This window comes from Nostoc sp. LEGE 12447 (assembly GCF_015206985.1).
Taxonomy (GTDB): domain Bacteria; phylum Cyanobacteriota; class Cyanobacteriia; order Cyanobacteriales; family Nostocaceae; genus Nostoc.
This window is the reverse complement of record NZ_JADEXT010000001.1, coordinates 403,700-593,015: the sequence shown is the minus strand read 5'-3', so window position 1 is coordinate 593,015 and position 189,316 is coordinate 403,700. Positions and strand designations below refer to the sequence as shown.

The window sequence follows — 189,316 nt, the reverse complement described above, 5'->3', positions numbered from 1 at the left end:
AAGGGAGACATCTAAGATTGTTTGGATTTCTTCATACTTATAGCCTTGATAAACCAGTTTCACTGCCAAAGCTTTTCTGACTTCACGAGCATCTGGACGGCTATCTATAAATTCTTGTAATTCTGCGATCGCCATTTCTAGACGCTGGGTTATCATTGTTCGTTATTAGACAGATATTTTTACCCGTATTATCTCGCAGTCCTTTTCAGAAATCAAATATGATTCCTATAGTCCTATATATAAATAAGAGATTTATTTAATTGCCCATCATATCTTACAGATACGTGACCGATTCTTTAATCCAATTATTCATAGAAAAATGAGTGATCCTTTTAGCCGACTTTCACCCTTCATCCAAGAATATATTTATCATCATCAGTGGACTGAGTTACGACCAGTTCAAATTGCCGCTTGTCAGGTTATATTTGACACTGATGCTCACTTGCTAGTTACTGCTGCAACTGCTGCGGGTAAAACAGAAGCAGCCTTTCTACCAATTTTGACGTTATTACATACCAACCCTACTACCACCGTCGGCGCATTATATATTAGTCCAATCAAAGCTTTAATTAACGATCAGTTTGAGCGCCTCAACGACTTACTCAAAGAAGCAGATATTCCAGTTTGGCACTGGCACGGTGATGTTTCTCAAAGTCGAAAAAACAAACTTTTAAAGAATCCTCAAGGTATTCTCCAAATCACACCAGAATCTCTAGAAAGCTTGTTAATCAACAAAAATAATGACCTCCTTCGTTTATTTGGTGACTTAAGATTTGTCATCATTGATGAAATTCACGCTTTTATGGGTTCGGAACGTGGTTGTCAAATTATTTGCCAATTACAACGTTTAACAAAATTGACGCAAAAACAACCGCGCCGTATTGGTTTGTCGGCAACTCTTGGTGATTACTCACTAGCTGAAGATTGGTTACGTTCAGGAACAGATAAGCCAGTGATTACACCTCAAACTGATGGGATCAAACGCCAAATAAAACTAGCTTTAGAACATTTTTATATTACTGATGAAGTAGATGAATCCGAGGCAACAGATTATGAACAATATATTTTCAACCTCAGCAAATCTCGCAAATGTCTGATATTTGCTAATAATCGCACACGGACTGAATCTGTTATTGCATCATTGCGACAAATTGCCACAGAACAAGGACTACCAGATATATATCATGTGCATCATGGGAGTATATCTGCTAGCTTACGGCAAGCCGCCGAGAATGCGATGCGTGAACCCAACAATCCAGCAGTTACCGCCGCCACTCTAACTTTAGAATTAGGTATAGATATTGGTCATTTAGATCGAGTTATTCAGTTAGAATCACCCTTGTCCGTAGCTAGCTTTTTACAGCGTTTAGGACGTAGTGGCAGGAGAGGTGAAGCTGCCGATATGCGCTTTATCTGTGCTGAAGATAAACCATTATTAGAAGCTTCTCTACCAGAGCAAATACCCTGGCAGTTGTTACAGTCTATCGCTATCATTCAACTTTATTTAGAGGAACAATGGATTGAACCAATCAGACCGATTAAATATCCTTTGAGTTTGCTTTATCATCAGACCATGAGTATCTTAACAGCAACAGGAGAACTTTCACCTAATGCTTTAGCTAAACAAATTTTTAGTCTACCGCCCTTTGCTGCTATTTCCAAAGAAGATTTCCAATTATTGCTTCGCTATTTGATTGATATTGGTCATATTCAGCATACTGAGCAAGGTAAATTAATCCTGGGTTTAATAGGAGAAAAGATTGTAAGAAAATTTCAGTTTTATGCTGTCTTTGCTGAACAACAAGAATATATTGTTAAGCAAGGTGCAACACAAATTGGCAGTATCGTCACACCGCCTGCTGTTGGAAATCAATTTGCTTTAGCTGGCAGAAGTTGGGAAGTTGTAGAAGTTGACTTTAAAAAGAAAGCTATTTTTGTTAAGCAAGCTGAGGGTAAAGCTAGTATTTATTGGCGTGGTAGTAGTGGCACTATTCATACCAAAGTTTTGCAACGAATGCAACAGGTTTTGTTTGAAAATATTGAGTATAGCTATTTGCAAAAAAATGCTTTACAACGTTTATGTCAAGTTCGTCAATTAGTGCAGCAGGTTGGATTAGATAAACAAAATATCGTGCAATTAGAAAAAGGTAAATGCTGCATTTTCCCCTGGATGGGTACGGTTGCTTATCGCATTTTAGAAAGATTACTAAATTCCTACTGTCGAGAATCATTGGAAATTACAAGTATCGGCGGATTAAATCCTTATTATTTCATTATCAAATTAGGCAAAGATAAATTTAAATATCTTTATCCCGAAATTGCTTCATTGTGTGAACAAAGAATTAGCTCAGAAGATTTACTCAGTACTTCAGAAGCACCGGAAATTCAAAAATACGATCAATTTATTCCTCATCCACTTTTACGAAAAGCTTTTGCTAGCGATTATTTAGATATGAGAGAACTCAAGCAGCAAGTGGCGCTGTGGAAAGAATAAATAGAGAATACCTCAAAATGCTCTGGCGATTTCTAATCACCGGGTATATTTGCTATTTTTTATAAAAATCATAAGTAGGTAATCCAGTAACATCAGTTTGGAGAGCAAACAAATCACCAGAGTAGAAACTTTTTTCGATCTCTGCTTGGCTTAGTCCAACTGAAGCAGTGGTAATGTAAAGGGTTTGCAAATTATCTCCGCCAAAAGTACAGCTAGTTGGCAATTGCACAGGTAGCTTTATCCTCAATATCTCTTCACCCTTGGGATTGAAACGAATCACACACCATCCATCCCACATAGCTGACCAGATATGTCCTTCACGGTCTATTGTCAACCCATCTGGATAGAAAGATTCATGAGTTAAATCAACAAAAATCCGACGATTAGTAATGGTTCCGGTTACTGAATCAAAATCGTAAGCATATATTTTTTGCTGAGGAGAATCTGTTAAGTAAAATGTCTTTTGATCGGGACTCCATCCCAAACCATTAGAAATAGTCAATCCCGTTTCCATTAAATGCAATGAACCATCAGTGTCATAGCGATAAAGGCTAGCTTGAGGTTTTTCTACAGAACACATTGAACCAAACCAGAAACGTCCTTGAGGGTCACATTTACCATCATTGAGACGGTTATCTGGTAGATTTGCTTCAATTTCCAAAATGGGGGTAACTACACCTGTCTGAGTGTTGAGGAATGCCAAGTGATGACGCAGCAACATAATCAATCTATCTGCATCTGCTGTTGCGATCGCACCTACCACGTCTCCCACATCAAAAAAGCCGTTTTCCCCCGTAGTAGGATTGAATTGATGCACTCGATGATTGTAGATATCAACCCAGTATAGTAGTTTCCCAGTAGAATCCCAGATGGGGCCTTCACCCAAACGGGCTCGGGCTTCTAGAACATTGTGGAGTGGATATTGCAACTCGTCCATTTTATCAATCAATAACACCATTTACATAACCTAATTTCAGTGGCATTGAAACAATGCGTTAAAAAATGTCTCCCTTACCAATAGGCAACAGGAAAAAATTTTATTCAAATTCAAGTAAAAACTGAAGACGCGATGAATTGCGTCTTCCCCAGGTAAAAGAAAAAATTCTTCCTTTTGGCTAAGTTTGAGATTCCCGACTTCGATAAAAAAGCGGGAATCTTGTTTCTAAACAGCTTGTAAAATCTCGTCATCTACAGAAAAGTCTACTTCGGCTTTATCTTTTGCATTAGCCAAATAATCATTTTCCAAAGAGTCTTGCAACCCATAAATCAAATCATATTCAGGCTGCCAGTTTAATTCTGTTTGCGCTTTATTCACTGAAGCAAAGAAATGCTGCACACGCATCGGAAAAGCTTTGCGTTTGCCGAAATCAAACTTTTTCGGGTCGTAATGGACGATTTTTACAGCATCGGGTGATTTGCCAGCCGCCACAGCACTAGCACGGGCTAAACCATCAAAAGTGACAAAGCGATCGCCAGAGATATTATAAATCTGTCCTACGGCTTGTTTATTGCCTAAAACCTGAGTCATTGCTTGTGCCAAGTCTTTTACATGACCTAGCTGGGTGATATGCAAACCATTTCCGGGGATGGGAATCGGGCGATCGCGCACAATTCTGTCAAAAAACCACCCTTCTAACTCATTATAATTACGAGGCCCGTAAATATAAGTAGGACGAATGGAAGTAAAGGGCAATCCCAATTGAGTTAAATAAGCTTCTGTTTCATGCTTACCCTTATGGCGACTTTTGGGATCTACTAAATCTCCTTCGACATGGGGTAGTTGATCGGATTTGAGATACACTCCGGCAGAACTCATATACACAAAATGTTGCACTCGACCTTGAAAAATCTCTGCAAGTGGTTGAGTATCAGTAAGTTCTCGCCCATTATTGTCAAAAATGACATCAAAGCTTTCTTGTGATAACTTTGCTTTTAATTGGGTAGGGTCAGTGCGATCGCCTATAATTTGTCCTACTCCCTGTAAAGAAGGTGCTGGCCGATTTCCCCGATTGAACAGCACCACCTCATGTCCTTGTTCCACTAGTAATTGAGTCAAATAGACACCAATGAACCGAGTACCACCCATAATTAGAATTCGCATAAATTCACCTTTTGCATATCAGTTGTCGTTACAGGAGTAGGGAGTGAGGAAGCAAGTGGGAGAGATGAAGGAGCAGAGGAATAATAATGCCCAATGCCCAATGCCCAATGCCCAATGCCCCATACCCAATCTGAGGTTATCATCCATCTGGAACCTCTAACGGAAAAATTGCGTCTTATGTGCTAATCTGGGGCGCTTCCCATTAATTAATCACAAGGGGAAACTTTTCAGTTAACGTCATCAAGTTAGCCTTTGTATCTTCCATTTATTCAAGTTAGCTGTGCCCTTGAAATATGCTCTGGTTCATGAGTGGCTGACACCTAAAGCCACCGGTGGTTCCGAACTCGTTGTCCGAGAAATTTTGAATCACATTGATGCTGATTTGTATGCTCTGATCGATTTTGAATCCAGCAATAGAGAAAGTTATTTATATAAACGTCAAATTGGCAAGACGTTTCTCCAGAACTTTCCATCTGCTCGCAACGGTATACAAAAATACTTGCCTTTGTGGCCTTTGGCAATTGAACAACTTGATTTGCGGCATTATGACGTAATTCTGTCTTCATCTCACGCTGTTGCCAAAGGAATCCTTACCACTCCCGAACAGATGCATATTTGCTACTGTCACAGCCCTATGCGCTATGCCTGGGACTTGACCTTTGATTATCTTCGCTACAGCAAACTGGGTAGTGGCTTACCTGGGTGGGTGACGCGATATTTATTACATCGTTTGCGCCAGTGGGATGTATTGAGTGCCAATCGCGTTGATTACTTCATTGCTAACTCGCAACATACGGCTCGGCGGATTTGGCGTTGCTATCGGCGAGAAGCAACAGTCATTTATCCACCAGTGAATATCGCGGAATTTCCATTTCTGTCTGAGAAAGACGACTTCTACCTGACAGTTTCCCGCTTAGTGAGTTACAAGCAAATATCGTTGATTGTCAAGGCTTTTAATCAACTAAAACGACCATTAGTAGTCATTGGTACAGGAGATGAAATGAATAAGATTCGCGAGATGGCAAACTCTAATATCCAAATACTGGGATGGCAACCCGATAATGTGGTAAAAAAATATATGTCTAGGGCTAAGGCCTTTGTGTATGCAGCTTGTGAAGATTTTGGGATTGCCCTAGTGGAAGCACAAGCCTGTGGTACACCAGTAATTGCCTACGGTGCAGGAGGGGCTCTCGAAACAGTGCGAGATATCCGCTCTTGTGTAGATACAGGGACAGGTATATTCTTCAAGACGCAAACAGAGGCGGCTTTAGTGGAGGCAGTAGAAAAGTTTGAAGTGTATGAGGGTTCGTTCAGTTCCGAGTATATGCGATCGCACGCCGCGCAGTTCTCACCGCAAATCTTTGCAGATCGTTATCTAAATTTTGTAAACAAGTGCAACGAAAAAGACCGTTTTCGGAATGATGGTCTTGGTTAATGTCTTATTTTTTTAGGCTTTTGGCAATTTCCCTCCAGAAGCACATCATTTTGGCTTTAATATTGGGACTATGTGTGGTGTGGATTATTAAGGAGTATGATGACTGCCCAGAGCTCACTCCTCTCCGGCAAGCGAGGCGTACGGCAAGACACTAGAGCGTCTACGCGTACTTTCTTAAAACGCGGTCAAAAAACGAAGACGCCAAAAGTTAAACCCAAAAGTTTATCTTTTCAGGGTTTAAACGGAGAGTTTGCCAAACGACTGTTCGATATAGTGTTTTCGCTGTCGGTATTGATTTTGTTCTTCCCCGTCTACTTAATTTTGGCCTTGCTGATTGCCTTCAGCTCAGAAGGCCCAATATTTTATATCCAGGAACGGGTAGGAAAAAATTACAAAGCGTTTAATTGTATTAAATTCCGAACAATGGTAAGCAATGCGGACGAAATACTCATGCAGATGATGGAAACATCGCCCGAGTTGCGACAAGAATTTGAAAGCAGTTTTAAGCTGAAACAAGACCCCCGGATTACCAAAATTGGTCAATTTTTGCGAATTACTAGCTTAGACGAATTTCCCCAGTTCTGGAATGTTTTAAAAGGGGACATGAGTGTAGTCGGCCCTCGGCCCTTAGTAGCAGAAGAACTACCAAAATACGGTTGTCACATTGATGAGATTTTAACAATCCGTCCAGGAATTACTGGTTTGTGGCAGGTATCTGGGCGTAATGACATTCCCTATCCTCGGCGAGTCCAAATAGACCTGCATTATGTCAAATTTAGAAATTTCTGGCTTGATTTATGGATCATCTTGAAAACTGTTGATGTAGTTATTCTACCCAAAAATAACGGGGCATACTGAGTCAATATTTAGGGGCGATTCTGTGGGGCAGTTAATGCCCCTAAAATTCTAATTTCAAATACCTATTTTATTCAGTCTTCACAAAACCAGACATATATGAAATTTTGACAAAAAAATAACGTACACAAAAAGAATCTTGATATATCTGGTAAAAGAAAAATATACATACTTAAAAAACCTTGGTCTATCTAAGGTTTAACTTAAGTGTTAAATTATTTTTATTAAGTATATTTATTTACGGGAAAAAGTCTCATAACAACAAGAACTCGTAGGTTTCCCGTTAGGCAATTTAGCGATTAACTGCTAGGTTGTATCAGATTAGCTGTAACTTTTTAATACACATAAGGGATAATTGAGCATGACGCAACAGAAGCGAGCGTTGATTACTGGTATCACTGGTCAAGATGGTTCATATCTAAGTGAGTTTTTACTGGAACAAGGTTATGAGGTTCATGGCATCATTCGCCGGACTTCTACCTTCAACACAGACCGCATCGATCACATTTACGAAGACCCTCACAAACAGGGAGTGCGGTTGTTTCTTCACTATGGTGACTTGACAGATGGTACGACGTTGCGACGTATTTTAGAAGAAGTCAAACCAGTAGAAATTTACAACCTCGGCGCTCAATCCCATGTAAGAGTAAGCTTTGATTCACCAGAATATACAGTGGATGCTGTAGGAATGGGGACGCTGCGTCTGTTGGAAGCAATTCGAGACTACCAACACCGGACTGGAATTCAGGTGCGATTTTACCAGGCGGGTTCTTCCGAAATGTATGGTTTAGTACAAGCAATACCCCAAAGTGAGACAACGCCCTTTTATCCCCGCAGTCCTTACGCCTGTGCAAAAGTTTACGCCCACTGGCAAACTGTAAATTATCGTGAGTCTTACGATTTGTTTGCTTGCAACGGTATACTTTTTAACCACGAATCACCAAGACGTGGTGAAACCTTTGTAACCCGCAAAATTACTAGAGCAGTTGCTGGTATAGTTGCTGGTAAGCAGAAAAAGATTTACATGGGTAATCTAGACTCTAAGCGAGATTGGGGCTACGCGAAGGATTACGTGAAAGCAATGTGGTTGATGTTACAGCAAGACAAGCCAGACGATTATGTAATTGCTACTGGTGAAACCCATTCAGTGCGAGAATTTTTGGAACTAGCATTTAGTTACGTAAATCTCAATTGGCAAGATTATGTAGAGTTTGATGAGCGTTACCTCCGTCCATCTGAGGTAGATTTGTTGATTGGCGATGCTACGAAAGCACGCCAGAATTTGGGCTGGAAAACATCAGTAACCTTTGAAGAATTAGTTTCCTTAATGGTAGAAGCAGACTTACAAGCATTGGGTCACACTTCACCCAATGGAAAAGGTTCGCAATTTCCATTGGATATTGCCACTGTTCGTCAAGAACTCGGCGCTTTGCACTTCTGATTTGCACCACAGAGGATAAAAATATGACCGCCTTAGAACTAAAAAATCAACGAATTCTCGTCACTGGTGGGTCGGGGTTTCTAGGTCGTCAGGTGATAGATCAACTGTGTAAAGCAGGGGCTGATCGTGAGAAGATTACAATAGTGCGATCGCGCGATTGTGATCTACGTGTCTGGGAAAATAGCCAACGGGCAGTTGACCAGCAAGACATCATTATCCACTTAGCAGCTCATGTGGGTGGCATCGGTCTAAACCGCGAAAAACCCGCAGAGTTGTTCTACGATAACTTGATCATGGGTACGCACCTAATTCACGCTGCCTATCAAGCTGGAGTAGAAAAATTTGTTTGTGTTGGCACTATCTGCGCCTATCCTAAATTTACCCCAGTGCCATTTAAAGAAGACGATCTTTGGAATGGCTACCCAGAAGAAACCAACGCCCCCTACGGAATTGCGAAAAAAGCGCTTTTAGTCCAATTGCAATCTTACCGCCAGCAGTACGGTTTTAATGGAATTTACCTACTGCCAGTGAATTTATATGGCCCAGAAGATAACTTTGACCCCGGAAGTTCCCACGTTATTCCAGCGTTAATTCGCAAAGTTCACGAAGCCCAAATTCAAGGAGAAAAGCAACTCCCAGTTTGGGGTGATGGCAGTCCTACCCGCGAGTTTCTGTATTCAGAAGATGCAGCGCGGGGGATTGTTATGGGGACTCAATTCTATAACGAATCGGAACCAGTTAACTTGGGAACGGGTTATGAAATCTCCATTCTTGATTTAATAACTCTAATCTGTGAATTGATGGAGTTTAAGGGTGAAATTGTTTGGCAAACTGACAAGCCTAATGGTCAACCCCGTCGTTGTTTGGATACTGAACGGGCAAAGCAAGCCTTTGATTTCACTGCTCAGGTGGGCTTTCAGGAAGGGTTAAAGAATACCATTGAGTGGTATCGCCAACACGCCGCATAACAATGTATTAGTGAATGTAGGGTGTTATAAGCTGGGCGATGCCCAGCTTATTTGTTTGAGGCTATAAATTTTCATGGACAAAGTTAATCATCAACTAAATAAAGCAAAACTACGCCGCACTCTACTCAAAACACGCCAATCAATGTCTGTTGGAGAATGGAGAGAAAAAAGCGATCGCGTATGCTTTCATTTACAAAACTCTATTTTATTTACTCAAGCAAAAACAATACTTGCGTATTTTAGCTTTCGCCAAGAACCTGACCTCAGTCCACTATTTGCAAACACCAAATACCGTTGGGGATTTCCTCGCTGCGTTGATAAATCCTTGTGTTGGCATATTTGGACACCTAAAGATTCTATTCAAAGTGGCGCTTATGGCATTATTGAACCGCACTCTGACGCTCCAATCTTAGATGCTGCCGAAGTAGATTTAATTCTCGTCCCCAGTGTAGCTTGCGACTATCAAGGATATCGCCTGGGCTATGGTGGCGGATATTATGATCGCTTGCTCAGTTTACCGCAGTGGCAGACAAAACCGACTATCGGAATTGTCTTTGATTTCGCCTATTTGTCCCAAATACCTATTGAATCCTGGGATAAACCACTACAAGCTGTTTCTACGGAAACCGGATTGACTCGGAAAGACTAAGGGTTCAGGATAATGAGGACATATTATCAAATGTTTTATGACTAATCCAACGTCATCTACCACTGAGCAGGAAGCAATAATCGACGAGATAATAGCAACTAGCCTCCAAGCTCAACAAAAAACAGGCCCAGACCTCCGCCAAATTCATAGCAAAAGTCATGGACTCCTTGGAGGAGAGTTTATTATTGAACCCAATCTTCCTGAAGACTTGAGAGTAGGTTTGTTCAAAAAGCCCCAAACCTATCCTGCGTGGATTCGTTTCTCTAGTGGTGGTTCTCCTGAAAAGCGTGGTAAATTCCACTCCGATAGCCAGCCGGATGTTCGCGGTATCGCCATCAAGGTGATGAATGTAGACGGGCAAAAAGTGCTGGATGATGAAGAAAAAACTCAAGATTTTATACTCAACAATTATCCTATTTTCTTGACCAAAGATGTTCGTGATTACGCCGATCTTTCGAGAGCAGGTAGTGGACAACTTAGCCCAGAGCGCATCCAGGAACTTGGTTATGCCTTTGCAATCTTGCAAAAGATTGGCGGACAGAAAGTAGGAAATCCGCTCTTAATTCAATATTGGAGTATGGCTCCATTTAAGTTTGGGAATCGCATTGTCAAATTATCTGTCAAATCTCAACAGCCTGAACAATCACCCGAAAAACTTCCCGAATCAGAAAATTACCTCCGGGAAGCAATAGTCAAATATTTGACTGAAGAAGGTAAAGAAGTATCTTTTGACTTCTTTATTCAGTTTTATGTAGATGATGAAAAAACGCCCATTGAAGACCATGTTAAAGAATGGCAAGAAGCAGATTCACCGTTTGTTAAAGTTGCAACTGTTCGCATTTTTAGTCAGAAATTTGATTTTGAAGAACGCAAACGCTTGGATGAGGGGATGTTGTTTTCCCCTTGGCATACACTGCTAGAGCATGAGCCTGTTGGAAGTGTGAATCTCTCTCGCAAGAGGCTTTACAGCGAACTTGCAAAGTATCGACGAGAACAAATTGCCCAACGTTTGCTGGAACCACAACCTTATGTAGCGGTTGAAGATTAACCACTGTGAATTGGCTTAAAATTGTAGGATGATAGGCTATAAGCCTACTTGATTAGATACGACTTTTGGTATTGCTGATTTGATGTATCAAAGTTATAAGTTTTGCAACAAAAACTCTTGTAGAGACGTAAAGTTTTACGTCTCTACATCTATCTATATGGATTTAGATACCGAACTTGTTAAAGAAGTCCGGTATCTTGAATCGCTTTAACCACATTTTTGATAATAAGTTACGATAAAAATAATCAAATTATCAAGTAAAGCCATGTCTGATTCAGTTCAATATGTCACTAACGCACAGGGAAATAAAGTTGGAGTACTGTTAGATTTAGAAACTTACCAACAGCTAGCTAATATATCTATAGATTCCGAATTATTGATTGGTTTAAGCCTAGATGAATTGCAAGCTTTGCGGATAGCTCTTTATTTACCAAATCCCAGATACAATTACAAGAGTTGCTAGTTAAGAATTCTGAAAATCATTTGTCAGATGAAGAAACTGAGATTTTAGACAGATTATTGGCTCAAGTTGACCAATTAAATATTATTAAAACTAGAGCTAGATATACATTACACTTTTTTCAAAATAAACAGAAAGTAGCGTGAGTGCTTATATTCTTGTTGAATTAAAAAATAAAATTCGCAGCCATTTTGCTAATTTGTGTGCTTACTGTTGCACTGCTGAAGCTTTAACAGTCACTACTTTTGAATTTGAGCATATCATTCCCTTATAATCTGGCGGAAAAACTGTGTTTGAAAATCTTTGCTTGGCTTACCCTTGTTGTAATCGTTATAAAGCAACTCGTCAAACAGCAATTGACCCTAACACTCAGAATGAGGTTAAATTATTTAATCCGCAACAGCAATTGTGGACAGACCATTTTACTTGGAGTGAAGATACTACAGAAATTGTAGGGCTTACAATCATTGGGAAAGCAACAATTTCTAGTTGAAAAATGAATCGTCTGCAATTGACTCGTGTGCGGAAAATGTGGGTGAAAATGGGTGAACATCCACCAAATATTTGAGCAAGTAAAAAATAAATAAAGCAAGTTGTAGGGTTATCAACAAAATTGTAAGAAATATTTACAAGACTCAGAAAATTATTAATCAAATGCTGAACTGGAAAAAATCACGATCGCAAAATCTGTTAATGTATGCGCTATTGGGAGCGATCGCACTGGTGATGCTCTTTCCTTTACTGTGGCTAATTAGCACAGCCTTAAAATCGCCAACGGAAAATATCTTACAGTCGCCGCCACAGCTATTGCCAGCGTCACCGACACTAGATAATTTCTTTAGTGTGTGGAACTCTCTACCTTTTGGGCAATACCTGTATAACAGCACTTTGGTATCAGTGCTAACGGTTGGCTTAAATCTACTGTTTTGCGCTTTAGCTGCCTATCCCTTGGCAAGATTGTCATTTGTGGGGCGAGACTGGATTTTTGTGGCGATTGTCTCGACGATTATGATTCCTTTCCAAATCGTTATGATTCCCCTCTATATTTTGACAGTCCAGTTGGGTTTGAGAAATAGTTATTTAGGGATGATTTTTCCGAGTTTAGCTTCTGCCTTTGGCATTTTTCTGTTGCGCCAAGCTTTCATGAGTGTCCCCAAAGAGATAGAAGAAGCCGCCCGAATGGATGGCAGTTCGGAGTTAGGTTTGTGGTGGCATGTGATGTTACCAGCAGTTCGCCCAGCATTAGTAACTTTAGCTATTTTCGTATTCATTGGTGCTTGGAGTGACTTTTTGTGGCCTTTAATTGTCATCCAAGACGAAAATTTATATACTCTTCCTTTGGGAGTCGCAAAGCTAGCAGGGACATTTTCTCTTGACTGGCGGTTAGTAGCTGCTGGCTCAGTAATTGCGATCGCTCCAGTATTATTACTATTTTTATTTTTACAACGTTACATTGTACCCACAGAAACGGGTAGCGGTGTTAAGGGTTGAATAAGAAATGGAGATAAGGGAACACTGAGAAAAACTAATGAAAAATGACTAATGACTAATGACTAATGACTAATGACAAATTCAATAAGCACCAGTTTTTTTCAATACTACCGAGATAGTTTTAATAATCAGACTCAGGTCATAACTTACAGACCACTTGCGTTGATAATCTATATCCATTTTGACGATGGTTTCAAAGTCTGTAATACTCGAACGACCATTAGCTTGCCATTCTCCGGTAATGCCTGGTTTGACTCGTAATCTCTCCCAGTGATGTGGGTCGTAATTGCTGACTTCATCAGGAGTGGGTGGACGAGTCCCAACTAAACTCATGTCCCCTACCAAAACATTCCAAAATTGGGGAAATTCATCTAAACTGGTACGCCGCAAAAATTTACCTATAGGAGTAATGCGAGGATCATCAACAGATTTAAAGATGTGACCTTTAGCTTGATTTTTAACCAAATGCTTGACTTGATCAGCATCTACGATCATGGAGCGGAATTTCCAGATGCGAAAAGTTTTTCCATTCAAACCACAGCGAATTTGAGAATAAAATATTGGACTTGGCTCATAAATAAAGGTAGCAATCGCTACAGGGATTGCTACCAGAAACGTGATTATTAGCCCTACAATGGCTCCAACAATGTCAATTAACCGTTTTCTTACGCTTAAAGTTGAAGGGTGTAAAGGCTGTTGCGAACAATTAACTGAATAAAGAGAAAGATTATTCACAAGGTCTAACTTAATTTTATAATACGAATTTTGGCATTAGTGGTGTAGACGTGGAGATGATTGATAGACAATTTTTACTACTTTTGTCTTTACCACCGAGTGTTAATATACACAAATTTTAAACAATATAAAAACCGAAAACCCAAAGTTTACAGAATCTTCCAATTGAAGTCAGAGATTGTAAATTTACAGTATTTCTATGCATCAAATTAAAACAGCTATTGTTAATGTTACACATCAAAAAACTTTCCATACTTAAGTACTAGTAGGACTTTGCAAAATTCAAAATGCTTATGACATAATAACGCTTTATGAAACTACACAAAATCAGGCTTGCCCAGGCTTGAGACAATATCCCGTTGTTCTGGAGTAAGCTCAGATTTAATAGTTATAAGCATTTTGAATTTTGAATAGTATCCTTATTTCTAGGGGTATGTACTAGTCTCAATAATGAACCTCTAAGGCGAAATTCACTGTATATGGTTCCTCTACTGATTGCTGGTTACTAGCCTTGATAGCATCTAGATAGCGACGCAAATGCAACAGTTGTTGAGAATTGGGACGATAGGTGAGGCTCCCTTGTTTTTCAAAAAGTGGTGCTGTGGCGATCGCCTGATAGTCAGGATTTTCTTGTGAACTCTGAGTTAGCCAAGTTGAATCTATAACTGAAGGTATCAATCCTGAAGGGAGTTCACCTTCCAAAAAAGCTAGCAGGCGTTGCTGACAAGTGCGGGTATTGATCCCGCGACTCTCAAATAACTGGATAACTTCACCGAAAGATAAGGGCCGATCTGGTAGCAGCCGCAGCAATTCTGTAAATAAGAAATAATCAGTGTACTGTTGTCTGGGTATATCTAATATCTGGGGATGTAAAGGCAGCATCGCTAAACCATAAGCAACCCGACTGCAATTAGGAGCGCCATTTTCGCCGAGATATAAATCTTGAATAATCTTGGTGCTGGGAAGTTTCTGCCTTAACCAACGGTTTACTGTCCCAACACAAGCCACACCACCAGTCAGGATAGCTTGATTAATAGATTCTGTCGGAATACCACGAGCTACCAATAATTTGTTGAGTTCTCGGTTCAGGCGGCGCACAAAGGGGATAAATACCTGGCTTTCTAAGTCTCGTCGCTGCAAAATCCACTGCTGATCGGCTAATTCCAGGGTAAAAGATTCTTGGTGCTGCAAAATCAGCTTCAGAGCTAGTGCCGCATCTAATACCGCCTGTCCCAGTAGAGAACTTTCTAGACGCTGCTGAAGACGAATCCGCGCGGTAATATCTGGTTCTCCGACTCTCGGTAGTTCTAATTCTTCCAACCCTAAACTCTGCCAACGCATTTGGTCTAAACCGGGAATTGACGGTTGCCATTGCCAAGGATTACTGCTAGTAGTTTTGCGGTCGCTTTGTGTTTCTAGGCGTGATTGCCGAGATTTAGGTGGTAATAGCAACTGGCAAATAATATCTTGTTCAATTCCCTTGCCAGCATAAGCAAAACTATGGAGCATAAAATCATTGTATGTCAATTGCGGTAAGCTTTCTGGGACATCAACTAGCAACATTTCTGTGGCAGTTGTCCCAATGTTGATTACCAGAGTGTTACCAACAATCGGATGCTCGCTAGTTTTTGCCGGGTGAGAACCTTGACGTTGGCTTAATTTTACTTGCTCACCGTTAGCAGCATCGAGTTCTGGGAGTAAACTAGCGATCGCTTCTTCGATAAAAAAGACTTGCTGCGGATGTTGGATGAGTTTACTGGTAAGTAAAGCTTCTCGCACATTAAAGCGGTATTGTTCCGACCAGCTAGATGGACAGGTGCAAATCACACCAGCAATATTATTGATAATCTGCGGGAAATCTTGTTCGCTGATCCCAACAGCAGCAGCCATTAAACTAGGGGTAGTACAAGTTTTTTCGGATTTGAGAGTTAATAGTAGTTTAGAGAGCGATCGCACAACCCAAATTAAAGGCCCTGCTGAAAATTCATTTAATTGTAAAACAGGTTCCCATTTTTGCCGTTCCTTCTTATAGGGAATGGCTACTTGTAAATAGGGCTTCAACTGTGCCGAGTAGAGGTTATTTGTTGTCGAATCTGCTGTTGATTTACGTGTTGTCGGAGGAGCCGAGTGGTCAGGTGCTTTATCTTGAGCAACAGCCGCAGGTGCTGTCTGCTCATTGACTTCTATATTTACACTTTCACCCTGGGGTATCGAAGCTGTAGGAAGATAAACCTCTGTTGGCAAACGAAATGATTCCTGGAAGGAACTTGTTCCCGGCGGATTTTCTGCTGACCAGTAGATAGGATGTACAACAAAAGTCGAGCGATTTAATAATGCGGCAGAAATTCCGGTTGTACCTAAATCAATTCCTAAATACCAAACTGGTTCTAGAACATTGGGCGAAACTTCTGGATTGTTGATGGAGTTGGAAATTGAAGATAAAAAACTGTCTTGAATGGGAGTTGTGATTTCTTTTTTTTCTTCAGTTTCTACCTGGGGAACTGTCAAACTTGATAAATTCGCAGTTGAGGTATTTTCTGTTTGCGGCTCAGGGTAAGTTGTAGGAATTGTGTCTTGAGTTTTATCAATTAGTTCCGAGACAATATCCAAATTGGTAGCTGGTTGCGAATTAGAATTTAACTGCTGATCAAAATTAGCCAAATCTCGATCTAATTGCTGCAACTGTTCTTCATCTAAAGAAATATCAGGTACAACTGGAGTCTGGTTTAACTCAACAGAAAGCAAGTTTTCTTGTGGTGAAGCAGCAATGTAGCTATCTAAAAAAGGGTCTGGCGGATCATTGTTGCTCAATATTTCCGGTGGAGCGATACCTTCGGTGGGCTTCTCTACGAGAGGCTGCGCGTAGCTTGCTTCCCCGTAGGGGTATGCCAAAGCAATTTCTGCTGCTTTCGGAGTAACTGGTGCTGTACTTGTGCCATCCTCCATAAAGGATGATACTTCCAGCAATTCCTGCTCACTACCTGCACCAGTCAATAGATCAGTTAGCGTATTAATTGTATCAACACTAGCTGGCTGAGTGTCGAGTTGCGTGGGGAAACTGTCTGTTTGTGGTGTAGAAAAGCTCAGAGGCGAATCTAGCTCAGTATCCTCTGCAAAAAATAGTTCTTCCTGTGGCTCTGATAATAAATTTGTGGCTTCTACTAAAGACTCTTGAGCTGAAATACCTGTATCTGGTGTCACAACCGCAGAATCAACGTTTTGAGGGACAGATGGACTCTCAGCGATTGTCAACGTTGATTGGGAGGCTGTGGAAGCAGATAAGTCATTTGTCAATACATCAAGGCTTGGGTTATCAACATCACCAGTACTAAATAAACTGGCGTAAAGTTGGTCTACTTCATCACCAACTAATGCAGAAATATTTTGCGATAATTCGGTCAGATTTTCGGAAGATTGAGACGAGTCTATACCAAGCTGCAACAGCACTGCATCTAGATCCTCTGTGAGGGTAGTATCCTGTTGCTCAGAATTGATTGTGAGTGGAGATGAAGTTTCTGGCAGGATTGCCTCTAGGGGTTGAGATGCAGCTTCAGCGGCAATCTCGGTTGGTTCAGGCAATGATGGTGATATATCAGATTCTACCCTCAGCAAAGATGGCGGTGAAATAGGGGATTGTTGCTGTAAATGCTGGGTCAAATTGTTGAGAAAGCTGGCCATCAACTGTTCGCCTTGCATTCCCTTGCTATGCATTCTTGCCAGTGCTTGCGACAGTGATTCGTAATAAGTATTAATATTGCGCTGTAGTGCCTCAAAGACTACATTCACAGTGCCATCTAGTGATAATAGGCGTTGATCCAACTCCCTCGCTAGCTGGGTTAACTGCTCTACACGGTCTACTGATTCTAATAAAGGTTGAGTTACAGAGGTAGCGTGATTAGTTGCTTCTGAAGAAATGGCGGAATTTTCCCCTGGTTGTGCTAACAGTGGCGTTACAGTTGGCACCAGCCGATTCATGAGTACCTGTAAAAACTCGGTAATCATTTGATCTTGGTTTGTCAACTGTTGCGCTAAGGAGTAGTTTTGCAATCGCCTTTGCTCTAGTTGCCTAATTTCTTGTATGAGAGTGGCTCGCTCTTGCAATAGCCCTTCTAATTCCGATCGCAATGGCTGGATCAAGCTCGAAAATTCACTTTTTAATTGTCCGGCTGCAACAGGACTCTGTTCCTGATTGGATTCGAGCGGCGGTAGGGGATACTGGTTATAACCTCGCTCAACAAATTTTGTTAATAAAGGCGAACGCGGTTCTTCGGAAGAATTATTTGGGATATCGCTCTCTAATGCTTCTTTTTCTTGGAGCCTTACCAAGAAGTTGCGAATTCGTTCTAAAACTTCTTTAGGTTCCTGCCCCTGACCAGACAGAAATCTAGACAAGCGCTTGCCACCACTGGCAAGTAAGTTGTCAATGTCTGCGATCAGCTTTTGAATTTCATCTGCACTGGAAGTCACTTTTATTACCTTACCTAAAAACGTATATCAACTAATGTGACAATTAATTTACAGTCACCGTACCCTGTAGGGAAGTAAGCTCCCATCTGAGAAGTTTTGAGTGGCAAAAGCTTCTATTGGGACTTGTGACTGTCATTATGTTATGGATTACTGGGAGTCGTGGCAATCTTCAGTCAGCGTTTGTTTAAGAAGCTTTGTTTTGCCGCTGATTGGTTGCCCATTTTTGAAAATGGACATGGGGAAACAAACTCTTTTTCTGGTATAATAGTACATCTTGATATCAATGCCGTAAGCGAAAATCAAGCTCATAAGTACACGTTGCAAAAAAAAGATTTATTTGAGTCTTGAGAATCATGACTCCCGCCCTTGGAGGGAATGCAAGACAATAGGACTATGATGTTCTCTTGGCTATTCGTGATTAATTGAGAAGCCCTGACCACAACGCCTAGCGGTTGGTGTGTGGTAGTTCATCTAATCAAGTTTGCAGTGCAGCTAGCCCTTGAAAAATACAACTGCCGGCTATAAACTACTTTTTGCAAAACTTTTACCCCGTTTAAACTTATAGATAAAGATTATTTAGAAAAAGGTTCTTGTCGTATTCTTATGTAGCATAGTTTAGTTTTCTCTTTTAAAGGGAGCTGTGCTTTGATGACTAAGGCTAGAAATGGCGCTCTTGTTTGTTGTGTGTACATAGCAGCTTCAATAAAAATGTCGTAATGGAAGACCGATATAGCTTGCAAGCACAGGCTAATCCCTGGATGATCACCTCCGCTCCCTTTTTTCAAGGGTTGCCAGAACCTGCTGTGGAATCAGCCCTTATCCATCTTGTTACCCGCACTCACCCTGCCAATCAGGTAATTCTGCTAGAAAATGACTGGGGTGGTTCTGTGTATTTTATTATGGACGGATGGGTCAAAATCCGCACCTACAATCTGGAAGGAAAAGAGGTAACGCTAAATATTCTTGGTAAAGGGGAATTATTTGGTGAAATGGCAGCGCTAGATGAAGTTCCTCGCTCCACAGATGTGATTACCTTAGCTCCAACAGTAATTGGCAGTATGCCTGCTCAGGATTTTGTCAAGTTACTTCAGATAGAACCCTTGGCTGGAGTTCGATTGGCGCAATTAATGGCACGACGTTTGCGGCAAGTAAATCGCCGATTGCGTCTGCGGGAATCTGATAGCCAGTCACGAGTGGCAGATACGTTGCTATTTTTGGCAGAAGGACAGGGAAAAAAAGGGCAAACAGGAACCGAAATCCCCAATTTACCTCATCGAGAATTGAGTAGTTTGAGTGGACTGGCACGGGAAACTGTGACACGAGTATTGACAAGGCTAGAAAAAAAAGGCTTGATTAAACGGGATCAAGACACTATTTGTATTCCCGATTTGTCAGCCTTGGAAAGAATGATAGTTTAAGAACTTGTCAAATATGAGTATTTTAGATTCTCTGCCAGATGAACCGGAGGAAGAACCATCAACTGAATCTTCAACTCCCCACAATCATTGGTTAGACAAAGAACAACAGTTAATGCCTCCTCAACTCAAGGCTGATGCGCCATTGAGGATGGTAGAAACGGCATTTTTAGCCAGTACTGCTAGCTTAATTTGGTTTATTAATTTCTATTTCCCCTTGGGCCCAGTTTTACGGATATTTTTTCCGGTTCCCATCGCTCTAGTTTATCTGCGTTGGGGCAAGCGTGCGGCATGGATGGCAGCACTCACTTCTGGGTTACTGCTGACTGTACTGATGGGGCCAGCCCGTAGTTTGCTGTTTGTCATGCCCTACGGGTTTATGGGCGTGCTTTTGGGAGCGACATGGTATCGTCGTCGTGTTCCCTGGATTGTTTCTATCACCTTGGGTACGCTGCTGGGTACTTTGGGGGTCTTTTTTAGACTGTGGTTGCTGTCTGTTTTGTCGGGTGAAGACCTGTGGATTTATGTGATTACCCAAGTGACTGAGTTCATTGAGTGGGTATTTTTAAAGCTGAGTTTATTGGCGAGTCCCAGCGTATTTTTGATTCAAGTGGGAGCGATCGCTCTAATTTTACTCAACAACTTTATCTACCTTTTTGTGGTACATCTCGCAGCATGGTTTCTTTTTGACCGTCTGGGCAATCCCATTCCCCGTCCACCACGCTGGGTACAAGTCCTCATGGATTATGAGGGATAGTTATTAGTCATTTGTCATTTATCCTTTGTCCTTGGTTAAATAATTAGTCCTAACTAATTCCCAATGCCCAATTCCCAAATTCGTATTTATACCCAAAAAGAACAAGGTGAAGAATGGCTGCGACGATATCGTGGTTGTCTGCCCGTATTTGGATGTGTTTTAGGATTTACTGAAACTGGTTTAATTCCAGGGATTTCCGCAGCCGGTCGGACTCCAGAGGATCGGAAATATACCGCTTGTGCAGATGCTGAGTTTTTGTATTACGGCCCAGAACATAAGCCCCAACATCCCCTACCACCATTAGCGGCTGGGGCTTCACCTGTGCTGATTTCTCGCGCTGTTTTTGAGTCGCTAAAGATACCAGTTCATTTGTTTAATGCTGGTTTACCCCACCCTCCGGCTGTGCCATTAATTGACTTGGGTGGCGCTTCTGCTAAGTGTTTAAGTGGAGGCGCTGCTATGGAAATTACAACAGTACACCACTTGTTTAAACAAGGGCTACTTTGGGGAGAACGCCTTGCTGCCAATATGCAACAGAGTTATGTGATTTTTGGTGAGTGCGTCGTCGGAGGTACTACAACTGCCCTGGCAATCTTAACTGCCTTGGGCATAGATGCTGCCGGAAAAGTTAACAGTAGCCACCCTATTTGTAACCACGGGCAAAAGTGGGCACTAGTGCAAGCAGGGTTAGAGAAAGCAGGGAGCAGGGGGCAGGATGAGATATTTCAATCTCAAATCATGACTTCCATAGATCCGCTAAAAATCGTCGCTGCTGTGGGCGATCCCATGCAGGTGGTGGTAGCTGGAATGGCGATCGCAGCTAGTCGTAGTTGTGGTGTAATGCTTGCCGGTGGGACGCAAATGCTGGCGGTTTATGCTCTGATGAGTGCGATCGCTCAAGCTTACGCCTTATCATGGCAACCAGAAGCAGTAGTTATAGGCACAACTCGTTGGGTAGCAGAAGATCCTACTGGCGCTACAGTTGACTTAGCCCTCAGCTTAGAAAAAGGCAACTTGACTCCGAGTGGAAGAACCCCTCCCCTATTAGCAACTGATCTCAGCTTTGCTGATTCTCGTTATCCTCAACTGAGAGCTTATGAGCAGGGCTTTGTGAAAGAAGGTATGGGTGCTGGGGCAGCTTGCATAGCCGCCCATCTTGGCCAAAATTGGCAGCAAGACCAACTTTTAGCAGCTATTGAATCTCAGCTTGAACGGTTAAGTACAGCATTTCATTAATTTATAGGGAATTAAATTTGTCGGGACTTTGCATCCCTCTGCGCTTTCTTAAAAACTTTCATTTGTTTCATAGTGAGGAATGCACTAAAAGCTTATTATCGTACACATCACACTATTACATATATTTACGTAATAGTGTGTTTTGCTTTTCATCAATTTGATAGTTGGATTAGTTGCTTATACTTAAATATATGCCCACAAAACCATCACTTGATATTGAGCCTAAAGGCTTGCCTTCCATACCTCCAGGCATTTTTAATTCGTTGAACTTAGGTTAAATTTAATGAATTCTTTCTCTAAGTAATTGTTCTTCCAAGGCAGCAATGCGATTGTATGCTGCTGTTAACTGCGCTGTTAGTCGTTGTATTTGAATTTCTGGTGTTATATTATCTCCGCTTTGACGAAGCATATCTAGATAAATACCATCTGTTAATACATCCTTGTGTTCCATTTCTGGGTTTAAACTGACACGTCTGAGCTGATAGCCTCCAGCCGCACCATTTTCCTGATAATTATCCTTTGCTTGTGTATTTGCTGTAGAACACTCTGAGAAAGTTTGAGTGACTTTAGCATCAAGTTGCTCAATTACTTGACAGAGGGCATCCAGTTTTTCGCTTAAAGTCAGGATCTGTTGCTGTAATAGCTCCATTTAATACCTTTATCCGTACATTTTCTATATGTTATTCAATTTACTCCCAACCTTAACGATACTTCTGGATTATTTAAGTATTGATAATTTTTGGTGCAAATGTGACATTTAAATCATTATTTCTAAATGTAGGTAAAGTTTGACTACAAGTACCACTAATGAAATTTATGGAGATAAATTCACTTTTAGGAAGTAATTTGCTGATAAAGTTGCTATTTTGAGTCAAATATTCCAAATTATCGGTATTAACCACAGAAAACTCCAATAATTTTCCAACTCCGCTTTTTCACCTAGTCAGCCTCTGGTGAATCTCTGCTTAATATTAGGTATAATCAAAAATCTTAAATCCAAAATCAATGGATCGACGGTCTTTTTTGCTCGGTACAAGCACACTGGCACTTTCACAACTGCTTTTTGGCTGTGGTGGAAACAGGCAGACGCAACTAAAAGTACAGTTATTAAAAGGTTCTATACCTGGTCAGGTGGTGAATCAGTTCCACAAAGGTTTGCAGCAACAGGTGCAGTTAAAGTTTGCCCCAGTCGAGCAGATAGAGGATTTATTTCAGCAATTACAAAATTGGCAGAAAAAACCAAAAGCCACCGATGAACAAGGATGGAGTCGCTTTATACCCTTTAGGCAGGGTCAAAAAACGGCTGATGCAGACCTCGTGACATTGGGAGATTACTGGCTAAAAGCAGCGATTGAGCAGAAACTGATTCAACCACTCCAAGAGTTACAGGGAAACCAATTAAAGCAATGGTCTGCTTTAGATGAAAAGTGGAAAAAATTAGTAACACGCGACGACCAAGGTAACTTGGATACTCAAGGGAAAGTGTGGGGCGCGCCTTATCGGTGGGGTACCACGGTGATTGTTTATAACCGTGACAAGTTGCGAGAATTGGGATGGACACCCAAAGATTGGAGTGATTTGTGGCGAGATGGAATGCAGCAGCGCATTTCCCTACTTAATCAACCACGAGAAGTTATTGGTCTGGTCTTAAAAAAGCTAGGCAAATCTTACAATACAGAGAATCTTGACCAAGTACCAAACTTGGAAAAAGAATTACAGACATTAAACCAACAGGTGAAGTTCTACAGTTCCAATAACTACTTAGAACCTTTAATTATGGGAGACACCTGGCTAGCGGTTGGTTGGTCAAGCGATGTACTGCAAGTTCTGGGACGTTATCCGCAACTTGGCGCAGTTATACCCCAGTCAGGAACAGCAATGTGGGCGGACTTGTGGGTGCGTCCCGCAGGTATTGATAAGGGTAATTTATCAGATCAATGGATTGATTTTTGTTGGCAACCAAGTACAGCTAAACAAATTTCGGTGCTGACTAAAAGTAATTCGCCAATTTCAACAAATATTGCCGCTTCCGACATCCAAGAACCATTACGGAGTTTGTTACAGAGCGATGTCTACGACGGGCTACGCCTACGCGAAGTTTTGGATAAAAGTGAATTTTTACTTCCCTTACCGCCATCTGCAATAAAACAATACGAGTCTTTGTTCGCCAAAATGAAGGTTTAATTGGTCATGGGGCATTGGGGCATTGGTTATTAATTATTCTCTTCCGCTCCCTCATCCCTCATTCTCTGCTCCCCTACCCCCTGCCTCACCTGCTTATCCCAACCATATTGCCTCATCTCCCCACTCCCCACTCTCTAATTGTCTAGAGTGAACGCTGTAAGCCTATCTTGTTCTTAACAGTTGTTTGGATACTACATAAAGCTGGACTTGTACTAAAGTTGCAAGTGTAAGTTGCTAAGGGTTCCTTTTGATAGTTAAATACCCGGACATTGTAACCAAAGTTACGTGCAGCGCTACCCAAGCGATTTACGAAGTCGTAGCGCTCTATATACTCTAGTAAGCTCCAAATTTGCTGATTCACGATCAAGTCTACTCGTGCAGGTTCTTTGCCAGAAGCTGGATATGCTATCCAATTATCTAATAGCTTTCTCTCAGAGTTTTGTTGTGCCCACCATAAACTCGGAACAGTTAATTCTTGTGGATGAATTGTGTTAGCTGTGATTACATAGTCTTTTGGCTTGGTCAATAAATCTAGTTCTAAAGGCGCACTCGATGGCGACGGTATTGAGCGGGTTTGCGCTAGCGAGGGCGACGGGATTAGTAAAGTGGTGAGGGCAATGGTTAGTAGTAATGAAAATGATGTTTGGCGTTGGCGCAGCCCGCCGCAGGCATCGCACAATTTAGGTATATGCATAGCTGATACTAATTCGTAATTAAGGCATTAGTAAAAATTCGCACAATTTAAACTTTAATGGCAACGATGCGAATTATTCAATAGTCTGATGTTTAACTTTCTTGTTGATACAGCGTCGGCTTGAGATGTTCCTCCACGACGTGAATTAATTGTATTTGTTGCTCACCGAAGAGAGCAGGGGAGGCAGGAGAAGAAGAGAAGCAGGGGGGGAAGAAAATACCTCTCCTGCTCAGAAGGAGTCTGAAGCTAGGCTGTTGACTTTGTTGGTTTTAAGGCAAAATTATTTCATGCAATAATGATGTTCTTAAATGCTCCTAAAGCACTTTCCCAAGCTGGGTGTTCATAAAATGAATTATGAGCGCAATGCAGATACTCTCATAGGGCCACGAGTTACGCCCAATTGATTTTGCAGCTTCAACTCGCGCCATAGTTGGGAACCTGTAATTTCACCTTGCAATAATTGACGATAGCGATGTATTATTTTAGTCACTTGATCAGGGGTTTCATTTACAAACTCGATACGAAAGTGACGTAATCCCAGCTCTATCAGACGCTGTACGTACTCGGCTCCAGTTTGGGCTGTGCCGTTAAATACAGTGTTGCGGCAACCTACATCTGCCTTGAGGACATGTTCGCTGCCTACACGATCTTTTAATTTTACTTCCTGCTTTTCACAAGGTCGTCCACAGTTAGTATGATCTGTACCTGTCGATAGAAAAGCACAGAATACGCAGTGTTCCATGTGAAACATCGGTATATGTTGATGGATTGTCACCTCAAACCACTGGGGTGGACAACTGGTAAGCAGGTTTTGCAGTTGGGTAATATTCAGGTCATAAGATGCCGTCAACCGTTCTAAAGCAAAGCGTTGCTGAAAGTAGTCTGCCGTCAAGGGGTTAGCAACATTGAGCGAAAAATCTCCAATACAACGGTCTTGAGAAAAGAATTGCAATTGGTCATAGTTCCGTATCAGATAGCCATCTGCTTCACAGGCACGTACCTGCTGCAAAATCCAATTTTCACCAGGTTTAGTAATTCGGGGTGGTGCAACCCAGATTGTGGGGAGTGGTGAGTTATCAGTTAAAAGTGAAGAATTGTCTGCTTTGTTTTTTTGCTGTTGTTGGCGAACCATTTGCACCGCTTCTCGGTAGGTGCGAGGATCTTCAAATTCACAGTAAAGTGTTTCAATCCCAGCTTTGAGGGCGGCTTGGAGTTGCTTGAGGTTTCGTACTAAGACGATCAGTGAAGGAGAGGAGAGGGATAAGGAAGATGAAGAGGGAAGTAAATCTTGGAAAGAGACATCAGAACGTAATTGCCAGCGTTTAGGTTGACTTCGTAATTCTTCCAACTGCACCACAATTTCCCGCCGCATCCGGTTCAATTCACTTACGGGTAGCATAAGGGAAGTGCTGAGGTGGTTGGTTAGTTTTTCCAAAACGAAAGGCGTGTTACCGAGACGACCGAATTGTTCTTGTAAACGTTCTGTATCTAAGGGTTTAGTGTGCGCCTCCACCAGAGAAATTGCAGATTCTACCTGGACAATATTACCGAGTTGATCGCGGGCGATCGCAATCAATGGCTGACCAATTTCTCCATAAACCTCTACATCAATGGGACGCTGAAATTGTGGGTTCTCGCCTGCAAAACTTTGACGCAGTTGCTTATCGAGTTCGGGATCGCTGGTTTTCCAAATGTGATCGCCTATATGCACTCGGCGCAGGTTCAAGTCATTTCGACCAAAGGTCAGCATTGCTTCTTTACCCTTGGACACCACAGCATAAACTCGGCCGCCTTCTTCCTTCGCTTCTGGATGACCGCAGTCAAATACAATTCCATCCCCTGGTTTTACAGGCGCTTCCAGTTTGACTGTCACCTGTTCGTTGTGGATGCGGGTAACTTCACCTAAATAAACCCCACGTTTTTTACCAAAGCGGGCGTGAACTAGTTCTTGATTATTAATCCCGCCAAACCAACCCGTGTAGAGTCCGCGAGAAAATGCCATCTCTAGGTTGTAGTGTTCTTGATTAAGTGGAAGATCCCCCCAACCCCCCTTAACAATGGGGGCTATTTTCCCCCCTTTTGAAGGGAGGCTAGGGGGGATCTCCTCCATCACCCGATCTAGGGCTTGTCGATAAACACGGGTGACATTAGCAACATACTCTGGAGCTTTTAGGCGACCTTCAATTTTGAGACAAGTTACTCCTGATTTCACCAAATCGGGCAAAACATCTAACCCTGCTAAGTCTTGAGGACTGAGTAAATATTTGCGTTCTTTTAAATTTACAACTTCCCCATCAGCGATTAAATCGTAGGGCATCCGGCAAGCTTGGGCACATTCACCTCGGTTAGCAGAACGTCCGCCTAAAGCTTCGCTAGTCAAACACTGACCAGAATACGCCACGCACAAAGCACCATGAACAAAAACTTCCAAGGGCAGCGAAGTTTCTTGTTGGGCAATCTGCTGCTGAATTTTATTGATTTCCTGAAGAGAACATTCACGCGCCAGCACCACCAATTGACAGCCGAGGGACTTAGCAAATTCCACCCCAGCCGCACTAGTGATGGTCATTTGGGTGGAAGCATGGATGGGAAAATCAGGCGAGAGGTGACGGATGAGACGACAAATTCCGACATCTTGAACAATGACGGCATCCACACCTGCGGCAATAATTGTGCGGAGATATTGCTGCGCTTCTACTAATTCTTTGGGAAATATGAGTGTGTTGACGGTGACATAACCCTTTATGCCGCGACGGTGCAGAAATGTCATTAATTGGGGTAAGTCTGCCTCAGTAAAATTTTCTGCCCGCATTCTGGCGTTGAAGCGATCCAAACCGAAGTAAATCGCATCTGCCCCATTTTCCACAGCAGCTTTAGCACATTCCCAATTACCTGCTGGTGCAAGTAGTTCAGGACGTTGAAGAGAGAGTTGGGGGCGATCGCTTTTCATCAGATTTAGGGAAAGTTAACTAGCACCATAGTGATTTTATCTAAGTTTGTGGGGGAGGGTGCGATCGCTTCCTCAGCTCCAAAAAAAGCGATACACCAAAATTATTCTTGGGAATACTGAGATTAGGTCTATTTTGGCAAACAAATATGGTTAATCCTTTCACTCAGAAACCTGAACCATATCCGTTTAAGGGAGGAGATGCCTCGGAATACGAGGTATTCATAGGTAAAGCAGGTACTTGGTGTACCCGCCATCATTCGACTGGAGAGACAATCCAATCTGTTCAACCAGCTAATTTTGATATGTTTAACATTGCTAATCTGGGAGTAAATATACTCAATCTTGGTGTTGGCATTTACAATGCTGCTCAACTTCACAAGGTCACAAAGAAATTAGACCGAAATCATGAACAGATTCAATTATGTTTTAATAGCATTCAAAATGCCCTTACTGTTCAACACCGCACTCTTGAATTATTAATTTGCAATCAGTCTAACTTAGCACAGCAAATGAATATTTTACGTGAGGAAATGCGTACAGGTTTTCAAAATGTTGTAGCGGAAGTTAAAGATTTAGAAGCTCGTAGGTGTAGAGAAGAGTTTGAGACTCGAACCTTCAAATTACTTAAAGCTTATGAGCGGTTCAGTTATATGCTACCTGAATCACTGGAAGCAGATCAGCTTATTGAGAGAGCCGAAGATTTAGAAGCTTGGTTGAGAACTCAACTTAATCGTATTGATGCAGGAAAACCTGAAAGATTACCATTATTTGTGGCTCTTTCCTTTAGTGTCAGAGCTAAAGCTGATGCGTTTGAAGCTAAAGGAGGAGATTACACAAGTTTTGCTACTAAAGATATTGGTTTACTAATAAATCAACTTCGTGATGAAGCTCGTGTATTTTGTGAGGGACGCAGTTTATATACTCTTGGAATAGAAATGCCAGAAATCCTCTACCAATATGCCCTATTAAATCGAAGTCTTTGTAAGGGACGTAATTTACAGACAAAAGTAGACTCTGAAGTGCTTTTTTCAGCAGAGGAGTTGAATTGGAATGATGGAATGCAAGAATTAAGACAATTATTTGAACGTAAGGTTGAGCATATTGAATATATAGGCGGAAATTCAAGTATAGATTTACATACAATGGCAGACTATGATTGGTACATAAATTTTGCGAATAAAGATAGCATTACATTTAATATTCATTCTTGTCCTTCCATTAAACTTTCTGATATTCTCCGAAAAATTGGTTATCCAGAACCTCAAACAAGTTATATCAGAACAAGTTCACTTCAAACCTGTAAAGCCTTTGCTCTGCCTGAAACAATGAAGAATATTTCCCAGCTTATACAAAACGAGTTTGAGTTAGAAAATTTCCCTAAACTTCGTGGTTTAAACAATTTAGATATACAGAAATAATAAATGAGCGATCGCTAAGTATGGTTATTCAATGGTCAAATCAGGATAATTGCTACTTGGTATACTTACCAGAATTCCTTTGGCAGCAATTCCATACTCATGGCAAAAGTTATGAAGTTTAAATAGCTCCCTAGACAGAGGAAGCGTCTAAAACGATTATTTAGCATTCCAACATATACTAGTAACGTATATTTGACTAGAATTAAAGTGTTATAGTGATTATCGTTTGGATACCATCTACGGTAGGGGTTTACGGAAGTGCGCCTCTACGAAAGACATGGCAGTTTAGCTATAAGTTAATATCTACCGTTTTACGGGTATTAGAAAAATGAGGTTTAAAGACTGGGCGACTAGGGTGTTACTAATCTCGCTGATGTTCATGGCTGTAATTGTAGTGCTGCTAATTGGACGAGCGACAAAATTACAGAATAATCCGACAACATCCCATGTATCTAATCCACGGGTTATGGCCTTCAGTCAGTATCCGCAGGTGCAATTCCAATCAGCGAAAGAGCCAGAGAAAAAATCTCAACGTGTTATCAAGTCCCCAGTCAAGACTAACAAGCCTGTATCAAGGTACATAACTACTCAAGCTTTTGCAAAGTACAGACCTAGTTATCAAGTTGCTTCGGTTGATCCTAGTAACTATGGAGAACGGTACGCCCAAGATGCTAATGGTATACCTCTTCACAACCAACCGATTATCGTCCTCCATGAAACTGGTTATTCTGCTTCCAGCGCCATTAATTTCTTTCAAGTAGCCCATAACGATGAAAGTGTACAGGCAAGTTACCACGCCTTAATCAAATTAGATGGAACGGTGGTTTATTTAGTACCGCCAGAAAAGCGGGCTTTTGGTGCAGCTAACTCAGTATTTGAGAGTCCACAGGGATTGGAAACTGTGCAGACTAATCCAAAGTTACCTGCATCTGTGAATAATTTTGCTTATCACGTTTCTTTGGAAACACCGCCAGATAGTTATGACAGTAACAGCCAACAAACCCATAGCGGCTACACGGAGGCTCAATATAAGTCTCTTGCTTGGTTAATTGCTCAAAGTCAAGTTCCAGACTATCGAATTACTACCCATCATCTCGTAGACCGTTCTGGTAAAAAAGTTGACCCAATAAATTTTGATGGTAATAAATTTCTGAGTTTACTTAATACTTTTCGTCAGGTTAGACCAATTTATAGAGCAAGTAAATAATTTATTCGTAATGACATGGCAAGACTAAAATGTTGCAAAAAATTGTAGGTTGGGGAGCCACTGCGTTGCACGGGTTTCCCGCATTGTAGCAAGTGGCGTTGGAGGCTGTGCGTAACCCACATTCTGATATATGTTGGGTTGCGCTCCGCTTCACCCAACCTACGTCTAATGCACTATTTTAGTCTTGCCATGCCACTACAAAATTTATTGAACCAGGCTATTTGCTAAAGCTATAGATTTGCTGCTTTTCTAGGCGATCGCTAATCGACGAAGGCAGTGTACCATCCGAGAATGTCTGCCGATCCAGTTGGACTTGTAAATTACTCAAGGGATCGCAACCAGAAGAAATCAGAAATTCTAGTTTCTGGATGTATGGCAAGGTGGCGAGGTTATCCAGAATTTGGAAGATAGCTTGTATATAAGGATGGCCACTTTGTTGATACCAATCAGAGCTAGCAACTTTTGCTTGATCAAAACCCAAGTGTACTGTCAAAGATGGCTCGTCAAATATAGCGATCGCTAACGGACGCGCTTCTTCTTGCAACAATAAATCATTACTTTTCGCTAAATGTCGCAGTTTTTCTAAGCGTTCATAACGTTCTGTCACAGCTTCCGGGTCATCTTGCCAATGGATTGCTACTGTCACCAGATAAGTCTGTAACAGCATGTGACCCAGCTTTTTCGCCTTTGTCGCTAGGTAATAAGAATTGTAGTCGGTTGCTTCAATTAACAATGGCACGCGATCGACTACTTCCAATCCATAGCCCTTAACTCCAGCAATCTTACGGGGATTATTGGTAATCAAACGAATCTTTTTGATGCCCAAATCCATCAGCATTTGTGCGCCCATCCCGTAGTCTCGCAAGTCAGCAGGAAATCCCAAACGCTCATTTGCTTCAACTGTATCCAGTCCCATATCCTGCAACGAGTAGGCTTTTAGCTTGTTAATCAAGCCGATGCCCCGCCCTTCTTGACGCAGGTATACAACTACACCTTGACCAGCAGCCTCAATCATCTTCAGCGCAGCTTCTAACTGCATCCGACAATCGCAGCGCAAAGAACCCAAAGCATCACCAGTTAAGCATTCTGAGTGCATCCGCACCATTACTGGCTCATCTTTGAAGTTACCTGGATCTCCTTTGACAATTGCAACGTGTTCTGTATTATCCAGGGTATGGCGGTAGGCGTAAATTTCAAACTGCCCGAATTGACTAGGCAGCTTAGTAATTACCTCACGATACACCAGGCGATCGTGCTGTAGGCGATAGCTGATTAAATCCGCAATACTAATTATTTTTAAATTGTGACGTTTGGCATATTCAAATAACTGTTGCAACCGCGCCATTGAACCATCGGGGTTTTGAATTTCACAAATTACCCCGGCTGGATATAGCCCTGCTAGTCGAGATAAGTCTACAGCCGCTTCCGTATGCCCTGCGCGTTTGAGTACACCGCCAGCTTTTGCCCGAATGGGGAAAATATGACCAGGACGACGTAAATCGGTAGGTTTTGTGGCTGGATTGAGAGTAACCTGGATAGTGCGGGCGCGGTCTTCTGCTGAGATGCCAGTCGTGACACCCAATTCTGGGCCAGCATCAATGCTAACAGTGAAGGCAGTTTGGTTAGGATCTGTAATGTTGCTTACCATCAAAGGTAAGTCTAGCTCGTCTAAGCGATCGCCTGTCATTGCCAAACAGATCAGCCCTCTAGCTTCCACCGCCATGAAATTAATCGTGTCGGGTGTCGCAAATTGGGCAGCACAAATTAAGTCGCCTTCATTTTCTCTATTTTCATCATCTACCACTACAATTACACGACCAGCTTTTAGGTCTGCTAAAGCGGCATCAATCGAATCAAATTTAAAAGCTTGGGTAGGATTAGGCTGTGACACAGAAAGATTTCCAGCTACCAACGTAAATTTTTTTTACAATTTCTTCTTTTAGATTGTAGCTCCTTTATAAGGCAGAGAAGTAGACTAGCAATGATTTGATAACAGGGCAAAAATTTTTGCCGTTCAAAATGGGGATTTCAAAGTGCCGATAGCCAAGAATGAACAGGATAAGGGGGACAAATACAATATTTTGTAACTTCGCCGCGTCTTCTTACTTTGCGTCCAAAAAAAGTAGAGGGGTTTTAGGTGTTTTGTACGCTAAGAGTCTAGTCGCTGATATTGTTGATAGCTGAGAACGAATTAACTATTCATGGGATAAGGATTTCAGATCATGGGCAAATTTAGACGCGTACCCGTTGGGATTATTGGCGCGTCGGGCTATGGCGAAGTACAGTTAGTACGGCTACTGATGGATCATCCAGAAGTCGAACTGGTTTATTTAGGTGGTGAGAGTAGTATCGGTAAATCCTTTGGGGATTTGTACCCGCATCTGGCTCATGCCACTAATCTACCAATAGAAGCGGTAGAACCAGAAATAATTGCTCATCGCTGTGAAGTAGTTTTCTTGTCTTTACCAAATGGTCTGGCTTGCCAAATCGCGCCCAAACTATTAGAAAAAGGATGTAAAGTCCTGGATTTGAGTGCAGACTATCGGTTCAGGGATTTGACAACTTATACAAATTGGTATGGCATTGAGAGAAGCGATCGCACCATTGCAGCTACAGCAGTTTATGGATTACCAGAACTTTATCGCGATCGCATTGCCGAAGCTCAACTTATTGGCTGTCCTGGTTCCTATCCCACTGCGAGTCTCCTTGCACTTTCGCCACTCTTAAAGCAAGGCTTAATCGTCCCAGAAACAGCTATTATCGATGCCAAGGCTGGCACATCTAGCAGTGGACGGCAACCTCAAACCAACTTATTACTATCTGAAGCAGATAATTCCATCGCAGCTTTCAATATTGGCCGTCACCGTCACACCCCAGAAATTGAGCAAATTTGCAGTGACTTAGCTGGTCACGAACTGATGATCCAATTTACACCGCATCTTGTCCCAATGGTACGCGGGATTTTGGCAACGGTATATGCCAAAATGAGCGATCCCGGTCTAGTGCGAGATGACTTAATCACAATTTTCTCAGCCTTCTACCGCAACTCTCCTTGGGTAAAAGTCTGCGGTAGCGGCATTTACCCTCAAACCAAATGGGCTAACGGCAGCAATCTTTGTTACATCGGCGTAGAAGTTGACTCGCGCACAGGTCGAGTGATTGTCATGTCGGCAATTGACAATCTAATTAAAGGGCAGGCGGGTCAGGCGATTCAATGTCTTAACCTGATGATGGGTTGGGATGAAACTTTGGGGTTGCCCAAGTTGGGGTTTTATCCATGATGGGGAATGGGGAATGGGGAATGGGGAATGGAGTGTTGGGAGTTAAGAGTTTTGTTTATCTTCTTGTCCTCCCCTGCCTCCCCTGCTCCCCTGCTCCCCAGTCCCTACTTCGGCCCTAAACCTACAGCACCAGCATAAACGGCGCGATCGCCTAGTTCATCTTCAATTCGCAGCAAGCGATTATATTTTGCTACCCGTTCACTGCGACAGAGGGAACCTGTTTTGATTTGACCGGCACGGGTTGCTACGGCTAAATCAGCGATCGTTGTGTCTTCGGTTTCACCAGAACGATGGCTAATTACTGAACGGATGCTGTTACGTGTTGCCAAATCAATCGTTTCCAAGGTTTCGGTGAGAGAACCAATTTGATTGAGTTTAATCAAAATGGCGTTAGCGGCTTTTTCCTGAATCCCTCTTTGCAAACGAGTAGCGTTCGTTACAAACAAATCATCCCCTACCAATTGCACCCGTGAACCTAACTTCTGGGTCAGCAATTGCCAACTTTGCCAATCTTCTTCATGTAAACCATCCTCAATTGAAACAATTGGGTATTGGTCAACAAGTTGTCCTAAATAATCAATAAACTCAGCCGGGGCGTGAGGTTTACCATCGTAAACATACTGACCATTTTTGTAAAATTCGCTAGCAGCCACATCCAAAGCCAAAGCTACTTCTTCACCTGGCTTGTAACCAGCTTTCTTAATGGCAGCAACCAGCAATTCCAAAGCCACTTGATTAGATTCTAGGTTCGGGGCAAAGCCGCCTTCATCGCCTACACCAGTAAGCAAACCCTTCTCATCTAATACTTGACTGAGGGTAGCAAACACCTCTGCACCCCAGCGCAATGCTTCCCGAAAAGAAGTTGCGCCAATTGGGACAATCATAAACTCTTGAAAGTCCACGTTGTTTGATGCGTGTGCGCCACCGTTAATTACGTTCATCAATGGCACTGGGAGCAAATTCGCTAAAGGGCCACCCAAATAGCGATATAGAGGAATATCTAAAGATTCAGCACCTGCTTTGGCTGCTGCTAGAGAAACCCCCAAAATCGCATTCGCGCCCAAATTGGATTTGTTAGGAGAACCATCTATGGCGATCATCGTGCGGTCTAGGAGTTCTTGGTTGAGGGCATCCAAGCCTAGTAATTTTGGTGCAAGCGCTTCTTTGACGTTTTGTACTGCCTTGAGTACGCCTTTGCCCCCATAACGGCTTTTATCGCCATCACGCAGTTCATGAGCCTCAAAAGTGCCTGTGGAAGCACCACTGGGAACCTGCGCTAGTCCGACAACACCATTGGCTAAATGCACTTCGGCTTCAATTGTTGGTCTACCGCGTGAATCAAGAATTTCACGGGCTGCGATCGCTTCAATGGCAGTGTCTAAAAATTTACTCATCTGTACTTTATCCTTTATTCGAGTGTGTTACGCACCCAGTCCAGTTGCCTAACCCAATCGCTAGCTTATGCTGTTAAGAGACTTTATTGGCTGAGATTAAAGAAGATTTCCATTGTATGGATAGGGAACAAGACCAAAAACGGGTAAGGGAATCAATGAAGGCAGGAGGCAGAAGGCAGGAAGCAGAAGGAAAACTAATTGCCCTCTCCTTCTTTCAATTAATTCTTTCCCTGATGGCATTTCTACCTGAAGACTTTCAGCTAGGTAAAATGTTGGCAGGCAGAGAATAACACTAAATCAATTACACAGAAAAGGTCAATATGCGATTACTACATACAATGCTACGGGTAGGAAATCTGGAAGAGTCGTTGAAATTTTACTGTGACCTTTTGGGTATGAAATTACTACGCCGGAAAGATTATCCAGGGGGAGAATTTACCCTGGCTTTTGTGGGCTATGGTGACGAAAGCGACAACGCAGTGATCGAACTAACCTACAACTGGGGCGTGGAAAAGTACGAATTGGGTAATGCTTATGGTCACATTGCCCTTGGGGTTGATGATATTTACGCTACCTGTGAAGAAATCCGCAATCAGGGCGGTAAAATCGTGCGCGAACCAGGACCGATGAAACATGGTTCGACAGTAATTGCTTTTGTGGAAGATCCAGATGGATATAAAATTGAACTGATTCAACTAGGATCTCAAGGTTCAGCAGCCAAACAGGAATCACAAGAGCAACTTGTGAGTCAGTAATTCTTATAAGGGATTTCCCAAAAAATAAATTATCGCTAGGGTGGAATTTCACTTACTGAAGCTGGATTTAGATCCCCGACTTCTTGAAGAAGTCGGGGATCTGGGCAGCAAGTTTTGCTTAAGAGCGAGACGCGCGATACTTTTCGCTTTTTGCCTCCGCTTTTTAGGCGGGTTAGGGCATATCCTCTGCGTAAATCCTATTAGTGTATCCGTATTCCTAAGAGCGTAGGCGTAGCCGTCGTAGGCATCGCTCCAATAACATCATCTGGCAAAGTCCGTTCAGAACAGTGTTTTCGTTTTAAATTAGGAAATAGGTAGTAGATTAAACTATCACCAAATTACCATTCCTAAATTGCCACCGGAGATACACGCGGATATACGCTGAGAATGTTTGGATAATTAGGGACTGGGGACTAGGGACTAGGAATTAGTGACTAGGTAAAAGTTTTCCAATCCCCAGTTCCCAATCCCCAGTTCCCAATCCCCAGTTCCCAATCCCCCATTACCAATGCCCAATCCCTAAACTAAAAATCAAAATTCCAAAATTATAAAGATGCAACCTACAGATCCAAATAAATTTACTGATAAAGCCTGGGAAGCAATTGTTAAATCTCAGGATATAGTCCGTGCTTATCAACAACAGCAACTAGATGTTGAACATTTAATTATTGCCCTGTTAGAAGAACCCACCAGTCTAGCAATACGTATCCTGGCTCGATCTGAGGTCGATCCAATCCGCTTCCAACAGCAGCTAGAAGCCTTTATTCAACGTCAACCCAAAGTTGGTAAAAGCGATCAGCTTTATCTTAGCCGTAGTTTAGATGTTTTACTAGATAAAGCCGAGGAAGCTAGAGTCAGGATGAAAGACTCCTACATTTCTGTAGAACATATACTTTTAGCTTTTGCTGAAGACGATCGCATTGGACGAAAGATCCTCAAAAGCTTTAGTGTGGACGCAGCTAAACTAGAAGCTACTATCAAAGCCGTTCGCGGTAGCCAAAAGGTAACAGATCAAAGCCCAGAATCGCGCTATGAAGCTTTACAAAAATTTGGCAGAGATTTGACAGAACAGGCAAAAGCTGGAAAACTCGACCCAGTAATTGGGCGAGATGACGAAATTCGGCGGGTAATTCAAGTATTGTCTCGTCGGAGCAAAAATAACCCTGTGTTGATTGGTGAACCTGGGGTAGGTAAAACTGCGATCGCAGAAGCTTTGGCACAACGGATGGTAAACGGTGACGTTCCCGAATCTCTGAAAAACCGCCAACTGATATCTTTAGACATCGGTAGTTTAATTGCTGGGGCAAAATTGCGAGGAGAATTTGAAGAACGCCTGAAAGCTGTCCTCAAAGAAGTGATGGACTCTAACGGTCAAATTGTCTTGTTTATTGACGAACTACATACCGTAGTTGGTACAGGTTCCAGCCAACAAGGGGCAATGGATGCCGGAAATCTGCTCAAACCAATGCTGGCGCGGGGAGAACTGCGTTGCATTGGCGCAACTACCCTCGACGAGTTCCGCAAACACATTGAGAAAGATGCTGCCCTAGAACGCCGCTTTCAGCAAGTATTTGTCGATCAGCCAAGTGTGGAAAATACTATTTCCATTCTGCGAGGGTTGAAAGAACGCTATGAAGTGCATCACAACGTCAAAATTTCTGATTCGGCTTTGGTAGCAGCAGCAACACTGTCAGCGCGTTATATTAGCGATCGCTTTTTGCCAGATAAAGCCATCGATTTGGTAGATGAAGCAGCAGCACAGTTGAAAATGGAGATTACCTCCAAACCAGCAGAATTGGAAACCATTGATCGCCGCCTCATGCAGTTAGAAATGGAAAAGCTGTCATTAGCTGGCGAAGAAAAGGGCACTCCCCAAACAAAAGAGCGTTTGGAGCGCATTGAGCAAGAAATCGCCAATTTAACTGAAAAACAGCAAGTATTTAACGAGCAATGGCAAGGTGAAAAGCAGATATTGGAGGCGATAAGCGCCTTAAAGAAAGAAGAAGATGCGCTGCGAGTGCAAATTGAACAGGCGGAACGTGCTTATGACTTAAATAAAGCTGCTCAACTGAAATATGGCAAATTGGAAGGAGTACAGCACGAGCGTGAAGCCAAGGAAGCGAGCCTTTTAGAAATTCAAAACCAAGGTTCGACATTGCTGCGAGAACAAGTCACCGAAGCCGATATTGCCGAAATCGTCGCCAAATGGACAGGAATTCCCGTCAATCGCTTATTGGAATCAGAACGGCAAAAACTACTGCAATTAGAAAGTCATTTACATCAACGAGTCATTGGGCAAGAAGAGGCTGTAGAAGCTGTAGCAGCAGCGATTCGTCGCGCCCGTGCGGGGATGAAAGATCCCTCGCGTCCCATTGGTTCATTTTTGTTCATGGGCCCCACAGGAGTGGGCAAAACCGAACTTGCCCGTGCTTTAGCTCAGTTTCTCTTTGATTCTGATGATGCCTTGGTGCGTTTGGATATGTCTGAGTATATGGAAAAACACTCAGTTTCTCGGTTAGTAGGAGCGCCTCCAGGTTACGTAGGCTATGAAGAAGGCGGTCAACTTTCCGAAGCAGTTCGCCGCCGTCCTTACTCAGTGGTGCTGCTGGATGAAGTCGAAAAGGCGCACCCCGATGTGTTCAATATTTTGTTGCAGGTGTTAGATGATGGGAGAATTACTGACTCTCAAGGAAGAACGGTAGATTTCCGCAACAGCGTTATTGTGATGACCAGTAACATAGGCAGCGAACATATTTTGGATGTATCGGGTGATTCTCAGTATGAAACGATGCGGAAGCGGGTAATGGAAGGTTTGCGATCGCATTTCCGCCCAGAATTTCTCAACCGCGTCGATGATATTATTCTCTTCCATACCCTAAATCGCACAGAAATGCGGCAAATCATCCGTATTCAACTCAAGCGGGTAGAAAATCTCTTGCGCGAGCAAAAAATATTCTTTGAGATATCCCAAGCAGCTTGCGATCACCTTGTGGAATCAGGCTATGACCCTGTTTATGGTGCGCGTCCACTCAAACGCGCAATTCAGCGAGAAGTAGAAAACCCTCTCGCCACCAAGTTATTGGAGAATACTTTTATCTCTGGAGACACGATTATCATTGACAAAAATGAAAATGGTCTGTCTTTTAGTAAAAAAGTGCTGGTGAAGGTGTCAGTACCACAGATTGCTACATAGTCTAAGAAGGCGATTAAAATCGAGGCTACACAGATAAAACCCACGGAGGTGGGTTTATTTTTTTATGTTAATTTCAGACGCTTAAAACTATCGCTACATTCTTTGTTGAGTTAAAACTTGAAAGCACTCATCTTGCCGAATACTATCAAAATATGAGTCAGTTTTTGCCATCTCACGATATTCATCAGGAATTAGGTTGACAGCCTGCTGTAGATTTTTAATCGCTAATTCGCCATTGTTCTGTGAAGCATAACAGCAAGCTTTGTTGTACCAAGCAATATGATTATCAAGTTTAATCTCTATAACTTTATCAAAACTTGTAATAGCTTCTTCATAGCGCTCTAACTTCATGAGTGCAAAGCCTTTATTAGACCATGTAACGTAGTCATTATATTTAAATTCAAGGGCTTTGTTGCAACTTTCTATAGCCTCTTCATATCGACCTAAGTAATAAAGCGCAAAACCTCTATTTGCCCAGGTGATTTCAAAATCTGGTTTAAGTTCAAGAACTTTGTCAAAATTGTTAAGAGCTTCTATGCAGTGTTCTAAGTCAGATAGTAAAAGACTTTTTTGGTTAAGGAAATCCTGGGAAATAAAACCAATTTCTAGCGCTTTTTCATAAACAGGACTCCTTCCTTCAGAAGAGAACTTTTTAAGCAATAAATAGCCTCGATTGTTCCAGCATTGGTAGGCATTGGGTTGATTTTCTAACACTTTATCAAAACTGGAGATGGCTTCAGAGTAACAATCTAAGTGATATAAAGCATAGCCTCTATGCTCCCAAGCATAGTAATAATCTGGTTGAATTTCTAAGCAGGCTTCATAATTTGTGATTGCTTCATAGTATTGACCCAAATTAAATAGTGCGCGACCCTTGTTGTACCAAGCGTGGTGGAAATCAAGTTTAAATTTAAGTGCTTGGTCGTAGGATGCGATCGCTTCTTCATTACGTCCTAATTTTTGTAGCACATTACCTTTCATGTCCCAAGCATAGTGATAATCAGGTTTCAATTGCAGTGCTTGGTTATAGGATACGATCGCTTCTTCATTGCGTCCTAATTTATATAGCACATTACCTTTGCTGTACCAAATATAGTGATAGTGAGGTTTAAATTTCAGTGCTTGGTCATAGGATACGATTGCTTCTTCATTACGTCCTAATTTATATAGCGCATCACCTCTCCTGTCCCAAGCATAGTGATAATCAGGTTTAATTTCCAGTGCTTTGTCGAAGGCGGTGATCGCTTCTTCATTGCGTCCTAAATTCCTTAGTGCAATCCCCCGATTGTACCAAGCATAGTGGTAATCATGTTGAATTTCCAGTGCTTTGTCGTAGGAGGCGATCGCTTCTTCATTGCGTCCTAAACTCCTTAGCGCAATGCCCCGACTTTTCCAAGCTTGCTGGTAATCAGGTTTAATTTCCAGTGCTTTGTCGAAGGCGGTGATTGCATCTTCATTACGTCCTAAATTCCCTAGCGTATCGCCCAGGTTGTCCCAAGCTTCGTGGTAATCAGGTTTAATTTCCAGTGCTTTGTCGAAGGCGGTGATCGCTTCTTCATTGCGTCCTAAATTCCCTAGCGCAATGCCCCGATTGTTCCAAGCTTGGTGGAAATCAGGTTTAATTTCCAGAGCTTTGTCGTAAGATGCGATCGCATCTTCATAGCATCCTAAATCTTTTAACGCATACCCCCGGTTGTCCCAAGCTTGGTAGAAATCAGGTTTAATTTCCAAGGCTTTGTCATAGGATGCGATCGCATCTTCGTAGCGCCCTAAATTTCCTAACGCATTGCCCCGGTTATACCAAGCTTGGTGATAATCTGGTTTAATTTTCAGTGCTTGGTCGTACGATGTAAGAGCTCCTTCATATTCCTTAGCAGTAATCAACAGCCTTCCCAGTTCACGTAGTAAGCTAGCTTTTCGACTATCTATCTGAGATTTTTCTGTAAGTAAATCTTGAATTTCTAAGACTTTCTCTATCCTTTTCTCCGAAGTTAATTTTAAATATTCACCAAAATCTGCTTCATCGAGTAAACGGGACGATTCTTCATCTACCACTTCTGGCGTGGTTGGTAATTCAAACACGCCAGAACGCCAATCAAAAAAATCTGGGGCGCGGTGAATAAAATAGTTTATCGAAAATGAACGCAAAAGAAAAACAAAGCTAATGGGAAAATCATCTCTAAAGCGTTCTCGCTGTTGGTTTAAGTGATTTAAAATATGTGGAACACTGGTCAAATTGCTAAATTGACCTTCTGTAATTTCCCCAAAACTTCTTTTTTCATATTTATATAAAGAATATTCCAGCCCTTTAATCAATAAAATATCAACTTGCTTATCTTTAACAAACTCAACTACTGGCTGATATAAATTATCAATCGCCTCAACCAAGCGCAAAACTGCAATCTTCTTCTGCGGAATCTCCTGTGGAAGTTTGACAATCAAATTGTCTGCTTCCACAGGTGTACATTGGACAAAAAATAAACCAAATCCTGATTTTCGCTTCAGCGCGCGAAGCAAGTCTTGATAAGCTTCTTCTGGTTCTGGGGGTAAATCATCATCCCAATCACTTAAATTTGGGTTCATGAAAGTTTCGCTACGGCTTCTTTAAATTCTGGAATTCCTTGAATCAATGGATGAATATCATACCAACGCTGCATTTCTCCATCATCATCCAAATAGCGGTATTCTAAAAGACATCGGTTATACATCAAACTGCGATATAAGTCATCATTAATAATGCGTTTAGAACAAGATACTTCCGCTAACAAACACCATTGATGATTTTCCACAGCGCGGCGATAAGTATCTCTGGCTTGAGTAATTGCTCGTCGCACAGCCTTTTCTGAAACAGGTAACTCTTCAGTGCGTCCAATGGCATCTTGAGTTAACAATAGCAAATTTCTCACATGACCTCCACTCATTAAACAAAGTCTGTCTAAAGTTTGGGGACTGTCGAAAATTTCTGTTTCTAATGATAGTTCGGGTGCAATTTGCCGGACTCTCTTGTTAATTACTTCCTTAACTTTCTTGAGTCCTGGCTGATAAATGTCTCCCTTGAGAGTGTTTACCATAATCATCGGCAAAATTTGGGGGTCGCCGTAGATATCTCTGAGGTCTGTTGCCCTGGTAGAATAGACCATTGAAATGGGAATAGTGTAAATCAAATGGCAATCTAAAGCTTGGAGTTGTTCGCTACGGTCTAAAAAGACTTCCTCATAGTTGGTGCGTTCTCCGTCTTTGACTAACACCATCCGGTCTAAGTTATCAACAATTACCGCCAGTTTCTTGTAGCCATTAGGTAAGTGCTGTTTTGCATCCACCAGAAACTCATTTAACACCTGAATTAAAGTGACGGTGTAAGGATCAATTTTTTGGCGAATCTTCTGGCGTAATTCAGGAACAGCCCTTAAATTTGCGGTCAACTTGGCGAATTGAGTTAGCTGTGCTTCTACTCCTAGACTCTCAAATTCTATGGGAGTCTGTGCTAAATCTTTTAAATCTTCCCAACGACCTTTCAACCAGTCGAGTATAGGACGAGGACTAGCAATTTCTTTTAAATCTTTGAGCAAACGGCGGGTACAGGCGAGGAGAATATCTGTATATTGGGCATCTTCAGAATCGATATCCTCTTCATCAGCCGCAAAATACACAACATAAAATTCCCGATTTTCTAAATATTTCTTTAACCTGAGTAATTCTGTAGACTTCCCCGCACCCCGATGACCAGAATACAATTGGCAAGTATTTGTATCTGCCAATCGCATCCGATTTCCCAACTCTTGCTCAATATCCGCCTCTCCACGAACATCCTGACAATCTACATATTTTGGATCGCCTGCGGGTAAGGGTTCAAAGGGGTTAAAGGCATTGTAGAGTTTTGCGAGTAAGTCAGAACTATTAACCATAGGTAAAAAATATAGCAATCATGCTCATAATAATGGAGATTAAGCAGAGACGCGATTAATCGCGTCTGTACTAGGAAGTAGGGAAATCCGAATCAGAAATGGGGGCAAACAATGCTTAAAAAAGGTGCGATCGCCTAAGCTATGCTTTTAAAATCCTAATTGGTATCATGTCCTTCTGTATTCTCCGGGTTTATCCTGGAAAGCAGAGGGCTAGGCTGTATAAGCCACTATCATCATTTCAGATACTAACATCGAAAAATTACCAATTATGCTAGAACAAGGCACTATCAGTATTCATACTGAGAATATTTTCCCGATCATTAAGAAGTCGCTTTACTCAGATCACCAAATTTTCTTGCGGGAACTCGTATCCAACGCTGTAGACGCTATCCAAAAGCTGAAAATGGTATCCCGCGCCGGAGATTACGCTGGAGACATCGGCGAACCGGAAATTGAAATTGCCATTGACAAAGATAAAAAAACTCTATCCATTTCCGATAACGGTATCGGGATGACCGCAGATGAAGTTAAGAAATATATCAATCAGGTTGCCTTTTCTAGTGCTGAAGAATTTATTCATAAGTATGAAGGCAAATCAGATCAACCGATAATTGGGCACTTTGGTCTTGGTTTCTACTCTTCTTTCATGGTGGCGCAAAAGGTAGAAATTGATACTTTATCCTACCAAGAAGGGGCGCAGGCGGTTCACTGGACTTGCGATGGTTCCCCAGCTTTCACCCTAGAAGATTCGTCCCGGACAACTCGCGGCACAACTATTACTCTCAGTCTGCAAGGAGAAGAAGAGGAATTTCTAGAGTCAGCACGGATTAAAAACCTTGTCAAGACTTATTGCGATTTCTTGCCAGTACCAATAAAACTCGACGGTGAGGTAGTAAATAAGCAAAAAGCACCGTGGCGAGAGTCTCCAAGTAATCTGAGTCAAGAAGAGTATTTAGAGTTTTACCGCTATCTGTATCCTTTTCAAGAAGAACCTTTGTTGTGGGTGCATTTAAATACTGACTATCCCTTTATCATCAACGGGATTTTGTATTTCCCCAAAATGAGGCCGGATGTAGATGTTACCAAAGGACAGATCAAGCTATTTTGCAATCAAGTTTTTGTTAGTGACAACTGCGAAGAAATTATCCCGCAATTTTTGATGCCGATGCGGGGTGTGATTGATAGTACCGATATTCCGCTAAACGTATCGCGCAGTGCCTTGCAAGGCGATCGCACCGTGAAGCGAATTGGTGACTACATTGCCAAAAAAGTAGGCGATCGCCTCAAAGAACTTTTCCGCGATAATCGTGAACAATACATCAGTGCTTGGAAAGACCTCGGCACCTTTGTAAAATTCGGCGTTCTCAACGACGATAAATTCAAAAAGCAAATCGAAGATATCATCGTCTTCCGCACCACCGCCAAGCTGACAGAAAAAGTTGCTGCTGAAACTCCAGTGGTTGAAGTCCAGTCTTCAGACGGGGATGCTTGGCAAGATGTAACTCCTTCACCCAGTGCTGAAAACTCAACCCCCAGCGCTCCATATACTACGCTGAAAGAATATCTAGAACGCAACAAAGAACGCAACGAAAACCGGGTTTTCTACAGCACCGATGAAGCAACCCAATCTACATACATAGAACTGCACAAAAATCAAGGATTGGAAGTCCTGTTTATGGACTCCTTCATTGACACCCACTTTATCAACTTCCTAGAGCGGGAATATCAGGATGTCAAGTTTACACGGGTAGACTCAGATTTAGATAATACTCTGCTGGAACAAGATAAAGATAAGGAAATTGTCGATCCGAAGACGAACAAAACTCGGAGTGAGACGATTAAAGAGTTATTTGAGAAATCGCTCAACAAACCCAAACTCAACATCCGTACCGAAGCGTTGAAATCAGATGATCCTCAAGGTACACCACCTGCGATGGTGCTTTTACCAGAGATTCTGCGCCGCCTGCGAGAAATGAACGCCATGATGCAGCAGGGAACAGCAGAGTTTCCTGAAGATCATATTTTGCTGGTGAACACTGCTCATCCGCTAATTCAAAATCTGGCAAATCTGAACCAAGGTACTATTATCCAAGGTGACGGTCAATCGTCTACAGATCAGTTAGTGAACCTGATTTGTCAACACGTCTACGATTTAGCGCTGATGTCTCAGAAAGGATTTGACGCTGAAGGAATGAAATCTTTCGTCGAGCGATCGAATGAGGTACTCACCAAGCTGACGGAACAAGCTAGTAAATAGTTGGGAATGGGGAATTGGGAAAGAGGGGGCAGAAGTTCTTTAATTTTGAATTTTGAATTTTGAATTGATTTCTCCCCTGCTCCCCTTCCCCCTCATCTCCCCCACTCCCTTTTCCACTTCTGTTGTCTAAGACATAGAATGGAAAGGCTGTATTAAAATAACAATCTGGAGATACTTGCTATGTCTCGTCGCTGTGAACTAACTGGTAAGAAGGCAAATAACGCTTTTGCTGTTTCCCACTCCCACCGTCGCACAAAACGCCTTCAGCACGCCAATCTGCAAAGCAAGCGTGTTTGGTGGGCAGGCGGAAATCGTTGGGTAAAATTAAAGCTGTCTACCAAAGCAATTAAAACCCTAGAAGTCAAAGGGTTAGAAGCAATGGCGAAAGAAGCTGGTATTAATCTCAATCATTACTAAGTAACCTGGTATTTGATAACCTGAGACTATGTACGGGAGACAGGATAAGCGGCTTTGGCCGCTGTTCATCCTGGTTCCCTACCAAAATCAGACTGAAGTTAGTGTTAGGCGGCTCATTACCCAAAATTAATTCTGAATTACGAATTATCCCTGTTGTATCTGCTTTTGTACCCAAAGACGAAAAGCTTTGAATGTTGCATTTCTGCCTTCGGTTATAGTTTGCTCAAGATATTGAGTAATCGCTTCACCTAGTTTAAATTGAGGAAAATTTAGGCTTTGCTGAGACTCTACATAATGCTCATTTTCTAGAACATTAATTTGGAGCTTTCCTTTGTTAAAACGCCAAAGCTCAGGTACTTTTAATGCTTCATAAATATTAGGATGAGTGCGAGAAGTAATGTCAACTTCTATAGCTAAATCTGGAGGGGGGTCTACTGTTAAATCTAGACGCTTCTTCCCACGAATCTTAGATTCATTTTTTATATAGAAACACTGGTCAGGTTCTATACCTTGAGCCATTACTTGGTTTTTGAAAGTTGTAGAACCAAGACTGATGAACTCAGTATTTAGCTCTTCCAGAAGCGCTTTGACTAAATCGCCAATAATTTCTTTATCATATTCATGTTCTGGCAATGGTGCCATAATCTCCAGTATTCCCCTGTCATAAGCAATTCGTGCTACACGGTGTTCCCCTAAATCCTCTAGAATTGTTTCCAATTCCTGCCAGGTTACATCTCGCAGTAACACTCTTTGTCCTGGTGGAACATGGATGCGCTTTAATTCCAACAACATCATCTCCACTCCCAGTAGCTTATATTTAAATTTAGCTTACTCTACTAATTCATTGCGACAATTTTTGCTTGTATCGAATTGTCAAATGCTTACACGCCGCAGCTTGTTGTCGGATATCACCCAACTCCTCATAGAAGCGTCAGCAGGAGAGCATAGTTTAAAGAAAAAACCTCTGGGAACTCCAGAGGTTTTAGTTCCTGATTTAGTTTCTATTGGTTACTACAATTTGTCCTCAGTCATTTCCAGATAGAGAAGGAAATTATTTAATTTGAAAAGACTTAAGGGTAAGCACATTTTCTAGAAGTATCTAAATATACTAAGTCAAAAACTAATGAATGATCTTGCAAAAATATTTCTTGAACCAGAGGAAACTGTCAACTTTTTCAAAAATTTAGTAAAACCTGTCTTTAGCTAGAGCAAATTAGTCGTAAATACGTCTATGAATGCTTTTTTGCCAAACTAGAATATTTTCATACTATAGATAGAGATATATATCATATATATGGCAGATAGTAAGGGATGTAGTTTTCCTACTATGGGCAGATGTAGACTTAATATAAACTCATAAAAATCCTGTATTTTTTAGAAACCAATGAGTTAGGTATCTTGCCATTTGTTCCGATAATAAATTTTAAATGAGCAATTTTTATTAAAGCGGAAACTCTATGTTAAACTCTTACTTTTTTTTATTCCGATGATTTGTAATATTTTAGTAAAACTATTATCAAGTTTTGATAAATATTTTTTATTTTCTATGAAAGCTATTGACTAGATGTAAGATTATCTTTAAATAAGGAATAGTAGATTAAGATAAAGATTGGGTAACTGTCACTTCGGCGTTGCAATTTTCTTCGAATTAGGTTCAAATTTAGGACTATCTACTGATGAGAAAGCCACTAGTTTTAGATAGTCTAAGAAGTAGATTCTTATTCATACCTGACCTTGAATGTTTTTCGCTTCCCATTAACGAAACAAGATCCAATTTTTTGTTGGTAATCAAAACTTAACCTACTTAAATATTAGTAGGTTAAGCTATAAACCGTATTGTAAAACTCAGTAAAATCATCAATATAAGGGCTACCCGAAGCCTTGAAAGTGTTTACCTATTACCATCAACTAGGGGTAATGGTCTTAACCAATACCATTATTGCACCGGGCTTCAGGAAAATCTGTCAAGTTTTAGCGGCTAACAAGTGATTGGTTTAATTGTTTGAAGTATTTTTATTCCAAGTGAAGACCATTAACGTCCAATTTTAATTTATTAAAACCTGAATCAAGACAGTAATATCGCTCCTAAATCATCAGAATATTAGGGGTATATATACCTGTCGCTATTTGCACACCACGTCAATATTTAATTAACCTTCTAGGCTCAATTAATTTGCAGTTGTAAATCCTGGTATCTCAGGACTAAAAACAGTTGCAAAAGACACGTTTGCCCACGTTTGATACTTGGTAAAAACTGATAAAAATTATGTCAGAAAATTTCAGTCAAGAGAAAGCTTTTGAATGCTATGACATGCATGAGAGTAAGTTCTTAACACCTTTCCAACGGAAGGCACTGCTGAAAAACCTGCAAGCTAATTTACAACCAGAATATCGTCGGCGGATTGAAATTATGTTACTTGCTGATAAAGGTAAATCTCAAAGCCAAATCTGTGAAATCTTAAGTTGTTCTCAGGAAATGGCACGGTACTGGATTGGTTTAGCAGAGGCAGGTTTAGCACATAAATGGAATGAGCGACCGATAGGTAGACCAAAAACTGTTAACGATCAATATATTGAACGCTTGAAAGAATTGGTAAGTAATAGTCCGCGTGAATATGGTTACGCATTTAGCTGTTGGACAGCACAATGGTTAAGTAAACATTTAGCAAATGAATTTGGCATTGCAATTACCGATCGCCATGTTAATCGGCTGCTAAAAAAAATGGGACTTTCTACTAAGCGCAAAAATTCTTGTCCACAAGAAACTGATAAAAATAAAGATGCTGGTATTACAATCTGCGACTTGCAATCTAACTCTGAATCTAGTTTGCATTGGTCATTTAATCTAATTCAGACCAATAACTAATACTGTTTTGGAGGTTAGAAAATGCCATCAGCGTTTTCCCAGCAATATTTAGCTGAACAAATTACCCAAGTCTTAGGTAAGTCGCTGTCAAAGGAAGAACTTGATACGTGTCTTAGAGGGCTGAAGATTGTCGAACCACAAATAGCAAAGCAGTTTTGGCAAGCAACTACAACTGACACAGGAATTTATATTGTCCTGAGTGGTAAAGTCAGGCTGCTGGATAGCTCTAATAATTTAATTACTACTCTCTTTTCTGGAGCGTCATTTGGCGAGTTGACTTTATTTCCAGAAAAGGAATTCAGTCCTTATGTGGCTAGAGCTTCGGCAAACTTAAAGCTTTGCTATATCAACCAAGAGACTTTACAAGAGGTAATTCAGACATCGCTTAGTGTCCGCGATCGCCTTTTAAGACGCGCAGAGGTCTGGGATTTACTGCTGTTATGTTGTTACAACTCCTTAATTGGGCATAATGGCACCGTTGAGGAGACGTTTAAAGCGCTATCTCTATTTGAGCGACACAATCTAGAAAGTGGTTCTTTAAGTGCCAATCTCACTAAAGATATCAAGCTTTGGTTGCTGCATCGGGGCGAACTGCTGGATTCTCATGGGCGAAGATTGACACCTGGAAACATCTACCTGAATCCCAAAGAGGGAAGTTTGCAGGTAGCGCAATCAGCGATCGCTTACAGTTTGAGTAATGCGGATTGGCAAACAGCCCTACAACACTGGCCGCAATTAGCAGAGTTGATAGATTCCCAAGAGCCTCAAACTGTCCTGGAGAGTGGAGATTTGGGGCTGGGAACCAGAAAAAACTTTTCCCAATCCCCAATTCCCAATCCCCAATTCCCAATTTCTAACATTGAGCCAAAACAAAAGCAAAGGAAACAACGACCGTACTTTCCTAGCCCAAAGGTAAAGGCTGGGCATTGGTTGGGACGCTTGACTAAACGGTATCCGTTTTTTGAACAACAAAGCGCCTCTGACTGTGGGGCATCTTGTCTGGTGATGATTAGTCGCTATTGGGGGAAGCGCTTTAATGTCAACCGCATCCGAGATTTAACTAACGTTAGTCGTAGTGGGGCATCAATGCGGGGTTTGACAGCCGCCGCAGAAAGTATCGGCTTTTCTACCCGTCCGGTGAAAGCTAGCTTCGATAAACTAGCCCAACAACCCCTACCTGCGATCGCTCACTGGGAAGGTAAGCACTATGTTGTCGTTTATGAAGTCAATAAAAAACGGGTGATTATTGGCGACCCCGCCATTGGTCAACGTACCCTTACCGCTAGCGAATTTAAAGCCGGTTGGACTGGTTACGCCCTGTTATTACAACCCACAGACTTACTCAAAGAAACCCAAGAAGCGACTACAGCATTTTGGCAGTTTTTTGATTTAGTCAAGCCTCACTCGCAAGTACTGTTAGAAGTGTTTCTCGCTTCGGTGTTGATTCAGGTGTTTGGACTAGTTACACCTCTATTTACCCAGCTACTGTTAGACCGAGTAATTGTCCAGGGTAGTACTTTAACTTTAAACGCCGTTGGTTTAGGCTTACTAATTTTTGGTTTTTTCCGCGTTGCTCTGAATGGACTGCGGCAATATCTACTAGATCACACAGCCAATCGTCTGTCACTAACACTGCTGGTAGGTTTTATTAAGCATACCTTTCGCTTGCCCCTAGCTTTTTTTGAGTCACGGTACGTTGGCGATATTGTCTCTCGCGTCCAAGAAAATCAAAAAATTCAGCGTTTCTTAACTGGAGAAGCACTATCTATTGGTTTGGATTTGATGACAGTATTTGTCTATCTGGCATTGATGTTTTGGTATAGCTGGCAAATGGCATTGTTCAGTTTAGCGATCGTTCCGCCTTTTGTATTCTTGGCGCTAGTCGCTACACCTTTTTTGCGTCGCATTAGCCGCGAAGTTTTTAATGCTTCGGCTAAAGAAAACAGTTATTTAATTCAATCTCTCACGGGTATTCGCTCAGTTCGCTCAATGGCAATTGAGCAAACAGTCCGATGGCATTGGGAAGAACTGCTGAATAATGTCATTAAAAAGACCTTTAGCGGACAGGTAATTAGTAACCAACTACAAATTTTTAGTTCTAGTATCGAATCACTAGTTACTACAGGATTACTTTGGTTTGGTGCATGGCAGGTAATTCAAAATCAACTAACCATTGGACAATTAATTGCCTTCAATATGTTGTTAGGAAACGTTATTCGACCTTTCCAACGACTCGTTGTCTTGTGGAATCAGTTGCAAGAAGTGATCATTTCCACCGAGCGAATTAATGATGTTTTAGAAGCAGAGCCAGAAGAAGATTTACAATTTCAACCACGTCAGACTTTAAGTAGTTTACGCGGTCATATTTTATTTGAAAATGTGACTTTTCGTTATCATCCAGAAAGTGATATTAACGTGTTAGAAAATCTCAGTTTTGAAATCAAACCTGAGCAAACTATAGCGGTTGTGGGGCGTAGTGGTTCTGGAAAAACAACCCTCTCCAAACTGATTTTAGGGCTATATCTGCCGACGGATGGCAAAATTTTGATTGATGGTCAAGATTTGACTAATATTTCTCTGCGATCGCTCCGCTCCCAAATTGGCGTTGTAGACCAAGATACCTTTTTGTTTGGCGGTACGATTCAGGAGAATATCAGCATTGCTCATCCAGAAGTTTCGCAAGAAGAAATTATTGAAGCGGCGCGGCTAGCAGGAGCAGATGAGTTTATTAAGCTAATGCCAATGGGCTACGAAACCCAAATTGGTGAAGGTGGGGGTATGTTATCTGGTGGACAACGCCAACGCCTAGCGATCGCTCGTGCTTTGTTAGGAAACCCCTGCTTCTTGATATTCGATGAAGCAACCAGTCACTTAGACGCTGAATCTGAGCGGATTATTCAGCACAACCTGACAAAAATTCTTCAAGGACGCACAAGTTTAATTATTGCTCATCGTCTCTCTACAGTGCGTAATGCTGACTTAATTTTGGTTTTAGATCGGGGCATTTTGGTCGAAAGCGGCACTCACGAGCAATTAATCGCTAAAAAAGGACATTATTTTTATCTCAATCAGCAACAACTAGCGCAGACAGGTTGAAAGGGACTCAGAAATAGGGGATGAAGGAAATTAGATATTCGTTCATCCACCTTTGAACTGGATTCATCCACCTCAGATACTCGTTCATCCACCTTTGAACTGGATTCATCCACCTCAGATACTCGTTCATCCACCTTTGAACTGGATTCATCCACCTCAGATACTCGTTCATCCACCTTTGAACTGGATTCATCTACCCCAAATACTCGTTCATCCACCTTTGAACTGGATTCATCTACCCCAAATACTCGTTCATCCACCTTTGAACTGGATTCATCTACCCCAAATACTCAAAATCTCCAATCCAGTCCTAATTACAAATTAGCCTGTCCCTAATCCCCAACGTCCAATTCTTATGCCAAACCCATCTAATAATTCATCATCCGCTTTCGCCATCCCAAAATCAACTGAATTTCACTTGGTGGAAGACACAAATGCCATCTTTAATCCTCAGACACAAAAAACATCTGAAGCAAACGATTGGTTTTACGGCACCGAGGAACTGCTAGATGCCTTACCAAAACTCTGGACGCGCTCCATGTTGTATTTACTGGTAGGCTTTGCTGGAATCATCTTACCTTGGGCAATGTTTTCTAAAGTTGATGAAACAGGGAGCGCCAGAGGACGCATGGAACCTGAAGGAGCAACCCAAAAATTAGATAGTCCAGTTACTGGTAGCATTACCGCCGTCAATGTCAAAGAAGGCTCAACTGTAAAAGCAGGACAGATTTTAGTTCAATTAGAGTCTGATGTGCTGCGAACGGATTTGCAGCAGGTACAGACAAAACTGGAAGGTTTATTGAATCGGCGATCGCAACTGGATCTCCTGAAAAACCAAATTATCTTGACGATTAACATCCAAGAACAACAAAATAAATCCCAAGAATTAGAAAAACTTGCTCAAGTTAGTCAGGTACAGCAAAATCTTGATGCTAAACAGAGTACCTATAACTCACAAAGACTAGAAAAATTGGCTTTAGTGCAACAAGCTAGCCAGAATATCAGTTCTACCCAAATTGCTCAAAAGTTAGCGAAGAGTCGTTTCAGCCGAGATGTCACAGAAGTTGCGCGTTATCGCCAGCTTTTGCGGCAAGGTGCAATTCCCCAAATCAAAGTTGTGGAATTAGAAAAGATTGCAGAAGAAAGTCAACGCTTACAGGAACAAGCAAAATCTGATATCACACAAGCACAGTTGCGCTTCAAAGAAGAACTTAACCGCTATCAGTCGTTGATGGGTCAAGCCCTTTCAGATATTCAGCAGGCAAAACTTAGTCTGCAAGAACAGCAAAGCAGCTATCGCAGTGTGGTACAAGCAGGTAGACTAGCGGTGCTGAAAAATCAGGAACAGCTTAAAGATTTACAAGGACAAATTACTAACCTGCAATCAGAAATTGCTCAAACAGGAAGCCAGATTGCATCTTTACAGCTACAGATGCAACAACGAATAGTGCGATCGCCTGTTGATGGTACAGTTTTCGAGTTGCCTATCCACAAACCAGGATCTGTAGTAGAACCAGGACAGATGCTTGCCCAAATTGCGCCCAACAATACTCCTTTGATTCTCAAAGCGCAGATGCCTAGTCAACAAAGTGGTTTTTTAAAGGTAGGAATGCCAGTTAAAATCAAATTTGATGCTTATCCCTTCCAAGATTATGGGGTAGTGCAAGGCCGCGTTAGCTGGATTTCGCCTAACTCGAAAGTTCAAACGACGAATCAAGGTAACATCGAAACCTATGAATTGGAAATCTCCCTACTTCAGCCTTATATCCAAACTGCCAACAAACGTATCCCTCTAACACCAGGTCAAACTGCAAGTGCAGAGGTGGTTATCCGCCAACGCCGGATCGTAGATTTTATTTTAGATCCGTTTAAGAAGTTACAACAAGGTGGTTTGGAGCTTTAGAAAATTGCCAACTTACAGCAATTTTCAGGTAATTAAACTGTAGCTTAGAGCATGAACAACAAGAACCCCGACTTATTAAAAAAGTCGGGGTGAGCCCAATACGGTTCGGTTAAAGGGGAAAGGGGAAAGGGAAAAGGTTTTGAATACATCCTTTCCCCTTTACCCCTTACCCTTTACCCAGACCACAAGGAAAGTGAAAAATGCTTATCCCAACCGTATTGGGGGTGAGCTTCATGGTTCAATTTCTATCAAGCATTACTAACTTGTATTTGAACAATTATTTTATCTTAATTTTTAATTACTTATGTCTTTTGCTGATATTTATAATCTTAATGCAAAAATATTAATTTTATAAAAAGATTTTCACAATCGCACAAAATTAAATATTAAGGCTACTATTAGACAGAGGCAATAAATAATTAAATCTGAAAATTATAGTACAGATATAATTAATATTGTCCGATTAATCCTGATAATATCCTAATGATTTAGGTTAGCCATTGGAGGAATTAAATGATGTCAAATGTATTGACTGTTTCTCCTGATGATATTCTTGACCACATAAAACTTGCTTGCCAAATCCCTAATGTATTAGAGTCGATCGCAACCAGAAAAATTATTGAGCAGGAAGCGAAAAAGGCAGGTATTCAAATTGGTTTAGAAGAACTGCAACGCGCAGCAGATAGCCTGCGTTTAGCCAACCAACTGCTCAAAGCAGAAGATACTTGGGCGTGGTTAGAAAAATATCATCTTTCTTTAGACGACTTTGAAGCAATAGCCGAAAACAACCTTCTCTCAGCCAAATTAGCAAATCATTTATTTGCAGACAAAGCTGAACAATTTTTTTATGCACACCAACTCGATTACATTGCAGCAGTCACTTATGAAGTTGTATTAGATGATGAAGATTTAGCGCTAGAACTATTTTATGCGCTGCAAGAAGGAGAAATTAGTTTTCAACAAATTGCCCGTCAATACATTCAAAATACCGAAATACGCCGGGCTGGAGGATATCAAGGAATACGTCTACGCACTGATTTTAGACCGGAGATTGCAGCAGCCATCTTTGCTGCTAATCCCCCACAAATTCTCAAGCCAATAACTACTCCCAAAGGAGTGCATATAATTGCAGTTGAGGAAATCATTAAACCTCAATTAGACGAACAAAGACGACTGAAAATCATTGGAGACTTGTTTACTAATTGGTTAAAGTCACAAACTGCTGCTATGGAAATAGTAACAAAGCTCACAAAGGATGCTAGTTCTAAAGTATCTAAAGATGTTTTAATACAGGCTTAATACCATCACTATCATTTGTGGTGGCTTTAGCGCTTTTCTGGTTGCAGCCAATCTCTTACGCAACGCAACCATGCCACTGTTCTAAGATACGATTGCTACAAGTATTGACGTTAGGGGAGAGGTGCCAGCTAATAGAGAATAATCTGTACCCAATCCCCTTAAATATCAGTGTTTAATTTCCAAATTAAGTATGTAGCATCCTAACTGGACTTTTTCTGCCCACAATTCATATTCCAGACGCAAATGCTCTGGTAAAGGATGTCCGTTGAGAGTTAGGCTACTAGTAAAATTTCGTAACCGAATAGGGTCGTTAGGTTGCAACGACTCAGTTGGCAACCAATAGCGACTAATACCATAAACGCCCTGTTCCCAAAAGTGACGGTAACTCACTTGAGCGTTACCTTGCATAGTCATGATGACTCGATAAGGGGAAATCTCTAGCCACAAAATTCTCGGACTGTTAGGGGCGTAAGCTTTGCTCTTACTTTGGGGAAGCGTATTCTCTGGACTTACGACACTCTCGACTTCGCAGCTTATTAGGGGCGGTGCAGTTAGCAGCAAATGGAATCTATCAGTATCTTTTTGATACAATGTCGCAGCAGTTTCGACAACAGACCAGATTGGTAGGTCAGTGGAAATAAGTGATAAGCACACGGGCTTGCGGTGATGAGTCAGCATGGGAGCGATAAGGGCTAAAAGCTATTGAACAAAGTGAAATGAACACTCTAGCTGTCTAATAAATCAGGATAAGGAACTAAATAGTAAAACAGGCTTAATATTAATGAATCCGCTAATTTGTTATTAAGCTACATAAATCCGCATATAGACGGGTGTAATGTCAGCTTAGAAAGCAAAATCAGTACTTTTTCTAGAGACAGCTAATTCGTAAGCAAAGCTTGTAAATATTCTAAGGCTATAGCCTTAAAACAGTGAGAGTCGTTTTGGATGCTAAGAAACCTTCTTGAGGGAGACTTCCCGTAGCTTGAAGTAAGTTTCATACAGCAAAAGATGATAGGATACTGGCAATAAGTCACCAGCAGTAAAAAACAAAGTTCCTGCTGAACTTTCGATGTATTCAAAAGCCAGTGTATCCTAATATCGGCTTCTGTTATAACCCAGAGACCGGACTTCAAAATGTAGTATGTATTTATTTTACAAAAATACCTTAAATGTTTATCGAACACATTAAGTATAAATACTTAATGCAGCCTGGATTTGAGGTTAATGAACAACATTGCAGCCATAGCTAACTACTCGAAATTTATCTAAAATCTATTACAAAAAATATTATTTAGGGAAAGTTAATATTCCTATACTTAAAGGTATTAATTTATCTATCAAAGACGGAATCGCACTGAAAAATCACTGATAAGGGTGAGATTACTGCAACAGAACGAATCTTTAACCACCCAAATCAACTTTCTGAAGGTCAGTCAATAAGCTGACTTTAGTTATAACAGATGAACCGACGGTTGCATTAGATAGCAAAATATCCCAAGAAGTGATGAATTTGCTATCAGAATTGAGCGAGCAGTGAATGACTATTGTGATAGTAACTCACTAACAAAATATTGCAGATTCAACAAAATGAATGATTGATGTCCAGGATGGTTTAATTGCCTCTTGATTACCCAGGTATGAAATAACTAATCGGGATTTTTTGCAATTACTTTCTCTGCTCAACAGTCTTATTACTTACTCATTGCTGTTAAGAATTTTTGGAACTTTGAAAAATTCGCCTTCCTGTTCAGGCGCACTGTTAAGAATACTTTCACGATTAGCATAGGGTTGCAATTCATCCTCTCGTGTGATATTGCTAACATCAATTGCCCGCGTTGTTGGGGGTACATTACTGACATCCAGCTCATCTAACTGTTGAATATAATCCAGAATACTTCCTAATTGGGTAGTAAATTGTTCCTCTTCTTCTGGAGTCAACTCTAAACGAGCCAGATTAGCTACTTTATGAACTTGTTCTTGGTCAATCATAAATTGTTATTTGTCATTGGTCATTTGTCATTTTTAATTGGTCATTAGTCCTGAGCAAGTGACAAAGAACTAATGACTAATGACTAAAAGAATACGTCAATCTGCGATCGCCCGGTGGTTTTCAACCAGTTTTGGGCTTCGATGTAGTTATTGGGAGCCATGCGAATAGCTCGAATCCAATAGTCTGCGGCTTGGTCAAAGAGTGCTTCGCCAGCCTCGTTATCTCCAGCTTCTTTTTCCTTTTCGCCTTGGTAGTGATAAATCACAGCGATATTGTTCAAGGCTTGGGGTAGGCGTGGGTTTAACTCAATTGCCTGGTGATACAGTTCTAAAGCTTTGTTGTGGTCGCCGTTGCTGGCATAGATTAGCCCCATGTTGTAGAGAATATAACCGCGATCGTTGGTATCTTCCTCTAATGTTAAAGCTTCTTCATAGTATTCCAATGCTTCAGCATATTCCCCTTCTGCTTGGGCCGACATGCCATCTCGATAATAAACAAACGCTTCTTTAGCTTTTTTGTTGGTTGGCAGGATCTTCAAGATGATATCTGCCATCACTGTAAAGGATTTGTCAACAAAATTATCGTTTTTTTGTGTTCTTGGCATATTTGTCTCTGGGTATTACTAGGTATGGGGCATTGGGTATGGGGCATTGGGTATGGGGCTAGGCACAATAGGTAGAAGTGCAAAGGGGCAGAGAGGAAAAACTTACTGCAACTTCTCCTCTGCTCCCCTGCTCCCCTGCTCCCTGCTCCTTCATCTCCCAATTCCTTGGCACGCTCAATAGTTAATTTAACTGATTTGTGGGGGTCTTCTCCTCACTGAGTGGGATGATGCACTCTGGGCTATTATGCCGAGAGTTGTTTACCAAGGTGCTAACTGGGTACGCAATCATTGCTGGCGCTGGATAGGGACGCAATAGCTGCTGTAGGGTTTGGGGCGTTTGGACTTGAGAATCTAGCCATAAATCGTAATCTTTTGGCTCTAGAATCACTGGCATCCGGTCGTGGATAGGTTGAAGTAATTCGTTTGCTGCCGTTGTCAAAATTGTACAAGAGATTATTTCGTCGTTAGCAGGCGAACGCCATTTCTCCCATAAACCGGCAAAGCCGAAGGGTTGCCCATTTTCAAGACGAAAATAAAACGGCTGCTTTTTACTTTTACCTTGTTGACGTTGCCACTCATAAAAGCCATCGGCTAACACTAAACAGCGACGATGTTTAAAAGCCGAACGAAAAGCTGGTTTTTCGGCAACAGTTTCTGCCCTAGCATTAATCAGCTTTGCTCCCATTCCTGCATCTTTTGCCCATGAGGGAATTAATCCCCAATGCAACTGCTGAAATTCACGCTTTTCGCTTTCGGGGTTTTGTAACACAGTTGCCACCATTTGGGTAGGCGCGATATTAAAATCGGCTGCTAAATCTAGAACTGGCTCGATATGGAAAACTTTGGCTAAAGCTTCTACTGACTGGTTTAGAGTAAATCTTCCACACATACTTTTATTCCCAACCACTAACTAAATTAAATATTTCAATCTAGAAATCAATAATATTTTTTTTATTTTTTCAGATAATTTTATTTAGTACTCAAAAGCTAAATTTTAAAAGAACTTATCCGGTTTTGGGAAAATATTTTGGTAAGATATTGTATTTTAAACCTTCACTTATCAACATATTGATAACTGCATTTTAGCATGGAACTACTGCGTTTGTACGATTTTTTACCTTCCGGTAATGGTTATAAGATACGTCTTTTATTCACACAACTAGGTATGCCTTTTGAAAGGGTAGAGCTTAATATTTTGAAAGGCGAGACTCGAACACCAGAATTTTTAAGTAAAAATCCTAACGGAAAGATACCTATTCTAGAAATTGAGCCAGGGAAATACTTAGCAGAATCAAATGCCATATTGGTATATCTGAGTGAAGGGACAGAATTTTTGCCTTATAACCGCTTTTTACGAGCGCAAGTGCTGCAATGGTTATTTTTTGAACAGTATAGCCATGAACCTTTCATTGCTACATCAAGATTTTGGATTTCTATTTTAGGTAAAACTGAAGAATATAGTGAAGCTATCAAGGAGAAACGCGAACCAGGTTATGCAGCACTTAGCTTGATGGAAAAACATTTAACCTCTAACACTTTTTTTGTGGGAGAGCGTTACACAATTGCTGATATTGCCTTGTTTGCTTATACTCATGTAGCTGACGAAGGTGGGTTTGATTTAACACCATTTTCTTCTATTCAAGCTTGGATAGAAAGAGTCAAAGCTCAACCAAGATATATCAGCATTACAGAAGTATAAAAAGTTGATTTTACAATATCGTGTCTCTCATTTATTGCCTCTACTAGGGGTTGTCTTGGCAAAGAGGTAAAGTTTTTCAAGAAGACATTACTCAGTATCAACTAAGTACCTGTATCAATTTCTATCAGCTTTTGACGAGAGGATAAACCCGACTTGATTCTGATATCAGATTTGGCTACATCAAATTTATTTGCTAGGAGTTTAATTAACTCTTCATTAGCCTTACCATCAACTGGGGGCGATTTTAAATATACAGTCAGACTACCATCAGGTTGTTCTTCAATTTTTTGCTGTTTTGAATTAGGTTTAACTTTGACTTTTTTTGCATAACCCATTTTATATAATTGTCGCAGCCATAACCAACCTACAATACAACCCAATGCGTAATGAGGAAAATCCCACCATACAAAAGTAGTGCCAAGTAATAATTTACCTATCAAGGTGGCACGAATTTCATTTAATAGTGGCGGATGCCAAAGTTGTAAGAATTCTAGTATACAAGTGATGACAAAAACCCATATAGGAATTTTGATTATGGCCGCCCGACTTCTAAACAACCAAAAAGCAAACAGACACCAAAATATTTCATAAAGTATATCTCCTCCGTAGTCATTAAACCACTGATGACCAGACCCACTGTAAAACTTAGAAAAAAGGCCCATCGGTACAACGATGAGCATAGAAATAATAATCAATATTGTTTGTTTACGAGATTCGAGCATTTTATGAAGGCTAAAGACTAAGGAAAATTTTAGCCTCTACACTGCTCTTTCTTAAGAATTCCTAATTTTGTATTTTATTAATAGTACTTACGTCAAACTACAGATTGTAAAGGCAATTCATAAATTGCCCTTACCTGAAAATCTTTTTTCGGCTATTATTTGCGTAAGTCTTGTTAGGGATATCTTCTGCTACCAGCGCCCACTACACCGATTTTGTGGCGATAGGAGAGTTCGGCACCGAACCAGCCGGAAGCGCTGGTCAGCGTACCAACAACGAGCGAAATTAACAGTCCCCAGGGAACTATTCGTGATTCAGCGTCGCCCCAACGTAGGAGGAAGTTGACGAGTGATAAAACTAGGATAGAAACGTTAAGGATCAAATGCACCCAACCGGCGGTGCGCTTGCGAACTCGTTCAATTTTCAAAAAGTCGCTCAGACCGATCGCAGCAGCGAGTAAACCTCCAGCTAATCCGAGTCCGATTAACCATAGCGAAGCCCTAGCCCAAAAGAAATCACCAGTTAACCAGTAGCCGATGTCACTTCCCAAGGCGGCGGCTAAAAAGGCGATGGGAAAGATCACACTCAGGGGATGTAGGGGATGTCCTGCGATCGCAACTGTGCTAGGTACGCCAGTATCCCGATATTCACTATCATTACTTTCAATAACTGGTGGAATATTGGGAAAAGGTGTTGAACTTGTTTGCGTTGTTTCTGTACTTTCCATTATTTAGTATCCTCAATTAATTAGTTTTTAAGCAGAAGGGATTTGTTCAATATAAGCTTCAGCTTGTAGGGTTAGTTTGCCTACTTCTGCTCTTAGTTGCCTAACTTGTAGATTCATTCCCTCTAAATCAAAATTACTCAAATTCAAAATCTCGCTAGTTTCATCTATTAAAGATTTTGTTAAATCTGGCGATATCTCTTTATTTTCGCCATATTCAACATTTTCTAGAGAAACTGTTTTTCCATTATGGCTTATCTGAGGAATCGCAGAAAAAGCAACTTGATGATTCTCACCTGTTTCTACTAATTTTATACTGGCATTAAGCGCTATTTTTCAATCACCAGGTAGTCTAAACTCTACATTTTGTGGTTCAATAGTCGTCAATTGCCCGTTAACATGGATTTTTTGACTTTGCAGCTGCGATCGCACATATTCTGAGTTAAAGGCGCGATTAATATCAGCTTCAGTTAACACAACCTGGGCATTAGCTTCAGTAGGTTGGGTAAGTTCGATTTTACCAAAAGCCACACTCAGAGGGTTTATGGCAACGTCAGTCATTTGCATTTTTAATTCCTCCATACGGAGGTCTTTTTGCATTACTAAACCTTCGCCTTCAACGCTGACTAAATCTACCTGTCCCTGAACTAGTTTCAACGGATCTGTTTGAATGTTTACATCTAAGTTTTCGGCTTCATCTAATTGGCTGGATAAGCCTATCTCTACGGCTTTATTTAGTGCCTGCTCTCCTAATCCAGAACTTTCTGGCATTATTAAATTAACTCCTATAAATAGCTAAATAACATACACTTAAATAAGTTAATAAATTAAGACAATATTTTTATCTATCTGGCGAGGTAATATAGATTTAATTATTATCTATCTAAAAGTAGAAGAACATAATAGTTTATATTAATTTTAAACGCTTCTTTATTTAGAAAATATTCATATTTAATTGGTATAAAGTTTCGTTATATTTATCGTATTTTGTTAAAATATAGATGAAAATAGATGAAAACAAGCACAAAGTTTTCACCAATTAATATTGCTTTAGCTGAATATTGAGTAATTAAACTATTTTCACAACAAGCTAAAGCTTGTTAATTTTTACAATCAATCAACCATCCTAATAGTTAAACACCATTATTAATATATTCTTCCATATTGGCTTTGAATTTTGCCGATTTGTCCTTTTTATAAAAAATTTAAATTATAAAATTAAGTGCTAAGTTAATAAATTTATCTTCTTGCTGATACAAACTATCCTGGAAAGCGTCATTTAGCGAAAAAGTCAGCATCAAGCGTAGCAATATGACTTGTCATAGCAAGCTTGATAGATATTTCCATTTTTAGGCTGAGATTCTCCCCTTTTCCCCTCTCCTGCTGTGCGTCCTCTGTGTCTCTGCGATTTGTTATAAAAAGAAGTCGATAAAAGATTCATAGGAACTAGACAAATAGCTTTTTTCCAGAGACGATGTAGTGATATATCTCGCAAACAACTTTTAGCTTTTACATTCTCTCTCTAGATAAAAAATCTTTCTCTCGGTAGATAGGTGTACTGACTTTATTATGGCTGCTATGTTACCAATATGACGATAGTAAGACAAAACGCCCAAAATACAACCGTAAGTCCTTCAGTAAACACTCCAGAAACATTGGTAGAAAAGGTTATTGAAGCAGAGCGGATGCACGACGTTCTACTTTTGCTGCAAAACTTAATTAACAGTGAAGAAGCCACTATCAAACTAATTCTGGATTGTCTCTATGATGTTGGTTCCGTCAATCTGATCAACCAAAAGCTTCGCATGAAGCCTTTAAACAGGGTAATGAAATTAATTGCCCGAATGTCCAAACCAGTTTTTAGAACTTTGGCTTTCAATTGGTTTAAGAAAAACTGTCCGCAACTGATTACTAATTGGCTACACACCCAGGTAACTTTTAGAAGTACCCAAAACATACCTCAACAAGTAGCTGTTGAAGTTGCAGAACTTCAACCATATCCCTTACCACCGACAGAAAATCTTAGCCAAGAGATTAAAAATCTGCGTTCTCAGGTTAGATGGCTAGCTGGGATTTCAATAATAGCGATCGCTGTTTTAGCAATGACAGCAATTAAGTTAAACTGAAACCCATAATTAGCACCATTATCAAATTTAATAGATCCAGCAAGCTATTTTAGGCGTAAGATACACTTGAGTTCTAAAAACTCTAGCAGCCTAGAATGTGAATAATTTTTGATCCATAAGGCGTTTTGGAAAACAGTTGTTTGATTAATTCCAAGCACCTTAACTCTTTGTATTTCCAGCATATTCAAATAGCTGGTTCAGCATATATGCTAATTCGTACTATGACTTTGCCTAAACCTACCTTGGAGGATATCGAAATACATCTTCTCTTGGAAGGGGTATATCAGTATTACGGCTATGACTTCCGCGATTATGCTCTTTCTTCACTCAAGCGCCGCATTCAAAGCTTCATGCAATTGGAGGGGTTAGCTAATATTTCTGCTTTGCAAGAGCGTTTACTCCACAACCGTGCTTATTTAGAACGATTTTTGCTAGCTCTGACTGTGAATGTAACATCAATGTTTCGCGATCCGAGCTTTTATAATACCTTCAGAAATCAAGTTGTCCCCTTCTTACAAACCTATCCGTTTATTCGCATCTGGCACGCTGGATGTTCTACGGGTGAAGAAGTCTACTCAATGGCAATTCTACTACAAGAAGAAGGACTTTATCACCGTTGCCGGATATATGCAACTGATACTAATGAAAGGGTATTACAAAATGCTAGAAGTGGTATTTTTTCTCTAAAATTGATGCAGGAATATACTCATCTTTACCTGAAAGCAGGCGGCAAGAAGTCGTTTTCAGAATATTATACCGCAGCTTATGACAATGCTATTTTTCGCTCATCTCTCAGAGAAAATGTTGTGTTTGCCCAGCATAATTTAGCAACTGACAGTTCTTTTAATGAATTTAATGTTATTCTTTGTCGTAATGTCCTCATATATTTCAATCAAGCACTTCAAAAGCGCGTACACCAACTATTTTATAATAGCCTCTGCACCTTTGGAATTTTGGGTTTAGGAAAACAAGAATCTATCAGGTTCACCTCTTATGAACAGCACTATGAAGAGATAGTCAAAGGTGAGAAACTATATAAAAAAATAGCTGGTGCTTAAAATTCAAGCTGTTTTAACTACTATATAATAAAGTAAAATTTTTTGATTTTAAATCGTAGAATAAAGTTGCAATTCTGTCAAAAGACAGTCTGTAAAACATTTTTAATTGTGTTCAGAAGATACACTTAGCGATGGCTTAAGGTAAATTACACATTAAAGTCTTAAAGGAGATTGTCGATGCAGCTTCTCGAATGTCCTCCTGTTGCAGTCATCGCTGGAGAAAATGCGGTTCACGTTTCTCAACTACCTTCTATATGGCAAGAGATTGCTAGAGGAACCACGAGTGTCGGACTTTCTCATCCCCAAAGCTATGTTGAGATGGCGCAGTTGTTCCTATATAAATTACAGCATGGTGACGTTGACTTATTTACCGATCGCCCCCAACTAGCTCACTTGATACCCTCATTCTCTCAGCTTTTTGCACAACTAGCATGGGAAACCCTAGAGTTTTTTGGGCAAGACTTTCTCAAAGACAGCTATCCGAACTTTGCAGAAATTCTCCGTGATGTGGAGTCCAAGGGGGCAGCTTATGCTGATGAAGTAAAAGTGGCTCGCATTGGGATAGATTTATTCAACGAATTTGGTTATGAACTACCTGCCAGTTTCTATCATGTGCATCTAGCACCCATTTACCGCGATCATGTTTTTGAAGAACGCGCCTTAAGATTTGATCAGCGCGATATCGAACACAAACGTTCTTGGGATGCCATACTCCATGCAGGTAAGGTGTTTGCGATTCAGATGAAGGTGCAAAGTATTGCTTCTAAATACGGTTTTACTTATCAACACGGCTGCGGTTGCAACTCTCACCTGTCTTCCATTGATGTATCTCGTGGAGCCTTTGAATATGAATTGAGTCCCGAAAAGCGTCAGCGATGGATTCGCAGTTTTATTTGGACTGCTTGGTATGAGTATGCCTTTTTTGCGATCGTGCCAAATACGAGTTATTTAGTGTAAAGAGAAATAAGTTGAGGGAGAAATTTCTCCCTCAACTTATTTACTGCCAAACGTAGATGAGGATAAACAAAATAATCCAGATGACATCGACGAAGTGCCAGAATAACGAAGTCGCGTTCACGCCGAAGTGGCCTGTGTCGTAATTGCCAGGAATGAAAGAACGTACCAAAATAATCGACTGCAACAGAATGCCGATGAAAACGTGCAAACCGTGGAAACCTGTTAGCAGGTAAAACGTTCCGCCAAATACTCCTGTGGTGAAACCAAAATCGAGGCCGTTCCATTCAATCGCCTGCCCAACCAAAAAGTAAGTACCCATCGCCATTGTTGTCAAGAGAAACAGGCGAAATTTTACTAAGTCATGGCGTTGCAGGGCACGTTCTGCTAAGTAAATCACAAAACTACTAGCGACAAGAATTATCGTGTTGATTGTCGGTTCTTTTACTTCTAGCCCCGAAACACCAGCTGGTAGCCAGTTAGGAGTTGTTGTTTTGTAGATCGCATATCCGGCGAAAAAACTCAAGAAAATAACGCTTTCTGAGAGGAGGAAGACAATGAAGCCAAACATCTTGTTACCTTCTTCGTCGTGCGTATGTTCTGCGGCTGTGTGGTGCAATTCATCTGAATTAATATAACTGTCCATTTTGCTTTTGGTTTGAGGGGAATTTGAAACGCAAAGGAACGCGGAGGGAAGCGCAGAGGTACGCGGAAGGTTTTTGCGTCTTCCCGATGCGTTTATTCTGGGAGGTTGGCTGTTAAGGGTTCTGATTTTCCGTAGCCGTAGGGTTCGGAGATGATGATGGGGATTTCTTCAAAGTTTTCTACTGGGGGGGGTGAAGAAACTAACCACTCAAGTCCGATTGCTCTCCAAGGGTTAGCGGGTGCTTTCTCGCCTTGCATCCAAGAAATCACCATGTTGAATATGAAGGGCAAGGTGGACATTCCTAAGAGAAATCCGCCGAGGCTAGCAATGATATTCCAAAATGTGTACTCTGGGGCGTAGGAAGCGACTCGACGTAACATTCCTTGCAATCCTAATGGGTGCATGGGCAAAAAGTTGAGGTTGGTGCCGATGAAGGCTAACCAGAAGTGGATTTTACCCCAGCTTTCGGAGTACATCCGCCCAGTCATTTTGGGGAACCAGTGGTAGATGGCAGCATATAAGCCCATCGTCACGGTGCCGTAAAGGACGTAGTGGAAGTGTCCCACCACAAAATAGGTATTGTTAACGTGGACATCAACTGGCACTGAGGAAAGCATGATGCCTGTAATGCCAGCGAAGACAAACATAACCAATGCACCAAGGGCAAACAGCATGGGAGTATTTAACCGCAGTTTACCGCCCCAAATAGTTGCTACCCAAGCAAATACTTTAATTCCTGTGGGGACAGATACAAACATCGTCGTCAGCATGAAAATCAACCGCATCCAGCCGGGTGTACCACTGACGTACATGTGGTGTACCCAAACAATACCGCTAACTACGGCAATCAAAATGGATGAAACGGCAACTACTTTGTAACCAAATAAGGGTTTACGTGAATAAACTGGAAAGATTTCCGAGAAAATGCCGAAGATGGGCAAAATAATCACGTAAACGGCGGGGTGGGAGTAGAACCAGAAGTAATGCTCAAACATTACTGGATTACCACCTTTGGCGGGGTCGAAAAAGGCAGTTCCTGCGGTGAGGTCGAGTAGCAGCATCACCGCACCAGCTGTCAATGCTGGTAGTCCAAATAGTTGGATGATTTGGGCGCTAAATACTGCCCAGACAAACAAGGGCATTTTGAAGAAACCCATTCCTGGGGCCCGCATCTTCACAATTGTGGTGACAAAGTTCACTGCCCCCATAATTGAGGATACGCCGGATATTGCCACCGCTAAGAGCCAGAGAACTTGACCATTAATCAAGTTACCTGTGGGATTCTGGAGACTGACTGGCGGATAAGACCACCAACCGGCTTGGGCTGGGCCACCAGGGACAAAGAAGCTACCCATCATGATAATTCCGACTACTGGCACCATCCAAAAGGCGACGGCGTTGAGACGGGGAAATGCCATATCTCGCGCCCCAATCATCAGGGGTACTAAATAGTTGGCAAAACCAACCAATGAGGGAAATGTCCACAAAAACAGCATCACAGTGCCGTGCATGGTGAACATACCGTTGTAGACGGTGCGATCGACTAAATCTGATTCGGGTGTCATCAGTTCTCCCCGCATCACCATCGCAAAGATACCGCCGATGAGAAAGAAGAAAAATGAGGTAACGAGATACTGGATACCAATTACCTTGTGGTCAGTACTAAAGCTGAAGTATTCTTTCCAATTAGTTGGAGATTCGTGGTTATGCTTCTCATCAGGGAGAAGAATACCTTCAATAGGAACATTAGTCATGGTTACTTTCCTTTCAACCAGGTGAATTGACTAGAGGAGGTGCAGCAGGTGGAACTGTAACCCAACCAGTTTGGACTGATTGATTGGATGTTTGGGCATACTCAGAAGCTGCCTGATTTTTTGCTGCGGATGGCTTTTGGGTTGCAGCTTGTGCTAGCCACTGCTGATAATCTTCAGGAGATTCGACAACCACATTCGCCTGCATCGTCGCAAAGTATGTACCGCTATATTGAGAATCGGTCAATCGGTATTTGCCGGTGCGGATGGGAGTAAATTCAAAGTCGATCGCGTGGTTGGGAATAATATCCTGCTTGAGGCGAAATGCAGGTATATAAAAGCCGTGGAGAACGTCTTGGGATTTCAGCGCTAAACGTATCCGGCGATCGCTAGGTAAATGCAATTCGGTACTGGTAATATCTCTTTCGGGATAATGAAAAACCCACGCCCACTGTTTGGCTAGTACGTCGATTTTTTCTATAGGTTCCGCTAAAGCGTTAGCTGGGGCATCTTTTGGTTCTGCATAAGCTGATTCCATTCCCAATGGATTATGCAGGTGAACTATTTCCGATGGGCCTTGAATCCCCATTTGTTCGTAAACTTGGTAGCTGTAGCCCGCAATCCACAACACTAACAAAATGGGAATTGCTGTCCAGACAACTTCTAAGGTGATATTACCTTCAATTGGGGGGCCATCAGTGAAGTCATCTTTGACTGCCCGATGGAAGATCACAGAATACATCAGAGTACTTGTGACTCCCAAGAAGATGAAGGAACCGAGGGTTACTAAGAAGCTAATCAAATCATCAATTAGTAGGGATTCGGCTGCTGCTTGGGGGGGAAGCCAGGAGTAAGCCTGCTTCCCGATCCAGAGACTCGTAACAGTCACTGCGATCGCGCCTGTAAGCAGCGTCAAAATATTTAAAATCTTCTGGATTTTCATGGTCATTGGTCATTAGTCATTGGTCATTGGTCATTAGTCATTGGTCATTGGTCATTGGTCGATGGTTAGTAACTTTAAACAAAGGACAATTGACAAATGACTATTTGAGTGTTGTGTTGAGGTCTTGGTGCGATCGCAGCAAATTATCTGCTGTATTGTGTACGCCAAACTCGGCAGCCATTTGTGCCCCTAGTGTCCCGTGGACGTACAGAATGAACATGATTGCTATGCCTGCCAACAGATAGATCCATTGCACTTCTCTATCTGTCTGTTTATATTCTTGTTTGGCCCAAATGAAGCGCTGCCATCCTCTCCAGATGGTCAAGACAACAATCAGCGCTAATAAGAACACACCACCCACACCATGCCAAAGCATAGTTTCCATTGCCTGCAATCCCCAGGCACTTTTCATATCAGCTGGTGGTGTTGCCAACAGCATTTCATAAAAGCCTGCTGCCACTGTGAAAAATGTGATGATGCTGGCAGCTAGCATGTTGTACCAGCCAACATCAAATAAGTTCTGACGTTCCACAGTAATTGCTAAAAATTTGAAGACCCATTTTTCAAAGGGGAACAGAACACCGACAATATCAAAGGTCATTCCAATGATGAACAAACCTATTGTCAGATGGACTAAGTTGGGATGAATGGGAATTGTGTAAGGTAATCCGTTTGCGCCTAAAGAGCCGCTTAATTGATCAATTAATTCTGAGTTCATCGCAACAGACCATCCTTTACTGCTTCCACAACTGGCACTGTATGCAATCCATAGACCCAAACAAGTTCATCTCCGAGATATACTTGCAAGCCAACTATCAAAGTTAAAACTAGTCCGGCTCCCAAATAATAAATTGATATTTTTTGCGGGTTGCGGGCACGAATTACATAGCGCCAAGCTGTAATCGCTGTGATGATTCCCGAAAGTGACCAACCAATCAGCGTATGCAAATTTAGCACCGATTTAGCTAGGCTGTAAGGCTGTGCTAAACCCGCTTCAAACTGACCAAAAATAATCGCCACGAAGATGGCGATCGTGGCAACTAACATGTTCCACCAACTCACCTCAAAAAGACTGGATTTACCAGTAAAATAGCCAACTACGTCACAGAAAAAGGAAAACAATACCATCGCAATTACGAAGTGGACAACGATGGGATGAATCGTATCTGGATAGGGCAAATTGTGGTCGTTCAAAGATGTAAAATACTCAAGCATTGTCTTCTCCTGGACATATCTACCGCACTGTGGTCAAACTTCCATGATTGATAGATACTTACTAATATCACCACAAGTATCCATCGATAATTGACCGGAATATGTTCAATATGTGCGCGGTGCAATACGCTTAATCATGTCTTAGCTTTTTGCAGCTAAATCTAGTGAGCTTGCCGACAGGGAATAATTTTGATGGTGATTAATTTCCTCATGCCAATAGTCTGCAACAGCAATTCTTGATGGAGCTAAACTAAATTGCTGTTGTTTGTTGATTTGCTTAACCTATCCTTTAGCTTAAGTAAATTTTTATGAATTGTCAAAACAATAATAATTTAAATTTTAAAAGTTCGTTGTTTAGCAAAAAAGTATTTTTATAATGTAGCAATTCTGGCATTGATAAATATTTTAAAAACCCTAAATATTAATATTTTTCTGTTAAGTATTTCACAATGACAAAATCTTTAATTGTAATGTTGATGACAAAAATATATAATTTTGATTATTTGGTATAAATACGAATCAAGGTAAGTTAGTATCTGTGGTGTTAGGGGAGAAAGCTGAAAGGATTTTATGAGCCATAAAATCACACTAAGATTGAAACCCGCATTCTACAAGTGTGAGGACGAAACAAGTGTCGTTTAAAATTGTGGTGATTGGTACTTCTTTAGGCGGATTATCGGCATTAAAAATTATTCTGGGGAAGTTACCAGCAGACTTCATAGTGCCGATCGCGATCGTGCAACACCGTCACAAGGAATCTAACGGCACACTCCAGGAATTATTGCAAGAATTTACTTCACTGCCGATTCGAGAAGTGGAAGACAAAGACGAAATCCTTCCAGGACATATCTATCTAGCTCCAGCAGATTATCACTTACTGGTTGAACCAGGTCACTTTGCCCTTTCGACTGATGAGCCAGTTTCTTATGCCAGACCATCTATCGATGTGTTGTTTGAGTCAGCAGCCGATGTCTACACTGAGCAAGTTATTGGTGTAATATTGACAGGAGCAAATCAAGATGGTATGCAAGGTCTTAAGAAAATAAAAGCGCGGGGAGGAATAACTATCGTACAGGAACCTACTACAGCTGAGAGCGATATTATGCCAGAAGCAGCAATTTCTGCTGTTACAGTAGACTGGATTTTGACACTCTCAAACATAGCTTCCCAAATGGTCAAGCTCTGTCACTCATCACGGAAATAAACCCATGCAGATGGAACCCAAAGTAAACATCCTCCTAGTGGATGACAAACTAGAAAATTTGCTAGCACTAGAAGCAATCCTGGAAAAACTGGGAGAGAATCTGGTAAGAGCTACTTCTGGGGAAGAAGCTTTGAGGTGTCTGCTACATCAAGACTTTGCAGTGATTTTGCTAGATGTGCAAATGCCAGGGATGGATGGCTTTGAAACTGCAACCTTGATTCGCAATCGGGGGCGATCGCGTCACACTCCAATTATCTTTCTTACTGCCTTTAGCACCAGCGACCAAATGCTGTTTAAAGGCTATGCCTTGGGTGCAGTTGATTATTTACTCAAACCATTAGACCCCAATATTTTGACTTCGAAAGTCACAGTATTCGTAGAACTATTTAAGAAAACAGAAGCTGTCAAGCAACAAGCTGCACAACTGGTAGCTATGAATGCGGAACTCAGGCAAAGTGAAGAACGATTGCGATCGCTAAGTACTTGTTCACCCGTCGGCATTTTTGAAATTGATACTGAAGGAGGATGTAGGTATACTAATCCTCGCTATCAAATAATTTGTGGTTTGAAAGCGACAGAGAGTTTAGAAAAAAGCTGGCTAGAATCTGTCCATCCAGAAGATAGAGAACGAGCAGTTGCTAGTTGGTCTAACTACATTTGTGAGGGTCGTGACTACTCTGAAGAGTTTCGCTTTCAAACTGCTCAAGGCATCATTCGTTGGGTTCAGGTTCGCTCATCACCAATGCTTTCCGGTCAAGGGGAATTGCTGGGATATGTAGGCACTCTCGAAGATATTACTGAACGCAAGCAAGCAGAAGAAGTCCGCGCTCAAGTAATTAGAGAACAGACCGCAAGGCAAGAAGCAGAAGCCGCAAATCGAATGAAAGATGAGTTTCTTGCCGTTCTTTCCCATGAACTTCGTACACCCCTCACCTCGATGCTGGGTTGGTCAAAAATTCTACGTTCTAAGAAACTTGACGACAAAGCCACTTCTCGCGCCCTAGAGGCCATTGAACGCAATGCTATCTCTCAGATGCAACTAATTGAGGATATCTTAGATGTATCTCGAATTATCCGTGGACAATTGCGATTAAATGTCTCTGCGGTGAATCTCATCTCAGTCATGGAGGCAGCTTTAGAAGCAGTGCGTCCCCTAGCAGAGCCAAAAGAGATTCAATTAAATACTATCTTAGATACTTCAGTAGGTTCAGTTTATGGCGATCCAGCGCGGTTACAACAAATAGTATGGAATCTACTAACCAATGCCATTAAGTTTACCCCCAAGGGCGGCAGAGTCGAAGTGAATCTGTCAATAGTCTGTAGTGAAGAACAAACAACTCAAAAATATGCCCAAATTCAAGTTATTGATACGGGTATAGGCATCAGTTCTGAGTTCTTACCGAAAGTATTTGAGCGTTTCCGGCAAGCAGACAGCACCACAACGCGATCGCATAATGGACTAGGACTAGGGTTAGCAATCGTCCGTCATTTAGTGGAACTACATAAAGGTACAATATCTGCCCAAAGTCCAGGTAGTGGACAGGGAGCAACCTTTACGGTGAGACTACCACTGCTACAAGACAATAGGGGGAATAGGGAAAATAGAGAAGCCACAGGAGGAATTTCTTCCTCTGTGGCATCGACACCGCTTGCTGGATTAAAAGTTTTAGTTGTAGATGACGAAGCAGATACCCGTAACTTTCTCAGTTTTATGTTTGAAGAGTATGGAGCGATCGCCACTGCGGTAGCATCAGTTGATGAAGCATTAGCAGTACTTGAGCAAGCAAAAGCAGATATCCTGATTAGCGACATCGGTATGTCGGAGCAGGATGGTTATACACTAATTCGGAAACTGCGCTCTTTAGAACCAGAAAAAGGTGGATGTATGCCAGCGATCGCTTTAACAGCATATACGCGGGAAGAAGATCGTTTAGAAGCGCTTTCAGCAGGGTTTCAGCAGTATTTATCTAAGCCAATAGACCCCACTAAATTGATTGCTATGGTTGCCAGCGTATTAAAACTACCTGTTCAAGTTCCAGTAAGTTGATTTTGACTGGGAATGGGAGAAAATTCAGAATTAAACGGCATTTTTTCTCAGTTCGTCTAAAGAAACCACTTCCAAAGCTCTAGCATGGGTTGCAGAGAGAATGACGGGTGGAGCAACACCAGCTTCGAGAGCTTCTTGCCAGCGAGAAGCACACAAACACCAGCGATCGCCAGGCTTCAATCCAGGAAAATTAAAATCAGGAACAGGTGTGCTTAAGTCGTTCCCCCGCAATTTCGTGAACTCCAGGAATTCTATGGTCACTTCGGCACATACGACGTGCGACCCGAAATCCTGACCACCTGTGCGACAAAAACCATCGCGGTAAAATCCAGTCATGGGAGAAGTGCAGCAGGCTTCTAGGTTTCCACCAATTACATTTTTAGCTTCTATCATCGTTAATTTATTGCACTTAATTTTTCACTTTGATATAAGCCTATATTGACACTTCCCTAGTTAAATAAAAATCGCTATCCCTGATTAATTCAGAAAAGCACGAAATTCTAGAATCAACTTAATATTAAGGGACTTCCAAAGAATAAATTATCCAAAATTATTTGTATATTTCTAGGGGCGCAAGGCCTTGCGCCCCTAACCAAACGCAGGGATGGGATGTTTTTTTACTGGAAGTCCCTAAGCTCCCAATCTTACGGTTATTGGGAATGCTGCAATATCTCAGTAAAAGTTCCAATAAAAACCCCTGGTAGTTAGCCAGGGGTAATGCAAGTCAGTACTTTTTCGCATGGAATGTATCCTACTCAAATACCATAGCAACGGCCTAATTTATAGATATGCCATTTTGCCAAACAGAAAAAACCCCCAGTGGTAAGCCGAGGGTTAATTTTTTTTGGAATAGCGGTAATCTACAAAGCTATTGTTCCCAGATCAATAGGCAATAAAATCAAAATTTCTACATTATATCTAGTGGCTTGCTTTTAAATAAGTAAAGCTGATGAGTTCAATCAGGTTTACAAAAGTGAAATAGTTGATTAAAAATTGTAAAGCATTGTAAAGTGTATTCACAGGCGAAAACGAAATTGCCTGATTCATAAATCACTAACCGCACTTATAAAACAATGACAACAACCTTACAACAGCGCTCAAGCGCTAACGTATGGGATCGATTCTGTGAATGGATCACCAGCACCAACAACCGCATCTACATCGGCTGGTTCGGCGTAGTCATGATCCCCACCTTGCTAGCTGCCACCGCTTGCTTCGTAATCGCCTTCATCGCCGCACCTCCAGTAGACATCGATGGTATCCGCGAACCAGTTGCAGGTTCCTTGATCTACGGAAACAACATCATCTCTGGTGCAGTTGTACCTTCCTCCAATGCTATCGGCTTGCACTTCTACCCAATTTGGGAAGCAGCATCCTTAGACGAATGGTTGTATAACGGCGGCCCTTACCAATTGGTAATTTTCCACTTCCTGATTGGCGTATTCTGCTACTTAGGTCGTGAATGGGAACTATCCTACCGCTTAGGTATGCGTCCTTGGATTGCGATCGCTTATTCTGCACCTGTTGCAGCAGCAACCGCAGTCTTCTTGGTATACCCCATCGGACAAGGTTCATTCTCTGACGGTATGCCTTTAGGTATTTCAGGAACATTCAACTTCATGATCGTGTTCCAAGCAGAACACAACATCTTGATGCACCCCTTCCACCAACTAGGTGTAGCTGGTGTATTCGGCGGAAGTTTGTTCTCTGCAATGCACGGTTCACTAGTAACTTCTTCCTTGGTTCGTGAAACAACCGAAACCGAATCACAAAACTACGGTTACAAATTCGGTCAAGAAGAAGAAACCTACAACATCGTTGCAGCTCACGGTTACTTCGGTCGTCTAATCTTCCAATACGCTTCCTTCAACAACAGCCGTTCACTGCACTTCTTCTTAGCAGCATGGCCTGTAATCGGCATCTGGTTCACCGCCTTGGGTGTAAGCACAATGGCGTTCAACTTGAACGGTTTCAACTTCAACCAATCAATCATTGACTCTGAAGGTCGTGTGATTGCAACTTGGGCTGATGTAATCAACCGCGCTAACCTGGGTATGGAAGTAATGCACGAGCGCAACGCTCACAACTTCCCTCTAGATTTGGCTGCTGGTGATGTTGCTCCTGTTGCTCTTACCGCTCCTGCTATCAACGGTTAATTCTCAAGCATTAACTCAACTAGCTAAATAAGAAAGCGCTCTCCCACTTCGGGAGGGCGCTTTCTTACTTATATGTCAATACAGTTCAGTTAAGCCCAAAATCCTTAACTGAACCGTATTGACTTAATATGTATCCTTCTTGTTTCGCTTTCTGAGTATTATGAGTAAAAAAAGATAAAGCTTTAAATAATCTTCGCTGAATTGCTCTTACATTTCGTACTTAATGCGTCATACCATTTCTTTGTGAGGCTGCACCAACCCTTTTAATTTCTTTCTTTGTGTCCTTCTCTAACGAGACGCTGCGCGTAGCAAGATCCCCGAAGGGGTATGCGGTTCGTTATTGCAAAAAAGGGTATGCAGGAGTTGCAAGAATTTTTTCCAATGCCCAATTCTGTCTAAGTCCGTCCAACAAGGCTAGCAACTACTGTAGCCAACTCAGCCGCTTCAATAGGTTTGGGTAAATGTAGCTGATAACCTTCTTGTATGGCTCGCATTCGATCCTCTGCCCTAGCATAAGCTGTCAATGCTGCTGCGGGAATATTTCCCCCTTGTTCTGGCGATCGCGATCGCAGTTTGCGGATCAAAGAGTAACCATTCTCATTCGGCATACCTATGTCACTGACTAAAACATCTGGTTTCCATTCTGTAATTACCTGCAATGCTTCTTGAACTGATGCCACTGCTTTAACTTCGGCTTGGCACTGTTCGAGAACTGTGGTGATAAATTCACGGCTATCGGTTTGGTCATCTACAACCACTACCCGCACACCAAGGAGGGAGACAAAGTGAAGAGGAGAAGAGGGGAGGGGCAGAGGCTGTGAGACTGTGAATAGATGACTTTTCAAAAGTGGCAGCTTGACTGTAAACGTTGCTCCTTGATCTTTACCCGGACTATCTACGTGAACAGTACCGCCATGTAGTTCTACTAAATGACGCACGATCGCTAATCCTAGTCCTAATCCACCATAAGATCTAGTGTTAGAACTATCAGCTTGACGAAAGCGATCAAAGACGTAGGGGAGAAAATCAGGGCTAATACCAATGCCTGTGTCAATCACCTGAATTTGGGCATATTTCTCTGTTATATGTTCTTTTTCTTCGCCAGTTACCACTGACAATTGCAACTCTACCCGTCCACCTGTGGGCGTAAATTTGATGGCATTAGATAACAGATTCCAGATAATTTGCTGCAAACGCTCAAAATCACCGGAAACTAGGAATTGGGAATTTTCGCCAAACTTGCTGTCCTTTGAACGTTGATTGCTTTGGGATTCCGCTTCTCTTGATTCTAGATTTTCGTGATTGATTTCTAATCCCAAATCTGAATCTGGCGTTTCTTTTGAGGGAATGATGGAAAATCTTAAATCGATTTCCTTCGATTGAGCGGCTAGGCAAACAGTCTCTAGGCTCGACTCAATCATTGGAACCAAATTACAAGTACGGACATTGAGGCGTAACTTGCCTCTAATCATCCGCGATATATCTAGTAAGTCTTCAATTAGCTGGGTTTGCGCCTTAGCATTGCGCTCAATTGTCTCCGTAGCCTTAGCCATTTGGCTTTCACTCAGCTTGCTTCGTTGCAGGAGTTGCGCCCAGCCCAAAATTGCATTGAGGGGTGATCGCAATTCGTGAGACAATATTCCCAGAAATTCATCTTTCATGCGGTTCGCCTCTTGCAACTGCTCAGTTTGTTTTTGCAAAGAAGCAATTAAACTAGCACGTTCCATTGCGATCGCTATTTGGTCGCATACTGCTTGCATCATCCCCTTTTGATTCTCGGTAAAGCTTAACCGAGTGCGGCTGCCAAAAGAAAGAGTACCCAACAATCGTCCTTGGGCAATCAACGGATAACTATAATAAGCAGTAATACCTAAAGAACGAAGCAATTCTGTTTTTGGGTCAGTTGATTCCTGCATATTTTCTAGAGCTATTGCACAACGGGTTTGGGCTACAGTACCGCAAACCGTTTCACCATAAGCCAACGACTCGATTTCCTTGGCCAGTTCTTGAGAAATACCACTGTAAGACCCTAGCCGCATTACTTGAGAGTTATCCTCAACCAAATAGTTCAAATAAACATCTAAACTAATTTGCTCTCTTAGTTTTCGGTAGACGCTATCGATTAGTAGTAATGGTTCTTGGCTTGAGAGTAAATCGTTGGCTGTATCAAATAGTAGCTTTAGTCTTTTGTAACTTAACGAGAGTGCTTTTTCTGCCTGTTTGAGGTTGCTAATCTCTTGGAACACTAAGATACAGGTAGCCGGATGACCGTGCATTGCTGGCAAGGTATCAGCAAATATCAGTAGAGAGCGCACACCAGCAGGAGTGTGCCAATCTACTTCTAATCCATTGAGACGTTCGCCAAGGGCAACCCGCACTCCTGGCATTTGTTCATTGGGAATGCGATCGCCTGCCGCATCTGTATAGTGGTAAACTGCGTGATAATCTTCTGCTGGTACACCTTTAGGAAATTCGCCCCCAGCTAATTCATTAGCAGAGCGATTTGCAAAAGTTACCCGCGCCGTTCCTGGTTCGATAAACAGCAAGGGTCTTGGCATTAGATTTAATACATCCTCCAGCCATTTTTGCTGATTTAGAAGTATTTCTTCTGCCTGCTTGCGCTCCGTAATATCTAAAAATGCACCAACGCTTCCTCTACTTTTACCCTCTTCATCAAACAGAGGTGCAACATACTCCAACAGGTTGACAATTTTTCCATTTTCATGGACTACCTCAAGTTCACAATCCACAACTTCAACACCATGAGTTGCAGAGTATTGCATCGGGAGTTCCTCTGTTGAGAGTTCCCTTCCTTCACGGTAGATTTTAAAATTTGTCGGTTTTTCGTCACTAGAAGCGCTGAGAGAGGCATTTGTATTTGACGATATCCCCAATTGCTTGGCAAAAGCAGGGTTTACCTTGATATTTTGGCATAGTGGATCTTCGGCAATGCCAATTCCAATGGGAATTACCTCCAACAAAGTTTGTAACTCAGTAATGCGGCGCTGTAGATCCTTGTTTAGTTGTAAGATTTTTTCTTTAGCCTTTTTTTGTTCGCTGATGTTACGAGTCACAGTTGCTAAGGCAATTGGCTGACCTGTGTTGTTGTCTGTAACAGTGAAGATATTGTAATCAACTGGTATTGGTTGACCTGTTTGGAGATGCCGAAAGCAGAATTCTCCCTGCCAGCGCCCTTCTGATAGTACAGTCGGCAGTATATATTTTTGAAAATAGGCTTTGTCTTTGGGCATGAAGTAATCTAATACTACTTTTTGCCTCACTTCTTCAGGGCTTGCAAGCCCTACCAGTTTTTGACCTGCATCATTTATATAGAGTAATTGACCATCAAGGGTGGCGATGCCGATAAAGTCAGAGCTATTTTCTACCAGCGATACTAATTTTTGTTGCTCTGCTTCTGCAAGCTTACGTTCGCTCAAGTCGAGGATAAATGCTACTGACTCTTCCCGTTTTTCTCCTAACAACACGTAACCAACTAAAACTGGGATGCGGCTACCATCCTTGCGAATATATTCTTTCTCGTAGGGCGTACAAGTAGCGTTAGTGTTTCCTTGTGCTTCGGCGACACCTCGCAGATCCATGTATAGATACTCTGGTGGTGTGATATTGCTCCAACTTAATCTACCCTCTGACAAATCCTCCTGGGTGTAACCAATCATCCTGAGAAATTCGTCGTTTGCTTCCTGGATACCGCCATACACATCGCCAAAAAGAATACCAATAACGTTAGAATCTACGAAACTCCCTAGTTTATCCTGGTAGGTTCTCAGTACTTTCTGAGCAAGATCGCGTTGATGGCTAAGGCGTTCAATAACCCTGGCACTTTGCCAAATCAAAATACTAAAAATCACAATTAGGACGATCGCAAACACCGATACCGCAAAAGCCGGATCGTATTGTCCTGCGCGTTGACCTTCAACAATTATCCACCCTAATACAAAAGGTACTGCGATCGCGGCAACCAACAAACGACGTGCCAGTAAGCCACCATAAGTATCACTTGTCACTACCCTCATTAACCCCTGTTCTGACCGCGCCCACAGAATACCTATACTTAGCAAAATGAACAACACCGCTGTATGTAAAGCCATCGATGTTGTATAAGGGGCAAGTCCGTAAAGAACTTTCACTTTGTAGGCATAGCCCATGAGCGCCTGAAAGGAAATTAAAGTAGCGATCAGAGCGATAATCTGAGCAGACCAATAACTACGGTGGTTTTTTGGATTAATCAGATTCTGTAAGGCAACGCTGACTAGCATAAAGTTGAATGCTGTGTTTACCCCCATTCGCCCCGGATACAATGTCGTCATACTAGTTGGCGAATCCAAGAACAGCATCTCATCAATACCCAGATTCCAGCCGAACAGATATTCACAAAGTGTAAGTACAGCAATTGTGGTGACAGCTATTGCACAGACCCTGGAAATTACCAGAGTAGGGAAGTCGAGAAGTCGAAAGGTCGAAGAGTCAGGGTAGTTTTGAATTGTTCTTTTCCCCTTATTCCCTACTTTTAAAAACAGCCACAATGATAAACCAGACAGCACAAAACACAACGCTGTATTGACTTTCATCGTGGCGGGACTACCAGGGAAGCCACGCTTGAGAACTTCAATTCCAAGCCACCAGCCAATTACCACCAAGCTGCCAACCAAGATGGATATTACACTTGCGGCTTTTGCCACAAGTGAATTTCTCGGGATTTTGAATATATCTTGCAGCCGCAAGCGGTTAACCTTTAACATTTAGTGTTTTCTAACCGCATCTATCTAGCGTAGTAAAATTCCGTATTCCTTACGGTTTTATCATCTATGCCTTAGTATTTTATGCTACCCCTTGACTTACTTTTCATCTACCCAGAAGCATATTTTTTATTGGACAATTTAGAGTAAGAATTAATAATTCAAAAATCACCTTTGTGAGTATTTCATAATTGCAGGCTATGTCGTTTACCCAATCTCATTTTCTGTACAGAAACAGGAGTATAATCGAGAACTTGTCGCTTCAATATAACTACTTCTTTGGTTCTGTTCGCAAGTCTTGTAATCGTCCTTGCAAAAACTTTCCCCATTCCGCCGCCAAAGGGATTTCGGTAAATGGAACACGCACCGATTTATTAGATTCGGAAAAGAGAAATTCTAGCTCTATAGAACGACCTTTCTGCGGTATATTATCCACATCTACTGATTTATCATCTACTAGAAAGTTGATTTGCTTAATATCAAGCAAAGAGAATGTTTCTAGTTTAATAGGCCCTTGAGGTGTGGGTTTTCCCCAAGTGAGATTATTGTCTTTTTGACCTAATACAGCATAAATATCGTACTTAGCTCGTTCAAATTGTTCTGCCCAAGCGCGATAGGCTTCAACTTTTTGATACTCTTTCGAGCCTTGCCAAGCCAACCAGAAAAACATTACTAATAGCGGCAACCACAAAAGACCACGTTCCATCGTTTCAAAAAGTCCTGAGTAATGAAGTGAGACTTGTAACTAAAAGTGCAAAATCCACCAACAAAGGATGGAGATAAGTTATGGTAGTGAGCAAACTGGCAAAAAGCGGTGATGAGTTAATATGAGAAAGCTTATATTATTGTGCTTGTTTGTCATTGGGCTGGGAGCTGCCATATTTGGTTTCCTGAATTTCCAGGGAATGGCAGTTAAAGGAGAGTTTGAAACGATTTTGCTTGATTTTCGGGAAGATATTCCATCAGATGTGGTGCAACAGAATCTCCAAGCGATCGCCAAACAATACAACGTTACACCCCAATTAGACAACAAGTTTTCAGAAAAAGATCATGTGTATATTGTCAAAGGCGATCGCCAGCGACTCCAAGAACTGAAAAAATCTCAGTTTGTCCAAGCTACAGAATTCATTGAGCCAAATTACATCTATACAAAGATTCCACAACCAGGTGAAAAAGCTTGGTTAGGAGAATTTTTGAGACCTCAAGAAAATGATGATGAGACAAGCCCATCATTAACTGGCCCCAATGATCAATATTACAGCAAGCAGTGGAACTTGCACAAAATCGGTATTGAAGGCGCATGGAGTCAAACCAAAGGCAGTGGCATTACAGTTGCGGTAATTGACACCGGAATTACTAAGGTGCGCGACTTATATGAGACAAAATTTGTCAAAGGCTATGATTTTGTTAACGACCGAGAAGAAGCCAAAGACGATAACGGCCACGGTACCCATGTTGCCGGAACTATTGCTCAAGCCACAAATAACAAATATGGCGTAGCGGGAATTGCTTATGAAGCCAGTCTGATGCCACTTAAGGTACTCAGTTCTTATGGTGGCGGTACAGTTGCCGATATAGCCGAAGCGATTAAATTTGCTGCTGATAAAGGCGCAGATGTGATTAATATGAGCTTGGGCGGTAGCGGTGAAAGCAAGTTGATGAAAGAAGCGATCGAGTATGCCCATAGAAAAGGTGTAGTTATCATTGCCGCATCTGGGAATGAAAATACCAATGGCGCAAGCTATCCAGCCCGATATCCTTATGTAATCGGTGTTTCGGCAATTGGCCCAGATGGCGAAAGAGCGCCTTATTCTAACTTTGGTGCTGGGGTAGATATCTCGGCTCCTGGTGGTAGTGAAGCTGGTAAGATTCTCCAAGAAACTATCGATGAAAATGGCGAAGGGGTTTTTCTTGGCTTCCAGGGTACAAGCATGGCTTCTCCCCACGTTGCAGGCGTTGCAGCATTAATTAAAGCTGCTGGTATCAAAGAACCAGATGAAGTTTTAAAAGTCCTCAAGCAGTCAGCGCGAGTTATCCAAGATGATGGTTTGAACTATTATGGCGCTGGACAACTCAATGCAGAAGCAGCAGTCAGACTAGCTTTTGGAGGACAAATAAGTTTTCCAGATTTCTTTCGGTGGTTACGCGATAACGGCTATCTTAACCCTGGCTTTTGGATTGATGGTGGTGCAGTGGCACTATTACCCAAGATTTTAATGGTAGTTGGCTCTTATCTACTGGCTTGGTTTTTACGGGTTTACTTCCCCTTTAGTTGGAGTTGGTCTTTATCTAGTGGACTAATCGCTGGCAGTTCCGGGTTATTCTTCCTCAAGGGAATCTATATTTTTGATCTTCCCCAATGGCCTTTCCGGGTTTTGGGCAGTTCAATTCCCGAACTAGGTAATACCCTCCAGGGAACTGATGCGTTGAATCCCCTATTTGCCAGTGTACTGATTCCCATTTTATTAATGGCATTGCTGCTGGGAAATCCTAGTTGGAAATGGTTTGCCATTGGTTCAACATTAGGTATAGCAGCCTGCTTGACAGTAAGTGCGTTTTTAGATCCAGCTGTTTGGGGTTTGGGAAGTGGCAACATATCACGCCTCTTCCTCATCGCTAATGCCCTAATCTGCTATGGACTGGCTCGTTTAGCATTGAAAAACGAAGAAAAAATCGCATAAGTGGGGAATGGGGAATGGGGCATTGGGCATGAGGAATCAATTTTTATAACTCCTAACTCCTAACTCCTAACTCCTAATTCCCTACTTCCCACACTCAGCACGGGCTAAACCTTAGCTATCCGCTAACAGCACTCAGCACTCACAACTCAGCACTATTTATGAGCATTACACTTACAGGTACAATCGAACGCCGTGATATAGGCACAGGCGCATGGGCGTTGGTTACAGAAGAGGGCGTTACTTACGAAATCCTTAAAGGGGCTGACAAAAGCTTACTCAAAGCCGGACAAAAAGCAAAAGTAAAAGGACAGGTGCGTGAAGATATCATGACTATTGCCATGATTGGCCCTGTCCTAGAGGTCAAATCTTTTGAAGTAATTTAGTTTTGATTACCTGTAGAATCCAGAACCTCTTGCAGACGGCTTCTAAATTCACCTTTGGGATGACCTCCTTTTACTTCACCCACAATCTGAAATTCCCCTTCTGGAGAATTGCAGATGATGTAAGTAGGCCATCCCATTTCTGATTTATCGGGATACTGAGTTAATAAAATCTTGCGATACTTGCGGTAAGCAGTCGTATCCTGCATTTTCACATCAATAAATTCTAAACCCAGTTCTTCAGCCACCTTTTTGTCGTAAAAAGACATTTTATGGCAGATGCCGCACTCTTCTGAAGAGAACTTAATTACAGCTAAACTCATGGGTTGGCGACTCTTTGATTCTAAGCAAAGTTTTTTAGCATAATGCCATGAAATATTACCATATAGCTGGTTATTAGTGTCAACTTAAAGCTGAAACCCTTATCCAGTATGTTTACCTGCGTCCTTGCTTCTATATTTTTTGGGAGGCAGAGCTTTCAGTACTGCATTCCCAGGTTGAACATACAAACAAGAAATATACAAATGTAGTAAGCAAGGAAGCTCTGACTGTGAACCTGAAAGCAGTGATTGCTGGCAGAGAAATAATTAAACGCCAAAATATAGAAAAAAAATTAAGAATATGATTAAATATCATAGCAATCATTTTGATGTGGCATCTCTAGCTCACAATAAAAAGAAAGGGATTCAGGAATTGAGTGAGCAGGTTATGCTCTATCCTAGGAGCAGGAACAACAAGAGTAGTGGTGCATTCTAGTTACATCAGTAGAAAATGCTAGGGCGATGTCTAAGACAAGCTGCTAGGTGTCTACACAAAAAACCCCCGATGAGCGTTAGCCAATCAGGGGAGTTAGTTATCAGGGTGCATCTACCAATTAAATGTTCTTAGGTTTGACACCATATTCCGGATAAATTTGGACAAAGGCTAATTATTTTTTAAAATAAAAAACCCCCGATGAGCGTTAGCCAATCAGGGGAGTTAGTTATCAGGGTGCATCTACCAATTAAATGTTCTTAGGTTTAACACCATATTCCGGATAAATTTGGACAAAGGCTAATTATTTTTTAAAATAAAAAACCCCCAGATGATGTTAGTCTACTAGGGGAGTTAGTTATCAGGGTGCATCTACCAATTAAGTGTTCTCAGGTTTAACACCACACTCCGGATAATTTGGACAAAGGCTAATTATTTTTTAAAATAAAAAACCCCCAGATGATGTTAGTCTACTAGGGGAGTTAGTTATCAGGGTGCATCTACCACTAATGTTTTCTAGGGGCAGCGAGTATCTTCCGGGGAAAATGGCAAAAATCAGGGTTGACTGGCCATATTTAGGAAGCGCTACGCCTACTTAACTAGAAAAAACCCCCCAGTGGGTGTTAGCCAACCAGGGGAGTGAGTTATCAGGGTGCATCTATTGATTATCTTTTCTAAAGTAAATGGGTAGCTACCGGATAAAATAGCAGAGGTCGAAGTTATTGTTGTTTGCTCACCAGAAAAAAACCTCAAAGTTGTTAAGCAACCAGAGGAGTTAGTTATCAGATATTGGTTTCAAGTGAAGCTAAAATCTTTCAGAATCTCGTTTATCTGTAAATGATACTCATAGGGCTACTGGCGCGAATTCAGAGGGTGCTAGCCTATATGAGGATTAAAAGAGATTCTTAAAGAGCAATCTACCGAATAAATTGACGCTCACCAGAGAAAATCCTCAATGGGTGTTAGCGAGCTAGGGGAGCTAGTTATCAGGGTGAATCTACCAATTAAATAACCAGTGCATTGCCTTAAAAATTTGATGCGTCAGAAATGATTGCTGCTAAATTCCTTTATAAAAAAACCCCCAGTGGGTGTTAGCCAACCAGGGGAGCTAGTTATCAGGGTGCATCTACCAATTAAGTGTTCTAGGTTTAACCATCATGCTCCGGATAAATTTATTAGAAAGGCGTGTCAACGAAACTCTAGTAGATATTAACTGAATTAGGGGAGTTAAAAATCAAGGGACATCTATCTAGTAATCAAGTATTCTAGGATTAAGCACTATTTTTTGGTAAAGAATATCTGCGTTAAAAGTTGCTGTTGTTTGCCAAAATTGAAAAAAACCCCTAGTAGGTGTTAGCCAACTAGGGGAGTTGAAGATCAAGGTGCATCTACCAATTAAGTGTTCTAGATCCAAGTAATCCGATCCGGATAAAGTTGTAAAGGCAGAAAAAGCAAAACAACACCGAATCAGAAACATTCAGGGGTGGGATGCATCTAAGTTATCAGAGGGAGCAAATCGACTTGAAACTTTTGTGTTTCAAACCAGATTTAGGAGGCGGACAGGAGAAGTTGTGACCCAGGAATTTCACATTTCCGTAACCCCAGTAGGGCAAAATGACTACTTGGTGCGGACGGAACAAGTCGCGCCTGGGGTACCATTGGCAGAAGAATTGGTGACTTGGCCTGTAGCTGATTGGTTAATAGCTGCTGGGCATTTGATGAATGACCCATTGAAGTCGGTGTTGCAGGGAGATCCATTTACCTCTGGTGGGCACGAAAGCAATATCGCCAGAAACTCTGTTAACTTGGTGGCGTTGGGTCAACAATTTTATAACGCCTTATTTCAAGGCACTCTCAGAGATAGTTGGATTACTGCCCAAGGTATTGCCCAGAATCACCAACAAGTACTACGCTTACGCTTGGGTCTAAAGGACACTAGATTAGCTCGTCTGCCTTGGGAAGTGATGCACGCAGGCGATCGCCCTCTGGCTACTGGACCTTATGTGGCTTTTTCTCGCTTCCAAAGTGGCATTTTGGGGGGTTCTCCTTTGCGATCGCGCAATAGTTTCACAACACGAGAACAAGGTGGCGTGAAAGTATTGATGGTAATTGCTTCTCCCTCAGATCAAGTCCGTCTTGACTTACAGAAACAGGAAGCGATTAAACTGCAAGCAGAACTTCACCGTCAAACATCACGACTTGCTGAAGGTAACAATCGTTTCCCAGAAATTGAACTCACTGTTTTAGACCAACCAGGACGCGAAGAACTGACGCAAGCCTTAGAACAAGGCAGATACCAAGTTCTCCACTACTCTGGTCATAGTAACTTAGGTGGTAATGGCGGAGAAATTTATCTTGTTAGTCGCAGAACTGGCTTAACGGAAATCTTGAGTGGAGACGATCTGGCAGGTCTGCTCGTCAACAATAATATTCAAATGGCAGTGTTTAATTCCTGCTTGGGGGCGTACACAGCTGCATCCGATCCTTCTGGAGATACGGGAGAACGTAATCTGGCAGAAAGTCTCGTGAAGCGCGGAATTAGAAGCGTTTTGGCGATGTCAGAACGCATTCCTGATGAAGTAGCATTGACACTCACACAATTGTTTTACCGCAACTTGAGTCAGGGATATCCAGTAGATTTGTGCGTTAGTCGGGTACGCCAAGGATTAATTTCTGCTTATGGTTCTCACCAGATGTACTGGGCGTTACCGATTTTATATCTCCAGCCAGAATCTGACGGTTTTCTCAGTGAAGAACTTGAGGTATCCGAAAGTCCAGACTTGCGGGATCAGTATAATTCACCTCTAGGAATAACTTCCACGATGTACTCTGCGATGTCTACGACGGGCTACGCCAACGCAGATGATAGCGATATGCCTTTAGGAATGGAAGAAATGATTCCTGCTGGTTTGGCGCGTGACTCTTCTGGGTTAGACTGGCTGGGTGAGGATACTTGGGGCGATCTCGTTGATGAAATTGAGTATGATGACCCAAGTTATGAAGAAGATTCTGCGATCGTTTCGGATTTGTTTCGTCAGCTAGATAACCAAAAAGCTACCACTGAACCGGATCAACAAATTCTAGAAAATAATTTTCAGCAAAGCCAGATTTCAGAAGAGATGACTTCTCTAGAAGATGAAGGAGATTTGTGGGCAGAAGTTCCATCACCGCCCCCTGCAATTACTGGTAAATTTCAAGAAAGTCAGCAAAATTCTGAGTTTTCGCGTAGGCATAGCCCAACCCAGGCATCGCAACCAGCCGCACCAAGACATCGTACCCAACGCCGCAAGTTGTGGCCAATTGTGGGTATTGTGGGAATCAGTGCCTTAGTAGCTGCGATCGCTTTAAATTGGTGGCAAAATCGATCCCAGCAGGCAACTCTGCCAAACATCCCAGCAATTTCCACCGATTCTTTACCTATCCAAAAACAGCAAAATATCGATTTAGAAACAGCAAGCACTGGAATTGTCACCACTAGCGCTACGCAAAAATTGAGCCAGGGAGATTTACAAGGTGGGTTGTTGGCTGTAGAAGAATTACTCAATCGTGGCGCACTCGCTGCGGCGGAAACTGCCCTCAAACTTGTTCCAAATAAGCAAGTTGACGATCCATCAGTCAACTTTTATAAGGGAAGATTAGCTTGGCAGTCTATCGGAACTGGAGACAATAACTATAGCGTCGATGATGCCCGCCGTTACTGGGAAACTGCTGCAAAAGCTAAACCAGAATCGCTTTTGTATAATAACGCTTTAGGATTTGCCTACTACGCAGAAGGCAACCTAAATCGAGCCAATGACTCTTGGTTCAAGGCTTTGAATTTAGCTCTCAAAGAACAAAATACAGATTCAAAGACAGCAGTTCCTGAAGATGCTTTAACTTCTTATGCTGGTTTAGCCCTTGGACTGTATAAATCTGCACTTATTCAATCTAGTGGTAAGCAGACACAGTATCTTAATGAAGCGATCAAGTTGCGGCAAATGGTTCTCAACTCTGATTCAGTAAATTTCCAGGTTGATAAATTAGCTAAAAATTGGCTGTGGACAGAAAAGGCGATTGAAGATTGGCGATCGCTCCTTCAGGAGAAAGAGTGAATAACAGTAAGATGTTGTGGTGGTGCGATCGCTTGCACACCAAAAAACTTTGCTTTCAGTATCCCTAATCAAGACAAATCTTGCATCTAAGAGCAAAGACACCGTTTTCACACATCACTACCGAGAGAAAATCTTCTCTATCTTTTACCGAGAGATTGCTGCTGCTTTGATCTTCTTACAGATATCCACCCAAGCTTTATTCTCTTGTGCTGGGTTCAGGCTGTCTAAAGGTTGATTGGGAGGGTGCGCTGATTGATACTGTTCAATTTCTGTTTCTTCATAGCTGCTAAAACTTAACGGTATCCAAATAATCGTGAGTCCTTTGGCTTGTGCCGCATTTAATAATGGGGGTAACTCATTCTCGTGAATAAAGTCTGATGCTAGAAAGTTAGGGCTAACCAACAATACTGCTATTTTTGCTGCTGCTAAAGCATTTTCAATTTCTTTACTCCACTCAGCACCAGCTTGTATTTTGGTATCGTCCCACACAAGCAGATTTTGGTTGCGAATTATTGGTTTGAGGTGTTTCTGAAGTTTGGTAAGCCATTCCTGATCTTGATGACTATAGCTGATGAAAACTTCAACCCCTAAATGCTCTACAAGCAAGCTCTCTTTATCTTTATCTATCACATCATCAATTAAACTCAAAACATTCGCTTTTTCATAGCTAATATCACATTCAACATCATATTTTTGTTTAGCAAGGCGATTTCTTAAATTTTCAAGCGTATAAAAATGTGGCTCTTGACTATCTTTGCAAGTGACACAATTACAGGGAATTAACTTGTTGTACTTTAACCGATTATATGAGTCATGAATTTTATCGAGTTCATGTGTAACTATGGTCATCAAATCTCTTTTGTGACGACCTGAGACTCGAATCTTAATCTCCCGCTTACCGTAATATTCAATCACTTCTGCCTTCGTCTGGTCTTTGCTGAGAACGACGCCACTTTTCCAGACACATTGTTGTTCATTCATTAACTCATGCATGGCAACGATGAACTGGGTTATGATGCCCTTGGGCATGAACTCGTAGGTGTAACGCAGAATCAGGTTGTTGGTTTCATCCCAGTTATAAAAGGGTTGATTAGCAGATAGCAGCTGTGGAGCAATATATTTTCCTTGGCTTCTAGGAATTTCGTAGCACAGCTTGAAGTTGATCATCAGCCGCAAGAGTTCATCATGCATCGTGGCGTATTCGTCTTCACACCAGATGTTTGCTAAATCAGACCGGGTGAAACTGCCTAGATTGCTAATCACCTCTTCATTATCCAGCACTTTGTAGACTGCATCAGTTCCCCACTTGGGTTTGAGGATAACGGTCTTGTTCAAAAGTGGGTCTTCCTGGAAGTGCAAGCATACTCCCAAATCGTGTAGATAGCTGCTCAACTGTAACTTGTCCTTTCTTTGGGTGAACCCATTTTGTTGGCAAATGTTCAGGTATTCATCCAAGCCGATATAATTGCGTGCGTCACTCTCTAAAGCTTCCCGGACTTTAACCCAGGTTTTTGGGAGCGGACTGCCAATATGGGGCAGGTTTTTAACGTGATGCTTGATTTGTTGTAAAACTTGTTCTAAACCCCTGTTGGTAGCAAGGTTTGTTGGTAAAGTCTCCTTCAAATTAGTAAACTGTCCCCGTAACTCGCGTTCATTAATTTCCCGGTAGCGGTTTTGCTTCTCATTTTTGATGATTAACAGCGGACTGTTATCGCTCAGTAGTTCAACTACATTCAGCCAGTAATAAAAATCTGTGTCTTCCTTGCGGGTATCTGCGACTAAAACGTAAAGGGAACGCTTAGTGAGGAAAAATTGGTGAGTAGCATGGTAAATCTCTTGTCCCCCAAAGTCCCAGATGTTGACTTGAAATTTTCGTCCATTATCCATTGGAAAACGCCACTTGACAACCTCAATTCCCTTCGTCGAGTCTTCCTCTCGGAGTTGATAATTTTGGTCTTCAATTTTATTCGCCAGTGTTGTCTTACCTACTCCTCCTTCGCCGATAATTAGTAACTTGGCCTCATACAGATAATCTGTACCTTCTGCTTCCAGTTGTCGAAAATAATCCCTAATCGCATCAATACCTTTTGCAGCAATTTCTATTGGCGGATTTTCCAGAGGATTTCCGTTTATATCTAAAGTCTTCAACAATTTTAAGTTTAATATATTTGGAGATATGTATTGAATCTTATTTAAATTATCCTTTTCAGAAAGGGAAATAGCATTCAAGTCTAGCTCTTCTAGAGAATAGAGTTCATAAATAGAATTAGGAATAGACTATAATTTATTACCACTTATCCGAAGAAATATTAGCTTTTTTAAGTTTGATATTCTGTCCGGCAATGAAGTTAAGTAATTATTGAACAAATTCAAATATTCTAGTTTTTCTAGTTGAGAAATTGATTCGGAAAGTTCAGTTAAATTAAGACCACATAAAAGAAGTTGATTTAAAGCTTTAAGCTGGAAAACTACATCAGGGATTTTTGCAAATTGATTGTAGCCTAAATCCAAAGTGGTGAGTTGTTGCAGGCGGGCGATCGCTTTTGGCAGTGTCGTTAATTGGTTTCCGCTTAAATTTAGGGTGGTGAGCTGTTGCAGGCGGATGAGTGCTTGTGGCAGCGTCGTTAATTGGTTGCCGCTTAAATTCAGGGAGGTAAGTTGTTGCAGGCAGGTGAGTGCTTGTGGCAGCGTCGTTAATTGGTTGTTGCTTAAATTTAGGAAGGTGAGTTGTTGCAGGCGGGTGAGTGCTTCTGGCAGCGTTGTTAATTGGTTGCCGCTTAAATTCAAAACTTCTAGCCATTCCAGTTCTAATACTTCAACAGGAATCTCTGTTAATTTTTCCTCGTTATCAATACGTCGGTCGTTGCTTAAGTCTAATTCTTTAAGCTTTTTCTCTTTCACTTCTCGGATTTTTTCAAGGAAACGTTGAGGCGTGTTAGCCATACTGAGGTTCACCTGTCAACGAAAATTATATGTAATGCCCCTGATTCGCTGGACAATCTCGCAACCACTAATATTTTGCACTAATCCCAACAACTGCCACAGGTTAGAAACCTCTGGCTAATAGCAAAAGTCTTCTTAAGAGGGGTAAATTCTTTTCAGACTTGGGTTTGAGTCCATATTGAGTAGACTTTGGCTATGAGAAAGGAAATTCGAGTTGCAAGCAAAGGTGGGTGTTAATTAAGAATGCTGCAAGATATCGAAGCAATTTACTATTTTGTGTAAAACTACACGAGTGCTAATAATTTTTACTGAATCTAAAAAGAATTTATCATTTCCAATGGTTCAGATTGGCTTGTTAACGAGTCTTTGATACTCATTAATGAGGTTCGGAACTCCGTTAATGAGTCTTTGATACTCGCCGATGAGTCTTTGATACTCGTGGACGAGTCTTTAATACTCGCCGATGAGTCTTTGATACTCGCCGATGAGTCTTTGATACTCGCCGATGAGTCTTTGATACTCGTGGACGAGTCTTTGATACTCGTGGACGAGTTTTTAATGGTTCTTTTACTTCTTTAGCCGTTTGTTACAGGGCTTCTCCAGCCCGAAAAATCTGTTCAGCAGTTAAATTTAACTCTGGGAAGGCTGGCGATTGAATGCGATCGCTTCCCCTAAATTGCTTAACCTGATACTCACCTTGAATTAATTGGTAAATCGAGATAGTTGGTTGTTTAGGATTACCATCATTGCCAGGGTTACACGTTAAGTTGACACGTATGAGCAATGCTATGTCCTTACGAAAGATATGGTTTTTAACCTTAATCCATATTTGGTATTTCTTGTCAATGCATAAGTCCTATAGAATTAGAATTGACGTGACGTTTCTTAGTAGCTAAAGTGTCAGATTCTCTGCCATTGCGCGATCGCTATATTGCCTTAATCGATGAAATTGTTGAAACCACCCTCAAGGGCAAAATTAGCTCTGTTGATATGGTGTACCAAATGCTGCTTAAAGGCATTACTTCCGGTACAGGGGAGGTATTTGAGTTAGCTTTGAGCGATCGCCTGAATGCTCTCCAAAGCCAAGTAGATAGTGAAAAAGACGAACTCAAGAAAGCCAAAGCTACTCGCAGTTTGAGAGCCATTAAGACGATTCAAAGTCAATGGCAACGTTGGCAAGAGCAAAACAAAGCCACAGAAGCGATCGCTTCAGCAGTTACAGAAATTACCACAGCCCCCTCTGACGAGCGACTGGCAACATTTTTACGGATTACTGACCCAAATCAGAAGTATCCGCTAAATTTGCCACAGCTACAGCAATTATCAAAAGGATTACAGCAATTTGCCCAGGCAGATGCTGATTTAGAACAATTTTCCGAAGGTATTACTCGTGGTTTAGCTTCTTGGCAACGATTGCAAGACAACTTACTCAGTTGGATGTACGAGCAAAAAGAAGCTTTAGGATTTGGTGGCGTACCGGGAGAACGTGGCCCTTGGGCAAGTTGGGCTAAACAACTCAATAGTGAGTTACCCAAAGCACTGCTTCGCACCTTAGCGATGGAAGAATCAGCAATTGAGTTTGCCCAGCGACAACGGGGAATCACCCTCAGAGATTGGGTGGAAATGGAATTAATTTTACAGTTCTTGCAACGGGGGCTAATTAACTGGTTTGACCAACAAGCTTACGATGTTAAAGCCGGGCCAAAGTTGTCCATTTCCACTTTTTTGACCTTTGCAGTGATTTGGAGTCAATTAGCAAGTGGTTTTGGGAGCATTGGGACAGTATACGCCGATGCGTGTTCTCAAATCATGCTCCAAATTTTGCGAACCTTTGCCCAGCGTCCATATTTTCCCTTTTACGGCGGGATATTTGCCTCTTTTACTGGCACTTATTTGCGAGATGCCCTCGATTATTTGGATGAACCATTGCGGCGAGGTGAGGGAACCCAAGAAAAGGCGCGGATTTTGACCCTTTTAGGTTATTCTCAGCGTGCTTTGGGGCAATACCAGCGCTCAATTGATTTTCATCAGCAGGCGTTAGAGATAGCTAGAAATGCAGGCGATCGCGCCTGTGAAATAGCCAATCTCAACCACCTCAGCCGCACCTACGTGCAACAGCAAAATTATGCTGAAGCAATTAACTACAGCCAACGAGCATTAATCCTGAGTCGGCAAGCAGGCGATAGAACAGGAGAAGCCAACGCGCTAGTAAACTTAGGTTACAGCGAAGTCATGCAGGCTCAAGAACTGGAGAATCTAGAACCTGAAACATACCAAGCTGCAATTAACTATTTAGAACAAGGTTTAAAATTATCAGAAAAATTAGGCGATATTCAAAGTAAAGCTTTATGTGTCAGTAGCTTAGGAATCGCTTATCTAGTAATTGGAGAACACCAAACTGCAATTAAATATTTGGAGGATGGCTTTAAAACAGCCCAAGTTTCCGGCGATTTATATCTCCAAGGGCGGAACTTAGCTTATTTGGCAGAAGCTTATTATCATCTCCAAAATTCTGAAAAAACCGTTTACACAGGCTGTTTGGGAATGTATCTTTTGGAGCAAATTGCTTCTAATGAGTGGCGGCAAGCAGCAGGTTTACTAACAATTTTGCAGGGTCAAATTGGGGCAGAAGCTTTCCAAAAGTTCTTGCAGCAACATCGCCCTAAAATAATTGCGGTTATCGGTGTAGATGGGTATGATTACATTCCAAAATTATTAGAGATATACAAGCAAGATATGTAACTTCTAAAATCTCTGCTTTCTACTCGCACCTCTGCGGTTTAAAAGTAATTTATTGAACCACAGAGGCAAGGCAGCGCGGTCTTCTCTACGAGACGCTGCGCGATGGGGGAAACCCCCATGAGCGACTGCCGCGCAGAGAACACAGAGAAAATAGGAATTATTTTCCAAAAGCGCTAGTAGTGGCGTGGCAAGGCTAAAATGTTGCAAAAAAATTGTAGGTTGGGTTGAGGCTTTGCGTAACCCAACATTCTTATAAATGTTGGGTTGCGCTCTGCTCCACCCAACCTACGTCTACTATTATTTCTAAGATACAAGGTTGGGTTGAGGAATGAAACCCAACATTTTTGGGGCTTTGTTGGGTTGCGCTTTGCTTAACTGAACTGTATTAATATATTGCCAAGTTGTGATCGTCAATAGAATTAGAGGAAAACTATAATAAATAGGGACACAGTTTAAAATTTATTTTTTAATTTTTAATTGTTAAGTTTGTCTTGTCTATTTATCAGTCAACTTATCAAGATTAAAGGGATATCAGCAATAGCAGGGTTTGCCTTAATTTGTATCCCCAAGTTCATCTCATCTATTTCGGACATTTGCATATCAATCACAGCTATATCATAAGGAACTCTCTACGTTAAAAAATGACTTTTACATAACCCAAGCATATTGCCTCACAAAGGAGGGTTAGAGGATCTTCCCAAGCAAAATATCACTAATACCAAGCAGATTGCTGTAAGTAAGTTGGCACAATAAAATCAAACTATGTAATATTCATGAACTAGCCTAAAACCCTTTTAGGTATTGCTTATTGCCTTATTCCAACGACAATTATTTACGCCAACTTACTTAGATTCAAAAAGTTTGCTTCTTTTCTATTTGGTAAGCCTGTAATAGATATTCGCCATTGAAATGAATCAGGTGAGTTGAATCTTCAGCAACCCAAACATCTGTTTCCCAAGCAATCTCAGCCAGATATGCCACCATTGCCTTACGACTGAGAAATGTTGTTACCATTACCAGAGGGATTTCGACACTTCTGAATCTGCTACTGAGGCGGGAGTGAGAAACTGACCCATCGATGCTTTTTTGTCTTGCCTTAGCTTTAAACTTGCTACAATCCGATGAAGATCCACTTCTGCAAGTAAGTTTCCACTTGATAGTTCTGCAAGGCTGGTAAAGCTCAAACTACTGTTATGACTTGCTAATAACGCTTTACTACTAGATGGGACAATCACGGTCTATCTTCTTAATTGCTATCAAGTTTATATAATTCTAAATCCTTTGTAAAATCTTATTTTTCTACACTTTGCGTCCTTTGCGGCTTGCCGCAAAGGGCATAAAGGGAAAGAGGATTCAAGTAATTAGTGTAAGTTTATTTAATCAACACTCAAAGAAGTCCTGCTGATTCATATAATCGTTTAAGCATTGCTGAAATCCTTGCACCATAATCTAAATCTGCTGACCATCGCCCTGATAGCTGATCGATTAATGTCGCAATTCCACGTGTAACAAAGCGAAACCTTGGATCTACTACTTCTTGTACCAAAGGTTCTAAACTGGCGTAAGCTTTTAAATGTTGGACGTGTGCCCTCACTCCAATTCTGGCACTTGGAAAAGATGCAGCCTCTGAACCACCACCGATCGCACCTAAACCTGCAAAGTTATTTTGCTCAGGTTTAATATCACCGCCAAAGCGTAAAAATCCAGTTTCTACACACATTTGGCAAAAGGCAATATCATAGTTTACTCCCTCTATCCCTGCTTCTTCTCGATAAAGTTTGGGAATATCAGGAAACTTTGCCAAAGCATTTTCGTTATTATTTCTGAGGAATAATTGTAACTGTATTTCTGAAGTATTACCATTTGACATTACTCGTTCCAATTGACCAGGGCAAACGATCAAATTGGAGCGTAAACTGACAGTCCGAGTTGCAGCATCCCAATTAACCGCAACATTAAAATCTCGGAGTTCTATTGCTTTAATATAAACTATTTTGCGATAGGTAATTCGATTAACGTTAGCTGCTTTTGAAAGATCAATTCGCAGACGATCTACTAAATCAATGGGGATGTAAGCATTGCCATTAACTAATATTCCTTGCTCTGAGTACTTTTGTCCATTAATATTAATATTAATTGGTGGGTAATTTGCTTCGGCTGGAGTGCCAGGAGTAGGATCGATCGCACGACTCCAAGTTACCAATCCATCAGCAATTCCTAAAGCAAAATCGCGGCGACGAGTTTGCAGCAAAGCCCGATCCTCTGGATTGCTAAGAAAGCCCACTTGCATTGCCAAAGCTGGAAGCGTTGTCTGGCGACAGAATGCTAAACTACCTAATCCACTATCTGTATCTGGCTTGACTCCCCGATTCGGTAATTGAGGAACGCGGCGCAATAAACCCACTAGCAACTGTTCTCCATTGCTTTTACGATCGCTATTATTCGCAATATAAAAGACGCTAGCCCCACGCACAGAAGGGCTGCTAGCTGCATCAGATTTAATCTCTAAGGCAACATCACCCCGGCGGCCGCGAGAATTGATCCAGGTGATGGTTTGGGCGGCACTCAAGTCATCGGGAACTGCTAAAATTTCCAAATTCCGCGCCCTCAGTTCGGTGACAATCAAATCCCGCAGCAGAATCATCTCTTTAGCTTCAGTTGTACCACCTGCGATCGCACCTAAATCGATCCCTCCAGCTTCTCTGCCTCCATGAGCGGCTGATATAAAAATACGTCCCATTTTCAGTATTTCCTCTGATAAAATTAAATGTAAGCAATTGTATAGATCATTCTTGGTCTAGCAACAAGAATATAATAGCTATCAGTTGGTAAACCCACCGCAGTGTTAACTACCAACTCATGACTTAACAAATAGACTAGAATGCAAATCCCCCGCTTGCACCCAGATACAATTGAGGAAGTTAAACTACGGGCCGATATTGTAGATGTCGTCTCAGAATACGTAGTTTTACGCAAACGTGGAAAGGATTTTGTCGGTTTGTGCCCCTTCCATGACGAGAAATCTCCTAGTTTTACCGTCAGCCAGACTAAGCAAATGTACTATTGCTTTGGCTGTCAAGCTGGAGGAAATGCCATCAAGTTTGTCATGGAGTTGGGAAAGCGCTCTTTTGCCGATGTGGTGCTAGATTTAGCACGGCGTTACCAAGTACCTGTACAAACTCTCGAACCCGAACAACGCCAAGAATTGCAGCGTCAGCTATCTTTGCGTGAGCAGTTGTATGAAGTTCTAGCAACGTCCGCCCAATTTTATCAACACGCCCTGAGACAATCCCAAGGGCAAAAGGCGCTTCAATATTTGCAATCTAACCGCCAACTCAAAGAAGAAACTATACAGCAATTTGGTTTAGGTTATGCCCCCGCAGGTTGGGAAACTCTTTATCGTTATCTAGTGGAAGATAAACATTACCCAGCGCAGATCCTAGAAAAAGCGGGATTGATTAAGCCGCGCAAAGAAGGAGGCGGTTATTATGATGTATTTCGCGATCGCTTGATGATTCCCATCCGCGATGTTCAAGGGCGCGTCATTGCCTTTGGTGGCAGAACCCTCACGGATGAACAACCGAAATATCTGAATTCACCAGAAACGGAACTTTTTAGTAAAGGTAAAACATTATTTGCCCTCGATCAAGCCAAGGGTGGGATTTCTCAACTCGATCAAGCGGTGGTGGTAGAGGGATATTTTGATGCGATCGCTCTTCATGCTGCTGGGATTAATAACGCCGTTGCTTCCCTCGGTACAGCCTTAAGCTTAGAACAAGTCCGGTTAATTCTACGCTATACCGAATCGAAGCAATTAGTACTCAACTTTGATGCTGATAAAGCCGGAACCAATGCCGCCGAACGTGCGATCGGTGAAATTGCCGAACTAGCATACAAAGGCGAAGTTCAGCTAAAAATTCTGAATTTAGCCGATGGTAAAGATGCTGATGAATATTTGCATAGCCACACTCCAGAAGATTATGGAGAACTGCTAAAAAATGCGCCACTTTGGTTAGATTGGCAGATTCAGCAAATTATTCAAAACCGAGACTTGAAACAGGCTACTGATTTTCAGCAAGTAACTCAGCAATTAGTCAAATTACTTAAAAATATCGCTAACAGCGATACACGAAATTATTACGTTTCCTACTGTGCAGAAATACTAAGTTTGGGAGATACCAGACTTATACCTCTGCGAGTCGAAAATCTGTTAACTCAAATTGCTCCGGCTGCGGCTGCATACACTAAGACTGTATCAGCGAAGCAAGCATGGGGAAGTAGTAAAGTTTCTCAATCCCCACTTCCTACAGAACGCAGTCTTTTAGAACACGCAGAAGCCTTATTATTGCGAATTTACTTACATTGTCCTGAACAGCGTCAAGCGATTATCGCCGAACTAGAGGAGCGAGATTTGCAATTTAGCCTTTCTCACCACCGATTTTTATGGCAACAGATTTTAGAAATCTCATCCGGTGATGGAGAGACAAGAAATTTTGCGTCTCAACCAGATTTAATTTCCCGCTTGCAAGACCATTTTTTAGAATTTAGCAGCGAGATGGGGTTAATTTCCCATTTATTCCATGTAAATGAAAAAAACCAAAAAGAAATACTTCGGACTCCGCAAGTAGTTCAAGCTGCGATCGCTTGCATGGACTTGGTGATGCTGGAAAAACGCTATCGCCACTTTTTGGAACTATGGCAACAAACCGATCCAGAAGCTGAACCAGAGCGTTATCAATCTTATTATCAAGCTTTCTACACCGAAAAAATCAAGCTTCAGAAGATAGACCGACAACGGCTATTTTCGATCACAGAGTTGCTGTAGCTTTGCACTCCTGAAGTTACTCTCGCAGAAATAACGCTAGCCATGCTTAAACTCACAGTTAAAACAGCCGTTATTGAAATGTTCGCTTGTCTTCAAATATTGTCGGAAATATAAACGGTATAATTCACAGGCAGGAGTACTGCGATCGCCTTCTAAATTAATTAGCCCTATACTTTGTAATTTATATGCCAATACTGGCTCTACTTTCACATAATTTGTAGCGTTAATTACTTCATAAAAAGCATCTTGCAATGCTGATTTATCTCGTAGCGCTAACACATATTGCTTTAAATACTCGTGATAAATTCCTGCTTCTGTGGGTGCTTCTTGCAATAGCTTTTCTAAATCCCGTCCTAATCCCCCTTTACCCACCAGGTGATAAAAAGCTAATCGCACCAAATAAGGATATCCTCCCACAAGTGCCATCAAACTCTCGACTTTACCATTTGTCCAATCCAAGCCGTGACGTAGTGCTAAATCCTGCACCTGCTCTTTTGTAAAGGGAGCTAACTTAATTGGCAAACCAATATTAAATGGTGATTGAGTCAGTTTTATGGGAACAAGAATTTCCGTTGAATAAACCAGAACTAGACGTAGTTTTTGCCAAATTTCTACCTCTTTGGCTCGTTCATACCAAGATCGCACTAACGGTAACAATTCTCCAGCAATTTCCTCATATTCAAATACCCAATCCACCTCATTCAATACCAACACAAGGGGAGTTTCTAGCGCAGACAGTAAATAATGTTGGAAATAGATAGAGCAACTTACTTTGCTACCCATATCTTCATCCCAATAATCATTAAGTTTTGGTTCTAACTGCAACTCTCGGCTGAGATTAGCACAGAACCAGCGCAAAAATTTATCCAAACTAGTAAATATTACTTTATCTGCTTGCTGAAAATCTAACGTCACGGTGCGAAAGCCCTGATTGTTAGCGCGTGCAAGCAACTGCAAAATCAGAGAGCTTTTCCCCATCTTCTTGGGTGCTTGGATGCAGATGAGACTTCCAGGTTTAGCCATTTCTGCGTAGGCAATTTCCTCAATTGGCGGGCGAGGGATGTAGAATCTGGAATTAAGAGATACTGGGCCACTAGGAAATTCTAAAGATATAGCCGTAGCTGCTTTGTTGAATTCCTTAATTAATTGCTGATGCACTTTGCTAAGACGGTGATTTTCTACAGTCTGGCGAAAGTTACATTTATTTATCGGTTCTTTACAAAAATCACTCAATACTTGCCATAAATGAGCAGCAATTTTCCTGACACGTTCCTCGCCGTAGTGAGCTTCACAGGCAATATTAGTGTAAGTTTTCCCTTCCCATGAAGAACGCAATATAATCTCTTGGAGCGTTGTTAAACCTGTTGCTTGACTGGCTTTTAGTAGCAATACTACTTCATCTATAGTCATTACTCATCGGCTCCAATTCAGCATGAATTTTATCACACCATTATGTTTTGGAAATCAATGTAGCCTACCTTGTATGAATGGCAGCCAGCCCTTTCCTAAAAAAGCTACAAACAAGGCTTGACAATATTTTTGTATCCTGAAACATTTGACGTGACTCAATCATAGAATTTTTTTTACAAAATTTTTCGAGTTTTTAAGTGATTATATTTTATTTGAACTACTTTTTTTAGACATATCTTAGAATGTAGATGCACACAATGTAGCTATTTTTTCTAAAAAATGGCCGCGGCGATCGCAACAGAAGTTACATTCGTCCGTTTACCTTTTTCGAAATTCCATCCAAATTGATGATATAGGCTGATATATTTCTAACCGAAGTTACAGCCTAATCAACCAAGTAGACGATTTATCCATAAATGGATCGTCAGGGTGCTAAGACAGCGTAGAGAGAGAGCTACAGGATATCTTCCTCACCGTACCAGCAGCTATGCATATCGAAGAACCCGCTACCCATAAACCGGAAGCTCCACTTTCAGTACCAGATTCGCAGAGTTTCCCAGAATCAAAAGACTTATCTCCAGAAAATTTAGATCCTTGTCAATGCTCACAAGCAGCCTTACAAATGGCATTAATCGCCAGTGGCTTGGGGTTGTGGGATTGGAATCTCATAACCAATAAAACCTATTACGATCCCCAGTGGAAAGGCATTTTGGGGTATGGATTAGACGAAATCGCTCATGAGCATAAATCCTTTGAACGACTTGTACATCCACAAGATTTACCGAGAATTCGCCAGGTGTTGCATGATTATCTCCAAGGATGCACGCCTGTGTTTGAAGTTGAATTGCAAATGTTAACTAAATCCGGCGAATGGAAATGGATTTTGGCTTGTGGCAAAGTATTTCAGTGGGATGAATCCGGCAAACCAGTGCGAATGGCGGGGACACACAAGGATATTAGTCAGGATAAAGCGATCGCTACTCAACAATACCAACTACTTGAACAACTCCAAAGAGAAATTGCCCAACACCAATCTACCGAAAACCAAGTTAAAGAAAAATCACAGCAGCTAGAAACTACCCTCAAAGAACTCAAATATACCCAAAGGCAGTTATTACAGAACCAGAAAATGGCTAACCTCGGTCAACTGGTGGCGGATATGGCTAACGAAATTAACAACCCTGTTAGCTTCATCTACGGCAATCTCCATCCTGCGAGTCAATACGCTGAAGATTTAATCAGAATCATTGAACTTTACCAACATTACTATCCCAAACCTACCCCAGTTATAGCCTTACATCTGCAATGCCTCGACCTTAGTTTCGTGAAGACAGACTTTTTAAAATTACTGTGGTCAATGCGAGCCGGCTCAGAGCGCGTTAAAGAAATTGTTTTTGCCTTGCGGAATTTCTCAACCTCTGACGAAGGCCAAATGAAAAAGGTTAACCTGCACGAAGGACTTGATAGTGTTCTGAGAATTTTACAGCATCGGCTCAAAGAAAAGCCTGACAGAGCCGGGATTGAAGTAATTAAAGAGTTTGGGGAACTGCCCTTAATCGAGTGTTACGCAGGCGATTTAAATCAGGTATTCATGAACATCTTAACTAATGCCATTGATGCCTTAGAAGAAAGGATGAAATATGATTATTCCTTTACTCCCAAAATCTTTATTCATACAGAAATTGTTAGAAGTCATTTGTCATTAGTCAATAGTAATGATATTTGGTCAAATAACAAACAAATAGGAAAAAAACACAAAGTTATAATTCGCATTTTTGACAATGGTCAAGGCATACTTCCCCATATCCAAAGACAGATGTTTGAACCATTTTTTACCACCAAGCCAGTAGGTAAAGGTAAGGGACTGGGACTATCAATTAGTCGAGAAATTATCGTTGAAAAACATCAAGGTAAAATTAAGTGTAATTCTAAATTAGGTCAAGGCACAGAGTTGATAATTGAAATGAATACAACAGCAAGGCACTATGCCGCGATTAGAAAACATGCCAGCTTTTAGGTAATAATAAATTCATGAATACGAGCCTTGCCAACACGCCCAATATGTTTCGGTTAAGGTTTTTTGATGAATATTCTAGATCACAAAGACGCGATTTATCGCGTCTCTTGTCTTAACCGAACTGTATTGCAACAGAATCGGTTGCTCATTTTATCCCATTACCATGATGCGCCAAGGCTGCCATTCCATATTCTGAAGCACGTAACTCCTTATCAGAGATTTCTGGCTCCTTGGTATAGACCGAACTCAGTAAGATATTCAGAACTCCACTTTCTTCAGCTTGACTAACAGCGCGATGTGTAATCAATTCACCTACATTCAGAATCACGTTGTCTTCTGGGTCAAGAATGACACGGGTAACTGGACGACCCAGAGCTTGTTCAATCCGTTGCTTCTTCATTGCCCGTGTGCCGCGTCCTTGTAAGTTTTCTGCCTTCGCTTTCAAGGCTTGCCAAAAAGTGTTGAGATTCTCTTGAGCAATACTTGCCCCGTCGCGTAGTTGAACTTTGTTTTCTAACCATCTGTCACTTGCGGTAGAACCGACTGCGGTTGCCAGAGTCAGACCCACAGCGTTCAGCAATTCTGCTTCTTTACCGTAAGTCTGGGCCCGATCCAGAAGGGATTCCGTCACAATTTGCCCAGATGCCGCAATAATTAAGCCATCGTTGGTACGCACTGTTTGTACGACTCTACGCCCTCTTACCTGCTGGATCGCCACATGTCCTACCAGCGAATCAACCGAGTGACGCAGATTAGCGGCGCTACTGTGAGTTAGGCTCCCAATTCGATTGCTAGTAGATTCTGTTGCTGCTTGCAAATTGCGGCTGATATTGACAGTCAGGCTACCACCCGTAGCTCGATAAAGTTCATCCAGAATGTTCATGCGATCAGCCGCTTCTGCATCGACTAGCGTCACTTCCTGCCCCTGTAGTAGCAGTACATTGCCGTCTGGAGTCAGCACATTCCGCTCAACATGCTTGCCAATCACATATACCTTTTGCTCGGCAGGATCAACCAAATTGTTTGTTAGGGAAGCAGTTGCATCTCGATTGAGGTCTTGCAGTTTGCTGCTAGTAGCATCAGTTGCAGCTTGTAATTGTTCACCTGCATTCTGGCTCGCTTCCTGTAGCCCACGGTTCACACTCTCTACCGAGCTTTGCAGCTGCTGATTCACGGTTTGAGCTGCTGTTTGCAGTCTGCTATTGGTAGTCTCAGCCGATTCCTGTAATCTATCTCCAGTTGCCTGAACAACTCCTCGGATACCACCCACCTGTTCTTCCATCATTTGAGAGGTTTCTGGAGGTACAAAGGCAACATCATAACCAATTTTCAGGGCTTCACGAGCAGGAACGAACGATCGCCCCGAGTAAGCATCGGCAAATACACCGCCAGAAACTTCGTATCCTTCCACCAGTCCACTATGCTCATCGAAGAACAAATCGACCAATCCACCGAGGTCAAGTCCCTCAGTAGTCAGAATTCTCTTTTTTCTCAGCACAATATTTTGGTGCAGAATCTCTTTAATTGCAGGGACACGATGTGCCTTAACAACAGATTTTTTCGAGTTAACTACGATCGCATCCAACCCAATCGCTTGCACTTCTTCCCAAGGAATCACTTTTGCGTCTCTAAACAGTCCCTTTTCTGCAACTAAAAAACCCAAAAGTTGATTGTGTTTCTGATCAAAGATTAAGTCTATAATTCGTACAATTTTCTTACCTGTGTCGTAGGCAACGACCACTTTATCGATAACATCACTACCTTTACGCATTTATCTATCCTTCGGATTCTTATTAATTTGGTTGTTCAATTACTTGTTCATTGGTTGCCTGACCTTTTATTTGAAAATATCGTCCTTCTCGGCCAAAACCGGGAACGATATCAATCATGCCAAAGTATTCGAGAAGTACCCCAAATATGGCGATCAGGATAATGAAAATGGTGATATTAGCTCCAGTATTAGAGCGCTGTCCTACGAGTCTAGGCATTTTTTTATCTTATTTATTGTTGTTTTTATCGCTAAAATTATTGTAAGTCTCACACAATAGTATTTATATCATTAAATGTAGGTCAAATGTTTATTTATCGGCATATACATTACTTCAGCTATTCTTTCAAAAGAAATAATAGCTGAAGATATACTTCCAAAGGCAGATTTTTATCTATTTATTCTCAAAAATTTGGATCTGTTGTTTTTATAAATAAGTATTTTACTTCTAGCATCAATACATCGAATTAATTAAAAATTTAAATTTTTAGTACAAACTATACAACTTCTACGCTATTCAAACGTTCGCTTAAATATGATTTCAAGCAGCAGGCTGTACTTATAACATAAGCTGACTATGTTTGGGTGCGATTTATTTAGCTGCTTCTGTGATCTGCTTTAATTGATGACACGCCCCAGTATTTTTTTTTCGGAACAACACTAGTCACGCCTAGACTGACATTTAAAACAGTAACGAACATCTTTGCCAAAATACTGAATCATAAAATGAGAAAATAAGGGTAAGCAATACCACCCCCAACTTTGCAGGGCTATTTACTCAAGACAGACGCTTATGCTTGGTTAATTCTTCCTGTGCCCAATTCCCAGTGCCCCATGCCCAATTTTTAGGACAGATAAACAGCAAATTTTATCAGTCAAAATCTATGACTTTGACCCCCTCTCAAACTCGAAAGCGACCGACTCAAGCGATCGCAGCCAAAATTTTCCACTGGTGTAACATCATTAGCCTATTTATCATGCTCACCAGTGGACTACAAATTTATAACGCCAACCCTGTTTTTGGTGGACGTGCAGGTTTGCACATTCCTCCGATATTTACGTTAGGAGGTTGGCTTGCAGGAGGTAGACACTGGCATTTTGCTGCAATGTGGCTATTCTCGCTCAATCTCTTGTGGTATGGAATTTACGTTTTAATTACCCGGCGCTGGCGACATCGGTTTGTCGGTGCAAATGACTTCAAAGCATTACAAAAAAGTCATAATTCTAAGCGCCTAATTTATGCTTGGCATCGGATTGCGTATACAGCAATTATTCCGATCTTGCTGCTGGCGTTATTTACAGGAATAGGAATGTATAAACCTGCTCAATTTCCCTGGATTGTGGATTTGTTTGGCAATTGGCAAGCATTGCGAATTGTTCACTTTGCCTCAGTACCGATGGTTATCTTATTTGCAGTGATTCACTATCAATTAGGGCAAAAAGCTGGTGGTACTGAATTAACAGAATCAATGTTTTAGTTTGTCACTTGTCCTTTGTCATTGGTCATTAGTAAGGGTTTTAAGCCTATTTACGTTTCGCAACATATTTTTGTTTTTTCGCCCCAACTTACTAAAAAAACTATGGTGATGCAGATAGAGAGACGCAGGTAATAATAATGACCAATGGCTAATGACTAATAACTCTTTAAAAAAAATGAACTTTTTTGATAAATTGAATCGTAGTATCTTGCAAAATCAAAGCTTACTATTTGTAGGACTTGATCCAAATCCAGAGATGATGCCTGTGCATTATGAATCTGAAGAACTCATCGCTGGTTTGGAAAAGTGGTTACAATTCATTATTGCGGAAACTGCTGATTACGTTTGTGCTTATAAACCGACACTTGGCTTCTACGAAGCGTTAGGTATTCCCGGTTTAGAACTGCTATACAAAACTTTAGCAGCGATTCCAGCGCATATCCCAGTAATTTTAGATGCCAAACACGGTGACTTAAATACTAGTACCATTTTTGCCCAAACTGTGTTTACAGAATGGCAGGTGGATGCAATCACTCTTAGTCCCTATACAGGACAAGATCATGTAGCACCTTTTTTGGTCTATCCTGAGAAAGCGGTATTTATCTTATGCTGTACTTCTAATCCAGGTGCAGAAGCCTTACAGCAATATCCGACAAACGAGTCACCCCTTTATTTACAGGTGGTAAAAGAATCAAAAACCTGGGGAACTCCAGAACAATTGGGTTTGGAAGTGGGAACTACAAATGCTGAAGTTTTAGCACAGATTCGAGCGATCGCGCCTGAACGGATTATTATGGCGCGTAGCATCTGGGCGAAGGGTGGAAACCTCAGACAAATTTTAGAAGCAGGGTTGAATGCTAACGGTGATGGTTTGCTGATTCCTGTTCCTCAAGATATGTTGGGAAACACACAATTATCTGAGGAAGTCGAGTCTTTACGCACAGAAATTAATCAACTAAAAACTGAAATTATTCACGAAAATTCTACATGTTCTGTGTGGTTTCCTGATGTTTGTTTCCTAAATCAGCACCCCTACCAGGATTTGATTTTACAACTTTATGACATTGACTGTATTATGTTTGGCAGCTTTGTCCAAGCATCAGGAGCAATATTTCCTTATTACATCGACTTACGCAAAATTATTTCTAATCCTCAAGTTTTTAATCAAGTTCTCACTGCTTATGAGGATATTTTGAAGAATCTCAATTTTGATAGGTTAGCAGGTATTCCGTATGGTTCTTTGCCTACCGCGACTGGTTTAGCTTTACGCCTTCATTGTCCAATGATTTTCCCCCGTAAAGAGGTAAAGGCCCACGGAACGCGCAGAGTTATTGAGGGTCACTTTCATCCTGGTGAAACAGTTGTGGTAGTTGACGATATTCTCATCAGTGGCAAAAGTGTTATGGAAGGCGCAGGAAAGTTAGAATCAGCAGGATTAAATGTTAATGATATTGTGGTACTTATCGATCATGAACAAGGTGTGAAAGATAGGTTACAGCAAAATGGTTATCGCAGCCATGCAGTTTTAACTATTTCAGAAATTACTAATACTCTCTATCAAGCAGGGCGAATAAATGAGGAGCAATTTTTAGCTTTTGCTGAAAGTTAGGAATCAAATAACCTAAAATCGTAAATGGTGAAAGCTTCGTTGTGGTCTAACATATTTAATTCCCAGGTTTAATTTAGTAACTAGAATAATTTTGTTTTTTAAATTAATTATGAATTTTCCACTCAATCAACTACTTAGATGGTTAATTTTTACACTGCTATTTCCTCTAGTGTTTCTCAATGGTTGGCTAGCATTTTTGCTTGTTAAAAATTTTCAACCTGTCGTAACAATTCTTGTCTTAGCTACTTTGCTTGCATTCGTTTTAAACTATCCTGTTGCCATTCTCCAAAAGCAAGGAGTGAAACGTGGCTATGCAGTATCATTAGTTTTTATATCAGCATTGATAATTATCGTTGCTCTTGGTATCACTTTGGTTCCCATTGTGTTAGAGCAATTTAATGAGATGGTGAAAGTTCTTCCTCAATGGATTGATTCTAGCGAAGAAAAACTTCAAATTTTAAATGATTGGTTCTTTAAGCACAAATTAAATGTGAATTTAAGTCAGTTATTAACACAAGTAACTGACCAATTACCTAATGAGTTAGAGTTCGTTACAGATAAACTTTTAAGCATTATTGTAGATGCGATTGATAGTGTTTCTGATGCATTAATCATAGTAGTGATAACTTTTTACCTCTTGTTAGATGGCCCAAGAATTTGGGAGGGGATATTTAAGAAGTTACCAGGTAATTTTGCCCAACAAGTAAGCCAGTCTATTCAGCAAAACTTTCAAAATTACTTGATTGGGCAAGGAACTTTGGCTTTGCTGATGGGAGTTTCAGAAACATTAATGTTTTTAGCTTTTCAAGTCCAGTTTGCTTTACTCTTTGGTTTAGGAGTCGGGCTTTTGAGCTTAATTCCCTTTGGCGATGTCTTCAGCGTGGTTGTAATAACTTTCATAATAGCTACACATGACTTTTGGCTAGCAGTGAAGATTTTTGCGGTAGCTTTTGTCATTGACCAGTTAATCGATCAGGCGATCGCACCACGGCTTTTAGGCAGATTTACTGGGCTTAGACCAATATGGGTGTTAATTTCTTTACTTGTAGGAACCAATGTCGGTGGAGTCTTAGGTTTGCTAATTGCGGTACCTGTAGCTGGTTTTATCAAAGATGCAGCAGATGGTTTTTCTAAATCTGGTGATTCTGAGAATGTAGTTAAGAATGAATTAGCATCAGAATTGTTGCCAGATGAATCAGTATAGAAATGAGTTATTTATAAAAATAAGATGCCATATTACCGCTAACACTAAGTTGCAACACTGTCATTAAGGATGAAGTGTAATAGTCAGGATAGTTATAACTCCTTGTTCAGATCCGTAATACCAAAAAACTCGAAAAGCAGCAGATATTTTGTTTTCTACATAGGCTTCAAAAATTTCTTCTCCATTGGGCCCTGATAAAGATTCATATTTGTGAGTATTCAAACTAGGGTGTCGTAGGTTTGTTTCCATTAAACCCAGCGTTTTTAAAACTTTTTGGTACTTCTTAGAGTCAGTTTGTTGTAGTTTAGCTAGTGCTGTACTAGCCTCGCTTGAAAATATTATCTTAAAATTCACTATTGCTCAGTTTGGTAGATTAAACCTTGTGACAAGGATTATGTTTTGAAATCAGTGTTCAGGGCTAGTGTTCTGGTGACATCCTCTATTCATCAATTTCTAGATCCGCATACTGGGAAAACGAACCTAAGTCGTGAAGTTCACCAGAACTTGCCTGTTTTATACCAACTTCTAATGAGCTACGAGCTACAGAATTTTGCCATATCCAAAGTTCTCTTTGTGGAATGTTTACAATTGGATCTAGCAGAATTTGTCCTAACTCATTAATCAGCACTCGATAGCTCTTTGCTTTGGCAACAGTACCCAAGGTTAATCGTCCTTTACCATCAGTTTTGACACTATCTTTAACTATTTGGAAGTCCTGATTTTCAATCATATTGCTGCTATGCTGCTATATCCTAAACTCATTATAAACATCTGTGGGTAAGTGGGTATTGCCCACTTACAAGCAAATTGCATAAAAAAAGCCCCCAGTATATCTACTAGGGGTGAGAAATAATACCATTTCACTTTATGTTTGTCGGAGATGACCCTGCGATCGCCTCTACTTAGATGAGAGGCTAATTATTTCTCAAATATTACAGCAAAAAGCGATCGGGTATAAAATTAGCCAACATTTGCCAAGAGCAATTCTCGTTTTTCTAATTTTTGTACTCTCACCTGAGAGTCATCATCAACATCGATAAGTGCTGTGTCTCCATCTGTAATTTGACCAGACAGCATTGCTTCAGCGAGAGAATCTTCTAAAAGGCGCATAATTGCCCGGCGTAATGGTCTAGCACCATAACTGGGGTTATAGCCTTCTTGTACTACAAGTTCTTTGAAGCGATCGCTAACTTCAAGAATAATTCCCTTTTCTGTCAAGCGTTTAGAAACTTCACGAAGCATAATTTCAGCAATTTGCTTCACTTCATCCCTAGAAAGCTGGGTGAAGACGATAATTTCATCAAGACGGTTCAGGAACTCAGGACGGAAGTAAGCTTTCAATTCTTCATTTACCAAGGTGCGGATGCGGTTATAACTAGCGTCGGCTTGAGTATCGAAGTCAAAGCCTAAACCACTACCACCTTTTTCAATCACCTTGGAACCGATGTTGGAAGTCAAAATGATCAGCGTGTTCTTGAAGTCCACTTTCCGACCTTTGGCATCGGTAAGATGACCGTCATCCAAGATTTGCAGCAGCATATTGAATACATCGGGGTGTGCTTTTTCGATTTCGTCGAATAGCAACACTGTGTAAGGTTTTCGCCGCACGGCTTCTGTAAGTTGTCCGCCTTCGTCGTATCCGACATAACCCGGAGGCGAACCAATTAGCTTGGCGACGGTGTGGCTTTCCATGTATTCGGACATATCTAGCCGAATCATTGAGTCTTCCGCACCGAAGAAGTAGGAAGCTAATGCCTTGGCCAATTCTGTTTTACCGACTCCGGTAGGTCCAGAGAAGATAAAGCTAGCAATGGGACGATTGGGATTTTTCAAGCCGACACGGGCGCGACGGATACCGCGAGATACAGCCGAGACTGCTTGTTCTTGACCGATGAGGCGTTGATGCAGAGTGTCTTCTAGGTGCAGAAGCAATTCTGACTCAGATTCAGTCAGTTTGTTGACTGGTACGCCAGTCCAAGAGGCAACAATTTGAGCGATGTCTTCTTCGTCAACGACGGTGCAGTTGACAGGTTGCTCGTTTGGTGTAAATGTTGCTTGCAGTTGTTCTGCGAGTTTTAATTCTTGGTCGCGTAGGGTTACAGCTTTGTCAAAATCTTGGACTCTGACTGCTGCTTCTTTTTCTTTGGTAACGCCAGCGAGTTCACGCTTAAGTTCTTTATTGGGAGAACTTTGGGAGTTCCGCAGACGGACGCGAGAACCAGCTTCATCAATTAAGTCTATTGCCTTATCTGGCAAGAAGCGATCGCTAATATAGCGGTCTGATAATTCTGCGGCTGCGACAAGTGCTGAATCCAAAATTGTGACTTTGTGGTGCTGTTCATAAGCACCGCGCAAGCCGTAAAGAATTTGTACGGTTTCTTCTACCGATGGTTCACCAACCATAATTGGTTGGAAACGACGCTCTAGTGCTGCATCGCGCTCGATGTGCTTTCGATACTCATCAAGGGTTGTTGCGCCGATGCACTGGAGTTCACCCCTTGCTAAGGCAGGCTTGAGGATGTTGGCTGCATCCAAACCACCTTCTGTACCACCAGCGCCAACCAAGGTGTGAATTTCGTCAATTACCAGAATGATGTTGCCGACAGTGCGAACTTCTTCCACAACTTTTTTGATGCGTTCTTCAAAATCGCCACGGAAGCGAGTTCCAGCTACCAATGACCCCATATCGAGGCTGATAACTTGCTTGTCTTGTAAGGTTTCGGGAACATCTTGGTTGATAATTCGTTGAGCTAGACCTTCTGCGATCGCAGTTTTACCAACTCCTGGTTCTCCAATCAACACGGGATTATTCTTAGTGCGACGACCGAGAATTTGGATTGCCCGCTCAATTTCCTTTTCACGACCAACTACAGGGTCGAGTCTGCCTTCTTGCGCTAATTTGGTCAAATTTCTGCCATATTCTTCCATCGTTAGCGGTTGGGTGCGCTTTTGACTACCACTACCAGCGAAAGCAGGTGCATTTTCACCCAAACGGCGAACTATGGCACTACGGACACTCTTGAAGTCAACTCCTAGATTTTGCAGGACTTTGGCGGCGACACCTTCACCAGCCTCAGTTAATCCTAAGAGTAAGTGTTCTGTGTTGATGTAATTTTGTCCCAGACTATGAGCTTCTTTAAAAGATTGCTCGAAGAGGCTTTTCACCTTGGGAGTGAAAGGAATTTCTGGTGGTACAAAGCCAGAACCCCTACCAATAATTTTTTCTACCTCACGACGTGCGTCTTTGAGGGTAACGCCTAATTCGGCCAGCACTTTAGCAGCAACCCCAGTTCCTTCTCCCATCAAGCCCAGGAGAATTTGTTCAGTTCCTACGAAATTGTGTCCCAGGCGACGTGCTTCTTCCTGAGCTAGCATAATTACTCTAATGGCTTCGGAAGTGAAGTGTTCAAACATAATGGGTTCTTGCTCCCTCGCTGCTTGGACTTTGGGTGAGATAAAATTCACCCTCATCTAAAGTTTTTTGTATTTTCTTAAGAACTAATGTAACTTTATTTAAAGTTAAGTGGCAGTGGTGAGAGCCGTAAGACATCAGGTGTACTAGCCGTCTAAGAGAATTTAAGAGTTGGGAGTTAGAGGTTAAGAGTAAGTAAGGAGTTCTCAATTTTACAATTAGTTTTCCCGTGGAGAAGATGATTTTTTTTGCCTTTTCTACTTCTCTGCTCTCGGCTAAACTTAGAACTCAGGACTCAGAACGGGCTAAACCCTAGCTATCCGCTAACAACACTCAGGACTGACGATGACTGAACCAACGGTTGGTAAAGACCAACAGCACCCTCTTTATAATCGCGATCGCCCCCTTATTGATATCTTACTCGCTCAAGAGGCGACAGACTATAACTTAGCAGAATTAGCCAGACTGCGAATGCGTTATCAAGGCTTTCCAGGTGCAAGAGACATCCAAAAAGACCTAGATAAAGTCTTACAGCAGTGGGGTTTAACCGAAATTGAGCTTTTTGAGAAAACTCGCAAAATTCACGATTTGGGTGGTATTTACAAAAGTCGTGGTAAAAAAGACGAACAGGATTGGAATTAGGGAATGGGGAATGGGGAATGGGGAATGGGGAATGGGGAATTGGGAATGGGGAATGGGGAATTGGGAATGGGGTAATTATTCCCTCGTATTTCCAACTCTTGTACAGACGCGATGAATCGCGTCTCTCCTAATTCAGCTATTAATCGCGTCTCTCCTAGGTCGATATATAAACTACAAGAGACTACAAGACTTTGCACTGACCATGATGCCGTAACAAATGGTCACATAGTACCAACGCCACCATAGCCTCAACCATTGGCACTGCACGCGGTAATACACAAGGATCGTGTCGTCCTTTTGCTGCTAATAGCGTTTCTTCGCCCTCACGAGTTACAGTCTTCTGCTCTTTTCTAATTGTTGCTGTCGGCTTAAATGCAACTCGCAAAATAATATTTTCGCCGTTGGAAATCCCGCCTTGAATACCGCCAGAACGGTTTGTTACTGTACGAATTTCACCATTTTGATCGATATAAAATTCATCGTTATGCTCAATTCCCGTTAGTAGCGTTCCCGCAAAACCGGAACCAATTTCAAAACCTTTGCTAGCAGGGAGAGACATGACACCCTTAGCAATATCAGCTTCTAATTTATCAAATACTGGTTCGCCCAAACCTTTCGGCACATTTCGCGCCACACATTCTACGACACCGCCGATCGAATCACCTTGTCTACCTATTTGCTCAATTAATTCAATCATGCGATCGCCACATTCAGCATCGGGACAGCGAACGATATTGCTTTCTACTTGCTCTAAGGTGACAGTATTTGGATCGACTACACCTTCTAAGTCTTTGATGCGCTTAACATAAGCAATAATTTCGACATTGGCAACTTGACGGAGAATTTTTTTAGCGATCGCACCGGCTGCTACTCTCCCGATTGTCTCACGCGCTGACGACCTACCCCCACCTTGCCAATTGCGAATGCCATATTTTGCATCATAGGTTGCATCAGCATGAGAAGGCCGATACTTTTGTGCCATCTCGTCGTAATCTTGGGGACGAGTATCTTGATTGCGTACCAAAATTGTTATAGGCGTTCCCAGTGTTTTGCCTTCAAATACTCCTGACAGAATCTCGCAGGTATCAGCTTCTTTGCGAGGAGTCGTAATTTTACTTTGTCCCGGCCGCCTTCTATCTAGTTCTACCTGAATTTCTTCTGCCGAAATTTCTAGTTGGGGAGGACAACCATCAATCACAACTCCCACACCGCCGCCGTGAGACTCGCCAAAAGTACTAATGCGAAATAAATGACCAAAAATATTGCCCATGATTTTGAGGAAAAAGGTGAGGCTTATGTATTCTACCTAGAGTTCTTCAAAAGTTTGTCTTTGCTTTTTGTAGAATTCTTCGCTATTTTCTAGTATTTATGCAACAGTATCATGGCAGTTCTGGTGATGAAAGCGGACGCATATAATTATCTGCTCAAAGAGCAAATGGTTACACCTGCGAGGAAATCTAACAAATTCACAACAGCTTAATTAGGGGTTAACCGATAGATATAGTAGATATAGTGAAAAAATTAAGCTCTTTTGCCAACCACAACTGTCACAAAAGTACAAACCAAAAAAATACGGTATCAGGCTTCTATTTTATACCTATCATCTATCCAAACTCTTTCAAAATTATGGAGTGGCAATTTAACACTATCTCGCAATGGTCGTTGTGCATTGTTAGAGTTTTGTTTTGGTAGCTTGGACTAATTTGCATTTAATAGCAATGAATCTTTTCCGTGGCTTGGACGAATTTGGCGTTGCCGTAGCCTCGGTCATAAGCGGCAAGTAGTCTTTTGCCTAACTCACGAGTTACTTATAGAGGTTTCTCATTCGCTCAACATCCTTGACAAAAGTACATTTCCATAAGATGCACTCATGTAACCGTTGTCTGCGATCGCCTATAGCCATTTACAATACGTAAGTAAGACAAATGACGTAATAACAAGGCTTATAGGCATCAATTCTGAAAAATAAAGAAAAAAATAATTACTAATTGCTTAAAAATTCCGGTTTTTTTGGCTTTGGGATGATAAATAAAAATAATAGCGTTGAATGTCATGCTTCCTGCTGCGAAGGATTACTGAAATTCTTTGCTGCTTTCAGGATGAATACTGAGCATCAAATAACATCTGCCGCCAATCAGTTTTTTGCTGGAGATGCTGCTACATCAAAAGGCTCTACCACAAAACTTGCTCTAGATGTATCTAAGTAACTATGCTGATAAAGTGTAAAGATGTCACCGTATCTAGGAGTGAATTTTAAAGCAATCGTAAAGGATTTTGTACCATTTTGGCAGGTTTTTATCGGAAAGATGAGATATTAGTAGATTGTACAAATCTTTATTGTTATTTACTATCTACCGACAACTGCTAAGTACAAGCAAATACCGACACAGATAAGTTTAAGTAATTTAATGAAGTAGGAAATAATACATGGTATTATCACTGTCTTCTCATAACGTTATCCAGTATCTGCAAGAAGCGGGGCTGTGTAGCTCAGAAGATGACGCATCAGATAAATCTGAGTTGCCAGGAAGTAGTAAGAACAGTTTCGATTTACTCGTGACTCTAGCAGATAATCGTAAACTGCTCATTAAACAAGAACGTAACGTTAAAAGCAATGACGGCGCTCCTCATGAATTGTTTCAGGAGTGGCTATTTCATCAGTTGCTCCAACAGTTTCCAGTTCTCGGCAATATTTCCCCGATCGCACCGTTGGTAGTTCATTTTGACGAAGAAAATTCCATCCTTGTCCGCAACTACTCAAGTGAATATCGGGAACTTGCGACATTGTACCACAACAATGATATTTTTCCACAAGAAATTGCCACTGCGATTGGCACTACTTTAGCGGGACTCCATCGCGCAACCTACAACCGCCGAGAATATCGGGATTTTATGGCAACTGCTCCCCAAGGAGAGTTTCGCTATGGCTTTTACAATCCGGCGCAAGGGGTAGAGTCAATTGGGCCGGAGATTTTTGGGACGGTTCCCACGGATGCGCTGAAATTTTATTTACTCTACCAGCAATCGGAGAGTTTGGAATCTGCGATCGCAGATTTAGCGTATGACTGGAATCCCTGCTGCTTGACTCACAACGACCTGAAATTGAACAACATCTTGGTTCATTCCAGGTGGGAAAAACTAGACAATTGCCTAGTAAGACTAATTAATTGGGAAGCTTGTTCTTGGGGAGATCCAGCTTTTGATTTAGGGACTTTACTAGCAAGCTATTTACGAATTTGGCTCAATAGCCTCGTCGTAGATCCCACGATTGAGTTACAAGAATCTCTACATCTGGCTTTGACACCGTTGGAGAGTTTGCAACCTTCAATTATTGCCCTCATTAGGGGTTATCTAAATGCTTTCCCAATGATTTTGGAATACCGCAGTGACTTTATTGTGCGCGTTATCCAGTTTGCAGGACTGGCACTAATTCATCAAATTCAGGATATGATTACCTGCCGGAAATCTTTTAATAATGCTGATATTTGTATGCTCCAAGTGGCTAAAAGTTTACTCACTATGCCACAGCAAGGTGTACTAACTATTTTCGGAATATCAGAGTCAGAAATCCTTAATCCTGTAGGGACAGTTCATAAACTTCCTCAGCCTGTAAAAGAGCCACAGCTACTTCGTCTTTATTACGAAAAAACTCGGCTTCGTGGTTGTTAATAGCAGGGAGCAGAACAATTATGAATTCTGACTCACCTCTCCTGCCGGAGACGCTGCGCGAACGACTCCGCTCGGCGACCACCTGACTCCTGAATTCTGTTTTAAAGTTTGAGTTCTAAATGGATTAATGCTAAATTACTCTATCAATCAACCGCTAAATTCTCTATTCGATATTGCTAAGAATATTCAGATTGAGCCAAATTTTTGTATTTATCATCCCAATTATCAACCCTTTGCTCTGCCGACTAAAGTAGCCGATAGATTTCAGCAAAATTCTGTAGATTTACAACAGAAATATCTAACTCTACTGCTGCGAAACTTTCTTTATGGGATCTATTACAATGGCTCTCTACAAAGTACTTTAGCAGTCAATACTGATAGTAGTAATTGCCCATCAAAGCATAATTTAGTAGATAATTCCATCTTAGAAATTGATTGGAATTTTTACGAGCATCTACACGCCAGTAATCACGGCATAGGTTACTTTGACCCTCGATGGCAGGTATTGCGAAAAGAACCTGATGGGACTATGGCTGTGACTAAAGGCGGTTTAACACTTTATGTTGAGCCAGACTGCCATCTCAAATCCAGCAAAAAATCTACCAAAGTGGGCGACATGGTAGCAATCTGGATGCCCAAAAATCGATTGCAAAATGGCTCTTACTTGGCAGTTAGTAATGTCGGACAGGAACGGCAAAGCAACCCCGATGCTGATTTGGGAGCAGGGCGAATTTACTTTAACTTTACGCCATCTGGTGCGATCGCTCTTATGGAAAGCTTGACAATGCAATTGAACGCAGCTTCCATTCCCTTTAGCTTTCAGGTTCTTCACAACCCTTCTGCATACGGACGCTATGATTCGGGGCTACTCTACTTTGAACTCCCCGACTATCCAGCAATTCGTACAATCCTTCAGACTGTTTATATCGAAAATCAATCCCATTTCCAGCCCGAAATTCCTTTGTTTACAAAATTTTTAGCTCCAGGTTTAGGTTTAGCTGAAGAACCAACCCAAAAATTTGCTGCACAAGAAAGTTTTGGGATGAACCGTTGCCAAATTGTCGCTAATGCTTTGTTGGAAGCTTGGCAGAAAGGTAAGAATGCGATGGAGGAACGGATGGGGGTTATTGACCAACACTTTGCACGACACCTAATAGATTTGCAGCGTCCTTACCTCAATCCCAGTTCTGAGGATATATATAAGCCGTTAAATTGATTAATTGGGCATGGGGCATGGGGCATGGAGATAAGGGAGTAGAGGAGCATAGGAGAAGTTGCAGCAAGTTTTTTCCCAATGCCCAATTCCCAATTTCCAATTCCCAATTCCCAAATTCAAAATTCCACAATTACCGGCGTATGGTCGCTGGGTTGGGTTAATTTTCTGGGTTCGACATCAATAATACAACTTGTAGCACGCTCATACAGCACGGGTGTGAGATAGTGATGGTCAATCCGCCAACCTAAGTTGCGACGAAAGGCGGCGGCGCGATAATCCCACCAGCTATAATTTCCGCCTTCTGTGGTGAATTTGCGAAAAGCATCGGCAAACCCTAGTTGCAGAATCTCGCGCAAGGCTTGACGCTCGGTTTCTGTTGCCATAATGTGATTTTCTGTACTCACTTGTTCGTGAATATCCTTGTCTTCTAGGGCGATGTTGAAGTCACCGCACACACAAATTGCAGGTTCTGACAGCGAAAGCAATCGCAAATACTCGTGTAGCGCTGTTAACCAGCGCAGTTTGTATTCATATTTTTCAGTTCCTACTGCTGCACCGTTGGGAACGTATAAGTTAACAATCCGAACACCATCAATTACACCTGTTATTACCCGTTTTTGCTCATCCCATTCGTGGTGTAAATCTGGCAAAATCGCCCTAAACCCGCTACTTACGTTTAAAAGTGGCTGGCGGCTAATCAGGGCTACGCCGTTATAAGATTTCTGTCCTGATATATAAAGGTTATAGCCCAACTGCTCAAAAGGCGATCGCGGAAACTCGGCATCCGCAACTTTGGTTTCTTGTAAGCAGAGAACATCAACGGGATTGTTAGTTAACCAATCAGTAACCTGTTCGAGACGAGTGCGAATTGAGTTGACGTTCCAAGTAGCGATTTTCATTAGTTATCAGAATTTTTTGAAACTTAATAATTACAAATTGTGTAATTATTGTACAATTACTTAATATTTATAATTTCTTTTGCATTTTCCAATTACGTTTAAACAAACCTTTAATCATTTGATCCCATTGAATATTTTAGTATTGTCAGCTACCAAATATTCAATTTTGTAAGTTCTGCTACAAAATATTCTACTTCATTATGATCCCCAAGACAGATGCAACAACTAATTGATTAGTTATACGTTAGAAATGTAACTCAGGGCTGACTTTTGCCGAATAGTCCTTTATATTTGTAGACAGAAAATTTGCGGGACGGTTAATCGGTATTGCGCTTTTGGTAGCCTGTTAGGTTAATTTAAATGTCAAAATAGTAAGTACAAATGCTCTGTTCTCATACAATAATGATGCAACTCATTATATTGAGGACAATTTCATAGACCGAACCAAAAAAACTTATGAAAATCGCTCAAGTTGCCCCCTTATGGGAAAGGGTTCCACCTCCTAGTTATGGAGGAATAGAACTGGTAGTGAGTCGCTTGACTGATGAACTTGTTCGTCGCGGTCATGAGGTAACATTATTTGCCTCTGGCGATTCTCAAACTTTGGCTCATTTAGAAGCAGTATATCCACGTGCATTGCGCTTAGACCCGAATGTTAAAGAGTATGCAGTGTACGAAATGCTAGAACTGAGCCAAGTTTACCAACGTGCTAAAGAATTCGATCTTATCCATTCTCATGTAGGGATTTCGGCATTACCTTTAGCGAGTTTCATAACAGCAACTTCTACGGTGCATACCCTGCACAATAATTTTACCAACGACACCCGTCACGCATTTAGCTACTACCAGAAGCAACCATACATCAGTATTAGTAACTCACAGCGTCAAGTCGATCTCAATTATGTTGGCACTGTTTATAACGGAATTGAGCTAGCAGATTACCCTTTCGTAGCCCAACCGTCAGAACCTCCATATTTGGCATTTTTAGGCCGTTTTTCGCCAGAAAAAGGGCCACATCAGGCGATCGCTATTGCAAAGCAGAGTGGTTGGCGCTTGAAGATGGCAGGAAAGGTTGATGTCGGCGACTCTAAGTTTTTTGAACAAGAGATTGCCCCCCACATTGATGGTCAGCAAATTGAATATCTCGGCGAAATTAACCACGCCGAAAAAACTGAACTTCTGGGCAATGCTGCCATAACTCTTTTTCCCATTAACTGGCAAGAACCTTTTGGATTAGTGATGACTGAATCAATGGCAACTGGTACACCAGTAATTGCCATGAATTTCGGCTCAGTACCTGAAGTAATTGCCCACGGTAAAACAGGTTTTATCTGCAAAAGCTATGCAGAAATGACGGCAATGATTCCCCTAGCTTTGGAACTCAATCGTCAAACCTGTCGAAAACATGTAGAAAGCAACTTTAGTGTTAACCAAATGGTTAACGGATATGAAGCTATTTACAGACAAATTATTAAAGACCGCATAGAATCGAATGGTCGCATTCATGCTACGAAAATACATTTTTAATCAACTGCTTTTTCTTGCTGAATTTAAACAACAAATTTTTTTAAGGAGGACATTGGTATGAGTACGAGAGCCAACACTTGTCCATGTTGCGGTGGTTCCCTCCTGCGTCATGCCCGTCATGGTGAACTATATTGGTTTTGCCTGTCGTGCCGACAAGAAGTACCGTTATTAACTGTTATCCGCTTACCTAATGTGGATACCCGGAACACCGGAGTTGTTCCTCAGCCAGTGGTAAATACCTAGTTCTTGCAATTTTTAAATAGATAAAACTTGACTAGAAATCAATACTGATTTGTTTAGACCTATAAATTAGCTTCAACTGGTAAAATCGGATGGAGCTAATTGATAGGTTTAAAGCTTTGTTAGCAGCGTTACTTTATGGGCAAGAAGATTTACGGTTAGAGCAAGTTTCTGACCCCACACCGGCGGCTGGCGAAGTTGTGATTCAAGTGGGGGCAGCAACAACTTGTGGTACAGATTTGAAGGTTTGGCGGCGTGGTGGTCATGCCAAGATGTTGAAACCGCCGACGCTATTTGGTCACGAAGCTGCTGGACGAATTGTTGCCTTGGGTGCAGGCGTTACAAATTGGCAAGTGGGCGATCGCATCGTTGCTAATAATTCTGCCCCCTGCATGAAGTGCTTTTTTTGTCAACGCCAAGAGTATTCTTTATGCCCGAATCTGACCTGGAATAACGGGACTTTTGCGGAATACTTGAAAATTCCTGCACCGATAGTAGAGCATAATTTATTGCAGATTCCCGATGAGTTGCCGTGGGAATTAGCAGCGATGACGGAACCGTTAGCTTGTGTTTTACATGGTGTAGCCCGTTCTAATATCAAGCCCAAAGATCAAGTAGTCGTCTTAGGAGATGGGGCGATTGGGCTAATGTTTGTGGCGGCGTTGAGTGAGAAAGCTGAGGTGTTGCTATGGGGAGGTAATCACCATCGGCTAGAAATTGGTCAGAAATTGGGTGCAACCCAGACTTTTAATTATCATCAAATCCCGGATATTCCCAATTTGGTGAAAGAATTTACCCAAGGACGGGGCGCAGATGTAGTGATTGAAGCCACAGGTGTACCAAGTGTTTGGGAAACTGCGATCGCCTGCGCCCGTCCTGGTGCAACAGTTAACTTATTCGGTGGATGTCCACGAGATACCAGCATTACCGTCAATACAGAACAGCTACACTACAGCGAACTGACAATCAAAGGCGTGTTTCACAATACACCAGAGTATGTGCGGGAGGCGTTGGCACTGATCGCTAGTCGCAAAATACCCTTTGAGTTACTTATTAGTGAACAGCGGCCATTAAAAGATTTAGAACAGGTGTTTTGTGAGATGAAGGCGCGACAAGTAATTAAGGCAGCAATGATTCCTTAGATCATATTAGTTAAAGTGTGAGCAAGAATTTAATAACCAATACCCAATGTCCCATGACGGCAGTTGCTCCACTTGGGGAAACCCCAGACGCTCGATGACTCGCTACCGCTTCGCTATCGCGCAGCGTCTCGCAGAGAAGACCGCACTGCCTCCCCAATGCCCCATGCCCTACTTAAAGACGATTAATTTCTTTTGTAACTAACTTCCAGCCTTCAGCTTGGTCAATTAACTTCATCGAATCTAATTGGAGATTGTTCAAAGCCGATGCATGAAGTAGAAAGTAGGGTTGCCCGTTGTAATGCCAATAATATTCCAGTTCGCCAACAGAAGCGGGAATAATGGTGCGATCGCTATAATAATCCAACGAGGGACGATGGTAGGCAAAAGATGTGTAAATCTTCCTCGTAGCCGGATTTGCCCGCACAATCATGGCGGCGACTGGTTTAACTGGATAGGCTTCAGATAATTCCCAAACCCAGTAGTTAGATTTCATTAACAGCAGCAGCGAAAGGTAACTTCCCCAAAACAAAATCTTCAGAAATTGCCCGTCGCCTCGTTCTGCCAAAATAGCTGCTAAGGTCATAGTTAAAGCGACTGCGGCAAAAATCAGTTGTAAATCTGTTTGTGATGTTGTACCCCAACTGAAATAAATGCTACCAGCAGAAGCAACTACAGCAAGTATCGCCAAACCAGCAACCCAAGCGCGGGGATAGGATGAAAGTAAAGGCGAATTTTCTGTCTCTGATAACTGGATACCAAAAGCTAAAGCTAAACTGGGGTAAATGGGGAATAAATACCAGGGGACTTTGGTAATCATGAAAGAAATTACCAATAGATAAACACCACTCCACGCCATTACTAGTTTTGCCCAGCTAAGGTTGCGATTTTCCCAGGTTAAGCGGACAGTTTGCGGTAAGAATAATAACCACGGCCATGTGTATTTGAGAAGTTCAACCACATAGTACCAAGGTGGTTCAGAATTACCCTCTACAAATGAGCCAATTCGACCTAGTGATGGGTTTACAAGCCCAACTTGGGCGAAAGTGTAACCATAATGAATTAGTTGGGCACTATACCAACCAGCTACAGGCAAAATGCCAATGAAGATTGCTATCCACAGATAGTAGCAGGTGAGCAGCCGTGGCGTATCCCAAAACAGAAATACGATCGCGATCGCACCTAGCAATACACCTAGCAGTCCTTGAGTTAGGCAAATTAACCCAAAACTGACACCAACACCAAGGCAATAACGTAAATCTCGGCGCGATCGCAACACGCACAACATCATCACCATCAAAAAACTTACCATCGCCCCATCCAACATTGCCAGCCGCCCATGACGCACCACAGGTAGCATTGTTAGATAAATTAAGGCGCTATAAATAGCAGCCCAACGTTGGCGAAATATCTCTCGAGCAATGCAATACAGTAAAGGTACAGATGTCGCTGTTAAAATTGCTCCAGGTAGACGAGTTGTCAACTCATTTTCGCCTCCAAGAGAATAAGCCCAAGCAATGAGCAAATGCATCAAAGGCGGCTTGTTATGATATGGTTCGCCTCCTAGCGTTGGGAAAAGCCAACGCATTGAACCTGCTGGAGCGTGCCAAATTTCACGAGCAACCTGTGCCACAGTCCCTTCATCCCAATCTCGCAGGGGCAATCCTCCCAGATTGATGCTAAACAGTAATACTGCTGCCAACAGCAATACTATTAGCCATACCCAATCAATCCATCTGCCAACCGTGCGATGCTGTTTTTCTAGATGACTCCAAATAAAGCTTCCTTCTTGCATATTCTATGTTAATCATTTTACTTGCTGGTTTGATTACATAGAGATCAAAGCGAATCTCCAATGTTGCCACCCAGTAGCAACGTATATTCTTAACAATTGCTAGTTTCCAAGATTAACTCAACTTTATCTAATTAGCGCTATTTTTTGAAAAATTTATCTTAACTATTGAAATAACATATAAATCGGGAAATGATAAAAATAATACAGTCAAAAAATTATTTGTCACCTGTTGTTTAGTCCGTAAATTAACTTGTATTTATTTTTTTGAACATGATGCTTAGTTTAATTTTTATCTACCTAATTTTTATCTAGATAAATTCAGAAATATATGGAACATTTGTTGCAGTGGTTTAAGGACGTGCTGAATACTTAAAAAAATTAGTTTTAATTTATTTGGATAATAATATGACTTACGCAAACAATAGCCAAAACCCTGATAATTCGGTAAGGGCAAGCTACTGCGACACGCTGCGCGAACGTACAAAAGAGGCTTCCCGCAGAATATTACCCCTAGTGCATATACTTTTGGGTGAATCCTTAAGTAATTACCAACATTTTTTAAATCTTCCGGTTCGTTAGCATCTTACCTTGGAATTTATTCTAAGGCTAATAGCCTTTTTTAAAGCCTCTGGCTAGAAATGCTCATCATTGCCTCTGCCGAAAGTTAACAGACAGAGCCTCATTTTACGCATTCCCATTCGAAGGCTGGGAACGAGATAACGAGATACACTAATGAGCCATAGAATTGAATAGTAGAAACGTTTTATTAATCACAGTTAGGTAAATTTTAGAATTAATTAATGGTTAGATAGTGAATAATTTAGCTATTGCCAAGGATATGTTTTTTGTTTTTGATATTGTTATTAAAAAATGAAAATAACTTGTAATTGTAGCTCTTTATTCTGAATAGTAATCTTAATCTGTCTGATAAATTCTCGAAAGTAAAATCGTCGCTCTGTTTCCGACAAATCTAACCAAAATTGGGGTATTGAAACAGCTTGAGCAACAGAACGCAAATTGACTGGGGGAAGAGTCGCCAACTTTGCTTCAAGTGCAGAAATTTCTGTGCGGAGTTTGTAAGCCCTTAATTTTGCTGTTTCAACATCTAAAATTCCAGTTTCGATTAAAGCAGGTAACTGAGCAAGTATTTCTTGCTGACGAGCGATCGCTTGCCCTAAATTATTCTTGACTGCATCCAATTGGGGAAAATTCATCCCCGCGACAGCTAAGGGTAAGTCACGGCAAACGGTTTCAATTGTATGTTCCAACACTTCTTGGTAGGGAATAGCCTTACACTTAGGGCGTTGAGGACAGCTAGTAGAACGTAAATAAAGATACTCCTTATCTTGGTTGCGTTGAGTGACACGAGTAACTGTCAAATGTGACTGACACTCAGCACAGACAACCAACCCAGCTAAAGAACGCCTAGCACTAGCAGTTCGGGATGGTAAACGGCTATTACGGCGTAAAAGTCGGTCAACTTGGGCTGCTTCTTCTTTAGAAATTATCGGAATATGTGTATTAGAGATAATTTCACCATTTTGGTAAGCTGTATTGCCGCGATAAACTGGATTAGTTAACCAGCGTCGCCCAGTTGTGACAGAGATTTTTTTGCCGTATTTTTTCGCCAAGTAACGAACCGAACCCCGCAGGGAACCATAGAGTAAAAAGTGTTCAAAAAAATCTTTGACTACTGGTGAAGTACTGCGATCAACAGTATATTTTCCCTTACCTCTGCGATAACCGTATGGAACTTTACCAGGTGGCGGTGCAACCTCAAGCCGATTACGGGCGTGTCCTTGACGGATGCGACGACTACGTTGCTGGCGTTGGATTGCATTTAGCAAATTCAGCAAGTCAGCACCCAGAGGGTAATTTTCGGAAGTATAGGGCTGTTCTGTAGCGATTATCGCTACTCCCATCGCTTCGAGTTTATGTAAGCGATCGCTAATTTCCTCTACAGTATCTCCTAATTCTTCCAGCCGCCGAATCAAGAGATAATCTGCTGGTTCAGTTTCGCAATCGGTAAATAATTGTTGTAATTGCGATCGCGTAGCGTGTCCGTAGGACTCTCGCGTAGCGTATCCAGAAGACTCTCGCGTAGCGTATCCAGAAGACTCTCGCGTAGTCTGTCCAGAAGACTCTGGCTTACCCAAATCTTCATAAACCCGATCCACCTCCCATCCCCAATCAGCTTGATCGGGAGAAGATTCTAACAGCGGATTGGTGTAAGAGTAAGCAATTATTTTCATTTGTCATTTGTCATTGGTCAATAATCAATAAATAGTTCTTCTTCCCCTGCCTCCCCTGCCTCCCCTGCTCCTCTGCCCCCTTGCCCCCTTGCCCCCTCACTGCTGACTCAATTCGATAATATTTCCATCAGGATCTTGAGTGAATAGGGCAGGGCGACCAGAAGCGCTGGGTTGAATGGGATAATTATGATTGAGAAATTGCTCTTTGGCAGCATCCAAGTCAGTTACTGAGAAAGCGACGTGGGGGTTGCGTCCCCATTTTTCGTTGGGGTTTTCGGTGGGGACAGTAGGTGCAACTATTAGGTGAATCTGATAGTTACCGACTTGATACCATGCACCAGGGTATTTCAGCGAACGATCTATTTTGGATAATCCCAATACTTTGCCATAAAAGTGTTCAGAGCGTTCTAAATCAGTCACAAGAATTGCTGTATGGAGACTTTGGGTAATCTGCATTGTCAGTAAGTGCGATCGCGTTTATCTAAATTTTGACGTACTTTGAACCCTTGCGAAGTACTTATTCTCCACCCCTAGTAGAGGTTGTTATTACCAACATATTTTAAAGTCAGGTAAGGGTGTATTAGAGTCAGAGTATGCGGTTGAAAAATTTGATAGACCTAAATCTTTACAGCAGTTGACTAGTGGGAGACGCTGAATTAGAAGATAGTCATTGTGCAAATGAGCGATCGCATAGGCTTTTTTGAAAATAACTCAGCTTGTTTCTAGACAAAAACAAATAATTAGGTAACTAAAATGGCGAAAGAAATAGAGCGGAAATTTTTAGTGAAAGGAGATAGCTGGAGAGGATTAGTTGAAGGTAGTGTATATCGTCAAGGATACATTGCCACACAAGACAAAACGGCTGTACGCATACGTATAGTAGGGGAAAAGAGTTATTTGACTATAAAAGGCCCCAGTATAAAATATTCGAGATTAGAGTTTGAGTATCCTATTCCTGTTGAAGATGCTCAAGAAATGCTTGAGGCATTATGTGAACGTCCCTTTATAGAAAAAATTAGATATAAAATCCAATCGGGTGGTTTGATTTGGGAAATAGACGAGTTTGATGGTGTTAATAAAGGATTAATCTTGGCAGAAGTTGAACTGAATGATGAAAATCAACAAATTGAACTACCAAGTTGGATTGGACAAGAAGTTTCTGATGATTCCAGATATTTCAACAGCAATTTAGTAAAACACCCTTTTTCACAATGGTAATGGCGAAAATATTGGGAACATCTTAATTTGGACAGCAAACTGCTGGTCAAATTCTCGGCATCGACTACAGTCAAAATCAGCCTTTTTAAGGGGATGCGGGAAAGGCTAGCGCCAAGGCAATACTTGTCGGGTTTTGGGGGAAATGGACTCAGGTTAAAGGGGAAAAAACCTTATATATCGAGCCTTCTACTCCCTTTCCCCTTACGCTTTTCCCTTTAACCGGGCAGTATTGAGCGCCAAGGGAAGTCTCCCCGATGAGCAGGTGGCATGGATTTAGAGGCATTTAGAACTTTTGATACCGACAAAGAGACTTTTAAAACATCCCATAACGCATTCGACGCAGAATCTGTTGTTTTAACCATTGAGGATAAAAATTATACTTGTTCTTTATTTTTTTAGAAAGTTTTCGCCACAGACTTAACTCTCTGAATGAGTAATATTAATAAATCTCAACAAACTCTTGTTTTTTAGCAAGATCTATGCAAACCTCATAAATGCATACCACTGTAAACTGGTCGAGTTACAGTAGTTTAATCGGTAAATTGTCTTAATTAGCCAATAAACTCAAAATTTAGTGCCAAATAAACTTTTAGCCCTATTACCTGACTTTTCACGTTATATGAAAAAGTCTACCAAAAACCTAACCTCCTTCCCAAGCCAGACGCGGGAAGGGGAAAATTCAGGAGTCTTAATGAGTGAATTACCCCAACTTATTTTTTTTGAGGTTGGGGTTTCCAATCTCAAAAAGGCCTTTTATGAATAAAACTGTCAAGGAACTCACAATCAATTTAGTGGCATTAAATATAGTTTTATTAAGCACACTCGGTCTTTTCTGGAAAATCTTAAATCGGTGAAGAAGTCCAATTAGGTCGAGAAAAGGAATCGAAAACTCAGAAGCTAAAAGAGCTAATTAACTATCCACAAGTGAGAAATTTTATTAAGAAACAATATTAGGGACAAATAGTAAGTGTATTTTAAATGCGAATGAAAATGAAAGATGAGAGTTTATTACTTTGTCTTTCAAAAATTAAGAGTTACTAAACTTAAGTTGTGACATTACTGGAGAGTAAACTTATGTTTTCTGGACAAATTGAAAGAGAATGTTTATATGGAGAAAATTGGACAATTTCGCAAAAAACTAAATTACCAGATCATCTCCAGTTATTAGTGGATCAAGAAGAAGTAGGATGTGATATCTGGGAATTGCAGAGGCAAGAGTCTGATGATAAGCCTATTTATCCAAATCTTAATCAGGCTTCTGCTGTGCTACGACGTAAATAAACCACCAATTCCACATGAACGAAACACTTTCCATATAAGAATTCCGCCTTCTTTGCGCGTCTCATAGATTGTTCAGCAGGTGGGATTTATGAGTCTTGTGCAACTCATTCGTGAGCCGCCTGTATTACGAGAAGCATCATTGAACATTGCATTAGTATTTCCAACCTTTAATGCTACCTGGGTTACTCTAGTTTTTCTACTAGAATCTCCTCCGTATAATATCTCTAGCTATTTCATGCAAAATCGATCGAGTTCATCCTGTAAATCTCTCCCCAATTTGTTTCACCTAGCAAGAGAAGGAATCAATATTAATGGCACATCTATTTGAACCATTCAAGATTCGTGAAGTTACCTTCCGGAACCGCATCGCCGTTTCACCCATGTGTCAATATTCCAGTACAAATGGATATGCTAATGATTGGCACGTTATTCATTTAGCTTCTCGCGCAGTAGGCGGTGCGGGTATAGTGTTCACAGAAGCAGCAGCTATAGAACCGCGTGGGCGCATTAGCCCGCAAGATTTGGGAATCTGGTCAGATGCACATATAGAAACTTTAGCCAAAACTGTGGCATTGATTCATAACTTTGGCGCTGTTGCAGGGATTCAACTTGCTCATGCAGGTAGAAAGGCCAGCACTGCCAAACCCAGTAAGGGAGGGAAAACGCTGGATGAATCTCAGGAAGGTTGGCGGCCCTTAGTTTCGAGTAGTGCGATCGCTTTTAGCCAAGATAGTCCAGTTCCAGAAGCCCTAAGTCTTGAGGGAATTCAGGAAGTTATTGATGCCTTTATCCAAGGTGCTAAACGTTCTCTGCAAGCTGGTTTTAAAATAGTAGAAATCCATGCTGCTCACGGTTATCTACTCCACCAGTTTCTCTCACCCCTTGCTAACCAACGGCAAGATGATTATGGTGGTAGCTTTGAAAACCGGACTCGTCTGCTCATAGAAGCTGTTCAAGCAGTTCGAGAGGTTTGGCCCCAGACAAATCCACTCTGGGTACGTATTTCTGCTACCGATTGGGTAGATGGGGGTTGGGACATCGAGCAAAGTATCGCTTTAAGTGACAAGCTTAAATCTCTAGGAGTTGATCTCATTGATACTTCATCAGGGGGAATTATACCGGGTGTCAAGATCCCAATTCAACCTGGTTATCAGACTCAGTTTGCCGAACGCATCCGCCGCGAAGCCAATATCCATACAGGAGCCGTAGGGTTAATTACAGCCCCTGAAGACGCTGACGAGATTATTCGCACAGAAGTATCCGATATAGTGCTGTTAGGACGTGAACTACTCCGCAATCCTTATTGGCCGCATCTGGCAGCTAAACAGTTAGGACACGATAAACTCTGGCCTGTTCAATACGATCGAGCTTGGCTATGATGTCGCCTGTACTTAATTTACTATTGGGCGTTAGGGGAAATTCATAAATTACCCCTATCTGAAAATCAGGGCTTGAGACATTGTTGGCGTAAGTCCTGGATAATTAGAAATTAATTTATGAGCCTTCTTTGGCAAGTTGGGCTTTTGCCTGTTGCCACAAATTTTCTAGCTCATCCAAACTGTAATCAGAAAGGGGGCGAGCGACAACTGCCTCCATTTTTTCTAATCGCTGGACAAATCGCTGATTTGTACCTTGCAAACCAGCACTAGGGTCAAGATTATGCCAACGGGCTAGCTGAATAACTGCAAAGAGTAAATCGCCTAATTCTGCTTGTTGTCGCGCTGGTGTTTCCTCAGCTAAAGCCTGTTGAAATTCACCCAATTCTTCATGAAACTTATCCCAAACGCCCTGAATATTTTCCCATTCAAAGCCAATGGCAGCAGCTTTTTGAGAAATCTTCATCGCTGCTGTCAACGGGGGAAGGGTGCGCCCATAACGACCGAGTTTAGCACTAAGTTTTTGCGCGTCTGGGGATGGTTCGCCTTTTTCCGCAGCTTTGATTTGTTCCCAATTTTGCCGCACCTCATCCACACTGGCTACTGACACATCACCAAACACATGAGGATGACGGCGAATCAACTTTTGGGAAATCCCTTGAGTTATTTCTTTAAGAGAAAATTGTCCAGATTCACTAGCGATTTGGGCTTGCAATACCACCTGTAATAATAAATCGCCTAATTCTTCTGCGATCGCCTTCTGATCCCCACTCTTAATTGCATCTACTACCTCATAAGCTTCTTCAATCACATAAGGCGTAAGCGTTTCGGCAGTTTGCGCCAAATCCCACGGACAACCACCATCAGGCGATCGCAACTTCGCCACCACCTCAATCAATTCCTGCAAAGCTGCCAAAGTCTCAACTTTGTCATTTGTCATTTGTCATCTGTCCTTTGTCGTTCTGCCGTTGCTCTTTCTGGTAACTGTAGCTCGACGAGTACCGCGACTTGTAACTTTCCGCTTCTTCATTTTGCCACTAGGAAGCAACCCCCGAACCCCCTGCTTTCGCACGCGCTTGTATGCCGAACCACTCCAATCGCTGAGAGAATGGCTCATCGCACCAAGTTCCAACCCCAAAAACAGGGCGACATATTCAGTATCATATTGCAGGAGCGATCGCCCCACAGTTTGTCCCAAATCTTGCCAAGTAAAACTCAGATTCCATAATTTTTCGGCAATTGCCAAAACCAAAATTGCCAAGATAGCTAGCAAACACCCTAGATAAAGTATTCGCAGAATCGTGCCAATAATCGGCCCGTGGGATAAAAAAGAACGATGCCGCAGACTTTTTTGATAAGGTAGCCAAATCCAGCGCAAGAAACCCCAGCGTTGAAATTGCACAGAGTAAATATCCAAATCGGGGCCAAACATCAGCCCTCCAAATAGAAACCCACCTGCAACCAACAAAGTTGCATTGCTACTGCGAGTCTGCCAGAAAGTAATGCCCGCCACCAACGGCAGAGCATACATAGTAATGCGATCGTGCGTCCGACCAGAGGGCATCCTAAATCCTGTTAGCGATAGCGGGGCGTTTAGCCCGTGCTGAGTAACTTAATACTGAGCCAGTATAAGAGAAAAAAAGATTTTCCCAAAACTACTAGCGCAATGCAAAATCTTCTGCTATATTAGTTAAGGATTAGTCAAAAGGGCGGTTAGCTCAGTTGGTAGAGCGCCTGCCTTACAAGCAGGATGTCATCAGTTCGAGTCTGGTACTGCCCATTAAGTAAATTAAGGCTAGAGACAGCTTAGATGCAGTCTCTAGCCTTTTTTAAACTATTCACAATTCTTAAATTAGCTAGCTACTATTAACCCATCTTGCATATCTTCAGAATAGAGAGTACTTGCTCTTGCAGATAGGGTTAGGTTTGTATTGGACTCATGGGACTTCCAGAAAATTTATCCAGTAGTTACGGGGTTAAGCCTAATGCGTCGCCTACAGATAACAGGTGCGTTACGCTGTTGCGCTAAAACACCTCACTGGAATGTCCTTAATCCCTAATTCCCAGTCAAAATGCCTAATGAAATTTGGTTATCACAATTGCAAAAACATCGTGCGATCGCAGTTATCCGCGCCCCTAAAATCGAAGTGGGACACGAAATGGCAATGGCTGTAGCATCTGGGGGTATGCATCTGATTGAGATTACCTGGAATAGCGATCGCGCTGGAGAATTAATCAGTCAACTACGCTCAGAATTACCAGCCTGTATCATTGGTACTGGCACGTTATTCAATGTGCAACAGCTACAAGAAGCGATCGCATCTGGGGCGCAATTCCTCTTCACACCCCACGTTGACTCAGCAATGATTCAAGCAGCACAAGAAAAAGATATACCTATCATCCCAGGAGCGTTGACTCCTACAGAAATTGTTACCGCTTGGAGTCAGGGCGCTAGTTGTGTAAAAGTGTTTCCCGTACAAGCAGTGGGAGGAGCTGATTACATTAAAAGTTTGCAAGGGCCACTAAGTCAGATTCCCTTAATTCCTACAGGCGGTGTCACTCTAGAAAATGCTAAAGAATTTTTGCAAGCCGGAGCGATCGCTGTCGGTTTGAGCGGTGAATTATTTCCCAAAAAGCTTGTCACAGAGGGAAATTGGCAAGCGATCGCATCTAGGGCAAAAAACCTTATACAACAGTTAGGTTAAATTAGAATCAAATCATCAAAAATTCACGTCTATTAAAGTAATAGATAGGGAATAAAAGTGAAACCTGATAAGTTTCTCAAGACTTCATGATTTGAGTGTGAGTGTATCTAAAATGAAAAAACTGATTTATCCTGACTGGGTGCATCGCTTAAAAATACTTCTTACTGGTACAGTACTGTCTTTAAGTGTTTTTACTACTACTGGAACTAGTGAAGTTTGGGCAAATTCTAAAGATCAAGTAATTGCCCAAAAAATCCAGACATTACAACAATCAGATCAACGCTGGATTCAAATTGACCTTTCAAAGCAACGATTAATAGCTTGGGAAGGTGACAGAGTGGTTTATGGAAGTGCTATTTCCTCCGGCAAAAAAGCTACTCCCACTCTTGTTGGTACTTTTAAAATTCAATCCAAGTTTAAAACTACACGGATGCGGGGAGAAAACTACAATGTTCCTAACGTTCCTCATGCGATGTTTTACCAAGGGAATTACGGTATTCACGGGGCTTACTGGCATAAAAGATTTGGCACACCAGTGAGCCACGGCTGTGTGAATCTTGCACCTAAACACGCTAAATGGCTATTTGAGTGGGCATCGGTAGGGACACCAATAATCATCCAGAAATAGTAGGTAAACCAGCCAAAAGGCAATCTATGAAAAATCATTAATAACAACAAATCAAGACAATTGAGTGATTCCCAGCAATATTTTATGCTGGGAATCTTCGGAGTCGGAATTACTGAATTTGAAATAAAATATATAAAAGGGGATTCATACCAATTTTGGATTTTAAATTTGGTATTTAGGACTAAAAGTCTTTTCCTAAATTTGGTATTATCCAGTTTCCCCCAAAGAAATAAGCGTAAATCCTGACAATTACTGTGTGAAACTCCAAATGCAAATATTAATGCGGGGAAAATTTGCATTGACGCATTTAAATTACAGATTTTTTTTGTAAAAGTTGTTATTAGTCATTAATGGATGACAAATGACCAATGACTAATTAAATGCGGATTAGTTTAGGACTGGTTTGGAAAAGCATTAGCGGATGAATTGCGTAAATCCTTCACAGCAAATTAGTAATCAACCTGGAAATTTGTAGTTTCCAGAAAATTACTTCACTTCATGATTTTTGCGTACTTTAGAAGGTGAGGCATAATGCAATCCTGGATTCGTAGTGGTGGGATTCGTTCTTCCAAAACTTTTTGTACAGGTGTGGCGCTGATGGTGGTGGCTTTATTTTCTTGGTCAGCACCGTTAGCAGGCGATCGCCACTCTGATAAAGCGATCGCTGCGTCAGTAGATGAAAATGGCATCACTGAGTCTAATATCAGCCAAACATCCCAACCTCGCTTGATTGAAATTGACCTGTCAGAACAACGGTTACGTGCATGGGAAGGCAAAAAACTTGTTTATTCATACCGTATTTCTGGAGGGAAGCGATCGACTCCCACACCCATAGGTAGATTTCGGATTAATTCTAAGTATCGCACTCACCGGATGCGAGGCAGGGGCTACAATATTCCTGATGTTCCTTACACAATGTATTTTTACAGAGGCTACGCCATCCACGGTGCTTACTGGCATAATCGTTTTGGCACTCCAGTCAGCCACGGTTGCGTAAATTTACCTGTTAAGCAAGCTCGCAATGTTTACAACTGGGCTAGCTATGGGACTTTAGTAGTGGTGCATAAATAATTGTTAATTCGTAATTCGTAATTCGTAATTAAGAGTTGCAATTCTGGATTTGATGTATGGACAGGTGCGTTCACGGAGTTAAGCACCTGTCTATACATCTTGCTAAAGTAAGAACACATCTTCGAGGTATTTAGGAGCTATGAGCTACTCAACTACTAAACTAATTACCCTGGAGGAGTTTCTGAAACTCCCAGAAACAAAGCCTACGAGTGAATATATTAACGGTGAGATTATTCCTAAGCCAATGCCAAAAGGGAGACACAGCCGCTTGCAAGGCAAACTCGTTGCTGTTGTGAATGAAGTTGCGGAAAATCAGAAGATTGCCTATGCCTTTCCAGAATTACGATGTAGTTTTGGCGATCGCTCAATTGTACCTGATGTAGCTGTATTTCAGTGGGGACGCATACCGTTTACCGTTGATCGTGAAGTACCTGATAATTTTGAACTTCCACCAGACTGGACGATTGAGATTCTTTCGCCAGAACAAAAACCCAACAAGGTAATTGGGAATATTCTCTACTGTCTAAAGTATGGTAGCCGCCTGGGATGGTTTCTCGATCCTGATGATTTGAGTATTTTGGTATTTCTACCAGAGCAACAGCCAATCTTATTCCAGGGAGAAGATTTTTTGCCTGTATTACCAGAAATTGAACTTGCACTAACCGTCAATCAAGTTTTTGGATGGTTAAAGATGGGTAGCTAAGAATAACTCGCCTCGAATGAGAAGGAGAAGAAGCGTAGGCGTAGCTCGTCGTGGACATCGCTCTATAGAAAATACCAAATTATAGACATAAATCATGTCTATAATAGACATGATTGCGAAGAAAAGAGGTAAGAGAATGAACTGGAGAATTGCAGAAGCGAAACAGAGGTTCTCTGAACTGATTCATGCTGTCACAAAGGAACCGCAACTTATATACAACCGCAATGAACTGGTGGCTGTTGTTGTTGAAGCTGAAATATTTGAGGAGTTCTTGACATGGCGCAAGCAGCGCGAAAAGATTTCTCTAGCTGATGTTTTCAAAGAACTACGCCAGATAGTTGTTGAAGAAGATTATATCCTCGAAGTACCCTCCCGCCAAGACCGTCTTAACCCCTTCGCTGATGCCATCGATGACTTTTCTCTGTGACACTAACATTATCAGCGAATTAGTAAGACTCCAACCTAACTCTGGTGTACAGAAATGGGCAGAAAGAGTTTCCTCTATAGTTTTGAGTGCGATCACCGTTGAAGAAATATTTTACGGATTGACATTCAAGCCCAACCCTAGAATTCAAATATGGTTCGAGAGTTTTTTAGAAAATAACTGTCAAGTATTGCCTATCACCATTGAAATTGCCAAACGCTCCGGTGAATTGCGAGGTCAACTAAGATTAAGTGGGAAAACACATACCCAAGCAGATATGATGATTGCTGCTACTGCTCAAATTCATCAATTGACTTTAGTAACGCGCAACATCCGGGATTTTGATGGCTGCGGTATCCCACTTTTAAATCCTTTTAGTTAAACGCACAATAGTTTAGCTCAACTGTGCCACAAGTTGATTCTCCAAAAGCGTATCATTCGTTAACAAGTCTTCAACGGTGATTCGCAAAAAGCGTTGCTCATCAACTTGAAAGAGAATTTTGATGCGATCGCTTCCAGGATATCCTGCTGGTTTCAGTTGAGCAATTGTCCTCGCGCCTTCTTGATCGTTGAGAGGCTTGACGCTGGTTTCAGTATTGTCCAGACGACGAGTAATTAAGCGATCGCCATCAAAATAAACTTCAGTACTACCCGTATCTGCTCCCAATTCTCCCATAATTAGTTCAATGCTGGGCTGATTTTCCAAAGAAGCACCTAGAACTAATTCTACTGGTTGACTCATTGGATATGCCTGTCCAGCTTTAATTAAAGAATGCCATTTGTGACGCTGATTGCGGCGATCCCAGTAGCGGATACCATAACTATGGTAAAGAAAGTCTTTGATTTGTATCCCTTGAGCTAACTGTAATGCACCTTGAGCGATCGCTTCAAATGGACGTTCGCAACGGATTTTTTCTGGCTCAAAATACTGTTTTATCCATGTCTGCACTGCTGGTAATTGCACTGTTCCACCAACTAACAAAACGGCATTAATATCAGGAAGTTCTATCCCTTGGCGTTTTGCTTGCTGCAACAGTGTCGTCATCGACTCATCCAATAACTCAAAAAATGCGTGTTCTTTGAGGATATTATCAAAAGTGTCGCGGTTTAATTCCAATTCATAACTTTCAAATGTTTCATCATCAAAATAAACTTCACTAGCTTGGTTTTGGGTTGATAGCTGAATTTTCACCCGTTCTGCCAATCGTGTTGTCAAGGGACTTACTGCCAATTCTTGAGTTTTGGCAAAGTAATCTACCAACCAATTATCAATATCAGTACCGCCTAGATTTTGCCCAGCTTTCGCCAGGACACGGGCTGTTTTAACTTTTTGTTTTGAATTTTCAGCCAGAGACTTATTACCCCACTTGAGGAGAAATCCCAACGGCTTTGTAGTTGCTTGCACGCCTTGATCCAACCGGACAAGGGACAAATCTAAAGTTCCACCCCCGAAGTCAATTACCAAGAGAATTTCTTGATCTGCCAAGCCATAACCCAAGGCTGCGGCTGTGGGTTCATCCAGCATTCGCACCTGTTCGACGGGAAGGGATTGACAAACGTTCCCCAACCAGTGACGATAGGCTTCAAAGCTGTCTACGGGTACGGTTAACACGAGAGAATCTAACCCACCTTGTAGGGGTGCTAGTTCTTCAATTACTTTGGTGAGGAACCATTGTCCTACTTGTTCAAAGGTGACAATTTGCCCATCTAATTCGGGTAAGAAACCTTGGATATCTGCACCAATACCGCGTTTGAAGCTGCGGAAAAATCTAGTTTCACCTTTGAGGTCAAAACCGCGATCGCGTACTTGTTGCCCGACTAAGACTTGATTTTGGGTTGCGTCTTCAACATAAACCAAGCTGGGAATCAGTGGCGGATTGAGACTTTGTTTGATTGATAAACCTGGTAGAGTCAGGGTTTCTGGCTGCTGGGTTACAGGGTTCCAACGAGCAATGACTGTGTTGCTAGTACCAAAATCGATTGCGATCGCCATATTTTATATTTATTATCTCGCACGAAGATGCCAAAGCTGCTTTCTTTGTGATTATTCTCTATAAGTTACCAAGAATGCAAATGCGTCCAGATGCTTACTTTTTTGCATCCCAAGCCAGATATCGATTCAGTCCGTTGCAGCTAAGTGTTAGCACAGTTAGACAATTGGCTTGCCAGAAAGCATGGAAATCATTGGCTGTAAATGTATAAAAGGAGCAATAAACTCAACAGCAGACTTTATCATAGTTCCAGTCTTTTTTTATTGGCATGAGGTGCTTAAAACTTGCTTCACACGCAGATATGAAATGTCATAAATCGCCCCAATCAAAAGAGATCGCACCTCAGTTGGTGTAAGGTATTCTCTAGATATGTAATGCTTGTTGGGTAGACGAGTTGGGGGTGAGGGCCTCATTTATTCTCGCTGGTAGTGTCCGGTGTACGCGACTTATTATGGACAGTCTACTACGCCACAAGCCCCATTACTCCGTTGAGAGTCGCGCCACTCAAGAGTTATTACGAACTATTATCAATTAATAAATACCTCCATCTTGGCATCACCGTGCCTAAAGAGATAATTTGCACGCTAAGGCTGAAACCAAGATGGGGCAAGCTCTTGAAGACATCAACAGCCAAAGAACGCTTGCAAGTGCTTTACTGACTCAAACAGGAGAATGCACCAACGATCAGTGCGATCGCTTGTTTTTGACCAGACCTCACAAAATCGCATTGCTCCCGGAAGACTATAGCTTGGGTGAGCTTTGGCAGAAGAACCTCCTGGGCGGGAGACCTGCACGATGATTCGAGTCAATGTTTTCATATTCCAAAATAGCCAAGAAAAGTCAAAGTAATATCAGGATAATGATTACCGATAGTGGAAGCTTCATGAATTATATTATCAGTGGGAGCAATATATGCTTCCCCTGGTGCAACTCTTAATTGAACTACAGGATATGAAGGATATCGCAGCATAAACTCGTACCCTATTTCTGTACCTCTATAATGCTTATGAATATCCTCAGTCTCAGACAACCCCAAATGTCGAAACATATCCATCAGAGTTAGGTTAATAAACAAAAAAAATCTATCTTCTTGCCCTAAATTAATGCAAATTCTATTTCGGGATTTATGTCTGCGTCTCAATGGTGCTTTATCCCAACTATCAAGGTGCATACCAACGAACAGTTTTTCGTTAGAATTGCCATAATAATTAACAGTTACAGTTTTGAAATTAGGCTCAGTAACTTGAATACCTAATATTTCTAAATTTTGAGGATTTAAAATGTAATCTGAAAGACGATTGAGAACTTCTTTAATTGCTTTTTCACCTTCAAGATTACTGACAATAGATTGATACTCTTCTACTGTTTCTATTGAACGAAAATTAAATTTTCCCAAAGGCAACAAGGCATATTCGGGAATGCGAACTATAGCTATATGTGAACCGATATCCCATGTCTTCGGTTTGGACATAGCTTCATTGCTAAAAAGCAGGTTATATTCTGTTGTATTCGTTTGTCTCCAAGGTTCTTTGGGTAGAAAAGCACCACTGCGATATTTAACTTTATCGTCTTCTAATTCGATTTTTTGGAATGTTCCGGAACTCAGCCTAATTCTGGGATTATTTCCTCCAGAATTGATGGGATAAAAAATTTGGATGCTTTTTTTTAAATTTAAATTTTCACTTGTAATTATCACAAAGATTACCTAAAAACTTCTATGTTTACCTAATTAAAAGTATTTTTTTATAACGGACAGTCTAATGCTGAAACTACTGGGAATTGCTTTGGCTGTTCAATATTGATTTTTCGAGAAATTGGTTCAATAATACCCGATTGGATTAAACGTGATTCTATGTGTTTTAAAATTCCTTTTTCGATGATACAATCAATATTGCCTTCTTCATCAAATTGATTATTAATAATAGCTTCTTCAGCCATTGGATAACCGCTACAACTTCCAAAATATTGGCAGGAAGTACAGACAGACATCATGCGTTCTTCTGCTGCGGATATTACTTTTTTATGTACAGGGCTTAAAATAATATTTTCTAAAGGACTTTGAAATAAATTTCCATGACAAAATTCTGGTTTATAAGCATCTCCATAACTATAAATATCACCATTAACATTCACTACATAAATTGATTCCCATTCCGTCTTATCGTAAAAATATAGTTGAGAATCAGAGCTATAGTGACGAAGAATTATTTCTATATATTCCATAATTGGCAAAATCATTACCATATTTTGGCTTTCCATCCACATATCTACAAGAGTGCAAAAAGCTTGCAGAACTTCTTGTGGAGTAATTTCAAATCCTTGATGTTGCCCTTCAAAAGCTCCATTGAATAGTGGTAAAATCCGAAAATGAAGCTTCATCTTTTCATAAAATTTAAAAATCTCTTGAAGATAAGATAAATTTAATTTAGTTAAAACAGTAATACATCCAAAGGAAACATTTGCATTTAGTAAGCGATCCATATTTTTTAAAACTGTTAATAAAGAATCAACTCCTGATTGCTTAACACGTAGACCTCCAAATAAGTCAACAGAAACACCGACACCATCAAATCCCTCGGATAATAATCGGATACTTTCTTTGTTAAGTGTTGTCAGGTTAGTTTGAACTACATTAGTAACAGAACTTGCCAGTTCTCCAAAAATCTGTTGCTGATGGTCAAAAGTACGCCAATAATAATCAGGTGATTGCAAGAGTGGTTCTCCACCATGCCAAACAAACTGAATTTCTGTTTTCAAGTCAATCTGACTATAATAATTAGCAATGTGATGATACATTTTATCCAGTTGTTCTAGCGCAATTGTTGTTCTATCACCTAGTTCTAAGTATTCATAACAATAGCGACAGCGTAAGTTACAAAGCTTAGAAGTTTTAACCACAAATTGAACCTGTCTAGCTTCCGATTTCATAAGTTTAAACAGTGAGTTTCGACAATATTTTAGATGCATAATTAATTTAGAATCATCAGTTTTTTCTAAATTAATTATGCTTTCTCATCCACTAAACTTTAATGTATCAAAGATTGAAAAGTTTCTAATGCTGAAGGACGATTACCTTGTTGATTAGCTTGATAGGGTTGGTTTTGTACGAAACTAGGACCATTATCAAACAAGCGAAATCTTGGTCTTCGCGCTAGTAGCTGAGGTTTGTGTGGATCAACTGCTACAGTTTGTCTGTTTCCTGTAATAGCTTGTATCTTTTCACTTAAACTAGAGGAAAAATTAATAGTATCTACAGGGTTCATAGCCTCCTTAACTGGAATATTTTGATTAGAGTTTGCAGCTTGTACTAGCTCAGAAACCACTACAGATGGAGCCATAATTACTAAGAACAAAATCAAATGGCTTGGTAAATTAGACACTAACTTCTTCATAATGCCTCTCTTATTAAACTCAGTAAATTATCAAGTTTTCTGATTACTAAACCCAGGTGAGTATTTTTCCAAAATTTAGCATTTTGGACAGACAATAACATTTTTATCACAGAGATTAGATGAAAAGCATTCGCGCTCTACGCGCTCTAATTGATATTTCTCTGCGCGTTGCTATGTTTGATTTTTAAGTATTTTTATCCCCTTTTCAAATCACAGTTTTGCAATAAAAATGCCTGATTAAGTCTTAAATTAATCCTACTCATCATACAAAAATATTATCCCAACTTTTGATAGATCAATCAAAATAAAATAGTCTATCAAAAGTTAGAAATAATGGTAGCTAAAAAAGTTAAGTCGTCGGTGAAAGGCATCACCGTGGTCGGGTAGCAGGACTATATAAGGTTCAGCCGGGATACCGATACCGTTGGCGAAATATTACTTAACATAAAAACGGCGGATTTCCCGTGTAATACATCGAGAAGATAGATATCCCTTCCCGTGTATTACACAGGAAGAAAAAAATTAAGTTAGCTGCCTCAATTATCAATAAACTAGAGGAAATACGTTTGGAGGCAGTATATGTGTTTACATCCTGAAGAAATTCCTCCTATTCCCAATGAAACGGTACGTGTAGCCAAAGCCGCATTTCCAAAAGGTAATTTATATATGCGCTTGCGTGATGAACTTGGGATGTTTTATCAGGATGAAGATTTCGCATCACTGTATCCACAACGGGGTCAAATGTTGCGGAACGTGTTTTATTGATTTACCAACTTGCCCATAAATGGTATTGGGGCAATCAAAGTTTTGCACACTAAAATCAACTCTTCACCGCTTTCAATGCCTCAAGCTTGCCCATAAACAATCATTTATGGGCAAGTTTGATGAAGTGGCAAGGGTGAAAAGTCGATTCTACGGTCATAAATGTAAAAAGCTTCTTCATCATTTTTGGGCAAGTTAGTAAATCGAGAAAGTGCTTTCTGTAATTCTTCTTTACAACGTGTCCCATTTTACACGTATTTCGTCATGACCCCTTTTACAGTAATAGTTTCAGCAATGTATATCTGGGGTGATATTTTGTCAATAAAACAACGTAAGTGACCAAAAAGCTTATTATTTCGTTCACCAATTCAGGCGATTAACCCAGACTTATGAATAAGACACATAGCAAACCTACTTACGTAGATTATATTGTTAAACTTCCTGAGCGATCGCTGGAGGAGTTTTGTCGCTGGATGTACCGCTTCATGGGCAATGCTCAGTTTATCTCTCCTCAATATCTAGCTGAACAACACCAGAAATTTGCCCGTGCATTAATAGATCGGTATTCTTCCAAAGCCATATAGATCGGGATGATTGACCGCCCAACTTCAACATAAATTTTTCCGTACCCAGTTTTTGTAATGCAACCCTCTTCCGAATTAGCTATAATTCTCTCCGTCAAAAAAAGACTGATCTTCCCAATTAGCAAACTACCTACCACTAACCCGATAATACGAGTTAGTAGTAGGTAGTTCACGCTCAATCTTCATGCCTTAACTGCCATACTGCACCGCAAGCGGCCCCAGCCCCAGCTAACAATCCGGTACTCATTCCTTGGATAGTTTTTTGGATCGGATCTTGAGTTAGACAGTCGCTTGTAACTTTACTGTCTTCCAAACAGAGATTACTTTCTGCCCAAGCAGCAGTACCTCCCAAAATTACACCAGTTATACTACAGGAAATAACTAGCAGCAAAAGGCGTTGAGTTTTTCTAACCATAGATAGATGTGCTAAAGATTAGAGATAGTAATTTACTTTTAATTACTTTACACATTCTTGCTAGCAAATGTCAGCTGGTTTCAAAACTGAAACAGGTCAAAGTTGATTTTGCCTGTATTAAGGATACAAATTGGATTGAATCAATCGCATAAATTATATTTTTACCTCTTCTGAGGCACTAATACTGGTATCTTATGGGCATCAGCTACGGATTTTGCATGTTGCCCAACAGTTACAACATTGAACTGACTGGATATAATTTCCAAACTTTTGTTCACTATCGCCAGTTTCTTGTAGGTGGGGAGACTCATTCCAGGGAAGAATGATAACTCTGGCACATCCTCTTGACTTACAAAGTCTGTAGGATGGAATAGCAAAGAAGGCTGGACACGTGTAAGTTTACACAGCCATAGGGCAATTCGGAGATATAGTAACGCAGCTTCAGAAGAAAATGTACTTATATACATTATGTAACTGAAGTGAATTGGCACCTTGAAAATTGGCATGGTGGTAACGGGAATTTCAGTCAATTTATCCTTACCCATCTTCCACTGGTAAGGTTTTAAAGGCTGCAAACCGTCTTTAAAACCGCCAAACAAGGCTTCGCGTTTCTTGCGTTCTTCCTTGCTCAGTTTACAGGTCATTAAATAATAAGCTCGTGCTATGGGCCCCAAAAATGTGGGAAAAGTTGAAGCATCATATTCGTATCCCCGTCGTGCTAGGACTTTCAATACCGCAGGCGAAAAACTGTATCCAGGCCCCCGAAAGCCGATAGGATGTTGATGAGTAACGCGCTTGATATGTTGTTCGGCCAACGCCACTTCTTGTTCAATTTCATCCTCTGAATATAGGTGTAGCCAAGGATCGTGGTAAAATGAATGATTACCTATTTCGTGACCAGCGTTAGCGATCGCTTGTAATGCCTTAGTGTTCTTTTCCAAGGCTGCATCCTGACCCACAATGAAGACTGTGATTGTCACATTCCACTGCTGAAAAATATCTAAGAAACGAGGGACTGCAATATCTAAGTAAGAGGGAAAAGTTTCCCAACCAGGAGCGCCCTGATTTTTTAGAAAAGACCAAACATTATCCAAGTCTAAAGAAAGACTGGCTATTGGTTTGTTTCCTCGTAGCTTCGTTTTCATTATGAGTTTAAGTATTTGGATAATTTTAAGCGTAAATTAAGTCTTAGGAAGACAGATTTAATAACCTGCAACTTTATTCCTTAGAAGTGACTACGACCCGCTATTAGACATCGCACCAGCTACAGAGATTATAAATTAGATCAGCATATTTTCTAGATTATGATGCTCAATCTATATCATTAGTTTCAATAAAAAGCGATTATACAAAAAATTTTAAACATCCTACTAGATATTGATTTGCTGTTTTTGAGTAAAACACATTGCAATTCCCTTTTCGTAGTAAGCTGCCTCATTAATAAAAATCGGCCAAACGGTAGATTCATCATCATAAACAATTGTTTTATCATCAAAGGTTATAAATATTGGATCTCCTGGGTTCAAGGCTTGGTAATCCTTGTCCTGAAGCTCTGGATGAATCATCGCAAAGATTTTCCCATCCTGTTGTTTTGGATAGTCCACAACTGATAAATGGTCATAGAGAATCAACGTTTCATTAGTTGATGAAATTTTACCTTGATTAAACTGTTCTAGATAGTCGAGAACCGCATAAACAAGTTCTTCTGTTTGTTGGAACAACGTCGCTTTTAATATACCCTGGGCAATAGGGCCAACCTCGATCGCAAAGCCTAATTCGCACAGGGAATTTACAAATGGATTTTCTGCAATTGATTTAAAAGAGCAGCGATAAATCCTCACCAAAGGGCTAATCTGACTGAGATAAGCAGCCAATTGCAAGTTTAAGGGATGACTATTTACCAAAATAATTGTCAGACCCATGTTAGCAGTACTGCTGTGTAAGTCTAAGATAAAATCTGCTTGTTTATTTCTGTTTGATCCTAAAATGTCCTGAATTGATTTAGCTTGCAATTCTTCGTAACTGTTAAGAGTTGGATCTTGTAAATCTTGCTGAAGAAAACAGCGATTTAAATCCTTCTCTAAATATCGCCTCCCGGCGGCAAAAGCGTTAGGATTTGCCAGCAAAGTAACTGTCTCAAAACTTTGTCTAGTAATCAAGTCGGGAAGTTGAGCAAATTTTTCGATTAAATAGGCCCCAGTAAACTCATTGCCATGAGTTCCACCAACAATTGCAACTCGATTAATCTGGTTCACAATCACACCAACTCCAGAATGCAGCCATCGAGGTATCAGTTCTCAATGTACATTATGAAGCATTCAGTGTGCCGATGCGATCGCGCCCAGATGGTTCATAAAGATAAGACATATCAGGCCCATCAGGAATAATCCCACCGGGATTGAGTGGGAAGAGGTTCCCGTAGTAGTCTCGTTTCACACTCTCGACATCGCAGGTATCAGCTACACCGGGAAGCTGATATACATCCCTTAAGTAAGCTCCCAAGTTGTGATAGTCTCGAATTCGCTGCCTATTGCACTTAAACAACCCGTAGTAGGCACTATCAAACCTAAACAACGTCGTGAATAAACGGACATCTGCAAGCGTGAGATTATCTCCACACAGATATCGACTAGTTTGCAATGCAATGTCAATCTCATCGAGAGTCGCAAACAGTTCATTACAGGCTTGATTGTATGCTTCTTGGGTTTGGGCAAAACCGCAGCGATACACACCGTTATTTACCGCGTGATAAATTTTCTCATTCCACCAGTCAATTTTCTCTTTGAGTGCTTCTGGGTAAAGATTCAGTGTGGGATTGTTGGCGAACTCGTTAAATTCCGAGTTCAGCATGACGATAATCTCTGAACTCTCATTGTTAACGATAGTTTTTGTTTGGTTGTCCCATAAAATTGGAACTGTTGAGCGTCCACTGTAACCAGGTTCAGCCCGTTGATAAAATTCAGCTAGTGTACGACAACCTTCAACTTCATCATTGAATATCCAACCGCCTTCAATGGGAGAAGGAGAGACAATACATACTGATATTACCGCTTCGAGCTTTTTGAGCGATCGCACAACCAGGGTTCGATGCGCCCAAGGACAACCCAACCCAACATAGAGTTTGTAGCGTCCTGCTGCTGGTGGGTATGGATTTCCTTCTTCTGTACCAATGAACTTGCGAAACTGGCTATTAGGACGAATATATGCTCCCGACTGATTGCTAGGAGCAAGCTTCGACATCATTATTTGCCACATAGTCGTCCAGACAAATTTTCCCAGCCAGATGATGAGCTTCGGAGGGAGTGTCCTCCCCTTTTTCTTAGGGAGATTTTTTTCGTCATCCATCGGAGTCGAGTTGCTCATGGTGACAATCTTGCTTTGGGAATTCTTACAAGCTAATCGTATCAAACTTGCGATCGCTTTGCTACATCTATAACCAAGGAGGTATTGCTTTTCTAAAAAACTGCTTACTTTCCAGACTTTAATATCTGTATCTGCTGTAATAAATTGCTAATTAATTTACTAAAAGGCTTAATGAGGATTTAGCGATATTTTGATTTTTTACCTAACGTGCCTTGTATCACATCAAACCATAATTTTCAAGTTTAATGTTAAGAAGTAATAGTATTTAAAACCTATTCATAAATCTATTTTAGAAACACACTTTTTAAACCAGCTATATCTAGTGCCAAGCCCGAAAATGCTTATATGATATGGATTACGGTATTATATACCTTTGTCCAAGAACCAAGTACAGAGATTAATTCAATACTAAGCAGCCTGGATGATTTACAGCATAATTACTATTGACTAAATAAATTTTACTTTAGCTTATTAATAATAATATCGGATCTTAATATCATTAATAAGTATAAAGAAGTCTTTCTATGAATATAAGTTTAGGAATAAATTACTTAAAGAAGAAAAACCTAAAATTTACGTAGTAATTATTGTAAATAAAGTGACTCAAACTAACAGAAGAAATAACCTTCTAGAGGAACCAGATTTAGGGACTTTCATAGCTCAGGCTACTGCTACAGACAAATGGCAAGTATTGTCTTACAAAGCCCCAATTATACCCATACATGCCGCCCTCCTTCGTACTGGTAAGATATTCTTTTTCTGTGGTTCAGGTAACGATCCCACTCGGTTAAATACTCCCTACGACAGTGTGGTTTGGGATGTAAACAAGGGAACCTTTACCCATCAAGCACCTCCATTAGATAGTAATAATCAACCTATTGACCTTTTTTGCGCTGGTCACTCCTTCCGCTCTGAGGGTCTGTTAATGGTTGCGGGTGGAACTCTGCGCTATGACCCATTTTATGGTTCACCCTCTGCTCTACTGTTTGATCCCATTACCGAGAAATGGGTCAAGATCCCATCAATGAATAATGGCCGTTGGTATCCTACTGTGTTAACACTAGGCAGCGGTCGGATCTTTGCACTGTCCGGGCCGGATAAAGATGGCAAGCTCAACAGACAACCAGAAATTTATTCTGTTACATTTTCAAATGGTTGGAACGCTTTTCCAATAACTAGCCCCTTTCCGGCATACGCACAATTGTTTCTATTAAGTAGTGGGAAAATTTTTTATTCAGGTGCCCAGATGGGCGATAACTCTGGAGTAGCGCCAACGATACTAACCCTGCCAGATACATTTACGCAATCCATTACAGAAAAAGTGGTGCCAGGGCTGCAAAACCCAGGCTTCGGTAATCAAGCTGCTAGTGTGCTTTTACCACCTGCACAAGACCAAAAAGTTATGATTATCGGTGGGGGTAGTAGTACTACAGCAACAAACAGGGTAAATATTGTAGATTTAAAAGCTACTAATCCAACTTACGTAGCAGCAAAGTCTCTAAATTATGCTCGGATGCATCACAGCGCTGTTTTGTTGCCCGATCGCACAGTCTTTGTTTGTAATGGTAGCAAAATGAGTGAGGACACAACACAATCAATGCTGCCAGCAGAAATCTACAATCCAGCCACAAATACCTGGACAGTAGTAGCTAAACAAGGTGTCCCTCGCGTATATCACTCTGTGGCCTTGCTGCTGCCAGATGGTAGGGTAGTTGCAGCTGGGGGGAACCCTCAACGAACTGTTAATGAACTGCGATTAGAAATTTACAGTCCTGCGTATATGTCGCGGTCACGACCAATTATTCAGAGCGCTCCTCAAACATTGAGCTACGGAGTGCAATTTACGATTCAGACACCCCAAGCCAGGAATATTAAATGGGTTAGTCTGATTAGACCAATGGCAACCACTCATTCCTGCGATACAGAACAAAGAATAGTAGATGTGCCGATTAATTCTAGAAACTCTACTTCTCTGAATGTCACGGTAACAAACAATCGAAACATAGCGCCGCCAGGGTGGTACATGCTTTTTATTAGTGACAACAATGGGACACCTTCAGTAGCAACCTGGACGCGAATATTTTAGCCTTACCCGTTTAACTTAATAAAAGTCATTAATTCTAGGAGTGGAAATATGAATTCCAAGCTCTCACGTCGGCAGTTTGGCCAGTTGGCAATTGCTGGAACTGTAGTATCTGGGCTTAGTTATTTAACCAACAAAGCCTTGGCGCAAACACCAAGTTTAAATCCAAGTTTAAATAATATTGTCGGTATAACTTCTGGCTCTATCATCACCACAGACAAAGCGGTTATTCCAGAGGTAAACACCACTGAATTAGATAGCACTGCCCCAAACAATGTATCCACAGATATTAAGCCTGTAGGACTTGTTTTGCAATCCTTAACTACAGGAAATAGTCAGGTACTTGCAAATAGTACGCCTTTAGCAGAGCCTGGTGAGATATTAAATATAAGTGGCTTCACTTCTTTAAGCGATGGCACACTTGTTGTAGCCACTACTCCTGTTACGATTAGTAGGAAACTGGCAACACCTACTCGGATTACATTTTTGGGTACGCCTATAAAAACTTTGATAGTCTCAGGACTTAAACAGAATCAACAGCTTGGGAGTTTGCTAGGCACTAATGATGGGCGACTCATCGGTCTAGTAGGTAAAAAGAACGGTACACCACCAATTTTATTGGTAGATATTAACCTTCAAACAGGAGAAATAAGTTCTATTAATAAGATTAAATTCCCGAACGATGAGCGGGTTAGCAATCTAGCTGAGTGTCCAGATGGAAAACTCTATACTTCTTTAGTTGGATTTCATGGTGATACAACTTTGGTGCAGCTAGATTCAAATCAAAAAAAGCCAATCAGACTGGCACAATTGAAAGTTGATGGTAAAGAATGGAATAATGGCTTACAAAGCTTAGTTTGCTCTGCAACAGGTCAACTCCTTGCCTTTGGAGCTATGAGGTATGAAACACCTAATGCTGTGTATAGCGTAGATAAGAACAGTGGAAACATGACTCGGCTACAAGACTTTGACGTTGCTCAGATTGCAATTGCTCGTAGCTAGAAGGGATTGGCTAAAACCCTTATACCTATTGCCTGTTGCTTATTGCCTTATTTCAACGACAATTATTTAGGCTTACTTACTTAATCTCTGACAGATGCCTTTTCCCTAAGAAAGGCATCAAATGTAAACCTATCGGGTAGTGAAGTTTGTGCGCCTGATTTTGTCGTCGCTAAAGCACCTGCTGCTGCGCCCCAAACAACTGCTTGATGTAAAGAAAGTCCTGCAAAAAGTGCCGCCGTTAAGCCACCATTAAAAGCATCGCCAGCTGCTACTGTGTCAACTGCATGAACTGGAAAGACGGGGACAAAAAACTTTTCCTCAGCAGTGGCACAAAAAACACCTTTAGCACCAAGTTTAACGATCGCACATTTCACTCCCCGTTGTAATAAAACTTCAGCAGCCTTTGCCGCTTGTTCCTCTCCATCCACAGGAAAACCCACTAGCTGCGCGGCTTCAACTTCATTGGGTGTAATAATGTCCACTAATGAATAAAGTTCATCTGGGAAATTAGATTGTGCGGGTGCTGGGTCGAGAATTACCCTAATTTTGCTTTTTCTTGCTGCTTTAGCGGCTGCAATCACAGTAGTAATCGGAATTTCTAATTGTAAAAGTAGTGCTGTCGCTTCTGGTAATAACTGCGACAATCGTTCTACATCTTCTTGATTGACACGCCCATTTGCACCAGGAATTACAATAATTTGATTTTCCCCAGCATGGTTTACGGCGATAATAGCAACTCCAGAATTAACAGTTTCATCTACAAAAATATTACCAATCTGCACACCAGATGATTGCAAATTTTTGACAAGTTCCACACCAAAATCATCTGCACCGACACGCCCCACCATTTGGGTAGGAATTCCCAGTTTTGCTAATGCTACAGCTTGATTTGCTCCTTTACCTCCCGAAACTTTAAAAAATTTTTCTCCTAGCAACGTTTCTCCTGGGACTGGCAACCGGGGCGTTGTTGCTACCAAGTCTATATTTATGCTGCCGAAGACGATAATGCTCATTTTTGTTGATCTTTAAAGACATTTAGCGTAATAGTCCAAGCGATTGCTATGGTTTATAGGTCTAACTTTTTCCAATTGCAGCATGACATTGAATCGCTACGCATCTTTTATTTCATCTTAACTGTTAGCTGATGACAATCATCCCAAAATACTTTGTAATAGCAACCAAACATTTAAACCTACGATAACAATAGCAACTAACCAGGCTAATGATTTCAACCACAAGGGATTCACAAACTCACCCATCAAGCGGCGATTACTCGTAAACATTACCAATGGAATCACTGCAAATGGTAACTGTAAACTGAGGATAACTTGGCTGAAAACTATCAGACTGCTTGTACTATTTTCACCAAAAATAATGATAGTAATTAACGCTGGAATGATGGCAATCAGACGGGTTATTAAACGGCGTAACCAAGATGGAAAGCGAAATTGTAAAAAGCCTTCCATAACAATTTGTCCTGCCAGAGTTGCAGTTAGCGTTGAACTTTGTCCAGAAGCAAGTAAAGCAATGCCAAAAATAGCACTGGCAGCACTAACTCCTAACAATGGTGAAAGTAATTTATAAGCATCTTGAATTTCTGCCACATGCTGATTACCAGAAAAATGAAATGTTGCGGCAGACACAATTAAAATTGCTGAGTTGATAAATAGTGCTAAAGATAAAGCAAAAGTTGAATCAATTGTACCAAACTTAATTGCTTCCCATCTTTTTTCAGTATTAGGCTGCCAATTACGGGTTTGTACAATTGAGGAGTGTAAATATAAGTTGTGAGGCATCACTGTCGCCCCTAAAATACCAATAGCAATGTAGAGCATTTCTGGATTCTGTAAAATCTCTTTCTTGGGCAGATATCCCAATAAAATCCCCCCCATATCAGGGCGAGAAAACAGAATTTCGGCTGTAAAACAGATGCCTACTGTTCCTACCAGCATTATTACTAGGGCTTCTGTATAGCGAAAGCCTTTATGTTGCAAAAATAACAATAGTAGGACATCCACTGCTGTGATGCAAACACCCCATACTAAGGGAATACCGAATAAAAGTTGCAGTGCGATCGCACTTCCTAGTAGTTCTGCCAAATCACAAGCTGCGATCGCAATTTCACACAGTACCCACAAACAAAAGCTTACCCTTCGGCTGAAATAGTCCCGACAAGCCTGTGCCAAATCTCGCCCTGTAGCAACTCCCAAACGTACACATAATGATTGGAGTAATATTGCCATCAGGTTCGACAGCAAAATCACTGTTAATAGAGTGTACCCAAACTTTGATCCCCCAGCGATGTCTGTTGCCCAATTTCCAGGATCAATGTATCCGACTGAAACCAGATACCCCGGCCCTGTATAAGCCATCATCTTGCGCCAAAAGCTGCTGCTGTTAGGAACTCCAATACTACGGTGAACCTCTGGTAAGCTAGGTTTTTTTTCTGGGGGAGTCATTTACTTTGTCGTTAAATATTCTCATATTCTTTTCATAATCTCATGAAATATAGAATAAATATCAAGCTTTAGGTGAGTATAGATCAATACATTTTGGTTATACCCATTCCAATACTTCTCGGTTAAGCATTTTTAATTCAGAATCAGGTTTTGGAAAAAGGTTAAAGGGGAAGGGTTAAAGGTTTTTTCTTTCCCTTTGCCCCTTCCCCTTTAACCTTTAACCGAGAAGTATTGATACCCATTCCATGCGATCCTGCGCCTTATTCATGTAGGGGCAATACTCTGCGGGTAATCCGTTGAAGAACTCGTAGAGTATGCTCCGCGTCTACATGAATTGCCTCTACAGGCTTATAGAGGCATCTTCAAACACAAATAAACGGTATCACTCCTTTAATTCCATCAATTCTTTTGTTTTCAAAGCAGCCGCTACAGGCTGAGAACATTCTCGAATCTGAGGAGAGATAGAGCAAATCGCATCTGTCGTTGTTTCAAAACAATTTGATAAGCCAATTGTTTTTAACAACCCTGTTCGTTCTAATAGTTGTTTGACTTCGGGTTGTAAGCCTGTGAGAATTAAGCGGCAATTGTGCCGTTCTAAGTCGTGGTAAATATCCTCTAAAGCTACTAATCCAGTTGTGTCCATATTTGGTACAAAGCGCAACCGGAGAATTAAATACTTCACTTCCGGTTCATCGCGGAGGAAGGTAGCAAAGCGTTCAGCAGCACCAAAAAATACGGGGCCATCTACGCGATAAACCGCAATTTCCTTACCTAATTCCAGAGGAGTACCAGGGGGAAATACTTCAGTTTCAGGTATTTTAACTAGGCTTAAATCGCTCATCCGTTTGATGAACAATGCTCCGGCTGCAATCAATCCTACTTCTACAGCGAGAACTAAATCAAATAAGATTGTTACTAGCCAGGTGAGAATCATCACCGCAAAATCAGAGTAGGTAGCACGCATCAATAAACCAATGGCTTCCCACTCAATCATCCGCACGCTAACTACCATCAGAATGCCAGCAAGTGCTGCCAAGGGAATCTGTTCTGCTAGGGGTGCTAAAGTTAAAACGATAATGGCTAAAGCAACGCCGTGAATTACCCCAGATAGTCGGGTTTTGCCGCCAGAACGGACATTGACAGCAGTCCGAGCGATCGCACCTGTTGCCGGGATGCCGCCAAAAAATGGGATAATAATATTTGCCAATCCTTGACCAATTAATTCGCGATCGCTATTGTGTTTTTCGCTCACTGTCATCCCATCAGCCACTACCGCCGACAGTAACGATTCAATACTTCCCAGTGCAGCCAAAGCCAAAGCCGGATTAATCAGTTCTCGAATCACACTAAAATCATTCCAGTGGGGAATGCCTTGAGGCATTGGTAAAGATTGCGGAATGCTCCCAATTGTGGGTACATCCAGATGAAAATAAGTTGCTATCCCCGTTGCCAACACCAACCCCACTAAAGAACCCGGTATTGTCGTATTAATCCTAGGCCATAAAATGTTGGCTGCCATTACCACAATTGCTAACCCAACAGCAGCCCAATTTAGAGCTTCTACATGAGTTAAACTTTGCCAAAGTCCCGGCAAAAAGTGTTCACTACGTGGTAGTCGTAAACCAAAGAAATTATTTAATTGACCGCAAAATATAATCACGGCAATACCATTGGTAAAGCCTGCCGTCACTGGATAGGGAATAAACTTCACTAGCTGTCCAAGTTTGGCAACTCCCAAGGCAATCTGGATAATTCCAGCCATTACCCCAGCAATCCAAACTTTCTCAAGGCCGTACTTGGCGACAATTCCCACCAGAACCACAGCCATTGCACCTGTCGGCCCTGTAATCTGTACTGGCGAACCACCAAAAATTGCTGCGACGATTCCCGCCACAATAGCGGTATAAAGTCCCGCCTTTGGTTCCACACCACTAGCTACTGCAAAGGCTAAAGCCAAAGGCAATGCTACCACTGCTGCTGTTAGTCCACCCGTCAAATCGCCACGCAGCCCACTAAACCAGCGATTTAGACGTAAAAGCTGTGGTTCTTCGAGGATATCAGAGATTGCCATATTCAGTTTTAACTCTTATAGACAATTTTTTGATGCACACATAGATGTGATATAATATGTGGCAAATTAAGCATAATACCCAAAACCTTAAAGAGCCACGGGTAAAAGCCCCTTTATTATAGACATCTCGGAAAAAAGTCAAAATTATATTGTCATTAGTTTGTAGGGTGCAGTCTTGAAGAATCAACCCATTTTGGTTTTAGATGAAGCTACCTCAGAGGTGGATAAGATTTCGATTCATTCTATTCCTTCATAAAGGACTGGGTTTAAGTGCCTCAGAGGATGTTTTAAAAGTGGTATGTTGTGATTTTAATCGAATTATTACCCCCCTTAATCCCCCCTTATAAAGGTGGGAAACAAGAAAATCTAGTTCCCTCACCTTTATAAGGCTACGGTGTACACACAAGTCTTCTAAAGTTGCACCACAAGCTTTTGATCCCCCCAACCCCCCTTTTTAAGGGGGGCAAAAAGCTCTCAAAGTCCCCCTTTTTAAGGGGGATTTAGGGGGATCTACGACGATTTTGGTTTTCTAGAAAGATGTGTGTACACCGTAGCCTTTATAAGGGGAGGGTTAGGGTGGGGTAAAAATATTTGATACATCAATCATGACTTTTAAAACATCCTCTCATCAGTCTGTCTGAATTAAGTCTTCAATCTTCAGATTCAGGACTCAAGACTTTGTTATGTGGTAATATCAACTGCACGAAACCGCAAAAAGCCGTGGCTACTGGATTAAAATCTCATCAGGTATCAAGAAGGCGTAAACATTCAACGCAGCCTCTCCAGCGTTTGCTTGAGTATGGACATCAGTATCGTAAACAAATTTGGCTAGCGACTACTTATTCTATCCTCAATAAATTTTTCGACTTGGCACCACCAGGCTTAATTGGCGTGGCAGTGGATGTAGTCGTTAAACAGCAGGATTCTATAATTGCCCAGTTAGGGGTACGCGATGTTTTTCAACAATTTTTGATTATTTCCTTCCTCACCGTCATCATTTGGATACTAGAATCTGTTTTTGAATACGCCTACGCTCGACTTTGGCGGAATTTGGCTCAGAATATTCAGCATGACTTGCGTTTGGATGCCTACAAACATTTGCAAGAGTTGGAATTGGCTTATTTTGAAGAACGCAGCACTGGTGGTTTAATGTCTGTCCTCAGTGATGATATTAACCAATTAGAGCGGTTTTTGGATGGAGGAGCAAATGATATTATTCAAGTTTCTGCAACTGTTCTAATTATTGGCGCTGCTTTCTTTATTTTGGCTCCTAGTGTAGCGTGGATGGCTTTGTCACCAATGCCATTTATCCTCTGGGGTTCTTTTGCTTACCAACGACTGCTTGCACCTCGCTACGCTGATGTCCGGGAAAAGGTAGGTTTCCTAAATTCGCGTTTGTCAAACAATATTAGTGGAATAACTACCATTAAAAGTTTCACTGCCGAAACTTATGAAGCCTCTCGTTTGGAATTAGATAGTGATGCTTATCGCCGCAGTAATGCCAAGGCAATTACTCTTTCTGCTGCTTTTGTACCGTTAATTCGGATGCTGATTTTGGTAGGTTTTACGGCATTACTCTTATATGGTGGGATGGCAGCAGTTTCTGGAAAAATGTCTGTAGGTACTTACAGCGTATTAGTATTTTTAATCCAGCGATTACTGTGGCCTTTAACTAGATTAGGCGAAACTTTTGACCAATATCAACGAGCAATGGCTTCTACTAATCGAGTCATGAATTTGTTAGATACTCCTATCGCCATTCATACAGGTGATGTGGCGTTACCTGTGAATGAAGTGCGCGGTGAAGTGCAATTTAAAAATGTTTATTTTGCTTATAAAGATAGATTTCCAGTAATTAAAAATTTGTCTTTGGATATTCCGGCGGGGAAAACCATTGCAATTGTTGGTTCAACGGGTTCGGGGAAAAGCACTTTAGTCAAACTTTTGTTGCGGTTATACGAAGTGCAAACTGGAAGCATTACTCTCGATGGCATTGATTTGCAAAGTTTGAATTTGCAAGATTTACGACGTTGTATTGGTTTAGTGAGTCAAGATGTCTTTCTATTTCATGGCACTGTAGCAGAGAATATTGCTTATGGTAGCTTTGAGAATACAGAGCAAGAAATTATCACGGCGGCGAAGATAGCCGAGGCACACGAATTTATTATTAACTTGCCCCAAGGTTATGAGACAATTGTGGGGGAAAGAGGACAAAAGTTATCTGGTGGACAAAGACAACGGATTGCGATCGCACGCGCAGTCTTAAAGAATCCCCCCATTCTGATTTTAGATGAAGCTACCTCAGCAGTGGATAATGAGACAGAAGCGGCAATCCAGCGATCGCTAGAACGGATTACAGTAGATAGAACTACAATTGCGATCGCTCATCGTCTTTCCACCATCCGCAATGCCGATTGCATTTATGTCATGGAACATGGGAAATTAGTTGAGTCGGGAACCCATGAGCAATTGCTGGAGAAAGACGGTATTTATTCCGGCCTCTGGCGTGTACAGTCAGGCTTAAGATAACTTTCCCCCCTTCTTTGTGTTTTAATTACGAATTACGAATTACGAATTATTTATGTTTTTTGGCAATAATCAACCAGAATCAGGTGATAACAAGTGGCGTGTCCAGTTGGATAGGTTTGTTAAAGCAAATCAGCAAGAATTGGCGGCGCTGTTTTGGGGATTGTGGTTAGCAAATGGTGATAGTCAAGGTACTGTTGGTATTGATTTGCAACCAACGCCGCATTTTGTTTATTGTCCGAAAGAACAGATAGAGAATTTAAATATTAAGGTTGAGAATCGGCTGCAAGAAATTTTGGGAATTGTCGAGAATCATAAGCCGGAAATAGAAGTTGTGATGATTGGCATTGGTAAAGGTGAAATTAAGTTAATTCAGTTTGCACCGGAACCAGCACCACCGATTTGTTTTGAGCAATCTGGGAAGGATGTGGATGGGTTATTAGATGTGTTGGAAGAGAGGATGAGGGAGGAGTTGAAATGAGCAATCTGAGCTAGCTGAAAATAAATATCAATAATTAAAGAGTACAGTAGTAAGATTTAAAATGACAATCAGATAGTCTTTTTTCATGCGGCTTAACCTATTATTTTGAATAATAAATTCTGGAAATAATTAACTCCAAAAATAAATTATCATGTATCTCGACATAAATTAATATCTATCTTGATTCAAAAAAAGCAGATGGCGAAATGTGAAAAAACTCCGCAAGTTTACCAATGTGATTAACTGTTAGCTTGCGCTGTCCACTCAAGACTTCAGATACAATAGACTCGGTTTTAAAAATAGGAATTAAATCTTTTTGTCGCAAACAAAATTCGGCTGTCAACGCTTGAAGTAATTCCACGCCATGAATATCAGGTATAGAATGATGTTTTTGTTCATACTCATAAACCAGAGTACCTAAAACATTGAGATAGTCTTGTTCATCTGGTGTTAATTCGCCTTTATCAATCAAGGAATCAATGACTTCTTGCATAGCCAGAAATTCTTTCTCGGAAGTTATGGGACGAGGAGGAAAAGATTTGAGTAATTTAAAATATGTTTTAGTAACACGTGTTTCAGGAGTCATTTTGCCAGATATCTGATAGTTTCAATCCCTAATAGGGATTTTGAATTATTATAACTTTCACGTGAGAGAAAATATTCTAATTGGGGAAACCTAACAACAAGCGTGACGTGTGCTAGATAACCGGCTTTATTTTATTACCTTTCTGGGCTAAAACCAGAGGTTAGTCAAACTCCTGTGAGGTTTTATGAAAGAGATAAAAAATAAAATTACGAATAAATTAGAACGACTATTAGAACAATGGCTAGTACCTCGTCTGGTACGGTGGGGAGAATATCTAGAAACCAAAATCAGGCGCTACAAGCATCAAGAACTGAAAAGTCAATTAAAATTTTGTGGCTCAGGTTTACGATTTAAGCGAGATATTAAAATTGACCATCCACAAAATGTCTCTTTGGGAAATAAAGTCTATATCGGCCCAGATGTCTTATTAGATGGTCGTGGGGGAATCACAATTGGCGACAACACCACGCTTGGATTTAATGTTATTATCCTCTCTGCAAATCACGACTATCAAAGTAATGATTTGCCTTATGAACATAATGTCTACATCCATAAACCTGTTGTCATCGGCCGCAATGTTTGGATTGGCGGAAATGTCTTAATTATTCCGGGAATTACTATTGGAGATGGTGCAATTGTGGCGGCTGGTACGGTTGTAACTGCTAATGTGGAACCTTTAGCAATTGTTGGGAATCAACCGATGAGAATAATTAAATACCGCGATAAAGAACATTATGAACAACTCGCTAACAAGCAAGAAAATCAGGATATCTCGTAATTATTACAAAATAGTAGGGTGGGGATTAAAATGCCCACCCTACTTGCCTAAACTAAGGCTGGCGTATTTGCACGCTTGACTTGAGGTGTAGCAACCATACGCATTCCGGCCGGTGTAGCGACAGTTAATCCACGGCGTACAGGACGCACAGGACGTTTATTAACTAGCGATACTTGAAAGTCAGATAGAACAGTTGCTAAGACAATTTTCATTTCATACTGGGCAAATGCCATCCCAATACAGCGACGATTACCGCCACCAAAGGGTAAATATTCATAAGGTGAATATTGTCTTTCTAAAAAGCGTTCTGGTTTAAACTGCTTGGATCGTGGATAAACTTCTTCTCGATGATGCGCTAAATAAATACTGGGGATTATCACCGTTCCCTCTCGCAGTTCGTAGCCCATAATTTTAATTGGGGTTTTCACAATCCGGGGGAAAGCAGTCATGACAATTGGGTAAATTCGTAGTGTTTCTTGGCAAACTGCTGTCAAATAGGGCAATCTACCTACACTACTCAAATCGTGGTTAACTCCAATGGTGTTGAGTTCCTCTAGCAACTTCTCACGCACCTCTGGTAAACGATCAATCCAGTAAAAAGCCCACGTCAATGACGAAGCAGTAGTTTCATGTCCCGCTACTAGCAGTGTCATTAACTCGTCATGTAATTCTTCATCTGACATCCCTTGACCATCGTCGTAACGAGCCGCCATCATCAAACTTAGGATATCTTGGCGATTTTGATCGGTTTGGGCCCGACGTTCTCGAAGTAAAGCATAAATCAGTCGATCAATTTTTTGCCGTTGTTGCAGAACCCAACCCCACGGACTCCACGCACCGAAATCTTTTTGCATGAACTGGAAAAAGAAGGCGCTGGACATTATGGGCGAACTTATAAAGTCTAGTAAGTCACTTAGCGATCGCCTTAGTTCTTCAAAAAGCTCTCCCTCATTCAAACCAAAGACAACCCGTAAGATAACACGCAAGGTAATTTCCTGCATCGACTCACGGATCTTAAAAGGCTTGCCAATTTGCCATTCATGGCTCACCTGTTGGGTTATTTTCCGAATTTCCTCACCATAAGCCCGCATCCTTTCGCCATGAAAGGGGGGAGCTAAGAGTTGCCGTTGACGCTGGTGGCGATCGCCATCTGATAACATAAAGGAGCGATCGCCAAGTAAAAATCTTAGTCCTGTATTTCCCCTCCCAACCTCAAAATGCCTCGAATCAGCAGTAAAAATCTGCTCAAGTGCTTGGGGTTGACTAAAATACACAAGATGGTTATCAGAGCTAGTACTCCTGATGGTGAAAGTGTCGCCATAGGTTTTGGCAAAATCATCAACATATTTCACTGGCTGACTAATAAACTTGATCATCCTCAACCAGCGCGGCATTTGAGGCCCATCAGGTAGATTGTAAGTTGCTGTCATAGGAGTTTGTAGATTTGATGGCTTCTGAATTTTATTGTTACGACTTTTCATGTTACTTAGGGTTACAGAAAGCGGTATATTCATGATTGGGGACTAGAGACTGGAGACTGAGAACTGAAAAGAGAATAATAAAAACTCTTGTACAGACGCGATTCATCGCGTCTCTATTCCTAACTCAGCACTCAGCACTCCTAACTCAGCACGGGCTAAACGCCCCGCTAGCGCTAACAAGAGGCAGCATCGGAAGCAAGCAGTGCCAAAAATCATCGCTATTCTCAACGGTAAAGGAGGAGTCGGCAAAACGACTACCGCAGTCAATCTGGCTGCAAACTTTGCGAAGAAAAAAAAGGTGTTGCTGATTGATGCAGATATTCAAGGTTCTGCCAGCTGGTGGTTTGGGCGCAGTCAGCAGGGAATGGGATTTGATTTATCTCAAGAAACAGATCCCAAGCTTTTAAGTGATTTAGGAAAGATAACAGGTTACGATTTAGTAGTGGTGGATACGCCTCCCGCGCTGCGCTCTGAAGCATTAGTGGCGGTAGTTGCGATCGCAGATTATCTAGTTTTGCCTACACCCCCATCCGCAATGGATTTAGCTATCCTCGTGGAAACAGTCAAGGAAGCCGTCATCCCCGTGGGAACCCCCCATCGGGTACTGCTTACTAAAGTCGATACGCGCAGCATTGGGGAAGCGCTAGAAGCAAAAAACACTCTCACTAGATTAGGTATTCCTGCTTTTAATACCTTTATCCGTGCTTATAAGGCTCATGAACGAGCGGCGCTTGAGGGTGTAGCGATCGCTCAATGGCGAGGAAGTAATGCACGAGAGGCGGAGTTAGACTACCGTCGTGCAGCTGATGAATTACAGCGTGATTGGAGAAAATAATAATGGCTAGGAAACAAAGTCTCTCTGACTTACTACAAGAAGAGGCACAAAAATTTACACCCCCAGAAGGTGAATCTGCGATCGAAGTTACAGCACAAGCAATTACCGAAGAACAGGCTTCATCTGATGAAGAATCCTCAGCACAAACATCTGAGCCAAATTCTACTAAGCGTACAAGCCCAACTAAAGCTGATTTAGAAGCAACTGTCAAAGAATTAACAAGTAATCTAGAAAAAAGCCATAAAAAGGAAGCATCTCTAGGGCAAGAAATTGCTGATTTGCAATCAAAATTATCTAAACAACAAACATTAGCATCGGAACACAAATTATTAGCGCAACAGGTAACAAAAGAACTTGAAGAGACCAAAAAAACAGCACTGCAACTTGCAGAAGCAAATTCCAAGCTTATAGAAGAAATTAATGCCTTAAAACAAACAGCAGAAGATAATTCTAAAAAACTTGTTGTCAAAGAAAGTACTGCTATCAAACCAGTCAAAGACCATTACAATCCACTTAACTACAAAAAATCACATCGTTCATCGGAAACGTTAGCTCAAAATCAACCACAAAATCAACCAAATGAGTATCCTGATAGTTCTAATGAGATGTGGTTACTTGACTAGAGTTGATATCAGTTCTTTGTGAAACTGTACAAAATCAGGTTTTGTAAAACAAGGGGCTTAAGCTCCTTGTTCTATAGCAACCCCACAGGTAATCGATATTATACTTAGTAAATAACAAACTGCTTTAAACTCGAAAGGTTAAAATATGCTGCGCGGTGATTTGTGCTTGTTCCAAGTGTGGGAGATGACCACAATCTTGAATCCAGATGAGATTGCTGTGTGGAATTGCACTTTTAAACTTTGTGGCATCCTTAGTACCCAAAATCTTATCGGAATCGCCCCACAAAATTAGTGTTGGTTGCACAATTTTTGATAAGATATCAAATCTAAAAGCACTGTAACCACCACTTTTAGTAAAAGCAATCAAAGCTTGATTCCAACTGGGCATTTGTAGATGTAATGCACCACAACATAAAGCATCGACAGAAGCAAGAGTTTGATTTTTATATCCAATGCGAGAAACGCGATCGCGCACCTTTAGATTACTCAAAAATTGAGTTGCGAAATAGTCCAATGGGGGAAACATGAATTTACTTAACGGTGAACCACCAGCTAACCCTGCACTATCAATTAACACCAGCTTTTTTACAACTTCCGGGTAAGTCAGCGTAAAATCAATCGCCGTCGCACCCCCCATCGAAGCGCCTACTAAAATTACAGGTTGGTTAATTAAGCTTTTCCAGAAATAATAAAGATGGGTTTTAATCGCAGTTGGGCTATAAGCAATTTCTGAGAGTCTATCTGTAAACCCAAAACCCAACAAATCCACAGCCCACGTTTCATTATCTCTAGAGAGTAGTGGCAAAAGCCGCCGAAATTCTAATACAGAACTGTCAAAGCCGTGAATTAATAAAATAGGAGTTCCACCACTCCCTTGCTTGACATAAGTTGTGGTAACTGGTTGATTAATTAAAGGAGTAGCGATCGCAGCAGTTTGAATCCTCTGAGCTAGTGCGATCGAGGCAGATTCTGTCAGTTGCCCAACTGCTTTAGGGAGAAAATTCGGAAACATAAATTTCAGTTTATCGTACTAGCTTGCTTTGGCGCATCGCTGATTTTGTTAAACAACAAAATTACCCAAACTAATCTGCTCAAGTATTATTTGTAATACATAAAACATAGTTTAGTGGCTAATCAAAATATTCTAACTCTTGTAAAGACGCGATTAATCGCGTCTCTCCTAATTCCCACCACCAAAGAAAATTTTGCAAAATGTCAAAATTGGGACTAAAGCCACGTACAATTGATATCGCCTATCCCTTATTCCAGGAGCTAATGCCATGCCAATGGCGGTTGGCGTAATTGAAACTTTAGGTTTTCCTAGTGTTTTAGCCGCAGCAGATGCAATGGTCAAAGCTGCCGCAGTCACGATTGTGTATTATGGTCAAGCTGAAAGCGCTCGTTTGTTAGTCGCCGTCCGGGGACACGTTTCTGAAGTCAATAGAGCTGTTGAAGCCGGAATCGTAGCTGGAGAGCAAGTCAAGGTTGGTACAGTAATTACCTACTACGTTGTTCCTAATCCCCCGGAAAATGTGGAAACCATATTGCCAATCCATTTCACTGAAGAATCAGAACCTTTCCGTATGTTCTAAGCAATTTTGCTATCAAAATCTGTAGCGAAGCTTCGTACAATTAACTCGTAGTCCCCATATCGTTTATTCATACAGGAGATTAATAATGTCATTACAGGCAGTTGGAGCACTTGAAACGAAAGGTTTTCCTGCGGTGCTAGCAGCAGCAGATGCAATGGTAAAAGCTGGTCGAGTTACCCTTGTTGGTTATATCAGAGTAGGTAGCGCTCGCTTTACAGTTAATATTCGGGGCGATGTTTCTGAAGTAAAAGCTGCTATGGCTGCTGGTGTTGAAGCCGCAGAAAATGTTTTTGGCGGTACACTCGAATCCTGGGTAATTATTGCTCGTCCCCATGAAAACGTTGAAGCTGTTCTGCCAATTGGGTACACAGAACAAGTCCAAGGGTATCGAGAATCTGTAGAAAATCCGATTGTTAGATCGAACAATCGATAGATTCAACCCTCTGCGGGGAAATTCAAAACGAAGAATCCCCACAAATGAATTTATTGAGATATCTATTGTAAGGCTTCTGAACATTAAAGCTTTTGAGGGTTGCATTCTTTCTGTTTTTAAATTTTGCATAAGTTGAATTTTTAAGCAGAGGGAAAGCAAAAATCAGAGTCAATAGTCAAAATCAATATTGACTGTTGACTATTCATTTTTACTAATTTAAACGTTTTATATAACACCTTACTAAATATCCTTTTAAACACTAATTTACGTATATACATTTAGATAAAATAAAAATATATTAAGAAATTTAACTTAATACTATTCAGTTAAAGCTCGCTCCTCCTGCCTAATTCCCCTTAGAAAGGACGGAATTAAGCTCATTTTAAGAGGGTCGGAGGGCTCTTATAGAGCAAAATCTTATGAACACCAAGCGTATTAAGATTTAACTAAGTATTTTCCTACGTAAGGGATTGTAAAGGGTTGAAACTTATACGGGTGAAATAACGTCTGACATTGAGTTAAATTAGATTCGTTCCTGGTATCTGTTACAAAATATCAGATTTCCCCGACCCATCTCGTGCAAAGGTGTATCCTCACCACTGCTAGGCAGATTTCTGTTCTTAGTTAAAAAACATAACTTTACAAAAAGCTTAAATTTACATATTTGCTCTAAATGCTTCATTTACAAGGGTTTTGGGTATTTTGGAATTGAAAGGAAAACATCAATGTGGAAATTTCTGCATAATTTTAGTGAATTAAGACGTAATAAGAGTAGAAACACTGAGCTATTTTCATGAAACTCATGAAATCTGGGGCAGCTGCCAGTTAACAATTAGGTGGGATAAATGGGGGTTGTGATGCAAACTTCAAAATTGAGTTTCGAGGAATGCAATCTCAGTATGACAACAGATATGGAAAAACTGGCTTTAGATTGGCAAAAGCGCTTGGCTACTGAATGTCCAGAGCAAAATGAAGCTGCTAGGCAAAGTATTATTCTCTGGCTATTTGGATCTGACTCAAAACGGTTTGATCTGTTAAACCCGAAGGAACTTGAGATCGCCAAACAAGCGATGGAATATCGCTGGAAGATTTTACGTCAACGTTATTTGGGGTTTGGGCGAGAACGTGCTTATCGCAACTTGATAACGCGACTAGGGAGTTTAGTGACATTACGGAATAAAATTCAGACTTGGGTTTCCCTCAGCCGCGATCGCCAGCGCAGTGTGATGGATGTATTGCAAGAAGTACTCCAAGAATTACTGCAAACAGATGCCTATATGCAACAACAAATGGCCGATCTTGCCAAATATACAAGCGATAGGCGATTGGCAGATGCTCTGCTATTTGCCAGTGTAGAAGAATATTGTCTGCGACCAGTACGCAATCAACCCTTATTAGCTTATCGGTTTGTAAATTACTTGCGTCGCACTCAGCGCGGTGGCTTAACCCAAGTGCCGGGTCGTGACATGATTAGACTGGTGTCAGAAGAAGTCCTCACCGACGACAGTGACAATCGAGTTAACTTAGTAGATAGTCAGGCGATCGCAGAATATCAAGAAACACAACAACTAGAAGAACAACAAGTCCTACGTCAGTCCGTCCAAAAAGAATTTGAAAATTATTTACAAGAAAATCTGGGAAAAGACGCAGTAGAATGGCTACGACTGTATCTGCAAGGTAAGTCCCAAGAAGAGATCGCCCAAAAACTGGATAAGCAGACTAAAGAAGTCTACCGGCTGCGAGAAAAAATTAGTTACCATGCTGTGCGTGTTTTTGCCCTCAAAAATAAACCAGAGCTAGTAGACAGCTGGCTCTCAATTTCCTTACAAGAACATAATTTAGGGTTAACGCAAAACCAATGGCAACAACTTGATGAAAAATTGACTCCTCTAGGGCGGCAGATATTAGATTTGCGGAAAGCAGGTAACTCAATAGAAGCAATAGCTCAACAGTTAAAACTCAAAACCCATCAAGTATTAGGCGAATGGACAAAAATTTATCTTGCAGCCCAAGCTTTAAGAACCCAAGAGTAGCCAATTCAGGCGGCGGGAGACAAGGCAAATGGGGAGTGGCGAAGTGGAGGAGTAGGGGATTAGGGTAAGAAGAAGTATTAATTATTTGCCCAATGCCCAATCCTCAGTATTATCCCCAATCTATCATCTAAAATTCATCTTCTACTTACGTCTACTTAAGTATATATAATTGAAATTTTAACAATCAAACAAAGTATCTTTATTAACTACTTACTCAATTAGAGGCAAAATATAAATAAACACCACGCAATCAAACCTATGTTGTCTTCCGAGGGCGAACTAAATGATACCGCAGCAAATGCACAGCAAATCCTAACTGCCACTCAAACTAGATGGGAGGAAGGAGGGGAACGCGAGCAAATGTTCCAACTAATTGATAATCTTTTATCCTTTGAAGCTTGCCTCTACCATCAGATTTTGCCCTTGGGATTAGAAGACAAAAACCTCTTGCTAGGTATGGTTTATCCACAAGACAGTGAGGCACTAGATTATGTTGGTCGCATTTTGTCTTATATCAATTGCACGATGGTGATTGAGGCGATCGCAAGCGACTCTCACCGCAGAATATTATCAGCCTACCTCAACCACAAGAATACATCTCAGCTAGACGCAAAACTTGTGCATGAGTCAACAGAGGACTTTCCCCAACACAATGCTGACAAACCTATTCCCTCTCTAAATGCCGACTCAGAATCAAATCAGCACCCCCTATTGATGGCGTTTCAGACACAAAAGCGTCAACATTCTGGACAGCGTGTAGACTTGCCTCCTATCCCAGAGCTAGATCAATCATCTCAAACTCTAAGGAGTCAAGAAGGCGAGACATCCGTTACAGTAGCAAACAATCTACCTATTTTGCCTACACAAGTTCCTGAATTACTTACTTCCATTGAGTTGCTGCCAACACTACCACCCAAAAAATTACTAGAGGAATTACTAGGGCGAATTCTGGGTGGGGGAATAGGTCGGCTGTATTTAGAAAGACAAGCTTACGAAGGCAGGATACTGTGGAGTGATAATGGAATATTGCAGTCTGTGTTAGACCAGCTGCCGCTCTATGTTTTCCAAGGAGTACTGAACGAATTAAAGCGGTTTGCCTCCCTGCCTCTTACCACGCTTGCAGAACCAAAACAGGTAGAGAAGGAATATGTATATCAAAAAAACCGCTTGTTATTACGCTTGCGAGTTATGCCGGGAACCTATGGTGAAGAGGCAACACTCCAAGTCTTGCGGGGAGCAGCATTAAAATTCTATCAGCAACAACAATTGATGCGTCTGGGACGTGATGCTTTAGGAATTTCTCAGCAACTAAGTTTCAAATTACATGAACTACAAGAACGGCTTTTGTTGAATCCTATCCTTGACTCTCAGCAATCAGAGGCTTTAGCTACACTGAATCAATTAGTGAAAAATTTAGACCAACAGATCAAAATACTGGCAATACATAGCAATCCACCAACAGACAGCAAATTATAGGTCTGTCAGTGAAAGCGCTGATTTCGATCGCGTACATAATTGTTATGTTGTAATGAGACTTTAGACCGATCAACCTTATAAGGTTCATCTCAAATAAATACAAATTTTGCGATCGTACTCTGAGTAAGATTACGATTTAAACAAACTTATAGTATCAAAGTTAGTTTCCCGCTCTTGAATCCATTTGTTGCAAATATTTCATGCTAACTGAGGTTTTTAGTGAACTTTTCCCCTTGATGAGTACAGCCAACCCACAAACCTTAGAATGGCTGCTCAACGTTGCAATTGAACATGAATATCCATCGGGGCGAGCCGTTGTGATGGAAGATGCCTGGGGTAATGCCGTTTACTTCGTGGTTTCTGGTTGGGTCAAAGTCCGGCGTACTGTCGGGGACGATTCAGTAGCTTTGGCAATTTTTGGTCGTGGTGATTTTTTTGGAGAAATGGCAATTTTAGATGAATCTCCACGCTCAACCGATGTCATTGCCCTTTCACCCGTGAAGTTGCTTAGTATCTCCAGAGAGCGTTTTATTCAAATATTGTTTAAAGACCCACAGTTACATCACCGGATGCTGCAACTGATGGTGCGGCGATTGCGGCAAATTAACCAGCGATTACAAATGCGGTCTTCACCACCAGCAGTCAAACTCGCTCATACCCTAGTAACTTTAGGTGAAAGTTATGGTCAGGAATCAGACTTAGGAAGAGAAGTTTTTAACATTCCTTTTAAAGATTTAGCAGAGGTAACAGAAATCGGTGTTGAAGAAACCACCAAAATCATGGAAAAGCTGCATGAAAAAGGGTGGATCAAAATTGATAGCGCCAATAACATTACTTATCTTGTGAATTTCAAGCAGTTGATAAACTTGGCTGGCAAAGTGTGATTACTTTATCCGAGATAATCCATCATAGGTAGGGGTTGCTGAAAAAGAAAGAAAAGGTTGTACTGTCTTGGGAAATAAACGGTGTAATATACTTAGTCACAATATTGACTGCATCTTATACTGTCGCGCATTCATCACCTAAATAATTGACGTAATTATCTCTTTCATCATCTGTAACTTTTTGATTACCTAGAATAACTTGAGATTTATCCCATGTTTTGGCGTAATTGCTCCAGAACTCTTTATTAATTTCAACGTTGGATGGCTGCATTGGTAAATCCCGTTAGTCGTAGCGGTAATATCTAAATTGAACAAGATTAGTACTATATGAGCTTTTCAGAATTTTTTCTCAGAATTTCTTGAAACCACTCTTCAGTGCGATCGCCCATAGCTTCTAAAGAATATAGAGTTTCTGCTTGCTGGCGACAACTTTGTCGGTCAATTTCATCCAAATGCTTAATAGCTTCTACTAAACCTTGAACACTATCAGGTTCCACCAAAAAACCAGTTTTTCCTTCCTGGACAATTTCTGTTAAACCACCGCGACGATAAGCAATTAAAGGTACTCCACAAGCAAGCGCTTCTATTGCTACATTTCCAAATGCTTCTATCCAACGAGGAGTTACTAAAAGTGCTTGACATTTACCTAGCTCCTTTTGTAGCTCAAGCGTTGGTAAAAATCCTACATATTCTATAGGAGCATTAGGGTATTCTTGACAAATTTTTTCCCAATAAGATACATCCTGTTTTAATCCGAATATTTTCAATTTAATGCCAGTGATTTCTGCTGCTGCTACTGCATCTTCTAGCCCTTTCTCAGGAGCTATCCTACCTACCCACGCCAAGCTCTGAGTTGGTTTCTGGCAAAATTGATAAATAGATAAATCCATGCCATTTAACAGACAAATACACCGTTCTGCAAATGTGAAAGTAGCTGCCTGTGTTTGGCTGTGAACACCAATACTATCAGGAAAATTGATTGCTACTTGTTCAATAATCTCATCCATTACATCTGTCAAAGAACCCATACTGATCAGATGTGCGATCGGACAATTAAAAAATGGTGTTAAATAGAGTGGCAACCAATCATAAGCAAAATTAATAATCAAATCATAATCAGTTTGGACTTGATGAGCATAATCCCACATATTCGCTAAAACAGAATTTTTATGCAGCAAAATTGGATCGCTACGACTCTGATTTTGCGCTGGTATCTGTATTAGTTCACCGGGAATTTGTCTAATCGGTAATGAATTGCTGATAGATCCTTGCGGTGCAACAATTTCTAATTTATGTCCTCGCCGCAGCATCTCTGTAGCAATATTAGATAAAGTTAACTCTACTCCACCTCCCAATCCTGAACCTAGCGGGCCCATTGGAGTAGACATAAATAATAATTTATGGTACATTTCCGTCGTTAATCTATTTTTATCAACATCATTTTTTCAGCTAAATAACTTGTTTAGCGGGTTTCGCTATGGCTCCACCCAAAAAACATGTAATTAAATTCAACTTTGCTTGCGGTAGCAGCGAGTTGTAATTAAGTAAGGGTGAAAAACCTCTAAAAATTGACTCTGAAGTGTATTGAAAAATGTTTCTACTACTTTAGGCTCATCTAAATGGAAAGGAAATTCTTGATTAAAACCTTTAAAAAAATACCAATTCGCTATCATTTTACCTTCAGCATTTAAAGATTGATAAAATTCTAATAACTGCTGGCTAGGGTCTGGCAAATGTTCTAAAACATCAAAACACAAAATAGTATCAAATTTTTCTTTCGCGGGCATTTCAAGAGTACAAATTATTTTTTTATCCAGTCCCATTTTCTCTGCTCGATACTGAACAAAATCACGATTAATCGGATTTATATCATAATAAATAACTTGCTCCACTTGTGGACAAAGAGCAGCACCAAGGGCATGAGTTCCTATCCCTCCACCAAAATCTAACACTCTTCCTTGGGCACAATCTGCAATCAACTGCAACATATCTCCAATATAAGCATAACTTGATAGATGCCAAGCCCCCAATTCAAACAAGTAAAGTTCTCCTACTTTCTCACGATAGAAAGCAGTTGCTTCTTCCCAATTAAAATCTTTGCGTCCTAAATTTTTTATTTCCTCTTGTGCTGCTGTTAACTTTGTCTCGATGGTTTCTGGAGCTAAATTTAAAAAACCTTGTAAATGATGTTTGAAGTCAAATGAATTTTCTAAAAAGCTACTTAACAAAGAAGGCGCAGTAGAGTTTACCATAAAATTTATATCACAATGAAATCAACGTATTCTATTATAGAATAGATATATACCGCTTTGACTTATTAACACTTGTAAACATCGATAAAAAATGTAGTATATTTGAGCAATAGTTTCTAAAAAATAGGGATTTTCATGAAGATTGCCTTAGTTGCTGGAGGCTATATTCCTGCACCTCCCTTATCAAGTTCTATTTTGACTCTTATCCAAGAGTATAAATATTTTTTAGATAAGCTTGGACATCAAGTAGATATTTTTAATAATAAAGATGTTAATGGAGTTATAGATAAAATCAATAATGGAAATTATGATTTTGTACATTTACACGCCTATGAATTTGCTAGTCAATTCAATAAAAGCCTAGAGCAAAAATATTGTTTTAGTTGTCATAATGGCTATTTTTTTAAACAAGATAAATGGGAAGAAGATTTTAAGGAAGGATTTCAACATTACCTAAATGCACCTGGGATAATTGCCCTTTCTAATCCAACAAAAAATATTTTTATTAAAGCAGGCTATTCTGGATACATATCAGTGCAAATAAACGGTATTGATACTCAAAAATTGAATTTCAAAAAAGAAGGAAATAATAAAGCTATTTGTTTGGGTTGGATTCAACCGAGAAAGCAACAGAGATTGCTAGCAGAAACGATTGATGGCAAGTTAAGATTAGATTTTGTTGGGCCTTTAGATGACCCTAATTTTAAAGAAGGAACCACGACAAAACATTTAGGTATCTGGGGTTTAAAACAAGTTTATAATAATCTCACAGCTTATAATTGTTTAGTTTTAATTAGTAATGGAGAAATTGCACCGCTTGTAGTACTAGAAGCAATGGCGGCAGGTTTATGTGTCGTTGTTTCAGAATCTGCTAGTGCTAATTTACACTCCAAAGAGTTTATTAAAGTTTTGCCAGATGATATATTAACTAATGCTACCGCTGAAAATAAAAAAATGGTTTGTGACACAATTATTGATTTAATTGAAAAAAATAAATCTTTTCGCCAAGAAATTGTAGAACATGTCAGAGAAAATTTTGATTTTAGTTACATCATCAAAAACTATATTCAGATAATTGACGATTTTAGCAAGTTTTATTATTAGTAAGCCATCAATCAGTAACTGTGTATATCTAATACTGCATCACAGTAATAGGCATGGGGTTAGCAGCGAATTTTGTAGCAAAAATTAGGATATTTAAGGAAAAATGAATCATGAATAAAGAAACGATAGAGTTTATTGACAGAACATTGTTAGCAGATGGAGATTATGTTTCAGTTGGGCTTGAAATTATCAAACCAGATAAATGTTTTCCCAATATGATTGTAGAAGATATAAATACTTCTGATTTGCATTCTCTAAAACGTGAAATTCCTCATAATCTGTATGTAGATAAAAGAGAAACAGATGTAGGATTTCTCAGTCGGGATGAAGCACATATTCTTTATAATACTGCTCATAAGTTTAGGGATAAAAAAGCTTTAGCTATTGGCTGTTGGTATGGTTGGTCTGTCTGTCATCTGGCATTAGCAGGAGTAAAATTAGATGTAATTGATGCTCTATTAGTCAGAAAAGATATTCATGAAAGTGTAACTAACTCTTTGCGATGTGCAGGTGTCCTGGACTCAGTTAATCTAGTAAGTAGTAATATTCCACAAATAATAGAGGAGTTAGCCGAACAATTACAACGCAAGTGGTCGTTGATTTTTATTGACGGAACTAATGAAGCTATAAATCCACTCAATTATGCAATTATCTGCGAACAATTAGCAGAGACAGAAGCTTTTATTCTATTTAATAACTTAAATTCTCTCGATGTTACCCAAGGCTTAGATTACTTAAAGCAAAAAGGGTGGAACACAATGATTTATCAAACAAGACAGATTATGGGAGTTGCTTGGCGTGGCAATATTGAGCCAGTCCAACATCAGCCAGATCCAAATGTTAATTGGAGTGTACCAGAGCATTTGCAAAACTATCATGTAAGTGAATTATCATCAGATTCAGTAAATGAATTTATGGAAATTATTACTGCTATCCGACCTTATACCTTATTGGGCGAAATACGCTTATTTTCACTTTACTCTCTAGCAAAAAAAATTTGTATAGAAGATATTCCCGGAAATTTTGTTGAATGTGGAAGTTATAAAGGGGGAGCAGCAGCACTTTTAGCATCCGTAATTAAGCGATACAGCTTGCGCCCACGTCTACTTTATGCATGTGATACTTTTGAAGGAATGCCCGAACCGACGGAAATAGATATATATAATGGAATACCTGCAAATGAAACTGGGTTTGGAGTTGGCACTTTAAAAGCTCCAATTGGAGAAAATATACAAGCGATTTGTCAATTGTTAAAAGTCCAAGATATTGTTGTACCTGTTAAAGGTTTGTTTGCTAATACATTGCCTCAATATAAATCAGAGATAGGCAATATTGCTTTTATGCACGCTGATGGAGACTGGTATGAATCAACAATGGATATCTTCAATACGCTCTATGATAGCGTTGTTATTAATGGGATGATTCAGGTGGATGACTACGGACATTGGGATGGTTGTCAAAAAGCCTTACATGACTTTGAGCATTTGAAAGGGGAGAAATTTAACTTGCATCGAATTGACTACACTGCGGTGTGGTTTAAGAAGGGTTAAATAATATTTAACAGCCCAATACTTTTAGAAGGATGTAACTTAATTTTTGAGTTATGTATTGGTCTGTTAAATATCTGCCTAAGTTTTATTCAATTTGGATAAATCCGGTATTTTTTTACCAGACTAAAGTACAATCTTCAGGGTCTAATATGCCAACTTCTTTATTGACTCTGATTGTGGGAATGATTTTAATTAACTCTTCTTTTGTATATGAATTAAAATCTTCTGGATTGATTTCATTGTATGTAATATAACCTTTAGTGGCAGAAAGAAACACCTTTTCTAAATAAATATCTTGTATTTCTCGCCTCAGTTCCGTGAAGGCATAATTGCTAATTACAAGATCATAATTCTCTTTAGGTAATTCATTCATTGTCTTATAGACTAGTGTCGTGTTTAATGGGTAATGATCTAAATATCTTTGAGCTAGCATTAGCACTGGTTTTAGATCAACCAACGTATAGGTTTTTACCTTAAAATAACTACTGACAATTCTACATAGCCCTCCATAACCAACTCCGATTTCACATATATTTAAGTTGTCTAGAGTGCCAAATTCAGATTCTAAATCTGACAAAATTTTTATGTATCGTAGGGTAGGTGGTGCGATTGTACCAATGCCCTCGTAATCAAAAACTATAGGATTGCCAATCCGATCATTTTTAAGAAATTCATTAATCTTGCTCAATACCTTAGAAGAAGAATTTTTGGTTGCTTCCAGATACTCTAAGCCTTGACCGAAGTCGTCGTGTTCTAATGCGATCTTGTATATTTCATTGCGACGAAAATCTTTAAATATGGAAGAATCCAAGCTAGCTTTTAAACAGAATTCAGGATAGTCAATATTGTCAGTCAGGCTGGTTTGTAAAACCTTATCTTGGGAGTTCATGCTTACTACTGTCCTTATTTAGGCATAACTATTTATTCAACTTAGTTGCCCAGCTAGTCTATAAATGAAGAGTTATAAGTCACTTATAAATAAAAGCTGAATACAGAAGAGTCTATGAATAGTTCTTCTGCAAGCTACCAAGCAGATACTGTGATAGAGGTCGATGCTTAATAGTTCTCTTATCTCAGAGTTTAGTTACAAAACTGACCTCAACTCTTACGTGTAAAATTACCATACATCAGCTAGAGATTCAATATTTTGGATAAAACAACCCAAATACTCTCTATGACAGCGTTCTCGCTAATGGTATAATTATAATGCTGATGAGTAACTACGGTTATTGGAAAAATTATTATACCAATTATTTCGAACCTGCACAAAATCAAGGTTGGTCACACTTGGGTCTTAGTCGCAAAGTTTGACCAACCTCACAGGTAATCGGGATCAGAAAGCTTTACATGAGTTTGAACATTTGAGAGGTAAGCAATTTAACCTTCATCAAATTGCCTACACTATGGTGTATTTTAAGAAGAGTAAATTCATAGATACTCAACACATATAAAAATAGATTAAATATATAAACATAAATACTTCCATACGGAGTTTTTAGTCTCATTATTAATTTATCTATGAAGTTTTCAATTATCCTTTATTATTCATAATTATGTATTTTACTTTTCATCCTTCAGATAATGCAATTGATTAACGACTTGGCATGAAATTTACTCTTTTTAAATCCCAAATTCAAAAAACTTTCCGCCAGACGACCCATTCTGCTTGGCGGCTTTCGCTGGTAGGAATTATTCTGAGTATATTTTTAATGTTCTTATATGGTTGTCAGGGGACATTCCAGAATAATGATAGAGTAATTAATTTGAGTTTATGGCAATCCATAAATCCTCCTGCTAATCGGGATGTGTTTAACAAACTAGTAAATAAATTTAATCAAACTCATACTGATATCCAAGTAGAATCTATCTTCATAGGTCAACCCCAATTGCCAAAAATATTAACAGCAGTTGTGGGCAATACACCTCCAGATATTCTGTCATTCGATCCTCAATTGACAGGTCAGTTTATGGAACTAGGGGCAATTCAACCTTTAGAAGAATGGCTGGATAAATTGCCATTGAAGTCGGAAATTAGCCCCAACCTATTGGAGGAATTAAAATTAGACGGTCATCTTTGGTCAATTCCACTTTACACGAGCAATCTAGGGATTTTTTACCGACCTAAACTTTTTCAAGCTGCCGGAATTACGCAAATTCCTAAAACTTGGGAAGAGTTAAGGGAAGCCGCCAAAAAACTGACCATAGACAGGAATGGTGATAATAAACCTGAACAGTACGGAATGTTGCTGCCTTTAGGAAAGGGAGAATGGACTGTCTTTAGTTGGTTTCCTTTTTTATTGGGTGCTGGCGGCGAGGTAGTGACAAATAACCGTCCGAATTTAATGAATCAGGCAGCTATTAGTGCTTTGCAATTCTGGCAAAACCTCATGAAAGATGGATCAGTAATGCTTTCGCCTCCTGAACGTGGTTATGAAGAGGATGCTTTTATCGCGGGCCGGGTTGCGATGCAAATCACAGGACCCTGGACTTATATCATGAAGTCTAATGTTGATTATCAAGTGTTCCCTATACCTGCAAGTGTTGAGCCTGCTACGGTGACAGCGACGGGAATATTGTATCTAATGAAGACCACGCCAGAAAGAGAGAAAGCAGCACTCAAATTTTTGGAGTATGTTTTGAGTGAAGAGTTTCAAGAAGAATGGAGTGTCGGAACGGGTTTTTTACCAGTTAATATCAAAGCTGGTCAAAGTGAAGCTTTTAAGGAATTTATTAGCAAAAAACCTGTTTTAAAAGTATTTATGGATCAGATATCTGTATCACTTCCTCGACCAATTATTGCTGGATATAGTCGTCTTTCTGACAGTCTGGGTCGAGCGATCGAGGCGACATTACTAGGTGAGTCTGCCGAAAAAGCACTCAAGGCGGCACAAGAACGTTTAGAACTTATTTGGGATGGCAAATGAAAATCCTGAAGAAACTCTAGTTTAGCGATGTGGATTTCTTTTTAATGTACACAAACCAATTGCTGGTATAGCTCCCAGTATGACTGCTGTAAGCCCTTGTCCACTCCAATACAATATGAAATTACGGCTTGCTTCTGGAATCAGATTTTGCACCAGAAAAAGCATCCAAACCAAAATAGTAATTAGTAAGAAAGAAATTGAGGGTAGAAAATTCCACCACCAAATACCTGCTGTATATCGTCTCAGTACCAGCCATTGGCAAAGCCCTAGCCAAACACCCGAAATTATATATGCGATCGCAGATAAAAATCCGAAAATAAAAGTTTCTTCAGGTGATGATGAGGCTATGGATGAAATGTAGTTAATCCAGGCTGTAGAAACACCGTTGGCAATCAGCCAACCGACGCTAGTCGCAAATAGCCATTGTAAACCCGGTAAATATCGGTAAACAATCAGGGCTTGGTCAGCAGCAAAAATTACGGCAAATACAACATTACTGAGACTTCTGACCAAAATACTCCATGTTTGTGTCTGGAGAGCAATACCCGGTAAGTTTTGGAGAATAATTTTCTCTAAGGCGATACTGGCAACGCCACCCACAACCCATCCAATCAGGGTCATTAAGGTAAACTGAATAAAGAACCTCTGTCGCTGCGATCGCAGAATCAAAAAGTTTCCTGAATTAAGCTCGTTTTTAGCAGACCCAACACGATCAGGACTATTAGAGTCAGTTTCCATAAGAAATTAGGGTAGCGAGGGAATAGGGAGATTAACAAGATAGGGGGAGAATGGGTAATGCCCACTCCTCAGTTAAATATTGATTCTTGTTTTATCCTATTTCTCACTCGTCAGTCCCTATTTTCTATTATTTACCACTCTCTAAAAGGGAGTCTATTATGTCAATAATAGCGGTAAATTGTCAATAAACTCGGAACTAATCTCATTAACTTAAGCTTATTGCTAAAGGGTTAAGAGTCGCCCGTCATAGATATATACCTAACACAACGACAGTTGCTAGCTTTTGGAAATGTTAAGAGCATAGCTTGCTTCCCCCTAGGGGTACAAGTGCGTATCACCCAACGCAGTGGCTTCCCTACAGAAATTTTATTTTTACTTTATAAATAATCTTTTAACCTTAGTTGCGATTATCAGGATACCTGTTGAAAGTCCTTGAATGATGTGTATCGAGGTTGTGCTTCGATATACATTTTTTACTTTTTACAGCTTGGCGACGACATCACAGCATTCTTTATGCAGTACGAATCGTTTTTAGACTTCCAAAAGATAAGAGGCTACTCTAGTAATCCTAAATCATTCATGAGAAAGAAAATCCCTGAAGAACGTATTTTTAATCTCATTATTTTTTAATATTTAAGTTTATATTTATATATAAAACTTTGAAAACATTTTTTATTTCTACTTAGTTAGATAATTGAAATATATTTAGTGATAGAAGCTCTATTAACGAGTGTTCAATAGGTTGTGCAGGGCGGCTGCATTATGTCAATAAGAGCAGTATATTGCAAATAAAACCTCATTAGCCGATGCTTGTTGCTAAAGCTTTAGGTGAATTCCATCGTAGACATCGCTTTGAGACTTGGAAACTAAACCAAACGAGAAATGCTGATTTTTTCGTTGTTTCTTAACTTAGTTGCGATCGAGAGCAATCAATTTAGATGCGTTTGCCCTACCATTACCCTTTTGCTGCCAACCTGTTGAAAAAGCGTAATCCTAGAATGATAAGCTAAACAGTGGCATAAAAATTGTGACTTAGGATGAAGTGATAAATGGGTCTTCCTTCAACAACTCCTCATCTCTTACGGGCTGCTCGCGGTGAAGTAGTAGATCGTCCCCCTGTATGGATGATGCGACAAGCGGGACGATATATGAAAGCATATCGAGACTTAAGAGAGAAGTATCCTTCGTTTCGCGATCGCTCGGAAATTCCAGATGTAGCAATTGAAGTTTCCTTGCAACCGTGGAAAGCCTTCCAACCAGATGGAGTAATTTTATTTTCTGATATTGTCACCCCATTACCTGGTTTGGGCATTGACATGGATATTGCGGAAGGTAAAGGGCCAATCATTCACTCCCCCCTCCGCACTCAAGAACAAATTGATCGTCTGCATCCCTTAGAACCAGAAGCAGCTCTACCATTTATCAAGACAATTTTACAAGCTTTGCGTTCTGAAGTAGGCGATAAATCAACAGTGTTAGGCTTTGTGGGTGCGCCGTGGACATTAGCAGCTTATGCAGTTGAGGGAAAAGGTTCTAAAACCTACTCCATCATCAAAAACATGGCATTCTCAGATCCGACGATACTGCATCAACTGCTAACTAAATTAGCAGATGCGATCGCCATCTATGCCCGCTACCAAATTGACTCTGGCGCTCAAGTTGTGCAAATGTTCGATTCTTGGGCGGGTCAATTGAGTCCTCAAGATTATGACACCTTTGCTCTCCCCTATCAGCAACGAGTTTTCCAGCAAGTCAAACAAACCCATCCCGATACACCATTGATTTTGCTAGTTAGCGGTAGTGCGGGTGTGTTGGAAAGAATGGCACAATCTGGCGCTGATATTGTCAGTGTAGACTGGGCAGTGGATATGGCAGATGCACGGGCAAGATTGGGTAAGCAAGTCAAAGTTCAAGGAAATCTTGACCCAGGCGTGCTATTCGGTTCTAAACAGTTTATCCGCGATCGCATTCTCGATACCGTTCGCAAAGCTGGTAATTGGGGTCATATTCTCAATCTGGGTCATGGTGTCCTTCCAGAAACTCCCGAAGAAAATGTCGCTTTCTTCTTTGAAACCGCAAAGGAATTGAATCTTGCAGGAGTTAAGAGTTAGGAGTCATACAATTTTAGATTTTAGATTTTAGATTTTAGATTTTTCTTTCAATCCAAAATCCAAAATTCAAAATCTAAAATTTCCAGAGTTATAAGTTATTAGTTGCAATTGGAACTTTTAACTTTATTCTTAACTCTTTAGTTTTAACTCCTAACGTTTGATAAATTTTTATGAGCCAGAAACGCATCTTAGTGACTGGTGCAAGTGGTTGTATAGGTCATTATTTAACAGAAGCCTTAATTAAAGAAACAGATCACGAACTGTATCTGCTAGTTAGGAACCCAAGCAAACTACAAGTTGATACTAAAGCCCGTTCAGGTATCAACGTTTTAGAAGGTGATATGCAAAATATTCGCCAGTTTGCCGATTTACTATCCACAATTGATACGGCGGTACTCACCGCCACAGCTTGGGGTGGTGATAAAACATTTGATATTAATGTCGTCAAGACTATAGAGTTGCTCGAACTGCTAGATCCAGAACGTTGCCAGCAGGTGATTTATTTTTCGACAGCTAGCGTTTTGGATCACTACAATCAACCATTAAAAGAAGCCGGGGAAATTGGGACAGATTATATCCGTTCTAAATATGAGTGCTTAGAGAAAAAAGAAAAATTAGCGATCGCACCTAAAATTACCACAGTATTTCCTACTGTAGTGTTAGGTGGTGATGCGAATAAACCTTATTCTGCTGTCACATCTGGTATTCCAGAAGTGACGAAATATATTAATTTAATTCGCTGTTTGGAAGCAGATGGCAGTTTTCACTTTATCCACGGACGAGATATTGCCACTGTAGTACGATATTTAATTGATCATCCTGCCGAGAACGATCAACCACGTCGGCTTGTTTTGGGTCAAGCACCGTTAACTGCTAATCAAGCAGTAGAAGAAGTTTGTGCTTATCTGGGCAAAAAGATTTACTTTCGCATTCCTATATCTATAGCATTGGCTAATTTGATTATTGTTCTATTCCGCATTCAGATGGCTGCTTGGGATAGATTTTGTATGAATTATCGTCATTTCACTTATGAAAAATTCATAAATCCCAATAGTTTTGGCTTGCCAAATTATTGTGCAACCATGAGTGATGTTTTAAAAATTAGTGGCGTGGAACGTGCTGATTGAGAAAATATCTATTATTTGCTAATGATAACGGTCATTTCTTGCAAAGATAAGCCGACACAAGCTGCCAGTTCTTCCAATGTCAATCGTTCACGTGTGTTTGCTTCTAATGTAGACGTTGCAGCTGCAATGTAATCAGGATTAGCAAGATGATTGACATTCTTAGGAAAAGTTGCTTGGGAATAAAGGCTGGCAATACCTGAGCCTCCAGTAAATTTTTGTATTTGATAAGTGGCAATTAAAGCTGCTTGACGCGCTTGGAGATAAGCAACATAGTATTGTATGATAGCTAACCTTTTCTGCTGTCTAGCTTCCTGCCAACGAGCTCGTAAAATAGGAAGTTGTTGAAAAGTACTGATAAATTTAATCGGGTCAACTGTGACGGTTAAGGAAAAGCTATTTGAGCGTTCAGATGGGGAATTGGGTGATGTTGAAACTGTAGTTAGACCCGGAGATAATTCGATAGCTACGACATCCCTAAAAGCATTTAATCCCATTGCAGCTTTTGTTTCTAACACTTGGGCTGAGTTGCGTTCAGCAATAGCTACTAATTGCTCAATGATTTTGAGATCCTGCTGTGTAATCTCAGTTTGAAGTAGGTTAGGTTGATTACCGTAACTGGACTTATCTTCGGATGCAACCACAGGAAATATAGTACTGATAAATGTAACGGCAAGGAGAATCTTGAAACTTTGTGCAAAAGCTTTTGGGAGCCATCGTGCGATCATCTGATTGATTTATTCTGAAGCACTACACTTATTTTCTAATTTGCTTCTATTTTTACGATACAGCTAAATGAGAATATTTATTATAAGTGTGGAGTCTTTTTCAAGAAATATAATTAGTAGATGGTGATAATATCAGTCTGTAAAGCCTTTAAATCAAAGGTTTGGATATCTATTCAGGATTTTAGACGATTAAATTCTTTACAAATTTTAGTGATAATATTTAACACACAGGCGATCGCCTATGACAGTTGCCTAAGTCCCAATAGGGTTCGGATAAGGTTTTTTGATGACACGCCCCAGATCGCAAAGACGGGATAAATCGCCGTCTTTACAATAATCAGTCCTTTGTAGAGACAGCGATTTATCCCGTCTTAACTGAACCGTATTGGCCTAAGTCCTACTGATATGAATTTAGTTTGTAGCCTGGTGGTAGTTAGAGAAACCAGAAATCTCCTGATTCCTGTTTCAACATGCTTTTCTTTTTGCCGATTAGCTGCAAGAATTCCAGTCGCTAGCCGCCGATTAAAGGGAAAAATATCGGTGGTAAGATAAAACAACTTTAATAAAAAGTCAATAGCTCTTTATTTTCGTTAGAGTGGGATAACAATCAAAGTGTGAGGATTGATACTACATGCGAATCTTGTTAGTGTATCCAATATTTCCTAAAACTTTTTGGTCTTATGAAAAAATCTTAGAGTTAGTTGATCGCAAAGTTTTATTACCACCTCTGGGTTTAGTCACAGTAGCGGCGATTCTGCCCCAAGAATGGGAATTCAAGCTGGTAGATCGCAACATCCGTGCAGCAACAGAAGAAGAGTGGGCATGGGCAGATGTAGTAATTCTCTCTGCGATGATTGTCCAGAAACAAGATTTACTTGAACAAATCCAGGAAGCCAAAAAACGTGGCAAGTTAGTCGCAGTCGGCGGCCCCTACCCCACCTCTGTACCTCACGAAGTTGAAAATGTTGGCGCAGATTTTCTGATTCTGGATGAAGGAGAAATCACTCTGCCCATGTTTATTGAGGCAATTCAACGGGGTGAAACTTCTGGAACTTTCCGCGCCACAGAAAAACCTGATGTCACAAGCACACCAATACCCCGCTTTGATTTATTAGAATTGGATGCTTATGACATGATGTCGGTGCAGTTTTCGCGCGGGTGTCCCTTCCAGTGCGAATTTTGCGACATTATTGTTCTCTACGGGCGCAAACCACGCACCAAAACCCCAGCACAATTGTTAGCAGAGTTAGATTGCCTCTACGAATTGGGTTGGCGGCGGGGTGTGTTCATGGTGGATGACAACTTTATTGGCAACAAGCGAAATGTGAAATTGTTGCTGAAAGAGTTAAAAGTCTGGATGGCAGAACACAAGTATCCCTTCCGATTTGACACTGAAGCTTCAATTGACTTAGCCCAAGACGCAGAAATGTTGGAGTTGATGGTTGAGTCTGGTTTCTCGGCGGTGTTTTTGGGAATTGAAACGCCGGATGAGGATAGTTTGCAAATGACCAAGAAGTTTCAAAACACTCGCAGTTCTTTAACTGAGGCGGTGGAAACCATCATCAAAGCAGGATTGCGCCCAATGGCTGGGTTTATTATCGGCTTTGATGGCGAAAAAGCAGGCGCAGGCGATCGCATTGTCCGCTTTGCTGAACAAGCAGCTATTCCCTCTACTACCTTTGCAATGTTGCAAGCGTTACCTAACACCGCGCTTTGGCATCGCCTGAAAAAAGAAGGACGACTACGGGAAAATCAAGATGGAAACATCAACCAAACAACATTGATGAACTTCTTGCCCACCCGTCCGTTAGAAGAACTTGCTAGAGAATATGTTGAAGCCTTTTGTACTTTATACGACCCAGTAAATTACTTGGATCGTACCTATCGCTGTTTCTTAATGATGGGTTTACCGAGTTGGAAAGCGCCAGCAAAGATGCCAGAGTGGATAGTTGTAAAAGCCTTGCTGATTGTAATTTGGCGACAAGGAATCAAACGGGAAACCCGTTGGAAATTCTGGCACCATTTGTTTAGCATTCTCAAGCGTAACCCTGGAGTGATTGAGCATTACATTTCTGCTTGCGCCCACAACGAGCATTTTCTAGAGTATCGTCAAATTGTGCGCGATCAAATTGAAAGTCAGCTAGCTGAATATTTAGCACAAGGTGCAGAACAGCCTTATGTGCTAGTCAAGGAAAAAGCCGAGGAAAAAGCTGAAGCGGTAGTTAGTTAAAGGTGGTAACGCATAAGCCAATCGCAAGTGATTGATCGCATTTTCACCCGTACATTTGTACGGGTGTATTTATGTGTATAGCTAGTGGCATTTATGAATGAAAATAGTTTTTGCAGAGGCCAGTTTTCCTCCTGCCTCTCAATACTTCTCGATTAAGCATTTTTAATTCGGAATCGGATTTTGGGTAAAGGGAAAAGGGTAAGGGTTAAAGGTTTTTTCTTTCCCCTTCCCTTTTCCCCTTAACCGAGAAGTATGTGCCCTGCCTCTTGTCTCCTTCATTTTTATCTACCGCGATCGCGTTCTAGATCATCAATCACTTTTTGCAAATACCACTCGTCTGACATTCCAGGATGGTAATCCTGTTTCTGCTGAATCAATCGTTCGGCAATTTCCCAATATCCCCCAACCATTCGCAAAAGTCGCTGATGTAGCAAGTTATATTTTTGCTTTTTTGACTGTGGACTAAATTTCTGGATTTTTTCTAGGCGACTTAAAACTTGTTGATAATTTCCCCAGTCTTCTTGTTCACAAAAAATACTCGCCGCCCGTTGATAATCTTCCACGGCATTTTGCATTTCTTCTAAACAAGTATAGGCAATGCCACGATTGTAGTAAGCTTGAGCATCATCAGGATTGATTTGCAATGCTTGGGTGTAATCTTGAATTGCACCGAGATAGTTGCCCGTTGTCCGATAGGCATTACCTCTGGCAATATAGACTAAAGGATCTTGTGGTTGGATTTGGAGTGCTTGGTTAAGATCCGCGATCGCACCTTGATGATCTCCCAATATAGAACGGGCTTTACCTCGGTTGCGATAGACAATGGCATCTTGAAAATTTAGTCGCAATGCTTGATTAAAATCTGCGATCGCTTCACGATAATTTCCCATTTTACAACGCACAACCCCACGACAGCAGTAAGCTTGGGCATCTTGTGAATCGGCTTTCAATACCCAGTTTAAATCTGCCAATGCCTCTTGGGTATCTCCCTTTTCAGCCTTTTCTAATAATTGCGTGAAATAATCATTGGTGGATAAAACTGGTGCATTGGTGGAACGTGATTGCTGTACTACAGGTAATTCTTGGGGTTGTAGCTGTTTAATTCGTTCCAGACACAGGCGACAATTCTCTTTATCCTGTTGTTCTAGATATAATTGTGCTGCTTTTTTAAAGTTAGCGATCGCATCTTGAATATAACCCTGTTTGCGCCGCACCATTCCCCGCAGATTATAAGCCGCAGCATAATTAAGATTGAGACGAATCGCGCGTTCAACATCTTCTAGCGCCCCCGGTAAGTTTTTCAGCGCCACCCTAGCCAATCCACGGCAATAATACGCCTCTACACTCTCAGGATTAAATTTCAGAGCTTCGGTATAATCTGAAACAGCTTTAAGGATTGCTCCTGAGTCATAATATGCCAAACCTCGTTGTAAGTAAGCTTCGGTAAAGTAAGGTGTTAGTTGTAAAGCATGGTTAAATTCCTCAATTGCTCCGGCGTAGTCTTTTCGTCTAGCCTTTTCTAATCCTCTATTGTAAAATTCGTCATTCATAGCATTTGTTTGGTTGATTCAGTTAGTTGAATTTCAGCAAGCTTGCTTCGTGGCCTAACCTATCCACTTACTCTTAATATTTTAAGTATTCAGCATGGCTTTGCTTGATTTCGGATTTGCAATGAATTAAAACGAACACATCCCGGAAATTTTCTCAGGGGGATTTACCCAATTAAAGATTGTACACCTCCAGATTGGAGATATATTAACTGATATGGCAACTATAGCAATCCTAAATCATTCGTGAAAAGTTAGATCCCCGACTTCTTTAAGAAGTCGGGGATCTGGACAGTGAGAATTTTCACAAATCAGATAGGGTTGCTATAGATAAACCACTATCAGCCTAATTATTTCCAATTCCAAATAAAAAAACTGGGGAAATGACTACATTCAATTCCCCACATATCGTAGATTGTCAAATATTTACAGTTAACTAAAATTATTCTGAAAGTAAGCTAGGAGAAGTTAGTACAAAAATATCCCAACTTCCTTGACCATTAGTTTCTGGTTTTATCGGATTTGCAAAGTGGAAAAATTCATGGTCGTTGACCAATAATAGTTCCCCCGGATTTAGAACTTTGCTAAACACAGGTTTTTCTTTTTTGGCAGTATATAAATGTGTTTCTCCACCTTGGATATTATCTCTATCTACTGAAAATACGCCAATAAAATCAGTACCATCTTGATGGATACCTTCAGGTGCTGGATTACTAAAATTGTCTGGTGAACAACTAATTCTTATTTGATGAACTCCGATTTCAGCTTCAGGATGAAGTTTACAAGAATCACTAAATGCTAAAACAAGATTTCTAAAAATATCAAGTTTTATGAGTGCATCATCTAATTCTGCAAACTCTCTTTTTATGTCACCTACTAATGGATTATATTCTTTACTTTGAAAAAAGTAGCCATGAGGTAATTTGATTAACTCGTTTCCAGAAACAGTGAACCGAGATAATCTTCTGGAACGATAATTGCCTTTGATATAAGGGTCAACAGGCATATTACTAAAAAATGGCTTGAAACCCTCTAGATTGATGGAATTTACTTTTCTTAAAGTAAATAGAAAAGCATATTCTAATTCCGTCGCTGTCCACACTTTTTGCATAGGATTTACCTCCTTGCACGTTGGAAGTCTCCCAGATTTTTTATGGAAGGCTTATAACACTGAGTATATGCTACTTTTTATTACTATGTTGTCAATTTAACTACAAAAATTGACAATTCATGATATGTGAAGTTGCTTGATTTTTGTGACAGTGGGGAGTCGCTGCTGAAGAGATTTGCTGTTGAGAGTTAGGTGGTTAAGGAATCGACGTATATTTACTAGCAGCAACAAGGTTTTATAATGATGGATTGGCTTTATCGTTACCCACCTTTGTATCCGGGTATTTTACTCAAGCGTTACAAGCGGTTTTTTGCTGAAGTTCAACTTACTTCTGGCGAAATAGTGACAGCACATTGTCCCAACACAGGGCCAATGACTGGAGTATCAACTGTGCAAAGTGCTGTACAGCTTTCCAAAAGTGATAATCTTAACCGCAAATTGGCTTACACTTTAGAGCTAATTCAGGTACATGATAATGAGCCGACTTGGGTAGGCATAAATACTTTTTTGCCCAATCGGGTGGTAAAGCTAGCTTTGGCGAAACACCTTTTTCCAGAATTGGGCGACTATAGCCAAATCAAGGGTGAGGTGGTTTATGGGCTAGATAAAAAAAGTCGAGTGGATTTTTTCTTGACGGGGAGTGATGAGGAACGCCCGATTTATTTAGAGGTGAAAAATACAACTTTGTCTGAGGGAAGATTAGCTTTATTTCCTGACACGGAAACTACAAGAGGACAAAAACACTTGCGAGAACTAATAGCGCTACTACCTCTAACTCGTGCGGTGATGCTTTACTTTATCAATCGCGGTGATTGTATCGAGTTCTCCCCTGGCGATCGCACAGATCCTGTCTATGGTAAATTATTACGGGATGCGATCGCTCTTGGTTTAGAAGTCCTACCTTGCCGTTTTGACATTTCCCCCGAAGGTATCCGTTATTTAGGTTTGGCAAAACTAAAAATTTGATTACACCTAATTAAGAGAGGCTAGCAATTGCAACGTCTCCACAGACATAAAACAATAAATCCATCTAGACAATATCTAGATGGATTTGTTGGTAGTTGGTGTTTACTAAAAAACATTCAACCAGATTTTAATCAAGAAACGACTATGGGTAGTCGCCGCCCCAGAAATAGCATTCGCTATTCTGAAGTTTGTTTATGCAGGAATCAAAACTGTGTCAATTACGTGGATGACACCGTTGTCAGCAGCAACATCTGCTGCTGCAACTGTTGCATCATTGATTTTAACGCCATTAGAAGCGTCAATTTTTACATCTGAACCTTCAACTGTTTTAGCTGTCTTCAGTTTAGCTACATCAGCAGCCAGTACCTTTCCTGAGACTACATGATAGGTCAAGATTTTCTTGAGCTTTGGAATATCTTTCAGTAATGCGTCTACTGTACCTGCTGGAAGCTTGTTAAATGCTTCATCTGTGGGTGCGAAGACGGTGAATGGGCCATCACCTTTCAGTGTATCTACCAGACCAGCCGCTTGGATTGCTGCAACTAGTGTCTTGAAAGAACCATTGTTAGTGGCAGTGTCAATTATGTTGGCCATGTGTTTTACCTAGTTCTGTGTAACCTGTTACAAATCTAAACTATTTTTCCATAAAAGCTATCTATCGTTAGATGTATGCCAAATTAATTTTTTTATTGATAGCATAAAAGTTTATATATATTTTTATACACACAGAGAATTATATGTAGTTAATCTAAATAGATGAGTTACAAGCACTCCTGGATTCGTGGTTTACCGCCGCAGATATCGCTCCTTTTTTACACATCGGTAAGCAATACTTGTCGGTTAAGGGGAAAAGGGGGAAGGGGAAAGAAAAAACCTTTAACCTTTACCCCAAACCCAATTCTGAGTTAAAAATCCTTAACCGAGCAGTATTGCATCGGTAAGTGCGATCGCTTTTCACTAGTGTTAGTACAGCACTAGTACACCAGCTTAATTACCAACTAAATTAGGCAATAACTTGTTTAAAACTACTTTGTTGGTAAAAAATACTAAAATAGATTTTTACAAAAAACCTGTACTGGATAAGTAATTCAGGGTGTTTTTAAAGTTTAATTTCCCTTACTAAGCTTTTTGTCAGGATTTTATAACCAAAAATATTGGTAATATTCGTGTTTAACTGATATTATTTCATCACTAAATACATTTCACTTTTTGTTTGTGTAATTCTACTTGGAAATAATAACGGCTCATCATAACTAATGCTTTTAGCAATTGCGAGTCCGTTTGTTTATTTCCAGAATTTTTAGTGCGTAGCAATTACGTCAAAACTCTCTCTAAATGAGATTTATCCATATCCTCTGCATTCAGTGCAGTTGATTTCTGTTGTCTGTATGTAATGTATTTATGTCAAAAATGACACATTCAGCTAATATTTCCCCAAACTATAACTTTCATGAACAGAAGAAGACTTATTGCTTGGATAGCTACAGCAGTTACCAGCATGATGTTGGTAATAGGCTTTCAATTTGTCCATTTATCGCCAGCAAGCTCCACAACCACACTTAACGTGTATGCGGCTGTCAGCTTAACAAACGCACTGAATGCAATTAAAACCCAATTCCAAAATGCTAACCCGACTATCAACATTGTTTATACATTTGGAGCTTCTGGTACCTTGCTGAGTCAAATACAAGCAGGAGCCCCAGCAGATATTTTCATTTCAGCTGCTACCGACCAAATAGATGTCTTGCAGAATGCAAGCCCAAGTAAGTTGGTAGCAGGTAGCCGTAAAAACGTTGTCAGAAATCGTCTAGTCTTGATTGCCCCTACGACACCTCCTGTTAGTGCTGGTAGCGCTGCTCTCACCAGCTTCAATGGTTTGACCAATGCCAATATTACTGGTATTGCCATAGGTGACTATACAGGTACTCCTCCACTTGTGCCAGCAGGAAATTATACCAAACAAGTTCTCACTAGCCGGGGTATTTTCACTACTCTCAACCCTAAGTTATACCTTGCTAGCAATGTGCGTAACGTTTTAACTGCTGTTGAAAATAAAACTCTTGTAGTTGGAGGTGTAAATAAAACTATCGATGCAGGTGCAGTTTACAAAACTGATGCTGCTCTTTCTAACAAAGTAAGAGTTGTAGAAACTGCTCTAACAACAGAGAGCAATCCGATTGTCTATCCATTGGGTATACTCACCAGAACTACAGTTTTAACGACCGCACAGAGTTTTTCTAACTACTTAACTGGTACTACTGCTCAGAATATTTTCAAAAATAATTATGGGTTTCTTGCGCCTTAATTACCACAAAGTAAATCAATTAAGTAGTCGTTGTCGTGAATTTTGAACTATTTGGAGTAATATCTCGTGAAGTTCACTAAAAAACTCTCAATTATTGTTTGTAGTTTGACCACTGCCTTTCTTCATACTGCTGTGCTTACCAATACTTATAAATCGACAGCACAAGCGGAAGGACAAGAACTGATTAACAACGGGGGATTTGAAATAGATCCTCTCGCAGATATTAATGATCCCAACATTTTAAACTCTAATGTTACAGGATGGGTTAAATCTGGCGATCCAACAGCTGCATCTGGTGTTACGATTAGCAACTTTCCTCATACTGGTAATCAAGGTTTATCGCTTGGTGCATTTTCAAGTATTGCTTACATATCACAGACTATCCCTACAGTTCCTGGTCAACACTATCAACTTACTTACTATTTAGCATCCATAGAGGAAGCACCCAATCTTGATAATAAACTTCACGTATTTGTAAATGGTGAGAAGGTTTCTTCCAAAAAGAATATTGCCTACCAAGCCTACACAGAATACAAGTTAGATTTTGAAGCGGAAGGAACATCTACAGAGATAAAGTTTGGTTCTCTAGCCAAGTATGCATTTTTATATTTGGATGATGTGAGTGTCAAAGCAGCACCTGAAGATGAAGGACAACAATGAACTATAGGTCAAAATGTAAGCTGCTTCATCACCTTAGAGGATATTTGTAAAGTATTAGGTTGTATCAAGATCCCCCCCATTAAGCCTTATAAGGGGGATCTGAAGATATTTGATGCATTACGTTGTTGTGATTTTGAATTATTTGGAGTCAAGTTTGATGAATTTAACCAAAAAACTCTCAATTATTGTTTTTAGTGTTACTACTACCTTAGCTAGCACAGCTGTGATTACCAATATTTATAATACAGCAGCACAAGCAGTAGAACTTGTTAGGAACGGAAGCTTTGAACTTGATCCTCTCGTAGATCCTAACAACCCCAATGTTCCAAATCCTAATATTACAGACTGGATCAAATCTGGCGATCCGATCGATACATCAGGGATTAGAATTAACAATTTTCCTCAGTATGAGAGTGGTAATCAAGGTTTATCGATTGGTTCGTTTGTAAATCCTGCTTATATATCCCAGAATTTAGCTACAACTATCGGTAGTAACTATAATCTCAGTTTCTTTTTAGGAACAGACGAAGATAGCAGTCAAGTTGATAACATATTTCAGGCATTTGTCGATGGAAATAAAGTCTTTGATAAAATAAATACTATAAATGTTGCTGGAAGTCCTTTCACACAATATGACTTGAATTTTTTGGCAACAAAATCATCTACAGAGTTAAAGTTGGGTGGTAGAGCTAGCTATGGTTTTTTATACTTAGATAATGTGAGTGTAAAATCTCTGTCTGTGCCTGAGCCATCAAGTCTTGGAGGAATAGCAATTGCTGGCTTGTTGGGAATATGGCTGAAGAAAAAAAGACAATTAGCTTGAAAGAATAGCCCTTTTTTGTCACTCTCGGAAAACAAAAGAGCGATCGCTATACAATCTTAATCCGGTGTTGCCGGATCGGATATGAATAAGCTGATGTAGCCGCTTTTAACCAAAATAACTGGGTTGGTTTCCGGGTTTCCATTTAATATTGCAACCAACACTCGGCTTTTGGTCGCTTGTAACAGGTTTGCCTGCCAGCACTGCTTCAATGGCTGCGCGTAAATCTGCACCTGTTACAGGTTTACCATTACTGGGACGGCTATCATCTAATTGTCCCCGATAAACAAGTTTGCGTTGCTCATCAAATACAAAAAAATCAGGTGTGCAAGCTGCTGTGTAAGCTTTTGCCGTCTCCTGACTCTCGTCGTAGCATAAGGTAAAATTAAACCCTTGTTCGGTGGCAAATGCTTGTAACGACTCTGGTGCATCATCGGGATAATTCTTGGCATCGTTAGCACTGATGGCAACGATCGCTAAATCACTTGTAAAATAATCTTTTCCTAACTGCACTAATTCTTGTTGGATGTGTTTTACAAATGGGCAATGCCGACAAATAAACATCACCAACAGCGCTTTTTTATCTGCAAAGGTAGAAAGCGAAGTTGCCTTTCCAGATACCACTTCAGGTAGATTAAAATCTGGTGCTTTTGTGCCTAATGGCAACATTGTTGAAGCAGTTAAAGCCATAGTTCACCTAATATTTTTACGCTAATAAGGGCTTTTGCTATCAGTATATTCACTCTAGCACTAAGCTTTCCATAAAAGAAGAGACGGTAAATCTACCGTCTCTTAATATTTATTGAGAATTACGTTATAAAAAATTAGTTTTTACAGATTTGCCAAAACACCAACAATACCGTGTCCTGTGAATACTTCTAATGCTATCAGGGAAACAAAACCAATCATTGCTAAACGACCGTTGAGCATTTCTGCATAGGGAGTGAAACCAGTGCGATCGCCTTGCTCGTCTATATAAACTTTTGGCTCGATTGCAAAGTTGTTCAGTTTGCCTTGGTCGTCAATTATAGCAGTGCTTGTACGCATGGATTTTTCCCTGTTTTCTCTTTATGTAAACAACTGTAACAAAATTATTAATATTTGTAAAGTATATTAATCTGATTGATCAAGTAAAAACCCAAGCCAAAGAAGAGATATGATGATGGATTGAGTTCAAAGCCATGTCTAAGCAACAGGCTCCGCTCCTTATTTGTAAGCACCTTCAGTCATAAATCCATTCCCCAACAGCTAATGCATCGATTTCGAGTAGAGGTTATTGCCAAAACGCCAAACCCGCAGCAAGTGATTTATGCAGCGATGCACCAGGACTATACCGATGGGTTCGTGTTTGATGAGCGCGACTCTTGGCCCTCGGAGTCACAAAGCGGCGAAGTTATTGTTAAGCGACTTTTAGCGGGTGAGAGGGGACACTATGGGCCTCTAGAGCATCCCCAAATTGTTTTCAACTGTGGCTACTTTCCCCACAGTGTCATGCAGCAGGCTCGTACACATCGTGTAGGAGTATCATTTGATGTTCAGTCTTTTAGGTACACAGGCAACCAATTTATTGATGTACTAGAAGGTAAGAAAGATATAGAAGATGTTTTTTACCTACGCCCTGTTGGTTATTACACTGATAGACAAGGCAAAAAATACCATTATTCACCAGAGCAACGAGCAGCAGATTTGGAGTGGTGTTTGGAAGCAGCTAAACGATATCAAGCTGATTTTGAGGCTGGAATGTCTGAAGAACACGCAAGGGGTAAAGTACCTTTTGATTATCGCCAGCATTTTGTAGTTAGTTTCAATTTAAGGTCTTTCTTGCATTTTTGTGACCTGAGAAATAAGAAAGATGCTCAACTTGAAATTCAGAAGTTGTGTGAAATGATGTGGCCTCACTTTGAAGATTGGGCACCTGCGATCGCACAATGGTATGAAAAACAGCGTCTGGGTAAGGCCAGACTTGCACCATAATCATTAGAATAAAAAATTAATAAAATGCTTTCATGCGTCGAGACTCAATATTTTACAAACTGTTTCAACAGTCTCCCACATTACTCTTTGAACTGTTGACAAATCCTCCAAATAATGTAGATAGTTATCGTTTTGATTCAGTCGCAGTCAAAGAACCAAAATTTGAAATTGATGGAGTATTTCTACCGCCTGAAAGTGATGGCGTTGGAGTTGTATATTTTTGCGAGGTTCAGTTCCAGAAAGATGAACAACTTTATGA

The 189,316-nt window shown here is 40.9% G+C and carries 157 protein-coding genes, 1 tRNA gene and 7 pseudogenes (1 of these 165 only partly in view); 90 read left to right on the top strand and 75 right to left on the bottom strand.

Annotated features, from left to right (window positions below; genetic code table 11):
• A pseudogene (locus IQ274_RS02510) lies at positions 1-132 on the bottom strand (helix-turn-helix domain-containing protein); the annotation flags it as partial.
• 187 nt (positions 133-319) lie between these two features.
• Here IQ274_RS02510 and IQ274_RS02505 point away from each other — a divergent pair.
• Positions 320-2,494: a DEAD/DEAH box helicase gene (locus IQ274_RS02505; protein ID WP_193867247.1), complete on the top strand. Its 2,175-nt coding sequence runs from the start codon at positions 320-322 to the stop codon at positions 2,492-2,494.
• 52 nt (positions 2,495-2,546) lie between these two features.
• On the opposite strand, the gene IQ274_RS02500 is transcribed toward IQ274_RS02505, so the two are convergent.
• Complete coding sequence (locus IQ274_RS02500) at positions 2,547-3,452, bottom strand: SMP-30/gluconolactonase/LRE family protein (RefSeq protein ID WP_228057983.1); 906 nt, start codon at positions 3,450-3,452, stop codon at positions 2,547-2,549.
• Between the two features lie 204 nt (positions 3,453-3,656).
• Positions 3,657-4,595, bottom strand: coding sequence for an NAD-dependent epimerase/dehydratase family protein (locus IQ274_RS02495; RefSeq protein WP_193867246.1), 939 nt, complete (start codon positions 4,593-4,595; stop codon positions 3,657-3,659).
• A 280-nt stretch (positions 4,596-4,875) separates the two neighbouring features.
• On the opposite strand from IQ274_RS02495, the gene IQ274_RS02490 reads away from it, so the two are divergent.
• The 9 genes from IQ274_RS02490 (at position 4,876) to IQ274_RS02450 (ending at position 12,942) form a co-directional block, all read left to right on the top strand.
• A complete protein-coding gene (locus tag IQ274_RS02490; RefSeq protein WP_163928896.1) occupies positions 4,876-6,030 on the top strand; it encodes a glycosyltransferase in 1,155 nt (384 codons plus the stop codon).
• A gap of 99 nt (positions 6,031-6,129) precedes the next feature.
• The gene (locus tag IQ274_RS02485) at positions 6,130-6,888 is read left to right on the top strand and encodes a sugar transferase (RefSeq protein ID WP_193867266.1); all 759 of its coding nucleotides are present in this window, start codon (positions 6,130-6,132) and stop codon (positions 6,886-6,888) included.
• Positions 6,889-7,246: 358 nt separating this feature from the next.
• Positions 7,247-8,326, top strand: a complete 1,080-nt coding sequence (gmd, locus tag IQ274_RS02480) for a GDP-mannose 4,6-dehydratase (protein WP_163928897.1) — start codon at positions 7,247-7,249, stop codon at positions 8,324-8,326.
• 23 nt (positions 8,327-8,349) lie between these two features.
• The gene (locus IQ274_RS02475) at positions 8,350-9,294 is read left to right on the top strand and encodes a GDP-L-fucose synthase family protein (protein WP_163928898.1); all 945 of its coding nucleotides are present in this window, start codon (positions 8,350-8,352) and stop codon (positions 9,292-9,294) included.
• 73 nt (positions 9,295-9,367) lie between these two features.
• Positions 9,368-9,943 (top strand): 5-formyltetrahydrofolate cyclo-ligase, encoded by a 576-nt coding sequence (locus IQ274_RS02470; RefSeq protein WP_163928899.1) that lies wholly within the window; start codon positions 9,368-9,370, stop codon positions 9,941-9,943.
• A 37-nt stretch (positions 9,944-9,980) separates the two neighbouring features.
• Positions 9,981-10,991 carry a catalase family protein gene (locus IQ274_RS02465; protein WP_163928900.1) on the top strand — a complete coding sequence of 337 codons (1,011 nt, stop codon included), beginning with the start codon at positions 9,981-9,983 and terminating at the stop codon, positions 10,989-10,991.
• A 265-nt stretch (positions 10,992-11,256) separates the two neighbouring features.
• Positions 11,257-11,454, top strand: a complete 198-nt coding sequence (locus IQ274_RS36265) for a hypothetical protein (RefSeq protein ID WP_228057982.1) — start codon at positions 11,257-11,259, stop codon at positions 11,452-11,454.
• Between the two features lie 286 nt (positions 11,455-11,740).
• Positions 11,741-11,944, top strand: coding sequence for a hypothetical protein (locus IQ274_RS36260; protein WP_228057981.1), 204 nt, complete (start codon positions 11,741-11,743; stop codon positions 11,942-11,944).
• A gap of 161 nt (positions 11,945-12,105) precedes the next feature.
• Entirely contained in the window at positions 12,106-12,942 is an 837-nt protein-coding gene (locus tag IQ274_RS02450; RefSeq protein ID WP_163928901.1) for a carbohydrate ABC transporter permease, read from the top strand.
• Between the two features lie 81 nt (positions 12,943-13,023).
• Here IQ274_RS02450 and IQ274_RS02445 read toward each other — a convergent pair whose 3' ends face one another.
• Together IQ274_RS02445 and IQ274_RS02440 are read right to left on the bottom strand one after the other, a co-directional pair.
• Positions 13,024-13,677 carry a sugar transferase gene (locus IQ274_RS02445; RefSeq protein WP_193867245.1) on the bottom strand — a complete coding sequence of 218 codons (654 nt, stop codon included), beginning with the start codon at positions 13,675-13,677 and terminating at the stop codon, positions 13,024-13,026.
• 444 nt (positions 13,678-14,121) lie between these two features.
• Positions 14,122-18,144 (bottom strand): hypothetical protein, encoded by a 4,023-nt coding sequence (locus IQ274_RS02440; RefSeq protein ID WP_193867244.1) that lies wholly within the window; start codon positions 18,142-18,144, stop codon positions 14,122-14,124.
• Positions 18,145-18,303: 159 nt separating this feature from the next.
• Here IQ274_RS02440 and IQ274_RS02435 point away from each other — a divergent pair, with 159 nt between their 5' ends.
• The 4 genes from IQ274_RS02435 to cobT all read left to right on the top strand — a co-directional run bounded on the left by IQ274_RS02435 (position 18,304) and on the right by cobT (position 21,552).
• Positions 18,304-18,492 (top strand): hypothetical protein, encoded by a 189-nt coding sequence (locus IQ274_RS02435; RefSeq protein ID WP_193867243.1) that lies wholly within the window; start codon positions 18,304-18,306, stop codon positions 18,490-18,492.
• Between the two features lie 368 nt (positions 18,493-18,860).
• Entirely contained in the window at positions 18,861-19,562 is a 702-nt protein-coding gene (locus tag IQ274_RS02430) for a Crp/Fnr family transcriptional regulator (RefSeq protein WP_012409873.1), read from the top strand.
• 13 nt (positions 19,563-19,575) lie between these two features.
• Positions 19,576-20,316, top strand: a complete 741-nt coding sequence (locus IQ274_RS02425; protein ID WP_163928903.1) for a DUF2232 domain-containing protein — start codon at positions 19,576-19,578, stop codon at positions 20,314-20,316.
• A 63-nt stretch (positions 20,317-20,379) separates the two neighbouring features.
• On the top strand, positions 20,380-21,552 hold the full coding sequence (cobT, locus tag IQ274_RS02420) for a nicotinate mononucleotide-dependent phosphoribosyltransferase CobT (protein ID WP_193867242.1): 1,173 nt from the start codon (positions 20,380-20,382) through the stop codon (positions 21,550-21,552).
• 280 nt (positions 21,553-21,832) lie between these two features.
• On the opposite strand, the gene IQ274_RS02415 is transcribed toward cobT, so the two are convergent.
• The gene (locus IQ274_RS02415) at positions 21,833-22,201 is read right to left on the bottom strand and encodes a hypothetical protein (protein ID WP_193867241.1); all 369 of its coding nucleotides are present in this window, start codon (positions 22,199-22,201) and stop codon (positions 21,833-21,835) included.
• 356 nt (positions 22,202-22,557) lie between these two features.
• Here IQ274_RS02415 and IQ274_RS02410 point away from each other — a divergent pair, with 356 nt between their 5' ends.
• Positions 22,558-23,736, top strand: a complete 1,179-nt coding sequence (locus IQ274_RS02410) for an extracellular solute-binding protein (RefSeq protein WP_193867240.1) — start codon at positions 22,558-22,560, stop codon at positions 23,734-23,736.
• A gap of 142 nt (positions 23,737-23,878) precedes the next feature.
• Here the strand turns inward: IQ274_RS02410 and IQ274_RS02405 are convergent, their stop codons facing one another.
• Both IQ274_RS02405 and IQ274_RS02400 read right to left on the bottom strand, forming a co-directional pair.
• A complete protein-coding gene (locus tag IQ274_RS02405) occupies positions 23,879-24,430 on the bottom strand; it encodes a hypothetical protein (protein WP_228057980.1) in 552 nt (183 codons plus the stop codon).
• Positions 24,431-24,782: 352 nt separating this feature from the next.
• On the bottom strand, positions 24,783-27,380 hold the full coding sequence (locus tag IQ274_RS02400) for a U32 family peptidase (RefSeq protein ID WP_193867239.1): 2,598 nt from the start codon (positions 27,378-27,380) through the stop codon (positions 24,783-24,785).
• Positions 27,381-27,526: 146 nt separating this feature from the next.
• Here IQ274_RS02400 and IQ274_RS02395 point away from each other — a divergent pair, with 146 nt between their 5' ends.
• From IQ274_RS02395 to IQ274_RS02390, 3 genes and pseudogenes are all read left to right on the top strand, one after another.
• Positions 27,527-28,798, top strand: coding sequence for a hypothetical protein (locus IQ274_RS02395; RefSeq protein WP_193867238.1), 1,272 nt, complete (start codon positions 27,527-27,529; stop codon positions 28,796-28,798).
• A 20-nt stretch (positions 28,799-28,818) separates the two neighbouring features.
• A pseudogene (locus IQ274_RS36255) lies at positions 28,819-28,914 on the top strand (type II toxin-antitoxin system HicB family antitoxin); the annotation flags it as partial.
• 212 nt (positions 28,915-29,126) lie between these two features.
• Positions 29,127-30,005, top strand: a complete 879-nt coding sequence (locus IQ274_RS02390) for a peptidoglycan recognition family protein (RefSeq protein ID WP_163928907.1) — start codon at positions 29,127-29,129, stop codon at positions 30,003-30,005.
• A gap of 217 nt (positions 30,006-30,222) precedes the next feature.
• Here the strand turns inward: IQ274_RS02390 and ribBA are convergent, their stop codons facing one another.
• The gene (gene ribBA / locus IQ274_RS02385) at positions 30,223-31,896 is read right to left on the bottom strand and encodes a bifunctional 3,4-dihydroxy-2-butanone-4-phosphate synthase/GTP cyclohydrolase II (protein WP_163928908.1); all 1,674 of its coding nucleotides are present in this window, start codon (positions 31,894-31,896) and stop codon (positions 30,223-30,225) included.
• A 331-nt stretch (positions 31,897-32,227) separates the two neighbouring features.
• Between ribBA and argC the strand changes: the two genes are divergently transcribed.
• Positions 32,228-33,286 (top strand): N-acetyl-gamma-glutamyl-phosphate reductase, encoded by a 1,059-nt coding sequence (argC, locus tag IQ274_RS02380; RefSeq protein WP_193867237.1) that lies wholly within the window; start codon positions 32,228-32,230, stop codon positions 33,284-33,286.
• Positions 33,287-33,390: 104 nt separating this feature from the next.
• On the opposite strand, the gene eno is transcribed toward argC, so the two are convergent.
• Positions 33,391-34,680, bottom strand: coding sequence for a phosphopyruvate hydratase (gene eno, locus IQ274_RS02375; RefSeq protein ID WP_163928910.1), 1,290 nt, complete (start codon positions 34,678-34,680; stop codon positions 33,391-33,393).
• A gap of 116 nt (positions 34,681-34,796) precedes the next feature.
• Here eno and IQ274_RS02370 point away from each other — a divergent pair, with 116 nt between their 5' ends.
• From IQ274_RS02370 to clpB, 3 genes are all read left to right on the top strand, one after another.
• On the top strand, positions 34,797-34,970 hold the full coding sequence (locus IQ274_RS02370; RefSeq protein WP_193867236.1) for a hypothetical protein: 174 nt from the start codon (positions 34,797-34,799) through the stop codon (positions 34,968-34,970).
• Positions 34,971-35,000: 30 nt separating this feature from the next.
• Complete coding sequence (gene gloA / locus IQ274_RS02365; protein ID WP_193867235.1) at positions 35,001-35,435, top strand: lactoylglutathione lyase; 435 nt, start codon at positions 35,001-35,003, stop codon at positions 35,433-35,435.
• Between the two features lie 553 nt (positions 35,436-35,988).
• Complete coding sequence (clpB, locus tag IQ274_RS02360; RefSeq protein ID WP_193867234.1) at positions 35,989-38,628, top strand: ATP-dependent chaperone ClpB; 2,640 nt, start codon at positions 35,989-35,991, stop codon at positions 38,626-38,628.
• A gap of 93 nt (positions 38,629-38,721) precedes the next feature.
• Here clpB and IQ274_RS02355 read toward each other — a convergent pair whose 3' ends face one another.
• Together IQ274_RS02355 and IQ274_RS02350 are read right to left on the bottom strand one after the other, a co-directional pair.
• Positions 38,722-41,211: a tetratricopeptide repeat protein gene (locus IQ274_RS02355; protein WP_193867233.1), complete on the bottom strand. Its 2,490-nt coding sequence runs from the start codon at positions 41,209-41,211 to the stop codon at positions 38,722-38,724.
• A complete protein-coding gene (locus tag IQ274_RS02350) occupies positions 41,208-42,533 on the bottom strand; it encodes an AAA family ATPase (RefSeq protein WP_193867232.1) in 1,326 nt (441 codons plus the stop codon). The genes IQ274_RS02355 and IQ274_RS02350 overlap by 4 nt, the downstream gene beginning before the upstream one ends.
• Before the next feature lie 268 nt (positions 42,534-42,801).
• Between IQ274_RS02350 and htpG the strand changes: the two genes are divergently transcribed.
• Positions 42,802-44,790: a molecular chaperone HtpG gene (htpG, locus tag IQ274_RS02345; protein WP_193867231.1), complete on the top strand. Its 1,989-nt coding sequence runs from the start codon at positions 42,802-42,804 to the stop codon at positions 44,788-44,790.
• A 180-nt stretch (positions 44,791-44,970) separates the two neighbouring features.
• Positions 44,971-45,207: a 50S ribosomal protein L28 gene (rpmB, locus tag IQ274_RS02340; protein ID WP_114082227.1), complete on the top strand. Its 237-nt coding sequence runs from the start codon at positions 44,971-44,973 to the stop codon at positions 45,205-45,207.
• Positions 45,208-45,351: 144 nt separating this feature from the next.
• Here the strand turns inward: rpmB and IQ274_RS02335 are convergent, their stop codons facing one another.
• The gene (locus tag IQ274_RS02335; protein WP_193867264.1) at positions 45,352-45,999 is read right to left on the bottom strand and encodes a Uma2 family endonuclease; all 648 of its coding nucleotides are present in this window, start codon (positions 45,997-45,999) and stop codon (positions 45,352-45,354) included.
• Between the two features lie 85 nt (positions 46,000-46,084).
• Between IQ274_RS02335 and IQ274_RS02330 the strand changes: the two genes are divergently transcribed.
• The 3 genes from IQ274_RS02330 to IQ274_RS02320 all read left to right on the top strand — a co-directional run bounded on the left by IQ274_RS02330 (position 46,085) and on the right by IQ274_RS02320 (position 51,169).
• Entirely contained in the window at positions 46,085-46,249 is a 165-nt protein-coding gene (locus IQ274_RS02330; protein WP_163931789.1) for a hypothetical protein, read from the top strand.
• A 1,224-nt stretch (positions 46,250-47,473) separates the two neighbouring features.
• Entirely contained in the window at positions 47,474-48,073 is a 600-nt protein-coding gene (locus tag IQ274_RS02325; RefSeq protein ID WP_163931786.1) for a helix-turn-helix domain-containing protein, read from the top strand.
• Between the two features lie 21 nt (positions 48,074-48,094).
• Entirely contained in the window at positions 48,095-51,169 is a 3,075-nt protein-coding gene (locus IQ274_RS02320; RefSeq protein ID WP_193867230.1) for a peptidase domain-containing ABC transporter, read from the top strand.
• On the opposite strand, the gene IQ274_RS02315 is transcribed toward IQ274_RS02320, so the two are convergent.
• Positions 51,142-51,429, bottom strand: coding sequence for a hypothetical protein (locus IQ274_RS02315; RefSeq protein ID WP_193867229.1), 288 nt, complete (start codon positions 51,427-51,429; stop codon positions 51,142-51,144). The two genes, IQ274_RS02320 and IQ274_RS02315, sit on opposite strands and share 28 nt — an antisense overlap.
• A gap of 95 nt (positions 51,430-51,524) precedes the next feature.
• Between IQ274_RS02315 and IQ274_RS02310 the strand changes: the two genes are divergently transcribed.
• Together IQ274_RS02310 and IQ274_RS02305 are read left to right on the top strand one after the other, a co-directional pair.
• Positions 51,525-53,072 (top strand): HlyD family efflux transporter periplasmic adaptor subunit, encoded by a 1,548-nt coding sequence (locus IQ274_RS02310; protein WP_193867228.1) that lies wholly within the window; start codon positions 51,525-51,527, stop codon positions 53,070-53,072.
• A gap of 516 nt (positions 53,073-53,588) precedes the next feature.
• The gene (locus IQ274_RS02305; protein ID WP_163931799.1) at positions 53,589-54,371 is read left to right on the top strand and encodes a peptidylprolyl isomerase; all 783 of its coding nucleotides are present in this window, start codon (positions 53,589-53,591) and stop codon (positions 54,369-54,371) included.
• A gap of 165 nt (positions 54,372-54,536) precedes the next feature.
• On the opposite strand, the gene IQ274_RS02300 is transcribed toward IQ274_RS02305, so the two are convergent.
• The 4 genes from IQ274_RS02300 to IQ274_RS02285 all read right to left on the bottom strand — a co-directional run bounded on the left by IQ274_RS02300 (position 54,537) and on the right by IQ274_RS02285 (position 57,854).
• The gene (locus IQ274_RS02300; RefSeq protein WP_163931775.1) at positions 54,537-55,049 is read right to left on the bottom strand and encodes a hypothetical protein; all 513 of its coding nucleotides are present in this window, start codon (positions 55,047-55,049) and stop codon (positions 54,537-54,539) included.
• A gap of 1,017 nt (positions 55,050-56,066) precedes the next feature.
• Positions 56,067-56,360, bottom strand: a complete 294-nt coding sequence (gene gatC / locus IQ274_RS02295; protein ID WP_012409901.1) for an Asp-tRNA(Asn)/Glu-tRNA(Gln) amidotransferase subunit GatC — start codon at positions 56,358-56,360, stop codon at positions 56,067-56,069.
• Between the two features lie 83 nt (positions 56,361-56,443).
• Positions 56,444-56,965, bottom strand: coding sequence for a photosystem I assembly protein Ycf3 (locus IQ274_RS02290; protein WP_012409902.1), 522 nt, complete (start codon positions 56,963-56,965; stop codon positions 56,444-56,446).
• Between the two features lie 181 nt (positions 56,966-57,146).
• The gene (locus tag IQ274_RS02285) at positions 57,147-57,854 is read right to left on the bottom strand and encodes an SOS response-associated peptidase (protein WP_193867227.1); all 708 of its coding nucleotides are present in this window, start codon (positions 57,852-57,854) and stop codon (positions 57,147-57,149) included.
• A gap of 198 nt (positions 57,855-58,052) precedes the next feature.
• Here IQ274_RS02285 and IQ274_RS02280 point away from each other — a divergent pair, with 198 nt between their 5' ends.
• A complete protein-coding gene (locus tag IQ274_RS02280; RefSeq protein ID WP_193867226.1) occupies positions 58,053-58,664 on the top strand; it encodes a glutathione S-transferase family protein in 612 nt (203 codons plus the stop codon).
• Positions 58,665-58,765: 101 nt separating this feature from the next.
• Here IQ274_RS02280 and IQ274_RS02275 read toward each other — a convergent pair whose 3' ends face one another.
• The 4 genes and pseudogenes from IQ274_RS02275 to IQ274_RS02260 all read right to left on the bottom strand — a co-directional run bounded on the left by IQ274_RS02275 (position 58,766) and on the right by IQ274_RS02260 (position 60,879).
• On the bottom strand, positions 58,766-58,999 hold the full coding sequence (locus tag IQ274_RS02275) for a DUF167 domain-containing protein (RefSeq protein ID WP_193867263.1): 234 nt from the start codon (positions 58,997-58,999) through the stop codon (positions 58,766-58,768).
• A pseudogene (locus IQ274_RS02270) lies at positions 58,982-59,386 on the bottom strand (DUF2809 domain-containing protein); the annotation flags it as partial. The gene IQ274_RS02275 and the pseudogene IQ274_RS02270, both read right to left, overlap by 18 nt.
• A gap of 173 nt (positions 59,387-59,559) precedes the next feature.
• A complete protein-coding gene (locus IQ274_RS02265; RefSeq protein WP_163931756.1) occupies positions 59,560-60,111 on the bottom strand; it encodes a DUF2231 domain-containing protein in 552 nt (183 codons plus the stop codon).
• A 27-nt stretch (positions 60,112-60,138) separates the two neighbouring features.
• Positions 60,139-60,879 (bottom strand): annotated as a pseudogene (locus IQ274_RS02260) (DUF2993 domain-containing protein).
• Between the two features lie 818 nt (positions 60,880-61,697).
• On the opposite strand from IQ274_RS02260, the gene IQ274_RS02255 reads away from it, so the two are divergent.
• The 3 genes from IQ274_RS02255 to IQ274_RS02245 all read left to right on the top strand — a co-directional run bounded on the left by IQ274_RS02255 (position 61,698) and on the right by IQ274_RS02245 (position 64,249).
• Entirely contained in the window at positions 61,698-62,234 is a 537-nt protein-coding gene (locus IQ274_RS02255) for a hypothetical protein (protein ID WP_193867225.1), read from the top strand.
• Positions 62,235-62,455: 221 nt separating this feature from the next.
• On the top strand, positions 62,456-63,292 hold the full coding sequence (locus tag IQ274_RS02250; protein WP_163931796.1) for a CheR family methyltransferase: 837 nt from the start codon (positions 62,456-62,458) through the stop codon (positions 63,290-63,292).
• A gap of 177 nt (positions 63,293-63,469) precedes the next feature.
• Positions 63,470-64,249, top strand: coding sequence for a hypothetical protein (locus tag IQ274_RS02245; protein ID WP_193867224.1), 780 nt, complete (start codon positions 63,470-63,472; stop codon positions 64,247-64,249).
• Between the two features lie 40 nt (positions 64,250-64,289).
• On the opposite strand, the gene IQ274_RS02240 is transcribed toward IQ274_RS02245, so the two are convergent.
• The 5 genes from IQ274_RS02240 to IQ274_RS02220 form a co-directional block, all read right to left on the bottom strand.
• The gene (locus IQ274_RS02240) at positions 64,290-64,892 is read right to left on the bottom strand and encodes a cytochrome c oxidase subunit 3 (RefSeq protein ID WP_193867223.1); all 603 of its coding nucleotides are present in this window, start codon (positions 64,890-64,892) and stop codon (positions 64,290-64,292) included.
• A gap of 92 nt (positions 64,893-64,984) precedes the next feature.
• The gene (ctaD, locus tag IQ274_RS02235; protein ID WP_193867222.1) at positions 64,985-66,646 is read right to left on the bottom strand and encodes a cytochrome c oxidase subunit I; all 1,662 of its coding nucleotides are present in this window, start codon (positions 66,644-66,646) and stop codon (positions 64,985-64,987) included.
• 13 nt (positions 66,647-66,659) lie between these two features.
• Positions 66,660-67,586: a cytochrome c oxidase subunit II gene (locus IQ274_RS02230; RefSeq protein ID WP_193867262.1), complete on the bottom strand. Its 927-nt coding sequence runs from the start codon at positions 67,584-67,586 to the stop codon at positions 66,660-66,662.
• A gap of 100 nt (positions 67,587-67,686) precedes the next feature.
• Positions 67,687-68,304: a DUF2231 domain-containing protein gene (locus IQ274_RS02225; RefSeq protein WP_163931738.1), complete on the bottom strand. Its 618-nt coding sequence runs from the start codon at positions 68,302-68,304 to the stop codon at positions 67,687-67,689.
• The gene (locus IQ274_RS02220; RefSeq protein ID WP_109010708.1) at positions 68,301-68,801 is read right to left on the bottom strand and encodes a DUF2231 domain-containing protein; all 501 of its coding nucleotides are present in this window, start codon (positions 68,799-68,801) and stop codon (positions 68,301-68,303) included. The genes IQ274_RS02225 and IQ274_RS02220 overlap by 4 nt, the downstream gene beginning before the upstream one ends.
• A 631-nt stretch (positions 68,802-69,432) precedes the next feature.
• Here IQ274_RS02220 and IQ274_RS02215 point away from each other — a divergent pair.
• Positions 69,433-70,005 (top strand): chemotaxis protein CheB, encoded by a 573-nt coding sequence (locus IQ274_RS02215; protein ID WP_163931735.1) that lies wholly within the window; start codon positions 69,433-69,435, stop codon positions 70,003-70,005.
• A gap of 4 nt (positions 70,006-70,009) precedes the next feature.
• Positions 70,010-72,052 (top strand): response regulator, encoded by a 2,043-nt coding sequence (locus IQ274_RS02210; protein ID WP_193867221.1) that lies wholly within the window; start codon positions 70,010-70,012, stop codon positions 72,050-72,052.
• A gap of 30 nt (positions 72,053-72,082) precedes the next feature.
• On the opposite strand, the gene IQ274_RS02205 is transcribed toward IQ274_RS02210, so the two are convergent.
• Positions 72,083-72,445 carry a DUF2237 family protein gene (locus tag IQ274_RS02205; RefSeq protein ID WP_163931730.1) on the bottom strand — a complete coding sequence of 121 codons (363 nt, stop codon included), beginning with the start codon at positions 72,443-72,445 and terminating at the stop codon, positions 72,083-72,085.
• Between the two features lie 680 nt (positions 72,446-73,125).
• Between IQ274_RS02205 and psbA the strand changes: the two genes are divergently transcribed.
• Positions 73,126-74,208, top strand: coding sequence for a photosystem II q(b) protein (psbA, locus tag IQ274_RS02200; RefSeq protein WP_193867220.1), 1,083 nt, complete (start codon positions 73,126-73,128; stop codon positions 74,206-74,208).
• 395 nt (positions 74,209-74,603) lie between these two features.
• On the opposite strand, the gene IQ274_RS02195 is transcribed toward psbA, so the two are convergent.
• Positions 74,604-78,968: a PAS domain S-box protein gene (locus tag IQ274_RS02195; RefSeq protein ID WP_193867219.1), complete on the bottom strand. Its 4,365-nt coding sequence runs from the start codon at positions 78,966-78,968 to the stop codon at positions 74,604-74,606.
• Positions 78,969-79,236: 268 nt separating this feature from the next.
• Positions 79,237-79,671, bottom strand: a complete 435-nt coding sequence (locus IQ274_RS02190) for a hypothetical protein (RefSeq protein WP_163936651.1) — start codon at positions 79,669-79,671, stop codon at positions 79,237-79,239.
• A 121-nt stretch (positions 79,672-79,792) separates the two neighbouring features.
• Here IQ274_RS02190 and IQ274_RS02185 point away from each other — a divergent pair, with 121 nt between their 5' ends.
• On the top strand, positions 79,793-81,646 hold the full coding sequence (locus tag IQ274_RS02185) for a S8 family peptidase (protein ID WP_163936648.1): 1,854 nt from the start codon (positions 79,793-79,795) through the stop codon (positions 81,644-81,646).
• A 158-nt stretch (positions 81,647-81,804) separates the two neighbouring features.
• Positions 81,805-82,029 carry a hypothetical protein gene (locus IQ274_RS02180; protein WP_114082657.1) on the top strand — a complete coding sequence of 75 codons (225 nt, stop codon included), beginning with the start codon at positions 81,805-81,807 and terminating at the stop codon, positions 82,027-82,029.
• Here IQ274_RS02180 and IQ274_RS02175 read toward each other — a convergent pair.
• On the bottom strand, positions 82,026-82,349 hold the full coding sequence (locus tag IQ274_RS02175) for a hypothetical protein (RefSeq protein ID WP_012409925.1): 324 nt from the start codon (positions 82,347-82,349) through the stop codon (positions 82,026-82,028). The two genes, IQ274_RS02180 and IQ274_RS02175, sit on opposite strands and share 4 nt — an antisense overlap.
• Positions 82,350-84,350: 2,001 nt before the next feature.
• Here IQ274_RS02175 and hetF point away from each other — a divergent pair.
• Complete coding sequence (gene hetF, locus IQ274_RS02170; protein WP_193867218.1) at positions 84,351-86,870, top strand: cell division protein HetF; 2,520 nt, start codon at positions 84,351-84,353, stop codon at positions 86,868-86,870.
• 144 nt (positions 86,871-87,014) lie between these two features.
• Here the strand turns inward: hetF and IQ274_RS02165 are convergent, their stop codons facing one another.
• The 3 genes and pseudogenes from IQ274_RS02165 to IQ274_RS02160 form a co-directional block, all read right to left on the bottom strand.
• A complete protein-coding gene (locus tag IQ274_RS02165) occupies positions 87,015-89,021 on the bottom strand; it encodes a COR domain-containing protein (RefSeq protein ID WP_228057979.1) in 2,007 nt (668 codons plus the stop codon).
• A gap of 126 nt (positions 89,022-89,147) precedes the next feature.
• Positions 89,148-89,813, bottom strand: a complete 666-nt coding sequence (locus IQ274_RS36245) for a leucine-rich repeat domain-containing protein (RefSeq protein WP_228057978.1) — start codon at positions 89,811-89,813, stop codon at positions 89,148-89,150.
• A 586-nt stretch (positions 89,814-90,399) separates the two neighbouring features.
• Positions 90,400-90,555, bottom strand: a pseudogene (locus tag IQ274_RS02160) (Uma2 family endonuclease); the annotation flags it as partial.
• Positions 90,556-90,710: 155 nt separating this feature from the next.
• On the opposite strand from IQ274_RS02160, the gene IQ274_RS02155 reads away from it, so the two are divergent.
• Entirely contained in the window at positions 90,711-92,555 is a 1,845-nt protein-coding gene (locus IQ274_RS02155) for a tetratricopeptide repeat protein (RefSeq protein WP_163933751.1), read from the top strand.
• A gap of 852 nt (positions 92,556-93,407) precedes the next feature.
• Here IQ274_RS02155 and IQ274_RS02150 read toward each other — a convergent pair.
• From IQ274_RS02150 to IQ274_RS02140, 3 genes are all read right to left on the bottom strand, one after another.
• Positions 93,408-93,569 carry a BsuBI/PstI family type II restriction endonuclease gene (locus IQ274_RS02150; RefSeq protein WP_243458536.1) on the bottom strand — a complete coding sequence of 54 codons (162 nt, stop codon included), beginning with the start codon at positions 93,567-93,569 and terminating at the stop codon, positions 93,408-93,410.
• The gene (locus IQ274_RS02145; protein WP_163933748.1) at positions 93,569-93,790 is read right to left on the bottom strand and encodes a hypothetical protein; all 222 of its coding nucleotides are present in this window, start codon (positions 93,788-93,790) and stop codon (positions 93,569-93,571) included. The genes IQ274_RS02150 and IQ274_RS02145 overlap by 1 nt, the downstream gene beginning before the upstream one ends.
• 152 nt (positions 93,791-93,942) lie before the next feature.
• Positions 93,943-95,295 (bottom strand): N-acetylmuramoyl-L-alanine amidase, encoded by a 1,353-nt coding sequence (locus IQ274_RS02140; RefSeq protein WP_193867217.1) that lies wholly within the window; start codon positions 95,293-95,295, stop codon positions 93,943-93,945.
• A 141-nt stretch (positions 95,296-95,436) separates the two neighbouring features.
• Between IQ274_RS02140 and dnaG the strand changes: the two genes are divergently transcribed.
• On the top strand, positions 95,437-97,380 hold the full coding sequence (gene dnaG / locus IQ274_RS02135) for a DNA primase (protein WP_193867216.1): 1,944 nt from the start codon (positions 95,437-95,439) through the stop codon (positions 97,378-97,380).
• Positions 97,381-97,416: 36 nt separating this feature from the next.
• On the opposite strand, the gene IQ274_RS02130 is transcribed toward dnaG, so the two are convergent.
• Positions 97,417-98,790, bottom strand: a complete 1,374-nt coding sequence (locus IQ274_RS02130) for an AAA-like domain-containing protein (protein WP_193867215.1) — start codon at positions 98,788-98,790, stop codon at positions 97,417-97,419.
• 487 nt (positions 98,791-99,277) lie between these two features.
• On the opposite strand from IQ274_RS02130, the gene IQ274_RS02125 reads away from it, so the two are divergent.
• Positions 99,278-100,807: a PAS domain-containing sensor histidine kinase gene (locus tag IQ274_RS02125; RefSeq protein WP_193867214.1), complete on the top strand. Its 1,530-nt coding sequence runs from the start codon at positions 99,278-99,280 to the stop codon at positions 100,805-100,807.
• A gap of 145 nt (positions 100,808-100,952) precedes the next feature.
• On the opposite strand, the gene IQ274_RS02120 is transcribed toward IQ274_RS02125, so the two are convergent.
• On the bottom strand, positions 100,953-102,578 hold the full coding sequence (locus IQ274_RS02120; protein ID WP_193867213.1) for a PRC-barrel domain-containing protein: 1,626 nt from the start codon (positions 102,576-102,578) through the stop codon (positions 100,953-100,955).
• 22 nt (positions 102,579-102,600) lie between these two features.
• On the bottom strand, positions 102,601-102,795 hold the full coding sequence (locus IQ274_RS02115) for a hypothetical protein (protein ID WP_193867212.1): 195 nt from the start codon (positions 102,793-102,795) through the stop codon (positions 102,601-102,603).
• Positions 102,796-103,459: 664 nt separating this feature from the next.
• On the opposite strand from IQ274_RS02115, the gene IQ274_RS02110 reads away from it, so the two are divergent.
• From IQ274_RS02110 to IQ274_RS02100, 3 genes are all read left to right on the top strand, one after another.
• Positions 103,460-104,053 carry a cytochrome b/b6 domain-containing protein gene (locus tag IQ274_RS02110; protein WP_163933724.1) on the top strand — a complete coding sequence of 198 codons (594 nt, stop codon included), beginning with the start codon at positions 103,460-103,462 and terminating at the stop codon, positions 104,051-104,053.
• Positions 104,054-104,228: 175 nt separating this feature from the next.
• On the top strand, positions 104,229-105,662 hold the full coding sequence (locus IQ274_RS02105; RefSeq protein WP_193867261.1) for a bifunctional orotidine-5'-phosphate decarboxylase/orotate phosphoribosyltransferase: 1,434 nt from the start codon (positions 104,229-104,231) through the stop codon (positions 105,660-105,662).
• A 109-nt stretch (positions 105,663-105,771) separates the two neighbouring features.
• A complete protein-coding gene (locus tag IQ274_RS02100) occupies positions 105,772-106,866 on the top strand; it encodes an AI-2E family transporter (RefSeq protein WP_193867211.1) in 1,095 nt (364 codons plus the stop codon).
• A 63-nt stretch (positions 106,867-106,929) separates the two neighbouring features.
• Here IQ274_RS02100 and IQ274_RS02095 read toward each other — a convergent pair whose 3' ends face one another.
• The 3 genes from IQ274_RS02095 to IQ274_RS02085 form a co-directional block, all read right to left on the bottom strand.
• On the bottom strand, positions 106,930-107,220 hold the full coding sequence (locus IQ274_RS02095) for a hypothetical protein (protein ID WP_163933718.1): 291 nt from the start codon (positions 107,218-107,220) through the stop codon (positions 106,930-106,932).
• An 85-nt stretch (positions 107,221-107,305) separates the two neighbouring features.
• On the bottom strand, positions 107,306-107,596 hold the full coding sequence (locus tag IQ274_RS02090) for a hypothetical protein (protein WP_163933715.1): 291 nt from the start codon (positions 107,594-107,596) through the stop codon (positions 107,306-107,308).
• A gap of 230 nt (positions 107,597-107,826) precedes the next feature.
• On the bottom strand, positions 107,827-110,280 hold the full coding sequence (locus IQ274_RS02085) for an ATP-dependent Clp protease ATP-binding subunit (RefSeq protein WP_193867260.1): 2,454 nt from the start codon (positions 110,278-110,280) through the stop codon (positions 107,827-107,829).
• A 343-nt stretch (positions 110,281-110,623) separates the two neighbouring features.
• Here IQ274_RS02085 and IQ274_RS02080 point away from each other — a divergent pair, with 343 nt between their 5' ends.
• On the top strand, positions 110,624-110,920 hold the full coding sequence (locus tag IQ274_RS02080) for a DUF3288 family protein (protein ID WP_012409942.1): 297 nt from the start codon (positions 110,624-110,626) through the stop codon (positions 110,918-110,920).
• A gap of 181 nt (positions 110,921-111,101) precedes the next feature.
• On the opposite strand, the gene aroC is transcribed toward IQ274_RS02080, so the two are convergent.
• Positions 111,102-112,190: a chorismate synthase gene (gene aroC / locus IQ274_RS02075; RefSeq protein ID WP_163936638.1), complete on the bottom strand. Its 1,089-nt coding sequence runs from the start codon at positions 112,188-112,190 to the stop codon at positions 111,102-111,104.
• A 751-nt stretch (positions 112,191-112,941) separates the two neighbouring features.
• On the opposite strand from aroC, the gene IQ274_RS02070 reads away from it, so the two are divergent.
• From IQ274_RS02070 to IQ274_RS02060, 3 genes are all read left to right on the top strand, one after another.
• Entirely contained in the window at positions 112,942-113,127 is a 186-nt protein-coding gene (locus IQ274_RS02070; RefSeq protein ID WP_163936635.1) for a hypothetical protein, read from the top strand.
• Positions 113,128-113,347: 220 nt separating this feature from the next.
• Positions 113,348-114,589, top strand: a complete 1,242-nt coding sequence (locus tag IQ274_RS02065; protein ID WP_163936632.1) for a phosphotransferase family protein — start codon at positions 113,348-113,350, stop codon at positions 114,587-114,589.
• A gap of 127 nt (positions 114,590-114,716) precedes the next feature.
• The gene (locus IQ274_RS02060) at positions 114,717-115,805 is read left to right on the top strand and encodes a T3SS effector HopA1 family protein (RefSeq protein ID WP_193867210.1); all 1,089 of its coding nucleotides are present in this window, start codon (positions 114,717-114,719) and stop codon (positions 115,803-115,805) included.
• Positions 115,806-115,921: 116 nt separating this feature from the next.
• Here the strand turns inward: IQ274_RS02060 and xth are convergent, their stop codons facing one another.
• Positions 115,922-116,704, bottom strand: a complete 783-nt coding sequence (xth, locus tag IQ274_RS02055) for an exodeoxyribonuclease III (protein ID WP_163936626.1) — start codon at positions 116,702-116,704, stop codon at positions 115,922-115,924.
• A gap of 456 nt (positions 116,705-117,160) precedes the next feature.
• Between xth and IQ274_RS02050 the strand changes: the two genes are divergently transcribed.
• The 3 genes from IQ274_RS02050 (at position 117,161) to IQ274_RS02040 (ending at position 119,613) form a co-directional block, all read left to right on the top strand.
• On the top strand, positions 117,161-118,231 hold the full coding sequence (locus tag IQ274_RS02050; RefSeq protein WP_163936624.1) for a glycosyltransferase family 4 protein: 1,071 nt from the start codon (positions 117,161-117,163) through the stop codon (positions 118,229-118,231).
• A 57-nt stretch (positions 118,232-118,288) separates the two neighbouring features.
• Positions 118,289-118,474, top strand: a complete 186-nt coding sequence (locus tag IQ274_RS02045) for a hypothetical protein (protein WP_083782393.1) — start codon at positions 118,289-118,291, stop codon at positions 118,472-118,474.
• Positions 118,475-118,590: 116 nt separating this feature from the next.
• On the top strand, positions 118,591-119,613 hold the full coding sequence (locus tag IQ274_RS02040; protein ID WP_193867259.1) for a zinc-dependent alcohol dehydrogenase: 1,023 nt from the start codon (positions 118,591-118,593) through the stop codon (positions 119,611-119,613).
• A gap of 172 nt (positions 119,614-119,785) precedes the next feature.
• On the opposite strand, the gene IQ274_RS02035 is transcribed toward IQ274_RS02040, so the two are convergent.
• From IQ274_RS02035 to IQ274_RS02025, 3 genes are all read right to left on the bottom strand, one after another.
• The gene (locus IQ274_RS02035; protein ID WP_193867209.1) at positions 119,786-121,405 is read right to left on the bottom strand and encodes an ArnT family glycosyltransferase; all 1,620 of its coding nucleotides are present in this window, start codon (positions 121,403-121,405) and stop codon (positions 119,786-119,788) included.
• Between the two features lie 863 nt (positions 121,406-122,268).
• Complete coding sequence (locus IQ274_RS02030) at positions 122,269-123,657, bottom strand: recombinase family protein (RefSeq protein WP_193867208.1); 1,389 nt, start codon at positions 123,655-123,657, stop codon at positions 122,269-122,271.
• Between the two features lie 96 nt (positions 123,658-123,753).
• The gene (locus IQ274_RS02025) at positions 123,754-124,113 is read right to left on the bottom strand and encodes a VOC family protein (RefSeq protein WP_012409243.1); all 360 of its coding nucleotides are present in this window, start codon (positions 124,111-124,113) and stop codon (positions 123,754-123,756) included.
• A gap of 297 nt (positions 124,114-124,410) precedes the next feature.
• On the opposite strand from IQ274_RS02025, the gene IQ274_RS02020 reads away from it, so the two are divergent.
• The 3 genes from IQ274_RS02020 to IQ274_RS02010 all read left to right on the top strand — a co-directional run bounded on the left by IQ274_RS02020 (position 124,411) and on the right by IQ274_RS02010 (position 127,535).
• Positions 124,411-124,875, top strand: coding sequence for a CYTH domain-containing protein (locus IQ274_RS02020; RefSeq protein ID WP_163932151.1), 465 nt, complete (start codon positions 124,411-124,413; stop codon positions 124,873-124,875).
• Positions 124,876-125,949: 1,074 nt separating this feature from the next.
• Positions 125,950-126,156, top strand: coding sequence for a hypothetical protein (locus IQ274_RS02015; RefSeq protein WP_193867207.1), 207 nt, complete (start codon positions 125,950-125,952; stop codon positions 126,154-126,156).
• 311 nt (positions 126,157-126,467) lie between these two features.
• A complete protein-coding gene (locus tag IQ274_RS02010; protein ID WP_193867206.1) occupies positions 126,468-127,535 on the top strand; it encodes an NADH:flavin oxidoreductase/NADH oxidase in 1,068 nt (355 codons plus the stop codon).
• A gap of 115 nt (positions 127,536-127,650) precedes the next feature.
• Here the strand turns inward: IQ274_RS02010 and mazG are convergent, their stop codons facing one another.
• Positions 127,651-128,472, bottom strand: a complete 822-nt coding sequence (mazG, locus tag IQ274_RS02005; RefSeq protein WP_193867205.1) for a nucleoside triphosphate pyrophosphohydrolase — start codon at positions 128,470-128,472, stop codon at positions 127,651-127,653.
• Between the two features lie 3 nt (positions 128,473-128,475).
• Positions 128,476-129,096: a metal-binding protein gene (locus IQ274_RS02000; RefSeq protein WP_193867204.1), complete on the bottom strand. Its 621-nt coding sequence runs from the start codon at positions 129,094-129,096 to the stop codon at positions 128,476-128,478.
• A gap of 143 nt (positions 129,097-129,239) precedes the next feature.
• Between IQ274_RS02000 and IQ274_RS01995 the strand changes: the two genes are divergently transcribed.
• From IQ274_RS01995 to IQ274_RS01965, 7 genes are all read left to right on the top strand, one after another.
• Positions 129,240-129,312, top strand: a tRNA-Val gene (locus IQ274_RS01995).
• 292 nt (positions 129,313-129,604) lie between these two features.
• Positions 129,605-130,237, top strand: coding sequence for a bifunctional 4-hydroxy-2-oxoglutarate aldolase/2-dehydro-3-deoxy-phosphogluconate aldolase (locus IQ274_RS01990; RefSeq protein ID WP_163932168.1), 633 nt, complete (start codon positions 129,605-129,607; stop codon positions 130,235-130,237).
• A 112-nt stretch (positions 130,238-130,349) separates the two neighbouring features.
• Complete coding sequence (locus IQ274_RS01985) at positions 130,350-130,865, top strand: L,D-transpeptidase (protein ID WP_163932171.1); 516 nt, start codon at positions 130,350-130,352, stop codon at positions 130,863-130,865.
• A 531-nt stretch (positions 130,866-131,396) separates the two neighbouring features.
• A complete protein-coding gene (locus tag IQ274_RS01980; RefSeq protein WP_163932175.1) occupies positions 131,397-131,936 on the top strand; it encodes a L,D-transpeptidase in 540 nt (179 codons plus the stop codon).
• Between the two features lie 139 nt (positions 131,937-132,075).
• Positions 132,076-132,639, top strand: a complete 564-nt coding sequence (locus IQ274_RS01975; RefSeq protein ID WP_193867203.1) for a Uma2 family endonuclease — start codon at positions 132,076-132,078, stop codon at positions 132,637-132,639.
• 136 nt (positions 132,640-132,775) lie between these two features.
• A complete protein-coding gene (locus IQ274_RS01970) occupies positions 132,776-133,066 on the top strand; it encodes a type II toxin-antitoxin system prevent-host-death family antitoxin (protein WP_163932182.1) in 291 nt (96 codons plus the stop codon).
• Positions 133,041-133,445 carry a type II toxin-antitoxin system VapC family toxin gene (locus IQ274_RS01965; protein ID WP_228057977.1) on the top strand — a complete coding sequence of 135 codons (405 nt, stop codon included), beginning with the start codon at positions 133,041-133,043 and terminating at the stop codon, positions 133,443-133,445. Before IQ274_RS01970 ends, IQ274_RS01965 begins: the two co-directional genes overlap by 26 nt.
• Positions 133,446-133,457: 12 nt before the next feature.
• Here the strand turns inward: IQ274_RS01965 and IQ274_RS01960 are convergent, their stop codons facing one another.
• Complete coding sequence (locus IQ274_RS01960; RefSeq protein ID WP_193867202.1) at positions 133,458-135,056, bottom strand: Hsp70 family protein; 1,599 nt, start codon at positions 135,054-135,056, stop codon at positions 133,458-133,460.
• 599 nt (positions 135,057-135,655) lie between these two features.
• Here IQ274_RS01960 and IQ274_RS01950 point away from each other — a divergent pair.
• Positions 135,656-135,853: a hypothetical protein gene (locus tag IQ274_RS01950; protein ID WP_193867201.1), complete on the top strand. Its 198-nt coding sequence runs from the start codon at positions 135,656-135,658 to the stop codon at positions 135,851-135,853.
• Between the two features lie 15 nt (positions 135,854-135,868).
• On the opposite strand, the gene IQ274_RS01945 is transcribed toward IQ274_RS01950, so the two are convergent.
• The 3 genes from IQ274_RS01945 to IQ274_RS01935 form a co-directional block, all read right to left on the bottom strand.
• Complete coding sequence (locus tag IQ274_RS01945; protein ID WP_163932194.1) at positions 135,869-136,750, bottom strand: hypothetical protein; 882 nt, start codon at positions 136,748-136,750, stop codon at positions 135,869-135,871.
• A gap of 47 nt (positions 136,751-136,797) precedes the next feature.
• On the bottom strand, positions 136,798-137,982 hold the full coding sequence (locus IQ274_RS01940; RefSeq protein WP_163932197.1) for a radical SAM protein: 1,185 nt from the start codon (positions 137,980-137,982) through the stop codon (positions 136,798-136,800).
• 98 nt (positions 137,983-138,080) lie between these two features.
• Positions 138,081-138,446: a hypothetical protein gene (locus IQ274_RS01935; RefSeq protein WP_163932200.1), complete on the bottom strand. Its 366-nt coding sequence runs from the start codon at positions 138,444-138,446 to the stop codon at positions 138,081-138,083.
• 579 nt (positions 138,447-139,025) lie between these two features.
• Here IQ274_RS01935 and IQ274_RS01930 point away from each other — a divergent pair.
• Both IQ274_RS01930 and IQ274_RS01925 read left to right on the top strand, forming a co-directional pair.
• Positions 139,026-139,187: pseudogene (locus tag IQ274_RS01930) on the top strand (IS5/IS1182 family transposase); the annotation flags it as partial.
• Positions 139,188-139,597: 410 nt separating this feature from the next.
• Positions 139,598-139,792: a WYL domain-containing protein gene (locus tag IQ274_RS01925; RefSeq protein WP_163932203.1), complete on the top strand. Its 195-nt coding sequence runs from the start codon at positions 139,598-139,600 to the stop codon at positions 139,790-139,792.
• A gap of 175 nt (positions 139,793-139,967) precedes the next feature.
• Here IQ274_RS01925 and IQ274_RS01920 read toward each other — a convergent pair whose 3' ends face one another.
• The 4 genes from IQ274_RS01920 to IQ274_RS01905 all read right to left on the bottom strand — a co-directional run bounded on the left by IQ274_RS01920 (position 139,968) and on the right by IQ274_RS01905 (position 143,570).
• The gene (locus IQ274_RS01920; RefSeq protein ID WP_094327835.1) at positions 139,968-140,207 is read right to left on the bottom strand and encodes a hypothetical protein; all 240 of its coding nucleotides are present in this window, start codon (positions 140,205-140,207) and stop codon (positions 139,968-139,970) included.
• A gap of 161 nt (positions 140,208-140,368) precedes the next feature.
• Positions 140,369-141,352, bottom strand: coding sequence for a polysaccharide deacetylase family protein (locus IQ274_RS01915; RefSeq protein ID WP_163932206.1), 984 nt, complete (start codon positions 141,350-141,352; stop codon positions 140,369-140,371).
• A 225-nt stretch (positions 141,353-141,577) separates the two neighbouring features.
• Positions 141,578-142,462, bottom strand: a complete 885-nt coding sequence (locus tag IQ274_RS01910) for an aspartoacylase (protein WP_193867200.1) — start codon at positions 142,460-142,462, stop codon at positions 141,578-141,580.
• A gap of 52 nt (positions 142,463-142,514) precedes the next feature.
• Positions 142,515-143,570, bottom strand: a complete 1,056-nt coding sequence (locus IQ274_RS01905) for a glutathione S-transferase family protein (RefSeq protein ID WP_193867199.1) — start codon at positions 143,568-143,570, stop codon at positions 142,515-142,517.
• A 598-nt stretch (positions 143,571-144,168) separates the two neighbouring features.
• On the opposite strand from IQ274_RS01905, the gene IQ274_RS01900 reads away from it, so the two are divergent.
• Both IQ274_RS01900 and IQ274_RS01895 read left to right on the top strand, forming a co-directional pair.
• The gene (locus tag IQ274_RS01900; protein WP_193867198.1) at positions 144,169-145,656 is read left to right on the top strand and encodes a galactose oxidase-like domain-containing protein; all 1,488 of its coding nucleotides are present in this window, start codon (positions 144,169-144,171) and stop codon (positions 145,654-145,656) included.
• A gap of 48 nt (positions 145,657-145,704) precedes the next feature.
• Positions 145,705-146,655 (top strand): hypothetical protein, encoded by a 951-nt coding sequence (locus IQ274_RS01895; protein ID WP_163932219.1) that lies wholly within the window; start codon positions 145,705-145,707, stop codon positions 146,653-146,655.
• Between the two features lie 80 nt (positions 146,656-146,735).
• On the opposite strand, the gene rbsK is transcribed toward IQ274_RS01895, so the two are convergent.
• From rbsK to IQ274_RS01880, 3 genes are all read right to left on the bottom strand, one after another.
• On the bottom strand, positions 146,736-147,668 hold the full coding sequence (rbsK, locus tag IQ274_RS01890; protein WP_193867197.1) for a ribokinase: 933 nt from the start codon (positions 147,666-147,668) through the stop codon (positions 146,736-146,738).
• 138 nt (positions 147,669-147,806) lie between these two features.
• A complete protein-coding gene (locus IQ274_RS01885; protein WP_193867196.1) occupies positions 147,807-149,114 on the bottom strand; it encodes an Nramp family divalent metal transporter in 1,308 nt (435 codons plus the stop codon).
• Positions 149,115-149,496: 382 nt separating this feature from the next.
• On the bottom strand, positions 149,497-151,185 hold the full coding sequence (locus tag IQ274_RS01880; protein WP_193867195.1) for a SulP family inorganic anion transporter: 1,689 nt from the start codon (positions 151,183-151,185) through the stop codon (positions 149,497-149,499).
• Between the two features lie 720 nt (positions 151,186-151,905).
• Here IQ274_RS01880 and IQ274_RS01875 point away from each other — a divergent pair.
• On the top strand, positions 151,906-153,714 hold the full coding sequence (locus tag IQ274_RS01875; RefSeq protein WP_193867194.1) for an ABC transporter ATP-binding protein: 1,809 nt from the start codon (positions 151,906-151,908) through the stop codon (positions 153,712-153,714).
• A 52-nt stretch (positions 153,715-153,766) separates the two neighbouring features.
• Positions 153,767-154,192 (top strand): hypothetical protein, encoded by a 426-nt coding sequence (locus IQ274_RS01870; protein ID WP_193867193.1) that lies wholly within the window; start codon positions 153,767-153,769, stop codon positions 154,190-154,192.
• Between the two features lie 175 nt (positions 154,193-154,367).
• Here IQ274_RS01870 and IQ274_RS01865 read toward each other — a convergent pair whose 3' ends face one another.
• Complete coding sequence (locus tag IQ274_RS01865) at positions 154,368-154,778, bottom strand: helix-turn-helix domain-containing protein (RefSeq protein WP_193867192.1); 411 nt, start codon at positions 154,776-154,778, stop codon at positions 154,368-154,370.
• A gap of 184 nt (positions 154,779-154,962) precedes the next feature.
• Here IQ274_RS01865 and IQ274_RS01860 point away from each other — a divergent pair, with 184 nt between their 5' ends.
• Positions 154,963-155,556, top strand: a complete 594-nt coding sequence (locus IQ274_RS01860) for an acyltransferase (RefSeq protein WP_193867191.1) — start codon at positions 154,963-154,965, stop codon at positions 155,554-155,556.
• Positions 155,557-155,603: 47 nt separating this feature from the next.
• Here IQ274_RS01860 and IQ274_RS01855 read toward each other — a convergent pair whose 3' ends face one another.
• Positions 155,604-156,986: a cytochrome P450 gene (locus tag IQ274_RS01855; protein WP_193867190.1), complete on the bottom strand. Its 1,383-nt coding sequence runs from the start codon at positions 156,984-156,986 to the stop codon at positions 155,604-155,606.
• A 253-nt stretch (positions 156,987-157,239) separates the two neighbouring features.
• On the opposite strand from IQ274_RS01855, the gene IQ274_RS01850 reads away from it, so the two are divergent.
• Positions 157,240-157,872 (top strand): ParA family protein, encoded by a 633-nt coding sequence (locus IQ274_RS01850; protein WP_012409272.1) that lies wholly within the window; start codon positions 157,240-157,242, stop codon positions 157,870-157,872.
• Between the two features lie 2 nt (positions 157,873-157,874).
• Positions 157,875-158,495: a hypothetical protein gene (locus IQ274_RS01845; protein ID WP_163935370.1), complete on the top strand. Its 621-nt coding sequence runs from the start codon at positions 157,875-157,877 to the stop codon at positions 158,493-158,495.
• A 124-nt stretch (positions 158,496-158,619) separates the two neighbouring features.
• Here the strand turns inward: IQ274_RS01845 and IQ274_RS01840 are convergent, their stop codons facing one another.
• Positions 158,620-159,507, bottom strand: coding sequence for an alpha/beta fold hydrolase (locus IQ274_RS01840; RefSeq protein ID WP_163935367.1), 888 nt, complete (start codon positions 159,505-159,507; stop codon positions 158,620-158,622).
• A 268-nt stretch (positions 159,508-159,775) separates the two neighbouring features.
• Between IQ274_RS01840 and IQ274_RS01835 the strand changes: the two genes are divergently transcribed.
• The 5 genes from IQ274_RS01835 to IQ274_RS01815 all read left to right on the top strand — a co-directional run bounded on the left by IQ274_RS01835 (position 159,776) and on the right by IQ274_RS01815 (position 164,913).
• On the top strand, positions 159,776-160,087 hold the full coding sequence (locus tag IQ274_RS01835; RefSeq protein ID WP_069069150.1) for a BMC domain-containing protein: 312 nt from the start codon (positions 159,776-159,778) through the stop codon (positions 160,085-160,087).
• Positions 160,088-160,172: 85 nt separating this feature from the next.
• Positions 160,173-160,520, top strand: a complete 348-nt coding sequence (locus IQ274_RS01830) for a carbon dioxide-concentrating mechanism protein CcmK (RefSeq protein WP_069069149.1) — start codon at positions 160,173-160,175, stop codon at positions 160,518-160,520.
• A gap of 845 nt (positions 160,521-161,365) precedes the next feature.
• Positions 161,366-162,553 (top strand): HetZ-related protein 2, encoded by a 1,188-nt coding sequence (locus IQ274_RS01825; RefSeq protein ID WP_193867189.1) that lies wholly within the window; start codon positions 161,366-161,368, stop codon positions 162,551-162,553.
• A gap of 258 nt (positions 162,554-162,811) precedes the next feature.
• A complete protein-coding gene (locus tag IQ274_RS01820; protein ID WP_193867188.1) occupies positions 162,812-164,029 on the top strand; it encodes a pilus assembly protein PilB in 1,218 nt (405 codons plus the stop codon).
• Positions 164,030-164,229: 200 nt separating this feature from the next.
• On the top strand, positions 164,230-164,913 hold the full coding sequence (locus tag IQ274_RS01815; protein WP_114081365.1) for a Crp/Fnr family transcriptional regulator: 684 nt from the start codon (positions 164,230-164,232) through the stop codon (positions 164,911-164,913).
• Positions 164,914-165,028: 115 nt separating this feature from the next.
• Here IQ274_RS01815 and IQ274_RS01810 read toward each other — a convergent pair whose 3' ends face one another.
• The 3 genes from IQ274_RS01810 to IQ274_RS01800 all read right to left on the bottom strand — a co-directional run bounded on the left by IQ274_RS01810 (position 165,029) and on the right by IQ274_RS01800 (position 167,165).
• Positions 165,029-165,184: a hypothetical protein gene (locus tag IQ274_RS01810; RefSeq protein WP_193867187.1), complete on the bottom strand. Its 156-nt coding sequence runs from the start codon at positions 165,182-165,184 to the stop codon at positions 165,029-165,031.
• A 52-nt stretch (positions 165,185-165,236) separates the two neighbouring features.
• Positions 165,237-166,322, bottom strand: coding sequence for a glycosyltransferase family 4 protein (locus IQ274_RS01805; RefSeq protein ID WP_193867186.1), 1,086 nt, complete (start codon positions 166,320-166,322; stop codon positions 165,237-165,239).
• Positions 166,323-166,421: 99 nt separating this feature from the next.
• Positions 166,422-167,165 (bottom strand): class I SAM-dependent methyltransferase, encoded by a 744-nt coding sequence (locus tag IQ274_RS01800; protein ID WP_163935353.1) that lies wholly within the window; start codon positions 167,163-167,165, stop codon positions 166,422-166,424.
• 135 nt (positions 167,166-167,300) lie between these two features.
• Between IQ274_RS01800 and IQ274_RS01795 the strand changes: the two genes are divergently transcribed.
• Together IQ274_RS01795 and IQ274_RS01790 are read left to right on the top strand one after the other, a co-directional pair.
• Positions 167,301-168,269 carry a glycosyltransferase gene (locus tag IQ274_RS01795; protein ID WP_193867185.1) on the top strand — a complete coding sequence of 323 codons (969 nt, stop codon included), beginning with the start codon at positions 167,301-167,303 and terminating at the stop codon, positions 168,267-168,269.
• Positions 168,270-168,379: 110 nt separating this feature from the next.
• Positions 168,380-169,819, top strand: coding sequence for a TylF/MycF/NovP-related O-methyltransferase (locus IQ274_RS01790; RefSeq protein WP_193867184.1), 1,440 nt, complete (start codon positions 168,380-168,382; stop codon positions 169,817-169,819).
• A gap of 115 nt (positions 169,820-169,934) precedes the next feature.
• Here the strand turns inward: IQ274_RS01790 and IQ274_RS01785 are convergent, their stop codons facing one another.
• On the bottom strand, positions 169,935-170,708 hold the full coding sequence (locus IQ274_RS01785) for a putative sugar O-methyltransferase (protein WP_179073813.1): 774 nt from the start codon (positions 170,706-170,708) through the stop codon (positions 169,935-169,937).
• Between the two features lie 715 nt (positions 170,709-171,423).
• Between IQ274_RS01785 and IQ274_RS01780 the strand changes: the two genes are divergently transcribed.
• Positions 171,424-172,743 (top strand): ABC transporter substrate-binding protein, encoded by a 1,320-nt coding sequence (locus tag IQ274_RS01780; protein WP_193867183.1) that lies wholly within the window; start codon positions 171,424-171,426, stop codon positions 172,741-172,743.
• A gap of 21 nt (positions 172,744-172,764) precedes the next feature.
• On the opposite strand, the gene IQ274_RS01775 is transcribed toward IQ274_RS01780, so the two are convergent.
• On the bottom strand, positions 172,765-173,481 hold the full coding sequence (locus IQ274_RS01775; RefSeq protein ID WP_163938412.1) for a hypothetical protein: 717 nt from the start codon (positions 173,479-173,481) through the stop codon (positions 172,765-172,767).
• A 1,049-nt stretch (positions 173,482-174,530) separates the two neighbouring features.
• Between IQ274_RS01775 and hemE the strand changes: the two genes are divergently transcribed.
• Positions 174,531-175,592, top strand: coding sequence for a uroporphyrinogen decarboxylase (gene hemE, locus IQ274_RS01770; RefSeq protein WP_163938415.1), 1,062 nt, complete (start codon positions 174,531-174,533; stop codon positions 175,590-175,592).
• Positions 175,593-175,762: 170 nt separating this feature from the next.
• Positions 175,763-176,719 (top strand): NAD-dependent epimerase/dehydratase family protein, encoded by a 957-nt coding sequence (locus IQ274_RS01765; protein WP_193867182.1) that lies wholly within the window; start codon positions 175,763-175,765, stop codon positions 176,717-176,719.
• Positions 176,720-176,730: 11 nt separating this feature from the next.
• Here IQ274_RS01765 and IQ274_RS01760 read toward each other — a convergent pair whose 3' ends face one another.
• Positions 176,731-177,444, bottom strand: a complete 714-nt coding sequence (locus IQ274_RS01760) for a hypothetical protein (RefSeq protein ID WP_163939333.1) — start codon at positions 177,442-177,444, stop codon at positions 176,731-176,733.
• Positions 177,445-178,075: 631 nt separating this feature from the next.
• Here IQ274_RS01760 and IQ274_RS01755 point away from each other — a divergent pair.
• Positions 178,076-179,674, top strand: coding sequence for a B12-binding domain-containing radical SAM protein (locus IQ274_RS01755; RefSeq protein WP_163939331.1), 1,599 nt, complete (start codon positions 178,076-178,078; stop codon positions 179,672-179,674).
• Positions 179,675-179,955: 281 nt separating this feature from the next.
• Here IQ274_RS01755 and IQ274_RS01750 read toward each other — a convergent pair whose 3' ends face one another.
• Complete coding sequence (locus tag IQ274_RS01750; RefSeq protein ID WP_193867181.1) at positions 179,956-181,224, bottom strand: tetratricopeptide repeat protein; 1,269 nt, start codon at positions 181,222-181,224, stop codon at positions 179,956-179,958.
• A gap of 317 nt (positions 181,225-181,541) precedes the next feature.
• Here IQ274_RS01750 and IQ274_RS36240 point away from each other — a divergent pair.
• Positions 181,542-181,661 (top strand): annotated as a pseudogene (locus tag IQ274_RS36240) (DUF711 domain-containing protein); the annotation flags it as partial.
• 2 nt (positions 181,662-181,663) lie between these two features.
• On the opposite strand, the gene IQ274_RS01745 reads toward IQ274_RS36240, so the two are convergent.
• Positions 181,664-182,332, bottom strand: coding sequence for a 2OG-Fe dioxygenase family protein (locus IQ274_RS01745; RefSeq protein ID WP_193867180.1), 669 nt, complete (start codon positions 182,330-182,332; stop codon positions 181,664-181,666).
• 240 nt (positions 182,333-182,572) lie between these two features.
• Here IQ274_RS01745 and sfsA point away from each other — a divergent pair, with 240 nt between their 5' ends.
• On the top strand, positions 182,573-183,298 hold the full coding sequence (gene sfsA, locus IQ274_RS01740) for a DNA/RNA nuclease SfsA (RefSeq protein WP_193867179.1): 726 nt from the start codon (positions 182,573-182,575) through the stop codon (positions 183,296-183,298).
• Between the two features lie 192 nt (positions 183,299-183,490).
• Here the strand turns inward: sfsA and IQ274_RS01735 are convergent, their stop codons facing one another.
• Positions 183,491-183,892, bottom strand: coding sequence for a fasciclin domain-containing protein (locus IQ274_RS01735; RefSeq protein WP_163936176.1), 402 nt, complete (start codon positions 183,890-183,892; stop codon positions 183,491-183,493).
• 856 nt (positions 183,893-184,748) lie between these two features.
• Here IQ274_RS01735 and modA point away from each other — a divergent pair.
• The 3 genes from modA to IQ274_RS01720 all read left to right on the top strand — a co-directional run bounded on the left by modA (position 184,749) and on the right by IQ274_RS01720 (position 187,086).
• Positions 184,749-185,603, top strand: a complete 855-nt coding sequence (gene modA / locus IQ274_RS01730; RefSeq protein WP_228057975.1) for a molybdate ABC transporter substrate-binding protein — start codon at positions 184,749-184,751, stop codon at positions 185,601-185,603.
• Between the two features lie 66 nt (positions 185,604-185,669).
• Positions 185,670-186,263, top strand: coding sequence for a DUF642 domain-containing protein (locus tag IQ274_RS01725; RefSeq protein ID WP_190935428.1), 594 nt, complete (start codon positions 185,670-185,672; stop codon positions 186,261-186,263).
• A gap of 157 nt (positions 186,264-186,420) precedes the next feature.
• Positions 186,421-187,086 carry a PEP-CTERM sorting domain-containing protein gene (locus IQ274_RS01720; protein WP_193867178.1) on the top strand — a complete coding sequence of 222 codons (666 nt, stop codon included), beginning with the start codon at positions 186,421-186,423 and terminating at the stop codon, positions 187,084-187,086.
• A gap of 105 nt (positions 187,087-187,191) precedes the next feature.
• On the opposite strand, the gene IQ274_RS01715 is transcribed toward IQ274_RS01720, so the two are convergent.
• Entirely contained in the window at positions 187,192-187,773 is a 582-nt protein-coding gene (locus tag IQ274_RS01715; protein WP_012409079.1) for a thioredoxin family protein, read from the bottom strand.
• A gap of 141 nt (positions 187,774-187,914) precedes the next feature.
• Entirely contained in the window at positions 187,915-188,130 is a 216-nt protein-coding gene (locus tag IQ274_RS01710) for a chlorophyll a/b-binding protein (RefSeq protein ID WP_114083012.1), read from the bottom strand.
• Positions 188,131-188,334: 204 nt separating this feature from the next.
• Between IQ274_RS01710 and thyX the strand changes: the two genes are divergently transcribed.
• Together thyX and IQ274_RS01700 are read left to right on the top strand one after the other, a co-directional pair.
• Positions 188,335-189,057: an FAD-dependent thymidylate synthase gene (gene thyX / locus IQ274_RS01705; RefSeq protein WP_163936187.1), complete on the top strand. Its 723-nt coding sequence runs from the start codon at positions 188,335-188,337 to the stop codon at positions 189,055-189,057.
• A 32-nt stretch (positions 189,058-189,089) separates the two neighbouring features.
• Positions 189,090-189,316: the start of an Rpn family recombination-promoting nuclease/putative transposase gene (locus IQ274_RS01700; protein WP_193867177.1), read on the top strand. 634 nt of this gene lie beyond the right edge of the window; the window shows 227 of its 861 coding nt (coding positions 1-227); the start codon lies at positions 189,090-189,092; its stop codon lies beyond the right edge, outside the window.

What these genes read in the sequence shown, in the direction of transcription:
- IQ274_RS02505 (WP_193867247.1), top strand. Translation starts at nt 320, where the DNA reads ATGAGTGATCCTTTTAGCCGACTTTCACCCTTCATCCAAGAATATATT.
- IQ274_RS02500 (WP_228057983.1), bottom strand. Translation starts at nt 3,452, where the DNA reads ATGGTGTTATTGATTGATAAAATGGACGAGTTGCAATATCCACTCCAC.
- IQ274_RS02495 (WP_193867246.1), bottom strand. Translation starts at nt 4,595, where the DNA reads ATGCGAATTCTAATTATGGGTGGTACTCGGTTCATTGGTGTCTATTTG.
- IQ274_RS02485 (WP_193867266.1), top strand. Translation starts at nt 6,130, where the DNA reads ATGACTGCCCAGAGCTCACTCCTCTCCGGCAAGCGAGGCGTACGGCAA.
- gmd (WP_163928897.1), top strand. Translation starts at nt 7,247, where the DNA reads ATGACGCAACAGAAGCGAGCGTTGATTACTGGTATCACTGGTCAAGAT.
- IQ274_RS02475 (WP_163928898.1), top strand. Translation starts at nt 8,350, where the DNA reads ATGACCGCCTTAGAACTAAAAAATCAACGAATTCTCGTCACTGGTGGG.
- IQ274_RS02470 (WP_163928899.1), top strand. Translation starts at nt 9,368, where the DNA reads ATGGACAAAGTTAATCATCAACTAAATAAAGCAAAACTACGCCGCACT.
- IQ274_RS02465 (WP_163928900.1), top strand. Translation starts at nt 9,981, where the DNA reads ATGACTAATCCAACGTCATCTACCACTGAGCAGGAAGCAATAATCGAC.
- IQ274_RS36265 (WP_228057982.1), top strand. Translation starts at nt 11,257, where the DNA reads ATGTCTGATTCAGTTCAATATGTCACTAACGCACAGGGAAATAAAGTT.
- IQ274_RS02450 (WP_163928901.1), top strand. Translation starts at nt 12,106, where the DNA reads ATGCTGAACTGGAAAAAATCACGATCGCAAAATCTGTTAATGTATGCG.
- IQ274_RS02430 (WP_012409873.1), top strand. Translation starts at nt 18,861, where the DNA reads ATGGAAGACCGATATAGCTTGCAAGCACAGGCTAATCCCTGGATGATC.
- IQ274_RS02425 (WP_163928903.1), top strand. Translation starts at nt 19,576, where the DNA reads ATGAGTATTTTAGATTCTCTGCCAGATGAACCGGAGGAAGAACCATCA.
- cobT (WP_193867242.1), top strand. Translation starts at nt 20,380, where the DNA reads ATGCCCAATTCCCAAATTCGTATTTATACCCAAAAAGAACAAGGTGAA.
- IQ274_RS02415 (WP_193867241.1), bottom strand. Translation starts at nt 22,201, where the DNA reads ATGGAGCTATTACAGCAACAGATCCTGACTTTAAGCGAAAAACTGGAT.
- IQ274_RS02410 (WP_193867240.1), top strand. Translation starts at nt 22,558, where the DNA reads ATGGATCGACGGTCTTTTTTGCTCGGTACAAGCACACTGGCACTTTCA.
- IQ274_RS02405 (WP_228057980.1), bottom strand. Translation starts at nt 24,430, where the DNA reads ATGCATATACCTAAATTGTGCGATGCCTGCGGCGGGCTGCGCCAACGC.
- IQ274_RS02400 (WP_193867239.1), bottom strand. Translation starts at nt 27,380, where the DNA reads ATGAAAAGCGATCGCCCCCAACTCTCTCTTCAACGTCCTGAACTACTT.
- IQ274_RS02395 (WP_193867238.1), top strand. Translation starts at nt 27,527, where the DNA reads ATGGTTAATCCTTTCACTCAGAAACCTGAACCATATCCGTTTAAGGGA.
- IQ274_RS02390 (WP_163928907.1), top strand. Translation starts at nt 29,127, where the DNA reads ATGAGGTTTAAAGACTGGGCGACTAGGGTGTTACTAATCTCGCTGATG.
- argC (WP_193867237.1), top strand. Translation starts at nt 32,228, where the DNA reads ATGGGCAAATTTAGACGCGTACCCGTTGGGATTATTGGCGCGTCGGGC.
- eno (WP_163928910.1), bottom strand. Translation starts at nt 34,680, where the DNA reads ATGAGTAAATTTTTAGACACTGCCATTGAAGCGATCGCAGCCCGTGAA.
- IQ274_RS02370 (WP_193867236.1), top strand. Translation starts at nt 34,797, where the DNA reads ATGGATAGGGAACAAGACCAAAAACGGGTAAGGGAATCAATGAAGGCA.
- gloA (WP_193867235.1), top strand. Translation starts at nt 35,001, where the DNA reads ATGCGATTACTACATACAATGCTACGGGTAGGAAATCTGGAAGAGTCG.
- clpB (WP_193867234.1), top strand. Translation starts at nt 35,989, where the DNA reads ATGCAACCTACAGATCCAAATAAATTTACTGATAAAGCCTGGGAAGCA.
- IQ274_RS02355 (WP_193867233.1), bottom strand. Translation starts at nt 41,211, where the DNA reads ATGAACCCAAATTTAAGTGATTGGGATGATGATTTACCCCCAGAACCA.
- IQ274_RS02350 (WP_193867232.1), bottom strand. Translation starts at nt 42,533, where the DNA reads ATGGTTAATAGTTCTGACTTACTCGCAAAACTCTACAATGCCTTTAAC.
- htpG (WP_193867231.1), top strand. Translation starts at nt 42,802, where the DNA reads ATGCTAGAACAAGGCACTATCAGTATTCATACTGAGAATATTTTCCCG.
- rpmB (WP_114082227.1), top strand. Translation starts at nt 44,971, where the DNA reads ATGTCTCGTCGCTGTGAACTAACTGGTAAGAAGGCAAATAACGCTTTT.
- IQ274_RS02335 (WP_193867264.1), bottom strand. Translation starts at nt 45,999, where the DNA reads ATGTTGTTGGAATTAAAGCGCATCCATGTTCCACCAGGACAAAGAGTG.
- IQ274_RS02330 (WP_163931789.1), top strand. Translation starts at nt 46,085, where the DNA reads ATGCTTACACGCCGCAGCTTGTTGTCGGATATCACCCAACTCCTCATA.
- IQ274_RS02325 (WP_163931786.1), top strand. Translation starts at nt 47,474, where the DNA reads ATGTCAGAAAATTTCAGTCAAGAGAAAGCTTTTGAATGCTATGACATG.
- IQ274_RS02320 (WP_193867230.1), top strand. Translation starts at nt 48,095, where the DNA reads ATGCCATCAGCGTTTTCCCAGCAATATTTAGCTGAACAAATTACCCAA.
- IQ274_RS02310 (WP_193867228.1), top strand. Translation starts at nt 51,525, where the DNA reads ATGCCAAACCCATCTAATAATTCATCATCCGCTTTCGCCATCCCAAAA.
- IQ274_RS02305 (WP_163931799.1), top strand. Translation starts at nt 53,589, where the DNA reads ATGTCAAATGTATTGACTGTTTCTCCTGATGATATTCTTGACCACATA.
- IQ274_RS02300 (WP_163931775.1), bottom strand. Translation starts at nt 55,049, where the DNA reads ATGCTGACTCATCACCGCAAGCCCGTGTGCTTATCACTTATTTCCACT.
- gatC (WP_012409901.1), bottom strand. Translation starts at nt 56,360, where the DNA reads ATGATTGACCAAGAACAAGTTCATAAAGTAGCTAATCTGGCTCGTTTA.
- IQ274_RS02290 (WP_012409902.1), bottom strand. Translation starts at nt 56,965, where the DNA reads ATGCCAAGAACACAAAAAAACGATAATTTTGTTGACAAATCCTTTACA.
- IQ274_RS02285 (WP_193867227.1), bottom strand. Translation starts at nt 57,854, where the DNA reads ATGTGTGGAAGATTTACTCTAAACCAGTCAGTAGAAGCTTTAGCCAAA.
- IQ274_RS02280 (WP_193867226.1), top strand. Translation starts at nt 58,053, where the DNA reads ATGGAACTACTGCGTTTGTACGATTTTTTACCTTCCGGTAATGGTTAT.
- IQ274_RS02275 (WP_193867263.1), bottom strand. Translation starts at nt 58,999, where the DNA reads ATGGGTTATGCAAAAAAAGTCAAAGTTAAACCTAATTCAAAACAGCAA.
- IQ274_RS02265 (WP_163931756.1), bottom strand. Translation starts at nt 60,111, where the DNA reads ATGGAAAGTACAGAAACAACGCAAACAAGTTCAACACCTTTTCCCAAT.
- IQ274_RS02255 (WP_193867225.1), top strand. Translation starts at nt 61,698, where the DNA reads ATGACGATAGTAAGACAAAACGCCCAAAATACAACCGTAAGTCCTTCA.
- IQ274_RS02250 (WP_163931796.1), top strand. Translation starts at nt 62,456, where the DNA reads ATGACTTTGCCTAAACCTACCTTGGAGGATATCGAAATACATCTTCTC.
- IQ274_RS02245 (WP_193867224.1), top strand. Translation starts at nt 63,470, where the DNA reads ATGCAGCTTCTCGAATGTCCTCCTGTTGCAGTCATCGCTGGAGAAAAT.
- IQ274_RS02240 (WP_193867223.1), bottom strand. Translation starts at nt 64,892, where the DNA reads ATGGACAGTTATATTAATTCAGATGAATTGCACCACACAGCCGCAGAA.
- ctaD (WP_193867222.1), bottom strand. Translation starts at nt 66,646, where the DNA reads ATGACTAATGTTCCTATTGAAGGTATTCTTCTCCCTGATGAGAAGCAT.
- IQ274_RS02230 (WP_193867262.1), bottom strand. Translation starts at nt 67,586, where the DNA reads ATGAAAATCCAGAAGATTTTAAATATTTTGACGCTGCTTACAGGCGCG.
- IQ274_RS02225 (WP_163931738.1), bottom strand. Translation starts at nt 68,304, where the DNA reads ATGAACTCAGAATTAATTGATCAATTAAGCGGCTCTTTAGGCGCAAAC.
- IQ274_RS02220 (WP_109010708.1), bottom strand. Translation starts at nt 68,801, where the DNA reads ATGCTTGAGTATTTTACATCTTTGAACGACCACAATTTGCCCTATCCA.
- IQ274_RS02210 (WP_193867221.1), top strand. Translation starts at nt 70,010, where the DNA reads ATGCAGATGGAACCCAAAGTAAACATCCTCCTAGTGGATGACAAACTA.
- IQ274_RS02205 (WP_163931730.1), bottom strand. Translation starts at nt 72,445, where the DNA reads ATGATAGAAGCTAAAAATGTAATTGGTGGAAACCTAGAAGCCTGCTGC.
- psbA (WP_193867220.1), top strand. Translation starts at nt 73,126, where the DNA reads ATGACAACAACCTTACAACAGCGCTCAAGCGCTAACGTATGGGATCGA.
- IQ274_RS02195 (WP_193867219.1), bottom strand. Translation starts at nt 78,968, where the DNA reads ATGTTAAAGGTTAACCGCTTGCGGCTGCAAGATATATTCAAAATCCCG.
- IQ274_RS02190 (WP_163936651.1), bottom strand. Translation starts at nt 79,671, where the DNA reads ATGGAACGTGGTCTTTTGTGGTTGCCGCTATTAGTAATGTTTTTCTGG.
- IQ274_RS02185 (WP_163936648.1), top strand. Translation starts at nt 79,793, where the DNA reads ATGAGAAAGCTTATATTATTGTGCTTGTTTGTCATTGGGCTGGGAGCT.
- IQ274_RS02180 (WP_114082657.1), top strand. Translation starts at nt 81,805, where the DNA reads ATGAGCATTACACTTACAGGTACAATCGAACGCCGTGATATAGGCACA.
- IQ274_RS02175 (WP_012409925.1), bottom strand. Translation starts at nt 82,349, where the DNA reads ATGAGTTTAGCTGTAATTAAGTTCTCTTCAGAAGAGTGCGGCATCTGC.
- IQ274_RS36245 (WP_228057978.1), bottom strand. Translation starts at nt 89,813, where the DNA reads ATGGCTAACACGCCTCAACGTTTCCTTGAAAAAATCCGAGAAGTGAAA.
- IQ274_RS02150 (WP_243458536.1), bottom strand. Translation starts at nt 93,569, where the DNA reads ATGGTAACAACATTTCTCAGTCGTAAGGCAATGGTGGCATATCTGGCT.
- IQ274_RS02140 (WP_193867217.1), bottom strand. Translation starts at nt 95,295, where the DNA reads ATGGGACGTATTTTTATATCAGCCGCTCATGGAGGCAGAGAAGCTGGA.
- dnaG (WP_193867216.1), top strand. Translation starts at nt 95,437, where the DNA reads ATGCAAATCCCCCGCTTGCACCCAGATACAATTGAGGAAGTTAAACTA.
- IQ274_RS02130 (WP_193867215.1), bottom strand. Translation starts at nt 98,790, where the DNA reads ATGACTATAGATGAAGTAGTATTGCTACTAAAAGCCAGTCAAGCAACA.
- IQ274_RS02125 (WP_193867214.1), top strand. Translation starts at nt 99,278, where the DNA reads ATGCATATCGAAGAACCCGCTACCCATAAACCGGAAGCTCCACTTTCA.
- IQ274_RS02120 (WP_193867213.1), bottom strand. Translation starts at nt 102,578, where the DNA reads ATGCGTAAAGGTAGTGATGTTATCGATAAAGTGGTCGTTGCCTACGAC.
- IQ274_RS02115 (WP_193867212.1), bottom strand. Translation starts at nt 102,795, where the DNA reads ATGCCTAGACTCGTAGGACAGCGCTCTAATACTGGAGCTAATATCACC.
- IQ274_RS02110 (WP_163933724.1), top strand. Translation starts at nt 103,460, where the DNA reads ATGACTTTGACCCCCTCTCAAACTCGAAAGCGACCGACTCAAGCGATC.
- IQ274_RS02105 (WP_193867261.1), top strand. Translation starts at nt 104,229, where the DNA reads ATGAACTTTTTTGATAAATTGAATCGTAGTATCTTGCAAAATCAAAGC.
- IQ274_RS02100 (WP_193867211.1), top strand. Translation starts at nt 105,772, where the DNA reads ATGAATTTTCCACTCAATCAACTACTTAGATGGTTAATTTTTACACTG.
- IQ274_RS02090 (WP_163933715.1), bottom strand. Translation starts at nt 107,596, where the DNA reads ATGATTGAAAATCAGGACTTCCAAATAGTTAAAGATAGTGTCAAAACT.
- IQ274_RS02085 (WP_193867260.1), bottom strand. Translation starts at nt 110,280, where the DNA reads ATGTTTGAACACTTCACTTCCGAAGCCATTAGAGTAATTATGCTAGCT.
- IQ274_RS02080 (WP_012409942.1), top strand. Translation starts at nt 110,624, where the DNA reads ATGACTGAACCAACGGTTGGTAAAGACCAACAGCACCCTCTTTATAAT.
- aroC (WP_163936638.1), bottom strand. Translation starts at nt 112,190, where the DNA reads ATGGGCAATATTTTTGGTCATTTATTTCGCATTAGTACTTTTGGCGAG.
- IQ274_RS02070 (WP_163936635.1), top strand. Translation starts at nt 112,942, where the DNA reads ATGATAAATAAAAATAATAGCGTTGAATGTCATGCTTCCTGCTGCGAA.
- IQ274_RS02065 (WP_163936632.1), top strand. Translation starts at nt 113,348, where the DNA reads ATGGTATTATCACTGTCTTCTCATAACGTTATCCAGTATCTGCAAGAA.
- IQ274_RS02060 (WP_193867210.1), top strand. Translation starts at nt 114,717, where the DNA reads ATGCTAAATTACTCTATCAATCAACCGCTAAATTCTCTATTCGATATT.
- xth (WP_163936626.1), bottom strand. Translation starts at nt 116,704, where the DNA reads ATGAAAATCGCTACTTGGAACGTCAACTCAATTCGCACTCGTCTCGAA.
- IQ274_RS02050 (WP_163936624.1), top strand. Translation starts at nt 117,161, where the DNA reads ATGAAAATCGCTCAAGTTGCCCCCTTATGGGAAAGGGTTCCACCTCCT.
- IQ274_RS02045 (WP_083782393.1), top strand. Translation starts at nt 118,289, where the DNA reads ATGAGTACGAGAGCCAACACTTGTCCATGTTGCGGTGGTTCCCTCCTG.
- IQ274_RS02035 (WP_193867209.1), bottom strand. Translation starts at nt 121,405, where the DNA reads ATGCAAGAAGGAAGCTTTATTTGGAGTCATCTAGAAAAACAGCATCGC.
- IQ274_RS02030 (WP_193867208.1), bottom strand. Translation starts at nt 123,657, where the DNA reads ATGAAAATAATTGCTTACTCTTACACCAATCCGCTGTTAGAATCTTCT.
- IQ274_RS02025 (WP_012409243.1), bottom strand. Translation starts at nt 124,113, where the DNA reads ATGCAGATTACCCAAAGTCTCCATACAGCAATTCTTGTGACTGATTTA.
- IQ274_RS02020 (WP_163932151.1), top strand. Translation starts at nt 124,411, where the DNA reads ATGGCGAAAGAAATAGAGCGGAAATTTTTAGTGAAAGGAGATAGCTGG.
- IQ274_RS02015 (WP_193867207.1), top strand. Translation starts at nt 125,950, where the DNA reads ATGTTTTCTGGACAAATTGAAAGAGAATGTTTATATGGAGAAAATTGG.
- IQ274_RS02010 (WP_193867206.1), top strand. Translation starts at nt 126,468, where the DNA reads ATGGCACATCTATTTGAACCATTCAAGATTCGTGAAGTTACCTTCCGG.
- mazG (WP_193867205.1), bottom strand. Translation starts at nt 128,472, where the DNA reads ATGACAAATGACAAAGTTGAGACTTTGGCAGCTTTGCAGGAATTGATT.
- IQ274_RS02000 (WP_193867204.1), bottom strand. Translation starts at nt 129,096, where the DNA reads ATGCCCTCTGGTCGGACGCACGATCGCATTACTATGTATGCTCTGCCG.
- IQ274_RS01990 (WP_163932168.1), top strand. Translation starts at nt 129,605, where the DNA reads ATGCCTAATGAAATTTGGTTATCACAATTGCAAAAACATCGTGCGATC.
- IQ274_RS01985 (WP_163932171.1), top strand. Translation starts at nt 130,350, where the DNA reads ATGAAAAAACTGATTTATCCTGACTGGGTGCATCGCTTAAAAATACTT.
- IQ274_RS01980 (WP_163932175.1), top strand. Translation starts at nt 131,397, where the DNA reads ATGCAATCCTGGATTCGTAGTGGTGGGATTCGTTCTTCCAAAACTTTT.
- IQ274_RS01975 (WP_193867203.1), top strand. Translation starts at nt 132,076, where the DNA reads ATGAGCTACTCAACTACTAAACTAATTACCCTGGAGGAGTTTCTGAAA.
- IQ274_RS01970 (WP_163932182.1), top strand. Translation starts at nt 132,776, where the DNA reads ATGAACTGGAGAATTGCAGAAGCGAAACAGAGGTTCTCTGAACTGATT.
- IQ274_RS01965 (WP_228057977.1), top strand. Translation starts at nt 133,041, where the DNA reads ATGCCATCGATGACTTTTCTCTGTGACACTAACATTATCAGCGAATTA.
- IQ274_RS01960 (WP_193867202.1), bottom strand. Translation starts at nt 135,056, where the DNA reads ATGGCGATCGCAATCGATTTTGGTACTAGCAACACAGTCATTGCTCGT.
- IQ274_RS01950 (WP_193867201.1), top strand. Translation starts at nt 135,656, where the DNA reads ATGGGGCAAGCTCTTGAAGACATCAACAGCCAAAGAACGCTTGCAAGT.
- IQ274_RS01940 (WP_163932197.1), bottom strand. Translation starts at nt 137,982, where the DNA reads ATGAAATCGGAAGCTAGACAGGTTCAATTTGTGGTTAAAACTTCTAAG.
- IQ274_RS01935 (WP_163932200.1), bottom strand. Translation starts at nt 138,446, where the DNA reads ATGAAGAAGTTAGTGTCTAATTTACCAAGCCATTTGATTTTGTTCTTA.
- IQ274_RS01925 (WP_163932203.1), top strand. Translation starts at nt 139,598, where the DNA reads ATGAATAAGACACATAGCAAACCTACTTACGTAGATTATATTGTTAAA.
- IQ274_RS01920 (WP_094327835.1), bottom strand. Translation starts at nt 140,207, where the DNA reads ATGGTTAGAAAAACTCAACGCCTTTTGCTGCTAGTTATTTCCTGTAGT.
- IQ274_RS01915 (WP_163932206.1), bottom strand. Translation starts at nt 141,352, where the DNA reads ATGAAAACGAAGCTACGAGGAAACAAACCAATAGCCAGTCTTTCTTTA.
- IQ274_RS01905 (WP_193867199.1), bottom strand. Translation starts at nt 143,570, where the DNA reads ATGAGCAACTCGACTCCGATGGATGACGAAAAAAATCTCCCTAAGAAA.
- IQ274_RS01895 (WP_163932219.1), top strand. Translation starts at nt 145,705, where the DNA reads ATGAATTCCAAGCTCTCACGTCGGCAGTTTGGCCAGTTGGCAATTGCT.
- rbsK (WP_193867197.1), bottom strand. Translation starts at nt 147,668, where the DNA reads ATGAGCATTATCGTCTTCGGCAGCATAAATATAGACTTGGTAGCAACA.
- IQ274_RS01885 (WP_193867196.1), bottom strand. Translation starts at nt 149,114, where the DNA reads ATGACTCCCCCAGAAAAAAAACCTAGCTTACCAGAGGTTCACCGTAGT.
- IQ274_RS01880 (WP_193867195.1), bottom strand. Translation starts at nt 151,185, where the DNA reads ATGGCAATCTCTGATATCCTCGAAGAACCACAGCTTTTACGTCTAAAT.
- IQ274_RS01870 (WP_193867193.1), top strand. Translation starts at nt 153,767, where the DNA reads ATGTTTTTTGGCAATAATCAACCAGAATCAGGTGATAACAAGTGGCGT.
- IQ274_RS01865 (WP_193867192.1), bottom strand. Translation starts at nt 154,778, where the DNA reads ATGACTCCTGAAACACGTGTTACTAAAACATATTTTAAATTACTCAAA.
- IQ274_RS01860 (WP_193867191.1), top strand. Translation starts at nt 154,963, where the DNA reads ATGAAAGAGATAAAAAATAAAATTACGAATAAATTAGAACGACTATTA.
- IQ274_RS01855 (WP_193867190.1), bottom strand. Translation starts at nt 156,986, where the DNA reads ATGACAGCAACTTACAATCTACCTGATGGGCCTCAAATGCCGCGCTGG.
- IQ274_RS01845 (WP_163935370.1), top strand. Translation starts at nt 157,875, where the DNA reads ATGGCTAGGAAACAAAGTCTCTCTGACTTACTACAAGAAGAGGCACAA.
- IQ274_RS01840 (WP_163935367.1), bottom strand. Translation starts at nt 159,507, where the DNA reads ATGTTTCCGAATTTTCTCCCTAAAGCAGTTGGGCAACTGACAGAATCT.
- IQ274_RS01835 (WP_069069150.1), top strand. Translation starts at nt 159,776, where the DNA reads ATGCCAATGGCGGTTGGCGTAATTGAAACTTTAGGTTTTCCTAGTGTT.
- IQ274_RS01830 (WP_069069149.1), top strand. Translation starts at nt 160,173, where the DNA reads ATGTCATTACAGGCAGTTGGAGCACTTGAAACGAAAGGTTTTCCTGCG.
- IQ274_RS01825 (WP_193867189.1), top strand. Translation starts at nt 161,366, where the DNA reads ATGGGGGTTGTGATGCAAACTTCAAAATTGAGTTTCGAGGAATGCAAT.
- IQ274_RS01820 (WP_193867188.1), top strand. Translation starts at nt 162,812, where the DNA reads ATGTTGTCTTCCGAGGGCGAACTAAATGATACCGCAGCAAATGCACAG.
- IQ274_RS01815 (WP_114081365.1), top strand. Translation starts at nt 164,230, where the DNA reads ATGCTAACTGAGGTTTTTAGTGAACTTTTCCCCTTGATGAGTACAGCC.
- IQ274_RS01810 (WP_193867187.1), bottom strand. Translation starts at nt 165,184, where the DNA reads ATGCAGCCATCCAACGTTGAAATTAATAAAGAGTTCTGGAGCAATTAC.
- IQ274_RS01805 (WP_193867186.1), bottom strand. Translation starts at nt 166,322, where the DNA reads ATGTACCATAAATTATTATTTATGTCTACTCCAATGGGCCCGCTAGGT.
- IQ274_RS01800 (WP_163935353.1), bottom strand. Translation starts at nt 167,165, where the DNA reads ATGGTAAACTCTACTGCGCCTTCTTTGTTAAGTAGCTTTTTAGAAAAT.
- IQ274_RS01795 (WP_193867185.1), top strand. Translation starts at nt 167,301, where the DNA reads ATGAAGATTGCCTTAGTTGCTGGAGGCTATATTCCTGCACCTCCCTTA.
- IQ274_RS01790 (WP_193867184.1), top strand. Translation starts at nt 168,380, where the DNA reads ATGAATAAAGAAACGATAGAGTTTATTGACAGAACATTGTTAGCAGAT.
- IQ274_RS01785 (WP_179073813.1), bottom strand. Translation starts at nt 170,708, where the DNA reads ATGAACTCCCAAGATAAGGTTTTACAAACCAGCCTGACTGACAATATT.
- IQ274_RS01780 (WP_193867183.1), top strand. Translation starts at nt 171,424, where the DNA reads ATGAAATTTACTCTTTTTAAATCCCAAATTCAAAAAACTTTCCGCCAG.
- IQ274_RS01775 (WP_163938412.1), bottom strand. Translation starts at nt 173,481, where the DNA reads ATGGAAACTGACTCTAATAGTCCTGATCGTGTTGGGTCTGCTAAAAAC.
- hemE (WP_163938415.1), top strand. Translation starts at nt 174,531, where the DNA reads ATGGGTCTTCCTTCAACAACTCCTCATCTCTTACGGGCTGCTCGCGGT.
- IQ274_RS01765 (WP_193867182.1), top strand. Translation starts at nt 175,763, where the DNA reads ATGAGCCAGAAACGCATCTTAGTGACTGGTGCAAGTGGTTGTATAGGT.
- IQ274_RS01760 (WP_163939333.1), bottom strand. Translation starts at nt 177,444, where the DNA reads ATGATCGCACGATGGCTCCCAAAAGCTTTTGCACAAAGTTTCAAGATT.
- IQ274_RS01755 (WP_163939331.1), top strand. Translation starts at nt 178,076, where the DNA reads ATGCGAATCTTGTTAGTGTATCCAATATTTCCTAAAACTTTTTGGTCT.
- IQ274_RS01750 (WP_193867181.1), bottom strand. Translation starts at nt 181,224, where the DNA reads ATGAATGACGAATTTTACAATAGAGGATTAGAAAAGGCTAGACGAAAA.
- IQ274_RS01745 (WP_193867180.1), bottom strand. Translation starts at nt 182,332, where the DNA reads ATGCAAAAAGTGTGGACAGCGACGGAATTAGAATATGCTTTTCTATTT.
- sfsA (WP_193867179.1), top strand. Translation starts at nt 182,573, where the DNA reads ATGATGGATTGGCTTTATCGTTACCCACCTTTGTATCCGGGTATTTTA.
- IQ274_RS01735 (WP_163936176.1), bottom strand. Translation starts at nt 183,892, where the DNA reads ATGGCCAACATAATTGACACTGCCACTAACAATGGTTCTTTCAAGACA.
- modA (WP_228057975.1), top strand. Translation starts at nt 184,749, where the DNA reads ATGAACAGAAGAAGACTTATTGCTTGGATAGCTACAGCAGTTACCAGC.
- IQ274_RS01720 (WP_193867178.1), top strand. Translation starts at nt 186,421, where the DNA reads ATGAATTTAACCAAAAAACTCTCAATTATTGTTTTTAGTGTTACTACT.
- IQ274_RS01715 (WP_012409079.1), bottom strand. Translation starts at nt 187,773, where the DNA reads ATGGCTTTAACTGCTTCAACAATGTTGCCATTAGGCACAAAAGCACCA.
- IQ274_RS01710 (WP_114083012.1), bottom strand. Translation starts at nt 188,130, where the DNA reads ATGCGTACAAGCACTGCTATAATTGACGACCAAGGCAAACTGAACAAC.
- thyX (WP_163936187.1), top strand. Translation starts at nt 188,335, where the DNA reads ATGCATCGATTTCGAGTAGAGGTTATTGCCAAAACGCCAAACCCGCAG.